This is a genomic window from Georgenia sp. SUBG003 (assembly GCF_000715355.2).
GTDB lineage: Bacteria > Actinomycetota > Actinomycetes > Actinomycetales > Actinomycetaceae > Georgenia.
The window spans coordinates 1,322,485-1,551,473 of sequence record NZ_CP180204.1 but is presented as its reverse complement, the minus strand read 5'-3'; the positions used below and the strand labels follow the sequence as shown (position 1 = coordinate 1,551,473).

Here is a 228,989-nt window from a genome sequence, read left to right as displayed (position 1 = left end):
GAGGTCACCATCCTCGACGCGGAGGGCTCCGTCGTCGGGCGGGGGAGCGGGAGCAAGGACGAGGTCGCGGACGCGGTGTGGGACGCCGTCGCGGCCCGGCTGCGCGCTGCCACTACGATCGAGCGGTGACTTCTTCCCTGCGTCAGTTCACGTCCGAGTCGGTGACCGAGGGACATCCGGACAAGGTCTGCGACCGGATCTCGGACACGATCCTCGACGCGATCCTCGAGCAGGATCCGTTGGCGCGGGTCGCGGTGGAGACGGTGGTGACCACCGGTCTGGTCCACGTGGTCGGCGAGGTGACGACCGACGCCTACGTGGAGATCCCGCAGATCGTGCGGGACGAAGTGCGCCGAATCGGGTACACCTCGTCCGCCATCGGGTTCGACGGGTCCTCGTGCGGGGTGTCGGTCTCGATCGGGCAGCAGTCGGCCGACATCTCGGCCGGGGTCTCCAAGTCGCTCGAGGGCCGCACGGGCGCCGGGGTGTTCGACGAGCTCGACATCCAGGGCGCGGGGGACCAGGGGCTGATGTTCGGCTACGCGTGCGACGACACCCCCCAGCTCATGCCGCTGCCGATCTTCCTCGCGCACCGGCTCGCGGAGCGTCTTGCGCTCGTCCGCAAGGAGGGGCTCGTCGCGGGCCTGCGCCCGGACGGCAAGACGCAGGTGACGATCGGGTACGAGGGGGACCGGGCGGTCTCGCTCGACACCGTGGTGGTCTCCTCCCAGCACGACGAGTGGGTCCGGCAGGACCTGCTGGCGGTCGCCGTGGACCGGCACGTCGTCGAACCCGTCCTCGAGGCGGCCGGGCTGGACCTCGCCACCTCCGGCTACGACCTGCTGGTCAACCCCACGGGCCAGTTCGTCATCGGCGGCCCGATGGGCGACGCCGGCCTGACGGGCCGGAAGATCATCGTGGACACCTACGGGGGGATGTCGCGCCACGGGGGCGGCGCATTCTCGGGCAAGGACCCGTCGAAGGTGGACCGGTCGGCGTCGTACGCGATGCGGTGGGTCGCCAAGAACGTCGTCGCCGCGGGGCTCGCGCGCCGCTGTGAGGTGCAGGTGGCCTACGCGATCGGGCGCGCGCACCCGGTGGGGCTCTTCGTGGAGACCTTCGGCACCGAGACGGTGCCGGTGGAGAAGATCGTGGCGGCGGTGCGGGAGGTCTTCGACCTGCGGCCGGCGGCGATCGTGCGGGACCTCGACCTCCTCCGCCCGATCTACCGGCACACCTCGGCGTACGGCCACTTCGGTCGCGAGCTGCCCGAGTTCACCTGGGAGCGCACCGACCGCGTCGAGGACCTGCGCAGCGCGGTCGCCTGACGGCCGGAGGGACGACGCCGGGCGGACCGTCCTGCGTGTCGTCGTCGCAGGGCCCCTGCGGCGCGTCGTCGGACGCCTGGCCCTCGGCGGCGTCGCGCGTGACGACATGTCGTCGGCGACCACCGGTTCGGGACGTCGCAGCGCCCCTGCGGCGCGTCATCGGGCCCCTGGCCTCGACGGGTCGTGCACGAGGTCTGCGTCACCGACCTCGGCGGACCCCGTCGGAACCTCGTCACGGGTTTAGCGGCACGACGGGGCACGCGGGGGCGACGTGTCTGCCGTCCGTGATGGAATCGGCTCATGATCACCTCGAGCGGCGCCCGCCACGAGCAGGGTTCGCTCCTGGACCTCCCGGCACGTCCGGCGACGCCTGTCGACGGCGACGGTGTCGTCAACCCGGTCGCCCGGGTGGTGGTCGACGTGCCGCTGCCGCACCTCGACCATCCCTTCGACTACCTCGTTCCGCCGGAGATGGACGGCAACGCCGTCCCGGGTTCGCGCGTACAGGTCCGGTTCGCCGGCCAGGACCGGCCGGCGTTCGTCGTCGAGCGCCGTGCCGACACCGACCACCGCGGCACTCTCGCTCCGTTGCGCCGTGCCGCCTCCCCGGTGCCGGTGCTGTCACCGGCCGTGCTGCGGCTCTGCCGTGCGGTGGCGGACCGGTATGCGGGGACTCTCATGGACGTCGTGCGGCTCGCCGTGCCGCCGCGGCATGCCGCGACCGAGAGGTCGGTGCTCGAGAAGCGCGCCGCGCGGCCTGCGGCGCCTCACCCGGTGCCGGTCCCGTCCGGTGACGCCTGGGCGTGCTACACGGGCGGGCCGGCGTTCCTGCGTCACCTGGCCGCGGGGGAGAGTCCCCCGGGCCGTATGGACGGCGCTGCCCGCTCACAGCTCCCGGTCTTCGGGTCCCTCCGGCCCCGGCGGCCCGCCGTCTGCCGCCGACGGTCCCGGCGCCTCACCTTCGGCCGCCGGTTCCCCCGGTGCCTCGCCCCCAGCCGGGGGCCCTGAAACGTCGCCTCCAGCCGGCGACCCGGAATTCTCGCCTCAGGTCGCATCCGGCGCAGCGCGACCTGCGCCGTGGACGGCTGCGATCGCGGAGGCGGCGCACGCAACACTCGCCTCTGGGCGCGGGGTCCTGGTAGTCCTTCCCACCAACCGACAGGTGGACGACGTCGTCGCCGCAGTCAAGGACGCACTTCCTGACGAACCGGTCGCGCGTCTGACGGCCGACGACGGGCCCGCCCGCCGTTACCGCGCCTTCCTCGGGGTGCTGCTCGGCGACGTCCGCGTGGTCGTCGGCACACGTGCCGCGGCGTTTGCTCCGGTGGTCGACCTCGGGCTCGCCGTCGTCTTCGACGACGGCGACGACCGCCTCGCGGAGCCTCGCGCCCCGTACGCGCACACGAGGCAGGTGCTCGCGCTGCGCGCAGACCTCGAGGGGGCGGCCCTCCTCGTCGGCGGCTTCGCCCGCACCGTGGAGGCACAGCTGCTCGTCGAGCGGGGATGGGCGCACCCGGTGCAGGCGCCGCGAGCCGTCGTACGGGAGGCGGCCCCGCGTGTGCTCGCTCCGTCCGACGTCGACCTGGCCCGCGAGGGCCCGGCGGCCGCCGCTCGCATCCCGCGTCCGGCGTGGGAGCTCGCGCGCTCGGCGCTCGAGCGTGGTCCCGTGCTGGTCCAGGTGGCCCGTGGGGGTTACCTGCCCGTCGTGGCCTGCGCGCGTTGCCGGGAGCCGGCACGGTGCGGCGCCTGTCACGGGCCCTTGCGCCTCGAGCGGACGGGGGCGGCCCCGACATGCTCGTGGTGCGGGCGTCACGCCACGAACTGGCACTGTCCGACCTGCGGCCACGGCGCGCTCAGGGCGGCCCGGGTGGGCTCGTCGCGCACCGCCGAGGAGCTCGGCCGGGCGTTCCCGTCCGTACCTGTGGTGGTGTCCGGGGCCAGCGGCAGCCACGGCGTCGTCGAGACGGTCGACGACAGGTCGCGGCTCGTGGTGGCGACACCGGGTGCCGAGCCGACGGCAGCGGGGGGGTACGCCGCCGCGCTCATCCTCGACGCCGCGGCGATGACGTCGCGCCCCGAGCTGTGGGCCTCTGCGGAGGCGCTACGCCGGTGGCTCGGGGCCGCGGCGCTCGTTCGCGGCGCAGCCGACGGCGGAACCATCATGCTGCTCGGCCGACCGGCCCCCGTCCCGGCTCAGGCGATGGTGCGGTGGGACCCTGCCGGCTTCGCGGCCCGCGAGCTGAGCGAGCGCAGAGAACTCGCCTTCCCGCCTGCCGCGCACATGGCATCTCTTCAGGGAGCCCCGCGAGCGGTGCACTCGCTGCTCGATCACCTCGTTCGTTTCGACGGGCTTGAGGTGCTGGGTCCGGTGGAGGTCGAGGATGGTGACGTGCGCGCCCTGCTACGCGCCCCTCGCCGGTCAGGTGCAGAACTCGCAAAGCGGCTCGCGCAGGCTTCGGCCGTCCGGAGCGCACGCAAGGAGGACGGCGCCGTCCGGATGCAGGTGGACCCGCCCGACCTCTGGTGACCCGCAGTGCGGGGCGCAGTCTCTAGCTAGAGACGGCGCCGCCCGGCCGAGGCGACGCTCTGACGAGAGCGGTCGCCCCTCCGGCAACCGGATCTGAGGCGCCTCGGAGAACAGAGGACGTCCCTCCGGCAACCGCACCCCAGTCGCCCCCGGACGACAGAGGACACCCCTCGGCAGCCGCAGCTGAGGCCCTGTGACCAGACGTGGCGACACGCTCACCCAGGGGGACGACCCGCCGACGAGCTGACGCGGACGGGCGACCATACTGGAGCACGGATGACCCCGTGCGTGCAGGATGGGCTGGTGGAACGGATCGCACGCGCTGCTCGCCCGGAAACCCTCGGAGCAAGCCCTGCCGCCTACGACACGGTTGTCTTCGACCTCGGACGGGTCCTCGTAGGGTGGGAGCCCTACCTCGCGCTGTCGGACAGGATGACCAGGGACGAGTGGGAGACCTTTTCGGCGACGGTCGACTTTCCGGCTGTGAATCATGCGATGGACGCCGGCCTGTCGCACGCCGAGGCGATTGAGCGCGTCGCGGCGAGCCACCCGGAGCACCGGTCCACCCTCGCCCGGTACTGCAGCAACTTCGCCGCCACCCTAACCGGACCGGTTGCCGGGACGACCGCGATCGTCGAGGAGCTCGCGGCCGCCGGCGTTCGTCTCGTCGGCCTGACCAACTGGTCGGCCGAGACTTTCCACCACGCAGCAGTGTCGGCACCGGTGATCGAGCGTCTCGAGAGCGTCGTCGTGTCGGGGCGGGAGGGCGTCGTCAAACCCGACCGGGCGATCTTCAAGATCGTTCTAGAACGTCACGATCTCCGGCCGGAGGCGACGGTGTTCGTGGACGACTCTCCCGCGAACGTCGCAGGGGCAGAGTCCGTCGGAATCCGCGGGGTTCTCTTCACCGACGCGGCCCAGCTCCGTGCGGACCTCGTTCAGCTCGGGTTCCTACGCGATGCGCCGGGACATCAGAATGGTGGCTCGGCTGGCTGAGGCGGCAGGTCTCCGTCGTCCCACAACGGCAGGCGGTGTGGCCGTCCGGCAAGGACGGAAGTCGCGGAACGCTGCGAAGCGGGCGAGACCGTTGCGGTGGACGAGTCCGGCGCAGCGGATGAGACCGTTGCGGTGGACGAGCCCAGCGCAGCGGATGAGACCGTTGCGGTGGACGAGCCCGGCACAGCGGATGAGACCGTTGCGGTGGGAGAACCGGGTGCAGCGGGCGAACCCGGCGAAGCGGGGGAGCCCGACGCAGAGGATGACCGGGATTTGGACGGATGCGCCTCTGACAGTTGAGGCGTGGTCGCGCCGTCGCTCGTGCGGACCTTGTCCCAGGCATCGAGAAGCGCAGCGGCCCGAGGGGGTGGCGAGGGCGAGCGCGGAACCTCGTCCGGAGCGGGCTGCCCGCGCCCACGAGGGGCTCGATGTCTTGTCCCGAGCAGAGAGCCGTCGGCCCGGTAGAACGCGAACCCGTCGGTGAGCGGCACGATCCTGATGTTCTCGTTGTGTACGACGTGGTGATGATAGGTGCACAGCGTCGCAGCGTTCGCTGCCGACGTCGGGCCACCGCGGGAGTACCACACGATGTGGTGGACCTCCGACCAAGCCGCCCGGATCGTGCAACCCGGCCAGACGCAGGTCCTGTCCCGTGTGGTCACGGCCCGACGCAGCTCGCGGGTGAAGGTCCGCTGCGTCAGGCCGACGTCCAGCGGTGCGGACCCGGCCGTCATGACGACGCGCGTGATCTCGCAGTCGCACACCAGACGCAGCAGCTCCCGCAGCGGGACGACGGTGCCGTCCTCGAGCTCGGCCGGGGCGACGTCGGGTAGGCGAGGCCTGCCGGTGGGTCTGGCGGAGACGGTGCACGCCGCAGATCTCTGCACCGCCTCGACATCTGCCTGAGAGCCGTCGGCACGGAGACCGAACGCGGCACCAGAGCCGTGCGTCTCGTCGACCTTGGCCGCCGTCGTCTCGTCGACCGCCTCGAGATGGGTCCGTGACGCCACCCAGCTCTCCTCGTCGATCACCAGCGCGACGTGCGGGCGGACCTGCGCTCCGTTGAGATCTGCGCCGACCTGCAACGCCCTCGACGCAAGCATGACGAGCGCGTCGGCGTGGCGTTGCTCACGGGAGCGCGAGTCGTCGGCGGCGAGGGGGCCGGCGACGGTGTCGAGCGCCGTCTCGACCAGCACGCCACCGACTTCGTCGAGCTGCCACCGTCCGGACCGGCCGCCTCCGGCGGACCTCCCGAAGGACACCGACCTCCGACGCCAGGTCGCGTCGAAGGCTTCCTGAGCCGCTTCGGCGTCGATCTTCGCAGCCCGCCGTCGCGCCTCCTTGGCGAGTTCGGGCGCACTGAGGTTCTTGTTCTTCGCGTGCTCGACAAGGTCGGCGGCAACGCCGGAGTCGAGGGCCTTCTTCACCTCGTCGGAAGCACCCTCGCGCACGCGGGCCAACGCCCTCGCATGCTCGATGTTGAGGGCGCCTGTGTCCACGGCCCGGGCGACGTCCGGCATCGCGTCCAACCCCGCGGCCACGGTGAGCTCCCCGGACGCCGAGCCGCGCCCGGCGCCGGTGGTCCGGGCCCGCCAGTCCACGAAGTCGCGGTCGCGAGCGGAGCCCCACCGGCCGTCCTCCTTGTGCGCCAGGAGAACCCGGCCGCGGTAGACGGTCAGGTCGCGGATCACGGCGTCGAGCCCACCGATGACGTCCTCGCGTTCCGCGGGCTGCCAAGACCTTGCCGCAGTGGCGGTGGCCTGCTCACGGAGTGCACCGACCGCGTCCCGCACCGCCCGCAGAAGAGCCGCGGGACCGATGGTCTCCGCGCCTTCCACGGCCGTCGCGAGCGACATGGCTGATCTCTCCCATCGAGTTCGAACGCTTGTACCAGACGCTACCGGCGCCGTCCGACATCGGGGATCGTCGGCGGAGGTCCTGTGGATGCCGTGGCACCTGAGTGCCTGTGAACCCGGCCTATCCAGCGTGTGCGAGGAGGCGTGCCACCCGACGTCCTGCGCCGTCGTGAAGCGCCGCCCCGACCGGGAGGCGCCAGAGCCGCCGCCGCGGCCGCGACGTGCCAGAGCGCCGCCCCGACTGTGAGGTGCCAGAGCCGCCGTCCGACTGCGACGTGCCAGAGCCGCCGCCCCGACTGCGACGTGCCAGAGCCGCTGTTCGGCCCGGCACCTAGACTCAGTCACCATGCGCCTCCTGTTCGCCGGCACGCCCGAGGTGGCACTGCCGAGCCTGCGTGCCCTCATCGACTCGGAGCACGACGTCGTCGCCGTCCTGACACGGCCCGACGCACGCCGGGGCCGCGGCCGCACCCTTCATCAGAGCCCCGTCGCCGAGCTCGCCCGGCAGGAGGGGATCGAGGTCCTGACGCCCCGCAGCCTTCGTGAGGACGGAATCGCCGAACGGATCATGGAGCTCGACCTCGACGTAGCGCCCGTCGTCGCGTTCGGGGGGCTCGTGCCACCCCACCTTCTCGACGTCCCGAGGCACGGCTGGGTCAACCTCCACTTCTCCCTGCTGCCCGCCTGGCGCGGTGCGGCCCCGGTGCAGCGCGCCATCATCGCCGGCGACGAGATCACCGGCGCCAGCGTCTTCCAGCTCGAGGAAGGTCTGGACACCGGGCCGGTCTACGGGACCCTCACCGAGGCGATCGGCCCGCGCGACACGGCCGGCGACCTGCTCGCCCGCCTCGCCGGCAGCGGAGCCGGCCTTCTCGTCGCCGCCCTCGACTCCATCGCCGCCGCCACCGCACGGCCCGAGCCGCCAGCCCGCCGACGGCGTAAGCCTCGCCCCGAAGCTCGAGGTCGCCGACGCTGCCGTTCGCTGGGCCGACCCCGCCATGGCCGTGGACAGGCTCATCCGTGGCTGCACGCCCGCCCCCGGCGCCTGACGGCACCCGGACCGCCGGCGCCGGGGCGGCGGCGAGGTCGGCGGCGGCCCCGGTGGTGGCCGTGACCTTCCCGGCCACCCGGCGACGGATGCGCAGGCGGGGGTCGGACAGGTCGTTCAGGCCCTCGCCGACCAGCGTGACGCCCATGACCAGGAGCACGATGGCGAGGCCGGGGAAGACCCCCGTCCACCAGATGCCGGAGGCGACGTCGGAGAGTGCGCGGTTGAGGTCGTACCCCCACTCGGCGGCCGCGGTCGGCACGATGCCGAAGCCGAGGAAGCCGAGGCCGGCGAGCGTGAGGATCGCCTCCGAGGCGTTGAGGGTGATGATCAGCGGCAGCGACCGGGTGGCGTTGCGCAGCACGTGGCGGAACAGGATCCGACCGGTGGAGGCGCCGATCACCTGCGCGGACTCGACGAACGGCTCGGCCTTGAGCCGGACCGTCTCGGCGCGCACCACCCGGAAGTACTGCGGCACGAACACCACGGTGATCGAGATCGCGGCCGCCATGATGCCGCCCCACTTCGACGACTGCCCGCCCGAGATGACGATCGACATGACGATCGCCAGCAGCAGGGTCGGGAAGGCGTAGACGGCGTCCGCGATCGTGACGAGGACGCGGTCGAGCCAGCCGCCGAGGTAGCCGGAGAGCAGGCCCAGCAGCACGCCGAGGAAGAGCGAGGCGGCGATGGCGATGACCACCGTCGAGATCGCGGTCTGGGCGCCCCAGATGACCCGGGAGAGAACGTCGAAGCCGCCGACGGTCGTGCCCCAGGGATGCGCGTCGCTGGGCGGGGCGGTGCGGGGGAAGCTGCCGCCGTCGTCGGAGAGCTGGTTGAAGGAGTACGGCGCGAGCGCGGGGGCGAGGAGCGCCATGAGGACGAACATCAGGCACAGCAGCAGGCCGGCGACGAGCATGCCGCGCTGCAGGCCGACGCTCTGGCGCAGCTGCCAGATCACGGGCAGCTTGTGCCAGCGGGGCTCGCGGGAGGTGCCGTGGACGACGGTGGTCATCTCAGTACCTCACCCTCGGGTCGATGAGCGCGGCGAGGACGTCGACGAGGAAGTTCGTCACCGCCACGATCACGGCCAGGAGCGCGACGATGCCCTGGACGGCGACGAAGTCACGTGCGCCCAGGTACTGGGCGAGGGTGAAGCCGAGGCCCCGCCACTCGAACGTGGTCTCGGTGAGGACGGCGCCGCCCATCAGCAGGGCGATCTGCAGGCCCATCACGGTGATGACGGGGATCAGCGCGGGCTTGTACGCGTGCTTGCGCAGGAGCCGGCGCTCGCCGACCCCGCGCGACCGCGCGGCGTCGACGTACTCGCGTCCGAGCGTCCCGATCAGGTTCGTGCGCACCAGACGGAGGAACACCCCCGCCGTGAGCAGCCCCAGGGTGATGGCAGGCAGGGCCACGTGGGCCAGGACGTCGGAGATGAGGTCCCAGCGGCCGGTGCGCAACGAGTCGACGATGTTGATGCCCGTCGATCCCGAGATGCGGCCGAGGATGAGCTGGACGTCCGGGCTGGCGCGCCCGGACAGCGGGAACCAGCCCAGCCAGACCGAGAAGACCAGCTGCAGCAGGAGGCCGGCGAAGAAGACCGGGGTGGCGTAGCAGAGGATCGCGAAGACGCGCAGCACGGCGTCGGGGAGGCGGTCGCGGCGGGCGGCGGCCTGCATGCCGAGCGGGACGCCTACCGCGAAGGCCACGATCAGCGCGAAGACGACCAGCTCCAGCGTGGCCGTGCCGTAGGTGAGGAGGATGTCGCTGATCTCGCGGTCGTCGGTGACGGTGCGCCCGAAGTCGCCGGTGACGATCTGGCCGAGGTACTCCCCGTACTGCACGATCACCGGCCGGTCGTACCCCGCGGCGGCGAGCCGCTCGGCGAGCTGGGCCTCGGTGAGCCGGCCGCCCACGGAGGCGGTGATCGGGTCGCCCGCGACCCTCATCAGGAAGAAGACGAGGGTCACGAGGATGAAGACCGTGGGGATGATGAGCAGGAAGCGGACGACCATGTAGCGCAGCAGGCCGGAGCCCTGCGCCCTGACCGTGGGGGCCGCCTCGACGGTTCGTTCGTCGACGATCGCCAACGGGTGATGCTCCTTCGGGTGGTGCGAGGACCGCGGCGGCGGGCCGCGGTCGGGAGCGCGGGGACGGGACGCCGCCGGGGGGCGGCGTCCCGTCCGGGCGGCTCAGCGCGTCAGCGGCGCGTAGCGGAACTTGAACGACGCGTCGAGGGTGACGCCCTGGATGTCGTTCTGGGCGACCGCGACCTGGGCACCCTGGAGGTACGGCACGGTGGAGAGGTCCTCGGCGACGAGCTGCTGGATCTGCTCGATCTTCGCCGTGCGCTCGGCCTCGTCGGGCGTGGTGGCCTGCTCGATGATGAGGTCGTTGACCTCCTGGTCCTCGTAGTGGTTGCCCAGGAAGTTCTCCGTGAGGAAGAACGGCGTGAGGTAGTTGTCGGCGTCGGAGTAGTCCGGGAACCAGCCCAGCTGGTACGCGGGGTAGAGGTCCTCGCGGCGCTCGGTGGAGTAGGTGTCCCAGAGGGTCGAGGCGAGGTTCACCTCGAAGAGCCCGTCCGCCTCGAGCTGGCTCTGGATGAGCGCGTACTCGTCGTCGGAGGAGTTGCCGTAGTGGTCCGGGCTGTACTGGAGGTTCAGCTCGACAGGGGTCTCCACGCCGGCGTCGGCCAGCACCTGCGCGGCGGCGTCCGCGTCGGCGCCGCCCTGGCCGTCGCCGTACAGCTCCTTGAGCGGCTCGGCCGCGCCCGTGAGGCCCTCGGGGACGTAGGAGTACAGCGGCGTGTAGGTGCCGGCGTAGATCTCCTCCGACAGGGCCTGCCGGTCGAGACTGTGCGCCACCGCCTGGCGCACGGCCAGGGCCTTGGCCTCGTCGGCCTCCGGCGTCTCGGCGCCGTAGGGCTGGGTGTTGAAGTTGAAGACGATGTAGCGGATCTCCCCGCCGGGGCCGTCGTGGATGGTGAGGTTGTCCGCCCCCTCGAGGTCCTTGAGGTCCGTCGGGCTCAGGGAGCGGAACGCCACGTCGACGTCGCCCTCCTGCACCGCGAGCTTCAGGGAGGTCTCCTCGGTGAAGTACTGCGCCGTGACCGTCCCCGTCTCGGCGGCGCCGAGGACGCCGTCGTACCCGTCGAACGCCTCGTACCGGATGAGCTCGTTCTCGGTGTAGTCGGTGATCGTGTACTGCCCGGCGAAGGCGTTGCCCGACACGATCTCGTCCGACGGCGTGACGGAGTCGGCGGAGAAGACGTCCTCGTCGACGATCGGGCCCACCGGGGGAGGAGAGGATCTGCGGGAAGATGACGTCGTCGGGGGTTCTTGAGGTGGAAGACGGCGGTGAGGTCGTCGACGACCTCGACGCTGTCCAGGTTGTACAGCAGCGAGGACGGGCCGTTGGGGTCGGCGATCGCCAGCTGGCGGTCGAAGGTGAACTTCACGTCCGAGGCCGTCAGCTCGTTGCCGTTGGCGAAGGTGAGGCCCTCCTTGAGCTTGACCGTGTACTCGGCCGGGGCGGTGAACTCGGCGGACTCGGCGATGTCCGGCTCGACGTCGGGGCTCCCGTAGGGGGTGTTCATCAGGAACGGGAACACCTGGTTCTGCACCGCGAAGGAACCGTTGTCGTACGACCCGGCCGGGTCGAGGGCGGTGATGACGTCCGTGGTGCCGACGGTGATGCTCCCGCCGCCGCCCGTGCCGCCGGTGCCGTTGGTCGTCCCGCGGTCGTCCGTCTCCGCGCAGGCGGCCAGCACGAGGGCGAGGGCCGCGGAGGCGCCGACGGCGCAGAGCGCACGTCGTCGTGTTCCTGCAGGTGCCATGGGTATTCCTCTTCTGTTCTGGCGGGCACCCCGTGTGCCCGGAACCGGCGCGGGCTGTGAGCCACGTCTCGGAAGGCCCTTGTCTAACACACCCGGGCCTCGCCACCGACCAAAGGCCCTCGGCGATGCACAAATGCAACCGTCCGTGGGCGCACCCGCCGGTCCCGGGCGGCGCGGCGCTGGACGTCCGGAAACGCCCGGGAGTCCGGCTCCCTGCGCCGGTTCGCACGGGTGCGTCGTGCGCCGCGGCGGGCCACGATGGGGCATGCCCACCCGCGACCAGCCCGAGACCGTGCAGATCGAGGGCCGCCGCCTGCGCGTGACCAACCTGTCGAAGGTGCTCTACCCCGAGACCGGCACCACCAAGGCCGAGGTGCTCGGCTACCTCGCCCGCATCGCGCCCGTGATGATCCCGCACTGCACCGGCCGGCCCGCCACCCGCAAGCGCTGGCCGGACGGAGTAGGGACCACGGAGAGCCCGGGGGAGTTCTTCTTCGTCAAGGACCTCGAGTCCTCGGCGCCCTCCTGGGTGGTGCGGGCCGACATCGAGCACTCCTCCGGCCCGAAGACCTACCCGCTGGTCGACGACGCCGCCACGCTGGCCTGGCTCGGGCAGGTCGCGGCGCTCGAGATCCACGTGCCGCAGTGGCGGTTCGGCTCGGACGGGCGCCCCCGCAACCCCGACCGGATCGTCCTCGACCTCGACCCGGGCCCCGGTGTCGGCCTGGCGGAGTGCGCGGAGGTGGCGCGGCTGGCGCGCACGCTGCTGCAGGGCATGGGCCTGAGCCCGGTGCCCGTGACCTCCGGGTCGAAGGGCATCCACCTGTACGCCGCCGTGGACGGTTCGCACAGCTCGGACGAGATCAACGCGGTCGCGCACGAGCTCGCCCGTGCGCTGGAGGCGGACCACAAGGACCTCGTCGTCTCCGACATGAAGAAGTCGCTGCGCGGCGGGAAGGTGCTCGTCGACTGGTCGCAGAACAACGCCTCGAAGACGACCATCGCCCCGTACTCCCTGCGCGGGCGGCACCGCCCGACCGTCGCCGCGCCGCGCACCTGGGACGAGCTCGACGGCGACCTCGATCATCTGGAGTACCAGGAGGTCCTCGAACGCGTCGGCACCATCGGCGACCCCATGGCGGATCTCTACGGCGGCGGGGACGTTCCCTACGAGGACCCCGGCGAGCGCACCGCCGACTCCGCACGCCGCGCCAGCGCCGAGCGGGAGATCGTCGAGGGCGGCGGCGCCGGCGCCCCCGGGCGGTCGGCGCTCGCCGTCGGGGACCGGCTGGCGCGCTACCGCGCCATGCGCGACCCTGAACTCACCCCCCGAGCCGGTGCCGGAGAGCGTCACGGGCAGCGGGTCCGAGCTGTCCTTCGTGATCCAGGAGCACCACGCCAGCCGGTGGCACCTGGACTTCCGCCTCGCCCACGCGGGCGTGCTCGTGAGCTGGGCGCTGCCCAAGGGCGTGCCCGTCGATCCGCGGGAGAACCACCTCGCCGTGCAGACCGAGGACCACCCCATGGAGTACGGCTCCTTCGAGGGCACCATCCCGAAGGGTGAGTACGGCGGGGGAGACGTGCGCATCTGGGACGAGGGCACCTACGTGCTGGAGAAGTGGCACGAGGGCAAGGAGGTCATCGTCATCCTGTCGGGACGTGAGGGCGGCGGCCTCGCCGGGCCTGACGGGCCCGGCGACGGTGCACGGGTGGCGCTGATCCGAACCGGCGGACGCGGCGGTTCCGGCGAGGAGAACCACTGGCTCATCCACCTGATGGAGTCGGACCGGGTGTCGCGCGTCTCCGCTCGCCACCCGAAAGATGTCGCACTCGACGGGCCGGGTGCCGGCAGTGGCCGGGCGCGCGGTAGGGACGGCGGTCCCCGTGGCGGCGGTTCACGCCGCGACGAGGCTCCGCCGTCGTCTCGCCCGGACGGGGCTCCGCCGTCGCCGATGATGGCGACGCTGGGGGAGCAGCGCGATCTCACCAAGGGTGTCGACTGGGCCCTGGAGATGAAGTGGGACGGGGTTCGCGCGATCGTCGTGGTGGACGAGGACGGCGGAGTCCGCCTGATCAGCCGCAACGGCAACGACGTCACCGCCCTGTACCCGGAGCTCTCCGACATCTCCGTGGCGGTGACCGGTGCGAGGAGCGCCGTGCTCGACGGCGAGATCGTCGCCCTGGACGAGCGGGGAAGGCCGAGCTTCTCGCGGCTGCAGCAGCGCTTCAACCTCACGCGGGAGCGCGAGATCGCGCGGCTGGCGCAGAGCACGCCGGTGCACCTGATGCTCTTCGACGTCCTCGAGGCGGACGGGGCGTCGTTCCTGCGCGAGACGTACGACGAGCGCCGGGCGCGGCTGCGCGAGATCGTCGACCCCGGCCGGCACCGGCGCGTGGAGATCCCGGACGCGTTCGAGGGGGACGTCGAGGCGGCGATGGAGGCGTCGCTGCGGTGGGGGCTGGAGGGCGTGATGGCGAAGCGCCGCGACTCCGGCTACACCCCCGGACGCCGCTCGCGGGCGTGGATCAAGCTCAAGCACCTGCTCACGCAGGAGGCGGTCGTGATCGGCTGGCGGCCCGGTCAGGCACCCGCGACGGCGCCGTCGGCTCGCTCCTGCTGGCCGTGCCGGACGACGACGGCGGGCTGCGGTACGCCGGGCGCGTCGGGTCCGGCTTCACCGAGCGGGAGACCCGCGACTGGGTCGAGGAGCTCCGCAGCATCTCCCGCAGGACGCCGCCCGCCGAGGGCGTGCCCAAGCTGGACGCCCGGGACGCCCACTGGGTCAACCCTGTCCGCGTGGCCGAGGTGGCGCTGTCGGAGTGGACCACGGACCGGCGGATGCGTCATCCGCGCTGGCGCGGGTGGCGCCCGGACAAGGACCCGGCCGACGTCGTCGTCGAGCTGTCCTGACCACGCCGGCCTCCGGCCCGGAGCTGGTCCTGACGACGCGGGCCGCCAGGCCGGAGTCCCCGTGCCGAGGGCCTTCGAGGCCCGGGTCAGTCGTCCAGGACGAAGCTGACCTCGAGGACCACGTGGAAGCTCGTGATCTTGCCGTCGGTCAGCTCGACCTTCTGGTCCTTGACCCACGCGCCGGAGACGTGCCGCAACGTCTGGGACGCCCGCTCCACGCCCACCCTGACGGCGTCCTCGAAGCTCGTGTCGGACCGGACGCTGATCGTCGTGATCCTTGCGACAGATGCAGCCATAGTTCCTCCTCGTCGAGCGATCCTGCTGCGTGGGCACCATGGTCGGGGCGGACCGTGCGGAGCGCAACGTGGTAGACATGCTCCCCGTGTCCCGGCATGCCAGCTCCGTCAACGTCCGCGAGGTCGCGTGGGACGACCCGGCGGCTGCCGGGCTCCGTGCGGCCATGAGCGAGGAGCTCGACCCGCGCCTCGCCGGTCACGGGCCCCGTCTCGGCCCGGCCCTGGCCGCCGCGCCGGAGGAGATCACCCTGACCCTCCTCGTCGAGGACGACGGCGAGGCCGTCGCCTGCGGGGCGCTGCGCAGGATGCCTGAGCCCGTCGACGTCGACGGGGCGAGCGCCGGCCACGAGGTCAAGAAGCTCTACGTCGCACCAGGTCATCGACGTCGGGGCCTGGCCACGCTGCTGCTCGCGGAGCTGCGGGCGGCCGCGGCGCAGTCGGGGGACGACGCGCTGGTCCTGCACACCGGCACGCCGGTGCCCGAGGCGGTCGTGTTCTACCAGGCGCGAGGCTGGCGGGAGATCCCGCCGTACGGGCAGTACGTCGACGTCGCCGACCTGAGCGTCTGCTTCGGTGCCCCCACTGCGGGCAGGCTCACCGTCTGACGCTCCACCGCGCGCGCGGCGCTCCAGGGCGCCGTCACCGAGGCCAGGCGTTCCCTCCCGGGCAAGCGCAACGGAAGGCTTGTTCCACGAAGCGGAAGCGGCCATGATGGGCGTGACAGGTTCCCCGACGAGGCGGAGGTCCTCGATGACGCAGGCGCACTACTACTCCAACCCCGCCGGGCTCCCGCCGCAGACCGACCTGCTGACGGACCGTGCCATCGTCACCGAGGCGTACACGGTCATCCCGCGCGGGGTGCTGCGCGACATCGTCACGAGCGTCCTGCCCGACTGGACCGGCACCCGGGCCTGGATCCTGAACCGCCCCGTCGCCGGCGGCGCGACGACGTTCGCCCAGTACCTCATGGAGCTCGAGCCCGAGGGAGGCTCGGGGCGTCCCGAACCGCAGCACACCGTCGAGGGCTTCGTGCTCGTGGTGACCGGCGAGCTGACCGTGACGATCGAGGGGGAGACGCACGTGCTCGCGCCCGGCGGGTTCGCTTACGCACCCGCCGGCACGAGCTGGCACGTGCGCAACGCCGGTGCCGGGCCCGTGCAGTTCCACTGGATCCGCAAGGCCTACGAGCCGCTCGAGGGCTACGTGGCCCGACCGGTGTTCGGCAACGAGCAGGATGTCGAGCCGGTCGCCATGCCGGACACCGGCAACAGGTGGCGCACCACCCGCATGCTCCCGGTGGACGACCTCGCCTACGACATGCACGTCAACATCGTGACGTTCGAGCCGGGCGCGTCGATCCCGTTCGCCGAGACGCACGTGATGGAGCACGGCCTGTACGTGCTCGAGGGCAAGGCGGTCTACCGCCTCAACGGCGACTGGGTGGAGGTGCAGGAGGGCGACTTCATGTCGCTGCGCGCGTTCTGCCCGCAGGCCTGCTACGCCGGCGGCCCGTCCAACTTCCGCTACCTGCTGTACAAGGACGTCAACCGGCAGATCGTGCTCTGAGAGGTGCGGGCGGGCCGCCCGACGCGCAACAGGGCGCGACCGTCGGCCGCGTGGACGCCCCGGGGTGTTCACCGGCCGGGGTGTTCACCCGCCGGGGGCGATCACCCGGCGGACGGCGGTGCGGCGGCCGTGGGCGGCAGGGGCTCCGTGGGCAGCAGCGGGCGCGGCGGCGCCCCGTGGGTCCGCACCAGGTCGGCCGGGACCGCGCGGGCGAGCGCGACGAGCGCCGGCTCGACCCGCTGCACGGTGCGCAGCACCTCGGTGAGGTCGAACCCTTTCTGCCACCACAGCAGCGTGGAGCCCGAGAGGCGGAGGCTTCCGCCGCGCAGCTCCGGCGCGGTCAGCGCGTGGGCGAACGCCCCCTGCACGAGAGCGCGGGCGTACTCCTCGTCGGCCGAGGTGATGCGCCAGGTGCCGTCGACCTCCGGGTGCCCGACGGAGATGTCCTGCCCGCCCACGGCCGCGACGATCCCCGCGCGCGCGCCGCGCTCGAAGGCGATCTCGGGCAGCGCCGCGGGCAGGTCGACCCCGACCACCAGGTGCTCCTTCTTCGTCCGGCGGCCGTCCGCCATGATCTGGTCGGTGGTCAGGTAGACGTACTTCAGGAAGAAGGCGCGCAGCCCCTCACGCTCCGTCACGTTGATGTCCGCGGCGTAGCTGTCCCTGCCCGGACGGAAGGGCGCGCCCGTCCAGTCCTCGGCGAGGATGTCCGCGGGGAACCGGCGCCAGCCGCCGCCCCGGGCGAAGGTCCGCTTCGACTCCTTGTACGTCTTCTCCCGGCGGCCCTGGACCGCCACCATGACGGCGATGACGGCCGCCACGACCACCACGAGGACCGCGACGGTCCCCGCGCTCAGCTCGCCGTCCACACGTGCTCCTTCTCCTCGTGGTTCTCCGGGGCGTCGGGGGCCCAGCGGGCCTCCTCCAGCAGGGACTCGACGTCGCCGAGCGTGCGCAGCAGCGCCTCGAGGTCCGAACCGGTGATCGTGGTGACCACGTCGACCGCCCCGCGCGCTCCGGGGAGCGCCGGCAGGCGGACGGCGTGACGGAGGATCCCGATCACGGGGCCGGCGGCCGACGGCCGGTCGAAGCGCAGCACGCGGAGCAGCGCGCGCCCGTCGGGGAGGGCGACGGCCTCCACCTGCACCGCGCCGAGGTCCGGCTCACGGTCCGCCTCGGTGAGCGCACGGTGCACCAGGTGCCGGTTCGCCGACGGGTCGGTCTCGACGGCGGAGACCTCGAGCAGCATGAACCCGGCCCGCACGTCGGGCAGGTGGAGGAAGCGGGCCTGCACGTGGTCCGGGTGGGCCGTCGCCGCGACGGCGGACAGCACGATGCCGAGCCGCTCGCCGAGTTCGGCGTCGTCGATGCCCTGCTCGGCGACGAGGGCGGGCCCCGCGGTCCGCGCCCACGCCTCGGCGGAGGGGTGCTGCGCCGTCGGCCAGGCCATCGGGACCGGCACCCACACGCGGGGGTCGGGGGAGAGGTGGACGTGCACGGTCACGACCACCGCAGGGTGGAGACGACGGCGTCGAACAGCTCGGTGAGCGCGTCGCCCAGGTCCGCGTCAGGATCGTCGGCGGGCTCGAGGACGGCGAGCGTGAGGGCGAGGAACTCCGTCGGCCGGCCCGGGATGCCGAGGAGGTAGCGCACGTGCCGGCTGGTCGCTCCGGCGGCAGGCGCGACGTCGTCGACGACGCCCGCGAGGGGGGCCGGGGGCCTGCCCCCGCGGCCTCGAGCGCCCGCTCCGCCCGGGCGGCCTCCGCCTCGAGCTGGGCGGTGACGTCCCGGCGCGTGAGGGACCGGACCGCCACGGCGTCGCCGACCGCGACGGGCTCGCCCACCCCGCGGGCGACCATAGCGACGAGGACGTCCTCGTGGGAGGCGCCGCCGGCCTCGGGGACCTTGACGACGGCGCCCATCACCGACGCCGGGAGCGTGAGCCCGTCGATCCGCTCGACGGGGACCAGGAGGTCGAGGGCGCCGCGGGCACGGGCGTCGGCGACGAGGCCGTGCAGCTGGTTCTCGATCCGTCGCCGCACCACGGGTGCGCTGTCGCGGGGCACCGACGCGGTGAGGTGCTCGACCGCCCGCCCGACCTGGGCGTCGCCGTCCTCGCCGTCGATCTCGAGCCGGACCCAGCCCGGCGGCACGGTCACCGAGTAGAGACGGCTCACCGGGTGCCCCCGCCGACCAGCGCCTCGTCCATCTGACCACGGTAGTCGGAGAAGGGCTGGGGCTCGCCGAGCGGGTCGTTCCAGTCGAAGAGGTAGGGGTTGCCGCCGTTCGTCAGGCTCTGCTGCGTGAGCTGGTCGTTCACCCAGTCGCTGCCCGCGTCGAAGGTGGGCTTGACGGCGAACTCCTTGGCGGCGTGCGCGCCACCCTCGATCAGCGCCGCCCTGGTCGCGAGGCCGGCGAGCTCGCCGTTGCTGTAGGCGCCGCGGAAAGAGTCGTTGAGCATCGAGATGCGCACGTAGTTGCCGTTGCCGGAGGCGAAGGTGGCGGGCACGGCGTCGATCTCGGCGCGGAGGGGCACGAGGTTGGAGGCGGCGAACAGGGTGCCCTCGCCGGTGCGGCTGAGCACGCGCCCCATGACGTTCCCGGCGAGCTTCTCGACGCCCTTGCCCGCCAGCTTCTCCACCTGGCCCTTGCCGAGGCCGGTGAGGAACTCGATCGCGGACTTCTTGCCCCGCACCACCTGGATGACGTCGACCGACGTCCGCGCGATCTTGACGACCTTCTGGATCTTGGCCAGCGCGCTCAGCACCCGCAGCGCCATCACGAGCAGTCCGCCGCCCGGGACGAACAGGAGGACGATCGAGGCGACCAGGAGCAGGATCTCGAACTTGTCGAGGATGTCCGAGATCACCTTGAGCGCCTTGTCGAGGAAGTCGACCACGTCGCCGAGGAAGTCGCCCGCCTTGTCCCAGAAGCTGTCCTTCAGGGTGTTCGAGTCGGCGAGGTCGCCGACGGCGGCGATGGCCGCGGACGCGGCCTCGTCCCGGTCCGCCACCGCGTCACGGATTCGCTGGACGGCCGCGTCGAAGTCAGCCTGCAGGGCGTCGACCCGGGCGCGGGCGACGGCGAGGTCCGCGACCGGGTCCATGGGCGCCCCGGGAAGCGGCTCCATCCCCATCGTCTCGCGCAGGCGGTGGCTGCTGGCGGCGTGCGCGGCGTCGCTCTCGGCGATCCGGGCCGACTCGAGCTGTCCCGCGACGTCGGCGACGGCGCTCAGCGCCAGGTCAGCCTTGTCCTGGGCCGCGTCGAGGCCCGTGGCGTAGTTCTCGACGGCCTGCGCGGCGCCGGAGTAGAGCGGCTCCGCCTTCTCGATCTCCGCGGCGACCTCCGCGGCCCGCTGCCGGAACTTCTCGACGGCCTTGGACTTCATGTCCAGGTCGCTCAGGTCGCGCAGCCCCTGGGCGGCGGTCGAGATGTGCTCGGCGACGGTCCGGTAGCCGCCGGCGTGCGTGCGCAGCTCCGCGGGGTCGCCGGGCACGGGGTCGCTCCAGAACTCCCGGGTGACCTCCCAGCCGGTGGGACGCGGGGTGCCCATCACGCACCACCGCCCAGACCGTCGGCCAGCTGTGTGTCCAGCTCGGCGAACGCCTCGGCGACGGTGACCATCGTGCGGCCCAGCACGTCGAGGTTCTCGACCATGCGGCCGCGGTGGATCTCCCAGCTCGACTGGAACGAGTCGAGCCTGCCGTACAGCCCGTCGTGGCCGACGGCCTCGCTCAGGCCCGCGCTGCTGCCCATCGTGCCGGTCGAGAACTCCTCGCGGACCGCGGCGAGCGAGTCGGCGGTCGTGAGCAGGAGGTCGGTGCTGAGCGTCAGGTCCCCCGACATGGCTCCTCCGTCGATCGTGGCGCCGCACAGCGCGGCTCCGGTTCTGGGGACACTGTTCCGTAAACCGGAATCCGCGGGCCAGTCCGGCGCACGGGGACTTCTCCCCATCGGCGTGCCGAACCGGCGCCTCCGAGCCAGGTCCACCTCGTAGCGCGACGCTCAACCGTGTGGGATCCGGTGCCGGCGAAGGTCAGGGGGACGTGGTCGCGGGCCGTCGAAGGTCAGAGGGTGCGTGGCCGCGGGCCGTCGAAGGTCAGAGGGTGCGTGGCCGCGGGCCGTCGAAGGTCAGAGGGTGCGTGGCTGCGGGTCCGTGGGCCTCAGCGCTCGCGGACCGAGCCGAGCCCTTCCGTGCTGGAGCTGACCCGGGCGCCGCCGCCGTAGGTGATGGAGCCGGTCCCGTCCGCGGTCGCCGAGAGCTCGCCGGTGACCTCCACGTCTGCGTTACCGGTCCCGCTGAGCGTCACGACGGCGTTCTCCGACGTGAGCCCGCTGCCCTCGTAGCTGCCCGTTCCGTCGATCTGCACCGACTGGGAGCGGGCCGTGCCGCTCAGCTCGACCGAGCCGGTGCCCTCGATGTCCACGAGCAGGTTGTCGACGTCGACGCCCTGCGCCTGCACGTCCCCGGTGCCCTCCACCTCGACGGCCAGTGAGTCGGTGGGCGAGAGCTCGGCCGCGACGTCGCCGGTGCCCCGGACGGTGACGCCCTCGACCTCCGGCAGGACGAGCTCGTAGGTGATCTCACCGAGGCTGCGCAGGCGCACGCCCGGGCGGACGCCGAGGATGAGCACGCCGTCGTGCACCTCGGAGGTCAGCTCGTCGTGCGTGCTCTCGTGCGCCGTGACCGTCAGCGACGCCGTCTCGCCGGTGCTGACGTGGAGGTCGCCTGTGCCGTCGAGGCGGACGCCCCGCACGGAGCCGTCGACCTCGCCGTCCACCGTGCTCACCGATCCGGTCGGGCCGGCCACCGCGCAACCTCCGAGCAGCAGCCCGACGGCGGAGAGGAGGCCGAGCGCGACGGGGAGGTGTCTGATCAGCATGACTCTGGGCTCTCGTTCTCTTGCGTGGGGTTCGTCCGGGCGCCGGGCTCGCGGCGGTGCACCTCATCCTTCCGACGCGCAGGGCGCGGCGGTATGGGAGATGCACCTGATCGAGCCCTGAGATTTCCCTGAGGCGACTCGGGTGAGCTCTCGGGGGGAGCGCGCCGCCGGCACCGGCCCGGACGCCTCAGCCCGGACGCCTCAGCCCGGGCGTGTCAGCCTGCGTCGGGGGGCGCGCCGCTCCAGTGCGGCAGCGGGTCGGCGGGCGAGCCGGCCCTGGTGCGTCCGCGGGTCGGCGGGCGAGCCGGCCCTGGTGCGTCAGCCTGCTCGGCGGGCGAGCCGTGCGGCGTGACGGCGTTCGTGGCTCGGACGGGCCGCCAGGCTGCGGACGCGCTGAAGCAGCCGCACGGCGGGCCGGCGCCTGGTCGGCAAGTCCCGGTGACGTAGCTCGCGCAGCCGCCGCGCCTGCTCCGCCCGGGCGAGGAGGTCCTCGTGCCGGATCCGTCCGAGCATCTCGTTCGGGTCACCGACGTAGGGGTTCACGATCGTGTCCTTGGTCGTCCTGCTGTCCGGCCGTGCGGTGCCGCCGGTCGGTCGGCACCGCGCGCGGCGCCTTGGAGCGGCGACGGCTCGGTCGCCGGGACCAGGCAGGAGACCCTGCCTTCATGTAACGGGTGCAGCGTGTGGCTCAGGTTACATGGAACGTAACTGGCATGCAAGGGCTAAGTGGTTACAACCTCGGTGTCGCCGGAGGTCGGGACGGCGCCGGGCCGGCGTGGTGCCGTGCTGGCACGGCACCGGCCGGCGCGGCACGGCCGGTCCGGACGACGTGAGCGGCCGGTCCGGGCGGGGAGCTCTGGGGCCGGACGGCGAGACCGGTGTGGGCAGGAACCGTCAGGGGCGGGGCGGGGCCGGTGCTGCGCGTCAGTCGGCGGCCGGGCAGCAACGGGCAGCAGCGCTCAGTCGGCCCCGCGCACGAACGCCGCGTGGAACGGGCGGAGCTCGCCGCGGGCCAGGCCGCTCGAGATGGTGGGGTCCTCCGCCATGTAGCGCCGCGCCGTCTCCTCGTCCGGTGCGGTGAAGATGCAGACGCCGGTGTTGATCGCGCCCAGCGTCGGGCCGGCGAGGACGAGACTGCCGTCGGTGAGCCGCCGCTCGAGCAGGACCGCGTGCTCGCCCCACACCCGCTGCTCCTCCTCCGTCATCGTCTCGGCGAAGTGCTCGCGCGGGGGATGGATGAAGTAGATCCACTCGCCCATGGGCTCACGCTAGCCCGGGGCGTCCGGCCGATCTTGCGGATCGGGGACGGTCGTGACCGTACCCGCCGCGCCGTCGACAGTGATCGTCTCACCCGTCCGGATCCGGCTGGTGGCCTCCGGGACCCCGACTACCGCCGGCAGGCCGTACTCGCGAGCGACGACGGCGCCGTGCGACATCGCGCCGCCCATCTCCATCACGAGCCCGCCCGCCGTCAGGAAGAGCGGCGTCCATCCGGGGTCGGTCGACGGCGCGACGAGGATCTCGCCCGGCTCCAGGTGGGCGCTGGCCGGGTCGAGGACCACGCGCGCCCTGGCGGTCACCGCTCCCGCCGAGGCGGGCGCGCCGGCGAGCGTCCCCGGCCGTACCGGCGCACCGGGCGCGACTCCGCGACCTCGGCGGCCACGGCCGCCTCCAGGTCCGTCCCGTCGGAGAGCAGGATTCGCGGCACGTGCCGTCGTCGGGCCTCGCGCTCGTACGTCGAACGCCGCTCCGACACGATCCCGTGCAGGTCCGCACCGCGCAGCCCGACCCGGGCCTCGGCGAGATCGAGGAAGAACACGTCGTTCGGGTCGTCCAGGCGGCCGGCGGCGGCGAGCTCCTCGCCCACGCGGCGCACCTGGGCCCGGAGTGCCGCGAGGACGACGACGAACGCGAACTTGGGCTGCTCCCGCAGGCCGGCCGTCTCCCGCCCGTGCCGCCGTCGAGCGCGCGGCGTGGGCCCTCGGCGTCGCCCTGTCGGGGACCGTGAACGTCGTGGACGTGGGGGAGATCGTCCTCGGCACCGGCTTCATCCCCCTCATCGACCTGCTGAGGCCGGGGATCGAGGACCAGCTGCGCACACGCACGCTCGCCGGCCCCTGGTCGTCCACCGTGCTGCGGGCCGCACCGGTCGACCCTGCGCCCGCCGCGACGGGCGGCGCGATACGCGCACTCGACTGGGTCGTGCGCGAGCCGGCGAGCTGGATCTGGACGGCCTCCACCGCCTGACCGCCGCCCCCGCCCGGCCCACCCTCAGCCGGCGCTGCCCTCCTGCGGCGGCCATGCCTGGACCGGCCCGAGGAGGGCGTTCGCCCAGGCACCGTGCACGGACTCGTCGTCGGAGGGGTGGAACAGGCCCGCCACGACGTCGCGGTAGAGGCGGGAGAGCTCCTTGCCGTTGGAGTAGGACGAGCCGCCGGAGACGCGCACGGCCTTGGTGACGACGTCGAGCGCCACCTCGGTGGCCCGTGACTTCACCGCCGACAGCTGCGGCATCCAGAGAGCGCCGCGGTCCACCTGCTCGTCGACGTCCCGGGCGATCTGGGCGATCTGGGGGGTAGACGCCGTCGAGCTGCATGGCCGCGTCGGCGATCCGCCAGCGGATGTCCGGGTCGTTGGAGTACGGCGCGTTCTGGTTCTTCAGCGACCTCCGCCTCTGCACCGTCTCGACGGCGAGCTCGAGCGCGCGGCGCGCCAGGCCCGTGTACACGGAGGCGAGCAGGATCTCGAAGTTCGCGAAGATCCCGAAGATGAAGGGGTCCGCCGTCGGGCCCGGCGGGATGCGCCGGACGATCCGGTCGGCGGGCGCGTGGGCGCCGTCGAGCCGGGTGGCGAAGGACTGGGAGGCCCGCATGCCGAGGACGTCCCACTCCCCCACGGTCTCCACGCCGCCGTCGCGGGTGACGAAGCCCCAGACGTTGCGCGGCCCGTCCTCGCCGGTGGAGTCGGTGGCGAACGTGCCCAGCCGGGTCCACACGGGGGCCATGGAGGTGAAGATCTTGGTGCCGTGGAAGGAGTAGCCGCCCTCGCCGTCGGGCCGGGCCTCGCTGACGGACCCGAACAGCACGAGGTCGTTGCCCGCCTCCGAGACGCCGAAACCGAAGATCTCGCCGGCGACGGCGTCGTGGAAGATGAAGTCGCAGGAGTCGTCGCCGGCGGCGTGCACCGTTCGGGCGACGCCGAGCCAGACGAGGTGCATGTTGACGCCGAGCGCCGTCGCGGGCGCGGCGGCGGCGAGCCGCATCTGCTCCCGGGTCATCTCCTCCAGCGTCAGGCCGGCACCGCCCAGCTCCTCCGGCACCATCGCGGTCAGGTAGCCCGCTGCCCTCAGGTCCTCGAGGTCCTCGTGGGGGGAAGACGTTCTCGGCGTCGTAGCGCGCGGCGCGGTCGTGGATGCGCCGGAGGAGGTCCTCGGTGAGGATCTGGCGGCCGTCGGTCATGGTCCGTCCTTTCCGTGGGGGTGCTGTCGAGCCTATGCCCCGGGCGGAGAAGGGACGGTCTCGCGACCGCGACGGGACGGCACCGGAAGCCGTGCCCGACCGCGACGGGACGGCACCGGAAGCCGTGCCCGACCGCGACGGGGCGGCACCGGAAACCGGTGCCGCCCCGTCCGGACGTCAGCGTCAGCGTCAGCGAAGGCCGGCGGCCCGGCGCTTGTTGTACACGTCGAACGCGACGGCGAGCAGGAGGACGAGGCCGCGGACGACGGCCTGGACCGACTGGTCGATGCCCATGAGCTGCATGCCGTTGCTCATGACGGCCATGATGAGACCACCGACCATCGCGCCGACGACGGTGCCGATGCCGCCGGTGACGGCCGCCCCACCGATGAAGGCCGCGGCGATCGCGTCCAGCTCGAACATGTTGCCCGCGGCGGGCTGTGCGCCGTTCGAGCGCGACGAGTACACGACGCCGGCGACGGAGGCCAGGAAGCCCATGTTGACGAAGATCCAGAAGTTCACCTTCTTGACCTTCACGCCCGAGAGCTGCGCCGCAGCGAGGTTGCCGCCGATGGCGTAGACGTGCCGCCCGAAGATGCTGCGCTTCGTCACCGCGCCGTAGGCGAGGATCAGCAGCGCCAGGAGGAGGAGGACGATCGGCAGCCCGCGGCTCCGGGAGAGCTGGTAGGCGAAGGCCATGACGACCGCCGCCACCAGGACCAGCTTGAGCACGAAGAGCGGCATGGACTCCACGGGCTGCTTGTACTCGATCTGGCGGCGCCGCGTGCGGTAGGCGTTGAAGGCGTACCCGGCCACCCCGATCGCCGCGATGACGAGGGTGAAGACGTCGAAGCCCTGACCGCCGAGCAGGCCGTTGAGGAAGCCGCTGGCGATCTGCTGGTACTCGCGCGGGAACGGCGAGAGGGAGACGTTGCCCAGCACCTGCAGGGTCAGACCGCGGAAGATCAGCATGCCGGCGAGCGTGACGATGAACGCCGGATCCCGACGTACGCCACCCAGAAGCCCTGCCACGCGCCGACGAGGAGGCCCGTGGCCAGGGCGGCGACCACGCCCACCCACCACGGCATGCCCTGCTGGATGACGAGGACTGCGGAGATCGCGCCGGTGAGCGCCACGACGGAGCCGACCGAGAGGTCGATGTGCCCGCCGATGATGACGATCACCATGCCGATCGCCAGGATCAGGATGTAGGAGTACTGCAGGACGATGTTCGTGATGTTGCCGGGGCTGAGCAGCACACCGTTCGTGAGCACCGTGAAGAGCGCGATGATGAAGACGAACGCGATGTAGATGCCGCTCTGCCGCAGGTTCCTCGTCACGAGGTCCTTGAGGCTCGATGTTCCGGTCATGGGACCTAGTCCTTCTCCTTCGTCATGAGTTCCATGAGGCGCTCCTGGGTGGCGTGCTCGGTGTCCAGAACGCCGGTGACACGACCGGCCGACAGTGCGTAGATGCGGTCGCAGATCCCCAGCAGCTCCGGAAGCTCCGAGGAGATCACCAGCACCGCCTTGCCGGCGTCGGCCAGGCGGTTGATGATCGTGTAGATCTCGTACTTCGCGCCGACGTCGATGCCCCGGGTGGGCTCGTCGAGGATCAGCAGGTCCGGCTCCGTGTAGAGCCACTTGCTCAGCACGACCTTCTGCTGGTTGCCGCCGGAGAGCTTCCCGACGACGGACATGACGGACGGCGCCTTGATGTTCAGGTCGTTGCGGTAGCGCTCGGCCACCGCGATCTCCTCGTTGGCGTTGACCCAGCCGCGGGTCGCGAGCTTTCCGAGGGAGGAGGCGGAGACGTTGCGCTTGATGTCCTCGATCAGGTTGAGGCCGTAGCGCTTCCTGTCCTCCGTGGCGTAGGCCATGCCGTGCCCGATCGCCTCCGCGACGGTCCGCGCCCTGACCTCCTTGCCGTGCATGTAGAGCTTGCCCGAGATGTCGCGGCCGTAGCTGTGGCCGAAGACGCTCATGGCCAGCTCGGTGCGGCCCGCACCCATGAGGCCGGCGATGCCGACGATCTCGCCCGCCCGGACGTTCAGGTCCGCGCCGTCGACGACGACCCGGCCGGCCTGCGTGGGGTGCATGACCGTCCAGTCCTCGATCCGGAAGACCTCGCCGCCCGGCTTCGCGACCCGCTCGGGGTACATGTTCTCGAGGTCGCGGCCGACCATGCCCCGGATGATCCGGTTCTGGGTCGTCTCGGGCGAGGACATGTCGAGCGTCTCGATCGTCCGGCCGTCTCGGATGATCGTGGTGGAGTCGGCGATGGAGGCGATCTCGTTGAGCTTGTGCGAGATCATGATGCAGGTCATGCCCTGCTCACGGAGCTGGCGCAGCAGGCCGAGGAGGTGCTCGGAGTCCTGGTCGTTGAGGGCCGCCGTGGGCTCGTCGAGGATCAGGAGCTTGACGTCCTTGGACAGCGCCTTGGCGATCTCGATCAGCTGCTGCTTGCCCACGCCCAGCGCCCCGACGGGCGTGACGGGGTTCTCGTGGAGACCGACGCGGTCGAGCAGCTCTCCCGCACGGGCGTTGGTCGCGTGCCAGTCGATGAGCCCCTTCGACGCCTGCTCGTTGCCGAGGAAGATGTTCTCGGCCACCGAGAGGTGCGGCACCAGCGCGAGCTCCTGGTGGATGATGACGATGCCCTTGGCCTCGGAGTCGTTGATCGAGTGGAACTCGACCGGCTCGCCCTCGAAGTAGATCTGGCCCTCGTAGCTGCCGGCGGGGTACACGCCGGAGAGCACCTTCATGAGGGTGGACTTGCCCGCCCCGTTCTCGCCGCAGATGGCGTGGATCTCTCCGCGCACGACCTCGAGCGACACGTCCTGGAGCGCCTTCACGCCCGGGAACGTCTTGGTGATGGAGCGCATCTCGAGGATGTGTTCGCTCACGTGTCCTCCTCCTTAAGGACTCAGGCGGTGCGGGCGGCGGGCGACGCCGCCCGCACCGGCCGGATCAGTCGGACTCAGGACTGGCCGCTCTCGACCTGCTCGGTGGTGTAGTAACCGGAGTCGACGAGCAGCGGCTGGATGTTGTCGGCGTAGACGATGTCCGACTCAAGCAGGTAGGACGGGACGACCTTGACGCCGTTGTCGTACGTCTCGGTGTCGTTGGCCTCCGGCTCCTCGCCGGCGAGGTAGGCCTCGGCGGTGACGACGGCCTGGTCGGCAAGCTTGCGCGTGTCCTTGAAGATCGTCGAGTACTGGACGCCGTCGGCGATGAGCTTGACCGAGGCGATCTCGGCGTCCTGGCCCGAGATGATCGGCATGCCCGCGTCGATGCCGGGGCCGTAGCCGGCGTTCTGCAGGGCGGTGATGACGCCGCGGGAGATCCCGTCGAACGGCGAGAGGACGCCGTCGACCTTGCTGCCGTCGCTGTAGGCGGCGGTGAGGAGGTCCTCCATGCGCTTCTGCGCCGTCTCCTGGCTCCAGCGCAGCGTGGCCGCCTGCTCGATGTCGGTCTGGCCGGACTTCACGACGAGGGTGCCCTCGTCGATGTAGGGCTGGAGCGTGTCCATCGCGCCCTTCCAGAAGAAGTGCGCGTTGTTGTCGTCCAGCGAGCCCGCGAACAGCTCGACGTTGAACGGGCCGGTGGCGTCGCCCTCCGAACCGTCCTCGTTCAGGATGCCCAGCCCGACGAGCAGCGAGGTGGCCTGCTGGACGCCGACCTCCTCGTTGTCGAACGTGACGTAGAAGTCGACGTTCTCGCTGTCCCGGATGAGCCGGTCGTAGGAGATGACCGGGATGCCGGCGGCCGCGGCCGCGTCGAGCTGGCCGGACAGCGCGGTGCCGTCGATGGCGGCGATGACGAGCAGGTCGACGCCCTGCGTGATCATCTGGTCGATCTGCTGCGACTGCGTGGGGATGTCGTCGCCGGCGAACTGCAGCGACACCTCGTAGCCGGCGTCGGTGAGGCCCTTCTCGACGGCGGCGCCGTCGGCGATCCACCGCTCGGAGGTCTCCGTCGGCATCGAGACGCCGATGAGACCGCCCTCGGCGGCCGCAGCCCCGGTCTCACCGTCCGAGCCGTTGCCGCCGCTGCCCGCACCCCCGCCGCTGCACGCGGCAAGGGCCATGGTCAGCGTCATGCCCGTGGCGAGCACCGCGATCTTGCTGTTCCTCATCTTTCTTCCTCCTTGAAGGTACCTGCGCAGGGGGTCGAGCCCGTGGGGGCTCCGCCAGGTCGAGCAGGCATCGACCGGCGAGGTCGTCCCCCACCCGGGTGGGTGGGTTCGAGTCCGCGCCCGGGGGTCACATGCCCTGGGCGAGTCGGTGGTAGGCCGCGTTCCAGCGCAGCTCGCGGGTGAAGCCGCGGGTGGTGGTGTGCTGGTCGATGACGGCGAGCTCGACCCCGGCGATCTCGGCGAGGTCCTCGAAGACCTCGACACCGAGCGCGGTGGTGAGCATGGTGTGGTGCGCGGCGCCGGCGGTGAGCCAGCACTCCGCCGAGGTCGCCAGGTCCGGGTGGGGTTCCCACACCGCCCGCGCCACGGGCAGGTTCGGCAGCGGCTGGTCCGGCCCGACCACCTCCACGGTGTTCGCGGTCAGCCGGAACCGCTCGCGCAGGTCCGACATCGCCACCACCAGGCCCGGGCCCGGGTCGGTGTCGAAGACCAGGCGCACCGGGTCCTCCCGCCCGCCGATGCCCAGCGGGTGGATCTCCAGGCTCGGGCGGGAGGTGGTCAGCGACGGGCAGATCTCGAGCATGTGCGCGCCGAGGATCTTCTCCCTGCCCGGGGTCAGCTCGTAGGTGTAGTCCTCCATCAGCGAGGCCCCGCCGGGCAGCCCGTACCCCATCACCTTCGCCGCCCGGACCAGGATCGCGGTCTTCCAGTCGCCCTCGGCGCCGAAGCCGTACCCCTGGGCCATCAGCCGCTGCACGGCCAGGCCGGGCAGCTGGCGCAGCCCGCCCAGGTCCTCGAAGTTGGTGGTGAACGCCCCGAACCCGCCCGCCTGGAGGAAGGACCGCATGCCCAGCTCGATGCGCGCGCCGTAGCGCAGCGACTCCCGCCGCTCCCCGCCCGGGCCCAGCTCGGCGCGACGTCGTAGAGCTCGTCGTACTCCGCCACCAGGGCGTCGACCTCGGCCTCGGCGGCGGCCTCGACCGCGGCCACGAGGTCGTTGACCGCCCAGGTGTTGACCGAGACCCCGAGCCTCAGCTCGGCCTCGGTCTTGTCGCCCTCGGTGACCGCGACGTTGCGCATGTTGTCCCCGAACCGGGCCAGGCGCAGGTGCTGCATCGCGTCCCAGCCGGCCGCCGCCCGCGCCCAGGTGCCCACCCTCGCCTGCACCCGCGCGTCGGACGCGTGCCCGACCACCGTCTTGCGGCGCGCGCCCAGCCGGGTGGCGATGTACCCGAACTCCCGGTCGCCGTGGGCGGCCTGGTTCAGGTTCATGAAGTCCATGTCGATCTCCGCCCACGGCAGGGCGGCGTCGGCCTGGGTGTGCAGGTGCAGCAACGGCTTGGCCAGCGCGTCCAGGCCCAGGATCCACATCTTCGCCGGGGAGAAGGTGTGCATCCACACCACCACCCCCAGGCACGCCTCGTCCGCGTTGGCCTCCAGCGCCGCGCGCCGGATCGCGTCCCGGTCCTTCAGCACCGGCTTCCACACGATCCGCACCGGCACCTCCCCGGCCGCGTCCAGCGTCGCGGCCACCCGCCGGGACTGCTCGGCCACCTGGGCCAGCGTCTCCTCCCCGTACAGGTCCTGAGAACCGGTGAGGAACCAGATCTCCTTGCGCTCGAACGGGTTGTCCATCACTGCTTCTCCTGATGCTGGCCGTAGACGTTCTGGTAGCGGTCGAACAGGCTCGCCACCTGCGCGTCCGGGATCGGGATGGGCTCGCCGAGCTGGCGGGCGATGTGGACGGTGCGGGCGACCTCCTCGCACATCACCGCCGCCTTGACCGCCGCCCGGGCGTCCTTGCCGACGGTGAAGGGGCCGTGGTTCTGCATCAGCACCGCCGGCGAGTTCGACATGCGGAGCGTCTCGACGATGCCCCGGCCGATCGAGTCGTCCCCGATCAGCGCGAACGGGCCCACCGGGATCGGCCCGCCGAACTCGTCAGCCATCATCGTCAGCACGCACGGCACCGCCTCCCCGCGTGCCGCCCAGGCCGTGGCGTAGGTCGAGTGCGTGTGCACCACGCCACCGACCTCGCTCATGTGCCGGTAGACGTAGGCGTGCGCCGCGGTGTCGGAGGAGGGCTGCAGGCTCGCCGGCGTGCCGTCCTCGATCTTGATCCCGTCCAGGTCGCAGACCACCATCACCTCCGGCGTCAGGTCGTCGTAGGAGACCCCCGAGGGCTTGATCACGAACAGGTCCGCACCCGCGACCCGCTCGGAGACGTTACCCGCCGTCCACACCACGAGTTCGTTGCGGGGCAGCTCCGCGTGCAGCGCCGCGACCCGCGCGCGTGTCGCGGCGACCGCCTCCTGGACGTCACGGGGCAGCCCCGCCAGCGCCGTCGTCATCGGACACCTCCCAGCTGCGCCGCGACGCCCGAGCCGTCCCGGTCCGCCGGCACCTGGGCCAGGGCATGGCGTCGGATGCGCTTGAGCCGGCGCATGACGTCGTTGGCGCCCCGGCCGAAGTAGTCGTGCAGGGCGGTGTACTCCGCGTACAGGGCGTCGTACGCCAGGGCCGCGTCCTCGTCCGGGGTGTAGGCCGCGACGGTGCGCCGCCCCATCGCCCGCGCCGCCGTGCGCACGTCCGGGTAGGCGCCGGCCGCGACCGCCGCGTGGATCGCCGACCCCAGCGCCGGGCCCTGCCCGGAGGTGATCGTCGACAGCGGCAGCCGGGTCACGTCGGCGTACATCTGCATCAGGAACCGGTTCTTCAGCAGCCCGCCGGCCACGACCAGCTCGGTGACCGGCACCCCGGCGGCCTCGAACGCCTCCACGATGGTCCGGGTACCGAACGCGGTCGCCTCCAGCAGCGCCCGGTAGACCTCCTCCGGGCGGGTCGTCAGGGTCAGCCCCAGCACCAGGCCGGACAGCTCGTGGTCCACCAGCACCGAGCGGTTGCCCGAGTGCCAGTCCAGCGCCACCAGCCCGGACCCGCCCACCGGCAGGGCCGCCGCCTTCTCGGTCAGCAGCTCGTGCACGCTGATCCCGCGCGCCCGCGCCTCCTCGGCGTAGGCGGCCGGGACAGCGTTGTCCACGAACCAGGCGAAGATGTCTCCGACACCGGACTGCCCGGCCTCGTAGCCCCACACGCCCTCGACGATGCCGCCCTTGACCACCCCGCACATGCCCGGCACCTCGGCCAGCCGGTCGCCGTTCATCACGTGGCACGTCGAGGTCCCCATGATCGCGACCATCTGACCCGGCTCGACCGCGTTCGCCGCCGGGGCGGTGACGTGGGCGTCGACGTTGCCGACGGCTACCGCGATGCCCGCCGGCAGCCCGGTCCACCCCGCCGCCTCCTCGCTCAGCCGGCCCGCCGCGTGCCCGAGCTGCCCGATCCGGTGGTCGACCTTCTCGGCCACGAACGAGCCGAACGCCGGGTTGAGCGCCGCGAGGAACTCCTCCGACGGGTACGCCCCGTCCTGGTAGATGCCCTTGTACCCGGCCGTGCACGCGTTGCGCACGTACTCACCGGTCAGCTGCCACACGATCCAGTCCGCGGCCTCGACCCAGTGGTCCATCGCCGCGTAGACCTCCGGGTCCTCCTCCAGCAGCTGGAGCCCCTTGGCGAACTCCCACTCGCTGGAGATGAACCCTCCGTACCGGCCGATCCAGGCCTCCCCCGCGCGCGTGGGCGAGCTCGTTGATCCGGTCCGCCTGGCCCTGCGCCGCGTGGTGCTTCCACAGCTTCACGTACGCGTGCGGGCGCCCCGCGAACTCCTCCAGCTCGCACAACGGGGTGCCGTCCGCCCGCACCGGCACCATCGTGCACGCGGTGAAGTCCGTCCCGACACCCACGACGTCACCCGGGTCCACCCCCGCGGCCGCGAGCGCCCCCGGAACGGCGACCTTCAGCACCTCGACGTAGTCCGCCGGCACCTGCAACGCCCACTCGGGCGGCAGCACCTCGTCCGCGTGCGCGCTCAGCACCCGGTCCATCACCCCGTGCCGGTACTCGCACACCGCCGAACCGAGCTCCGCACCGTCGGCGACCCGGACCACCACCGCCCGGCCCGACAACGTGCCGTAGTCCACGCCGACGACGACCGCTCCATCCTTCATTGGTCAGGCTCCCTTGCCGTGCTGGTCGGTACTGCGCGGGATCATGCCGATCTCGCAGTGTTATCGTTCACATCCGAGAGTGAACGATAACATCCCCGCCTGTCAAGGCAGGCTCAACTTCGGTAACTGTTCGGTTTCGATCGGGCCTGACCGGACAGCGGCATAACGGACATCGCCGGACAGGCTGGACACCCTCCACGACCGGGCGGCCCGGACCCAGCCGGCTGGGCCCTGGCGCCCAGGAATGCGACCCGAACCCGACCACCGGCGAGCCGGCCGTCACCGCGCGCGGCGTGCGCCGTCGGGACTCAGGGCGCGCCTTCCCGCGGCGGGCCCGACGACTCTCTGACGACGACCTCCGGTGCGATGGGGTCGGACGGCACGGACTCGCCCTCGATGACGCCCAGCAGCACCTCGATGGCGCGGTGCCCCACCGCCGCGAAAGGCTGCCTGACGGTCGTGAGCGGCGGCTCGTAGTAGCCGGCCCCCTCGGTGTCGTCGAAGCCCACGACCGACACGTCCTCGGGGACCCTGATCCCTTCGGCGTGGAACGCCCGCATCATGCCGAGCGCGAGAAGGTCGTTGGCGGCGAAGACGCTGGACGGGACACGTCCGTCGGCGATCATTCCTCGGGCCGCGGCGAAGCCGTCGACCGGGTCCCAGCCGCCGGGCACGATCGGCGGGACCTCCAGGCCGGCCTCGGTCAGTGCGCGACGCCATCCGACGATGCGTGAGCGGGCGTCGAACCAGTTGTTGGGGCCCGAGACGTGGATGATCTCGCGGTGCCCGAGCTCGATGAGGTGCCGGGTCGCCCGGTAGGCGCCCAGCTCCTGGTCCACACCGACCACACGGAGCTTCGACGTCGGCCGCAGCCCGGCGGTGACCATGACGACCGGCAGGCTGCCGGCCAGCTCGTTGGCCGCGGCGGCCACCTGGGTGACGGGCGCGATCACCACGATGCCGTCGACGCCGAGGCCGAGGAAGAACTCCAGGGCAGCTTCCACGGTGGCCGCCTGCGAGTCGCGCATGACCGCGAGCGTGGTGGCATAGCCCGCCACCCGTGCGGCCTCCTCGATCGCCATGGTGGTGTTCGCCGGCCCGAACCGAGCCTCGCCGGGGTTCACCACGCCGATCAGCCGGGTCCGGCGGGTCCGCAGCGCGCGGGCGGACGAGTTGCGGCGGTACCCCAGCTGCTCGATGGCCGACTGGACGCGTTCGCGGGTGTCGGGCCGGACGGTCTTGGGGGCGTTCAGCACGCGCGAGACAGTCTGGTGCGAGACGCCGGCCACCGCCGCGACGTCGGCCATGGACGGCGCCTGCGCCCGAGCTCCGGGCTTCCTGTCGGTGCTGCGCATCGTCCACTCCGTCTCACATCGGTGTCGCCAGCGTATCCGCGGCGGGGCGCGCGTCTGGTGGACGTCCGGCGCGGCCCGGGCGCCCGGCCCGTGCCGCGGTACGACCGTCCGCGTGCGGACCGGTCCGGGCGCGAGGTGGAGGGCGGGTGCGACACGATGTCGGTGGCCGGTCCTACGGTGTCAGCATGAGCCCCACCGCCACGAAGAACGCACGGACCCGCCCCGCCTACCGGTGCGCGGAGTGCGGGTGGAGCACCCCCAAGTGGGTGGGCCGGTGCGGGGAGTGCCAGGCCTGGGGCACGGTCGAGGAGACGACGGCGGAGCGAGCTGCCGCCGCCCGTGCGCCCGCCGCGCTCGCCCCTTCGTCCCCCGCGCGCCCGATCCACGAGGTCGACGTCGAAGCCGCCCGCGCACGCAGCACCGGCGTCGGCGAGCTCGACAGGGTGCTCGGCGGCGGCATCGTGCCCGGCGCCGTCGTGCTGCTCGCCGGGGAGCCGGGGGTGGGCAAGTCGACCCTGCTGCTTGCGTCGCGGCCCGCGCCGCCGAGGTCTCGGCCGCCTACGGCGCCGCGGACGGTGCTGGCGGGTCGGCTGCGTCCGGCGCAGATGCGTCCGGCGCGTCGGGCGCGTCACGCACGGCCGGTGCGTCCGGCCGGGGGCGGCCCGTCCTGTACGTCACGGGCGAGGAGTCCGCGAGCCAGGTGCGCCTGCGCGCGGAACGGATCGGCGCGCTCACGCCCAACCTGCTGCTCGCCGCCGAGACGGATCTCGCCACGCTCCTCGGGCACGTCGAGGCGGCGGAGCCCTCGCTGCTGGTCGTCGACTCCGTCCAGACCATCGCCGACGGCTCCGTCGACGGGAGCGCCGGCGGGGTGAGCCAGGTCCGTGCGGTGGCCGGAGCACTCATCAACGTGGCCAAGACGCGGGACATTCCGGTCCTGCTCGTCGGGCACGTGACCAAGGACGGCTCGATCGCCGGTCCGAGGGTCCTCGAGCACCTGGTGGACGTGGTGTGCCAGTTCGAGGGCGACCGCCACTCCAGGCTGCGCATGGTGCGCGCCGTGAAGAACCGGTACGGCCCCACGGACGAGGTCGGCTGCTTCGACCTGGGCGACGCCGGCATCACCGGCCTCGCGGATCCCTCCGGCCTGTTCCTCTCCGGGGTGCGCCAGGCGGTGCCCGGCACGTGCGTGACCGTCTCGCTCGAGGGCAGGCGGCCGATGCCGACCGAGATCCAGGCGCTCGTCGCACCCTCCTCGCTGAGTTCCCCGCGCCGCACCACGTCGGGCGTGGACTCCTCGCGGGTGGCGATGACGCTCGCGGTCCTGCAGTCCCGGCTCGGGGTCAACATCTCGGCGTCCGACGTCTACGTCTCGACGGTGGGAGGTGCCCGGGCCGTCGAGCCTGCCGTCGACCTCGCCGTCGCGCTCTCCCTGCTCTCCGCCGCCACGCAGCGCGCGCTGGACCCGAAGATGATCGCGGTCGGCGAGGTGGGGCTGACGGGCGACGTGCGCACGACGGTGGGTGTGCAGCGCCGCCTGGCCGAGGCCGCCCGCCTGGGGTTCACAAAGGCGTTGGTCCCCGCGCAGGGGTCCGGCGATCTCCAGCGCCTCCCCGGGATGACGATCCGGCCCGTGGAGAACCTGCACGAGGCCGTCGAGCTCTCCGGCGCGTCGTGCTGCGATGAGCGCCCGCCGGACGGACGAGGGAACGCCTGATCCGGCGTCGTCCCCTAGGATTTGGCGGGGGTGGAGACGCTGCCCCGCCGTGCCCACCGTGTGAGGTCAAGTGCCTGAGGTCCCCGCCGACACCAAGCTCCGCGTGATGCTCCAGGCGATCGCGCCGGGCACCGAGCTGCGCGACGGGCTCGAGCGGATCCTGCGCGGGCGCACCGGCGCCATCGTCGTCCTCGGCTACGACGACGACGTGGAGGCGATGTGCTCCGGCGGGTTCCACCTCGACGTGGAGTTCTCGGCCACCCGTCTGCGTGAGCTGTCGAAGATGGACGGCGCCGTCGTGGTCGACTACACGAACCGCCGGATCCGCCGCGCCAACGTCCAGCTGCTGCCCGACGCGAACATCGAGACGTCGGAGTCCGGGATGCGTCACCGCACCGCGGAGCGCGCCGCCAAGCAGTCGGGCTACCCGGTCATCTCCGTCAGCCAGTCGATGCGCACCGTCGCCCTCTACGTCGACCACCACCGGCACGTCGTGGAGGACTCCGACGTCATCCTCTCCCGTGCGAACCAGGCCCTCGCCACCCTGGAGCGGTACAAGGCCCGGCTCGACGAGGTCTCCGGGACGTTGTCCGCCCTGGAGATCGAGGACCTCGTCACCGTGCGCGACGTGGTGACGGTGATCCAGCGGCTCGAGATGGTCTCGCGCATCTCCGCCGAGGTGGAGGGCTACGTTACGGAGCTGGGGACCGACGGGCGGCTGCTCTCGCTCCAGCTCGAGGAGCTCGTCATCGGGCTGGACCCCGACCGCACGCTGGTGATCCGCGACTACCTCGGGAACTCCGTCGGCCGGAGCCCGGCCGACGTGCTGGAGGCACTGTCGCGGCTGACGTCGGCACAGCTGGTAGACATGCCGACCATCGCACGGGTCATCGGTGTCGGGGGCCCCGACGGCGATGCGCTGGACTCCGCCCTCGCACCGCGCGGCTACCGGGTCCTCGCGAAGATCCCGCGCCTGCCCACACCGGTCGCGGAGTCGATCGTCGCCCACTGCGGCAGCCTGCAGGTGATGCTCTCGGCGTCGGCCGAGGACCTGCAGTCCGTCGACGGCGTCGGTCCGCACCGCGCCCGCGCCGTCCGTGAGGGACTCTCCCGCCTCGCCGAGTCCTCGATCCTCGAGCGCTTCGCCTGACGGGCGTTGCCCGTCACTCCAGCGTGAAGACCGTCGCCGCCGCGGGCAGGCTCGCCCCGTCGAGGGTGGCGGACACCCTGTAGGAACCCGGCTGCGCCGCGCCCTGGCCGGCGGGGCAGCCGTCGGCGGACCTGCTGCCGTCCCACCGGACGGTCGTCTCGGCGCTGTCCCCCGCGTCGAGCAGCAGCTCGCGCTCCGTCGGCTCGGCGACGCAGTCGGCCGACGACCACACCCGGTCCTCACCGGAGTGCACGGTCAGCTCCAGCGAGGTGTCGCCCGCGTCGATGAGGCAGGCGACGTCGGCGCCGTTGTGGAGCGTGAGGTCGAACGTCATCGGTCCGCCGTTCGCGGGCACGGCGGCCATCGTCACGTCAAGGTCGCGCGGCGAGCACTCCCCCGGGTCCGCCGGGCCGTCGGACGCCGCGCCGCCGCCCTGGGTCGAGGGCTGGTCCGTCGCGCCGGCCGCGGCCTGCCCGTCCTCACCTCCGGCGTCACTGGCCGCGGAGGTGCCGGCATCTTCCGCACCCTGCGCGGTGAGCATGCTGACGAGAGCGCTCACGCCCCACACCACACCCACGATCAGGGCGAGCAGGATCAGCAGGGCGACGATCCGTCGCCGCCAGATGACGGCCCTGCTCGGGCGTGGCTTACGAACCGGCCGTGCCCCGGCCGGGCGACCGCCGGAGGTCCGGCCGTCTCGCGTCGGGCGTGCGCCGCCCGCCGTTCGCCCGGTCGTTCCTCGCGTCGTCGTTCCCACAGCGGGACCGTACGACGACGCGACCCGGCGCTCGCGGCGAGCGCGGGTGACGCGGACGGGCCGAGGTCGGGTCCGCCGTCGTCCAGGCAGACGTCGCAGGCGTCGCAGGACCCCGCGTGCGGCTCGCCGAAGTAGCCCAGCAGGAACTGACGGCGGCACCCCTGCGTCTCGGCGTACCCCCGCACCATCTCGACGCGGGAACGTTCGATGCGCTCGCGCGACTCCGTCAGGTCGACGACGGCGGCGACCACGTCCTTCGGGGCGGCGCCCCCCTCGGCGCTGACCCCGCGCCGGGTGCGGCCCACGGCGCCGACCTCCTGCAGCAGGTTCACGGTGCCGGTGACCTTCCGGGCGGACAGGCCGGTGCGGTCGCGCAGGGCCGCCATCGTGAGCGGTCCGCGGGCGCGGCGGGTGGCGGTCAGGACGGCGCGGAGGGCGGGCTCGTCGACCTTGGCGGCGGCGAAGAACTTGCGCAGGCCGAGGTCCTCGGGCCGGTAGTGCAGGACCGTGCACGCGTCCTCGCCGTCGCGGCCGGCGCGGCCGATCTCCTGGTAGTACGCGTCGAGGGAGTCCGGCGCGTCGACGTGGACGACGAAGCGCACGTCGGGCTTGTCGATGCCCATGCCGAACGCCGACGTCGCGACGACGACGTCCACCTCGCCGTCGAGGAACGCGTGGTGGACCTCCTCCCGCCGCCGCGCCGGGAGGCCCGCGTGGTAGGCGGCGACCCTCCGGCCGCGGATGCCGTCGCCGCCCTCCGCGAGCGGCCCGGCGAGCGCCTCGGCGTAGCGCTCGGCGTCCTTGCGGGTGGCCACGTACACCAGTCCTGACCCGGGCAGCGTCGGCACCTGCTCGAGGACGGCGCGGCGCTTGCCGTCGCCGTCGGTGTGGCGCACCACGTCGAGGAAGAGGTTCGGCCGGTCGAACCCCCGGGCCACCACCAGCGGGTCGCGCAGCCCGAGCCGGTCGACGATCTCCGCCTGGACGGGCGTGGCGGCGGTCGCCGTCAGCGCGACGACCGGCGGTCGCCCGAGCCGCTCGGCGACGTGCCCGAGGGCGAGGTAGTCGGGCCGGAAGTCGTGACCCCAGGAGGAGATGCAGTGCGCCTCGTCGACGACGAAGAGCGACGGCCCGAACGCCCGGATCCGGTCGACGACCTCGTCCTTGGCGAGCTGCTCCGGCGAGAGGAAGAGGAACTCGGCGCCCTCCCGGCCGACGGCCCGCCAGGCGCGGGCGTTCTCCTCCTCGCCCTGGGCCGAGTTGAGCGCCACCGCCTCGGGCGCGCCCATCGCCTCGAGGCCGGCCACCTGGTCGGCCTGCAGGGAGATGAGCGGGGAGACGACGACGGTCGGCCCGTCCCGCAGCACCGCCGGGACCTGGTAGATCCCCGACTTGCCGTACCCGGTGGGCATGACGGCCAGGACATCTCGGCCCTGCGCGACGGCGTTCATCGCCTCGTCCTGGCCGGGCCGCAGGCGGTCCCAGCCGAAGGACTCTGCCGCGACGTCTCGGACCTGCTGCGGGATGTCGTTCACCGCCTCACTGTGAGGTCGCCGCGGCCGGTCGGCAATCGGAGCCGGTGTGAGGTCAGGCGCCCGAGGTGCGGACGGGGGCCGGGCGCCGGGCAGGTGGCCTCCGCCGTCGGCTCCTAGGGTGGGAAGCATGACGGAGCGACCCGCGGCAGCCGTACGGACCGACGAGACGACGAGGGCGCACGGCCGGGAGTGGTGGCGCACCGCCGTCGTCTACCAGATCTACCCGCGCTCCTTCGCCGACTCCGACGGCGACGGCGTGGGCGACCTGCGGGGCATCATCGGCAGGCTCGACCACCTGCAGGCGCTGGGCGTCGACGTCGTGTGGCTCTCGCCGATCTACTCCTCGCCGCAGGACGACAACGGCTACGACATCTCGGACTACCAGGACATCGACCCCACGTTCGGCACGCTGGCGGACCTCGACGAGCTCATCGAGGGCCTGCACGCCCGCGGCATGCGCCTGGTGATGGACCTGGTGGTCAACCACACCTCCGACGAGCACCCGTGGTTCGTCGCGTCGCGGTCCGGCAAGGACTCCCCGAAGCGGGACTGGTACTGGTGGCGCCCGCCGCGGCCGGGCACCGTGGGCGGGGAGCCGGGCGCCGAGCCGACCAACTGGCACTCGTTCTTCTCCGGGTCCACGTGGCAGTGGGACGAGGCGAGCGGAGAGTACTACCTGCACCTGTTCTCGCGCAAGCAGCCGGACCTGAACTGGGAGAACCCTTCGGTTCGCCACGCCGTCTACGACATGATGCGCTGGTGGGTGGCCCGCGGCGTCGACGGCTTCCGCATGGACGTCATCAACCTCATCTCCAAGGTCGTCGGGCCAGACGGCGAGCTCACCGACGGCGCGGTGAACCCTGCCGCGCCGGCGGGGGCGCGCCGCTTCGGCGACGGCTCGCCGCAGTACACCAACGGCCCGCGCCTGGAGGAGTTCCTCGCCGAGATGCACCGTGAGGTGCTGGCCGACGGCGCGCGCGACGGTCAGGTGCTCCTGACCGTCGGCGAGATGCCCGGCGTGACCCTCGAGCTCGCCCGCTCCGTGACCGACCCGGCCAGCCGCGAGCTCGACATGGTGTTCACCTTCGAGCACGTGGGCATCGACCACGGCCCTGCCGGGAAGTGGCGGCTGAACCCGCTGCACCTGCCGGACCTCAAGGCCAACCTCGCCGCGTGGCAGGAGGGCCTGGCCGACGCCGGCTGGAACTCGCTGTACTGGAACAACCACGACCAGCCCCGCGTCGTCTCGCGCTGGGGCGACGACTCGCCGGAGCACCGGGTGAGCTCCGCCAAGACGCTCGGCACGGTGCTGCACATGCTGCGCGGGACGCCCTACGTCTACCAGGGCGAGGAGCTCGGCATGACGAACGTCGGCTGGGCCGGGATCGAGGACTACCGCGACATCGAGACGCTGAACTACTACCGCGAGTCCGTCTCCGGCGGGGCCTCCGACGGCGAGGTGATGGCCGGCATCGGTCCCGTCAGCCGCGACAACGCCCGTACGCCGATGCAGTGGGACGGCTCGGAGAACGCCGGCTTCACCACCGGCACACCCTGGCTGTCGGTCAACCCGTCCTACATGGAGATCAACGCCGCGGACGCCGCCGCCGACCCGGGCTCGGTGTTCCACCACTACCGCCGGCTCGTCGAGCTGCGGCACACCCTCGACGTGGTGGTCGACGGCCGGTTCGAGCTGCTGCTGCCGGAGCACGAGCAGGTCTTCGCCTACACCCGGACCGCCCCGGGGAACCAGGACGCTGGCGACGCCGGCCGCTCCGGCGGGCAGACCCTGCTCGTCGTGGCGAACTGGTCCGGCGAACCGGTGACGGTGACGCTGCCCGGGCAGGCCGCGGCGCTCACCGGCGAGCTGGTCCTCACGACGCATCCCGACGGCGCACCGGCCGACGGCGAGTCGGTGGCCCTGGCGCCGTGGGAGTCCCGGGTCTACCTCGCCTGATCCACAAGGGGACCATCGTCTCGGTCGGCGACCCTCCCGCGGTGCGAACCTGGACACAGCGGACGGGCCGCGGTCGGAGCGCCCGGCCGGGAACGAGGGAGTCGTGGTCGCCATGGGTGCGCTGGTCGTGTACGAGTCGATGTTCGGCAACACCCGTGCCGTCGCGGACGCCGTGGCCGACGGGCTGCGCAACTTCATGCGGGTCGACGTCGTCGAGGTGGGCGAGGCGCCCGAGCTCGAGACGCTCGAGACGGACCTGCTCGTCGTCGGCGCCCCCACGCACGCGTTCGGCCTGCCCCGCCCGGAGACCCGGCGGGACGCGTACGAGCGCGTCGGGCACCCGGTCATCACCGAGGGCACCGGCGTGCGCGAGTGGCTGGCGTCGGCGTACAGCGTCCGCGAGCGCCTGCCCGTCGCCGTCTTCGACACCCACGTGCAGGCGCGGGTGCCCGGCTACGCGCACGCCGCCGCCGCCAAGCGGCTGCGCCGGGTCGGCGCCGAGCCGCTGGGGGCGGGGATGAGCTTCCGGGTCCGCGGCTACGAGGGTCCGTTGCTCGACGGTGAGCTCCACCGCGCCCGTGCGTGGGGCATGGAGCTGGGGCGTCTTCTGGGGGAGCGGGTCGCGTAGGCGTGCGCGAGCATCCTGTTTGGGCACGGGGGCGGCTGGGCCGTACCCTGTTCTCCGGTCCCCGCCCTCGTAGCTCAGGGGATAGAGCACCGCTCTCCTAAAGCGGGTGTCGGCAGTTCGAATCTGCCCGAGGGCACCGAGCGTGCGAACACGTCCAGCACCCCTACCCGGCGCTGCCGACGCCGAAGCGGCGCCGGCCGGGAGACTCCGGCGTCGCCGAGGCCGACGTGCCGGGTGCCGGGCTCGGTCGTGCCGCCCGCGGCAGCCCCGCCGCGGCCACGAGACCACCGAGGCCCGCCAGACCCAGCGTGATCATGGCGACGGCGTAGGCGCCGTGGCTGAGCCCGGCGACGAGGATGGTGCCCGCGATGGCGGTGCCGAAGGAGGAGCCGAGGTTCGAGACGCTACGGGACAGCCCGGAGATCTCGCCCTGCTGCTCCTCGGGGAACGCCGACTGGACGACGTTGACCGACGGGGTCAGCATCACGCCGACGCCGATCCCCAGCACGAGAAGTCCGGGGACGAAGGCCCACGGCGTGCTGTAGCGGTTGACGAGCGCGATCAGCACCGCGATGCCGACGACGCTGAGCACGAAGCCGGTCATGATCAGGGTCCGCTGCGCCCGGCGTCTCGCCAGGCGCTCGGCGGTCAGGGACGACGCGAGCAGGCCGAGGGTGGCGGCCGTGAAGATGACGCCGGTCCCGACGGCGTCGTAGCCGCGCACCACCTGCAGGTAGGCGGCCACGGTGAACGAGGAGCCCAGGAGCATCAGCCACTGGACGTTCTGGGTGACCAGCCCGAGGTTGGAGGTGCGGTTGCGGAACAGGCTGAGGGACAGCAGCGGCTCCCGGCCGGACGCCTCCTTGGCCCGGACCCCACGGAAGAACCAGAGGAGCACCAGCACGCCCAGAGCCAGCAGGGCGAGCATCAGCCAGACGTTGTCGTCGGCCGCCAGGATGCCGGCGACGATCAGCACGAGGCCGACGGCGGACACGACCGCCCCGCCGGTGTCGAACTCGCGGCCCGGGTCCGCGGGGAGCGGGTCCCGGATCCTCCGGCTCAGCAGCACGATGACGCCGATGACCAGGGCCTGGAAGACGAAGGCCGCCCGCCAGCTGATCGCGGAGGTGATCAGCCCGCCGATCAGCGGGCCGGCGGCGGCGCCGACGCCCCCGAGGGCCATGATCACCCCGAACGCCCGGGCCCGGGAGGTGGTCTCCCGGTAGATGAGCGTGGTGAGGATGTAGACCGGCGGGATGAGCAGCGCGGTGCCGACGCCCTCGAGGATCGAGTTGCCGAGGATGAGCACGCCGAGGCCGGGGGAGGCCGCGCTGACCAGGGCTCCCACCGCGTAGATGACGAGGCCGGCCAGGAAGCAGCGCTTGCGGCCGTAGCGGTCGGTCAGCTTCCCGCCCGGGATCATCAGCGCCGCCATGACGAGCAGGAAGATCGTGATGGCGATCTGCACGCCCTGCACCGTGGTGTCCAGGTCGCGGCTGATGTCGTTGATCATCACGTTCATGTTCGAGCCGGCGAAGCTGCAGATGAACTGGGCCAGCGCGAGCGCCGCGAGCACGAGCCCCTGTCCCTGCACCTGCCGGGTGCCGCCCGGCTCAGCCATGGCCGCCGCCCCCGGCGCTCTCACCGCCCGACCGGGCGGGCACGGCGAACCCCCGCGCCGTCGGGTGCCAGCCGTCGCCGGCCGCGGGTGCCCTCTCCGCCCTGCTCATCTCCTCGTCGAGCGCCATGGCGGCCGTGATCAGCGCGAGGTGCGTGAACGCCTGGGGAAAGTTGCCCAGCTGCTCGCCCGAGGGGCCGATCTCCTCGGCGAAGAGGCCCACGTGGTTGGCGTAGGTGAGCATCTTGTCGAACGCGTACCTCGCCTGCGCCAGCCGGCCGCTGCGCGCCAGGGCCTCCACGTAGAAGAAGCTGCACAGGTTGAAGGTGCCCTCGGAGCCGCGCAGGCCGTCCGGTGAGGCCTGCGGGTCGTAGCGGTAGACCAGGCTGTCGCTGACCAGCTCCTCCTCCATGGCGTCGAGCGTCGTGAGCCAGTCGGGGTCCCGTGCCGAGAGGAACCCGACCCTCGGCATCAGCAGCAGGGAGGCGTCCACGACGTCCGTGTCGTAGTGCTGGACGAAGGCACGGCGGCTGTCGTGCCAGCCGTGCTCGACGATCTGGCGGAAGACGGTGTCGCGGACGTCGGCCCAGCGCTCGAGGTGGCCCGGACGCGAGAAGGCGGTGGCGATCTTGATCCCGCGGTCGAACGCGACCCAGGTCATCAGCCGGCTGTAGGTGAAATTCTGCCGGCCGCCACGGGTCTCCCAGATGCCCTCGTCGGGCTGGTCCCAGTTGTCGGCCAGCCAGTCGAGGACCTGGCACAGGGCGTCCCAGCCGCGGATGGTCCCGATGTCCCCGCCGACGGCCAACGCGTCCGAGGCCTCGCCGTAGATGTCCAGCTGGAGCTGGTCCGCCGCGGCGTTGCCCGCCCGCACCGGCCGGGAACCCCGGTAGCCCTCCAGGTGGTCGAGGGTCTCCTCGGTCAGGTGCGGGTCGCCGTCGACCCGGTACATGATCTGCAGCGGGTCGCCCGTCTCCGTGCCGCCGGCCTCGATGCGCTCGCGCAGCCACCGGCGGAAGGCGTACGCCTCGTCCCTGAAGCCAGATCGATCAGGGCGCGGACCGACAGCGAGGCGTCCCGGACCCAGGTGAACCGGTAGTCCCAGTTGCGCTCGCCGCCGACCTGCTCCGGCAGCCCCATGGTGGCCGCCGCGATGGGAGCGCCCGTCGGCGCGTAGGTGAGCAGTTTCAGCGTGATCGCCGAGCGGTTGACCATGTCCTGCCAGCGGCCCCGGTACGTGCACGAGCGCAGCCAGGACAGCCAGAACGACCGGCAGGCGGCCAGCTCTTCCAGCACGCCCGCCGGCGACGGCGGGGGCGACGCGTCGCCGTCGCTCGCGGTGGTGGTCAGGACGACCGCCGCGGCCTCGCCGGCGGAGAGCGTGAAGCGGGCAGTGACGTCGTCGCCGCCGTCGGCGCGCAGGTCCACGCCGTCCGTGGCCTGGAGGTGCAGGTCGGTGCCCGGGCCGTGGAAGACCGCGGTGCGGCCGTCCCGCAGGTCCAGGGTGTGCGGTGCGCGGGCGTAGTCGAAGCGCGGGCGGCAGGCGAGCGTGAAGGGCAGGCTGCCCCGGACCACCCGGGCGATCCTGACCAGGCGGTGCCGGTCCGTCGCGGTGGGGGAGTCCAGGGGCATCATGAAGTCGGCGATCTCGCCGACGCCGCCCGGTGCCATGAACCGGGTGATCAGGATCGCCGTGTCGGACAGGTACAGCTGTCTGACCGCCAGGCCGTCCTCCTCCCCGAGGTCGACGGCCAGACGGCAGTGGCCACCGCGCTCGCTGTCCAGCAGGGAGGCGAAGATGCTGGGCGAGTCGAAGCGCGGGGCGCACCACCAGTCGACGGTCCCGGCGGACGAGACCAGCGCGGCGGTCTGCAGGTCGCCGACCATTCCGTGCTCGGCGATGGGCGGATACCGGTCCACGGGCCCTCCTCCGTCGGGGCGACACGCCGGGACGGTCGCCCCGGCGCCTGAGGACCATCGTTCGGGGCTCGCCGGGGGCGGGGCCTCACCCTCCGGCGGGTGAGCCGCCCGTGGGCGGGCCGCCGTGGCCGGCGGCGCAGCCTCATCCGGCGGGGAGCGGCTCCGGCACGCTCTGCTGCGGGACCTCCTGGTTGCCGGGCGACTGGCTGCCGGGCGCCTGGTCTCCCGGCGTCGTGGACTGGTCGGGCGTGACGGTCTCGGACGGCGAGGGCGACGGCGACGGCGTCGTGCCGTCCGTGTCGTCGCCCGGCGTGGCGTCGGACGTCGGGGTCGGCTCCGGCACGGAGCCCTCCGTCCCGGCGGGCTGGTCGGCCCCCGGCTCGTCCGGGTCGGTCGTCTCCTCGTCGGTGCCCGGCGAATCCTCGGTCCCGGGCACCGGGTCCGTGCCGGGTCCGCCGTCCGACGCCGGACCGGTCGTCGGCGTCTCGGCGGCGGCGTGGCCGCCGAAGAGTGAGGTGCCGGCGCCCTCCTCGTTCCGGACGACGTCGGTGAGCGGCTTGCCCGCCGCCAGCTCGACGAGCGTGACGGCGGCGAGAACGGCCGCGAAGAACGCCAGGACGGTGACGACGAGCCGGCGGTAGCCGTACCGGTCGACGACGGCCCGCCAGGCCGCGCGGAGGCGGTCGAGCCTGCCGCCCGCGCTCGGCGGCGCACGTTCGCGGCGGGCGCGCCGCCGTCGCCCGTGGCCGGCTGCCCGGCGACCGTGGCGGTCTCGCCGTGCCCGATGCCCAGGGCGAGCGTGGAGGTCTGCCGCCCGGCCGCGGCTCCGCCGTCGGCGGGGATCCTGAGGATCGCCGTGGTGCCGGCACCGGTGCGGGCGCGCACCTTCTGCACCGGAGGGGCCGCCGCCACCCGGAGCGCTGTCCGGCGCAGGGAGCTGGTGTAGAGGTAGTTCGCGAGGACGGTGATGACGCTGGACAGCGCCGCACCGATGAGGGTGCCGGCCACGCCGAGGGTCGAGAGCAGGGCGGTGGCCGTGACGGCGGCGAGGGCGCTCGCGGTCACCTGGACGCCCGACGGCCGGTCGGAGGGGGCCTTGTCGGGCTCGTCGTCCCGGAGGGACTCGTCGTCTCTCTCGGGGCCGGTCGCAGGGGTCCGGTGGTCCGGGATCTCCTCCGTGGTGCTGTCGTCCTGGCGGATGGTCTGCGTCGGGTCGTCGCCCGGTCGCGGGCCGGTGGCACGGGGCTGGCTGTCCACAGTCATTGCATCAACAGGTTACTGACGTGCCGGCCGGATGTGTCAGGTCGCGGCAGACTCCCGGTGTCGGTTTGCTCACGCGGGCGCCGGTACCGCCAGGACGGCCGCCCCGGAGGCGTCCGGCGGGGCCGAGCGTGGCAGCCTCCTGCCACGTCCACTTCCGGCCGCGGTGGAAGCGCGTTTTCCGCGCCGGCCGCCCGCGACCGCCCGTTACCTTCGTCCTGTCCCGGGCTTCCGGAGGGACGTTCCGTGAGGGGCGTGGGGGCCCGGGGCCGGACCTTCCCGGTGCCGGCACCGCACGAGGCGTGTGCCGGCGCTGGGACGTGCTTGCGCGCGCACCCCGCGAGGCGCCATGATCTGCGCCAGATGGAGCGCGACGCCTGCCCCCCCTGCGCGCCGCGCTCCATCCACCACCGCCGGAGACGCTGTCCGGAACCCCGGACGCGCCGCCCGCCGCGCGGCGCGCCACCCGGCCCCGAGGAACGTGCCGGACTTCGCACCGCACCGTCACGGCGCGGCTCCCCGCCTCGTGCGCCCGCGCTCGCCTACCTTGGAGAAATGACCCCCTCCTGCGCTCTTCTTCCGCGGCGGGTCTCAGCGCCGTCATGCCGCCGCGCCGACCGACCAGGACGGCCGCACCCGCGCGTCCGGTGGAGGCGCCGACGACCGCGGTGATCGCGTACAACGACCTCGTCGCCATCGGCTTCGTCCGTGCCGTCCAGCAGCGCGGCAGGCGCGTCCCGGACGACGTCTCGGTGGTCGGCTACGACAACATCTTCGCCGGCGACCTCGTCTCGCCGCGGCTCACCACCGTCGCCACGCCCCGCCGCGCCCTCGGCGCGGCGGCGGTGCGGAACCTGGTCGCGCAGATCAGGGGGGGCGCACCCGCGGGGCGGGCCGCCCGTCGTCGTCCCGGTCAAGCTGGTCGAGCGCGAGAGCACGGGACCGTACGCGGGGAACCGCAGTCGTCGGTGACGGCGCGCAGAGAGCGCGACGGCGTCGGCAGGCGGGCGAGGAGCTGCGCGGGCACCGGGTGGTGCGGCCCGCGGCGGGCGCCCCGCCTCCGGCAACTGGCGGCAACCCGTTGGCGGGCGCAGGACCGCACCACCACGATGAGCCCATGACCTCATCCGGCGACCGCCTGCACGTCCACCCTGACCGTCTCCTCCCGGCCGACCCGGCCCTGCGGCCGGTCGCCCGGGAGCTCTACGACGCGGTCAAAGACCTGCCGATCATCTCGCCGCACGGGCACGTCCCGCCCCAGTGGCTCGCCGACGACGTCCCGTTCGCGGACCCGACGTCGCTCCTGATCACGCCGGACCACTACGTCAACCGGCTCCTGCACGCCAACGGCGCCTCCCTCGCGGACCTGGGTGTGGGCCAGCAGGACTTCACCCCCGAGCAGTCCCGGAGGGCCTTCCGGATCCTGTGCGAGAGCTGGAAGGTCTTCCGCGGGACCCCGATGAAGTTCTGGTTCGAGTCCGAGCTCGCCGACGTGTTCGGCATCCAGCTGGTGCCGTCGGCGGCGACCGCCGACCGGATCTACGACCAGATCGCCGAGGCCATCACCACTCCCGAGCTCCGGCCCCGTGCGCTGTACAGGTCGTTCGGCATCGAGTTCATCGCCACGACCGACGACCCGGCGGACGACCTGCGCCACCACGCCAAGCTGGCACAGGACCCGACGTGGGACGGCAAGGTGGCGCCCACCTTCCGGCCGGACAAGTACCTCGAGCCGGCCACCCCCGCGTGGAGCGGCCTGGTGGACACCCTCGGCGAGGTCTCCGGCGTTGACACCGGCACGTACGCCGGCTGGGTCGCGGCCATGGAGAACCGGCGTGCCTTCTTCAAGGAGAACGGGGCCGTCTCCTCGGACCACTCCCACAAGGACGCCCGCGCGGAGAAGCTGGACGACGCCGAGGCGGAGCGCCTCTACGCCCGGGCCCGCGCCGGCAGCATCACCCCGGAGGAGGGCGACGCGCTGCGGCGGGACCTCGTCTTCCAGCAGGCCCGGATGGCCTCCGAGGACGGTCTGGTCATGACCCTGCACCCGGGGGTCGTGCGCAACCACCACACACCCACGCACGAGCGGTTCGGCGCCGACGTCGGCTCGGACATCCCGATGCCCGTGGAGTTCGCCCGGGCGCTGCAGCCGATGCTGTCGGCCTTCGGCACCGCCCCGAACTTCCAGCTCGTGCTGTTCACGATCGACGAGACCGCCTACTCCCGTGAGCTCGCCCCGCTCGCCGGGTTCTACCCGTCCGTGTACGTCGGCGCGCCGTGGTGGTTCATCGACGAGGCCGAGGCCATCCGGCGCTACCGCCGTGCGGTCACCGGGTCCGCGGGCTTCTCGCGGACCTCCGGATTCATCGACGACACCCGCGCCTTCCTCTCCATCCCGGCGCGCCACGACATGAACCGCCGCCTCGACTCCGGCTTCCTCGCCGAGCTCGTGGCCGACCACCGCCTGACCATGGACGAGGCGCTGGACACCGCCCACGACCTGGTCGTCACCCAGCCCAGGAAGGCGTTCAAGCTGTGAGCACCCCCCAGCCTCCCCCGCCTGACCCGGCAGAACCACGGACGCCCCGCCGCGCCGGTGCGCATCGTGCACCTGGGCGTCGGCAACTTCACCCGGGCGCACCAGGCCTGGTACACCGAGCACGCACCGGACGCGGGGGAGTGGGGCATCGCGGCGTTCACCGGCCGCCGGCCGGACACGGCCGAGGCGCTCGCCCCGCAGGACGGGCTGTACACCCTCATCACCCGCCACGCCGACGGCGACACCTTCGAGGTCGTCAGCTCGCTCTCGGCGGTGCACCCCGCCACCGACACCGAGGCCTTCCTCGGCTACCTCCGCAGCCCGCAGACGGCCGTGATCACCTCGACCGTGACCGAGGCCGGCTACATGCGCGGGTCCGACGGACACCTGGCCACCGACGACCCGGCGGTCGCCGCCGACGTCGAGGCCCTGCGTTCCGACCCGGAGGCGTCCACCCGGACCACCCCGGGCAGGCTCGTCGGCGGGTTCCTCACCCGGCGAGCGGCGGGGGCGGGAGCGATCACCGTCCTGCCGTGCGACAACATCCCGGACAACGGCCCCGCCTTCCGCACGGTCGTCACCGAGCTCGCCCAGCGCGTCGACCCCACCCTGGTGGAGTGGATGGGCGATAACGTCTCCTGGGCCACCTCCATGGTGGACCGGATCACGCCGGCCACCACCGAGGCGGAGCGCGCCGCCGTCGCGGACTCCGTGGGGTACGACGACGCCTCGCCCGTGCCCACCGAGCCCTTCAGCGAGTGGGTCGTCGCCGGCGACTTCCCCGCGGGACGCCCCGCATGGGAGGACGCCGGCGTGGCCGTGGTCGACGACGTCCGCCCGTTCGAGCAGCGCAAGCTCTGGCTGCTCAACGGCTCGCACTCCCTCATGGCCTACGCCGCCACGATCCTCGGGCACGAGACCGTCGCGGACGCGATCGCGGACCCGGCCGTGCGCGGCTGGGTCGAGGACTGGTGGGACGTCGCCGGCGAGCACCTCGAGCTGGGGGCGCAGGAGGTCGGCCGTTACCGCACCGCGCTGCTGGACCGGTACAACAACCCCCGCGTGCGTCACCTGCTGGCCCAGATCGCGGCCGACGGCTCCCAGAAGATTCCCGTGCGTATCCTTCCCGTCCTGCGGCTCGAGCGCGCCGCCGGGCGGCTGCCCGCCGGGCCGGTGCGCGCCCTTGCCGCCTGGGTGCTCCACCTGCAGGGCCACGGCGCGCCGGTGAAGGACGTCCGCGAGCCGGAGGTCCTCGCCGCCGCTCGCGGCACGGTGGCCGACGCCACCTCTGCGCTGCTGGAGCTTCTCGCGCCGGACCTGGTGCCGGACGAGAAGCTCACGGACGCCGTCGTCGCCCGGGCCGGGGAGCTCCTCGCGCTGGAGGGTGCCGCGACGGTCTGACGACCTTTCTGGCGAGGCGCCGCGACCGCCGGTCCGGCGCCTCGGCGTGCCCCCTGCGGCGGCCCACCGGGCCCGGGCCGTCAGAGCATCTGGAAGACTTCACGCCGGAAGCACGCGTGGGACGGGGGAGAGGTGACCGAGACGCACGACGACGGCGCCGAGGTCAGCTCCCGCGTGGCCGCCGAGGCGTGGGAGTCGCTCTTCCGCACCCAGTCCAGCCTGATGCGCAGGTTCGAGTCGGCCGGCGACTTCGCCCCGCTGCGCTCCCGGGAGTACGACGTGCTCTTCACGCTCAGCCGCGCCCCGGAGGGACGGCTGCGGCTGCGCGAGCTCAACGAGGCGGTCTTCCTCAGCCAGCCGAGCCTGAGCCGGATGGTGGAGCGTCTCGAGGCGCGGGGGCTGGTGGCGCGCGAGCCGGCGCCCGAGGATGCCCGCGGGACCGTCGTCGTCCTCACCGAGGAGGGGCGTGAGACGCAGCGGCGGATCGGCCGCCGGCACGTGCGCAGCATCCGGCGCCACGTGGGCGGGGCGCTCACCGAGGAGGAGCTCGCCACCCTCACGGACCTGACCACGAGACTGCGCGCCTACCGGCCGTGACCGCGAGGCTTGCGCGCCCACCGGCCGTGACCGCGAGGCTGCGCGCCCACCGGCCCTGACCGCGAGGCTGCGCGCGCCTACCCGACCGTGAGGGCGGCGAGGAGGCGCCTCGCGCCGTCGGCGACGAGCCTGTGCCGCGGCCGGACCGCCGGCGACCTCGCGCGTGCCGGACCGGCCGGTGCGCGCGGGAAGGGGGCCAGGGACCACCCTGCGCTAGCCTGTACCCATGACGGCCGTGGTGCTCCTTACCCAGCCGCGCTGACACCAGCGGGTGCCCCCGACCGGCGGGCGCCGCACCAGCGCGGCTCACCTCCCTGTCCGGGAGGTTTTTTCATGCGTCAGGAGCAACCGCCACTTCCCCGGGACGAGGAACGAACCATGAGCATGCAGGACGAGTCCGCCACCGCGGTCCACGAGGCGGCCGCGCCGGCGGGCGCCACCAGTCACCGCTACACCGCCGAGCTGGCGAACGAGATCGAGCGCGCCTGGCAGGACCGCTGGGAGGAGCGCGGCACGTTCCACGCCGCGAACCCGACGGGCGACCTCGCGGGAGACGGTGTGCCGGCGGAGAAGTTCTACCTGCTCGACATGTTCCCCTACCCCTCGGGCCGGGGACTGCACGTGGGGCACCCGCTGGGGTACATCGCCACCGACGTCGTCGGGCGCTACCAGCGGATGAAGGGCAGGAACGTCCTGCACGCGCTGGGCTACGACGCCTTCGGCCTGCCCGCCGAGCAGTACGCCGTCCAGACCGGCCAGCACCCTCGGATCACCACCGAGGAGAACATCGCGAACATGCGCGGCCAGCTGCGCCGTCTGGGCCTGGGCCACGACGAGCGCCGCACCTTCGCGACGACGGACCCTGAGTTCGTCCGGTGGACGCAGTGGATCTTCCTGCAGATCTACAACTCCTTCTACGACGCCGACGCGCCCCGATCCGACGGCGGAACCGGCCGGGCGCGCCCGATCGCGGAGCTGGAGGCCGAGCTGGCGGCCGGCACCCGGCCGACCCCGGACGGCCGGCCCTGGGCCGAGCTGAGCGCGGACGAGCAGCGCCGCGTGCTCGACGACCGGCGCCTGGCCTACATCTCCGAGGCGCCCGTCAACTGGTGCCCCGGCCTGGGCACCGTGCTGGCCAACGAGGAGGTCACCGCGGAGGGCCGCTCGGAGCGTGGCAACTTCCCGGTGTTCCGGCGGAACCTGCGCCAGTGGATGCTGCGGATCACCGCGTACGCCGACCGGCTGGTCGACGACCTCGACACGATCGACTGGCCCGAGAAGGTCCGCTCGATGCAGCGCAACTGGATCGGCCGCTCCACCGGCGCGCACGTCGACTTCACCGTCCCGGGCGCCGGCGAGCCGCTGACCGTCTTCACCACCCGGCCCGACACCCTGTTCGGCGCCACCTTCATGGTCGTCTCGCCCGAGCACCCGCTGGTCGACCCGGACCGGGGGCTGATCCCGGAGGTGTGGCCCGCGGGCACGCGGGACGTGTGGACGGACGGGGCCGCCACGCCCGAGGAGGCCGTGCGCGGCTACCAGCGCGCCGCCGCCGCGAAGACCGACGACGAGCGGCAGGACGCCGAACGCACCAAGACCGGAGTGTTCACCGGCATCTACGCCACCAACCCCGTCAACGGCGCGCGGATCCCGGTGTTCGCGGCCGACTACGTCCTCATGGGCTACGGCACCGGCGCGATCATGGCGGTCCCCGGCGGCGACCAGCGCGACTTCGAGTTCGCCCAGGCGTACGAGCTGCCCGTGGTCTACACCGTCGAACCGCCCGAGGGCTACGACGGCGGCGCCTACGCCGGCGAGGGCGTCGTGATGAACTCCTCCGGGGACGACCTGTCCCTGGACGGGATGGACGTCGAGTCGGCGAAGGCGGCCATGACCGAATGGCTGGAGGCGAACGGCGTCGGCCGCGGTGCCACCACCTACCGCCTGCGCGACTGGCTGTTCTCCCGCCAGCGTTACTGGGGCGAGCCGTTCCCCGTGGTCTACGATGCCGAGGGCCGGGCCCACGCCCTGCCCGAGTCGATGCTGCCGGTTGAGCTGCCCGAGGTGCCGGACTACTCCCCGCGCACGTTCGACCCCGACGACGCCACCTCCAGCCCCGAGCCGCCGCTGGGCCGCGTGCCGGAGTGGGTGGAGGTCGAGCTGGACCTCGGCGAAGGCCCGAAGACCTACCACCGCGACGTCAACACCATGCCCAACTGGGCCGGCTCGTCCTGGTACGTCCTGCGCTACCTGGACCCCCGCAACGACGAGGCGCTGGTGGACCCGGAGGTGGAGCGGTACTGGATGGGCCCGCGCCCCGCCACCACGCTGCCCGACTGCACCGAGGTGCCCGCGCACGCCTCGGGCGGGGCGGACCTGTACGTCGGCGGCGTCGAGCACGCCGTGCTCCACCTGCTGTACGCCCGGTTCTGGCAGAAGGTCCTGTACGACCTGGGGCACGTCTCCAGCGCCGAGCCGTTCCACAAGCTGTTCAACCAGGGCTACATCCAGGCCTACGCCTACGCGGACAACCGGGGCCAGTACGTCCCGGCCGAGGAGGTCGAGGAGGTCCCGGCGGCCGACGGGGGCGAGCCGACCTACCGGTGGAACGGCGAGGAGGTCTTCCGCGAGTACGGGAAGATGGGCAAGTCGCTGAAGAACATCGTCACCCCCGACGACATGTACGCCACGTACGGCGCCGACACCTTCCGCGTCTACGAGATGTCGATGGGCCCGCTGGCCGACTCCCGGCCGTGGGAGACCCGCGCCGTCGTCGGCTCGCAGCGGTTCCTGCAGCGGCTGTGGCGCAACGTCGTCGACGAGCGCACCGGCGCGACCACGGTCGTGGACGACCCGGCCGACGACGAGACGCGGCGCCTGGTGGCCCGCACCGTCGAGGAGGTCGAGACCGAGATGTCGGCGATGCGGGTCAACACCGCTATCGCCCGCATGATCGTGCTCAACAACCACCTGACCTCGCTGGACAGGGTGCCGCGCGAGGCGGTCGAGCCGCTGGTGCTCATGGTGGCGCCGGTCGCCCCGCACATCGCCGAGGAGCTGTGGTCCCGCCTGGGGCACCCCGAGTCGCTCGCGCGCGAGCCGTTCCCGACGGCGGACCCGGCCCTGCTGGTCGAGGAGACGGTCACGTGCGTGGTCCAGGTGGCGGGCAAGGTCCGTGACAGGCTGGAGGTGCCGCCCTCGATCGGCGAGGACGACCTGCGCGAGCGGGCACTCGCCTCCGAGGCGGTACGGCGCACCCTCGGCGAGCGCGGCGTGCGCAAGGTGATCGTCCGGGCGCCGAACCTGGTCAACATCGTCCCCGGGGCCTGACGGTCGTTCTGGGTCCCCGGGGCCTGACGGTCGTTCTGGGTGCCCTTGATCCGACGGTCGTCCCGGTCGGGCCTGGCCGGGCCGTGTCTGACGGCCGGGCCGGGCCCGGCGTGACGGGCGTCGGCACGCCGTGGCCTTCCGGGCCGGCCGTGGCGTGGACACTCCTGCGCGCGGCCGGCCGGCTCCGCCACGCTGTGTGCAGGAGCCACCGATCAGGAGAGACGATGGAGATCACCGCCCGCGCCGGCCTCGAGCGCAGCACGTTCGACGGCGAGCCCACCTGGGTGCTCACGCACCCCGACGGCGCCCGGCTCGTCGTCGCCGAGACCGGGGCCACGGTCCTTTCCTGGCAGGCCCCGGGGGCCGACGGCCAGCTCGTCGAGCTTCTCGACGGCTACGCCTCCGCCGCCGAGCTGGCCGAGGAGGACGGGTACCGCAACGCCCTCCTCGTGCCGTGGTCCAACCGGATCCGCGACGCCCGGTACCGGTTCGCCGGCGTGAGCCACGACCTGGGTCCGGCCCGGGACGGCAGCCGGGAGGCGCTGCACGGGCTGGTCACGGGTGTCCGGTTCGCGCGGGCACAGATGAGCGTGCGCGACTCCGACCTCGCGGTGCGCCTCGTCGCCTCCGTCGCGCCGGACGAGCACGAGGGCTACCCGTACTCCCTGGACGTCGCCGTCTCCTACGCCCTCGGCGTCGGCTCGGAAGGGGAGTCCCGGCTGGGCCTGGAGCTGACCGCCACCAACACCGGTGACGCACCCGCGCCCGTCACGCTCGGCTGGCACCCGTACCTCCGCCTGCCCGGCCACGACACCGTCGACGGTCTCGAGCTGACCGTCCCGGCCCGCTCCCGGGTGGTCACCGACGAGTCGAAGATCCCGCCCGCCGGGGAGGCCGCGTTCGCCGGCGAGACGACACCCGTGCGGTTCGCGCCGCTCGGCAGCTCCGTGCTGGACCAGGCCTTCACCGACCTGGTGCCCGACGACGACGGCGTGGTCGCGACCGTCCTGCGCTCCCCGCGCACCGGGGAGAGCCTCACCGTGGAGCAGGAGCCGTTCCAGGCGCGGGTGGTGCACGTGTTCACGGGCGACACGCTCAGGCGCGCGCCGCGCGCCTCCGTCGCGGTGGAGCCCTGCGGCCTGCTCACGGACGCCTTCAACCGGGCCGACTCCGCCGAGGCGCTCACGCTGGCTCCGGGGGAGCAGCGCCAGCTCGTCAGCGACATCGTCTACCGGCACGGGTGACGACGGGCGGTCCGCCTGCCGCGGGTGCCACCGACGCCGGCTCGGGAGCCGGGCCTAGGGTGGGCGCCATGACGGGGGTCGCGGTGGTCACGGACTCGACGGCCAGCCTGCCCCCGGACGTCGCCGCCGGTCTCGGCGTCACGGTGGTCCCGTTGCACGTCGTCGTCGACGGCGAGGACCGTCTCGACGACTCGGTCGGCTCCTCGGCGCTGGCCGCGCAGATGGCTGACGGGACCACCGCGACCACCTCCCAGCCGTCGCCGGGCGAGCTGGTGCGCACCTACCGCGCGGCGTCCGACGGCGGGCGGCGGGACGTCGTCGCCATCCACCTCTCCGCCGAGCTCTCCGGCACCGGTGGCCGGCGCGCGACGGGCGGCGGAGGCGCCGCGCCCGAGGGGATCGCGTGCACGTCTCGACTCGCGGACCTGGCGGCGGGACAGGGAACGGACGGGTGCCAGCTGATCGCGCGGCGCTCCGCGGCGCGGATGGCGGCGTTGAGCCCGTAACCGACCAGCCCGATGACCACGATGTACGCGTACATGCGGTCCACGGCGGCGGCGTTGCGGGCGAGGTTGAGGCCGGCCCCGAGGCCGGGCACCCCGATGAGGATCTCCGAGGTGATGACGATGATCAGGGACGTCGCCGAGGCGATCCGCACCCCGGTGACCAGGCCGGGCAGCATCGACGGCAGGGTGAGCCAGCGCAGGGTGTCGCGCCGGGAGAAGCTGAAGGCGCGGGCGGTCTCCGCGGCCACCGGGTCGACGGACCCGACGGCGTAGATCGCCGCCACGAGCATCTGCCACACCGCGGCGTAGGTGGCGAGGAAGATCTCGCCCGGCTTGCCGCCGCCGATGGTGAGGATGACCAGCGGGATCAGGGCGATCGAGGGGATGGGCCGGAGGAACTCGATCACGGGGGTGAACAGCGCCTGCACGGCGGGGACGCGGCCCAGCACCACCCCCACGGCGGTGCCGAGCACGACGGCGATCGCGAGCGACGCGGCCCACCCGGCGAGGGTGCTGGCCACGTCCCTCCACAGGGCGGGGGTGGTCAGCAGCTGCCCGAGGGCGGACGCCACCTCGGTGGGCGGCGGGAAGTCCTCGGGCGGCAGCACCCCGGTGACGGCGAGGACCTGCCAGAGCACGAGCACGCCGAGGACGACGGCGAGCGGCAGCCAGGGGCCGGAGAACCTGTCGGCAGGGCGGCCCCGGCGCCGGGTCGCGACGGCCGCCCGTGCGCCGTCGGTCTCCGTCACCGCGCTCATCCGGCGCTCCCCAGCAGCTGGGCGGCCCGCTCCTCCAGGCCGTGCCGGTCCACCTTGTTGGTCGCCGCGAGCGGCAGCTCGTCGAGGAAGAACACCCGGCGGGGGTGGGCGTACGGCTCGAGCTGGGTCAGCACGTGCTGCCGCAGCTCCGTCTCGGTGACCTCCTGCCCGGGGACCGGCACCACGAAGGCGACCGGCTTGGCGCCCTTGACGTCGTCGGGCACGGGCACCACGGCCGCGTGCAGGACGCCCGGGTAGGCCTCGAGCACCTGCTCCACGGCCCGCGGGTAGACGTTCTCCCCGCCGGAGGAGAACATGTCGTCCTCCCGGCCGGCGAAGAAGTAGAAGCCGTGCTCGTCCACCTCAAACACGTCGCGGGTGTGGTAGTACCCGTCCGCCGTGACCGGCGAGGGCAGGTCCGGGCGGCGGTAGTACTCCGTGAGCAGCGCCGGGCAGCGGATCTCCAGCACGCCGCGCCGCTCCTGGGCCCGGCCGGCGTCGTCGACGAGGCGCAGCTCCACGGCCGGCGACGCCGCGCCGACGGAGCCGCGCGGCGTGGGCAGACCGTCGGGATGGTCGCCGAACGCGATCGGCCCGGACTCGGTGGTGCCGTACCCGAAGTGCAGCACCGCGTTGGGAAACAGCTGCTCGACGCTCTCCAGCAGGGCGTCCCCGGCGGGCGCGGAGCCGACGAAGATGTCGTTCACCGAGCCGAGGTCGAGGGTGGCGGTCAGGTCGGTCTCGGCGAGCATCATGGCGAACATGGGGGGCACGCCGGTCACCCGCGTGCCGCGCTCGGCCGCGACGGCCGTGAGGAACGCCCGCGGCTCGAACCGGTCGAGCAGGATCACCGTGGCGCCGCCGGCGAGCGCGGTCTGCACGTTCGAGAGGGCGTTCATGTGGTACAGCGGCGCGGCGACGACGAAGCGCGCGGCCGGGTCGACCCCGCGCTCCAGCGCCACCGAGATCACCCACAGGTGGCTGCGCTGCGACAGGACGACACCCTTGGGGTGCCCGGTGGAGCCGGAGGTGTACAGGATCATCGCGGCGTCGCCGAGCGCGCGGGGGTGCCGCGCGGCCGGGCGACCTCCGGGCCGGGTCACGCCCCCCGCCCGCCACGACTCCCGCCGCGCCCGCCGGACCATCGACCCGGCGACCCTGCCGGCCAGCGGCGCGTGGTCCGAGAGCGACGAGCCGGACGGGCGCCAGTTCGCCGACCTCGGGTCCCTGCCCCTGGAGGCGGGCGGCCGGCTGCCGCACGTACGGCTCGCCTACGAGACCTGGGGCGAGCTCAACGAGGCCGGCGACAACGCCGTCCTCGTCCTGCACGCCCTGACCGGCACCTCGCACGTCACGGGCCAGGGCGCCGACGAGGGCGACCCCGGCTGGTGGCACCAGGTGGTCGGCCCCGGCCGCGCGATCGACACAGACCGCTACTTCGTCGTCGCCCCGAACGTCCTCGGCGGGTGCCAGGGCTCCACGGGCCCCGCCTCCCCCGCCCCCCGACGGGACGCCGTGGGGCTCGCGCTTCCCCACTCTGACGGTCCGCGACCAGGTGGCGGCCGAGCTCGAGCTGACGGAGCTGCTCGGCGTCGAGCGCTGGGCGCTCGTCGTCGGGGCCTCGATGGGCGGCCACCGCGTGCTCGAGTGGGCCGTGAGCGCGCCCGAGCGGGTGGGCGCGATCGCCGTCGTCGCCTCGTGCGCTCAGACCAGCGCCGAGCAGATCGCCTGGTCCCACGCGCAGGTCGCGGCCATCGAGCTCGACCCGGCCTGGCGCGGTGGCGACTACTACGACGCCGCACCCGGTCACGGCCCGCACGCCGGCCTGGGCCTCGCCCGGCAGATCGCCCACACCACCTACCGCACGCCCGTGGAGCTGGACCAGCGCTTCGGCCGGATCCCCCAGGGCGGGGAGGAACCGCTCTCCGGCGGCCGGTTCGCGGTGCAGTCCTACCTCGACCACCACGCCGCCAAGCTCGCCGAACGCTTCGACGCCAACAGCTACCTCACCCTGACCCGGGCGATGATGACGCACGACGTCGGACGCGACCGCGGCGGGGTCGAGGCCGCCCTGGCGCAGGTGCGCGCGGAGACGCTCGTCGTCGCCGTCGACTCGGACCGGCTCTTCTTCCCCGCGGAGTCCGAGCGCATCGCCGCCGCCGTCCCGACGGCAGGTCCGGTCGCGTACGTGCGCTCGCCGTACGGGCACGACGGGTTCCTCATCGAGCACGACCAGGTGGCGGCCCTGCTCGGCCGCTTCCTGCGGGCCGTCGCCCCGGTGGGGCGCCCCGCGCGCTGACGCGCTCGCAGCGCCTGCGGTACCGTCCCGGCGGACGGCATGATGGGCCCATGGCGCGCAGGAACAGCAAGGTGGAGGAGCCGCCCGCCGACCCGACGGAGCCGAACGCCGTCCTGCCGGAGGAGGCCGTCGAGCTCCCGCCGCCACCCCCGGCCGACCGGTGGGCGACGGACGTGCTCGGGGCCGGGTTCCAGGCCAGGACGCTGCCGCTGCACGACGACGACGAGGGCGAGGTGGCCGCGACCCTGGTTCGCCACGTCCCGGCCGACGACCCGGGAGCGCTGCCCGGCACGCCGTCGTCGCCCGCGTTCGCCGTGCTGTACCTGCACGGCTGGAACGACTACTTCTACCAGCGCGAGCTCGCCCGCCGCTGGTCGGCCGACGGGGGCGCCTTCTACGCACTGGACCTGCGCAAGTACGGCCGGTCTCTGCGGGCGCACCAGACGCGTGGCTTCATGGAGTCGCTCACGGTCTACGACGAGGACATCCACGCCGCCCTGAAGGTGGTCCGGGCGGAGCTCGGCGTGGGCACCGACCTGGTGCTCATGGGCCACTCCACCGGTGGGCTCACCGCCGCCCTGTGGGCCCACCGCCACCCGGGTGCCTGCGGGCGCTGGTGCTCAACTCGCCGTGGCTGGAGCTGCAGGGGTCGGCGATCCTGCGCGGGGTCGCCCAGCCGATCGTCGGGCGCTCGCCAAGCTGCAGCCCAGGGCCGCCCTGCCGACGTCGGACCTGGGGTTCTACCAGCGCACCCTGAGCGGGTGGACCGACGACGACGGCCCGCTGCCGGACGGCGGCGCTGACGACCCGTTCTTCACCGGCTGGGCACCGGACCCGCGGTGGCGCGTCGTCGGAGCTCCCATCCGCGCCGGCTGGCTTGCCGCGGTGCTGGCCGGGCACCAGCAGGTGGCGGGCGGCCTGGAGATCTCGTGCCCGGTGCTGGTGCTGACGTCCGGGCGCACGCTCATCACCCCGCGCTGGTCGCCGCAGATGCGGGAGGCGGACACCGTTCTCGACGTCGAGCAGATCCGCCGCCGTGCCCTCCAGCTGGGGCCGCTGGTGACGGTCGCGCAGTTCGAGGGTGCCATCCACGACGTGACGCTGTCGGCGCAGGACGTGCGTGAGCGGGTCTACGCCGAGCTGCGCCGGTGGTCGCGGGCCTACGTGCACCGCTGAGGACGGAGCCGGGGCGATCTCACGCCGCCGGCCCGGTCAGCGCAGGACGGCCCGCCTCGCGCGGTCGGCGTTGCGGCGCTCCCAGGGCCGGCGGACGTGGGCGCTGAGCTCGGCCCGGGCGTCGAAGAGCGACGGGCCGCTCTCGCCGAAGCGCCAGACCCGCCAGCCGTCGACGTCGTCACGCCCGGAGACGGCGCGGGCCGCGAGGTCGGGGTCGGCGAAGGTGCCGCCCCCGGAAATGCGGATCTCGCCGTCGGCCGTCAGGACCGCGTCATGCCGGATGCCGCGCCGCAGCTGGGCCCACACGAGCGGCGTCTCGCCGTCGAGGCTGGCGGCGATGTCGGCGAGCGCCGCACCGTCGGAGGGCGCGGCGTCCGGGCTGGCCGGTGAGACGGCGGACGACGGCGAGGCCGTCGTCGACGCTGAGGACGGCGACGCAGGCGTCCCGGGCGAGCCCGAGGACGACGGCGAGGCGGGGGTCTTCGGTGAGGCCGGTGACGAGGACGACGGCGAGGCGGCGGTCCCCGGCGAGGCCGGCGACACCGAGGACGACGGCGAGACGGCACTCACCGGGGAGACAGTGCTCACCGGGGAGGCAGGGCTCACCGGGGAGGCAGGCCTCACCGACGAGACCGGCGTCGCCGCCCTCCACGTCGAGGACTCCGCCGTCAGCTCGTTGGGCCGGACCCCGGCGGCCAGCACGCGACCGACATCGACCTGGCCCGGCCGCAGCTCGTTGACCTCGAGGAAGCGCCGGCCGTTGGACATCTGCCGCAGCGCCAGCTCGTGGACGACGACGCCCGACTCGGCGAGGACCTGCAGCGCGGGACGCACCTCGTCCAGCACCGTGCCGGCGACGATCACGAGCCGCGGTCCCGCGGCCGGCTTGGGCGGGAGCAGCTCGCGGAACGCGTTCCAGTCGCGACGGAACGCCGCGACACCCCTCGGGTAGAGGTCGGCGAGCTGCGACCAGCCGAGACCTGCGTTCCGCGCGGACCGCGACAGCGCGTCCACGAGGGCTGCGGAGTCGAGCTCCTCGGTGACCTCGACGGTCACTACCTGGCCGGTGGCGTCGAGCGCCGTCAGCCGCGGGGCGGGCGCACCGGCGGGGCGGTACGTGCCCGGGCGGCGCCCGTCGCCGTGCCAGCTGACCGGGAAGAGGGGTCGCTGCACGACCTCGAGCACCTGGTCACGCACCGCTTCCAGGATGTCGGGCTCGATGTCCTCCGGGACGGGGTGACCGAACTGGGCTGGCACGAGGCGCCCGTCGTCGAACTCGAAGAACGGCATATACGACGTCGACCTGACTGACTCGTGGGTGGGATGGGTTCCGTCCCTATCTTCGCACGACGGCGTCTCCGTTCCGGTGGCCGGTGCGGGGTCCTCCGTCACATGTGGTGCGGACCCGCCGGGCTCGCGATGGGCGCGATGACGGGGGATCACGACGGCACGACGGGCACCACGGCACCACGGCGCACGACGGCGCGCCGTTCCGCCGTCGTCCCTAGCGCTGGCCGGTCAGGAGCTGGGCGAGGTGGACGCCGTGTCGGCCGGCGAGCTGGTCGGCCTGCGTGCGGCAGGAGAAGCCGTCGGCAAGGTAGACGGTGTCCGGCCGCGCCTCGCGCAGGGCGGGCAGCAGGGCGTTCTCGGCGACGGCGACCGACGTGTCGTAGTGGCCCGTCTCCATGCCGAAGTTGCCGGCGAGCCCGCAGCAGCCGGCGAGGCGCTTGACGGTGGCCCCTGTCCGGGCAAGCAGGGCGGCGTCGGCCTCCCACCCCATGACGGAGTGGTGGTGGCAGTGGGGCTGGGCGACGATCTCGACGCCCTCGAGAGACGGCGGCACCCAGTCCGGCCCAGGACCCACCGGGTCGGGGGCGGTGAGCAGCTCGGCGAGGGTGTAGGTGCCGTCGGCCAGCATCCGCGACCGGGGGTCGTCGGGCAGGAGGTCGACCAGGTCCGAGCGCAGCACCGCGGTGCAGGACGGCTCGATCCCCACCACCGGGACGCCGTTGGCGGCGTAGGGCGCGAGGACGGAGAGCAGGTGGGTCAGCCGCTTCTTCGCGCCGTCGAGCTGGCCGGTGGAGATCCAGGTGAGCCCGCAGCAGGCGTTCTCCGCCGGCACCATCACGGTGTAGCCGGCCTGCTCCAGCAGTGTCACGGCGGCGCGGGCGCCGTCGCCCTCGAGGGTCTCGGAGAAGGAGTCGGCCCACAGCACCACACGACGCTGACCGTTGCCCGGCCCGCTCGGATCCTCGCCGGGCATGACAGCTGCGCGACCGCTGCTCGACGCGCCGAACGCACCCGGTGCGCCGCCAGCGGTCGCGGCGTCGGGCCGCGCTCGCGAGGAGTCTGTGGCGCCGCCGTCGCGCTTGCGCCACCAGCTCGAGAAGCGCTCCTCGGCGAAGGTGACCATCTGCCGGCGCGGGTCCATGCCGCCGGCGCGCAGGACCAGCCTGCTCAGCGGCCGGAACCTCAGCACGGCGTTGCTCAGCCTCGCCAGCGCCGGGACCTTGGTGACGAGCCCGGTCCAGCGGGGCAGCTGGCCGAGGAGGTAGTGGTTGACCGGCCGGACCTTGCCGTCGTAGGCCCGGTGGAGAACCTCGGACTTGTACCGCGCCATGTCCACCCCGGTGGGGCAGTCGGCCGAGCACGCCTTGCAGGACAGGCAGAGGTCGAGAGAGTCGCGCACCGCCGGGGAGTCCCAGGACGTGACGAGGGAGCCGTTGGTCAGCTCCTGCAGCACGCGGGCGCGCCCCCGGGTGACGTCCTTCTCGTCCCGGGTGGCCTGGTAGCTCGGGCACATGAAGCCGCCGGCGGCGGAGTTGTCGGCCCGGCACTTGCCCACGCCGGTGCACCGGTGCACCGCGGTGGCGATGTCGCCACCGTCCTCGAGGAACGCGAACCCCTTCGCGGCCGGGGTCGGCCTGGCGTAGGGCCGCCGCAGGTCCGCGTCGAGCGGGGCCGGATCCACCAGGACGCCGGGGTTGAGGTGGCCGGCGGGGTCGAAGAGCGCCTTGACCTGGCCGAACAGCTCCAGGACGTCCGGGGTGTACATGCGGTCGAGCAGCTCCGAGCGGGCCCGCCCGTCGCCGTGCTCGCCGGACAGCGACCCGCCGTAGCGGGTCACCAGGTCGGCGCTGGCCTCGAGGAACTCCCGGGACGGGCCGATGCCGGCGGGGGTCTCCAGCGGCAGGTCCAGGCGCACGTGCACGCACCCGTCGCCGAAGTGGCCGTACAGGAGGCCGTCGACGCCGCGCTCCGCCATCAGGGCGGTGTAGTCGCGCAGGTAGTCCCCCAGCCGGTCCGGCGGGACGGCGGCGTCCTCCCAGCCCGGCCACGCGGGGTCACCCGCGGGTGTGCGGCCGCCGAGTCCGGCGCCGTCGGCCCGGATCCGCCAGAGCGCGTCGACCGCGCCCAGGTCGGCCGCCGCAGGCCGAGGATCGGCCGGCCCGACCGCGTCCGCTGCGGCGGGTCGAGGGCGCCGGCAGGCGTCCGCCCGGATCAGCTGCCGAGCGCGTCGATGGTGTCCAGCTCGTCGTCGGTCAGCTGCAGGCCGACGGCGGCGAGGTTCGCCTCGAGGCGGTCGCGGTGGACCGACTTGGGGATGACCACGAAGCCACGCTGGAGGTGCCAGGCGAGGACCACCTGCTGCGGCGTGCACCCGTGCGACTCCGCGACCCTGGTGAGCGCGGGATCGTGCATGTCCGTGCGCTTGAAGGCGCTGTAGCCCTCGAGGACGACGCCGCGCTCGCCCAGCTCGGCCACGAGGGTGGGATCGTGGTCGGAGGGGCTCCACGGGATCTGGTCGACCGCCGGCGTGACCCCGGTGGCGCTCGTGAGCTCGTCGATCAGGTCGGCCGAGTAGTTCGAGACGCCGATCGACACGGCACGCCCGCGCTCCTGGGCGGCCACGAACCGCTCCCACATGCGCAGGCTCCCGTCCTCGCCGTGCGGCGGCCAGTGAACGAGCCAGAGGTCGACCCGGTCGAGGCCCAGCAGATGCAACGACTGCTCGAGCGTCTCGTCCTCGCGGCCGACCCTGTCCGGCGGGCACTTGGTGGTCACGAACACCTCGTCCCGCACCCCGGAGTCCGCCAGCGCGCGGCCGATCTCGGCCTCGTTCCCGTACATCGTGGCGGTGTCGACGTGCCGGTAGCCGAGATCCAGCGCCGTGCGCACAGCCCGGTACACCTCCTCACCACCGGCCTGCCAGGTTCCGAGCCCGAGCAGCGGGATCGAGGCGGACCCGTCGCGCGTGGCGATCGCCACCGTGGGCACGGCGGTCACGACGTCCCTCCGAAGGTCGCCGGGGCCGGTCCGAAGGCGTCCGTCGTTCCCTCCACCACGTTCTTCGCGATCTTCCTCGTGCCGGCGTACCCGATGACGACGCCGAGGCCGAAGGGCGCCAGGCGCCCCAGCGCCAGCGCCCCGCCCCGGGCGGCGCCGTACTTCACCAGGCGCCGGGTCAGTGCCTTGTTCACCGCCTTCACCGTGCCGACGGGCAGCTTGGTGAACGCGGCCTTCGCCCAGTAGAGCGTGCCGAGCCCGAGCTGGCCGGAGATGGCCTCCGCCCCCTCCTCGCCGAGGAGCGCCGCCAGGAGAAGGGTGCGCCGTCGTTCGACGTCCTCGGGGGCGACGCCGTGGACCGACGCCACCGCCATCACGTACCTGGCGGAGGTGGAGAGGAAGGCGACGGTCTGGACCGTGGTGAGCCCGAGGGCACTGACGGTCCCGACCCCCGGGACGGTGGCGACGGACCCCACGGCGGCGCCGAGCCACGAGGCTCGGCGGAGGTACCGCTTCTCGAGGCGCTGGATCAGCGCGGCCGGCGTGAGGTCCGGGTCCTCCCGCCGGAGCTCGTGCACGAGCTCGTCCGCGCCGGAGGCGCGCCGCACGCCCAGGTCGACGAGGCGCTCGACCAGACCGTGGTGGGCGCTCTCCTCCTGCTCGTCGGCGGTCCGGGCCGCGGTCGCGACGGTCGGGGTGCGAAGGTCGGTCTCGTGGCGTCGTCCGCGAAGGGCGTTCATCCGGCTACCTCGTCCGTGAAGATGATCGTGTGGGGAGCACCGGCGTCGAGGGTGCGGCCGACGGTGCACTGCCGTTCGATGGCGAGCTCGGCCCGCTCGAGCGTCTTCGTCCGTGTTCTCTCGTCCAGGGCGGAGAGGTCGGTGACGATCTCGACGGTCAGGGTCTCGTACCGGTTCTCCTCCTGGTTCTTCTCGTTCGCCACCCCGACCAGCGCGGCGAAGTCGGTGCCGAGCGCGTGGGCGAGACGGTGGTCGGCCGACAGGCTGCTGCAGGTGGCCAGTGCCAGCTGGAGCAGCTCGCCCGGGGTGAACTCGCCCTCCCCGTCGCCGACCAGCACCTGCGCCCCACGCGCGTTCCGACCGGTGTAGGCGCGGGTCCCGGTGCGCTCCGCCCACAGCGCCCGGGTGGGTGGTTCCTCCGTCGTGTCCGGGGATGCCGCGGTATCCAGCTCGACGTCACTCATGGGGACGATCGTGGCACGCTGCGGGGCCCGTCGCCCGCCGCGACGCGTCTCCCTCACTGCCCTCGCCCGCCGCGACGCGTCTCCCTCACCTGCCGCGACGCGTCACGGCGTCCCGCGTACGTTGTCCCCGTGACCACTCCCACCGGCTCCCAGACGCTGCCGGACTCCGTCGTCATCGTCCTCTTCGGCGCCACGGGGGACCTGGCCGGGCGCATGGTGCTGCCGGCGGTCCACGAGGTGCACGCGCGCGGCCTCATGCCCGACCACTGGCGCCTGATCGGCTGTGCCGCCGAGGATCTCGACGAGGAGTCCTTCCGTGACCGGGTCGAGAGGGCGCTGGACGACAGCGACGTCGGCAGGCCCGCCGACTGGGAGGCTGTGCGCCCCCGGATCCGCTACGCCGCCGGCGAGTTCGGCGTCGACGACCCGGGCGTCCTGCCCCGCGTGCTGGACGAGGTGCGCGGCGAGCTGACGGACGAGAGCGGCAGCGAGCCGCTGGTCCTGCACTTCCTGGCGGTCCCGCCCGTCGCCTTCAAGCCCATCGCCCGGGGGCTCGGAGCGCACGGGCTGGCCGACGGCGCACGGGTCGTCTTCGAGAAGCCTTACGGCACGTCGCTCGAGTCGTTCGAGGACCTGGACGCCGCGGTGAAGGAGGTCCTGCGGGAGGAACAGGTGTTCCGGATCGACCACTTCCTCGGCAAGGAGGGCGTGCAGACCATCTACGTCCTGCGTTTCGCCAACCAGCTCTTCGGTTCGGAGTGGTCCCGCGCGAGCGTCGAGCAGGTCCAGATCGACGTGCCGGAGGACCTCGACGTCGCCAACCGCATCGGCTTCTACGAGGCCACCGGTGCCGCGCTCGACATGATCGTGACCCACCTGTTCCAGGTCGCCGGCCAGGTGGCCATGGAACCGCCTGCCGACCTGCGCGACCCCGCGTCCGTGCTCGACGCCCGGGAGACGGTGCTGCGCTCCTTCCGCCCGCTCGACCCGGCCGAGGACGTGGTGCTCGGGCAGTTCGAGGGCTACCGGGACATCGACGGTGCGTCGCCCGACTCCAGGCAGGACACCTACGCCGCCGTGCGTCTGTGGGTGGACACCGAGCGCTGGCGCGGTGTGCCGTTCCTGCTGCGGACCGGCAAGCGGATGGCGCGCAAGACCCAGCGGATCACGCTCGTCCTCAAGCCCCCCGTTCGGGCCGCTCGCCCGCGAGCTCGACACGCCGAACACCATCGAGATCTGCTTCAGCGGCGACGGCGAGATCCAGCTCGGCATCACCGTGAAGACGCCCGGGCCCGACCTGACCTACTCCTCCGGCAAGGCGGTGCTCGAGCTGGACGACGTGCCCGGCGGAGAGCCGATCTCGCCCTACGCCTCGCTCATCCACGATGCCCTCGTCGGGGACCGCTCGCTGTTCACGACGGCGGAGGGGCTGCGGGCCGCGTTCACGGCGTTCGCCCCGCTCCAAGGGCCCGAACGGCCCGACCCCGTCGCGTACGAGCCGGGGTCGTGGGGGCCGCGGGAGGCTCGCAGGCTCGCCCTGCCGCACCGCTGGATGCTGGGGGAGTAGCGGCTCGGCCAGGGTCGGCCCGCGCGGGCACGGCGAGCGCGGACCGCGCGGCAAGGCGAGCACGGCGCGGGCGACGTGGCGCACGTCACGCGTCCGGTACGGTGGGGGGCGCACCTGGCTCAACGGCGAGCCAGGCGCCTTCGAACCCCACGCACCGCAGACCTGCCGGTCAGTGCCGGGCGGCGAGCTCCTCGAGCCCGAGACGGCGCTCGGCGGCGACGACCTCGTCGACGGTGGCGACAGCCGCCCGCTCGATGGGCTCGCCGAACAGCGGGACGGAGGCGGTCACCTCGCGTCGTAGGTCAGCTCGCAGCCGGCCAGCCTCGGCGCGAGCCGCTGGGTGCCGGCGATCCGCACCGGCACTCCCGGGATGTCGACCGACATCGTCGACGTCCGGCTCCCGTCGTCGGCGGGAGCCTGCCACGCCTCGACCAGCCGGACCTCGAGCGCGTCGCCCGTCAGCGAACGGAGCGCCGTCGGCACCGCCGTGGTGGGCATCTCCGCCCGGGTCGTCACGGTGAAGGCCGCCCCGTCGCGGACCACCTCGCACGTCGTGCCCAGTGCTCCCGCTGCGGCCAGCTTCCGCTCGACGAAGTCCCGGCTCGCCAGCATCGCCGCCACGGTCTCGACGTCGGCGGGGTATGCGGTGGTTGCGGCGAAGCGCACGGGGGAGCTCCTTCCGGTGTATGCACCACGTCTGACCGGGTGCCGGTGCGTCAGCGTATCGGCCGGCCGGCTCGCCGTCCGGGCGGCAGGCCCTACTCTGAAGGCGTGCCCACCACGCTCGCCAACATGATCGTGCAGTCCGGACAGGTCGAGGAGCGCGACGCCGAGTGGCTCCACCAGCTCGTCGGCGACTGGCAGGTGATCGCCGACCTCGCGTTCGCCGACCTCGTGCTCTGGCTGCCCACGCAGGACGACGACTTCATCGTCGCGGCCCACTGCCGGCCGTCCACCGCCGCCACGGTCCACTACGAGGACATCGTGGGTCAGCGACCGTCGCCGGTGCGGCGCGACCTCATGGGGCAGACGGTGCTCGACCGCGGCATCCACGTGCGCGCCGACCCGCACGGCCGCGGCTCCGACGCGATGCGCGAGGTGGTGCTCCCGGTCGTCCACGAGGACCGGGTCGTGGGCGTCCTCACCCGGGAGGTGGCACTGCCGACCTCACGGGTGCCCTCCCGGCTGGACGTGTCCTACATCGAGATCGCGGACGTCCTGTGCGGGATGATCAGCCGCGGGGAGTTCCCGCAGGAAGGCTCGCCGACGAGCGCCCGCCGCGGCGCGCCCCGGGTGGGTGACGGGCTGCTGCGGCTCGACCCCGAGGGCCGGGTCGTGTACGCCAGCCCGAACGCGCTGAGCAACTTCCACCGCCTCGGTGTGATCGGCGAGCTCAAGGGGCAGGTGCTGGCCGAGGTCGTCACCGAGCTCATCGAGGACCACACGGCGGTCGAGGAGACGATGGCCGTCGTCGTCATGGGGCGCGCCGCCTGGCGCACCGAGATCGAGGCCCGCGGCGTCACCCTCTCGCTCCGGGCGGTCCCGCTCACCGACAACGGCGAGCGGCGAGGGGCGCTGCTGCTGTGCCGGGACGTCTCCGAGGTGCGTCGCCGCGAGCGAGAGCTCATGACCAAGGACGCCACCATCCGGGAGATCCATCACCGGGTCAAGAACAACCTCCAGACCGTCTCCGCGCTCCTGCGCCTGCAGTCCCGGCGCAGCGCCAACCCGGAGACGAAGGAGGCGCTGGACGAGGCCGAGCGGCGCGTCTCCACGATCGCGCTGGTGCACGAGACGCTCTCGCAGAACATCGACGAGGTCGTGGACTTCGACGAGGTGTTCGGGCGGCTCCTGCGCCTGGCCGCCGACGTCGCCTCGCCGGACTCCTCGGTGCGCACCGTCGTCGAGGGGACGTTCGGGGCGGTCGGTGCCGAGGCCGCCACCTCGCTCGCCGTCGTGCTCACCGAGCTCGTCTCCAACGCCGTGGAGCACGGACTCTCCGGTCGGTCGGGAACCGTCTCCGTCACCGCCGCGCGCGCGGGTTCCGACCTCGACGTGCGGGTGTGCGACGACGGTCTCGGCATCGAGGAGGGCCGTGTGCTGGCCGGACTGGGCACCCAGATCGTCGAGACCCTCGTGACCGGCGAGCTTCGCGGGTCGATCGACTGGCGGCGCCGTCCGGAGGGCGGCACGGTGGTCGACCTCCGCGCGCGGATCGGCACGCCCGGGCTGGACGGGACGTCGGGCCGCAAGCGGTAGCGGCAGCGGGTGGGGACGGCAGGAGCGTGACCGTGGAGGCGGAGTGACCGGGTCCGCGGAGCGGTCCCGCAGAGACGACGACGCCGCCGGTCTCCCGGCGGCGTCGTGTCAGTTCTGGCTGTGCGTCGAGGTCAGCCCGCGCGACGTGCGCGCGCGGTGCGCCGCTTCAGCGAGCGGCGCTCGTCCTCGCTGAGACCGCCCCAGACCCCTGAGTCCTGCCCGGACTCCAGCGCCCACTTGAGGCACGTGTCGACGACGGTGCACTTCTGGCACACGGCCTTGGCCTCCTCGATCTGCACGAGGGCCGGGCCGGTGTTTCCGATGGGGAAGAACAGCTCGGGGTCCTCGGTGAGGCAGGCGGCGCGGTGACGCCAATCCATTCGGGTCTCCTTAACGCATGCGTCGGACCATGAGTCTGCGGAGGGGGCAGCGGTCCGACGCGACGGGAAAACTGCTTCGACAACCCTGACACGCGGTGCCACCGACGACAAGAGGTTTCCGGAAAATTTCTGGCCGGTAAAGTGCGTGCCTTTCGTCACAGTGTGACGAGCCCCTCTGCGCTGTCCGGGTGCCTGCTCGTCCCGCCCTCCTCGGGTTTGCGTACCCTCGGAATTGTGACGAAAGAACCAGTTTCCGGACCCAGTTCCGGCGCGCGCGCCGGCCACGCCGTCCCGCCGCCGCTGCGCGCCGCGGGACTGTTGGTCCTCGCGGAGGCAGTCGTGCTCGTCGGTATGGCTGTCTTCTTCGTCGTCGATGTGGTAATGGGAGAGGTGCCAGCTCTCGTGCCGGTGCTCGCGCTCGCCGTCTTCTTCGTCGGGTTCGCGGCGATGCTCGGCGGCTCGGTGCGGGCGCTGTGGCGGGGGCAGCGCTGGGGCCGTGGTCCGGTGATCACGTGGCAGGTCCTTCAGGGGCTGAGCGTGCTCACCCTCACCGGCGTCCCGACGGCGCTCGTCGTCGTCGCCGTCCTGGTCGCCGTCGCGTCGGTCGTCGGCGTGCTCTGGCCCAGCTCGCGCGACTACGCCTCCGGCACCCGCGCGCCCGGTGCCGTCGTCTGAGGTCCAGGGAGCGCTCGTTCGCCGGCCCACGCGGGCCGTCCGCCCGCTGGCGGTCGTCGAGCTGGCCCGCCGGCTGGGCCTGCACGGTGTCGGCCTCAGCGTCGACGCGCTCGCGGAGGCGCTGCGCGCACGAACCTGACCGCAGGTGTCCCGGGCGGGGCGCGGGGTGTTCCGGACGGGTGCACCGTGTCCCGGCCGGGCTGCCCCTACGATGTGGGGCGGTTCAGCAGCAAGCCCGGACCGTACCCAGAGCCGGGAGACACGGAGGTTCACCGGTGGCCACCACGCGCCCCACGCACCTGGTCCGCACCGCCGTCGCGCTCGCCGCGGCCGGGCTCGTCCTCGCCGGATGCGCTGCCCAGCCCGGCACCGCCGCCACGGTCAACGGCACCGCGATCAGCGAGAACGACGTCGACGACGCGACCGCGGAGTTCATCGCGCTCACCGGCCAGGAGACGACGCCCGTGGTCGTCCTCAACACGCTGGTGCAGGCCGAGCTGCTCGCGCGATCGCCTCCGAGGCGGGGTACGCCTACTCCGACGCCGAGGTCGAGAAGTTCTTCCTCGAGCAGGCGTCCCTCTCCGGCGCCGGGGAGCGGCCCGACGTCGAGTCGCCGGCGTTCCTCGACCTGGGGCGCTTCCTGCTGCAGTACAACGAGATCTCCTCCTCCCAGGACGCGCAGGCCATCCTCACCGAGCTCGGCACCGCCGTGCAGGAGGCCGAGCTGACCGTCAACCCGCGCTACGGCCAGGCCAACGAGGAAGGTGTGATCGTGCCCACCGCGAGGGAGTGGATCCAGCAGGACGAGCAGGCCGCCACCCCCGCGGGCTGACGGCGTGCCGGCCGCGCGCTCCGCGTGGTGACGGTCACACCCGCCGGACGCCCCGGCGGGCGGATGGTCCCTCGCTGCCGGGATTGCCCCGTACTACGGTTGACGAGGTTCACGAACCCGCAACACCCACCGACTGAAGGAGTCACCTGTGGCCAGCATCGAGGCCGTTGGCGCCCGCGAGATCCTTGACTCGCGCGGCAACCCCACCGTGGAGGTCGAGGTCGCCCTGGAGGACGGCACCATCGCCCGCGCCGCCGTCCCGTCCGGCGCGTCCACCGGCGCGTTCGAGGCGGTCGAGCGCCGCGACGGCGACAGCTCCCGCTACCTGGGCAAGGGCGTGCAGAACGCCGTCGACGCCGTGATCGACACGATCGCCCCCGAGGTGCTCGGCATCGACGCGACCGAGCAGCGCATCATCGACCAGACCCTCATCGACCTCGACGGCTCCGCCAACAAGGGCAAGCTCGGCGCGAACGCCATCCTGGGCGTCTCCCTCGCCGTCGCCAAGGCCGCCGCCGAGTCGGCCGGCCTGCCGCTGTTCCGCTACGTCGGCGGCCCGAACGCCTACCTGCTGCCCGTGCCGATGATGAACATCCTCAACGGCGGCTCGCACGCGGACTCCAACGTCGACATCCAGGAGTTCATGGTCGCCCCCGTCGGCGCGCCCACCTTCAAGGAGGCGCTGCGCTGGGGCGCGGAGACCTACCACTCCCTGAAGTCCGTGCTGAAGTCCCGCGGCCTGGCCACCGGCCTGGGTGACGAGGGCGGGTTCGCCCCGAACCTCGAGTCCAACCGGGCGGCGCTCGACCTCATCCTCGAGGCCATCGAGAAGGCCGGCTACAAGCCGGGCGAGGACATCGCCCTGGCGCTGGACGTCGCCTCCACCGAGTTCTTCTCCGACGGCGCCTACCAGTTCGAGGGCAGGGCCACCTCGCCCGCCGAGATGGTCGCCTACTACGAGAAGCTGGTGGCCGACTACCCGCTGGTCTCCATCGAGGACCCGCTGAGCGAGGACGAGTGGGACAGCTGGGCCCAGCTGGTCTCCGAGGTCGGCTCCCGCGTGCAGATCGTCGGCGACGACCTGTTCGTCACCAACCCCGAGCGCCTGGCCAAGGGCATCGAGCTGCGCGCGGCGAACTCCCTGCTCGTCAAGCTCAACCAGATCGGCTCGCTGACCGAGACGCTCGACGCCGTCACCCTCGCCCAGCGCAACGGCTTCACCGCGATGGTCTCCCACCGCTCCGGCGAGACCGAGGACACCACCATCGCCGACCTCTCCGTCGCCGTGAACGCCGGCCAGATCAAGACCGGTGCGCCCGCCCGCGGCGAGCGCATCAACAAGTACAACCAGCTCCTGCGCATCGAGGAGGAGCTCGACGACGCGGCGGTCTACGCCGGCCGCAGCGCGTTCCCCCGCGCCGTCCGCGCCTGACGGCACGGACGGGCCCCCACGCCCGTCCGGCCGTGCAGACCGGATCGTGCCGGTCCGGTCTGCGCCCGACGCCGGGAGCCGCCGTGCGTGAGCTCGTCAACGACTCACGCGCCGTGGCTCCCGGCGTTCGCCGTCCCGGTGCGAGACGATGGAGCCCATGAGCAGCCGCCGACCCGCCGCGCCCCGCGCGCGGCGCCCGCGGGTCCGGGCCGATGACGGGCAGGTGGTCCGGGCAGTAGGGAGCGGGAACCCGTGGTAGTGCCGCATCGCGGTGACGCCGGCGAGGACGGGGGAAGAGGGCGCACCGCCGCGGCGGCCATGCGCGCGAGGGCGGGGACGGAGACGGTGCGGTCGAAGCCGACGCGCTCGCGGGTGGAGCCGATGAGCACCGTGCCGCCCGGGGTGCCTTCGACGACGGGGGGAGGACTGCAGCGCCGCGTCGCCGCTCGCGACGTCGCTGACGTACTCGGCGGCGTAGACCTTGTGCCGCACGGTGGGCGGCAGCGGCTCGGTCACCAGCACGAAGCCGCGGCGCGGCGCCACGGGCAGGTGCACGCCGGCGAGCGCGGCGACGTCGGCGGCCCAGGGGCCCGCCGCGTTGAGCACGGCACCCGCGGGAAGGTCCCCGGAGGAGGTGCGCACCCCGGTCACGCGGTCGCCGTCGCGCAGGAACCCGGTGACCGGCGTGCGCGGCAGCACCCGTACGCCGAGCTCGCGGGCCAGCCGCAGCAGGTGGGCGACGGCGAGCATGGGCATGAGCTGCGCGTCCTGCGGGTACAGCACGCCGCCCGCCAGGTCCGGCGCCAGGTGCGGCTCGAGGTCCGTCAGGCCGGCCGCGTCGACGGGCTCCGCCACGATACCGGCGGAGCGCTGGTGCTCCGCCAGGCGCAGCAGCGCGTCGAGGCTCGCGCCGGTCGAGGCGACGACGACGCCGCCCTTGGGCTCGAGCTCCCACAGGCCGCCGAACTCGCCGAGCTCCGTGCGCCAGACCTCGTTGGAGTAAAGGGCGAGGTCGAGCTCGGGGCCGGCCTCCTTGTCCGAGACGAGCACGTTGCCCTCGCCGTGGGAGGACGTGCCGCCGCCGGGCGCGCCCCGGTCGAGCACCGTGACGCTCAGGCCCGCCCGGGCGGCGAGGAAGGCGGTCGCGGCGCCGACGATGCCGGCGCCGACGACGACGAGGTCGGGGTGCCGCGTCACCGGGATCCCCCGCGGGCCGCCGGGCTCCGCCGTCGTCCGCCGGTCACAGGAGGAAACCGGCGGGGAACGGGTCGGTGGGGTCGAGGAAGTACTGCGCCGTGCCGGTGACCCAGGCCCGCCCCGTGATCGCCGGGACGACGGCGGGGTGCCCGCCGACCTCCGTCGCCTCGACGAGCCGCCCGACGAACCGGGTGCCGATGTACGACTCGTTCACGAAGTCCTCGCCGATGGGCAGCTCGCCCCGGGCGTGCAGCTGGGCCATGCGGGCGCTGGTGCCCGTGCCGCAGGGGGAGCGGTCGAACCAGCCGGGATGGATCGCCATGGCGTGGCGCGAGTGGCGGGCGGTCGAGCCGGGCGCCTTGAGGTAGACGTGGTGGCAGCCGCGGATGTCACCCCGCTCGGGGTGGACGGGCTCGGCCTCGGCGTTGATGGCGTCCATGATGTCCAGGCCCGCCCGCAGCAGGAGGTCCTTCGCGGACCGCTCGAACGGCAGTCCGAGCTCCTCCAGGTCGACGATCGCGTAGAAGTTGCCGCCGAAGGCCAGGTCGTACGTCACGGGCCCCAGCCCGGGCACCTCGACCTGCGCGTCCAGCGTGTGGGCGAAGGACGGGACGTTGCGGATGGTGACCGCCCTGGCCGCGCCGTCCTCGACCTGGACGTCGGCGATCACCAGACCGGCGGGGGTGTCGAGCCGGACGGTGGTGACGGGCTCGGTGACCGTCACCATGCCGGTCTCCACGAGCACGGTGGCGACGCCGATCGTGCCGTGCCCGCACATCGGCAGCAGCCCGGAGACCTCGATGTAGAGGACGCCGTAGTCGGCGTCCGGCCGGGTCGGCGGCTGGAGGATGGCGCCGCTCATCGCGCTGTGCCCGCGCGGCTCGTACATGAGGAGGGTCCGGACGTCGTCCGCGTTCTCGGCGAACCAGACGCGCCGCTCGGCCATCGTCCGGCCCGGGACCACCCCGACGCCGCCGGTGATCACCCGGGTGGGCATGCCCTCGGTGTGGGAGTCGACGGCGTGGAAGACCCTGCTCGTGCGCATGGTTGCCTCTCAGCGTGATCGGCGGTGGACGGGGTATCGGCGGCGCTGACCATACAGTGTGACATGTTACAAGCCGGTAACCGTGAGACACTGGGCTACCCGAACACTTCTGGAGGCCGCCATGTCGACGCCGTTCGCCCCGGTCGCGCCCGCGGCCAGCCTGCGCAGCCACGTGGAGGACTCGGTCGCCGCCGCGATCGTGTCCGGCCAGCTGGCGGCGGGGGAGCTGGTCTCGGTGCCGGGGCTCGCGCTGAAGTTCGACGTGTCGGCCACGCCGGTGCGCGAGGCGATGATCAACCTCCAGCAGCGCGGCTTCGTCGAGCCGGTGCGCAACAAGGGCTTCCGGGTCACCGAGGTCTCGCGCAAGGACCTCGAGGAGCTGGTCCAGCTCAGGCAGCTCGTGGAGGTGCCGGTGGTGCGCGACCTGGCCGGCGCGTTCCCCGACGCGCCCCGGGCGCAGCTCCGCGAGCAGGCGCGCGAGATCGTCGACGCGGCTGGCCACGGTGATCTCGCGGCCTACCTCGGCGCGGACATCACCTTCCACCGGGACCTCCTGGCGCTGTCCGGCAACACCCGCCTCGTGAGCCTCGTGACGGACCTGCGGCGGCAGACGCGGCTCACCGGGCTCTCCGGCATGCTCGACACCGAGCAGCTCCGCGAGTCCGCGCTCGAGCACGAGCGGCTGCTCGACCTCCTGGAGGCCGGTGACGGAGCCGGCGCCGAGTCGCTCATGCACCGGCACATCGGGCACGTGCTCGGGTGGTGGTCCGGCAACCCGGAGCCCGCCGCCGGCTGACCTCCCGCGGCTGCGGGCCGACCTGCGAGCGGCTGCGGCTGGCGTTCCGAGTGGCGGCCGGCTGGCCTGCCTGGCCGCTGTTGGCTGACCTCCCGAGCGGCTAACGGTCGGGCTTCCAGCGTGACCGCCCGGCGACGACCCGCCAAATCTTGGTCCACGGGGGGTATTGACTTCACCAGTGGCATGTCACATATGCTCTGCCGTCAATGCCGACCGTCTCCGTCCGTGAGGAGAGCCACCCCGTGGCCAGTGCTCTTGAGGTTCGCCCCCGTCCCGGTACCAGCGCTGCCGTGCGCCTGGCGGGAGTGCCCGGTCACGTGCTCGGGCCGGAGAGCGTGCGCCTGCGCGGCGGGCTGCTCGGCCGGTGGCAGGAGCGGAACGCCGCGGCCACCCTTCCCCACACCGTCCGCGAGATCCGGCGCGCGGGGAACCTCGAGAACTTCCGCCGCCTGGTCGACCCCGGGGCCGGCGCGTACCGCGGCCGGTACCCCTTCCTCGACACCGACGTGTACAAGACGCTCGAGGGGATCGTCTACGAGATCGCGCGAGGCACGGCGGGCGAGGACGTCGTCGCCTTCTACGAGGAGGCGGTCGGGCTCGTCACGCGGGCGCAGGACGCGGACGGCTACCTCGGCACGTACTTCCAGGGCCCCGACGCGGCGAAGGCGCCGTGGAGCGACCTCGCCTGGGGCCACGAGCTGTACAACCTCGGGCACCTGGCGCAGGCGGCCGTGGCTGCCCGCAGGCAGCTGGGGGACGACCGCCTCCTGACCGTGGCACGGCGGTTCGCCGACCTGGTCGTGCGCCGGTACGGAGCCGACGGCGAGGCCGGGTACTGCGGCCACCCCGAGGTCGAGATGGCGCTCGTCGAGCTCTACCGCGAGACCGGCGAGTCCGCGTACCTGCGCCAGGCCGAGCTGTTCGTCGAGCGGCGCGGGTCCCACGGCATCACGCACACGATCTTCCCGCCCGAGTACTTCCAGGACGAGGTGCCGCTAAGGGAGCTCGACTCCGTCACGGGCCACGCCGTCCGCATGATGTACCTGGCCGCCGGGGCCACCGACGTGGCGGTGGAGACGGGCGACGAGGAGCTCCTCGCGCGCCTGGTCCACCTCTGGGACGACATGGTTCGCACCAAGCTCTACCTGACCGGCGGCCTGGGCAGCCGCCACTCGGACGAGGCGGTCGGCGACCGGTTCGAGCTTCCGTCCGAGCGGTCCTACAGCGAGACGTGCGCCGCCGTCGGGCTCATGCAGTGGGCGTGGCGGCTGTTCCTCGCCACCGGCCGCGCCGACGTCCTCGACGTCTACGAGAAGGCCCTGTTCAACGCCTACGCCGTCGGACTGTCCGCCGAGGGGACGGCGTTCTTCTACGACAACCCGCTGCAGCGACGGCCCGACCACTCCCAGCGCAGCGGGGCCGAGAGCGGCGGGGAGCTCCTCCGCCGGTCCTGGTTCGGCTGCCCCTGCTGCCCGCCGAACGTGGTGCGCTGGATGGCCCAGCTGCAGGACCACGTGGCGGTGGCGACCGACCGGTCGCTGACGCTGGCCGTGCTCGCCCCGGCCGACATCACCTCGCCGGCCCTCGACGTCGCGGTCGAGACCGACTATCCGTGGGACGGCACGGTCACGGTGCGGGTCGGCCGCGCGGACGACGCGCCCGTCGCCCTGGCGGTCCGCGTGCCGCGGGCGGGCCGGGACGTCGCCGTGCTGGTCAACGGCGAGGCGTCGGCCGTGGGACCCGTCGACGGGTGGGTGGTCGTTGAGCGCCGGTGGGCCGCCGGTGACGTGCTCGAGCTGTCGTTCCGGATGCCGGCGACGGTGGTCGCCTCGCACCCCCACCTGGACGCGACCAGGGGCTCGTACGCGCTCGTGCGCGGCCCGGTCGTCTACTGCGTCGAGCAGCAGGACGCGCCGGCCGCCGTGGACGACCTCGTGCTCAGGCCGGCCGAGCTGCTGTCGCAGCGGCCGGTCCCCAGCCCCGTCGCGCCGGTGGACGCCGCGGACCCCCCTGCAGGGCTGCGACCACCAGGTGCTCGAGGCGACGCTCGCGGTGGTGCCGCCCGCGACGGAAGAGCTGTACCCGGACGTCGCGGAGATCGCGACGTCCGCGGACGAGGACCGGGCCGACGTCCGGTTCGTCCCCTACTACCTGTGGGGGAACAGAGACGTGGGTGCCATGCGGGTGTGGCTCCGCGGGAGCTAGGCAACGGCGACAACTACGTACGGGGAGAACCGTGAAACGATCAACCATCATCTCGGCCTCGCTGGCCGCTGTGCTCGCGCTGGGACTCGGCGCGTGCGCCGGCAGCGAGGGGCAGACCGGCTCCGACGGGAGCACCGGGAGCACCGGCACCGCAGGGGCGAGCTTCAGCACCACCCCCGAGGCCGGCGGCACCGTCTACATGCTGCAGAACACCGACTTCTCCTACCTCGACCCCGCCCGCGGGTTCGACGGCGGCGTCAACAACTTCTACCGGCTCGTCTACCGCACGCTGACGACGTCGGCGCCGGGCAACGCGGAGGACCCCTCGGCGATCGTGCCGGACCTCGCCACCGACATGGGCACGCCCTCCGAGGACGGCCTGACCTGGACGTTCACCCTTCGGGACGGCGTGAAGTTCGAGGACGGGACCCCCGTCACGTCCGAGCACATCAAGTTCGGCGTCTCCCGCGCCTGGGACCCCGAGATCGGCATCGGCTCCCCCTACGCCAAGCAGGTCATCGACGCCCCCGAGGGGTACGAGGGGCCCTACCGCTCCGGCCCGCTCGAGACGATCGAGACGCCGGACGAGCAGACGATCGTCTTCCACCTCAAGGAGCCGTACCCCGAGTTCGGCTACCTCGTGGCGCAGGCCAACTTCGCGCCCTTCCCCGAGGGCACCGGCGCCGGCGACGAGTTCATCAACGGGCTGATCTCCTCCGGCCCGTACAAGCTCGAGTCCTACGAGCCGGGGAGCCGCATCACCCTGGTGCGCAACGAGCACTGGGACCCCGAGACCGACGACGTCCGGGAGGCGTACCCGGACAGCTGGGAGTTCGTCATCGGTCTGGACGCGGCCACGATCGACGAGCGCATGCTCGCCGGCCAGGGCTCGGACGTCAACGCCATCGCCGGAACGGTCCAGCCGGCCACCCTCGCGCGGCTGCAGGACCCGCGCTTCGCCGACCGCACCCTCAAGCTCCCCCGGCGTCTGCACCACCTACATGTCCCTGAACACGACCAAGCCGCCGCTCGACGACGTCCGCGTGCGCCAGGCGATCAACTTCGCCGTCGACAAGGCGGCGGTGCAGAACGCCAGCGGCGGCACGCAGCTCGCCGAGGTCGCGACGACGATCCTCCCGCCGACGATGGGGGCCCGCCAGGAGTACGACCTGTACCCCAGCGAGGGCCACACCGGAGACCTCGAGGAGGCGCGGGCGCTCCTGGAGGAGGCGGGCGTCACCGACGGGTTCGAGATGGTCCTCGACACCCGGGCCCAGCCGAAGATCCAGGCGCAGAGCGAGGCCATCCAGGAGGCGCTCGGCGAGCTCGGCATCGACGTCCAGCTCAACGTCATCGACTCCGCGACGTACTACGAGACCATCGGCACGATCTCGCAGCAGCACGACGCGGCGATCACCGGCTGGTGCCCGGACTGGGCCTCCTCCGCCGGCACGTTCCTGCCGCCGCTCTTCCACGGCTCGAGCATCCTGGAGAAGGGCAACAGCAACCTCGCCCAGATCGACGACCCGGAGATCAACACGCGGATCGAGGAGATCCGTGCGATGACCGACCTGGACGCGGCGAGCGAGGAGTGGGGCAAGCTCGACGAGCAGATCATGGAGCTCGCCCCGATCGTGCCGCTGGTCTACGAGTCCACCATCACCGTTCCCGGGGAGAACGTCGCGGGGCTGTACTCCTCGCCCGGGGCCGCGACCGGAGGCATCGACCTCGTCCTCGTCGGCCTGAAGGACCCGGAGCGAGGCTGAGCGTGACGTTCACACTCGCGGCCGGAGCCGAACAGATCGAGAACTCGGGGGCGCCGTCCCAGGCGGACGGCGCCCCCGCGCCCCGGCCGCGGCGTCGCCGCAGGCGGGCCGGCAGGCTCGGCACCGCCCTCAGCGTCGGGTACATCGCGCTCGTCGTCCTCATGGCGATCTTCGCCCCGCTCATCGTGAAGGTGAGCGGGTGGTCGCCGTACGAGTTCGACCAGAGCGCGATCAACCCGGACCTGGGCGGGATGCCTGCCGGCCCCTGGGGCGGGATCTCGTCCGAGCACTGGTTCGGCGTCGAGCCGGGCAGCGGCCGCGACATCTTCGCGCGCATCGTCTACGGGGCGCGGGTCTCGATGTCGATCGCCCTCTCCGCCACGGCGCTGACCACCTTCATCGGGGTGGCCATGGGCGTGCTGGCCGGCTACTTCGGCGGCCGGGTGGACCAGGTCATCTCCCGCGTCATGGACTTCCTCATGGCGTTCCCCGCCCTGATCTTCATGATCGCTATCCTCTCCGCGCTGCCGGCCGGGAACCGCTCCACCCTGCTCGTCGTCGTGATCTCGATCTTCGGGTGGCCGTACCTGGCCCGCGTCGTGCGCGGCCAGACGATGTCCCTCGCCCAGCGCGAGTTCGTCGAGGCGGCCAGGGCCTCCGGGGCGAGCGACCTCGCCATCGTCTTCCGCGAGGTCCTGCCCAACCTCGGTCAGACGATCATCGTGATGGTCACGCTCGCCGTCCCGGGCTACATCGGCACCGAGGCGGGGCTGTCGTTCCTCGGCGTCGGCGTCGTGCCCCCCGCACCGTCCTGGGGGCAGATGATCGCCGCGTCGACCAACTGGTACGCGGTCGTGCCCACCTACTTCCTGATCCCCGGGGCGTTCCTCTTCCTCCTGGTCATGTCCTTCACCGTCCTGGGGGACCGGCTCCACTCGATGCTGGACGGGGAGACGCGCTCATGATCCGTTATCTCGCAGCCCGGTTCGCCGCCGTCACGGTCGTGCTGTTCCTCGTCTGCCTGTTCACGTTCGTCATCTTCTTCGTGCTCTCGCCGGACCCGGCCGTGCAGATCTGCGGAAAGACCTGCACCCCCGAGCGGATCGACCAGATCCGGGACAACCTCGGGCTCGACGAGCCGTTCCTGACCCAGTTCTTCGGCTTCCTCGGCGGCCTCTTCGCCGGGCGCACCTACGGGTCCGGCCCGGACGCCATCCAGTGCGCCGCGCCCTGCCTGGGCTACTCGTTCCAGTCGAGCCAGTCGGTCTGGGACATGGTCGTCACCCGCCTCCCGGTCTCGCTGTCCGTGGCGGTCGGTGCCGCGGTGCTCTGGCTCCTCAGCGGCGTCGCCGCCGGCCTGATCAGCGCGTTCAAGCGGGGCACCTGGATGGACCGCTCCGCCATGGTCGTGGCGCTCTCCGGGATCTCGATCCCCAACTACGTCCTCGCCCTGGTCCTGCAGTACGTCCTCGTGGTCCAGCTGCAGTGGCTGCCCTTCCCCCAGCCGGCGCCGCTGACGGAGGACCCCGGCCGGTGGTTCCTCACGTACCTGATGCCGTGGATCGTCCTCGCGTTCCTGTACGCGTCGATGTACGCGCGGCTCACCCGGGCCAACGTCATCGACACGCTGGGCGAGAACTTCGTCCGCACCGCCCGCGCCAAGGGGCTCGCCCCGCACCTCCTGGTGCGGCGCCACGCGCTGCGGCCGGCCCTGACCCCCGTGGTCACGCTGTTCGGCATGGACTTCGCCGGGCTCCTCGGCGGGGCGCTGATCACGGAGACGGTCTTCGGGCTCAACGGCGTCGGGAAGATGGCCGCCGACGCGATCTCCCAGAACGACCAGCCGGTCATCATGGCCGTGACCCTCCTCGCGGCCTTCTTCGTCATCGTCGGCAACGTCGTGGTCGACCTCGTCTACGCGGGCCTGGATCCGAGAGTGCGGGTGCGGACATCATGAGCGAGAACCTTCTCGAGGTCGACGACCTCACCGTCACGTTCGAGACGCCCGCGGGCCCGACCGACGTCGTGCGCTCGCTGAGCTTCGCCGTCGGCGAGGGCAGGTCCCTCGGCATCGTGGGGGAGTCCGGCTCCGGGAAGTCGATGACGAGCCTGGCGATCATGGGCCTGCTGCCCGGCGGGGCCACGCGCTCCGGGCGGATCTCCCTGCGCGGGCAGGAGCTGACGTCCATGTCCGAGCCGCAGCTGCGGAAGGTCCGGGGCGACCGGGTGGCGATGATCTTCCAGGATCCGCTCTCCTCGCTGAACCCGTACTACACGGTGGGACTGCAGATCGAGGAGGCCTACCGCTCGCACCGGCCGCGGGTCACCCGCCGCGAGGCGAGGCGTGTCGCCATCGAGTCGCTCGAGCGGGTGCACATCCCGGACGCCGCCAAGCGTGTGGACCACTATCCCCACCAGTTCTCCGGCGGGATGCGCCAGCGCGTCATGATCGCGACGGCGCTGTCCATGGAGCCGGACCTGCTCATCGCGGACGAGCCGACCACGGCCCTGGACGTCACGGTCCAGGCGCAGGTGCTCGACCTGCTCCGGGAGGTGCGCCAGGACACGGGCGCCTCGCTCATCTTCATCACGCACGATCTCGCCGTCGTCAGCGAGATCGCCGACGACGTGCTCGTCATGCGGCACGGCCGGCAGGTCGAGTACGGCTCCGCGGAGCAGGTGTTCTCCGCGCCCGAGCATCCCTACACGCGCGCCCTGCTGGACGCGGTGCCGAGGATCGACGACGACATCACGGACCTGCGGATACTTGCCGCAGAGCACGGAGGTTCCGCATGACCAGCCCGGACGTGCTGCTGCGAGCGCGCTCGCTCGTGAAGGAGTTCAAGGTCCGCGACGCCGGCGGCCTGCTCGGGCGCCGGCGGACCTTCCGCGCCGTCGACGACGTCACGCTCGAGATCCGGCAGGGCGAGACCGTCGCCCTGGTCGGTGAGTCCGGCTCCGGGAAGTCCACCACCGCGCGGCTGGTGGGCCGCCTGCTGGACACCACCACGGGCAGCGTCGAGGTCGACGGGCAGGACGTGACCCGGCTGAGGGGCAAGGAGCTGCACGGCTTCCGCTCGACCGTCCAGTTCGTCTTCCAGGACCCGTACTCCTCCCTCAACCCGCGGCACACGGTGGAGCAGATCATCACCGCGCCCCTGCGCTACCAGGGCCGCACGCCCCCCCGGCGGCGCCCGCGCCTTCACCCGGGACCTCATGGACCGGGTGGGGCTCGACCCCGACCACCACCAGCGCTACCCGCGGCAGTTCTCCGGCGGGCAGGCGCAGCGCATCGGCATCGCCCGCGCGCTCGCCGTCGGGCCTCGCCTCGTCATCTGCGACGAGGCGGTCTCCGCCCTCGACGTCTCCGTCCAGGCGCAGGTGATCAACCTCCTCCGCCGGCTGCAGCGCGAGGAGAACTTCAGCTACCTGTTCATCGCCCACGACCTCGCGGTCGTGCGGAACATCGCCCACCGGGTGGCGGTCATGAACCAGGGCAGGATCGTCGAGGCCGGCGACCGTGACGAGGTCTTCGACGCGCCCCGGCACGACTACACCCGCAAGCTGCTCGCCGCCGTGCCGCGGATCCGCCCCGAGTGGGAGCGGGCCAGGCGGGAACGGGAGGCCGGCCGGCTCGTGGAGGAGGGGGTTCGTCCATGACCGCCACGAGGGAGTACGCGCTGCCCGGGATCTGGGTGCGGGAGCACCGGGTGCCGGTCCCGCTGGACTGGTCCGACGAGGGCGGGCCCGGGATCGAGGTGTTCGTCCGGGAGCTGAGCGACCCGTCCCGGCGTCACGACGACCTCCCGCTGCTGGTGTTCCTCCAGGGAGGGCCGGGCGGGAAGTCGCCGCGGCCGGTGGACCGGACCGGCTGGATCGGCGAGGCGCTCGAGCGGTTCCGGGTCGTCCTCCTCGACCAAAGGGGTACCGGCCGCAGCACGCCCGTGGACGGGACGCACGTCGACGGCCTCGACGCCGTCGCCGCGGCCGACTACCTCTGCCACTTCCGGGCCGACTCGATCGTGCGCGACGCCGAGCACGTCCGGCAGGTCGTCTACGGCGGGCGGCGGTGGTCGACCCTCGGGCAGAGCTACGGCGGCTTCATCACCCTGACCTACCTCTCCACCGCCCCGGAGGGCCTCGCCGCCTGCTACGTGACGGGCGGGATCCCGGCCGTGCCGCCGGACGCGGGAGCCGTGTACCGCCACACGTACGACCGGCTCGAGCGCAAGAACGCCGAGCTCGTCGCGCGTTACCCGCACCTCGTCGGGGAGCTCGCCGAGATCGCCGACGCGCTGGACGCGGCGGACGTGCGGCTGCCCGACGGCGACCGCCTGACCGTGCGCCGCCTGCAGAGCCTCGGCATCGACCTCGGGATGGGCCCCGGGCCGCAGCGGCTCCACTGGCTGCTGACCGAGGCGTTCCGCGAGCCGGGCGTCCTCCACCCGAAGTTCCTCGAGGAGGTCCAGCTCCGCACGGCGAGCACCGACAACCCGCTCTTCTGGGTGCTGCAGGAGTTCATCTACGGCGACGGCGCCAACGGGCCGACCGGCTGGGCCGCACAGGCCGAGCGCGACCGGCGCCCGGCCTTCGACGAGCGGGCCCGCCCGCTGCTGCTGACCGGCGAGATGACCTACCCGTGGATGTTCTCCGAGGTCCGGGCCCTGCGTCCCTTCCGCCCCGCAGTCGAGGAGCTGGCCGGGCGCGAGGTCTGGAGCCAGCTCTACGAGCCCGAGCGGCTGGCCGCCAACGAGGTGCCCCTCGCCTGCGCGGTGTACTTCGAGGACATGTTCGTGGAGTCCGCGCTGTCCCTGCGCACGCTCGAGGGCGTGGGCAGCAGCAGGGCGTGGGTGACCAACGAGTTCGAGCACGACGGACTGCAGAGCGGACGGGTCCTCACGCGGCTCGTCGAGCTCGTCGAGGAGCAAGGAGGCGCACGCCGATGACCAGGACGACGCACCACCGGCCGCGCTACGCCGGTACCCGCCCCACCCGGCTCGCGGACGTTCCCGCGTTCACCCGGGCCATCGCCCAGGGCTGGGCCACCGTGCCGGTACCGGCCCCGGTTCCGCCCGGTGCGGCGACGGCCGCCGCCGACCACCGGCGCCGGCTGAGCGCCGCCCTGCCCGGACGGACCGTGGTCGTCGGCGCCGGGAGTGCGCCGGTGCGGAGCAACGACACGTACTACGACTTCCGCCCCGACAGCGACTTCCTGTGGCTGACCGGGTGCGCCGTCGAGGGCGGCGTCCTCGTCCTGCGGCCGAACGGGCGCGAGCACGACGCCGTCCTCTACCTCCCGCCGCCCGCCCGTCCGGGCGATCCGCGCTTCTTCTCCGACGCCGCCCACGGCGAGCTCTGGGTCGGTCCCTCGGCGGGCCTGGAGGAGTGGGAGGAGGCGCTCGGGATCCCCGTGCGGGCGCTGGGCGAGCTCGACGAGGTGCCGCTCGCCGGTGCGTTCGCCGGTCGGTGCGTCGACGACGAGCTGCTCCGGCGCAACGGCATCCAGCGGTCGGCCGAGCTCGACCGGGTGTGCTCGGACCTCCGGATGATCAAGGACGACTGGGAGGTCGGTGAGCTGCGCCGCGCGGTCGACCACACCGTCGACGGGTTCGCCGCGGTCCTCCGCGAGGTTCCGGCCGCGGTGGAGGGCCACGGCGAGCGGTGGCTGCAGGGCACGTTCGACCGGCACGCCCGCAGCGTGGGGAACGGTCCCGGGTACGCGACCATCGTCGGTTCGGCGGCGCGGTCGGCCACCCTGCACTGGGTGCGCTGCGACGGACCGGTCGAGCCCGACTCGGTCCTCCTGCTGGACATGGGCGTGGAGGAACGGTCCTTCTACACCGCCGACGTCACGCGGACCTTTCCGCCGTCGGGAAGGTTCTCCACGGCGCAGCGGCAGGTGTACGACCTCGTCGAGGCCGCCCACCGTGCCGGGATGAGCCACGTGCGTCCGGGCGCGCAGTACTCCGACTTCCACTTCGCGGCCATGGAGGTCATCGCCGAGGGGCTGCACGACTGGGGCCTGCTCGGGATGTCGGTCGACGAGGCGTTGTCGCCGGAAGGTCAGCTGCACCGGCGCTACCTCGTCTGCGGGATCGGCCACCACCTCGGCCTGGACGTCCACGACTGCGCCCACTCGGACTACGAGACGTACCAGGGCGCCACCATGGCGGCCGGCATGGTTCTCACCGTCGAGCCCGGGCTCTACTTCCACGCGCACGACCTGACCGTGCCGCCCGAGCTGCGTGGCACCGGCATCCGGATCGAGGACGACCTGCTCGTCACGGAGTCGGGCTCGGAGCTCCTTTCCGAGGCGCTGCCGATCGACGCCGACGGCATCGAGCGGTGGACGCAGCGCCACCTCGGCGGCGCGTAGGGCTCGGCACCGGGCGGGGTGCCTGCGCCTGCTCGCCGGCTGCGGGCGAGAGTTCGCCGCCCCTCTCTGGCGGTGCGCCAGACCGGCCATCCGCTCGCTGGCGGTGCGCCAGACTGGCCATCCGCTCCGCCGGCTGCGGGCGATTCCGCCGGGTGCCCCGCTCCGTCCCGGGCCGGCACGCGGCGATCCCGGGCGCACTCGGCGGTTTCACGCGCACTCGCCGGTCTCGCGCGCACTTGACGGTTTATGGGCGCGCGCCGCAGCCCCCGCCCTGCTCACGGCTGCGGGCGATACCGCCGAGTGCCCTCGGCCTCCCGGGCGCACGAGGTGATCTCGCGCGCACGCGGCGGTTTCACGCGCGCCCGACGTCAACGGGCAGCGTGCGACTGAGGTCACAGATCGGTCTCAATGCGTCGCGGTACGGGTCTCGATGCGCCGAGGGGGTCCCGCAGGTCTCTCCACTATGTAATGTGTGACACCCCATCGCCCGGCGGGGGTGCGGGCGGCAGACACAGGCGTTTCGGAAGGACTGACATGGCGAATCTCTCCCCGCGTGGCCGATCCCGGCTCCGCATCATGGCTGTCGGTGCCGTCTCGGCACTCGCGCTGGGCGCCTGCTCCGGCGGCGTCACCGGGAGCGGCGGCGACGAGGGCACCGAAGAGGGCCCCATCCGGCTCGGCATGCTCGCACCGTTCTCCGGCTCGGAGGCCGCCTTCGGCCCCTACATGGAGAACGGCGCCCAGATGGCGATCGACGAGATCAACGAGGCGGGCGGCGTGCTCGGCCGCGACCTCGAGCTGGTCACGGAGGACGACGCCTGCGACGCCACGAGCGCGACCGCCGCGGCCAACAAGCTCATCACGGCGGAGATCGTCGCCTCGGTGGGCGGTTACTGCTCCGGCGCGACGCTCCCGACGCTGCCGATCTTCTCGGGCGCGGGCGTGCCCATGGTGATCCCCGCGGCCAACTCCAACCAGCTCGTCGAGGCGGACGAGAACGGCGTCTTCCTCATCAACGGCACCGGCGACCAGCAGGCGCAGGCGGCCCTGGCGTGGGCGGAGAAGCAGGGTGCGCAGCGCCTGGCGCTCGTCGACGACAACACCGACTACTCCGCCGACCTCGCCGCCGCGGTCGCGGAGCAGGCCGGGGACGCCGGCATCGAGGTCGTCCTCGAGGAGTCCGTGACGGCCGGGGAGTCCGACTACTCGGCCAACGTCAACTCGATCCTCTCGGCCGACCCCGACCTGGTCTACTGGACGGGCTACTACCAGGAGGGCGGCCTGATCGCGGCCCAGCTGGCCGCGGCGGGCTACGACGGCGAGCTCCTGGTCGCCGACGGCACCGTCGACGCGAAGTTCGCCGAGATCGCCGGCGGCGCCGCCCAGGGCGTCGAGGGCACCTTCACCCAGACGCCCGACATGCTCGAGGGCGCCGACGAGTGGATCGCCAAGTACGAGGAGCTCTACGGCGAGGGTCCCGGCCCGTACTCGACCCAGGCCTACGACGCCGTCCGCGTCGTCGCCGAGGGCATCGAGCAGGCGGGCAGCACCGACTCCGAGGCGGTCATCGAGGCGATCCAGAACATCGACGGGCTAGAGCTGTTCTCCGGGCCGCTGAAGTTCACCGAGGAGGGCACCCTCTCCGAGGGTGGCTTCGCCATCGTCGAGGTCGGCCCCGAGGGCGAGTTCGTCCTCAAGGACGACCTGCAGGGCTGACGTGTCCGTTGCCCGGGGGCGGTGCTGACGCGCCGTCCCCGGGTGCCGCGCGAAGCCGCCACCGCCCGCACCCTCCCGGGAGGCACCCGCCGTGCTCCAGCTCGTCGTCGACGGCCTGTTCGTCGGCTCCTTCTACGCCCTCGTCGCCCTCGGCTACTCGATGGTCTACGGGATCATCAAGCTGCTGAACTTCGCCCACGGCGACGTCTACATGGTCGGCGCCTTCGCCGGCTACGTGCTCTTCTCCACCGTCACGGGCCTCGCCGCCAGCGGCGGCCTGATGTCGCTCCTGCTCGTGATGCTCATCGCCATGATCTTCACCGGGCTGCTCGGCGTCTTCGTCGAGCGGGTGGCGTACCGCCCGCTGCGGGGCAGCCCCCCGGCTCGCGGTGCTCATCACCGCCGTCGGCGTCTCCTTCATCCTGGAGTACGGCGTCCGTCAGCTCATGGGCCCGAACCCGCGCGTCTACCAGGTGCGCCTGACCGGCGAGACGTTCAACCTCCTCGGCGCGCGGATCACCCTGCCGCAGCTGATCCTCTTCGCCGTCGCCGCCGGGCTCATGGTGGCGCTGAACTTCCTCGTGATGCGGTCCCGTGACGGCCGCGCGATGCGGGCGATCGCGCTCGACCCGCAGGCCGCCAAGCTCATGGGGGTCAACGTCGACCGCGTCATCTCCCGCACGTTCTTCATCGGCTCGGCGCTCGCGGGCGCGGCCGGCGTGATGGCCGGCGCCTACTACGGCACGATCGACTTCCTCATGGGGTTCGTCATCGGGCTCAAGGCCTTCACCGCCGCGGTCATCGGCGGCATCGGGAACCTCTACGGCGCGATGCTCGGCGGGATCCTGCTCGGACTGCTGGAGTCGTTCGGCACCAACTTCCTCGGCGGTGAGTGGCGCGACGTCTTCTCCTTCGCCTGCCTGATCCTCTTCCTCTCCTTCCGACCGACGGGCATCCTCGCGCCCGCGTCGTGGAACGGATGTGACCGCCATGACCACCCGAACCACCGAGACCCGCACGGTGAGCGGGCTGACCTACCGGATCACGCCCCCCCGCCCCGACGCGCGAGCGCCCCGCCCCGGCTCGGGGCCTGCGGCAGCCGCGGCGCTTCATGTCGCTGGTCGGCGGGCTGCTGCTGCTCCTCGCGTTCGCACTGCCGTTCATCGACGCCTCGCCGTACACCATCTCCATCGGCACGTCGGCGTTCATCTACATCATGCTGGCGATGGGCCTGAACATCGTCGTCGGCTACGCGGGCCTGCTGGACCTGGGGTACTACGCCTTCTTCGCCGTCGGCGCCTACACCTCGGGCGTGCTCGCGACGAACGACATGCCGCTGGTGTTCACGATCCCGTTCGTCATCGTCGCGTGCATCGGCGCCGGCGTCATCATCGGCGGGCCGACCCTGCGTCTGCGCAGCGACTACCTCGCCATCGTGACCCTGGGCTTCGGCGAGATCATCCGCCTCACCGCCAACAATCTCGAGATCACCGGCGGCCCGTCGGGCATCAGCGGCATCCCGACCTTCGGCCTGTTCGGCTGGACCTTCCGCGACGGCGTGGACCTGTTCGGGATCCACTTCAGCGGCAACATCCTGCTGTACTGGACGGCGGTGCTCGCCGGCGGCGGCTTCACCGTCCTCGCCGTCAGCCGGCTCGGCCGCGGGCGCCTGGGCCGCGCCTGGCGGGCCATCAAGGACGACGAGGACGCGGCCGAGGCCATGGGGATCAACACCTACCTCACCAAGCTGGCGGCCTACATCCTGGGCGCGATCTTCGGCGGCCTCGCCGGCATCCTCATGGCGGCGCACCAGACGGCGATCAGCCCGACGTCGTTCATCTTCCTGAACTCGGCGCTGCTGCTCATGGCGGTCGTGCTCGGCGGGATGGGCTCGACCCCGGGCGTCATCATCGGCGCGCTCGTGATCTCCCTCGCGCCGGAGCTCCTGCGCGACTTCGCCAGCTGGCGCTACCTGATGTTCGGGCTGCTCCTCGTGCTCGTGATGCTGTTCCGTCCGCAGGGGCTGTGGCCCTCGACGGCGGTGCTGCCGTTCCTGCACTTCCGCGAGAAGGGTCGCTCGCCGCGTGAGGGGTTCACGGACCACCACGAGCCGGTCGAGAACATCGACAGGTCGGAGGAGCTGGCATGAGCGTCGAGAACCAGGGGAGCCGGGCGGGGGTCGACGTGGCGGCCAGCGCGGCCGAGTACCGGGCGCGCAAGGGGGGACGAGAAGCCGCTCCTGTCCGTGCGGGACCTGAGGCTGCGGTTCGGCGGGGTCAAGGCGGTCGACGGGCTGACCTTCGATGCCTACGCCGGGGAGATCATCTCGGTGATCGGCCCGAACGGCGCGGGCAAGACGAGCGCGTTCAACTGCATCACCGGGTTCTACCGGCCCACCTCCGGGGACATCCTGTTCGGCGGCGAGAGCATCGTCCGCAAGCTGCCGTCCTCGATCGTCAAGCTGGGCCTCGGCCGGACCTTTCAGAACGTGCGCATGTTCCGGGAGATGACGGTCGTCGACAACGTCAAGACGGCCATGCACGCCCGGATCAGGCAGAACGTCTTCGACGCCATCCTCCACACCCCCCGCTACCGGCGGGTGGAGGCGCAGTGCCTGGAGGACGCGCGCGGCTGGCTCGACTTCGTCGGGTTCTCGCTGGACGAGGACCTCCTGGCGTCCCAGCTGCCCTACGGCGAGCAGCGCCGGGTCGAGATCGCGAGAGCCCTGGCGACACAGCCGAAGATGCTGCTGCTCGACGAGCCGGCCGCGGGCCTGAACCACAGCGAGAAGCAGGACCTGATCGCGCTGATCCGGCGCATCCGGGACCTGGGCATCGGCGTGGTCCTCATCGAGCACGACATGGGTCTCGTCATGAACATCTCCGAGCGCGTCATCGTCCTGAACTTCGGGCGGGAGATCGCGGACGGAACGCCGGACGAGGTGAAGAACAACCCGCTGGTCATCGAGGCCTATCTCGGGGCGGACGAGGAGGACGAGTCATGACGACGGCGGAGCTCGAGCTGCGCGACGTCGACCTGTTCTACGGTCGCGTGCAGGCGCTGCGGCAGCTGACCCTCGAGGTGGGCGAGCACGAGATCGTGGCGCTGCTCGGCAACAACGGCGCGGGGAAGACGTCGACCCTGTCCATGCTGTCCGGCCTGTACCGCCCGCGGGCCGGCACCGTCTCCTGGCGGGGCAAGGACATCGCGCGCGCCAGGCCCTGGGACCTCGTCCGTGACGGGCTGATCCAGGTGCCCGAGGGGCGTCGGATCTTCTCCACGATGACCGTGCACGAGAACCTCCAGCTCGGCGGCTACCAGGCCTCAGACGCCCGCACGCTCGCGGCGAGGATCGACGACGTGTACCAGATGCTGCCGCGTCTGGCGGAGCGGCGGGCGCAGCAGGGCGGGACGCTCTCGGGCGGCGAGCAGCAGATGCTCGCGATCGGCCGCGCCTACGTCGGCAGCCCGCAGCTGCTGCTGCTGGACGAGCCGTCGATGGGCCTGGCGCCGCTCGTCGTCAAGCAGGTCATGGAGCTGATCAAGCAGATCAACGACGGCGGCACGACGATCCTCCTGGTCGAGCAGAACGCGCGGGCGGCGCTGCGGATCGCGGACCGGGCGTACGTCATCGAGAACGGGCACGTGACGCTCTCCGGCCCGGCCGCCGAGCTGGCGCAGGACCAGGCGATCATCTCGGCCTACATGGGCTGAACCGTCTCGTCGCGACAAGGCTGGTCCAACTGCCGGTCCTCCTGTACGGTGTGACATATTACAGCCGCGAGGAGTGAGCGGCTCGAGACGAAAGGTGTTGGCATGGCACGCGAGCTCAACCTCGGCGGGGTGGTCGTGGCGACCGCTCTGCCCTACAAGGAGAACCCGACAGCCCCGGCGGGGCTCGAGGTCGACTACGACCGGTTCGGCGAGCACTGCGAGTGGCTGATCGACAACGGCTGCCGCGGCGTCGGGCCGAACGGCTCGCTGGGCGAGTACTCGTCCCTGACCGACGAGGAGCGCCGGCGGGTCGTCCAGACGGCCGTCCAGGCGGTGGCCGGCCGCGGCGTCGTCGTCGCCGGTGTCCACGGGCCGGGCTGGCACCAGGCCAAGCACTGGGCGGAGCTCGCCGCCGAGGACGGTGCGAACGGCGTGCTGTGCCTGCCCCCGACCATGTACCGCTCGGACCGACGCGGGATCGTCGAGCACTTCGAGAAGGTCTCCGAGGCGGGCCTGCCGATGATGATCTACAACAACCCGTTCGACACCAAGGTCGACCTCACGCCGGACATCGTCGCCGAGCTCGCGGGCATCGAGAACGTCGTCGCGATCAAGGAGTTCAGCGCGGACGTGCGCCGGGCGTTCGAGATCAACGACGCCTGCGAGGCAGCCGGGACGAGCATCGACGTCATCGCCGGCGCCGACGACGTCCTCTTCGAGCTCATGGTCGACGGCGCGGTGGGCTGGTTCGGCGGGTACCCGAACGTCTTCCCGGCCGAGACCGTCGCCGTGTACAACTACATGGTCGAGGGCCGTTACGACGAGGCGCGCGAGATCTACCGCAGCCTCATCGCCGCGTTCCGCTGGGACTCCCGGACCGAGTTCGTCCAGGCCATCAAGCTCGGCATGGACATGGTCGGCCGCTACGGCGGCCCGAGCCGCCCGCCGCGCACCGCCCTGAGCCCGGAGATGGAGGCGCAGGCGCGCGCCGACACGCAGCGCGCCCTCGAGGCGCTCGCGCACCTCACCGCCACGACGGCGTCCTGACGGACGCTGCGGCGGGGCCTCCGGGGCGCTGCCGAACCGGCGGTCCTGGGGCGCTGCCGAACCGGCGGTCCTGGGGCTGCTCGTGCCTGCTCACGTGCGGCGCCTCATGCGTCGCTCGTGGCCGGCGGGCCGGCACCCTCGGGTGCCGGCCCGCCGTTTTCGCCGGACGACGTCGAGGTTCTGGTTCCAGATCGGGCGGGAACGCGCCAGAACCTCGATCTCGTCGGGGTCTTCACTCGAGGGCCGAACCTCAGCGCCGCCGGTGCGCGGGTATGCCGGGGCGGACGCGGAGAGACTCCGTCGGCCCGGTCATGGGACGGCCCGACCGCCGAGCGGGAGGTCGCCCGGACACGGCCGGGCCGTGGGCGACCGCCCCGACGAAGGCGACCGCTCCCGACGAAGGTGGCCGCCCCGACGCCGGCCGCCCCGACAAACGTGGCCGTTCCGACCGGGGCGGCCGCCGGAGGTCAGTTCACCAGGCGGATGGTGAGCGGGTACCGGTACCGCTCGCCCCGGTTCGCGGCGACCGCCGCGAGGATGATGAAGATCAGCGCGGCGACGTAGTAGAGGTACAGGATCGTTCCGATCCCGAAGGTGATCACCGAGACGATGGTGATGACGACGCCGAAGATCACCATCGTGATGTTGAAGTTCAGCGCCTCCTTGGTCTGGTCCTCGACGAAGGCGCCGCGCTCGCGGAGCACCAGCCAGATCACCAGCGGCCCGAGCAGCGGGAAGATCAGCGCGCTCAGGTGGGTGAGCGTGGACCACAGGCGCTGGTCGGCGTCGCTCATGATGGACGAGCCGTACTGCTGGTGGCCGGGCTGGCCGGCGCCAAAGCCGGGTGCCGCACCGGGCTGGCCGTAGCCGCCGGGCTGTCCGGTGCCGTACTGGTCCTGCTGGAACGAGCCGTACGACGGCGTACCCCCGGGCTGGCCGGCGCCGTAGCTGCCGGGCTGGCCCGCGCCGTACTGGTCCTGCTGGTACGAGCCGTACGACGGCGCCTCCCCTGCCGGGCCCTGGCCGAATCCGCCCGGCTGCCCCTGTCCGTACGCGGCTCCGTAGCCGCCAGGCGAAGACGTCTCTCCCGTCGCCCCGTACCCGGGGTGGCCGCCGTACCCGCCCTGTGCGCCCTCACCCGTCGACGCGGGCGGCGGCGGAACCGCGCCCTGACCGTACGGTGCACCACCGGCGGCGCCGGGACTGGCTTCGCCGCCGGCACCTGAGGCGGGGCGGGTCTCGCCGGGACCGGGCTCGCCGTACGCGGGCTCGCCGGGCTGGCCGTAGCCGGGGCTGCCCGGCGTGTGAGGTGCCGGTGGGGTGATTCCGCCGTCGTCTCCGGAGCGGTCCGGGGTGCCTGCGGTGCTGGACCCCTCGGGGTGGTTGGTCGTCATCTCGGTTCACCACTTCTGCTGTCGTGGCCGGTGAGAAAGCACCGGTGTTCTCAAGGATTCCAGGCCTTGCGGCAACGTACAGGGAATCTGGTCACGATAGGCAGCGGCGCAACGGCGACGCCGGTGATCCGGGTTGACGCACGCGCCCGCCGGTCGCCGACGCCGCACGGCTCGACGGCGCGGGGGAGACCCGAGGGGCGGGGGTGCTGCTCAGGACCGAACGGGGGGCGCCGTTCCAGACCTGACGTCCCGGGTGCCGCTCCGGGACCCCAGGGTGCCGCTCCGCGCCCGGGGGCGGGGTGCCACCGCGGACCGGGGCAGCGCGGTATCGCCATACGCGGGGAGGTCAGGCATGTCCGCGCCCCTGCCGTGCCGGCGCGGTCGAGCTGCCGCGATCCCGTCCCCCCCGGCCGTCGGTTTCCTGCCACGATGAGGACTACGCGCGAGGAAGGGCGGCCATGAGCGAGGAGCTGCAGGTCCCGGACGGCGCCGTCGTGGCCGGTGTCGACGGTTCCCAGCGGTCCGCGCATGCGGCCGACTGGGCCGCCGGCGAGGCCGAGCGGCGGGGGGCGCCGCTCCACCTGCTCTACGTCTTCGAGTGGCCGGCCGTGACGGAGGGGTACGACCCCGGCGTCACCCCCGACCTCCGTGCCGGCGCCGACCGGCTGCTGACGGAGCAGGTGAAGACCGTCGCGGCGAACCATCCGGGGCTCGCCGCCACGGGGCAGATGATCGTCTCCCACCCCGCCGTGGTGCTCGTCGAGGCGTCGAAGGAAGCGGCGGTCGTCGTCGTCGGGGCGCGCGGGCTGGGCCGCTTCACCGGTCCGCTGCTGGGCTCGGTCTCGCAGAAGGTCGCCGCTCACGCGCACGGGCCGGTGATGGTGGTGCGCGAGCAGGTGGGCAAGCTGCCCGGCCCGGTCGTGGTCGGCGCGGACCCGCTCGACCCGTCCACCGAGGTGCTCCGGTTCGCGTTCGAGGAGGCGCGGCGGCGCGACGTCGGCGTGACCGTGGTCAAGGGCGCGGGACGCCGGTTCGCCGGCGGCGCCCAGGCCCCTGACTCCGCGCGCTGAAGCTCGCCCGCCAGCTCGAGGCCGCGCACGAGCGCCTGCGCCAGGTGGTGGACGAGGTCGCGTCCGGCTTCCCGGGCGTCGACGTCGAGATCACCGAGAGCACCTCCCACCCGGCCGACGCCATCGTGGAGGAGGCGGGCACGGACAGCCTCGTCGTCGTCGGCAGCCGGGGGCACGGCGGGCTCGCCAGCCTGCTGCTCGGATCGGTCAGCCGCGGAGTGCTGCACCGCGCCGTGGCGGTGGCGGTCGTGCGGGTAGCGCCGTCGGAGTCCGACGCGCACCAGTAGGCGCCGTGCTGCCGGGGACGTTGGCCCCAGGCGCGGACCTGTGGGGGAGCGCGACCGTGGAGGCAAGACGGTGCGCGGAGCAGGGCTGTGGCCGGAGCAAGGGCCGGACGGAGGAGGAGCGATGGAGAAGAAGCGGTGGAGCGACCTGAGCGGGCGCCAGCGGGCGGCTCTGCTGGCGTTGGCCTCCGTGCAGGTCTCCCTGGCCGTCTCCGCGTGGACCGATCTTGCGGTGCGGGAGCCGGAGCTCGTCCGGGGCAGCAAGGCGAAGTGGGCGGCGGTCATCGCCATCAACTTCGTCGGCCCGGTGCTCTACTACTCGCAGGGGCGGGTCGCCCGGTAGCCGGGCCGGGGCACGGCTCGGCCACGGGCACAACGGTGAGGATCTGATGCCGCAGGGGCACCGAATCCTCACCGTTGACCGCGCGGCCACCCGGCCGAGGCCGGAACCGGACGGATCCGCAGCGCCGCCGGGGGCTGCCGCAGGGAGCCGTCAGCCCTCGTCGGTCGACCCGCCGCCCGCCCGGACCGGCTCGTAGCGCAGCTGGACCACCCCGTTGCCGAACGTGTGCGTGCCGGTGAGGCGCAGCGGCGTCCGCTCGTCCGTCGTCGGGAAGAGGGGGCGGCCCCGGCCGATCAGCACCGGGTGGACGTAGATGCGGTACTCGTCGATGAGGTCGAGGGCCGCGAAGGACGCGGCGAGGTTCGGCCCGCCCACGACGAGATCGCCGTCGGTGCGTTCCTTGAGCGCCTCGATCTGCTCCCGGTCGACGTCGCGCCACACCACCGTGTTCCACCGGGCGTGCTCGTCGAGGGTGCGGGAGAAGGCGATCTTCGGCATGTCCGTCCAGATCTTCGCGAACTCCTTCTCGACGGGCGTGGCGGCCGGGTCCTTCCCGGCGTGCGGCCAGTAGCCGGCCATGAGCTCGTAGGTGACGCGGCCCTCGAGAAAGGCACTCGCCTCGCTCAGCCGGTCGTTGAAGTGCTGGTGCACCTCCTCGTCCACCAGGTGCCAGTCGATCTCGCGGTCGGGCCCCTCGAAGTACCCGTCCAGGGACACGGAGATGGACAGGACGATCTTCCCCACGGGCGGCCTCGCCATCGTCTGGGGCCGCGGGCGGCGACCCTGTGGCCACAGTGTGCCGCGTCCCCGGCCGGGTGTCCGTGAGGTGGGGCGTGCGTCGCGCCTCCCAGGACGACGGCGGGCCAAACCACTGCCGGCAAATGCCGTTCCTGGGACCATGGAGGTGCACCGGTGGGCCGCGACGTGGCCGCCCTCCGGCCGGTGGAGGTGCGTTCGCCCGGTGCGGAGGTGCGAGATGGCTACGGGACTGCAGGTTCCCTCCGGCGCTGTCGTCGTCGGTGTCGACGGGTCGGACAGATCGGTGCGTGCCGTGGACTGGGCCGCGGAGGAGGCGGAACGTCGCGGCGCACGGCTGCACCTGGTGTACGCGTACGAGTGGCCCGCGCTGACCGAGGGCTACGAGCCGATCTCCGCCGAGGAGATGCTGCGGCCGGGCCACCGGATGGTCCAGGGGCAGGTCGACCGCGTACGTGAGGCGCACCCCGGGCTGGCCGTGTCCGGCGAGGCCGCGCTGGGCCGCCCCTCCGTCGTGCTCGTCGAGGCGTCCAGGCGGGCGTCGGTGGTGGTGGTCGGCGCACGCGGCCGCGGGAGGTTCACCGGGCCGCTGCTCGGCTCGGTCTCCCAGAAGGTCGCCGCGCACGCCCACGGGCCGGTGATCGTCGTGCGCCAGCAGGTGACCGACCTGCCCGGGCCGGTGGTCGTCGGCGCGGACCCGGAGGACCCGCCGCGCGAGACGTTGACCTTCGCGTTCGAGGAGGCGCGGCGCCGCGGCTGCGGCGTCACGGTGGTGGCGGTCAGCCGGGAGCTCCCGTTCCGGGTCGAGTACGGGGAGGCGGCGATGGAGGCGTTCACCCGGCACGTCGAGGAGGCCGAGAAGCGCCTGCACGAGGTCGTCGACGGGATCGCCGCCGAGCACGACATCCCGTTCGAGCTCCGCATCTCCAGCGCCCACCCCGTCGACGCGATCGTCGAGGCCGCCGGCGCGGACAGCCTCGTCGTCGTCGGCAGCCGCGGGCACGGCGGGCTGGCCAGCGTCCTGCTCGGCTCCGTCAGCCGCGGGGTGCTCCACCGCGCACCGGTGGTCGCCGTCGTCCGGGTCTTCCACCAGCCGGTGGTCGAGGGGACCGGCTGAGAGCGCGCGGCGGGTCCGGGAGAGTCCTTGCGACGACTGGCGGTGGCCACCGACCGGACGCCCCTGGCACGATTCCCCCGTGACCGCGGTCCGCGACCTGACCTTCACCCACCGCTTCACCCTGCACGGGGGCGGGCCGCACCTCGACCACGTCGAGGTCGAGTCCGTCGCGCCCCTGACGGACGACGGCGTCAGCACCTTCGTCCGGTACCGCGACGACGCCGCCGCCCGGTACGGCTACGCGGTCTCGAGATGGGCGGCAGAGCAGGGCGGAGCAGTCCACGCCGAGGTGCTGCTCTACGCCGTCGACGGCGACGCCGACGGCTCCCCGCCCCGGCACCACCCGTCGGAGGACCGGCGCCTCCGGCAGATCGCCGAGCTAGCGGCGACGGCGGCGACGGCGGCCGCAACCTCGGCTGCCCCCGCCGGGCCGGGCGCGCCGACGGTCTGGGTCCGGCCGGACCGCGGCGGGAAGCCCGTGCCCGCCGCGCTGGAGAGCTCCGAGCGTCTCGGCGGCGTCACCCGGGTCCGGGTGCTCGGCACCGGCATCGTCCCGACCGGTGCCACCCTCCTGCTCGCCCGGCCCGGCCTCGCCGCGGACGCGCTCGCCGGACCGGTGACCGCAGAGGTCCACGCGTGCACGCACCGTGACGAGGAGGAGGTCGCGTCTCGGGTGCGCTCCGGGCGGGGACGCCCCGCCGCGCGGCTGACCTTCGGCACGCTCGCGCAGCTGAGGGAAGGGCCGTCCAGATGACCGACGAGAGCGTCAGCATCCGGTCGATCCTGGCTCATGACACCCGGCGCACCCGGCGCACCCGGCGCCCCCGGCGCCGTGGCGGGGTGTGAACCCGGCACCGGTCGATGTCGGCGGGCCACCCTACGCTGGGGACGTGGCCCGACGTCCCGCCCTCGCGACGCTCCGCACCTGGCCCGACCTGCCGGGTGAGGACCAGATCCTGCTCGCGGTCGGCCCGCAGGCGTTCGCCCGCGGCATCGGCTACGCCCGGTCGGGCAAGGTCAGCTGGCTGACGTCGGACCCCGAGCGCCGGGTCCTGTACGCCGAGGTCCAGGGCACGGACGCCCATCCGTACCAGACCCTCGTGCAGGTCGGCGACGCCCACGGCGCCCGGCTGAGCACCGGCCGCTGCACCTGCCCCGTGGCGGTGGACTGCAAGCACGTCGCCGCCGTGCTCGTCGCCGCGCGTGACGAGCTCACGCCCCTGAGCCGCACGGCTCGCCCGTGGGAGCGTCTCCTCGCGGACGTCGTCGAGGACGAGCGCACCGACGGCGGCGACGTCCCCATCGGGCTCCAGCTCGAGCCGGTCGTCGAGCCCGGCTGGCGGGGGGAGCCCGCGACCCTGCGCCTCCGGCTCCGCCCCGTGGTCCCGGGAAAGAAGAGCCCGTGGGTCCGCACCGGCATCGGCTGGCGGGACCTGTCCTTCCGCTGGGGCGCCCACGGCCGCGTCGAGGCGCACCGGGAGGCGCTGCACGCGATCTGGATGGCGCACCAGCCCTCCGCCTACTCCTACAACGACACCGCCGTGCACCTCGACGAGTTCGGCCCCGCCGTGTGGCCGCTCCTGCGCGCCGCGGTGGACGCCGGCGTGCCGCTCGTCCTCGCGCGGCCGTCCGACGGCGCGTCGTCCTCGCGGACGCCCCGGCAACGGTTTCCCTCGAGCTCTCGCGGCGGGACGACGGCGGAGTCGTGGCCGTCCCGGTCGTCGACGTCCCTGGTCACCAGATCGCCCCACCGGGCGCAGGGCCGTCGGCCGCTGCGGCGGGGCCCGGCGTCCTCGGCGGGCCCACGGACTCGGACCCGGCCGCCGTCGCGCTGGTCGCCGTCCCGCTCACGGTGTGGTCCTCGACCGGGCGCCCCACCGCTACCGAAGCGGTGGGAACGGCGCGGGCGGCCGAGGCGGGCCGGCCTCCGGGACCACGAAGGACGACGCCGCAGCAGGCGGCTCCGCCGTCGGCCTCGTCCTGGCCCCGCTCGAGCGGCCGCTGACGACCAAGGCGTCCAACCTGCTCGCGGCGGGCGTGCTGGAGGTGCCGGAGGAGGACGTCGACCGCTTCCTCGGCGAGTACTACCCGACGCTGCGCCGCCTCGTGACGGTGCGCTCGTCCGACGGGTCCGTCGAGCTGCCCACCGTGGCCGCTCCGCGGCTCGGGCTGACACTGACGTACGAGCCTGACCACCATCTCTACCTCGAGTGGGCGTTCCTGTACGACGTCGGCGGCGCCACCCGGCGGGTGCCGCTGGACGCGGGCCGGGGGCCAGGGCGCGACCGCTCGGCCGAGCAGCGGCTGCTGCGTGAGCTCACCCTGCCGGCTCCGCTGCACGCGGGCCCCGGCCTCGTCGGCCCCGCCCCGAGCGCACGGATCAGCGGCCTGGACGCCGCGGTCTTCGTCGAGGAGTCGCTGCCCCGGCTGGTCGAGCAGGGAGTCGAGGTCGACGCCCTCGGCGAGCCGGTCGGGTACCGCCGCTCGGACTCCGCGCCGGTCATCCGGCTCTCCGCCACCGACTCCGCCGAGGGCGACTGGTTCGATCTCGGCGTCACCGTCGAGATCGACGGCGAGCACGTCCCCTTCGAGAGCCTCTTCGTCGCCCTCGCCCGCAGGGATCACCACCTGATCCTGCCGTCGGGCACGTACTTCGGTCTCGACCGCCCGGAGCTCGACCAGCTGCGCCGGCTCATCGACGAGGCCAGTCAGCTGCAGGACCGCCCGCCCGGCAGTATCCGGCTGACCAGCTACCACGCCGGGCTCTGGGACGAGCTCGCCGCGCTCGGCGTCGTCGAGGAGCAGAGCGAGCGGTGGGTCCGCTCGGTCGACCGGCTGCTCGGCGGCGAGGGGGCCGACCCGCCGGCCGCGCCCGCCGGGCTCCGGGCCACCCTGCGCCCCTACCAGCTCGAGGGTTTCCGCTGGCTGAGCTATCTGTGGGACGCCGGGCTGGGCGGGATCCTGGCCGACGACATGGGTCTGGGCAAGACCGTGCAGACGCTCGCGACCCTGCTGCGCGCCAAGGAGACGGGCACCCTCGCGGCGCCCGCGCTCGTGGTCGCGCCCACGTCGGTGGTCGCGGGGTGGGCCGAGGAGGCACGCCGGTTCGCGCCGGACCTGCGCGTCGTCGCCGTCACCGAGACCGAGAAGAAGTCCGGCCGCAAGCTCGCGGACGACGTCGCGGGCGCGGACCTCGTGGTGTCCTCCTACGCCCTCTTCCGGATCGACGAGGCCGCCTACCGCGGGCTCGAGTGGAGCGGCCTCGTCCTCGACGAGGCGCAGTTCGTCAAGAACCACCAGGCCAAGACCTACCAGTGCGCGCGACGGCTGCGGACGCCGTTCAAGCTCGCGATCACCGGCACCCCGCTGGAGAACAGCCTCATGGACCTGTGGTCGCTGCTCTCCATCGCGGCGCCGGGGATGTTCCCCGACCCGAAGGTCTTCGGCGAGCTGTACCGCAAGCCGATCGAGCGCGGCACCCGGCCCGAGCTTCTCGAGATGCTCCGACGGCGCATCCGGCCGTTCATCCGCCGTCGCACCAAGGAACAGGTGGCCACCGACCTGCCGCCCAAGCAGGAGCAGGTGCTGCACGTCCAGCTCAACCCGCGGCACCGCAAGGTCTACGACACCCATCTGCAGCGCGAGCGGCGCAAGGTGCTCAGCCTGCTCGACGACGTGGAGAAGAACCGGTTCACGATCCTGCGGTCGCTCACCCTGCTGCGCCAGCTCAGCCTGGACGCCTCCCTGGTGGACGAGCAGTACGCCAAGGTGCCCTCCTCCAAGCTTGACGTGTTCCTCGAGCAGCTCGAGGAGGTCGTCGCCGGCGGCCACCGGGCGCTGGTGTTCAGCCAATTCACCAGCTTCCTCGGCACGGTGCGCGACCGGCTCGACGCCGAGGGCATCGGCTACAGCTACCTGGACGGGAGCACGCGCAACCGGGCCCGGCGGGTCGCGGAGTTCAAGGCCGGTGACGCGCCGGTGTTCCTCATCAGCCTCAAGGCCGGCGGGTTCGGGCTGAACCTCACCGAGGCCGACTACTGCTTCGTGCTCGACCCGTGGTGGAACCCGGCCGCCGAGGCGCAGGCCGTGGACCGCACGCACCGCATCGGGCAGGACAAGCACGTCATGGTCTACCGGCTGGTCGCCGAGGACACGATCGAGGAGAAGGTCCTGGCCCTCCAGGCCCGCAAGCGCGACCTCTTCGACAAGGTCGTCGACGAGGGGGGCGCGCTGTCCGCGCCGCTGAGCGCCGCGGACATCCGGGAGCTGCTGGCGGTGTAGCCGCCGGACGGCGCCGCGCCGGGTGCCGTGTTTGATTCGGGGCGGAAACGTCCCCTACTGTGGGTCTTCGGCACATATGGGGGAGTGTCGTACAGAAGGTTGCGAGCACGCCCGGGCGAGGACGCCCGGCACGACCCCCGAGGAGGCCGGCGGCGATGGCCACCACCACCGACCAGTCCGCGCTCACGTACGCCGAGGCGGCGTACCTGATGTGGCTCGAGTGGGAAGAGGAGCGTCACCGCGACGGCGCCCCGCAGATGATGCCGTGGGACGACATGTCGGAGTCCTTCCGCCGCCTGCTGGTCCTCGGCCGGTACGGCCACCGCGTCGAGGCCTGACCGAAAGCCCCGCGCGCATCTCGCGAGACGTCAACTCCTCCGCGAGACGTCAGCTCCTCCGCGAGGCACGTCAGCTTCTCCGCCCGTCAGGTCTTCCACGAGACGTCCACCCGTCCGTGGGCAGCGAACGTTTCCCGCTAGAGGTCTCCACGGGGCGTCAGGCCGCGCGCCGCAGGCGCAGAGATCCGGCACCCTTGACACGTGACCATACGGTCACATAATGGTGCTGTGGACGAGGTCTTCAAGGCCCTGGCCGACCCCACGCGTCGGCAGCTCCTCGACGAGCTCTTCCGCCGGGACGGGCAGTCCCTGACCGCGCTCGAACAGCACTTCACCATGTCCCGCTTCGGTGTGGCCAAGCACCTGAAGCAGCTCGAGGAGGCGGGCCTCGTCGTCGTCCGACGGCGAGGCCGCGAGAAGCTCCACTTCCTCAACCCGGTACCCATCCGACTCATCCACGACAGGTGGGTGAGCAAGTACGCCGAGCCCTGGGCAGCGACGCTCAGCGGGCTCAAGAGCACGCTGGAGACTCCCATGGAGAAGATTTTCGAGATCTACATCCGCACCACCCCCGAGCGCCTCTGGGAGGCGATCACGGACGGCGAGACCCGGTCGAAGTACCAGTTCGGCGCGCGCGTCGTCTCGGACTGGACGGTCGGCTCGCCGGTGACGCTCGGGCACCCGGGCGGCGACGGGCTCGTCCTCACCGAGGGCGAGGTGCTCGAGGTGGACCCGGGCCGCCGCCTGGTGCACACGATGCACGCGCTGTGGAGCGACGCGGCCGCGGCCGAGGGCGTCTCGCGGGTGACCTGGGAGATCGAGCCGGTGCAGGACTCCTGCCGCCTCACGGTCACCCACGACCAGATGCGCGAGGGCGCGAGCGAGGAGCTCTACGGCGGCTGGCCGATGATCCTCTCCGGGCTGAAGACGTGGCTCGAGACCGGGACGACGCTCACCACGCCGGGCTCGCTGATGTACGCCTGAACGGACCCGGTGCGGCCCGGCCGCCCGTGCCGGCCGCAGGCGGTTCGCGCACGTCCCGGTCCCCTTCCTCGGGCCGTGTCGGTGGGGCGTCATAGAGTGGCGGCAGACCACCCGGGGGAGGACGCCCGTGCTGCACCTGCACCGTTCCGAGCGCGCCGACGCGCTCGTCCCGCCGCTCGCCGCCCTGCTCGCGGACCCGCCCGAGGACCCGTTCACGCCCGACGTCGTCGCCGTCCCCACGCGCGGCGTCGAGCGGTGGCTGGCCCAGCGGCTCTCCCACCACCTCGGTGCGGCCGACGGCGAACCCGGGATCTGCGCGAACGTCAGCTTCGGCTTGCCCGCCCGGCTCGTCACCGACGTGCTGGCGGCCCTGGCAGGCGTGCCCGGCGACGACCCCTGGCAGCCCGAGCGCCTCACGTGGCCGCTGCTCGAGGTCGTCCGGCTGCGCGTCGGGCTCGAGCGTCCAGCCGCCGCGGCGCACCGCGGCGAGAACCTGCTCGCACAGCACGTCGTGGTCGACGCTGCCGGCCGCGGTGACGACCAGCTCGGAGGGGACGTACGTGCGGCGGTAGTGCCGCAGGACCGCCTCCCTGGGCACCGCGCGGATGGTGTCGGCGGTGCCGCCGATCGGGCGGCCGAGCGGGTGGTCGCCGAGCACCGCGAGGGAGAAGCGCTCGTGCGCGACGTCGACGGGGGTCGTCGTCGTTCATCGCCAGCTCCTCGAGGATCACGCCGCGCTCGGTCTCGAGCTCGGCGGGGTCCAGCAGGGAGGAGGTGACCATGTCGAGGATCACGTCGACGGCCATCGGCAGGTCGACGTCGAGCACCCGCGCGTAGTACGCCGTGTGCTCCTTGCCGGTAGCCGCGTTCGCCTCACCGCCGACGGCGTCGAACGCCTCGGCGATGTCGAGCGCGGACCGGGTCGGCGTGCCCTTGAACAGCAGGTGCTCGAGGAAGTGGGTGGAGCCGTGGTGGCCGTCGGTCTCGTCCCGCGAGCCGACGGCCACCCACGCCCCGACGGCGGTCGAGCGCTGGCCGGGCATCTCCTCGGTCAGCACCCGGATGCCGCCGGGCAGGACGGAGCGCCGGATGACGCTGCCGTCCTGCTCGGTGCGGATCTCGGTGCCCGGCGCCGCGGCCGGGCCCAGAATCAGCGGATGAGGCATCCTCAGGCGTCGGCCTCGCCGGCGCCGGTCTCGGCGGGCTCGCGCTCCGCCTTCTCCTCGCCGGAGTGGCGGGTGCGGGTGCGCTCACGACGGCGACCACCGTCACGTCCGCCCCGACGCTCGTCGCGGGCGGGACGCTCCTCGCGGGCGGGACGCTCCTCGCGGGCGGGACGCTCGTCGGAGCCCTCGCCGTGGTCCTCGGCCGCCTCACCGTTCTCCTCGCCCTCGACGACGGCGTGCAGGGAGAGCTTGCCGCGCGGGTCGATCTCGGCGAGCTCGACCTGGACCTTCTGCCCCACGGAGAGGACGTCCTCGACGTTCTCGACGCGCCTGCCGCCCACGAGGCGACGGATCTGCGAGATGTGCAGCAGACCGTCCTTGCCCGGGGTCAGCGAGACGAACGCACCGAAGGACGTGGTCTTGACGACCGTGCCCACGAAGCGCTCGCCCACCTCGGGCATCTGCGGGTTGGCGATGGCGTTGACGGCCTGGCGGGCCGCCTCGGCGGAGGGGCCGTCCGTGGCGCCGATGTAGACGGTGCCGTCGTCCTCGATGGAGATGTCGGCGCCGGTGTCCTCCTGGATCTGGTTGATCATCTTGCCCTTGGGGCCGATGACCTCGCCGATCTTGTCCACGGGGACCTTGACGGTGATGACGCGCGGGGCGGTCGGGGCCATCTCGTCCGGGGTGTCGATGGCCTCGTTCATGACGTCGAGGATGTACAGGCGCGCGTCACGGGCCTGCGTGAGCGCGCCGGCCAGCACCGAGGCCGGGATGCCGTCGAGCTTGGTGTCGAGCTGGATGGCGGTGACGAACTCGCGGGTGCCGGCGACCTTGAAGTCCATGTCGCCGTAGGCGTCCTCGGCGCCGAGGATGTCGGTCAGCGCCGCGTAGCGAACCTCGGGCTCGCCGGCCTCGTTCTTGACCTCGTCGCTCATCAGGCCCATCGCGATGCCCGCGACGGGCGCGCGCAGCGGCACGCCGGCGTTGAGCAGCGACAGCGTCGAGGCGCAGACGGACCCCATGGAGGTGGACCCGTTGGAGCCGAGAGCCTCGGAGACCTGCCGGATCGCGTAGGGGAACTCCTCGCGGGTGGGCAGGACGGGCACGAGCGCGCGCTCGGCGAGGGCGCCGTGGCCGATCTCGCGGCGCTTGGGCGAGCCCACGCGGCCGGTCTCACCGGTCGAGTACGGCGGGAAGTTGTAGTTGTGCATGTAGCGCTTGCGCGTCACCGGGCTGAGGGTGTCGAGCTGCTGCTCCATGCGCAGCATGTTCAGCGTGGTGACGCCCATGATCTGGGTCTCGCCGCGCTCGAACAGGGCGGAGCCGTGCACGCGGGGCAGGACCTCGACCTCGGCGGAGAGCGTGCGGATGTCGCGCAGGCCACGGCCGTCCATGCGCACGCCCTCGGTCAGGACGCGCTGGCGCACGGCGTTCTTCGTGACGGAACGGTAGGCGGCGGAGAGCTCCTTCTCACGACCCGCGAAGCGCTCGGCGAGCGCCTCGAGCATCGCGGACTTGATCTCGTCCTGGCGCGCCTCGCGCTCCTGCTTGCCCGCGATGGTGATCGCCTGGGCGAGGTCGGCGGAGACCTGCTCCTCGACGGCGGCGTAGGCGTCGTCCTGGTAGTCCGGGAAGAGCGGGAACTCCGCCGTCGGCTTCGCGGTCTCGGCGGCGAGGCGCTGCTGCGCCTCGACGAGCGCCTTGATGAACGGCTTGGCCGCCTCGAGGCCCTCGGCCACGACCTCCTCGGTCGGGGTGGTGGCGCCCTGCTCCTTGATGAGCGTCCACGCGTTGTCGGTCGCCTCGGCCTCGACCATCATCACGGCGACGTCGTCGCCGACGACGCGGCCCGCGACGACCATGGAGAAGACGGCCTTCTCGACCTCGCTGTAGCGCGGGAACGCGACCCACTGGTTGCCGATGAGCGCGATGCGCACGCCGCCGATGGGGCCGGAGAACGGCAGGCCGGAGATCTGGGTGGACATCGACGCCGCGTTGATCGCGAGGACGTCGTAGGCGTCGTCGGGGTGGATCGCGAGGATCGTCTCGACGATCTGGACCTCGTTGCGCAGGCCCTTGACGAAGGAGGGGCGCAGCGGGCGGTCGATGAGCCGGCAGGCGAGGATCGCCTCGGTCGAGGGGCGGCCCTCGCGGCGGAAGAACGAGCCGGGGATCTTGCCCGCGGCGTACTGGCGCTCCTCGACGTCGACCGTCAGGGGGAAGAAGTCGAACTGGTCCTTGGGGTGCTTGCCGACCGTGGTGGCCGACAGGACCATCGTCTCGTCGTCGAGGTAGGCGACGGCGGAGCCGGCGGCCTGGCGGGCCAGGCGCCCGGTCTCGAAGCGGACGGTGCGGGTGCCGTAGGGGCCGTTGTCGATGACGGCTTCGGCGGACGTGATCTCGGGACCCTCCATGGGTGCCCTCCTTACGTGTCGTCCGCCCGGTCGGCCGACGGCCTTCGATCGAGGCCCACGGACGCCCTCACAGGTTCCGGAGGCCACTACCGAGGACCGGACGTACCGTCCCGGAGCGGTGCTGGTTGTTCAGTTGCGTCGCCGCGCGCCGGCCCGGGTCGCCCGGACCGCCGCGCATGCGCGACCGGCCCGGACCCGTGGGTCCGAGCCGGTCGGTGGATCAGCGGCGCAGGCCGAGCCGCGCGATGAGGCTGCGGTAGCGCTCGATGTCCTCGGCGGCCAGGTAGGCGAGCAGGCGCTTGCGCTGACCGATGAGGAGCATCAGACCACGACGGGAGTGGTGGTCGTGCTTGTGGGTCTTGAAGTGCTCGGTGAGGTCCTTGATCCGCCGGCTGAGCAGCGCGATCTGGACCTCCGGCGAACCGGTGTCACCCTCGTGGGTGGCGTACTCAGCGATGATGGACTGCTTGACGTCGGCAGCGAGGGCCATAGGTTCTCCTGGTAGGTCGTTGCACGGAGCTCCGGGGCATGTTCTCCCGGGCATGACGCATCCGTGGCCGGCATGACGGCACGGGCCAGCGTATCAGGCGCTCCGGACCGGGCGCGAGCGGCGGGCGGGCGGCCGCGGGCGGCGTGCGCCACAGCCCGTGCAGCTGCGCCGCGGCGGTCAGCGGCGGTCGGCCGCCCGGGGAGGCGGCACGGTCGCGACCGGCGCCGGGGGCACGCCGAGGATCTGGGCCGTGCGGCCGACGTCGTCGGCCATCTGCTCGAGCAGGGCGGGAACGCCGTCGAAGGTCACCATGGGCCGGAGCCGCTCGACCAGCTCGACGACCACCTCCTCGCCGTAGAGGTCGAGGTCCGTACGGCCGAGCACGTACGCCTCGACGGTGCGCTCGACGCCCTGGAACGTCGGGTTGGTGCCGACGGAGACGGCGGCCGGCAGGCGCTTGGAGGAGCCGTCGTCGGGCGCGTGCTCGGGCCGGATGAGCCAGCCGGCGTAGACACCGTCCGCGGGGACGACACCCAGGTCGTCCGCGTGCAGGTTGGCCGTCGGGTACCCGAGCTCGCGCCCGCGCTTCGCGCCGTGGACGACGACGCCGCGCACCCGGTGGGGCCGGCCGAGGACGTGCGCGGCACCCGCCACGTCGCCCGCCGCGAGCAGCTCGCGCACCCACGTGGAGGACCAGCGTCGCCCGCTGCCGGAGTGGGCGATGTCCTCGATGATCTCGACCCCGAAGTCCATGCGGCGGCCGAGCTCGGCCATCGTCCGACGGTCGCCCGTGTTGTCGCGCCCGAACCGCACGTCCTCCCCCCACGACCACCACGTGGGCGTGCAGGAGGTCGACCAGGTACCGGCGGACGAACTCCTCGGGGGGTGGCGCGGGAGAACTCGAGCGTGTACTCGAGAACGAGGACGGCGTCCAGGCCCGTGCCGGCAAGCCGTTCGAGCCGGTCGGTGAGGGAGGCGATGAGGACGAACTCCTCCTCGGGCCGGTGCACCGTGGCCGGGTGCGGGTCGAAGGTGATCGCCACGGAGGTCAGTCCCGCGGCCTCCGCCTCGGCGACGGTGGCGGCGAGCACCACCTGGTGCCCGCGGTGCACGCCGTCGAAGATCCCGAGGGTGGCCACGGTGGGGCCCAGGTCCGCCGGGACGTCCCCGGCTCCTCTCCACACCTGCACGCGTCATCCTCCTCCGTGCGCCCTCCGGCGCCAGATCGACTGTATCCCCCGCGACGGGGTCGCCCCGCCCGCGTCCGTCTCTTCTCTCGCGCGGCCGCGCTACGCCGGGTCGAGCACGAGGACGGGCCGGACCTTCCCGCCCCGCTCCTGCAGGAGGGCGACCACGTGGCCGTCGGGGGGCGAAGGCTGCCGTGACGGGGCCGGCCGACGGCGGCCGGAGGGGGCGAGGCCCACGTGCTGGCCCGCCATCCGGGCGGCGTGGAGGGTGTGCGGCCGGCCGAGACGGGCGGCACGGTGGTGGTCCAGGCCTCGGCGCTGCCGCGGGCGTACGACCTCGAGGAGGAGGCGCGGCTGCGCAAGGGGCGCAAGGACAAGAAGGTCTCCGCGATCCTGCACGCCGGCTACCCCGTGCGCTACTGGGACCGCGACCTCGGGCCCGCCGCCCCGAAGCTCTACGCGCTCCGGCTCGGCGAGGGCGGCGCCGTCGTCCCCGCGGACGCCGCCGCGGCGGCCGAGAAACCCCTCGAGCTGCGCGACCTCACCCCCGACGCGCGTACGCACCTGGTCCAGACCAGCCACGACCTCGCCGCCGACGGCTCCTTCCTCGTCACCGAGTGGGTGGTGCCGGAGGGGCGCGGCTCGCAGCGGGTGGACCTCGTCCGGGTCGAGGTCGGGACCGGCGAGCGCGTCACCCTGCTCGCCGCCGACGACGACGTCGAGTACTCCTCGCCGCGCATCTCGCCGGACGGTCGCACGCTGGCCTACGTGCGCGAGGAGCGGTCGACCGCCGAGCGCGCGCCCGTGCCGACCCTGTGGGTGCTCGACCTGGCATCGGGAGAGAGCCGCCGCCTCGGGGCGGGCTGGGACCGCTGGCCCGGGCCGGTGCGGTGGCTGCCGGACGGCAGCGGCCTGCTCATGACCGCCGACGAGGGCGGCCGCGCCCCGGTCTTCCACGTCGACGTCGCCAGTGGGGCGGTCACGCGCCTGACGGGGGACGGCGCCTTCTCGGACCTGGTCGTCGCCCCGGACGGCCGCAGCGCCTACGCGCTGCGCGCCTCGTACGCCCACCCCGCGGAGGCAGTCCGCATCGATCTGACCACGCTCGCCGACGGCGGAGCCGAGATCAGCCCGCTGCTCGGCCCCGTCGCCCGGCCCGAGCTGCCCGGCACCCTGCGCGAGGTGGAGACGACGACCGCGGACGGCGTCCGGGTGCGCTCGTGGCTCGCCCTGCCGCACGGGGCGTCGGAAGATGCGCCGGCGCCGCTGCTGCTGTGGATCCACGGCGGTCCGCTCAACTCGTGGAACGCCTGGAGCTGGCGCTGGAACCCGTGGCTGATGGTGGCAGAGGGGTACGCCGTCCTGCTGCCGGACCCGGCACTGTCCACCGGCTACGGGCAGGGGATGATCCAGCGCGGCTGGGGGCGGTGGGGTTTCGAGCCGTTCACCGACCTCATGGCCGCCACCGACGCCGCCGTGGCGCTGCCGGAGGTCGACGAGTCCCGCACCGCCGCGATGGGCGGCTCCTTCGGTGGCTACATGGCCAACTGGGTGGCGGGCCACACCGACCAGTTCCGCGCGATCGTCACGCACGCGAGCCTGTGGGCGCTGGACGCCTTCGGCCCCACCACCGACGCCTCGTACTTCTGGTCGCGGGAGATGAGCCCGGAGATGCAGGAGGTGAACTCACCGCACCGGTACGTCTCAGAGATCCGCACCCCGATTCTCGTGATCCACGGCGACAAGGACTACCGCGTCCCGGTCGGCGAGGGGCTGCGGCTCTGGTACGAGCTGCTCTCCGCCTCCGGCCTGCCGCAGGCCGAGGACGGGACGACGGCGCACCGGTTCCTGTACTTCCCGGACGAGAACCACTGGGTCCTCGCGCCGCAGCACGCCAAGGTCTGGTACCAGGTGGTGCTGGCGTTCCTTGCCGAGCACGTGCTTGGGGAGGAGCCGCGGGAGCTGCCGGAACTGCTGGGGTGAGTGGGCATGCGAGAAGGGCGGGAGCGCCGTCAGCGCTCCCGCCCTTCACTCACAGAGTCAGAGCATCTTCTTCTCGGGCCAGCAGAACGTGCAGGCTGTCGAGACGCCGCCGCCGTCGCCACCCTTGACAGGCGCCGCCGTCGCGGGAACCGCTGCGGCCGTCACGGTCAGCCCCACCGCGAGCACCGCGCTCGCCACGATCTTCCGAACCATAGTCACGACCTCCTCAGTCACTTCGATGCCCGTTCGGCCATCTGCATCGATAATCGCCGCTCAGTGCCCGGAATCCCCAAGGATTGGGCGGCAACTTGCTGCCATGGCAGCAAGTTGCCCTTGCGTCTCGGAAGACGTTGCGCGTGCTCGTCCGATATGGGGCACTCTGATCACCGACGTGGCAACTCGTTCGAGGGCAGCGTGACCATTAGCATCGATCCAGGTCAGAGAGACATTGGAGACAGATGTTCGAGCCGCTGGGGTTGAGCGCAGACGCCGTCGAGGTGTACCGCGTTCTCCTCGCGCACCCCGACATGTCGCTGGACGAGCTCGCAGGTCGCCTGTCCAAAGATGACGACGAGGTCGCCCAGGTCCTCGCGATGCTGGGGGACAAGGGCTTCGTCCGACGGTCTCACTCCGACCCCACGAACCTTCGGACAGAGTCCCCGCAGGTGGCGTTCGAGCGCATCATCGGGCAGCACGAGCAGGAGCTGCACCGGCAGCAGGAGCAGCTGAGTGCCATGCGGTCCAGCGCCGCGGCATTGGTGGACGAGTACCACCGCACCATCCAGAATGCCCGGCACGGGGAGTTCGAACGGCTCGTCGGGACGGATCACATCGTCTCTCGACTCCTTGAGCTCGGCCAGAACGTCGAGTCTTCGGTGGACTCGATCGTCACCAAGGCACCACTACCTCACGTTCTGAACCAGGCGAAGTCGGACGACGCACTCGCTCTTGCGCGCGGCGTCCGGCTACGCACCCTGTACCCTGCGGCCGCCCGCCACGATCCCGGAGTCGTGGAGTATGCCGAGTGGTTCCGCGAGCGCGGCGGCAATATCCGTACCGCCATCGCTTTGCCGGTCCGGGTGCTGATCTATGACGAGAAGATCGCCGTCGTTACGTCCGACCCGCAGGACTTCTCGCGCGGCGCCATCGTGCTCAACACCCCCCGGTGCCATCACGGCGCTGCAGGCCCTCTTCGACCTGCTGTGGGAGGCAGGCGCCGACCTGCCGTCACCGCCGGCGAGCGAGAACGAGCTCCGGCCTGAGGAGCGAGAGCTCCTGCAGCTGCTCTCCCGCGGGCTCAAGGACGAGGCCATCGCGCGTTCGCTCGGCATCTCGATCCGCACGGTGCGCCGCATGATCAACGTGCTCAGCAGCCGGGTCGACGCCACCAGCCGGTTCGAGCTGGGCGCCCGCGCCGTCGAGCGCGGCTGGCTCTGACCCTCGTCGGCGCCGACACGAAGAAGCCGGGGCCGCCCGGCATCAGCCGCACCACCCCGACCCGACGTTCAGTCCTGTCCGACGAGCGCGTCGGTCCCGGTCACCAGAAGAACGGCACCCGCCGGTCCCCGGAGGCGAGCAGTCCCGACAGCGCCAGGAGGTGCCCCGCCGCGCCGGTTCCCCGGTCCTCGGCCTCTTCACCGGTCAGGTGGAGGTGCCGGCGTGCCCCGCACAGGTCGAGGCGACCCAGGTGCAGCCGCACCAGGGAGATCCGCTCACGGGAGGGCGTCCAGGGCTCGGAGTGCATCGTCTGGTAGGCCAGGAGCGCGCCGGCGCGCGCACGGAACAGCGCGGGCAGGTGCTCGAGCCGCCGTCCGGAGGCCACGGCGGCCGACCGGTGCGTCTCCTGCAGCCACGGTGCGTCGAGGTGCTTGACCGCCTCGTGCAGGACCATGACGATGCCGTCCGTCCCGGTCCACAGCGAGGAGTCCTCTGTCGTGGACCAGCGCCGACCGTCCGGCCCCAGTCCGAGCGCGGCGAGGTCACGCTGCAGCGCCCTCTCCACCCCGACCAGAAGCTCCTCGTCCTCCGTCAGCCCGTACAGGTGCAGGAGGAACAGGGCGGTGCCCGAACCGCCGTGGAGCAGACCCGGCCCTCCCGGCCACGGGTCCTCCACGGCGAGCCGGTCGAGCAGCTCGGCGCCGATCGCCGTCGCACGCGCCAGGAGCGCGTCGACGTCGCGCACGGGCGCCCTCTCGAGGAGGGCGAGCCCGACACCGGGCAGGCCGTCGGCCAGCCCGGTGCCGAGCTCGACCAGCGGCACCTGCTCGACCTGCCCCCACAGGCGAGCCGCCGCTTCCACGCGTCCGAGCCGGTCGAGCGCCAGGGCGATACCGCTGGCACCGTCGAACAGTCCCGGACCGAGACCGTCCAACCCCTCGACCGCGCGCACGAGCCAGTCCACGAGCTCGTCCGGCACCTCCACGCCCGCTTCGGCGAGGGCCCAGAGAACTCCGGTCGCGCCGTGCCCGAAGGTCACCGGGCCGGCGGCACCCCCAGCGCCGCCGGCCATCAGGGCCACGTTGTCGGGAAAGAGCCGGTCCACCCGCTCCGGCGTCGCCGTCGCGAGGATGGCCTGCCCCACCTCTTCGAGGAGGCGGGGATAGTCCGCTGACTCGAGAGCCGACAGGTCGACCGCTCCACGGGCGGCCATGTCCACCAGCACCCCGGCAGGTACGGCGCCCCCCAGCGCCTCCCGCGCCGGACGCACGGCAGCCATCGCGTGAGCGGCCGTTCGCAGTTCGAACGGCAGCAGCATCGAAGCCTCGGACATGACACCCCCCGGATTTTCCCGGTTCCCAACGCACCCACCCCGGGCACACTCCGACGGTAGCCCGGGCGCTGCGCCGCGGACGACCTCCGGGGCGGTGCACTGGATGCCATGGCAACAACGTGCCAACTACGCAACTTCGCCCGAACCGCCCGGCCGGGACCTAGGCCCTGACCAGGAGCATCACGACGTCCACCACGGCGACGACGAGCGCGGTCCGGAACGGTGCCCGCCCGCCGCGCAGCAACGCCGCCATCGCGAGCACGGTGACCCCGACCAGGAGCGCCCACGCCCACCCCGGCACGGGACCGTCCGGCCCCAGCACGGCGACGGCTGAGCCCGCCGTCAGGACGAGGACGGCGAGAACCGCCGTGGGCCGGGCGCCCAGCCGGTGCGGGAGGCCGCGGACGCCGGTGGCGGCGTCGTCCGCGAGGTCCGGGATCACGTTGACGAGGTGCGCGCCCAGCCCCAGCAGACCGCCGACCGCCACCATCCACGCCGGCGGCAGCACCGGCGGGTCGAGGGCCAGCCACACGACCGCGGGGAGGGACCCGAACGCGACCACGTACGGCAGCCAGGACAGCACGGTCCGCTTGAGCAGCAGGTTGTACGCCCACCCCGAGCCGACGAGCAGCACGACGTGCGTGAGCCCCGCGGCCGGCCCGAGCAGCGCGGACCCGCCGACGCACGCCGCGACCGCCGCGGCCAGGGCGCCGCGGAGCACCGGCACGGGCAGCTCCCCGCTCGCGACCGGCTTGTCACGGCGGCCGACGGCGCGGTCCCGCTCGGCGGTCGACGAGGTCGTTGGACCACCCGATCGTCAGCTGGCCGGCGAGAACCGCGAGCGCCACCAGCGCGACCCCGCCCGCCGTGTGCCCGGCGACGACGGCGGCGAGCCCGGCCAGCACCGTGACCGCGACCGTCGGGGCGGGGTGGCACGCGCGCGCCAGCGCCCCGGCGAGGGCGGGCACGCGGGTACGGGACGGCACGCGAGCAGCGTAGGGCGCCGGCGGAGCCGGAGGACGCGATCGGCTGCCACGCACGCGCGCAGAACGTACGCTCGCCGGATGACGCACCTCGTGGGTGTGGAGGCCGTCCTTCCCGAGCACCGCTACGACCAGCGCGAGATCACCGACGTGCTCGTCGACGTCATGGGCGCCGACCGGCGCACCGAGCTGCTGCTGCGCAAGGTCCACGGCAGCGCCGGCGTCGACCGCCGCCACCTGGTCCTGCCGCTCTCGCGCTACGGGACCCTGGACGACTTCGGCGCCGCCAACGACGAGTTCATCTCCGCCGCTGTCGAGCTCGGTTCCGCCGCCGTGGCCGGCGCCCTGGAGCGCGCCGGTCTCGCCCCGCAGGAGGTCGACGTCTTCGTCTCCACGACCGTCACGGGCCTGGCCGTGCCGTCGGTGGAGTCGCGGATCGCCGCCCGGCTCGGCATGCGCGAGGACGTCGTCCGGGTGCCGCTGATGGGGCTGGGCTGCATGGCCGGCGCCGCCGGCACGGCCCGCCTGCACGACCTCCTCGCCGGCCGGCCGAACGGCGTGGCCGTGCTCGTCTCGGCGGAGCTGTGCTCCCTGACCGTCCAGCGCGACGACGTCTCGACCGCGAACCTCGTGGCCTCCGGCCTCTTCGGCGACGGCGTCGCCGCCGTCGTCGCCGTCGGCCCCGAGCATCCCGCGGCACGGGCTGCCGGGACGCCGTCGGTGGTCGCCAGCCGCAGCCGCACCTACCCCGGCACCGAGGCGACCATGGGCTGGGACGTGCGCTCGACGGGGCTGCGGATCGTACTCGGCGTCGAGGTGCCCGCCCTCGTGCGCGACCACGTGGGCCGCGACGTCGCCGCGTTCCTCGCCGAGCACGAACTCGGGATCGAGGACGTCGGGTGGTGGGTGTGCCACCCCGGCGGGCCGAAGGTCATCGACTCGATGGTCGAGGCGCTGGGGGTCGATGCGGACGATCTGGCCCTGACCACCGAGTCGCTGCGCACGGTCGGCAACCTCTCCTCGCGTCGGTGCTGCACATCCTGCGCGACACCCTCGACCGGCGGCCTCCCGAGCCCGGTACGTTCGGCGTCATGATGGCGATGGGCCCCGGCTTCAGCCTCGAGCTCGTGCTGCTGCGGGCCTGAGCGACGAAAGGGCCCCGCGATGACCTCCCAGATCCTGTTCACCGCGCTCGTGCTCGCCGTCGGCCTCGAGCGGCTCGCCGAGCTGGTGGTGGCGCGCCGCAACGCCGCCTGGAGCTTCGCGCGCGGCGGGGTGGAGTCGGGCGCCGGCCACTACCCCGTGATGGTCGTGCTGCACACGGGCCTGCTCGTCGGCGCCGTCGTCGAGGTGTGGCTGCTCGGGCGGCTCTTCCTCCCGGCGCTCGGCTGGCCGATGCTCGCGCTCGCCCTGGGCTCCCAGGCGCTGCGGTGGTGGTGCATCCGGACCCTGGGGCCGCGCTGGAACACGCGCGTCATCGTCGTGCCGGGGCTGCCCCTGGTCGACGGCGGCCCGTACCGGTGGTTCCGCCACCCCAACTACGTGGCCGTCGTCGTCGAGGGGTTCGCGCTGCCGCTGGTCCACAGCGCCTGGATCACCGCCACGGTCTTCACGGCGGTGGACGCGGCGCTGCTCCGGGTGCGCGTCCGGGCGGAGAACCGCGCCCTCACGGCGGCCCTCCCGGCGACGAGGGACCCTGGCCCGGCCGGCACCTCACCGCTCGCTCCGCCCGTCTCGCCGCCCCGGCCGCCCGCCTCGCCGTCATGACCGACCTCGTCGTGGCCGGCGGCGGGCCCGCCGGCCTGGCCACGGCGCTGCACGCCGCCCGCGCGGGCCTGTCCGTCGTCGTCCGCGAACCGCGGTCCGCACCGATCGACAAGGCGTGCGGGGAAGGGCTGATGCCGGCCGCCGTCGCCCGGCTGGCCGCCCTCGGGGTCGACCCGGCCGGCCGCGAGCTGCGGGGAATCCGTTACGTCCGTGACCGTGCCGCGGCCGAGGCACGGTTCCCGGACGGCGCCGGCCGGGGCGTGCGTCGCACGGTGCTGCACGCCGCGCTGCGCGAGGCCGTCCACGCGGCCGGGGTGCGGGTGGAGGCCGGCAAGGTGGTCGACGTCGTCCAGCACGCCACCGGCGTGGTGGTGGACGGCACCCCGGCCGGGCACCCTGGTGGTGGCCGACGGCCTCCACTCCCCGCTGCGCCACCGCCTGGGGCTGGCAGCCCCGGCCCGCGGCCCGCGCCGGTTCGGCCTGCGCCGGCACGTGCGGGTCGCGCCCTGGACGGACCTGGTGGAGGTCCACTGGGCCGACCGCGTCGAGGCCTACGTGACGCCGGTCGGACCGCAGGAGGTCGGCGTCGCGCTGCTGACGTCGGACCGTCGCCCGTACGCGGACCAGCTCGCCGCCTTCCCGGCCCTGCTGGACCGGCTCGGTGGCGCCGCTGCCACGACGAGCGTGCGCGGGGCGGGGCCGCTGCGTCAGCGGAGCCGGGGGCGTCCCGGCGGTCCGGCCGCGGCCCGGGCGAGGATCCGCTCCGCCCGCTACGTCCCGAGCTCAGCGACACCTCACCCGCTACGTCCCGGCTACGTCCCCGCGACGATCCGCTCCGGGCCGGCGTAGACGTTCAGGCCGTCGCCGCGGCTGAAGCCGACGAGCGTCATCCCGGCCTCCTGCGCCAGGTCGACCGAGAGCGCGGAGGGGCCGCTGACGGCGGCGAGCACGGCGATGCCGGCCATGCGCGCCTTCTGCACCAGCTCGAAGGAGGCCCGTCCGGAGACCTGCAGGACGGTGCCGGCCAGCGGGAGCCGCCGCTCCCGCAGCGCCCAGCCCACGACCTTGTCGACGGCGTTGTGCCGGCCCACGTCCTCGCGCAGGCACAGCAGGCGGGCGGCGCCGCCGTCGTCGACGGAGAAGAGGGCAGCGGCGTGGACCGAGCCGGTGGAGTCGAACACGCGCTGGTGCTCTCGGAGCTTGGCCGGCAGCCCCACCAGCTCGGCCAGCGGGACGCGCACGGGGTCGTCGGCGACCGGGAACCGGGACGCCCGCGTGACGGCCTCGATGGACGCCGTGCCGCAGATGCCGCACGAGCTCGACGTGTAGACGTGGCGCGCCTGGGCGGGGTCCGGACCGGGGACGCCGGGTGCGAGGCGGACGTCGACGACGTTGTAGCTGGGGGAGCCGTCCGGGGTTCACGCCCGGCCCGTACGCGAGGGAGGCGAGCTGGTCGGCGTCCCACACCACGCCCTCGGAGACGAGAAACCCGGCGACGAGGTCGAAGTCGCCGCCGGGTGTGCGCATCGTGACGCTCCACGGCACCCCGCCGAGCCGGATCTCGAGGGGCTCCTCGCCCGCGAGGGTGTCGGACCGACGGCGGGCGCCGCCGTCGGCCCGCAGGTGCAGCACGGCCTGCCGCCTGGTCACGCGCAACGCTCACCCCACCCGTCTTCCCGGCGGGGCCGCCCCGGTGCGGTCGGCCGGGAGATCAGCTCCGTTCGTCCGGGTCGATCGTGCCACCCTCGTCAACCGCGCCCTCGCCCTCGACGTGCATCGCCGCCTCCTCGGGCATGAAGCGTGCGCCGTCGACTCCGACGTCCTGCGCGAGCACGTCCTGGGACTCGCCGGGCAGGTCCTCGGGTCCGTCGTTGTCGGGCTCGGCGACGAGGCGCCCGACCGTCGTGTCCTCGACGCCGTCCGGTGCCGGCTCGCCGCCCGGCCCCGGGCCGGCGTAGGGCGAGGCGTCCGCGTCGGCGGGCTGGTCCTCCCAGACCTCCGGCTCCTCGCGCGCCAGCCGGTCGTCGTGGCTCTCGCCCTCGCGCTGGCCGGACTCGGTGAGGTCCAGGCTCGCCAGCGGGTCGTCGTCAGGGGCCGTGATCCCCTCGTCGAGCACGTCGCCGGAGGGGTTGTCGAGGAGGACGTCGTCCTCGCCGGGCTGCCAGGAGTCGTCGGGGACGTACTGGTCCTCGCCGGGGCCTGCAGACGGGTTCACATCCGTGTTGTCGGTGCTCATGCCGCCAGCGTGCCACCGTGGGCGAGGGGTCGCATCGCGTAGTGACGGAGCTCGCCCCGGGACGTCGTCGTCGCGGGTGAGCGGGCTGTCAGTCTCCCGTCAGGCCGCCGTCGCCGTCGCGCACGAGGTGCATCGCGGCCTCCTCGGCGCAGCGGTCCCCGGGCGTGCGCAGCTCCTCCTCGGCGAGCACGTCCTGCCACTCGCCGGCCTCGTCGGACGGGTCGTCGTCGTCGGGCAGCGCAACCAGCTGCCCCACGCGGCGGTCGGGCTCCTCGAAGGACTGGTCGTCGAACGGCTCGGGGCCCCGGCCGGCCGTCCCGTACTCGTTGCTGTCCATGCCAGAGTCTCCCACCGGGGAGCCCGGCCGGCTGGGCACGAGGTCCCTTGCCGACGTCGTGGGGCCGCGGCAGGGAGCCGGCGGGGGACGTGGCCACGGTGGTGACCCGTTCCGACGTCGCCGCGGGGGCGCGGTACGTGCCGGCGTCGCCGTGGGGCCGCGGCCGGGTGGCCGGTGCGACGTCGCCGCGAGGACGCGGCCACAACGGTGAGACTTCGACGGCTCTGGGCCGTCAAAGTCTCACCGTCGTGCCACAAGGCGGTACGACCGCGCAGCCGGGCGGCGGGGCTCGCCGGACCGGGAGGACCTTCGGGCGGCGGGGCTCGCCGGACGGGTAGGACCGCATGACGGTGACGCTCGTCGAACGGTGGGGCTGCTGGGAGGAGGTGCCGCGTGCCAGAGGGGTGGGACCGCGCCGTCCGGGGCCAGGCGGAAGCGTGCGGAGACCGTGGCAGGCCTCACGAAAATGCCTCTGGCGGAACTTTTGACCCCGCAGTCGGCGTGCCGGTAGTCTTGGACCTCGTTGTGCATCCCCATGCGCTCCCCGGTGCTCCCACTCGCCGGTTCTGGGGCGCGGATGCAGGCAGCGAGCAAGAACCAGACCATGGGGTCCGCAGTGCCGCCATAGCTGCACCCCGACGAGAGAACGCTGAAGAAACGAAGGCTACGCCCGTGCGCACGTACACACCGAAGCCCGGCGACGTCACGAAGAACTGGTACGTCATCGACGCTACCGACGTCGTCCTCGGCCGACTGGCGACCCAGGTCGCCACCCTGCTCCGTGGGAAGCACAAGCCGACCTTCGCCCCGCACGTGGACAACGGCGACTTCGTCATCGTCATCAACGCTGACAAGGTTGCTCTGACCGGAAGCAAGCGCGAGAACAAGATCGCGTACCGCCACTCCGGCTACCCGGGCGGGCTGAAGGCCACCAACTACGCCGAGCTGCTCGCCCGGTTCCCGGAGCGCGCCGTGGAGAAGGCTGTCCGCGGCATGCTTCCCAAGAACACCCTGGGGCGCGCCCAGCTCAGCAAGCTGAAGGTCTACGCCGGTGCGGAGCACCCGCACAGTGCGCAGAAGCCGCAGACCTTCGAGATCACCCAGGTCGCCCAGTAAGCGCCTCGCGCCTGCGGCACAGAACAGGACTGAAGGAGAACTGTGGCTGAGACCACTTCGGACATCGAGCTGGACGACGAGAACGTCCCCAGCAGCTACACCACCGAGAGCGAGGCTGCCGCCGCCGGGCAGGGTCAGTCGCTGACCGCGCCGGGCCAGGCCCTCGGTCGCCGCAAGGAGGCGGTCGCCCGGGTGCGTCTCGTCCCCGGCACCGGCGAGTGGAAGATCAACGGGCGCTCGCTCGAGGACTACTTCCCCAACAAGCTCCACCAGCAGCTCGTGAGCTCGCCGTTCACGCTGCTCGACATCGCCGGCCGCTTCGACGTCATCGCCCGCATCAACGGCGGCGGCATCTCCGGCCAGGCCGGCGCCCTCCGCATGGGCATCGCCCGCGCCCTCAACGAGATCGACCGCGAGTCGAACCGTCCGGCGCTGAAGAAGGCCGGGTTCCTCCGCCGCGACGACCGTTCGGTCGAGCGCAAGAAGGCCGGTCTGAAGAAGGCCCGCAAGGCCCCGCAGTACTCGAAGCGCTGATCAGCGCCTCGTCCGCGGCCCCGCACCGAGCTGTCTCGGGCGGGGCCGCGGCGCGTTCCGGCACGTGCGTCCTGCCCGCCGACGAACTGGCACCATGGACGCCGCACAACCCACCCACTCGGAGGTAGAACCATGGCCCGACTCTTCGGCACCGACGGCGTGCGAGGCCTCGCCAACCGCGACGTCACCGCAGAGCTAGCCCTCAGTCTCGGCGCGGCGGCCGCCCGGGTCGTCACCTCCTCCGGCGACTTCCGAGGCACCCGTCCCCGTGCCGTGATCGGGCGCGACACCCGCGTCTCCGGCGAGTTCCTCTCCTCCGCCCTGGCCGCCGGACTCGCGAGCGCCGGCGTGGACGTCACCGAGGTGGGCGTGCTCCCCACCCCGGGCATCGCGCACCTGACCGCCAGCACCGACGTCGAGCTCGGCGTCGTCGTCTCGGCCTCCCACAACGCCATGCCGGACAACGGCATCAAGTTCTTCGCCCGCGGCGGCTTCAAGCTCGAGGACGCCATCGAGGACCGGATCGAGGCGACGCTCGCGGCGCAGTGGGACCGTCCCGTGGGCGCCGACGTCGGCCGCATCAGCAACGACGTCGCCCTCGCCGACCGGAACTACATCGACCACCTCGTCGCGGCCGCCGGGCGCCCGCTGGACGGTGTCCGCATCGCGGTGGACTGCGCGAACGGCGCCGCCAGCGACGTGGCGCCCCTCGCGCTGCGCGAGGCGGGCGCCGACGTCGTCGTCATCAACGCCTCTCCCGACGGCCGCAACATCAACGACGCCTGCGGCTCGACGCACCCCGAGCAGCTCCAGGCCGTCACCGTCGCCTCCGAGGCGGCCTTCGGCGTGGCGTACGACGGTGACGCCGACCGCTGCCTGGCCGTCGACCACACCGGCGCCCTGGTCGACGGGGACCAGATCATGGGGCTGCTCGCCACCGCCATGAAGGAGGCCGGCACGCTCGTCGACGACACGCTGGTCGTCACGGTGATGTCCAACCTCGGGCTCCTGCTGGCGATGCGGGACGCGAGCATCAGGACGGTCCAGACGGGCGTCGGCGACCGCTACGTGCTCGAGGCGATGCGCGCCGGCGGGTACACGCTCGGCGGCGAGCAGTCCGGCCACATCATCAACTCCCACTACGCCACGACGGGCGACGGCATCCTGACGTCGCTGCTGCTGGCGGCCCGGGTGGTCGGCACCGGCCGGTCGCTGGCAGACCTGGCCTCCGTGGTCACCCGGATGCCCCAGGTCCTGGTCAACGTCAAGGGAGTGGACAAGGCACGCGCGGCCGACGACGAGGGCGTCGTCGACGCCGTCCGGCGGGCCGAGGCCAGCCTCGGCGAGACCGGTCGTGTGCTGCTGCGTCCCTCCGGCACGGAGCCGCTGGTCCGCGTCATGGTGGAGGCCGCGACGATGGACGAGGCCGAGGTCGTCGCGCACGGCCTCGCCGACGTCGTGGAGGAGCGCCTGGCGCTCTGACGGGGGTCCTGCAGCACCTGCCGGCCGCGGGCGCGCCCACAGGAGACCTCCATGCTTCTTCCCGAGACCCTCACATCTGTCAGGGGCATCCCCCATACCGGCAGCCCCTGCCGTGACGTACCGTTGCAGAGACGTCCCCGGGGTGCCGGGAGCTGGCCCGGCGGAAGGACACCATGGAGCTGATGCAGGCCGTGGAGGAGTTCGTCCTGGGGCTTGCCGGGTCCCCGTGGATCCTCCTCGCCGTGACCGTCCTCGCCACGATCGACGGCTTCTTCCCGCCGGTGCCCAGCGAGTCGATCGTCATCGCGGTGGCCGCGCTCTCGGTCAGCGGCGACGCCCCGAGCCTGTGGTTCCTCGTCCTGGCCGCTGCAGTGGGGGCCTTCTGCGGCGACCTGATCGCGTACACGATCGGGTCCAAGGTCCCCGTCGAGAACATCCGCATCCTGCGCGGCCCGCGCGGCCAGGCGGCGCTGGCCCGGGCGACGCGGGCACTGGCCCTGCGCGGCTCCGTCTACATCCTCTCCGCGCGGTTCATCCCCATCGGCCGGGTGGCCGTCAACATGACCGCGGGCGCCGTGGGGTACCCGCGCAAGCGCTTCGTCGCGATCGCGGCGATCGCCGCGGTGGTGTGGGGCGGCTACTCCACGCTCATGGGTCTCGGCGCGGGCCACTACCTGCATGAGCACCCGCTGATCGCCGTCGCGGTCGGCGTCACCGGCGGGGTGCTGGCGGGCATCCTGGTGGACAAGCTGCTCGGCGCCGTCCAGCGCCGCTGGTTCCCGGACGTCCCGCCACCCGCGGTGCGCATGCACGTCGAGGACGACGACGCGGAGGACGCTCCGGCCGGACGCGCCGCAGCGGGGGACGACCGGGAGCCGGATGGCTCGTCCGCGAGGAACACGGGGCAGGACGGCGATCGTGCCGACCGCTCGCACGGGGACGGGACAGCCGAGAACCGCCCCACCCCGAGTGCACACCCGGCAGCGCACCAGCGGGCGGCCGGCCGGACGGGCGGTGGCCGCGGCGCCGCGTGAGGTGACGCGGACGCCTCAGAGCTTGCGCAGCCGCATGCGGTGCATGCGGTGGTCCTCCGCCTTGGTCAGCACCAGCGTGGCTCTCCCGCGCGTCGGGAGGATGTTCTGGGCGAGGTTCGGGGCGTTGATGGACTCCCAGATCTCCTCCGCCTTCGCCACGGCCGCGGCGTCGTCCAGGTCGGCGTAGCGGCGGAAGTAGGACGCCGGGTTGGAGAACGCGGTCCGCCGCAGCTTGAGGAACCTCTCGACGTACCACTGCTTGATGTCCCGGGTGCGCGCGTCGACGTAGATGGAGAAGTCGAAGAAGTCGCTCACCGCCATCGACATCGTCCCGTCCGCACGTGCGCGGGCGGGCGCCAGGACGTTGAGGCCCTCGACGATCAGCACGTCCGGGTGCCGCACCACCTGGCGGCGGTCGGGCAGGATGTCGTAGGTGACGTGGTCGTACAGCGGTGCGGTGACCTCGTCCGCCCCGCTCTTGACCTCCGCGACGAACCTGAGCAGCGCCCGGCGGTCGTAGGACTCCGGGAACCCCTTGCGCTCGAGGAGCCCCCGCCGGCGCAGCTCGGCGTTGGGGTAGAGGAAGCCGTCGGTCGTGATGAGGTCCACCCGCGGCGTCTGCGGCCAGCGTCGCATCAGCTCGCGCAGCAGGCGGGCGGCGGAGGACTTGCCCACCGCGACGGAGCCGGCCACGCCGATGACGTAGGGCGTCCGGGTGGCGCGCTCACCGAGGAACGTCGACGTCGCCCGGTGCAGGGCGCCGGTCGCGGCGGCGTAGAGCTGCAGCAGCCCCGAGAGCGGGCGGTAGACGGCGTCGACCTCCGGCAGGTCGATCGGGTCGCCGAGGCCGCGGAGGTTGACCACGTCGGCGGCCGTCAGCGGCAACGGGGTCGCGGCGGCCAGCCGCGACCAGGACGCACGGTCGAACTCGACGTAGGGGTTGGCGGCGGCGGACGTCGTCGTGCGCGGGAAGGACACGGCGCACAGTCTCTCGCACCGCCGCCCTCCCGCGTGACGCGGCACTGCTTCATGGGCGCGGGGCCATGCCTCCCGGGCACTGCGCGCGTCCATCCGGTGCGTGCCTCCGAGGCACTGCGCGCGTCCCGCCCGATGCACGCAGCTCCAGCGGCTGCGGGTGTTTTGGCCCGGTGCGGGCAGCGTCACCCACCGCGCGTGGCGTTCCGGTCGCACGGCGCGGTTGCGGCAGCACGGGGCGGGTCCGGCAGCACTCGGTGCACGCACGTGCGTCGGACAGGGGGGCCGGCGTGGCTCAGGCCGTGCGCACCGGACGGCGGGACCCGCACCGGACGGCGCAGCCGCGCGGGACCCGCACCGGACGGCGGAGCCGCGCGGGACCCGCCCGGACGGAAGTTATCCTGCAACCATGTGTGGAATCGTCGGGTACGTAGGCCCCGCAACCCCCCAGCACCCGCCCCCTCGACGTCGCCATGGAGGGACTCGCACGCCTGGAGTACCGCGGTTACGACTCCGCGGGCGTCGCGCTCGTCACCCCGGAGGGCCTCGCCACGGCCAAGCGGGCCGGCAAGCTCGCCAACCTGCGCGGGGCGCTCGAGGAGGACCCGCTGCCCGGCGCGACCGCCGCCATCGGGCACACACGCTGGGCCACCCACGGCGGGCCCACCGACGTCAACGCGCACCCGCACGTCAGCGAGGACGGCACCCTCGCCGTCATCCACAACGGCATCATCGAGAACTTCGCCGCGCTCAAGGCCGAGCTCCTGGCCGACGGCGTGAGCTTCACGTCGGAGACCGACACCGAGGTCGTCGCCCACCTCCTCGCCCGCACGATGAACGGCACGACGGACCTCACCGCCGCCATGCTCGCCGTCACGGCGCGCCTCGAGGGCGCCTTCACCCTCCTCGCGGTCCACGCGGACCAGCCGGGCACGGTGGTCGGCGCCCGGCGGAACTCGCCCCTCGTCGTCGGGCTTGGCGAGGGGGAGAACTTCCTCGGCTCCGACGTCGCCGCCTTCATCGCCTTCACCAAGGAGGCCATGGAGGTCGACCAGGACCAGGTCGTCACCCTCTCGTCCGACGGCGTGCGCGTGGTCGACGCCGCGGGCGCCGAGGTCCAGCCCCGCCGCTTCACCGTGGACTGGGACGCCGCGGCCGCCGTCAAGGGCGGGTTCGCCACCTTCATGGAGAAGGAGATCCACGACCAGCCCAAGGCCGTCGCGGACACCCTGCTGGGCCGCACGGACGGCCACGGCAACCTCGTGCTCGACGAGCTGCGCATCGACGAGTCCATCCTGCGCAGCGTCGACAAGATCATCGTCATCGCGTGCGGCACCGCCGCCTACGCCGGGCACGTGGCCAAGTACGCCGTCGAGCACTGGTGCCGGATCCCCGTGGAGGTGGAGCTCGCGCACGAGTTCCGCTACCGCGACCCGGTGGTCAACGAGAAGACCCTCGTCGTGGCCATCTCCCAGTCGGGGGAGACCATGGACACGATCATGGCGATCCGGCACGCGCGCGAGCAGGGTGCGAAGGTCCTCGCCGTGGTCAACACCCACGGCTCGACCATCGCCCGCGAGTCCGACGCCGTGCTCTACACGCACGCCGGGCCCGAGGTGGCGGTGGCCTCCACCAAGGCGTTCCTCGCCCAGATCACCGCGTGCTACCTGCTCGGCCTGTACCTCTCGCAGCTGCGCGGCAACAAGTACGTCGACGAGGTCGCCGGCTACCTCGAGGAGCTCGGCAAGCTCCCGGCCAAGATCCAGCAGGTGATCGACGGCGAGGAGAACGTCAAGGACGTCGCGCGCTCGATGAAGGACGCCACCTCGGTGCTCTTCCTCGGCCGGCACGTCGGCTACCCGGTGGCCCTCGAGGGGGCGCTGAAGCTCAAGGAGCTGGCCTACATCCACGCCGAGGGGTTCGCCGCCGGCGAGCTCAAGCACGGGCCCATCGCCCTGATCGACGAGGGCCAGCCGGTGTTCGTGATCGTGCCGACGCCGCGCCGGCCCACCCTGCACGCCAAGGTCGTCTCCAACATCCAGGAGGTGCGCGCCCGCGGTGCCCGCACCCTGGTGATCGCGGAGGAGGGCGACGAGGCGGTCACCGAGTTCGCCGACGTCGTCCTCCGGGTCCCGCAGACCCCGACGCTGATGATGCCGCTGGTCACCGTCGTGCCGCTGCAGATCTTCGCGTGCGCCCTGGCCACCGCGAAGGGGCTCGACGTGGACCAGCCGCGCAACCTCGCCAAGTCCGTGACGGTGGAGTGACGACGGCGCAGCCCGGGCGGCCGGGCCGGTCCCGTCCGGCCGGGCGCCGGGAACGCCCGGCCGGAGGCCCGGCATGATCGTCTCCGTCGGCATCGACGTGTGCGACGTCGCCCGGTTCATCGCCGAGCTCGACCGCGTGCCGCGCCTGCGGGAGAAGATCTTCACCCCTGAGGAGCGGGAGCTGCCCGACGCGTCGCTGGCCGCCCGGTTCGCGGCCAAGGAGGCGATCGCCAAGGCGCTCGGCGCCCCCGCCGGGATGCGGTGGCACGACTGCACGGTCCACCGGGTGACGGGTGGCCCGCCGGTGGTCGAGCTGCGCGGGACCGTGGCGGCGCGTGCTGCGGAGCTCGGCATCACCCGCTGGCACCTGTCCATCTCGCACGACGCCGGGATCGCCTCCGCCATGGTGGTCGCCGAGGCCTGAGCGCACCCGGCGACACCCCGGCAGGGTCGCAGGACGGCGCCGGCCGCGCACGGCACGATGGGCCCATGATCCGAGCCCACAGCGCCGCGGCCGTGCGGGCCGCGGAGGAACCGCTCCTGGCCGCCGGCGAGCCGCTGATGCGTCCGCCGCCTTCGCCCTGGCCACCCACGTGACCGCCGAGCTGCGCGAGCGGGGCCGGGTCGCCGGCTCGGTGGTCCTGCTGCTCGTCGGCGGGGGCAACAACGGCGGGGACGCCCTGTTCGCCGGCCCTCACCTCGTCCGGCGCGGCTGCCAGGTGCATGCCGCGCTGGCCGCCGCCGCTCGGGCGTGGTCCGGCGGGACATCCACTCCGCCAGCTCCCGGGTTACGGCACGGCTGTCCGGACCCGGCAGCATCGCCTCGTCGTCGAAGAACGCGGCCAGCTTGTCGTGCGCCAGCGCCGGCCAGCCGTCGTCCTCGAGGTCGATGGCGGCGACGAGCTCGTCGGCGGCGCTGCGCAACTGTCGGGCCACCGCCCTCCGGTCGGGGTTGGCGGTCTCGATGTCGGGACCGACCCCGGCCGGGTCCGGGGTACCCCCCGCCTCAAGGGCGGCGGCGGCGTCACGGAACCAAATCAAGAGCCCGTCCAGGAGCGGGGTGGGTCTTGTGATGCTGTCCAGCGCGAGGACCTTGACGTGCCAGGAGCACAGCGGTGCATCCTCGAACTGGCGCAGCCAGTGCTTGAGGAGGCGCACCACGCGGGCGAAGGTGACCTCGGTGCGCTTGATCGCCGCCAGGACGAGATCGGTGTGCTCCTCCGGGTCCGACCTGTCCCAGGTGCTGTCCTTGGGGATGTACAGCCCGCTGCCGGAGGGGTGGTCCAGGGCGACGATAATGTCGGCGGTGAAGTCGTCCCAACCCTGGCGCATCGGCTCGTTGAATCGGATCAGGACCGACCGCTTGCGGCCCTTAACCTCCACGCGCAGGTCGCCGAACTCTTCCTTGAGCTCGCGTCGCACGGCGTTCGCGGCGCGCTCCTTCAGCGCGAGCGGACCGCCGTTGCCAGGCCCGTACTCGCCGTCGGGATCCGGGACGACGACGCCGAGATCGACGTCGACCAGGGGGGTGAGGGCGTCGCCGTGCGCGACGCTGCCGTTGACGTAGGTGCGTGCATGGTCGCCACCCGAGGAGAACTCTTTGCGCAACGCGATGGCGACGGCGGTGCGTCGTCGCTTTGCCTCGGCGATCTCCTCGGGGTGGACCTGAATGCGCTCGAGCGCGTCCGCGAGGAGGTTCTCGAGCGTCGGGTACGTGTCGGGGGCTGCTGCGCTCATGAAAGTGTCTCCGTTCGGGGCCGTCCGGCGGGGGCCCGGACGGATGTGGCGGGGGCCACGCCTTCGACGATCGCCCCGCCCACTGACATACCTGGCCTGCCGACACCTCACGGGAGATGGGCGCGGCAGGCCGAGCCACCGAGGCCCTCCCGGTTGAGGAACCGTCACCGGAGGCATGGTCCTGGCCTGTAACTACACCCGAGCTCATTCGAACTGTGCCGTACAGCCTGTCCGGTGATGTATTCGTGCGGGCGATATGCTCGGTAACCGCTCCTTGGGCGACGACGTCGTCGTCTGGGTCAGAAGACGCGCCAAAATCGAGAGTCCCGTCTGGGGGGGACACCCTCCCATAACAAAACCCAAGGGCGGCACTCGTTAGCTTAAATTCCTTGGAGCCCTCTTCAGTTAGCAGCTGAATCTCAATGCAGCTTTCGAGACAGAGTGCTGCTAGAAGGCTTTTCTTCTAACTGGTCTGCTGATGGAGGCCCTGACTCCTGGCCAGGGCTCTCCACCAGCTATGTCGCTCCATGAATGCGAGGGTGGGACAAGTTCTGTCACTCGTGACAGCTACCGTGTCACCATGACATCTAACGTGTCACTAGTGACAAGTTCGATGTCACCTCACAGGACCGAGGGCAGCAACTTCCCGCGGCCGGACGGTGCCGCCGCCTAGAAGTCCCAGTCCTCGTCCTCCGTGTTCACGGCCTTGCCCATGACGTAGCTCGAGCCGGAGCCGGAGAAGAAGTCGTGGTTCTCGTCCGCGTTCGGGGAGAGCGAGGACAGGATCGCCGGGTTGACGTTCGTCTGGTCCTTGGGGAACAGACCCTCGTAGCCGAGGTTGTTCAGCGCCTTGTTCGCGTTGTAGCGCAGGAACGCCTTCACGTCCTCGGTCAGGCCCAGCGGGTCGTAGAGGTCCTCGGTGTACTGCTCCTCGTTGTCGTAGAGCTCGAAGAGCAGCTCGAACGTGTAGTCCTTGAGCTCCTGGCGGCGCTCGGGCGACGCCGTCTCCAGCGCGCGCTGGAACTTGTAGCCGATGTAGTAGCCGTGGACGGCCTCGTCGCGGATGATCAGGCGGATGAGGTCGGCGGTGTTGGTCAGCTTGGCGTGGCTCGACCAGTACATCGGGGGCGTAGAAGCCCGAGTAGAACAGGAAGGACTCCAGCATCGTGGAGGCGACCTTGCGCTTCTCCGGGTCGTCGCCGCGGTAGTAGTCCATGACGATCTGCGCCTTGCGCTGGAGGTTCTCGTTCTCCTCCGACCAGCGGAACGCGTCGTCGATCTCCCTGGTGGAGATGAGCGTGGAGAAGATCGAGGAGTAGCTCTTGGCGTGCACCGACTCCATGAACGCGATGTTCGTGTAGACGGCCTCCTCGTGCGGGGTCACCGCGTCGGGGATCAGCGAGACCGCACCCACGGTGCCCTGGATGGTGTCCAGGAGCGTCAGGCCGGTGAAGACCCGGGTGGTCATGAGCTTCTCGGCCTCGTTGAGCGTCGCCCAGGACTGGATGTCGTTGGACAGCGGCACCTTCTCGGGCAGCCAGAAGTTGGAGGTCAGGCGGTCCCAGACCTCGACGTCCTTCTCGTCCTGGACACGGTTCCAGTTGATCGCCTGGACGCGGCTGACCAGCTTCAGCTTCTCCGACACGGTGCGTGCCTCTCCTGTTTCGTCTTCCGGCGCCAGCCGGGGGGTGTGCGGCGTTTCTCGGGAGCGGGGGCTGCCCGGGTGGGATCCTCCCACCGGGGGCCGACGGCGGAGCGTGGCGTCCGCCGTCGGCCGGTGCGTTCCTGCCGTGTCGCGGAGGAACCGACCTCTCGTCGTGGAGATGACGTCTCGCGGAGGAGATGACGTCTCGCGGGCGAGGGGTCAGAGCATGCAGCTGACGCAGCCCTCCACCTCGGTCCCCTCGAGGGCGAGCTGGCGGACCCGGATGTAGTAGAGCGTCTTGATGCCCTTGCGCCAGGCGTAGATCTGAGCCCGGTTGACGTCGCGCGTGGTGGCGGTGTCCTTGAAGAACAGCGTGAGCGACAGACCCTGGTCCACGTGCTGCGTGGCCTCGGCGTACGTGTCGATGATCTTCTCGGCACCGATCTCGTACGCGTCCTCGTAGTACTCGAGGTTGTCGTTCGTCATGAACGGCGCCGGGTAGTACACCCCGCCCGATCTTGCCCTCCTTGCGGATCTCCACCTTCGAGACGATCGGGTGGATCGAGGACGTCGAGTTGTTGATGTAGGAGATGGACCCGGTCGGCGGCACGGCCTGGAGGTTCTGGTTGTAGATGCCGTGCTGCCTCACCGACTCCGCGAGCTCGCGCCAGTCCTCCTGCGTGGGGATGTGCACGCCGGCGTCGGCGAAGAGCTGGCGCACCCGCTCGGTGCGCGGCTCCCAGGTGCCGTTCACGTACTTGTCGAAGTACTCCCCGGACGCGTACTTGGAGTCCTCGAAGCCCTTGAAGGTCCGGCCCTTCTCGATGGCGATCCTGTTGGACTCCGCCACGGCGTGGAAGGCCACCGTGTAGAAGTACATGTTCGTGAAGTCCAGGCCCTCCTCGGACCCGTAGTGGATCCGCTCGCGGGCGAGGTAGCCGTGCAGGTTCATCTGGCCCAGGCCGATGGCGTGGGAGTCGTTGTTGCCCTGCTCGATCGACGGCACGGACCAGATGTGGGTCTGGTCGGCGACCGCGGTGAGCGAGCGGATCGCCGTGCCGACGGTCCTGCCGAAGTCCGGGGACTCCATCGCCTTCGCGATGTTCAGCGAGCCGAGGTTGCAGGAGATGTCCTTGCCGACCGAGGCGTAGCTCAGGTCCTCGTTGAACTCCGACGGCGTCGAGACCTGGAGGATCTCCGAGCACAGGTTCGACATGGTGATCCGACCCTCGATCGGGTTGGCCCGGTTCACCGTGTCCTCGAACACGATGTAGGGGTAGCCCGACTCGAACTGGAGCTCGGCGAGGGTCTGGAAGAAGTTGCGGGCGTTGAGCTTGGTCTTCTTGATCCGGCCGTCGTCGACCATCTCGTGGTACTTCTCGGAGACGCTGACCTCGCTGAACGGCACGCCGTAGACGCGCTCGACGTCGTAGGGCGAGAACAGGTACATGTCTTCGTTCTTCTTCGCGAGCTCGAACGTGATGTCCGGGATCACGACGCCGAGCGAGAGCGTCTTGATGCGGATCTTCTCGTCCGCGTTCTCCCGCTTCGTGTCGAGGAACTTCATGATGTCGGGGGTGGTGGGCGTGCAGGTACACCGCGCCCGCACCCTGGCGCGCCCCGAGCTGGTTGGCGTAGGAGAAGGAGTCCTCGAGCAGCTTCATCACGGGGATGACCCCGGAGGACTGGTTCTGGATCTTCTTGATCGGCGCGCCGGCCTCACGGATGTTCGTCAGCGACAGCGCCACGCCGCCGCCGCGCTTGGACAGCTGCAGCGCCGAGTTGATGCCCCGGGCGATCGACTCCATGTTGTCCTCCATGCGCAGGAGGAAGCAGGAGACCAGCTCGCCGCGCGCGGCCTTGCCGGCGTTGAGGAACGTGGGGGTGGCGGGCTGGAAACGGCCGGCGAGGATCTCCTCGACCATGTTGGTCGCGAGGGTCTCGTCGCCGTCGGCCAGGGCGAGGGAGACCATGACCACACGGTCCTCGAACCGCTCGAGGTAGCGCTTCCCGTCGAACGTCTTCAGCGTGTACGAGGTGTAGTACTTGAACGCGCCGAGGAACGTGTCGAAGCGGAACTTCTTCGACCACGCCAGGTCCCAGAGCCGGTTGAGGAACTCGAAGGAGTACTTCTCGAGCACCTCGCTCTCGTAGTAACCCTCCTCGACCAGGTAGTCGAGCTTCTCCTTGAGCGTGTGGAAGAAGACCGTGTTCTGGTTGACGTGCTGGAGGAAGTACTGGCGCGCCGCCTCACGGTCCTTGTCGAACTGGATGTTCCCGTCCGCGTCGTACAGGTTCAGCATCGCGTTCAGCGCGTGGTAGTCGAGCTGCGGCGCGCTGGCGACCTCTACGCCGGTATCTGTGAGCGTTGCTGCCAAAACTGCCCCAATCCCTCTCGGACGCGCGTGACGTCCTCAGTCGTTCCCAGTAGTTCGAATCGGTACAGGTACGGCACCTGGCACTTCGCGGCGACGATGTCGCCCGCGATGCCGTACGCCGCACCGAAGTTGAGGTTGCCGGCGGCGATCACGCCCCGGATGAGTGCACGGTTGTGCTCGTCGTTGAGGAACCGGATCACCTGCTTGGGCACCGCGCCACGGCCGTTGCCCCCGCCGTAGGTGGGGACGACGAGCACGTACTCCTCGTCCACCCGGAGGAACGGGTCGGCCGGCCGGACGGGGATGCGGTCCGCCGGCAGCCCCAGCTTCTCCACGAAGCGGTGGGTGTTGTTCGTGACGGAGGAGAAGTAGACGAGCCTGCCCATTTCCCGCCCTCCCGGTGCGGCGCCGCGGACGGCGTCGTTGGTGTTCGGCCGGGCCACCGGGTCGCGGTGGCCCGGCCGAAGTTCTGCTGCCCCGACGTCAGGCGCTGACGGCGGCGGCCTGCTGGGCCGCGAGCGCCTTGATCTTGTCGGGGCGGAAGCCCGACCAGTGGTCGCCGTCGGCGAAGACCACGGGGGCCTGCTGGTAGCCGAGCGCCTTCACGCTCTCCAGCGCCTCGGCGTCGGCCGTGATGTCGACGACCTCGTACTCGAGACCCTGCTTGTTCAGCGCCCGGTACGTGGCGTCGCACTGGACGCAGGACGGCTTGCTGTAGACGGTGATGCTCATCCGAGCCGGTCTCCTTGCCTAGTGCGTCGTCACGCTCAGAACGCGTCTGACACTGCTGTAACAACAGGTGTGTGCTTCGAATGAACTCTACGTCATCCGGGGTCTCGAACACTACAACTTGGGGTCCCTCACGCCGAGGACCCCAAGATGATGGGGGACGGCGTGTCGCGTCCCGTCCCCTGTCCACACTTCCCACCGCCTCTCTGTGGATTGCCGGCCCTCGTGTGGGGACGCCCTGTGGACGGCATCTCCCGGCGCCGCCCCGGCAGCTGTCCCGCACACGGTCACCGTCCCAGGCCCCACCGACATCCGGAGTGGCCGGCCGTCCGGGCCGGGCTGTGGAGGACGCCCCGCGGCGCGTCGTCCACACGCTGTGCACCCAGGGGCCCGACGGCGGCTCGCAGGAGCTCCCGGCGGTCCGATATTCCTGGCGTGTCGCCGTCGCCCCGGCGTGTCGCGGACTGCGGACGGCCTCCTGTCGCCGGGTACGGACCGGGGACCTAGTGTGGGACCTCTCGGGCCCCGCGCCCGGCCTCCGGTCGCGCGCAGCGGCCAACCTCTATATGGTCTGACGCCGCCCGTAACCGACCCCCCGCCGACCGCGGGGCCGTCAGCCCGCGGGCCGACACCGGACCCGACGCCGCACACCCGCCGGCCCAGGAGGAGACACCACCGGATGTGGGACTACGTGCTCGAGCGACGCGGGCAGATCCTCTACCTCTCGTACCAGCACGCCAGCCTGGTCATCCAGTGCGTCGTGCTCGCCACGGTGATCGCCCTCGTCGTGGCCGTGCTCGTGTACCGCAGCCCCCGGCTGTCCTCGCTCGCCAACTCGACGTCCGCGATCGGTCTGACCATCCCGTCCTTCGCGCTGCTGGGCATCCTGCTGGCGCCGTTCGGGTTCGGCGTGCTTCCGGCGGTCATCGCCGTCACCTTCTACGCGGCCCTGCCGATCCTTCGGAACGCGGTGGTCGGCCTCGCGGGGGTGGACCGGGCCACCGTCGAGTCTGCCCGGGGCATCGGGATGAGCCGGATCGCCACGCTCGCGCGCGTGGAGCTGCCGCTCGCGTGGCCCGTCATCCTCGCCGGGATCCGCGTCTCCACGCAGATGGTCATGGGCGTCGCCGCCGTCGCCGCATACGTCCTCGGACCCGGGCTCGGCGGCTTCATCTTCTCCGGCCTCGCCCGGCTCGGCGGGGCCAACTCGGTCTACTCCACCCTCACCGGGACGATCGCCGTCGTCCTCCTCGCCCTCGTGGTCGACCTGCTCCTCGTGCTCGTCGGCCGCCTCACCATCCCCAGGGGGATCCGTGCCTGAGACCACCGCACCCACCGCATCCGCGCCCGGCGAGGGCACAGCCGCCGGCGCCGAGGCCTGGACCAGCGCCGACGGCGGCACCACAGGCGTCTCCATCCGCCTCGAGAACGTGACCAAGCAGTACCCGGGGCAGGGCGGGCCGGCGGTCGACAACATCGACCTCGAGATCCGTGCGGGGGAGATCCTCGTGCTCGTGGGCCCGTCGGGCTGCGGCAAGACCACCACGATGAAGATGATCAACCGCCTCATCGAGCCCACCTCGGGACGGATCGTCGTGGGCGGCGAGGACGTCACCAACACCGACCCGGACTGGCTCCGGCGCCGCATCGGCTACGTCATCCAGGCAGGCGGTCTCTTCCCGCACATGACCGTCGGCGCGAACGTCGCGCTCGTGCCCGGCATGCTCAAGTGGGACAAGGCCCGCACGGCCGCCCGCGTGGAAGAGCTGCTCGACCTCGTCGGCCTCGACCCGGACACGTACCGCGACCGTTACCCGCGCGAGCTCTCCGGCGGGCAGCAGCAGCGCGTCGGCGTGGCCCGTGCGCTGGCCGCCGACCCGCCGGTGCTGCTCATGGACGAGCCGTTCGGCGCGGTCGACCCGATCACCCGTCACCGCCTCCAGGACGAGCTCCTCAACATCCAGGAGGAGCTGGGCAAGACCATCGTCATCGTCACCCACGACTTCGACGAGGCCGTCAAGCTCGGCGACCGCATCGCGATCCTCGACGTCGGCGCCCGGATCGTCCAGCTGGACACCCCCGAGGAGATCCTCTCCAACCCGGCGGAGGACTTCGTCACCGACTTCATCGGCAAGGGCGCCGCCCTCAAGACGCTCTCGCTCACCCGGGTGAGCGACCTGCCCCTGCGGAAGGGGACGACGGCGAACGTCGGGGATTCCGGCCCCGACGCCGCCGCCCGGGCGCGGGAGGCCGGGGACGACTTCGTCGCCGTGCTCGACGGACGGGGCAGGCCCCGGCGCTGGCACCCGGTCGACGAGATCGAGCGCGAGACGACGATCGCCGGGACCCTCGACGAGATGCTCCCCGCGCTGGCGCGGCGGTCCACCCTCAGCGAGGCGCTGGACACCATGCTCACCGCCTCGCAGAACGGCGTCGTCGTGACGGGCCGGCGCGACGCCTACCTCGGATACGTCACCGTCGACCAGGTGATGTCCCACATGACGCCCGACGCTCCGGCCCAGGAGGCGGCGTCGTGAGCGCGCCGACGAACACCGGTCCCCGGGCAGAGGCCGCGCGGGCCGCCCCCACCAGAGGTGCCCCGCCCGCCAAGGGCGGCGCCGGCGCCGTCGAGGCGGCCATCGAGTCCGCCGAGGGCGGGCGTCCCTGGCGCAGCCTTCTCGTCCAGCCGATCCTGATCGCCGTCGTCCTCGCGGGCTACTTCGTCTGGCTGGCGACGGCGGAGCTCACCGACGTCGAGAGCCGCCCCCTCTCCTGGGACTCCCTCGGTCCGGCCATCGCCGAGCACCTGTGGCTGACGTTCCTCTCCGCCGCCATCGTCGTCGTCCTCGCGCTCCCCCTGGGCATCCTGCTGACCCGGCGGCCGTTCCGGAAGCTCTCCGGACCCGTCATCGCCCTGGCGAACGTCGGGCAGGCCGCGCCGGCCATCGGGCTGATCGTCCTGCTGGCCATGTGGCTGGGGTTCGGCCCCTGGACCGCCGTCGTCTCCCTGGTCGCCTACGCCGTGCTTCCGGTGCTGCGCAACACGATGGTCGGGCTGGGCGGGGTCGACCAGCGCCTGGTCGAGGCCGGGCGCGGGATGGGCATGTCCGCCCTGTCCGTGCTGCTGCGGGTCGAGCTGCCGCTGGCTGTTCCCGTCATCCTCGCCGGGGTGCGCACCGCCCTCGTGCTGCTCGTGGGCACCGCGACCCTCGCCGTCTTCATCGACGGCGGCGGGCTCGGCATCCTCATCACCTCCGGCATCACCCTGTACCTGCCCAGGCTGCTGATCTCGGGCGCCCTGCTGGTGGCGCTGCTGGCCCTGCTGATCGACTGGCTCGGCCGCGTGGTCGAGCACGTCGCCCACCCTCGAGGACTGTGATGACCCGCAGGACCGCACCCCGGACCTCCCGCCGCCCGCTGACCTCGACCCGCCTCCGCGCGGCCACGGCCATGGCCGCGGCCGCCCTGGGTCTGGCCGGCTGCGGGCTGCAGCCCGCCACCGGCTACGTCCCGCCGGTCGCCCCTGGCAGCATCGAGGCCATCGACGGCGCCGAGGACGTCTCGGTCACCGTCGGGGCGAAGAACTTCACCGAGCAGCTCATCCTCGGCAAGATCGCCGTGCTCGCACTGCGCGCCGCCGGCTTCCAGGTCACCGACTCAACGAACATCCCGGGGGCCGCGGCCGCGCGGGAGGGGCAGCTGGCCGGGGACACCGACATGCAGTGGGAGTACACCGGCACCGCCTGGGTGGTCTACATGGGCAACCAGGGCATCCCCGACCAGGAGGAGCAGTGGCAGGCGGTGCACGACGCCGACCTCGCCAACGGGCAGACGTGGCTGCCTCCCGCCCCGATGAACAACACCTACGGCTTCGCCATGGGACCCGACGCCGCGGCCGAGCTGGGCATCACCTCCTTCTCCCAGATCGGCGACCTGCCTGTCGAGGAGCGAACCTTCTGCGTGGAGAGCGAGTTCCGCAGCCGGGACGACGGCCTGGAGCCGCTGCTCGAGCACTACGGCATCCCGCTCGACTCCCCCGACGGCGTGCCCAGCGACAACATCCGGGTCATGGACACCGGCGCCATCTACGCCGCCACCGCCAGCGGCGCCTGCAACTTCGGCGAGATCTTCACGACGGACGGGCGCATCCTCGCCCTCGACCTCACCGTGCTGGAGGACGACCAGGCGTACTTCCCGTCCTACAACGTCGCGGCCTACCTGAACACCGACCTCGTCGAGGAGTTCCCGCGGATCACCGAGGTGTTCGAGCAGGTCTCGCCGCTGCTGACCGACGAGCTCCTCATCGAGCTCAACGCCCGGGTCGACGTCGAGGGCGAGGAGCCCGCCGACGTGGCGATGGACTGGATGGTCTCCGAGGGGCTGGTCAGCCACCCGGAGAGCTGACCACCCCCCACCCTCCCACCCGGTGAGATGTCATCTTCTCGGTGAGAAGTCAGGAACTCGTGACGTCTCACCGAGAAGTTGACATATCACCACCTCACACGGGCGAGAACTTGACGCCTCACCGAGAAGTTGACATCTCAACCGCACACGGGCGAGAACTTGACGCCTCACCGAGAAGTTGACATCTCAACCCCACACGGGCGAGAACTTGACGCCTCACCGAGAAGTTGACACCTCACGCCCTCCTCTCTTGGGTGGCGGCATGACGGTTCGGTCGTGGACGGAAGGGACGCTCGGTCGGCTGGAGCTGGACCGGCCGCGGGCGCTCAACGCCCTGGACCTGGACATGATCCGGGGCCTGCGCGACGTGCTCGAGCGGTGGCGGGACGACGACGGCGTCGCCGAGGTGCTCGTCACCGGCGCGGGCGGGCGGGCGTTCTGCTCGGGCGGGGACGTCCGCGCCGCGCGCGAGGCCGTCCTCGCCGGCCACGCCGAGCTCGCCGAGACCTTCTTCGCGGAGGAGTACGCCCTCAACGGGGCGATCGCGCACTACCCCAAGCCGTACGTCGCCGTGATCGACGGCGTGGCGATGGGCGGCGGCCTGGGGGTCAGCGTCCACGGCAGCGCCCGGGTCGTCTCCGAGCGCGCGGTTCTCGCCATGCCGGAGACCGCGCTCGGCTTCACGCCCGACGTCGGCTCCACCTACTTCCTCTCCCACCTCGCCGGCGACCCCCACCGGCGCCGTCGGCCGCTACCTCGCGCTCACGGGGACGCACCTCGGCGCCGCCGACGCCCTCGCCCTGGGCCTGGCGACCCACTTCGTCCCGGCACGCTCCGTCGCCGCCCTCCTGGACGATGCCGGAACCGACGGGACCGAGGCCACCCTCGCCCGGCACGCGGCGGACCCCGGCGGAGGCCGGCGAGCCGGCGCTCGCACCGCACCGTGAGGCGATCGAGTCCGCGTTCTGCGCCGCCACCGTGCCCGAGATCCTCGTCCGGCTGGACGCCGCGGGCGACGAGTGGGCGACGGGCACCGCGGCGACGCTGCGCACGATGAGCCCGACCTCGCTCGTCGTCGCGCTGGAGCTGCTCAGGGCCGGCGCCACCTCCACGCTGGCCGCCTGCCTGGCGAACGAGCTCCGCGCCGCCGCCTGGCTCACCGCCCGGCCGGACTTCGCCGAGGGCGTGCGCGCCGTGCTGGTGGACAAGGACCGGAACGCGACCTGGTCACCGGCCGACGTCGACGGGGTGGACCCGGACCGGGTCCGCGATCTTCTCGTCACGGCGAACGTCGCGGGGCGCACGACGGCGGGATGAGTGGCGGGATGAGTCCCCTCCCCGGCGATGAGTGCCCTCCCCGCGGGACGATCTCGCCCGTTGCGGGATGATGGGCTGAGACCGACCCGAAGGAGCACCACATGCCCATGAACGTCGAGAGCTTCAACCTCGACCACCGCACCGTCGCCGCGCCGTACGTGCGCGTCGCCGACACCAAGCGCCTGCCCGCCGGTGACGTGCTGACCAAGTACGACGTGCGCTTCTGCCAGCCCAACGTCGACCACCTCGAGATGCCGGTGGTGCACTCCCTCGAGCACACCTTCGCCGAGCACGTGCGCAACCACTCCGACGACGTCGTGGACTTCTCCCCCATGGGCTGCCAGACCGGCTTCTACCTGCTGCTGGCCGGGGAGCACCCCTACGAGGAGGTCCTCGACCTCGTCGCGACCACCCTCCAGGACGTCGTCGACGCCACCGAGGTTCCCGCCGCGAACGAGACGCAGTGCGGCTGGGCCGCCAGCCACACCCTGACCGGCGCCCAGGACGCCGCCCGCGCGATGCTCGCCCGGCGCGAGGACTGGGCCCAGGTCACGGCATGACGGAGGTCCACAACCCCACCGGTGACCCTGGCGCCGAGGCGACCCCGCCGGGCCACGGCCCGCGCGTGGACGCGGTCGTCGTCGGGGCGATGGACGAGGAGATCCGCCCGTACTCCCGCCGCGCGACGCACGCCGGCCCGGTGGTCCAGCGCGGCAACGCCCGCGGGCAGGTGGTCACCATCGGCGACGCGACGCTGCTGATCGTGCGCAGCGGGATCGGGCTCGTCAACGCGGCCTCCGCCGCCGTCGCGGCCCTGTCGCAGGCGCGCCCGCGCGCGATCGTCTCCACGGGCTCGGCCGGGGGCCTCGCCCGCGGCGTGGAGGTGGGGGACGTCGTCGTCGGCGACTCCTACACCTACGCGGGGGCGGACGCGACGGCGTTCGACTACGTCCGCGGGCAGGTGCCCGGCATGCCCGTCGCCTACGACGCCGACCAGCGCCTGCTAGCCGCCGCCTCGGGGGCCCGGCTGCCCGTCGGCACGCTGCGCGTGGGGCAGATGGTCTCGGACGACTCCTTCGTCACCGACGTCAACGTCGCCGAGGTGCGCGAACACTTCCCGGACGCGCTGAGCACGGACATGGAGACCACCGCCCTCGCCCAGGTCGCGCACTCGTACGCGCTGCCGTACCTCTCGGTGCGCGGGATCTCCGACCTGTGCGGGCCCGAGGCGGACCAGGACTTCCACCTTGGCGTAGACGAGGCGGCCGAGCGGGCCGCCGTCGTCGTCCTGGCGGCGCTCGGGGCGTAGCGGGATGGGCGCGCGGGTCCGGCTGCTCGTCGCGCCCGAGCTGCGCGCCTTCGTCCCGCCACGCACCCGGCGAGGCCCGCCGGTGCCGGGACGACACCGGACGACGAGTGCGCGGAGGGAGATGCGGCGCTCGCGGGCTGCGCCGTCGTCGCCGAGGCGGGCGCGGTCAGCAGCGCTCCGACCGCGCCGAGGGCGACCGCCAGGGCCGCGACCGGGCGCCGTGCCGCCCGTCGCAGCGTCATGCGCGCCGGCCAGCACGTCCCGCGCCGTGGAGACGACGCGTCGTTCGTTGGGGTAGGCGAGCCGGGTGGCGACCTCGGTGAGCTCGACCCAGGCGACGTCCTCCGCCTCGTGGTCGGGGTCGTTCTCGATGGTCAGCTCCCCGCCGGTCGCCTCGAGGAGAAAGTGGTGGACCACCTTGTGCACCCGCCGGTCCGAGCCCGCGAACCAGTAGTCGATGGTGGCGAGGTGGCGCAGGATCCGTCCGGTGATGCCGGTCTCCTCCGCGATCTCCCGCACGGCGGCCTCCTCGGGGGTCTCCTCGCCCTCGAGGTGCCCCTTCGGCAGGCACCACTCGAGCCGCCCGGCGCGGTTGCGGCGGGCGATGACGGCGGTGAACGCCCGTCCCTCCACCACGTCCACGACCAGGCCACCGGCCGAGGTCTCGTCGACCACGGGGAGCGTCGAGGTGCGAGCGTTCACCAGCCGGTTCCGGGGCGGCCGCGGCGCCTGTGGGCGCGGCACGGGGAAAGCGGCAGGCATGTGGACACTGTAATGACCCCCGCCCTGGGGCGTTGTGGGCGCCACGGCTCGGCGTGGCACCCTTGATCGGTGCCCAGCCCGACCACCTCACGCCACGACCGCCGGCTCGACCTGCAGCGTCGCGCGCTCTCCGCCCTCGCGGCCCTGCCCGCCTCCGTCCGCGAGCTCGGGCAGGCGTTCGCCGGCGCCGGGCACGAGCTGGCGCTGGTGGGCGGGCCGGTCCGCGACGCGTTCCTCGGCGAGGTCTCGCACGACCTCGACTTCGCCACCTCCGCCCGCCCGGACGAGACCGAGCGTCTCCTCGCCGCCTGGGGCGACGCCTGCTGGGACATCGGCAAGGAGTTCGGCACCATCGGCGCCCGCAAGGGAGACACCGTCGTCGAGGTGACGACCTACCGCACCGAGGCGTACGAGGTCGGCTCCCGCAAGCCCGAGGTGCAGTACGGCGACACCCTCGAGGGCGACCTCTCCCGCCGGGACTTCACGGTCAACGCGATGGCCGTGCGGGTGCCGGACATGGTCTTCGTCGACCCGCACGACGGCCTCGGCGACCTCGCCGAGCACCTCCTGCGCACGCCGGTGAGCGCCACCCAGTCCTTCGACGACGACCCGCTGCGCATCATGCGGGCGGCGCGGTTCACCGCACAGCTCGGCTTCGACGTCGACCCCGACGTCATGTCCGCCATGTCCGCCATGGCGGAGCGGCTAGGGATCGTCTCGGCGGAGCGGATCCGCGCGGAGCTCGAGCGGCTCCTCGTCTCCCGTCACCCCCGCCGGGGCCTGGAGATCATGGTCTACACCGGGGTGGCGGACGTGGTGCTGCCCGAGCTGGCCGAGCTGCAGCAGACCGTCGACGAGCACAAGCGCCACAAGGACGTCTACGAGCACACCCTCACCGTCCTCGACCAGGCGATCGCCCTGGAGACCGGACCCGGCGGGCCGGTTCCCGGCCCGGACCTCGTGCTGCGCCTGGCGGCCGTGATGCACGACGTCGGAAAGCCGGCCACCCGCCGGTTCGAGCCGGGCGGCGGCGTGAGCTTCCACCACCACGAGCTGGTCGGGGCCAAGCTCACGTCGAAGCGCCTGAAGGCGCTGCGGTTCGACAAGCAGACGGTCAAGGACGTCAGCCGGCTGGTGGAGCTGCACCTGCGCTTCCACGGCTACGGCGACGGCGCGTGGACCGACTCGGCGGTGCGCCGCTACGTCACGGACGCCGGTCCGCTGCTCGAGCGGCTGCACCGGCTCACCCGGGCGGACAGCACCACCCGCAACCAGCGCAAGGCGATGCGGCTGTCCGCCGCCTACGACGACCTCGAGGAGCGCATCGCGCACCTGCGCGAGCAGGAGGAGCTCAAGGCCGTCCGCCCCGACCTCGACGGCAGGCAGATCATGGAGATCCTCGACGTCCCGGCCGGACCGGTCGTCGGGCAGGCGTACAAGTTCCTCCTCGACCTCCGGATGGAGCGCGGCCCGGTCGGCGAGGAGGAGGCCCGCGAGGCGCTGCTCGCGTGGTGGGCCGCTCGCGCGTGAGGCTCTGGTCGCTGCACCCGCAGTACCTGGACCGTCAGGGGCTGACCGCCTGCTGGCGCGAGGCGCTGCTGGCGCAGGCCGTGCTGGCGGGGCGGACCAGGGGCTACCGCCACCACCCGCAGCTGCTCCGGTTCCGCGCGTGCGGTCAGCCGCTGGGGGCCGTGGGCGCCTACCTGTGGGGCGTGGCGGAGGAGGCCTCCGCCCGGGGCTACCGGTACGACCGCGGCCGCATCCTCACGCCGCCGCGAGACGCACCGTCCCCGACCGCGGCCGAGTCCCCGTCGGCCGTCGCGCCGATGCCCGTGACCGAGGGGCAGCTGGACTACGAGTGGACCCACCTGATGACCAAGCTCAGCGTCCGCAGCCCGGACCGGGCCCGCGAGCTCGCGGGCGTCGCCGTCCCGCTGCCCCACCCGCTCTTCGTCGTGGAGCCGGGCCCGGTCGCCGCCTGGGAGATCGTCTCGCCCTGAGCCCCACGAACGTGGCTCGCGAGTCTCGCGCGGACGCCGGTCGGCGTGGCTGGCCGTCTCTCCCTGACGCCTGGCGGCGTGGCTGAAGGGCTCCCCGGGACCGATGTCCCAGGTCGGCGGACCAACGGTGGCCGATAGTCGGGGTGGACATACCGCCACATCGAGGAGGATCCACCATGGCGCACCAGGCGGCCGTCGTCACCGTCGTCACCGGGCACGTGTGCCCGCTCTACGCGGACGTCCTCCGCATCCTCGACCAGGTCGGCGAGCGGCACCCGCTGAAGGTGCGTGAGGTGCTGGTCGGCTCGCCCGAGGCCGACGCGCTGATCGACGAGCACGCCCCGGCGATGCTGCCGCTGGTGCTGGTCGACGGCACCTACCTCAGCGAGGGGCCGCTGCCGCGCGCCGAGCTCGAGGCTCGGCTGGCCGCCTCGGAGGCCGCTGCGCTCGTCTGAGCACCGTCGGTCGCCGTCGTCGCCGCCGTGGGAGCGGGCGACGAACGGCGTGCCGGCAGCAGTGTTCCGGCGCACGTCCGGACCCGCGGGATCATCCGCGCTCACCGGCGAGCACGGGTACGGGGGTGTCGTCCACCCGCCGGGTGCCCACCCGGTAGGCCAGCCCCACCGCCACGTACAGGGCCGTCAGGACGAGAAAGACCCCGCGCGACCAGCCGGTGTCCGGCAGCGCGACGGCCGCCAGCGCCGCGGCACCGACGAACGCGGCGTTGTAGAGCGTGTCGTACAACGAGAAGGCGCGGCCGCGGTAGGTGTCGTCGGTGTCGCGCTGGACGATCGTGTCGACGGCGATCTTGGCCCCCTGCACCCCCAGCCCCATGAGGACCGCGGCGACGGCGATCACCCACAGCTCCGGCGTCGTCGCCAGGATCGCCTGGCTCAGCCCGGCGACCCCCCAGGCACGCCACGATCCACGTCGAGGGCCGCATGCGCTCGTGCGCGACCGGCGTCAGCAGGATCCCGAGGCCGTTCCCCGCGAACGAGATCGCGGTGAGGGTGCCGAACATCTTCAGCCCGGCCTCGGCGTCGACCGGGTCCGAGAGGAGGTTGCGGGAGATGAGGAGCAGCGCGATGAAGTTGGTGCCGTAGAGGAACCGGTGCACCGCCATGACCCCGAGGGCCATGCCGGGGGTGCGGCGGGCGACGAGGTAGCGGGCGCCGTCGGCCATCTCCCTCGCGGTGGCCCGGAGGTCGTCCCAGAGCTGGTCGGCCGGAGCGGGGTCGGCGGGGCCGAGCTGGTCAGGGCCGAGCCGCAGGGCGAGCGCCGAGGCGGCCGCGAGGAGCAGCGCCGCGATGGTCAGGGCGATGCCGTTCTTGACGGGTCCCTCCGGCGCGAGGACGCCGAGCAGGAGCCCGGTCCCCGCGCCGACGACGGCGGAGACCGCGCCCAGGGTGGGAGTGATCGTGTTGGCCATCAGGAGGTGCTCGCGGGGCACCACGCGCGGCAGGCCGGCCGAGAGCGCGGCCAGCAGGAACCGGTTGATGCCGAGTGTGACGAGGGCGAGCACGTAGACCGGCAGCCCAACCCCAACGGTGGCCATGATGGCGGCCAGCACGAGCGCGAGCACCACGCGGACTGCGTTGCCGAACAGGAGCACCTGCCTGCGCCGCCACCTGTCCAGCAGCGGGCCGGCGAAGGGGCCGACCACCGTGAACGGGAGGAGGAGCACCGCGAAGGCCGCCGCCACCGAGCCGGCGGTGGCCATGTTCTGCGGGTTGAAGAAGAACAGCGTCGCCAGGCCGATCTGGAACGCGCCGTCACCGCACTGGGAGACCAGGCGGACGGCGAAGAGCTTGCGGAAGCCGTCGTTGACGGCGACTGTGCGCAGGTCGGAGAGGACGCTCATCGGACGCGGGTGGAGGGGGTCGGCACCGTCGCAGGTTATCCGCCGACCGCCGCACCCGCGGAACGCGCGCGGGCCCCCGGCGGACCCGGCCGTCGCCGACGGGCCCCGAACGGTTGCCGCCGGCATCGGCGGAGCGTGCCGTGTCCCGCAGCCCCCGCCGAACGTGCCGTGCTCGCCCGCTCCGACGGCCGGAGGTCCTATGGCGCAGCCGTTCCGGGAGCGCGACCATCACAAGGTGGATAGATCAGGCTCACGTGAACGGTCCACACCCGCCACCGACGTCGCGCGCCGGACCACCCTCGGGCGTGACGTGCCTCGCGAGTCCGGCACGCAGGCCCACGATCCGTCCGTGCGGGACGTGGAGGACGTGGCCCGGGAGCTCGACGCCGACCTCTCGGTCGGTCTGGCGTCCGCCGAGGCCGCCCGCCGCCTGGCCGCGGACGGGCCGAACACGCTGCGCTCGCGGCCGCCCGAGCCGCTGTGGCGCAAGATCCTCGCCCAGTTCCAGGATCCGCTCATCTATCTGCTCCTCGTCGCCGTCGCCATCTCGGCGGTCGCGTGGGCGGCCGAGGGGGCGAGCGGCTTCCCCGTGGACGCCGTCGTCATCGCGGCCGTCATCCTGCTCAACGCCGTGCTCGGGCTCGTGCAGGAGAGCAAGGCCGAGAACGCCGTCGCCGCGCTGCAGTCCATGACCGCGGCCACGTCCACGGTGCTGCGCGACGGGAGACTCGTCACGGTGCCCTCGGCCGAGCTGGTCCGGGGCGACGTCCTCGTCCTCGGTGAGGGTGACGCCGTCGGCGCCGACGCCCGCCTGGTCCACGCAGCTGCCCTGAAGGTCCAGGAGGCGTCGCTCACCGGCGAGAGCGAGGCAGTGACCAAGAACCCCGCCACCCTCGCGGCGCACGCGCCGCTCGGCGACCGGCTCGACATGGTCTTCAAGGGCACCGCCGTGGCACAGGGCGTCGGGCGCGCGCTGGTCACCGCCACCGGCATGGACACCGAGATGGGGGCCATCGCCGAGATGCTGGACGCCACGGAGGAGGACCCCAGTCCCCTGCAGCGCGAGATCACCGGTGTGAGCAGGCTCCTCGGTGTCACCGTGATCGTCATCGCCGTCGTCGTCATGGTCGTCACCGCGCTCGTCAACGAGGTGACGACCCTGACCGACTTCGTCACGGTGCTGCTGCTCGGGGTCTCCCTCGCCGTCGCCGCGGTCCCGGAGGGCCTGCCGGCCATCCTGTCCGTGGTGCTGGCCATCGGGGTGCAGCGGATGGCGCGGCGTAGCGCCGTCGTCAAGAAGCTCCACTCGGTGGAGACGCTCGGCTCGGCGTCGGTCATCGCCTCGGACAAGACGGGCACGCTTACCAAGAACGAGATGACCATCGAGCGGGTCGTCACCGCGTCGGGCGAGGTGCGCCTCACCGGCGTCGGCTACCGGCCCGACGGCGAGGCCCTGGCCGCCGGCGCGCCGCTCGAGGACCCGGAGCTGACCCGCGAGGTCGGCATGGTCCTCGGCGGCGGCTCCCTCGCCAACGACGCCCAGCTCACCGAGCGCGACGGCGAGTGGGAGATCCAGGGCGACCCCACCGAGGCCGCCTTCCTCGTGGCCGCGCACAAGCTCCGGGGCACCGTGGACCGGGTACGGACCTTCGAGCGCCGCGGCGAGGTGCCGTTCACCTCCGAGCGCAAGATGATGTCCGCGCTCGTCGATCCCGAGGGCGACGGCGCATGGGCGCTGGTGACCAAGGGCGCGCCCGACGTGCTGCTCCGCCGCTGCACGCGGCAGCAGGTGGGCTCCGACGTCGTCCCGCTCGACGACGGACGCCGCGCCGAGGCCCTCGCCGCCGTCGAGACGCTCTCCGAGCAGGCCTACCGCACCCTCGGGGTGGCGTACCGCCGGGTCGAGGAAGGGACGTCGGCCCAGCAGCTCGAGGACAGCGAGCACGACCTCGTCTACGTCGGCGTGGTCGGCATCATCGACCCGCCGCGACCCGAGGTGGCCGAGGCCGTCGAGCAGGCCCACCGTGCCGGGGTCCGGATCATGATGATCACCGGCGACCACCCGACGACGGCGGCCCGCATCGCGGAGGATCTCGGCATCGTCGGCGCGGACGACGCCCGGGCCGTCACGGGGGTCGACCTCGACAGCCTGGACGCGGCGGCGCTGCGGGAGGTCACGCGCAACGTCTCCGTCTACGCGCGGGTCGCGCCGCAGAACAAGCTGCAGATCGTCGACGCGCTGCAGGCGGACGGGCACGTGGTGGCCATGACCGGCGACGGCGTGAACGACGCCCCGGCGCTGAAGTCCGCCGACATCGGGGTGGCCATGGGAATTACCGGGACGGAGGTGACGAAGGAGGCCGCCAAGATGATCCTGGGCGACGACAACTTCGCCACGATCGTCGCAGCGGTGCGCCAGGGCCGGACCATCTTCGACAACATCAAGAAGTTCCTGCGTTACCTGCTCTCCTCCAACATGGGAGAGGTCTTCACCGTCTTCCTCGGCGTGGTGCTCGCCGGCGTCATCGGCCTGGCCGGCGCCTCCGACGACGCGGTGGTCGTGCCGCTGCTCGCGACCCAGATCCTGTGGATCAACCTCGTCACCGACTCCGGCCCGGCGCTCGCGATGGGGGTGGACCCCGAGATCGACGACGTCATGGGGCGGCGGCCCCGGAGCCTGAGCGAGAGGATCATCGACCGGCACATGTGGACGGGGATCCTGTCCATCGGGCTGGTCATGGCCCTGGCGACCCTCGCGACCATCGACATCTTCCTCCCGGGCGGGCTCGTCGAGGGCCGCGACTCTCTCGAGGTGGCCCGCACCGCCGGGTTCACCACCCTCGTGGTGGCCCAGCTGTTCAACGCGTTCAACTCCCGCTCGGAGACGACCAGCGCGTTCCACCGGCTGTTCGTCAACGGGTGGTTGTGGGGCGCGGTGGTGCTGGCGTTCGTGCTGCAGATCGCGATCGTGGAGGTGCCGTTCCTCCAGGCCGCGTTCGGAACCGCGTCGATGGACCTGGCGCACTGGGCCGTCGCGGTGGCGATGGCGTCGTCGGTGCTGTGGTTCGACGAGCTGCGCAAGCTGGTGTGGCGGGCGAGGCACCGGGGTGAGGTGGTCTGAGGTGCGGCGACGCCCGCCGCCGCCGTGCTGCGAGGCCGCGCTCGGGTCGGGGGTCGCCGTTGGGGCCCGCTCCCGGTAATGGCGGACGAGGGCACGCTTCTTCTGAAGGCGACAACGGTGAGTCTTCGATGGCTCTACGGCAGCAAAGTCTCACCGTTGTGCCGGTGCCCGCACCTCTCCCGCGAGGGATGGCCCGCTGCGGCGGCGCACAGGCCCGCCGCGGCGGAGGGGTGGACGCACTTCCCGCGCCTGACCGGGGCCGCCTGGCCTCGCATCCGGGACCCGGCTCGGGTGGCTGTGATGGTTTCCACACCTTTATCCACAGCGGGGGACAGTCGGCAACGACCGTCGCCGTCAGCGGCCAACCTTCTGCCATGCCCGAACGAGCGCACCTGATCGCCCGCTTCGCAGGCGCGCGCGACGACGTCATCTCGCGCAGACAGCTGGCCGGCCTCGGCGTACCACCCGGCTTCCTCGACGACCAGGTGCGCCGCCGGATCTGGCAGCGTCCCTACCCCGGTGTCGCCGTCGTCCACTCCGGGCCGATGAACTGGCCCACCCGGGCCAGAGCTGCTCTGGTCTACTGCGGCGAGGGGGCGGCGCTCAGTCACTCGGCGGCGGCGTTCCAGTGGGGACTCACCAAGACCATGCCGCGCACGGTGGAAGTCAGCGTGCCGTGGCGGCGGCGCGTCGTCGCACAACGCGGTCTGCTCGTCCACCTGCGTCGGGCCATGCCGGACAACTACGGCGTCCTGCCCACGGTGCACCCGCCCGAGACCGTGATCGACCTGTGGGACCACCTCTCCGATCCCGACGCGGCAATCGCGTTGCTGTGCGACGCCGTGCGGGCTCGGATCAGCCTCGAGGCGATCGCCCGCGCGGCCGCGGGCCGTCGACGTCTCTCGCGGCGCAAGTTCCTCGACGAGCTGCTCACCCATGTCCGGGACGGCGTGGAGTCACCGCTGGAACGCCGCTACCGCGTGGACGTGGAGCGTCGCCACGGGCTCCCGCGCAGCGTCCTGCAACTTCGCGACCTCGTAGGAGGACGATGGATACGGGCGGACGTCGGGTACCCGAGGTACCGGCTCCGCGTCGAGCTCGACGGTGCACTCGCACATCCCGGCGGCCGGACGGCGGCCGACACCTGGCGGGACAACGCCGTGCTCATCGAGCGCGAGGAGCGCACGCTCAGGTACCGGTGGCCGCACGTGGCACTGACCCCGTGCCGGACGGCCGCGCAGGTGGCCGCGGCGTTGGCGCTCGGGGGCTGGAGAGGGGCGGCCCGTCCGTGCGGTGCGGGCTGCCGGCTGGAGCGATAGGGACGTGCGCCGTCGGGTGGTCACGACCGGGGTGGACACCGGTGAAACCCACAACGGTGAGGATTCGGTGCCGCAGAGACGTCGGATCCTCACCGTTGTGGGATGCACCGGACCGGGCGACGTCGGGCAGACCACGGACCCCGCCACCGAACGGATGGCGGGGGTCCTGGGCGGGGGTCCGAGAGCCGCGGAGCTGGCACAGCTGCGTCGGTGAGGGGCGTCAGCGCTCCATGTCGCCGCGGATGAACGCCTCGACGCTCTCGCGCGCGAGGTCGTCGGGACGCTGCTCGGGCGGGGACTTCATGAAGTAGCTCGCCGGGGAGAGCAGCGGGCCGCCGATGCCGCGGTCGAGGGCGATCTTGGCGGCGCGGACCGCGTCGATGATGATGCCGGCGGAGTTCGGGGAGTCCCAGACCTCGAGCTTGTACTCGAGGTTCAGCGGCACCTCTCCGAACGCCCGGCCCTCGAGGCGCACGTAGGCCCACTTGCGGTCGTCGAGCCACTGCACGTAGTCCGACGGCCCGATGTGCACGTTGCGCTCGCCGAGCTCGTGGTGCAGGTTCGAGGTCACGGCCTGCGTCTTGGAGATCTTCTTCGACTCCAGCCGGTCGCGCTCGAGCATGTTCTTGAAGTCCATGTTGCCGCCGACATTGAGCTGGTACGTCCGGTCCAGCACCACGCCGCGGTCCTCGAAGAGCTTGGCCAGCACGCGGTGCGTGATGGTGGCGCCCACCTGGGACTTGATGTCGTCACCGATGATCGGCACGCCCGCCTCGGTGAACTTGTCCGCCCACTCCTTGGTGCCGGCGATGAACACGGGCAGGGCGTTGACGAAGGCCACGCCCGCGTCGATCGCGCACTGCGCGTAGAACTTGGCGGCGTCCTCGGAGCCGACCGGCAGGTAGCAGACCAGCACGTCGACCCGTGCCTCGCGCAGCGCGGCGACGACGTCCACCGGCTCCGCCGCCGACTCCTCGATGGTCTCGCGGTAGTACCGCCCCAGACCGTCGAGGGTGTGCCCGCGCTGGACCGGCACGCCGAGGGGCGGCACGTCGCAGATCTTGATGGTGTTGTTCTCCGAGGCGTTGATCGCCTCGGCCAGGTCCGTGCCGACCTTCTTGCCGTCCACGTCGAACGCGGCCACGAACTCGAGGTCGCGCACGTGGTAGTCGCCGAACTTCACGTGCATCAGTCCGGGGACCGTGCTCTCGGGGTCCGCGTCGGCGTAGAAGTGCACGCCCTGGACGAGCGAGGACGCGCAGTTCCCGACGCCGACGATCGCGACGCGGATAGCACTCATGCTTGCTCCTTGGTTGAGGGTGGGACATCGGGAGTGGCGGTCGCGCCGTCGGCGCTTCCGCTTCTTGTTCTCTCGTGGACGACGGCGGAGGTGCCGCCGGCCCCGTTCCGAACGCTGGAGAGCCCGCCTCCGTCGACGACGGCGGAGGGCGCGGTCCCGGCGTCGCCGCGGCGTTCGGGGCTCAGCGACCGGTAGTCGAACGCGCCGCGGGTGCCGCGCTCGGTGTCGATGACGCGTTCGAGCCACTGCACCTCGCGCTCGACCTGCTCGAGGCCGTGGCGAGCGAGCTCCGCCGTGTACGCGTCCATGCGGCGCGAGGTGCGGCCGAGGGACTGACGAAGCCGCTCCTGCCGCTCGACCATGCGCGCACGCCGGCCCTCCAGGATGCGCAGTCGCGTCGTGGCGTCGGTGCTGCCGAAGAGCGTGAAGCGGACGTCGAAGGAGTCGTCGTCCCAGGCGGTGGGCTCCGCCGTCGCCAGAGACTCCTCCAGGTGCTCGCGCCCGGCGTCGGTGAGCTTGTAGACGATGCGCCCCCGCCTGCCGCCCAGAGGTGCGGTGGCGGGCTCGACCGCGGTGATGAGGCCGCGCTCGGTGAGCGTGCGGAGCGCCGGGTAGAGGGAGCCGTAGGACAGGGTGCGGAACGCGCCCAGCGCGGCGTTGAGGTGCTTGCGCAGCTCGTAGCCGTGCATGGGTGCCTCGCGGAGCCGGCCGAGGATGGCCAGTTCCAGCACCCGTGTCCGCGCGCTCACCGTGCTCCGTCCGTCCAGGGTTCGCCGTCCGTCGGCCACGCCCACCACCCGACGGCGATGTCGGCAGCCGACTCTCTGCAGCCGCAGTCGTTGCGACCGTCCTAACGACGCAATATATCGCATCGATATATCCAGGTCGACCACCACCGCCGGGATGCCCCCTCCCGGATGTCGCGCCTGCTCCGGTGTGCGGCAAGTCGTCCGCCGTGGGATTCCGCGCGTGCTGGGGCGGTGCGGCGAGATACCGCGCCCGCTCGGGCGGCGCGGCGAGATGGCAGGTCGTCCGCTGTGGGATGGCGCGCCTGCTCGGGTGTGCCGTGGGCCGTCCGCCGTGGTGCGGCGCGCCCGCGAAACGCTTTCCCCCCGACGTGCGGCGGAGCCGAAACGCTTGTGACGCGGCTCCCAGTGTGGCGGCCGATACAGACGGTCCGCCGTCGGCTGCCCCATACTGGGGGACTGATCTGCCCCGGGGTGGTCGGGCCGTGCCTACGTGCGCCCAGCTTGCCGGGGTGCACGGGACCGCACTCCTGGCAGGACGGACGTGCGGCACGGTGAAAGGCTGAACCGCGTGGCACGCACACCATCGAACAGCTCGGGCCGACGGACGTCGGCGCCGCGGCGCGCGTCGGCGTCCGGCCGGCGCCCTGCGGCGCGGACGCAGCGGAAGCGATTCCTCAACTATCCCCGTGCGGGCAAGGGGCCCGTCCAGCGCTGGCTCCCCAGCTGGCGCGTGGTGCTCGGCGCCTTCCTGACCCTCGTCGCGATCGGGGCCGGCATCTTCGCGTTCGCCTACGCGACCACCGAGGTCCCCGAGCCGGACGACTTCGCGCTCGCCCAGTCGACCACCGTCTACTACGCCGACGGCGAGACCCCCATGGGGCAGTTCTCCGAGGTGGACCGCCAGATCGTCCCCCTGGACACGCTTCCGGAGCACGTCCCGGCCGCCGTGATCGCCTCCGAGGACAGCGGGTTCTACGAGAACAACGGCGTCGACCCCAAGGGGCTCGTCCGCGCCCTGTGGAACAACGTGCGCGGCCTGCCCACGCAGGGTGGCTCCACGCTGACCCAGCAGTACGTCGAGCGCTACTACGTGGGCACCACGACCAGCTACCTGGGCAAGTTCAAGGAGACCATCCTCGCGCTGAAGATCGACCAGTCGCAGACGAAGGCCGAGATCCTCGAGAACTACCTCAACACGATCTACTTCGGCCGGGGCGCGTACGGCATCGAGAAGGCCGCCCAGGCCTACTTCGACAAGCCCGCCGCCGACCTGTCGGTCTCCGAGGCCGCCCTCATCGCCGGCATCATCCCCTCGCCGTCCAACTGGGACCCGGCCGTCGACCCCGAGCGCGCGGAGCAGCGGTGGAACCGCGTCCTGGACCTGATGGTCGAGGACGGCTGGATCACCGCCGAGGACCGCGCCGCCGCCCAGTACCCCCAGGCGGTGGAGGCCAACCGGGACAACATCTACGCGGGCCCCAACGGCTACCTGCTCAAGATGGTGCGTGACGAGCTCGTCGCGAAGGCGGGTATCAGCGAGGAGGAGATCGACACCCGGGGCCTCGACATCGTCACCACGATCAACCAGCGCAACCAGGAGGCGGCCGTCCAGGCGGTGGACAACCTCCCCGACGACCGGCCGCAGAACAACCGCGTCGCGCTCGTGTCGATCGACCCGGCCACGGGCGGGATCGTCGCGCTGTACGGCGGGCCGGACTACGTCTCCCAGTCGCAGAACGACGCCACCCAGTCCGTCGCCCAGGGCGGATCGACGTTCAAGCCGTTCACGCTCATCGCGGCGCTGGAGAACGGCGTCACCCTGGACGACAGGTACCAGAGCTATGACGACATGGAGATCGAGGGCTACGACTTCCCGGTCTCCAACTTCGACAGCATCAACCGCGGCCGGATCGACGTCGTCGACGCGACGGCGAACTCCGTCAACACGGTGTACGCGCAGATGAACGTCGAGACCGGGCCGGAGAAGACCGTGGACGTCGCCACCCGGGCGGGCATTCCTGAGGACACCGCCGGCCTCGTCGCGACGCCGTCGAACGTGCTCGGCCCCGCCTCGCCCCACCCGATCGACCTGGCGACGGCGTACGCCACCTTCGCCGCCCAGGGCGAGCGGCACGAGACCCACATCGTCGCCGAGGTGAAGGACCCCGACGGCAACACCGTCTTCACCGGCAACACCGAGGGCGAGCGGGTGTTCGACCAGCAGGTGATCGCCGACGCGACGTACGCGATGACCCAGGTGGTCGAGCGCGGCACCGGCGAGACGGCCAGCGCCATCGGCCGCCCGGCCGCCGGGAAGACCGGCTCGTCCAACGCCTATCGTTCGGCGTGGTTCTCCGGCTTCGTCCCGCAGCTGTCCACCACCGTCGCGATGTTCCAGACCGGTGAGGACGGCACGGAGGAGGTGCTCTCCGGCTTCGGCGGCATCAACACCGTGGCGGGCGGCACGTTCCCCACGCAGGTCTGGACCGACTACATGACGGTGGCCACCGAGGGCATGGAGGTCAAGGACTTCCCGGAGCGCTCCGCCCCCGAGCGGCCCACCTACGTCCCGGCGCCCGAGCCCGCGCCCGCACCGGAGCCCGAGCCGGAGCCGACGACGCCGGAGCCCACCCCGACGCGGGGACGACGACGCCCGGCACCTTCCTCGCGGAAGGCCCGGGCCGTCGTCGTCAGACCTGGCTCAGGTCACCGAGCGGTCAGGAGGCGTCCTCGGTGGTGAGGTTGCGCGTCTTGGTGGCGTCCAGCGGGATGCCGGGACCCATCGTGGTGGTGACGGTGGCCTTGGTGATGTAGCGGCCCTTGGAGCTGGCCGGCTTGAGCCGGAGGATCTCCTCCTGCGCCGCGGCGTAGTTCTCCACGAGCCTGACGTCGTCGAAGCTGGTCTTGCCGATGATGAAGTGGAGGTTCGAGTGCTTGTCCACCCGGAACTCGATCCGGCCGCCCTTGATGTCGTTCACGGCCTTGGCCACGTCCATCGTCACGGTGCCGGTCTTCGGGTTCGGCATGAGACCACGCGGGCCGAGCACGCGGCCCAGGCGGCCGACCTTGCCCATCAGGTCGGGCGTCGCCACGGCGGCGTCGAAGTCGGTGTAGCCGGCCGCGACCTTCTCGATCAGCTCGTCGCCACCGACCTCGTCGGCCCCGGCCTCGATGGCCTGGGTCGCACGGTCACCGACGGCGAAGACCAGGACCCGAGCGGTCTTGCCGGTGCCGTGCGGCAGGTTGACGGTGCCGCGCACCATCTGGTCTGCCTTGCGGGGGTCGACGCCGAGGCGGAAGACGACCTCGACGGTGGAGTCGAACTTGGTGGTCGCGGTCTCCTTGGCCAGCCGGACGGCCTGGAGGGGCGCGTAGATCTCGCCGTCGTGAATACGCTCGGCGGCCTTGCGGTAGTTCTTGCTGCGCGTTGCCATCTGCTTCTCTCTTCTGCAGTCGTGGTATGCGGGTCCGCGCGGACCCTGCCACTACGGCGCCGGGGCGGCGCCGTTATTCGGGATGTTCGGTCAGCCCTCGACGGTGATGCCCATGGAGCGGGCGGTGCCGGCGATGATCTTCTCGGCGGCCTCGATGTCGTTGGCGTTGAGGTCTTCCTGCTTGGTGCGGGCGATCTCCTGGACCTGCTCACGGGTGATCTTGCCGACCTTGGCCGTGTGCGGGGTGCCGGAGCCCTTGGCCACACCGGCGGCCTTCTTGATCATCTCGGCGGCCGGCGGGGTCTTCGTGACGAAGGTGAAGGAGCGGTCCTCGTAGACCGTGATCTCCACCGGGATCACGTTGCCTCGCTGAGCCTCCGTGGCCGCGTTGTAGGCCTTGCAGAACTCCATGATGTTGACGCCGTGCTGACCGAGCGCGGGGCCGATCGGCGGCGCGGGGGTCGCGGCGCCGGCCTGGATCTGGAGCTTGATCAGGCCTGCAACCTTCTTCTTGGGGGGCATGTTCGGGTCCTAACGATTCTTCCTGGGTGACCTGCCGGCGGGCGGCCGGCAGACGTTGTCGTCCCTCGGCTCAGATCTTGGCGACCTGCGAGAACGACAGCTCGACCGGGGTCTCCCGGCCGAAGATCGTGACGAGCACCTTGAGCTTCTGGCTCTCGGGGCTGATCTCCGAGATGGTGGCGGGAAGCGTCTCGAAGGGGCCGTCGGTGACGGTGACCGACTCGCCGACCTCGAAGTCCACCTGGATGGGCGTCGGCTGCGCGCCGCCGCCGGGCGCGGCCGACTTGGCGGCGGCCGCCGGGGCCGCGGCCTGGACCGCGGGGGCGAGCATCGAGAAGACCTCGTCCTCCGTCAGCGGGACCGGCTGGTGGGTGTTGCCCACGAAGCCGGTGACGCCCGGGGTGTGCCGCACGGCCCCCCACGACTCGTCGGTGAGGTCCATGCGCACGAGCGTGTAGCCGGGGACGCGGACGCGGTTGACGAGCTTGCGCTGGGCGTTCTTGATCTCGACGACCTCCTCCATGGGCACCTCGACCTGGAAGATGTAGTCCTCCATGTTGAGGCTCTGGATGCGGTTCTCGAGGTTCGTCTTCACGCGCTTCTCGTAGCCGGCGTAGGTGTGCACGACGTACCAGTCGCCCGGCTGCAGGCGCAGCTCCTTGCGGAAGGCCTCGACCGGGTCCTCCTCGGCCTCCGGCTCCGCGGCGTCGTCGGCCACGGATCCTGCTGCCTCGGCGGGAGCCGCGTCGGACTCCTCCGTCCCGGCGGCCTCGTCGGCCCAGTCGCCCTCTGCAGGCTCCTCGCCGGCCTCTGCCACGTCCTGTCCGGCCTGGTCGGGCTCGACGGCAGCATCCACGTCGGCGTCGCCGGCAGCCGGGACGTCCGGCTGCCCGTGCTCGAGCGACGTCTCCTCGACGTTCTGGGGCTCGAGAGTTTCCTCAGGCACAGGGGACCTGCTTTCTGGTCGGTGGGTGGCTAGTGGTCGGCCGGCTGCCGGTGAACCGACGGCGTCACGGGAATCAGCCGAAGATCCACAGCACGAGCCGACCGAACGACACGTCGAGCAGACCGACGAACGCCATGATCGCCGCGACGAAGACGAGGACGACGACGAAGTAGGTCATCAGCTCGCTGCGCGTGGGGCGCACGACCTTCTTGAGCTCGGCGATGACCTGACGCACGAAGAGCGCGAGGCGGCCGAAGAGGCCACGCTTCTTCTTCGTGGTCGCCCCGCCCGCGCTCGCGGCGCGCTCGGGCCGTCCCGACGTCGCGCTCGCAGACTCGCTCAAGGTTGCTTCCTAACGTATCGGCCCGGTCCGACACCGCCCCGGTCGGACGGCTCCGGCTCGCCGTGCGGCGAAGCCATCAGGACGTCCGCATCGTCCTTCAGGAGATGCAGTCCTGGCAGGGCAGGAGGGACTCGAACCCACAACCGCCGGTTTTGGAGACCGGTGCGCTACCAATTGCGCCACTGCCCTTCGGTGATGTCCCGTCCCAGCTCTCGCGCACCTCGCAGGCACGCTCCAGCATGGTGGACGTCAACCACCGGCGTCGAGTGTACGTGGTCCAGTGCCTTTTGGTCGAACCCGGCCCGCAGGGAGTCTCGTCACACCGCCGCCTGCGCCCGGGGCACGCCCCCCGTCGGCCCGCGACGCGAACGTCCCGTGACCGCCAGATGGCCGCGTGCCACGATAGGCCCCGTGAGCGCATCCACCACATCCAAGTCCCGTGTCTCCGCCAGGCTGGCCGCCATCGGCGAGTCGGCCACGCTCGCCGTCGACGCCAGGGCCAAGGCCCTCAAGGCCGCCGGCCGCCCCGTGATCGGCTTCGGCGCCGGCGAACCCGACTTCCCGACGCCCGACTACATCGTCGAGGCCGCAGTCGCGGCCGCGAAGGACCCGGTGAACCACCGCTACACCCCGGCGAAGGGGCTGCCGGTGCTGCGCGAGGCCATCGCGGCCAAGACCCTGCGGGACTCCGGGTACGAGGTCTCCCCCGACTCGGTGCTGGTCACCAACGGCGGCAAGCAGGCGGTCTACCAGGCGTTCGCGGCGATCGTCGACCCGGGCGACGAGGTGCTGCTCCCCGCCCCGTACTGGACCACCTACCCGGAGGCGATCACGCTCGCCGGAGGCACCCCGGTGGAGGTGTTCGCGGGCGCCGACCAGGAGTACCTCGTCACGGTCGAGCAGCTCGAGGCCGCCCGCACGGAGCGCACCAAGGCCCTGCTGTTCTGCTCGCCGTCGAACCCGACGGGTTCGGTCTACTCCCCTGAGCAGACCGAAGCCATCGGCCGTTGGGCCGTGGAGCACGGCGTGTGGGTGATCACCGACGAGATCTACGAGCACCTCGTCTACGACGACACGGTCTTCACGCCGATCCAGAAGGTCGTCCCCGAGCTCGTCGACACCTCGATCGTGCTCAACGGCGTCGCCAAGACGTACGCAATGACCGGCTGGCGGGTGGGCTGGATGATCGGCCCGAAGGACGTCGTCAAGGCCGCCACCAACCTGCAGTCGCACCTGACCTCCAACGTCGCCAACGTCTCCCAGCGGGCCGCCGTCGCCGCGCTGACCGGGGACCTCTCCGCGGTGGAGCAGATGCGCGCCGCGTTCGACCGTCGCCGTCGGACGATGGTGGAGCTGCTGCGGGCGGTCGACGGCGTCACGCTGCCCACGCCCCGCGGGGCCTTCTACGCCTACCCCTCCGTCGAGGGAGTCCTCGGGCGCACGATCCGCGGCCGCACGCCCACGACCTCTGCCGAGCTCGCCGAGCTCATCCTCGAGGAGGTCGAGGTCGCCGTCGTGCCGGGCGAGGCCTTCGGGCCGAGCGGCTTCCTGCGCCTGAGCTACGCGCTGGGCGACGACGACCTCGTCGAGGGCGTCGGCCGGATCCAGGAGCTGCTCGCCTGAGGCGACCGGCCGACGCGACCGGCTGACGGCCGACGGAACCGGCCCCGCCGGGCGCAACCGGCCGACGCTGCCCACGCCGTCGGGTGGAGCCCGGGACCCTCGTGGTCCCGGGCTCTTCTCATCCCCGTCTCATCCGCGTGCGTCAGGATCGGTGGGACGATCGGCGCGCAGCGGCAGGCAGCGGCGCTCCCCGGGGCCCGCAGCGGGGAAGGAGGACGATGACCACGACCGGCACGGGCAGGACCTCGCGCGGGATGACCGTGCGCGCACGCATCCTCGCGCTGGTGCTGGTCCTCACCGGGCTCACGCTCCTGGTGGCGGGCGGCACCGCCTACGTGCTGCAGCGCAACCGGGTCGACGACGTCATCGACGCGAGCCTCCACCGCACCACCGAGGAGTTCTCCGCGTACGCGGCGGACCCCGCCGCGGGCGCCGCGGCCGACCCGGCCGCGATCATCTACGGCGGCATGGTGCGCGAGATCCCGGGCTCCAACGAGGGCATGGTCGGCTTCGTCGACGGCCAGCTGGAGTACACGATGCCCACGGGCCTCCCGCTCGCCGACGACGCCGACCTGGTGACCCACCTGACCGACCAGCTCCGCGCCGCCACGAGCTCCGGCTCCGGGCGCATCGCCTCGGTGACGACGCCGGCAGCCGAGTACCGTTACGCGCTGATCCCGGTCACCGTCGGCGACGTCGGGGTCGGCGCCCTCGTCGTCGCGTTCGACCGCGCCGCCGAGCAGTCGTCGGTGACGGACACGTTCCGGACCTACGCCCTGGTGAGCCTGGTGGCGTTCGCGGTCCTGGCGGTCGTGGGCTGGTGGCTCTCGGGCCGGCTGCTGAAACCGGTGCGCCAGCTGCGCGAGACCGCCGAGAAGATCTCCGAGACGGACCTCTCGGGCCGCATCGAGGCGAGCGGGACGGACGACCTCAGCGACCTCGCCCGCACGGTCAACGCCATGCTCGCCCGCCTGGAGGACGCCTTCACCTCCCAGCGGAGACTCCTGGACGACGCCGGTCACGAGCTCCGGACCCCGATCACCATCGTCCGCGGTCACCTCGAGCTCATGGACCCCTCCGACCCCGAGGACGCGGCGGCCACCAAGGAGCTGGCCCTCAGGGAGCTCGACCGGATGCACCGCCTCGCCGACGACCTGGTGATGCTCGCCAGGTCCGACCAGCCCGACTTCGTCCGGCCCGGCCCCACCTCGCTCGGTCCGCTGCTCGACAACGTGCTCGACCAGGCGCGGCCCCTGGGCGACCGGCGGTGGCGGGTGGACGAGCGCCTCGAGGCTCACGCGACCGTGGACGGGCAGCGGCTCACCCAGGCGATGCTGCAGCTGGTGGCCAACGCCGTGAAGTTCTCCGAGGACGGCTCCACCGTGGCGATCGGATGCGCGCTGCACGGCGACCGCCTGCACCTGTGGGTGCGCGACGAGGGCATCGGCATCGCGCCCGAGCAGCGCGAGCGCATCTTCGACCGGTTCGCCCGCGCGCCCGGCGACGCCGAGCGCCGGGAGGGCGCCGGGCTCGGGCTGGCGATCGTCGCCGCCATCGCCGAGGGCCCGCACCGCGCTCGACGCCGCCCCGCGCCACGCGTGGCAGATGGCCAGGGCGAGCGCGTCCGCCGCGTCGGCGGGCCGGGGCCTGACCTCGAGGCCCAGGATGCGGCGGACCATCTCCTGCACCTGAGGCTTCTCGGCCCGTCCGTTGCCGGTGACGGCGGCCTTGACCTCGCTCGGGGTGTGCAGGGCGAGCGGCAGGTGGGCCCGCGCGGCGGCGAGCATCGCCACCCCGGCCACCTGGGACGTTCCCGTGATGCTGCGGACGTTCGCCTGCGCGAAGACCCGCTCGACGGCGACGACCTCGGGGCGGTGACGGCCGAGCCAGCTGTCGATCTCCTCCGCCACCGCCAGCAGGCGCAGGTGCGGGGACAGCTCCGCCGGCGTGCGGACGACGCCCACGTCGACCAGCCGGACCCGCCTGCCGGAGCCGGTCGTCTCCACGACGCCGAGACCGCAACGGGTCAGTCCGGGGTCGACTCCGAGGATGCGCACGGCCCTACTCTCGCACCGCCCGCCCACGCGCCCGGGTACCGCACCGCCGTGCGGCGGGGCGGCGTCGCTCACGCGGGGCCGGGGTCAGTCCTCCTCGTCAAGGGCGGCCATGACCTCGTCGGAGGCGTCGAAGTTGGCGAAGACGTTCTGCACGTCGTCGCAGTCCTCGAGCGCGTCGATGAGGCGCAGGATCTTCCGGGCACCCTCGACGTCGACCTCGACCTCCATCGACGGGACGAACTGCGCCTCGGCGGAGTCGTAGTCGAGGCCGGCCTCCTGGACGGCGGAGCGGACGGCGACGACGTCGCTCGCCTCGGAGAGGACCTCGAAGCTCTCGCCGAGGTCGTTCACCTCCTCGGCACCGGCGTCGAGGACGGCCGCGAGAACGTCGTCCTCCGTCAGGCCGTCCGTTTTGGGCACGACGACGACGCCGCGGCGGTTGAAAAGGTACGAGACCGAGCCGGGGTCGGCGAGGTTGCCGCCGTTGCGGGTGAACGCCACGCGGACGTCGGACGCGGCCCGGTTGCGGTTGTCCGTCAGGCACTCGACGAGAACGGCGACCCCGCCGGGGGCGTAGCCCTCGTACATGATCGTCTCGTAGTCCGCGCCGCCGCTCTCCGCGCCGGAGCCGCGCTTGACGGCACGGTCGATGTTGTCGGCGGGGACCGAAGCCTTCTTGGCCTTCTGGATGGCGTCGAAGAGGGTGGGGTTGCCGGCCGGGTCACCGCCGCCCGTGCGGGCGGCCACCTCGATGTTCTTGATCAGCCGCGCGAAGAGCTTGCCGCGCTTGGCGTCGATGGCCGCCTTCTTGTGCTTGGTGGTGGCCCACTTTGAGTGACCGGACATGTCTGCTCCTCAGATGCTCGAATGCTGCGTGGCGGCCACGGCGCCCTGGTTCACCATGTCGACGAAGAACCGGTGCACCCGCGGGTCCTCACCGATCTCGGGGTGGAACGCGGTCGCGAGGAGCCTGCCGTGGCGGACTGCGACGATCCTACCGGTGCGCCCCTGCATGGTGACGTCGACGGCCCCCTGGCCCGCTCGCCCGGCGGGGGTGGGCGCGTCGGTGGTGGCGAGGACCTCGACGTCCGGGCCGACGTCCTCCACCCACGGCGCCCGGATGAACACCGCGTGCAGCGGCCCCTCCCCGCCCTCGAGCTCCGGGGCGTGGAGCGGTCGTTCGAAGGAGTCCACCTGACGGCCGAAGGCGTTGCGGCGCACGGTCATCTCGATGCCGCCGAGGGTCTGCTGGTCCTCCGGGCGGTCCAGGACGCGGTCGGCGAGCAGGATCATCCCGGCGCAGGAGCCGAACACCGGCATGCCGTCCGCGATGCGCTCGCGCAGCGGGCCGAACAGGTCGAACGCCCGCAGGAGCTTGTCCATGGTGGTCGACTCGCCGCCCGGCAGGACGATCGCGTCGACCGCCGCCAGCTCGGCGCGGCGCCGCACGGGGACGGCTTCGGCGCCGGCGCGGACCAGGGCCGAGAGGTGCTCGCGCACGTCGCCCTGCAGGGCGAGCACGCCGATGGTGGGGCCAGATGTCACGGCAGGCCAGTCTAGTGCCTGCGCAACCCCGCGCCCGCGAGATGTCGGCTCCTCCGCGCGACGTCACAGGTTCCCGGTCGGTGAGCAGGGTCAGACGGAGGACTCGTCCAGGTGCTCGACCGAGCCGTCCCAGCCGTCGAGGAGCCTGCGGACGAGCGCGGGAAGGGCCACCGGGTACACCACCGTCCCCGCGGCTACCGCGTCCTCGAGCTCGTCGAGGTCCCACCAGCGCATCTCGTCGAGGACGTCGCGCTCGAGGAGGGTCCAGCCGTCGTCCGTCACGGCGTCGCCGGAGTCGACGCGGGCCAGGAAGAACTCCTCGTCCTGCCGGCACGTGACCCGCGCGAAGTCGAAGAGCGCGCTGCGGGTCAGCACCGGCCCGACGAGCTCGTCGTGGGCCACCGCGAGGCCGGTCTCCTCCCGGACCTCGCGCACCGCGCCGTCGTGGGGGCTCTCCCCAGCGTCGAGCCCGCCGCCGACGGTGAACCACCAGCTGCGGGTGACCTCCCCGGCGTCGTGACCGCGCACGAGAAGGACGCGGTCGTCGTCGTCGAGGAGGATCACCCGGGCGGCGCGCCGGAACGGCACGCCGTCCGGCCCCGGCTCCCACTCGGGGCCGAGGCCGTAGGTGAGCGGTTCGGTCACCAGCCGCGCTCGGCGAGGCGGTGCGGGACGGGGATGTCGTCGACGTTGAGCCCGACCATGGCCTCGCCCAGCCCGCGGGAGACGTCGGCGACGACGGCCGGGTCGTCGTAGAACGTCGTCGCCTTGACGATGGCGGCGGCGCGCTGGGCCGGGTTGCCGGACTTGAAGATCCCGGAGCCGACGAAGACGCCCTCGGCGCCGAGCTGCATCATCATCGCCGCGTCCGCCGGGGTGGCGATGCCGCCCGCGGTGAAGAGCACGACGGGCAGCTTGCCGGCCTGCGCGACCTCCTTGACGAGGTCGTACGGGGCCTGGAGCTCCTTGGCGGCGAGGTAGAGCTCGTCCTCGGGCAGGTTCTGCAGGCGGCGGATCTCGTCGCGGATCTGGCGCATGTGGGTCGTGGCGTTGGACACGTCGCCCGTGCCGGCCTCGCCCTTGGAGCGGATCATGGCCGCACCCTCGGTGATGCGGCGCAGCGCCTCGCCGAGGTTGGTCGCCCCGCACACGAACGGGACCGTGAACTGCCACTTGTCGATGTGGTGGGCGTAGTCGGCCGGGGTGAGCACCTCGGACTCGTCGACGTAGTCGACGCCGAGGGACTGCAGGACCTGGGCCTCCACGAAGTGGCCGATGCGGGCCTTGGCCATGACGGGGATCGAGACGGCCCCGATGATGCCGTCGATCATGTCTGGGTCGCTCATGCGCGAGACGCCGCCCTGGGCGCGGATGTCGGCCGGGACGCGCTCGAGAGCCATCACGGCGACGGCGCCGGCGTCCTCGGCGATCTTCGCCTGCTCGGGGGTGACGACGTCCATGATGACGCCGCCCTTGAGCATCTCCGCCATGCCTCGCTTGACCCGGGCGGTGCCCTGCTGCGGGGCGGGACTGTCGATGGCGAACTCGTTCTCAGACACGGTGACCTCGGTGTTAAGCGGTGGAAGGGCCGCGGTGCAGGCCCGCGCCCGAGTCTAGTCGGGCGGTCCGCGGGCCTCGTCCGGCGATCACCTGCTGACCCTGCGTCAGCGGACGGCGCCCGCGTAGCCGGCACGAGCGCGCACCACCCGGCCCAGCAGGTCCTGCTCGTCCCGGCGGGCTCCGAGGTCGTACCGGCCGCTGAGCGCGCGCTGGCGGGTGAAGGCGAGCGAGGTCGCCGCCCGCTGGAAGTCCCTCATGGCCCGCGCGGGCGCCTCCCCGCACGTCGCGGCCCAGCGACGGGCCGCACGTCGGCTCCCGAGGGAGGTCAGCATGCGGACCTCGTAGGGGGCGAACCACCCCGCCTGGGCGTACTCGGTCAGGCGATGTCCGATCGTGGCCTTCTCGTCGTTGCGCAGCCACACCACGAGCACGATGCCGGCCGCGAAGAGCGGCACCTGGAACAGCCAGTAGAGCACGTCGTACAGCGCCAGGGCGGCGGAGCCGTTCCACACCGCGTGCAGCATCACCGCCCCGAGCCAGCCGAGCGGGAACAGCCACAGCCACGAGTGCCTGGCGGCCGTGCGGGAGGCGAAGCCCAGCGCGATGCCGATCACCGCGGTGAAGGTGACGTGGGCGAACGGCGACTGGACCGCACGGGCCACGAACACCTCCCCGAGGACGCCGCTGTACCGGACGAAGTAGAGGATGTTCTCCGTGAACGCGAAACCTGCGGCCACGACGGCGGCGTAGACGATGCCGTCGACCGGTCCGTCGAAGAACCTGCGACGCACGAGGAAGATCAGCAGCACGCCGAGCCCCTTGGCGCTCTCCTCCACCAGCGGGGCTCCGACGACGGTGCCGAGCACCGTGGCCGCCATCGAGCTCCCCGTCGTTCCCATCACGTAGAAGGTGAACGCCTCGTTGAGGACGAGCGAGACCGCCGTCGAGACGCCCGTGCCCCAGAGCAGGGCCGTCAGCAGCAACCAGCGCGGCTCGGGCTCCCAGCGGTCGACCCACATGACCGCGGCGAGCACGCCGAGGAGCGGGAGGAAGGCCAGGAGCCCGGCCAGCACGGTCGCGCCCGCACCGCCGCCCTGGGCGACGACCACGGAGACCAGCCACAGCGCTCCGACGAGGCCGAGGGCGCTGCCCACGATCTCGAACACCAGGGTCGTGGTGCGGCGCGGCCTGCGCTCGGGCCACCGCGGCGTCGGGGGGGATCTGGGGCGCGGGCCCGCCCGGGTTGGGTTGGCCCCTGCCCGGGGACTACCGTGCCCGGCGACGCGCCCGACCGTCCGCCGTCGGCGCGGTTCTCATCTCCCGCGCCGGGGCGGTCGCGCGTCCGGCAGAGCGGCGACGGCGCCGCAGCAGCCGCAGGTGACCCTGACCGACCAGGATGCCGAGGATGACGATCGCGGCACCCACCGGCTGGTTCACGGTGAGCCGCTCGGCGAGGACGAGCACGCCGAGCACCACGCCGACCACGGGGGTCAGGTACGTGACCGTCGATGCGAGCGTGGCGCCCCAGGCCCTCACGATCTCCGCGTTCCAGGCGTATGCGATGCCGGTGCTCAGCGCGCCGAGGGCGAGGACCGAGCCGACCACAGCCAGGCTGAGCTCCACCGGCCCGCGGGCCACGAACGGGGCAAGGACGAGCATGACGGCGGCGGCCAGGCCCACCTGCGTCGCGGCCACGGTGACGCCGTCGTGGTGGTGGCCGGTGAGGAAACGCCGCATGTAGACGAAGCCGGTGCCGTAGCAGGTCGTCGCCCCGAGGGCCGCCAGCTGGGCGGTGTAGTAGTGCTCCCCGACGGCGGCCGTCGCCAGCTGCCACGGTGCCGCGACGACCACCACGCCTCCGGCCGCGAGCACCAGCGCCGCCGTGCGCACCGCGGTCAGCCGCTCGGTCGGGAGCGCGACGAGGGAGATGAGCAGCGTCATGACCGGCGTCGTCGCGTTGTAGATGCTGGACAGCCCCGACGGGATGTGCTGCCCCGCCCACGCGAAGAGGAGGAACGGCACGACGCAGATGAGCAGGCCGAGGACGAACAGGTGGCCGAGCACCCGGCGCTCGCGCGGCCACGGGCGGCGGGTGAGCGTCATGATCGTCGCGAGCGTGAGCGCGCCGACGACGAGGCGGCCGAGCACCACCTGCGCGGGGGACAGGCCCTCGAGCGCCACGCGGATGAACAGGAAGCTTGCGCCCCACATCGTGGCGAGCGCGAGGAACTTGGGCAGCGTGCGCGCGGGTACCGGCGCGGCCTGCGTCATGGGGCCTTCAGTCATCGGGGCACATCGTGCGCGCACGGCGACATCCGGGCAAGGCGCTTCCCCTCCCGGGCCCGCGCACGCACCGCGGCCCGGCGCACGGGGAGCAGCCGGGCCAGGGGTCCTTCCCGCTCGCTCCTACCGGGATCCGCGGCCGACCGCTAGTGTCCACATCCATGAGCGCGGTGACCCCGGGCGTGCCGACCGCCCCCGGCGGGGACGTCCGTGCCGTCGGCGAGGCGCTCTCGGCGCCGTCGGGGCACGCCGCCCTGGTGCTGCGGTGGGTGCTCGCGCTCGGTCTGATCGCCAGCCTGTTCCAGAGCCTGGCGGAGCCCGTCGAACGGCCGGTGGAGGAGCTCTTCCGCGGGCTTCAGGAGGGCGAGGTCCGCACGATCACCATCGCCCGCCCCGAGCCGGGTACGGACGGGCACGGCACGTGGGAGGTGCGGTGGACCGGGGACGGTCTGCCCGGCCGGGCGAGCTACGAGATCACCGACGGCGACGCCGACGGGGCCGACGAGGGCCGGCTGATCCTCGACGCGGCCGAGCGGTCGCCGGCATCGGTGGACGTGACGGTCCGTCACAACTTCCTCGACCCGGGGACCACCTGGCACGTGGGCGGCATCGTCGGCCTGGCCGCGCTGCTGTGGCTCGTCGGCGGCCCGCAGCCGCGCCTGGCGACGAAGTGGGCCTGGTTCTGGCTCGCCTGGAGCGCCCCGCTGCTCTGGCTGGCGTTCGTGGTGCTCGAGCCCGTCCCGCTCTGGAGGAACAGGCCGACGCCTCGCCGGCCGCGCCGGCTCACGGGCGGCTGGGCGTTCCTCCTGAGCGTCACGGCAGTGCCCTTCGCCGGCTGGATCCTCACGTCCGCCGTCGAGCGAGCGTTCTGAGGCCCGGGTCAGCGGTTCTTGCGCGTCTCCCGGTCGTTGGCCTTCTTGATCGCCTCGACGAGCTCGTCCTTGCTCATGCTCGACCTGCCCGGTACGTCCAGGCGCTTGGCGACGTCGTAGAGGTGCGACCTGGACGCGTTGGCGTCGACGCCGCCGGCGGTCTCTCCGGCGGAGCCGCGGGTGCCCTCGGCCTTCTTGTCCGACGGTCCCTTCTCGTCCTTGGCCTCCCAGTGGTCGCCGACCTTCTCGTAGGAGTGCTTGAGCGCCGAGTACGCCGTGCGGTTGGCGCGCTCACCCTCTCCGTAGGAGTCGACGGCGGAGTCGTGGGCCTTGGCGAAGGTGCGCTGGGCCTTCGCCGGGGACTTCTTCAGCGTGCTGGGCAGCTCGCTCTGCTTGGCGGAGCCGTCCTTGTTCGTCTTGGGCATCGCGGCGGTCCTTCCCTCGCCGGCCCCGGCACCCGCCGGAGCCTCTGGACCCAGGGTGGGACGACGCGCCGAGGCCCGCATCCGGAGCGGGATCGGCCGCGCGCCGTACGGGTCGCGGCGGGGGGGAAACCCCCGGCACGCGGATCGCGGCCGGACCGAGGCCGAAGGCCCTTCCGCTGCGGGGTGGGCGGAGAGACAGTGGTGTCACGGTAGGCACGCACGAAGGAGCGCGTCATGAGGGCTCGACGAGGAGACCGCATCGTCCTGGCGGGGGAGCAGGTGGGCCATCCGGTCCGGGACGGGGAGATCATCGAGGTGCGCGGCGCGGACGGGGGCCCGCCGTACGTGGTGAGGTGGAGCGACGGGCACGAGGCCACGTTCTTCCCCGGGCCAGGAGCGGTGGTGCGCACGCGCGGCGAGACGACCGGCCAGCCGGAGGCGGCCGGGGCGACGGCGGAACCGCTGCACGAGTGGAGCATCCGGGTGTCGCTGTTCGAGCAGGAGGACGACACGACGGCGCAGGTCGTGCTGGTCAGCGGACCCGCGGAGCAGACGGACGCCAGCGGGACCGCCCACCGCAGCGCGCGCGATCCGGCGTCGCCGCGCATCGGCGACGAGATCGCCGTGGCGAGGGCGCTGCGTCACCTTTCCGACAAGCTGTTCGAGCGGGCCCGGCACGACGTCGAGGAGGCGACCGGCGAGCACGACGTCGACATCCGGGTGAGCTGAGCGGACGCGAGGCGGGGCGCCGACGGCGGTGCGGTCGGGGGGGCGGGCCGGACCGCACCGACGTCGTCGTGCGGACGACGACGTCGTCCGCGCTACTCCTTGCCGAGCAGCAGCTCCTCGAGCCGCTCGTAGCCCTCGCTCATGCCCTGCTCCATCCCGGAGGACACCATGCCGTCACGAGCCTCCATGCTCGGGTACACGGAGTGGCCGGAGACCTTGGAACGGCCGCCGCCGAGGTCCATGAAGGTCAGGAACTCGATGCTGACGACGTCCGGGTAGCCGCCGAACTCGAAGGTCTGGATGGCGAACTCGTTCTCCCGCACGGTGTGGAAGACGCCGGAGAACTCGTAGGGGACGCCGTCGGGACCGGTGTGGACGTAGCGGTAGGTCCCGCCGGTGCGGAAGTCGTAGTGGTCCATCTCCATCTTCAGGCCGCGGGGGCCGAGCCACCGGGCGACGAGGTCCGGGTCCGCGTGGGCGCGGAAGACGTCCTCGACGGGAAAGTCGAACTCCCGCTCGGTGTCGACGAAGGGAAGCCCCTCGGGGGCGGAGATGTGCAGGTCGTTGCGCAGTGCCTTGTTCATCGCTGGCTCCTCGGTGTCTTCTGTGGTGGTGCCGGGTCTCTCCTGCTGCGACGTTCCTCCAGCACGGCGTCGAGGCCGCGGTACTGCGCCTCCTTGACCAACCGGTAGCGGTCGATCCAGGCGGTCAGCGCCTCGAGCCGTGCCGGGTTGAGGTGCACGGGGCGACGCTGGGCGTCACGGCTGCGCGTGACGAGCCCGGCGTGCTCGAGCACCTGGATGTGCCTCGATATCGCCTGCTTGGTGATCTCGAAGGGCTCGGCGAGCTCGTTGACGGTGGCGGGCCCCCGGCTCAGCCGGGCGATGATCCGGCGCCGCGCGGGGTCGGCCAGGGCCATGAACGCCCGGTCGAGGTCCGCCTCGTCGCTGTCCGCCACGTTAGTCAACGTCCTTGTTGTTCAACTGATCGGTTGATTAAGGATGGAGCGTCGGCGGTTGGGTTGTCAAGGGTTTCGCCAACGGTGCTGGTGCAACGAGCCGCGGCCCTCCGTGAGGCGCGACGCTCCGGGCGACGGCGCACGGGTTCGTGCCAGGTGGCGCCGTCGCCCGGACAAGCAGGGACATGTGCTTTCGGAAGGGGTCCCGCGGCGCGCGGACAGGGCTTCGGCCGCGCGCACAGGTGCCGCACCGCTGGCTCCGACCGGCACACTTCAACTTCTGCTCATCGTGGTGGCCCCAGTCCACCTCCTCTGGCACGGGCGCGCTGCGCGCGAGCGCTGTGAAGTGGCCTCGCACCGCTCGGGCAGGACTGGTCACCGCCGAAAAGCTCAGGGCGGTCGAGCGGCCGGTGGCTCCGGGGCCGGTATGCGGGTGACCTCTGGGAGCGATGTCCCATGTCGGTGCGGCGGAGATGCTTCGAAGCGGTGGTGAGCCGCCCCGCCGGCCCCGCGGCCGCTCAGGACAGGACGTCCTTGGTGGCGAAGCGCCCGTACGCCAGAGCCCCGAACAGCGCGACGTACCCGGCCTGCAGCAGGGCGTTGTCCGCGAACGAGGTCCACACCACGGGCTCGCGCAGGAGGTCGGCGAACCCGAGCCAGTGGTGCGTGAACAGCCACGGGTGGAGCCACGCGAGCTGGTCGAGGGATCCGAGAACCTGCGCCACGATCGCGAGCACGGCCGTCGTCGCCATGGCGCCCACCGGCACCTCGGTGAGCGTCGAGACGAACAGCCCGACCGCGGACAGGCCGAGGAGGGAGACGCTCACGTAGGCGGCCACCAGCAGCGACCGCACCACTGACTCGCCGACGCCGATGGTGTCTCCCGAGAGCAGCGGCACCGGGCCGACCGGGAAGAGCGCGGCACCGATCGCGGCGCCGGTGAGCACCACGGTCAGCGTCGCGGCCAGGCAGAACGCGGCGGCGCCGGCGTACTTGACCAGCAGCAGCCGCAGCCGTCCGGCCGGTGCGGCCAGCAGGTAACGCAGGGTGCCGTTGCTCGCCTCGCCGGCGATCGTGTCGCCCGCGACGACGGCGACCGTGAGCGGCAGGAACAGCGGCACGGTCACCACCAGCGCGGTGACGGAGACGAACAGGCCGTTCTGCGTGACCCGGTCCAGGAACGGCGGCCCCTCGCCGGGGCCCGGCGGGCTGGAGGAGAGCCGCACCGCGACGGCGATGATGATCGGGATCGCCGCCAGCGCCAGCAGCATCGCCCAGGTGCGACGTCGCCGGAACAGCACCCTCAGCTCCGAGCCGAGCAGCGCCCACCCCGCCGACGGCCCGGCCGGCGCCACGGCGGACTCCGGCGGCGACGGCGGCTGGGCTGGGGCCCGGGTCGTCGCCGGGGCGCGCCTGAGCAGCACCGGTGGCCGCCTCGACCGCGAGGCGGCCACCGCCGTTCCTGCACGGCCGGCACCGAGGGGCCGCCTGTAGGTGCCGCCGGGGTGATCCGGGCGCACAATGTGGCACACGGGTACGTGTCCGAGACGACCCGTGACTCGGTCGCAAGGAGGCTGCCGTGGAACTGCTGCAGGACGTCCTCGTCGGCATCGCCAACAACATCTTCAACCAGGTGCCGATCCTCATCGGCCTCATCGCGCTCGTCGGCCTGCTGCTGCAGCGCAAGCCGGTCGAGGCCGTGGTCGGCGGCACGATCCGCGCCGTCGTCGGCGTCGTCATCCTCATGATCGGCGTGGAGATCTTCGTCGGCGGCCTCGTCGCCTTCCAGGCCATCGTGGCCAGCGCCGTCGGGCTGGAGCCCCCGACGGCCACCAGCACCCTCAACGACTTCCTCGCCGGGCCGGGCGCCGCCGTCCCGCTGATCATCGCCGTGGGCTTCGCCATCCACATCCTGCTCGTCCGGCTCTTCTCCGCCGCGCGGTACGTCTACCTCACCGGCCACCTGATGTTCTGGATGAGCATCGTGATCGCCGCCTCGCTCGTGGAGGTCCTGACGGACATCCCGCAGACCACGCTCGTCATCGTCGGGGCGGTCATCATCGCCTGCTACTGGACCCTGCAGCCGCTGTGGATCGCGCCGCTGATGAAGCGGCTGATGGGCCACGACCAGTTCGGCCTCGGACACACCACCTCCACCCTCGCGCTCGTCGCCGGGTACGGATCGAAGGCGCTGCGCCTGGGCGACGCGCAGCGGCACGACTCGGAGAGGCTCAGGCTCCCGAAGTCGATCTCCTTCTTCAAGGACATCAACGTCTCCACCGCGCTCATCATCTCCGTCATCATGCTCGTGGCCATCGCCTTCGCCGACGCGGGCGTGGTCCAGGAGCAGATGGGCGAGTCGGAGCTGCTGCCCTGGGCGTGGGGCCTGACGCAGGCGCTCCGGTTCGCGGCCGGTATCGCGATCCTCCTCTTCGGCGTGCGGATGTTCCTCGCCGAGATCGTGCCGGCGTTCAAGGGCATCTCCGACAAGGTGCTTCCCGGCACCCGGCCCGCTCTGGACATCCCGGTCGTCTTCCCCAAGGCGCCGACGGCGGTGATGATCGGCTTCCTGTCCTCGACCGTCGTGTTCCTGGTGCTCATGGGCGTCTTCGCCGCGGCCGGCTGGTTCGTGCTCGTGCCCCCGATGATCATGCTGTTCTTCGGCGGCGGGTCCGGCGGCGTCTTCGGCAACGCCGTCGCCGGCTGGCGCGGCGCGGTCTTCGGCGGCGTCGTCAACGGCGTCATCCTGGCCTTCGGCCAGTGGATCGGCTGGGGGCTGTACGAGAACACCGCCCCGGAGATCGCCACCCTCGCCGACGCCGACTGGTACGCCGTCGGGTGGCTCGTGCTCGGTGCCACCCAGCTGCTGGCACCGCTCGGCAACGCCGCCGCGTGGATCGTCGCGGGCGCGACCCTGGTCGTCACCGTCGCCGTCCTCGTGCTGCTGTCCCGGCGCCGTGGTGCACCCGACGACACCGTCGCCGCCCGTACCGCGACCGTGCCCACGGCCTCCGGCACCTCGTCCACCGCGACGGGCGGCGGTGCGCCGGCCGCTCGACCGACCGACACCCGGCGGGCTGACACCACCCACCGCCGGCACACCGCAGGGGAGACGCCATGACCGACCGCCCGGACCCGCTGAAGGTGCTCGCCGTGTGCGGGCTGGGGATGGGCACCAGCCTCATCCTGCGCATGACCACGGAGACCGTGTTCCAGCGCCTCGGAATACCGGCGGAGGTGGAGAACACCGACATCTCCGCCGCCCGCAGCACGCAGGCGGACGTCATCGTCGGTCAGGGCATGCACACGAGCGAGCTCGAGGGGACGGCCCCGGTCACCGTCACGATCGAGGACTTCATCGACGACGCCGCGCTCGAGTCCCGGCTGCGGCCGGCGCTCGAGGAGCAGGGCTGGCTCTGATGACCGCGCAGGCAGGACCGGACGAGGCCGCGGGCGGCGTGCCCGTGCGGGCCTCGTTCCTCCGTGCCGCCGAGGACTGGCGCGACGGCGTCCGGGCCGCCGCGCGGCTGCTCGTCGACCTGGGCACGGCGGACGAGGCCTACGTGGACGCGTGCGTGAGCACCGTCGAGGAGCACGGGCCCTACATCGTCCTCACGCCCGGCGTGGCCCTCGCGCACGCGCGGGCGGAGCCCGGCACCACCACCGAGGGGCTCGCCGCGGTGCGGCTCGGCGAGCCGGTCAGGTTCGGGCACCCGACCAACGACCCCGTCGACGTCGTCCTCGCCTTCTCCTCCGGCGGGTCGCACATGGAGATGATCCGCGCGATGGGCAAGGCCCTCACCGGCGGCCTCGCGGACCGGCTGCGCGAGGCCGACGACGTGACCGCGGCCGAGCGCGCCCTCGCCGAGGCGGTGCGGCATGGTTGAGGGGACGGTGCTGCAGCGGTTCGCGCACGCGACCACCGACCACCTCGTCGGCGTCGTCGACGCGAACACCAGCCAGCTCAGGCAGGCGGCACAGATCGTTCTCGACTCCGGGCGACGCGGGGGACTGGTCCACGCCGCGGGCTCCGGTCACTCCCTGGCGGGCGTGCTCGAGACGTTCTACCGCGCGGGCGGGCTGCCGTTCGTCCGACCGCTGTGGGACCTCGAGCTGCTCCCGCTCCACGGCGCCGGCCGGTCCACGGACGCCGAACGCCGGCCCGGTCTCGGGCGCAGGCTCGTGACGGAGGCGGCGGTCGGCGAGACCGACGCCGTCGTCATCTTCTCGAACTCGGGGGTCAACTACGTGCCGGTGGAGATCGCGCTCGCGGCCCGCGAGGCCGGAGCAAGGGTGATCGCCGTGACATCGGTGGCGGCGTCCGACGCGGCGCCACAGCGCGCCGGCCGGAGGCTGCACGAGGTCGCCGACCTCGTGCTCGACACCCGGGTCCCTCCCGGGGACGCGAGCTGGCCGCCCGAGGCGCCGCGGACGGCGCCGTTGTCCTCGCTCTGCAACACGCTGCTGTGGGACGCGCTCCTCGTGCTGTGCGCGGAGCAGGAGCCGCCGCCCGCGTTCTGGCGGAGCGCGAACACGGCAGGACCGACGAACGACGAACTCATCGAGAAGTACCGGGCGGTGGTGCCCGAGCTGCGTTAGCACCACCGACCACCGACCACCGACGACCGACCACCGGCGACGCGCGGGGACGCCGGACCGTGCTTCCGCGCGACGGACCGCGAGGAGGAAGGACGAGGATGCCGGACCTCTCCGAGGAGGCGACACCGCCCTCCGAGCAGACCACGGCGGCCGAGCCCGCGATCACCCTCCCGGCCCCTGCTCGGCCCCAACGCCCCGAGCTGACCGGGACGCGGGACGACGGCCTCGAGCCCCGCCCCTCCACCCGCGCCACCCAGGAGATCCGCCTGGCGCTGGCCTTCACCGGTGGCGTCAGCCTGGCGGTGTGGATGGGCGGGGTGGCTCGCGAGCTCGACCTGCTGGTGCAGGCCAGCGCCCGCCGCCGGATCCCGGACGCGGATGGCGCCGATCCGAGCACGCCGGACGCCCACCCTCTTCGCCGGTCCTACCGCCGGCTCCTGGATCTCGTCGACGCCGAGGTCGCCGTCGACACGCTCGCCGGCACGAGCGCGGGCGGCATCAACGCCGTCGTCCTCGGCCTGGCCAGCGCCAGGAAGCTGGATCTGTCGAGGCTCCGGGACATCTGGCTGCGGGCGGGGAGCTTCGAGGCGCTCCTCCGGGATCCGCGCGAACCGGCTCCGCCCTCGTTGCTCGACGGTGACGAGGAGGTTCTCGGCGCCCTGGCCGAGGGGATCAGGGACCACATCATCGCGGGCCAGGCACCGCCCGAGGACCCGCGCCGGACGAAGGTGTTCGTCACGACCACCCTGCTCTCGCCCGAGCCGGGCGGACTCTCGGACGACTACGGAACCCAGATCCAGGACGCCGACCACCTCGGGCTCTTCGAGTTCGACGAGACCGTCCTCGCGGACGACGAGGTCGTCCCCGCACTGGCCCTCGCGGCGCGCAGCAGCGCCTCCTACCCGGCCGCCTTCGAGCCCTCGTTCGTCCCGGTCGGCGGCACCGCCGGCCCGCGGCACCCGGACATGTCCGGCTCCACCGATCTCACGCGCTCGCACTGGACCGCCGACGGCGGGCTGCTGGTCAACCGGCCGATAGCGCCCCTGCTGCAGACGGTGTTCGACCGCGGCACCGACAGACAGGTCCGCCGGCTCCTGCTCTACGTGGTCCCCACGAGCCGGCCGCCGGAGGCGCACGCCCCGGCGGACGTCCGCGCCCGCCCGCTCACCCTGATGGAGGCGCTCAGCCGGGACCTGAGCGCCGTGCTCGAGCAGTCGGTCGCGGCGGACGTCGCCGCGATCCGGGAGCACAACGACCGCTGCGGTGCGATGTCGGAGGCCCGCCTGCGGCTGGCCAGCATCGGTGCCCGGCTCCCGGAGGAGCTCGGGCCTCACCGACGGGGCCACGTGGGCCGACTATCGCCGGCGACAGGGCAGCTGGCTCGTCCGGCCGCTCGTCACCGAGGTGAGCCGGCAGCTCGCCGTCCTCGAGAACTCAGGCGCTGCGCTGCCGCCGAGCTGGGCCCCGGTGCCGGGGAGCGACCGCGACGCCAGGATGCGGGCCCTCGCCCGGGAGACCGTCGTCCGGTCGTGGCCCGACGCGCCGCCCGACGACGACGCCGAGGCCCTCGACGCAGCCGCGCACCTCGGCGTCGCGGCGTTCGACGCCGCCAAGGCGACGCTGCTGCACATGCTGAGACTCGGATACCTCCTGGCGTCCACCCGGGACGAGCGCAACGAGCTGGCGGCCCACGGAACCAGCGTCCACGGGGCGCTGGCGCGATCGCGGCAGCGCGTCCAGGACCTGGTGCGCCGCCGGCTCGACACGGAACGGAAGAGGTACACCCCGCTCGAGACGGCGGTCGCGCGTCTCACGGAAGAGTTCGCGACGACGCAGGGCACCCCGGAGCAGCTGCGCGTCGCCTGGCAGACCCTCGCCGCCGTCGTCGCGCGGGCGACTCCGCTGCTGACCCGCCTGTCGGGCGGCGCCTCCGAGGAGCCGGCCGCGCCGCGGGGCTCGGCACCCGGGACGGGCGCGCGGCCGGCGCTGCGGGAGCGCCGCGCCGACGCGGCCGCGCAGATGCGGTGCTACCTCGACTACTTCAGCAGGGGTGACGTCGTGACCCGGCTTCTCGAGCTGACCGTCGCGACCAGGGCGATGGTGCCGGTGCTCGCGGAGGTCGAGCAGCCCATGGAGCTGGTCCAGGTCAGCTCCGACACGCGGACCCTGCTCGCGCCCGGGCGCGACGCCGCGGCCGAGAAGCTCACCGGTTTCCAGCTGCACCACTTCGGTGCCTTCTACAAGGACTCGTGGCGGGTGAACGACTGGATGTGGGGCCGCCTGGACGGGTGCGGCTGGCTGGTGCACCTGCTGCTCGACCCGCGCCGGATCCAGACGGTGCTGGAGAACGACGAGGTCGCGCGCGGCGCACGCGCGCGGACGTTCGCGGACTCCCTCTCCCGGGCGCTCGACGACCTGCCGGTGCCCGGTGACGTGCTCGCCGACCTCGCCTTCCTCGACGACGAGACCGCCTCCGTCCCGGTGAGCCTGCCGAACCTCGCCGCCTGGGTCGCGAGTGCGCTCCAGGAGCACGTCGCTGCCGAGGAGCTGCCCGCCGTGGCGGCGCAGATCAGGCGGGAGCAGAGGCCGACGGACGCCGCGAGGGCCTGGCTCGCGGAGTTCGACCGCAGCAGATCGGCCGGGACCGGTGTCGCGCCGGGGCGGGACGTCCTCGCCCGCCTGACCGCCACCTGTCCCGTCGCCTCCGAGCGGCTCGCCGACGAGGCGGCGCGACGAACGCCCCTGTTCCTGCGGACCGCCACCCGCACCGCCGCCGTGGGGACCTCCGTCGTCGCCGGACTCCTGCGGCCGGTGACCGCGCTGCGGCCGACCGTCGCCGTCGCCAGGCTCCTCACCCGCGCGGCTCACGCCGTGACGGCGAGGATCGTCCCGCGGCGGCCGGCGAGACCTGGCGAGGACGGAGGAGAGAGATGAGCAACGCGATCATCCGGCAGAAGGGCGCGAAGCCCGTCGTCGCGGACAACGTCTGGGAGCTCCATCTGGGGGCAGGGCCGTTCCTGCTCGGACTCGTCCTCGGGACGTTCCTCGCGGGGCGCCGCGGCCGGGCCGGTGACGGGGGAGCGCCGACGCCGAGCGGCTGGCCGGTCAACTTCGCCCACCGCGGCGGTGCTGCCATCGTCCCCGAGAACACCCTCGAGGGGTTCCGCGAGGCCGTCGCGCTCGGCGAGGTCGTCCTGGAGCTGGACGTGCACACCAGCGCCGACGGCGAGGTCGTCGTCATCCACGACGACACTCTGGACCGGACGACCGACGGGGCCGGGCCCGTCGCCGAGCGGACGCTCGCCGAGCTGCGACGCCTCGACGCCGGGTACCGCTTCACCCCCGACGGCGGGTCGACCTACCCCTGGCGCGGACGGGGCGTCCGCATCCCCACCCTCGAGGCCGTGTACCGCGAGTTCCCCGACAGGCCCGTGAACATCGAGCTCAAGGCGGAGCGGCCCGGTACCGAGGAGGCGGTGTGGCGGGTGATCGAGGCCGCCGGCGCCCAGGCCCGCACGCTCGTCGTCACGGACAGCGCCGGCTCCGTCAGGCGCTTCCGGCGCGCCTCCCGTGGCCAGGTGGCCACGGCCGCGTCCGTCGGCGAGTTTGCGACGTTCTGGTTGCTCAGCCTCCTCCGGCTCGGACACCTCTACCGCGCACCGTTCGAGGCGCTGCAGCCCCCGGACTCCTGGAAGGGCCTCCGGATCGTCACGCCCAGCCTGGTGCGGGAGGCCCACCGGAACGGGCTCAGGATCGACGTGTGGACCGTCGACGACGAGGCCGGCATGCGTCGTCTTCTGAGCTGGGGCGTCGACGGCATCATGACCGACCACCCCGACATTCTTGCCGGCATCCTCGCCCGGCACGCAGACGCCTAGCCTCGGCGTGACCCCGGACCCGACCCGACCAGGCGGTCGGCGATCATCTCGCCGATCGGCAGGGCAGAGGTGGCCGCGGGCGACGGGGCGTTGGCGACGTGGAGCTGACGCGGCGTCCCGCGCAGCAGGAAGTCGTGCACCAGGGTGCCGTCGCGCATGACTGCCTGCGCCCGGATCCCTGCCGCGTGAGGGCGCAGGTCGTCCAGGCGGAGCTCCGGGCAGTACTTCCGCACCTGCGCGAGATAGCCGCGCCGGAAGACCGAGCCGAGCACTTCCCTCGCGCCCGTGCGAGCGTGGCTCCGGGCAACCTTCCACATGCCGGGGAAGCGGAGGTAGTCGGCGACGTCGCGGGCGGAGACCACCCGTCTGCGATACCCCTCCCGGGCCCCGCCGAGGACGGCGTTGGGGCCCACGGTGATGCGGCCGTCCACCGTCGGGGTCAGGTGCACGCCGAGGAAGGGCAGCGCCGGGTCCGGCACCGGGTAGACGAGATGGTCGACGATGCCGGCCCGGTGGTCGGGCAGCTCGTGGTACTCGCCGCGGAAGGGGACGATCCGGAAGTCGGGGTCAAGACCGCCGAGGCGCGCGACCCGGTCCGCCTGCAGGCCCGCGCAGGCCACGAACCGGCGGCCGCGGAAGGTGCCACGGGTGCTCCGGACGGTCACGCCGTCGGCGTCCTCCGCGATCGCGGTCACCCGGGCGCCCGTGAGAATCTGCCCGCCGGCGGCGCGCACCTCCTCGGCGATCGCCTCCGACACCCGGCGGTAGTCGACGATGCCGGTGGCCGGCACGAGGAGCGCCTCGAGACCTGCCACGTGCGGTTCGAGCTCGCGCAGACGTGCCCTGTCGACGGCCTCGACCTCGATCCCGTTCCGGTCGGCCCGGAGGGCGAGGTCGCGCAGGCGCCGGACCTCCGGCGCGCTGGTCGCGACGACCAGCTTGCCGATCGTGCGGTACGGGACGCCGTGGCTGTCGCAGAACTCCTTGGTCGCCCTCTCGCCGGCACGGCACAGACGGGCCTTGAGGGAGCCGGGGGTGTAGTAGAGGCCGGCGTGGATGACCCCGGAGTTGTGGCCGGTCTGGTGCTGGGCGAGGGCGTTCTCCTTCTCGAGAACGAGCACGGAGCATCCCGGACGGGCACGCTCGAGGTGCATCGCCGTCGACAGGCCCACGATGCCGCCGCCGACGACGAGATAGTCGTAGTCCGTCATGCGTCCTCCAGGAGGGCCGGTCCCCGTACCAGGTGTGCCTCGAGCAGGTCTGCGGCGGCGCGCGTCCCGCCCAGGGCGCGCAGCTCGGCGCCGAGCCGCTCGGCCGAGGCCTGGAACGACCGGTCGGTCGTCACCCTGCGGTAGGCGTCCGCGACGGCGTCCGGCCGGGGAGTTCCCGTGCGCAGGTCGATCCCGGCGCCGTGCCAGCCGATGCGCGCCGCAACCTCCGGCTTGTCCAGGTCACCCCCGGCGACGACCAGCGGGACGCCGTGGCGCAGTGCCTGCAGCACGCCGCCGTAGCCGCCGTTGGTGATCATCACGGAGGTGCGGGGGAGCAGGTGCTGGTACGGCACCATCGGCGCGACGCGTGCGTTCGCGGGCAGCGGGCCCGGCAGCGGACCGGTGCGGCCGCCCAGTCCCACCACCACGAGCACGTCCTGGCCGGCGAGCGCCGCCAGCGCCGGCAGGATCAGATCGTGCGGGTCCACGTTCGCCGTCCCCTGGGTCACGTGCACCACCGGCACGTCGGCGTTCGTGACGTCCTCCCACCAGTCCGGCAGGGCGGGTGGCTCCTCACGGTGAGGGGCGCCCGCGCCGGTGAGGGCGCCGTCGACTGCGCGGCCGTCGTCGTCCATGAGGTCGCCGACGAAGCGGATGTGCCCGGGCAGGTCCGTGCGGGGGTAGTCCAGGCCCGGGGAGCCCGCCGCGACGACGAGCTGGGGGGAGTACCACATGGTCGCGAAGGTCTCGTGGTCGGGGCCGAGACCGACCTTGCGACGGGTGCCTCGGTACAGACGGGTCAGCGCCGCCGTCCCGGCGCCCGAGACCGTACCGAGCACCGCGTCCCGTACCCGCCCCGGGGCGCCACGTGCCGGCAGGAGGCCGAGGCCGGTCGGAGGGATGCCCCTCCCGGGCAGCCACACGGCGATCGGGGAGACGGTCGCCCACCGGGAACGAAGTCGCTCGGCGGCGAAGCGGGTGCCGAGCGCCATCGGGTCACCGGCGATGAGGTCCCACGGCCGTTCCTCGTGGGCGGCGAGCAGGTCGGTGGTCTGGGCGGGGGCGGTGCCGAGGAACAGCTCCCGCAGGTTGACCAGGACCTGCCCGAACCCCTTTCTGCCCCGCATGCGCGGGAACGTGGCGGCGAGGTCGCGCTCGTCGAGGTCCGGAGCGGCCTGCCACGGGACGGGTCGCGCTCCGACCTCCTCGAACATGTCTGTGCAGGACCTGCCGGTGTACACCCGGACGTCGTGCCCGCGGCGCACGAGCTCGGCGGCCACCGCGCGCACCGGCCGGGCGTGCCCGGTGAACGGCATCGCCGTCATCATGATCGAGGCCACCGGCCGAGTCTCCCATCGTGGTCGCGGCTCGGGCGTCTCTTCGACGTCGGCACGATCGTGGAACGCCGGCGCCAGGACGGACCGCAGGTCCAGGGCATGACCGCATCCCCGCCGACGTGCCCCTCACCGACGGGGAGCCGACCGCCTCGCGTTCACGTGGCGTCGAAGGTGCCGTGGCGACGCTGCCCGTCGAGGGAAGCACGCCGCTGGGCAGCCGGCTCCGGGCCCGGTGCTCCGGCGGACGTCCGGTCGCCGGACGCGGTGCCTCAGTCGTCCTCGTGCGGCGCGGTCGCGGAGACCTCCGGGGTGTGGCTGGACGCGGCAGGGTCCGCGGCCGGGGCGCCGTGGGTGAGGGAGGCGTGATCCGGGCCGGCCGCGTCCAGCACGCGGCCGAGGACCACGACCGCGAGGCCCGCGGCGACGACGGTGAGCAGAGCCGCCCGGAGGCTGAACGCGTCCGCGAGAAGCCCGATCGCCGTCGGAGAGGCGAGGAATCCCACCCGCAGCACCCAGCCCACCACGGTCAGGCCGACGCCGGGCGGAAGGCCCGGCAGCTCGTCGGCGACGTGCATCACGGCGGGGACCAGCGTGGCCACCCCGAGCCCGGCCAGCGCGAACCCCGTCATCGTCGTCGCGGACGACGGGAAGGCGACGGCCAGGCCCATGCCGGCCGCGATGAGCGCGCCGCCCACGCGCACCACCCGACGCTGCCCGAAACGGTTGGTGGCACGGTCGCCGGTGAATCGGCCCACGACCATCGCGGCCTGGAGCGCGACGAAGGCCAGGCCGCTGGTCGCCGCGCTGGCGCCGACCTCGCCCCGCATGTACAGCGCGCCCCACGACGAGCCGGCGTCCTGCACGAACGCCTCGCAGGCGGCGAGGACGCCGAGCGTGCCGAGCAGGAGCACCGTCCGGAAGGCGGTCCGTCGCGGGCCGCTCGAGGCACCGCTCCCGGACTCCGCCGCACCGGCGCCGGCGGCGGGGACGCGCTCGGCGTTCTCCGGCCCGGGAAGGAGGAAGCGGTAGGCGAGGACCGCGGTGACGCTGAACACCGCGGTGGTGACGGCGAGGTGCGCCGTCAGCGGGACACCGAGCCCGGCGGCGGCGGAGCCGAGGAGGCCGCCGGCGACGGCACCGACGCTCCACAACCCGTGGAACGCGTTGACGATCGAGCGTCGGTACAGCCGCTGGACGCGGAAGCCGTGCGCGTTCTGGGCGACGTCCACGAGCGCGTCCAGAGCGCCGGCGACGAGCATGGCCGCGGCGAACGCCAGCCAGGACCCCGCCAGGGGGACGGCGCAGATGGCGAGCGCGAGCCCCACCAGCCCGAACGAGGCGACCCGTGCCGAGCCGAGCCGGTTGATGAGGGCCGGCGCCAGCAGCCCGGCGAGGAGCGCCCCGGCCGGCATCGCCGCGATGCCCGTCCCCAGCGCGGCGTTGGTCAGGTCGAGGTTCGCCTTGACCTCCGGCAGCCGCGGCACGAGGTTCGCGTACAGCACGGCGTTGAGGAAGAAGAGCGTGGACACCGCGGCCCGTGCGTGGCGCATCTGCGCCGTCACTGCGGTGGTGCTGGGTGCGGCCATGGGCGGGAGGCTCCGAGGTTGGTCGAGCGTGGTGGGCGGTCGCCCGCGCACATCAAACCAGTGACGTTACGCCACGGGTCCGACCGCCTTCCGGCGAGGCCCTGGGCGCAGGGCTAGCGGAAGATGCCGAAGGTGTCCTTGCGGTCCCTGTTCCAGTCTCCGACGAGCATCTTGTCGGTCGTCCGGCCGTAGGTGAAGGTCGTCTCCGCGACGCCGGAGGTCAGCGAGTTCCGGAGCATGAGCAGGTCGCCCCGGCGCACCGCGAAGGTGTCCTTGCCGTCCCCGTCCCAGTCCCCGACCAGCATGGTGTCGCCCGGCCGGCCGTAGGCGATGACCCGGTCGGCGACGCCGCCGGACATGGTGTCCTTGATGTAGAGCAGGTTGCCGCGCCGCACCGCGAACGTGTCGGTGCCGTTCCCGTCCCAGTCCCCGACCAGGATCTCGTCGTCCGGCTTCCCGTAGTAGATGACCTGGTCGGCGACGCCCGACGTGACGGAGTTCTTGACGTGGTACTCGCGGCCGCGGCGCACGGTGAGGGTGTCGACCCCGTTCCTGTCCCAGTCGCCGACCAGCACGACGTCGCCGGGGCGGCCGTAGACGAACTTCCTGTCGGCCGGGCCGGAGGTGTTGGAGTTGCGGACCTCGAAGTACTGCTGCGTCCGAGCCGCGGGGGTGTCGGAGCCGTTGCCGTCCCAGTCGCCGACGATGATGGAGGAGCCGAGGGCCCCGTAGGAGAAGACCACGTCGGAGGACGCGGTCAGCGCGTTGTTGAGGTAGACGGAGCGCAGGGGAGAGCTGGGCGCGGGCGTCGCCGGGGCCGGCGCCGTCACGGGCGGGTTCGTCCTGCTCCTGACCGCTGTGCGCATGGCGGCCAGCCGGCCGTAGATGTCCTTCCCCGGGCAGGTGGTGGCGGAGACGTCCATGTGGCCGAAGATGCGGGGCAGGTTCACGCCGCTGGCCAGCGCCGGGGTGCCGGGGGAGTAGATGCCGCTCCTCGTGGTGGCGTCGATGCCCGCCCGGCCGAACTGCCACGCGAGCACGTCGGTCATCGCTTCGATCACGGCCGTCGGCGCGGCGATCTTCGTGTAGTCGCCCATGGCGGAGATGCCGACCGTACCGCTGTTCACCGGGGCGGCGTGCGCGCCCTGCGTCATCATCCCGGCAGGCGCCGCCAGGGAGCCGGTACGCCCCTCGTACACCCGGCCCCACTTGTCGACGAGGAAGTTGTACCCGATGTCGCCCCAGCCGCGGGTGACCGCGTGGTACTGGTAGATGCCGCGCACCACGGAGGCGGCCTCGCTCCACGTGTAGGTGTTGGTGCCGGCGGTGTGGTGCACCACCGCGGCGCGCAGCGCCCGGTAGGTCGGCCGCCACGTCATCTTCCGCTCGTCGGCCCCCCACCCGGCGCGCGAGATGACCGAGGGCCGAGGGGGAACCACCGTCGTGGCCACCGGGGAGGCCGCGACGCTGGCCGCGACCGTGCCGGCGGGGACGACGGCGCTCGAGCCGGGCGCCGCCGGGGCGACGGTCGGCACGGGGATCGGGGCGCTCTCGACGGCCTCGGTGGCCGGGGGCGGGGTCTGCAGGTCCTCGGTGGAGAGGACGGTGATGGCGAGGTTGTCCGGCAGCTCCGCCGCGGCCCCGGTCACCCGCACCTGGATGGTCTGGGCGCCGCCGGTGACGAACGGGTCGGTGCCCGCCGCCGCCTCGCCGGTGCCGCTCATGCCCTCCTCGTGCGAGGTCTCCTCCCACTCGGACCAGACGCCGTCCTCCTCGACACGCACGAACACCTGGGCGTCCGCGGCGAGCCGCTGCCCGGCCTCCCACGTGAGGCCGGCGACGAGGAACTCGTCGGTCGGGATCGGCCGCGTCAGCACGGCGTCGTCGCCGACGACGGCGGTGTCCGAGGAGGCGGAGAACTCGCCCGACGGGACGGTGACCTCGAGGCCGGAGGTGGCGACGCGCGTGCGGTCGCCGTCGTCGTCGGTCAGGGCGATGACGACCGGCTCGACGGCGGACCCGGCTGCGGCGGCGGACGGTTCCGTCGCGGCGGTGGCGGGGGCCTCGGCGGGCACGGAGATGGCCGCCGACGACGCCGCCCGCAGCGCGCGCGGCACCCGCGCCCTGGCCGGGGCGCTCCTGGCGCTGCACCGGCCGGGTACGTCGGGGCCTTCGCCAGCCCTCGCGCTGCACGCGGCACGGCACCAGCCGCTCTCCCGGGCGCAGCGGCTGGTGGCGGCAGCGCCGCCCGCGCCCCGTGCAGGGGTCGCTCTCGTCGCGGCCTACCTCCTCGCCATGGCCGGGGCGGTCCTCCTGGTCTCCGTCCCGTACATCTCGGTGGCGGTCACGGCCAGCTGCTGACGCGGCAGGGACCTCAGGCGAGGGTCGTGTCGAGGAGCCCGACGTTCTGCGCCACCCAGGGGAACACCCAGGTGAACAGCGCCCAGACGACGGCGAGGGCGAGCACGACCGCCTCGATCACCCGCAGCCATCGCGGTCCGGGCAGGAGCCGCCAGATCGCCGCGTACATCAGGACCCCTCCAGAAGCTCGACCGGCTTGCCCTCGGCCCGCGGCACCCACCCGGCGAGCTCGCCGTGGGTGATCCAGCGCTCGCGGGTGCTCCACAACGGGTGGCACGTGGTGAAGGTGATGGTCCGCGCCGTCGGCTCCTCGCCGGGCCTGCGGGGCACCGGGGCGATGACGTCGACCTGGTCCGGGGTGGTCACGTAGTCCTCGGTCACCTCGTAGACCAGCCACGCCTGCGCCGTCTCGACGACGACCCGGTCACCGTGCCCGAGCTTGTCGATCTGGGCGAACGGTGCGCCGTAGGACTGCCGGTGGGCGGCAAGCGCGAAGTTACCGACCTCCCCGGGCATCGCGGTGCCCGGGTAGTGGCCGGCCGCGCCGGTGTTGAGAACGTCCCACATGCCCACTCCCTCGACCACCGGGACCTGGTAGTCGGCGCCCCACCGCGGGACGTGCATGGTGGCGAATCCCACGGCGTTCCCGACCGGCTCCGGAGCAGGGGGCGCATCGGTCCGGAGCTCGGCGCTGCGCTCGACCTCGGGCTCGGTGAACGTGCTGCGGATCTCCTCGACCGCGGCCGCCTGGTCGTCGCGGACCTCCAGGTCCGTCCAGAACACCTGCCAGACGACGAACAGGCCGACGAGCACGCCAGCGGTGAGCAGCAGCTCGCCCAATAGGCCGGCCAGGACGGCTGCGGCGCTGCGGCGCGCGCGTCGTCCACCGCCGGCACGCCTGCGGCGAGCCTCCGTCGGCGCCTCGGTGGTGACCACAGGCACGACGCTACTGGACTTTCTGGACACCTCCGTCCGGAGAGAACTCTCGACTCTCCCGCGACCGTGGCGCGGACGCTCGGCGAGACACTCCCCTTGTCGTTCCCACCCGATACCCCGTAGGTATTTTGGTCGCCGGTCCGGCGTAGTCCCCCACCTCAGGAAATGGATTCGTGACAGCTCTCAACACTGACAGGACGACAGGCCAGACCGTGCTTGGCCCCGACGCTCTCGCCGAGCGACTCAGCTCGGCGGCGCCCCCCGCGCCTGGTCGACGTCCGCACCCCGGCCGAGTTCGAGACGGTCCACATCCCCGGGGCGTACAACGTTCCGCTGGACACGCTCAAGGAGCACCGCGAGGAGATCGCGCGGCACCTCGACGAGGACGTCGTCCTCGTCTGCCGCTCGGGCCAGCGGGCCACCCAGGCGAAGGAGGCCCTGGCGACTGCCGGGCTCCCGAACCTTCACCTCCTCGACGGCGGCATGCAGGCCTGGCAGGCCTCCGGCGGGGAGGTCCGGCGCGGGAAGCAGAAGTGGGACCTCGAGCGCCAGGTCCGGCTCGTGGCCGGCACGGTGGTGCTCGGCAGCATCCTCGCCAGCGTGCGCGCCCCGGGCGCGAAGTGGCTCGCCGCCGGCCTCGGCGGGGGCCTCACGTTCGCCTCGCTGACCAACACCTGCGCGATGGGCGCGGCACTGTCGAAGCTCCCGTACAACCGCGGGGCGTCGCTGGACCCGGCCGACGCGATCGCACAGCTCAGGCCGGACACTCCCACCGCCTGAGGAACGCCTCTGCCACCCTGGTGCGGCGGTACCCGGCCGGAGCCGCCCCGTCCCCCCGCGGGGCGGCTCCTCCTTCTCACTACCCGAGGTTCAGCCTGATGGCCCACCACGCCGCACTGCCCGACCACCGCCCGGACCTGGACGTGGTCCAGCGCCGCACCGTCCGGACGATGGCGGTCGCGCAGATCTTCAGCGCTCTGGGCAACGGGTCGACCCTGGCGCTCGGCTCGATCCTCGCCGTCGACCTGTCCGGGAACGAGGCGTTCGCCGGCACGACGACCACTGCGCTGACGCTGGCGCCCGCACTGCTGGCGGTGCCGCTCTCGACACTGGCGGTGCGCCGCGGAAGGCGCACCGCCCTCACCACCGGCCTGGCGGCGGCGACCCTGGGGACCGCCCTCATCGTCGGCGCGACCGCCTGGCGGCTGTTCCCGCTGCTCCTCCTCGGCGCTTTCCTGGTCGGCGTGGCCTCGGCGGTGAACCTGCAGGCTCGGTTCGCCGCCACCGACCTGGCACGTCCCGAGCACCGCGGCCGGGACCTCTCCCTGGTGGTGTGGGCGGTGACCGTCGGAGCCGTCGCCGGCCCGAACATGGTCGTGCCGGGCGCGGCCCTGGCCGAGGCCGTCAGCCTCCCCGTGGAGGCCGGCCCGTTCCTCATCTCGGGCGCCGGCATGGTGCTCGGCGCGTCCTGCTGCAGGCCGGTCTGCGGCCCGACCCTCTGCTTCTCCGCCAGGCGCTCGACGCCGCGCCCGCGGCCGGTGGCGCTCGCGTCGCCCGCGGTCCCGCCGCCCGCGGTCCCGTCCGGCCGGCCCGGGTCCCCTGCTGACGGGTCCGCCGTGGTCGCGGCTGCGTTCTCGGTCATCGTGCTCCCTCTCCTCGGCCCCTCCACGCTCTCACGAACGGGTCCACCCTTTCCCGGCCCACCCACAGCCGGTCCGGGCACGGGTGCGCCGTCTCCCCGGCCGGACGCACGGGCGGGGGCCGGCACGGCGCGGCCTAGACTTCCCTCCGTGACCACCCCCGCAGAGACCCCCACCGCGGACGTCCGTCTGCCGCTGCGCCCCGGGCTCGAGGGGCTCGAGCCCTACGGCGCACCGCAGCTGGACGTGCCGGTCCTGCTCAACGTCAACGAGAACCCGTACCCGCCGTCGGAGGCGGTCGTCGCGGACATCGCGGACGCGGTGGCCAAGGCCGCGCACGGGCTCAACCGCTACCCGGACCGTGACTTCCTCGAGCTGCGTGCCGAGCTCGCGGAGTACCTGCGCGTCGAGTCCGCGGTCCGCGTCGCGGCGGAGCAGATCTGGGCGGCGAACGGGTCCAACGAGGTCATGCTGCACCTGCTGCAGGCGTTCGGCGGGCCGGGGCGGAAGGTCCTCTCCTTCGCCCCGACGTACTCGATGTACCCGGAGTACGCCCGCGACACCCTCACCGAGTGGGTCGCCGGCCGCCGCGAGGAGGACTTCACCCTCGATCTCGGGCACGTGCGCGAGCAGATCGCGAAGCACCGACCCGCCGTGGTCCTCCTCGCGAGCCCGAACAACCCGACCGGCACGGCCCTGCCGCTGGAGACGGTCGAGGCGATCTGCGAGGCCGCCGCCACGGCCGGTCCGGTGACGGACGACGGCGCCCCCCACGGCCGCCGTCGTCGTCGTGGACGAGGCCTACGGGGAGTTCCGCCGCGACGGGGTCCCCAGCGCGCTCACGCTGCTCGAGCGGTACCCGCACCTCGCCGTGTCGCGGACGATGTCGAAGGCCTTCGGCATGGCGGGCCTGCGGCTCGGGTACCTGGCGGCGGCGCCGCGCCTGGTGGACCACCTGCGCGTCGTGCGCCTGCCCTACCACCTCTCGGCGGTCACCCAGGCGGCGGCGCTCGCCGCGCTGAGCCACAGGGACGAGCTCATGAGCCAGGTAGCCTCGCTGCGCGCCGAGCGCGACGCTCTGGTGGACTGGCTGCGGGGGGCACGGGCTCGAGGTCGCGGAGTCCGACGCCAACTTCGTCCTCTTCGGACTTTTCCCCGACCGCCACGAGGTGTGGAATGGTCTGCTGGAGCGCGGCGTCCTGATCCGTGAGGTCGGGCCCGAGGGCTGGTTGCGGGTGTCCGTGGGGACGCCGCAGGAGACGGCCGCCTTCAGGGCGGCCCTGGAGGAGGTGCTGGGCTGGTGACCGAGCAGGTGCTCACCCGAACACGGACCGCGCGCGTGACGCGGACGACGTCGGAGTCCGACGTCGTCGTCGAGCTCGACCTCGACGGGACGGGGCGGACGGACATCTCCACGTCGGTGCCGTTCTACGACCACATGCTCACCGCGCTGGGCAAGCACTCGCTCGTCGACCTCACCGTCCGGGCGACCGGGGACACCCACATCGACGCCCACCACACCGTCGAGGACGTCGCCATCTGCCTGGGCGAGGCGCTGCGCCAGGCGCTCGGCGACAAGAAGGGCATCGCGCGCTTCGGCGACGCTCTCGTGCCGCTGGACGAGGCGCTCGCGCAGGCGGTCGTCGACGTCTCCGGCCGGCCCTACCTGGTGCACTCCGGCGAGCCGGCGGGGCAGGAGTACCACCTCATCGGCGGCCACTTCACCGGTTCGCTGACCCGGCACGTGCTGGAGTCGATCGCGCACCACGCGAACATCTGCCTGCACGTGCGTGTGCTGGCCGGCCGCGACCCGCACCACATCGTCGAGGCGCAGTTCAAGGCCCTCGCCCGCGCGCTGCGGGCCGCCGTCGCCCTCGACCCGCGCGTCGAGGGCGTGCCGTCCACGAAGGGGGGCGCTGTGACCACTCCCGGTGACCCACGCGGCGACGACACCCCGTTGACCGCGGAGGACGTCGAGCGGATGCTGCGCGCCCTCGACGAGGTGCCCGTGACGTCGGAGGACCCGGCAGGCCGGCCCGTCGCAGAGGGCGACGCCACCGCCCACAACGACGCAGGCGCCGGCGCGGCCGACGCGGGCGCCGCGCAGGCGGGCGGTGGGGATGGCGGCGACGCCGGGGCCTCCGGGCCGGCCCCCGCCTCCGACGACGCCGCCTCCGCCGACCTCGACGCCCCTGCCCCCGCGGCCGCCGCCGGCGTGCCGGCCAAGCTCGCCCTGGTCCTGACCCCGGTCGCCTCCGCCCCGGCCCTGGCGGGGCTGTGCGCGATGGCCGGGATCGACGTCGACGTCGTGCCGTCCTCCTCGGGGGCGGTCGCCGCCCTCGAGATCGCGGCCAGGGCGCCCTCCGACGACTGGGACATCTCCCAGCTGCTCGGCGGCGAGGACGGAGGGTTCCCGCCGGAGGCGGAGGACGTCGCGAAGAACCTCTCGCGGCTCTCCCGGGCGGGCGTGGTGCTCCTCGTGGCCGACCTCGCGACCGACGTCGGCATCGAGTCCGGCCTGTCCGGGCAGATCAGCGCCAGGCGGTACACCTCCGGCGAGCCGGAGGGGGACGTGCCCGCCGGTCTCGTCCTGGCCGGTGCCGACCAGGTGATCGAGGACCTCATCCTGGGCCGGACCCGCCCGGACCAGGTCAAGGGACACCAGCGCTCCGGCACGCTGCCGCGGTGGAAGGCCGCCCGGATGTTCGGGCGCGGCCTGCGCCGGAGGAAGCCGTGAGCGCCCGCGTCGTCGTCCTGGACTACGGCTCGGGGAACGTCCGCTCCGCCGTCCGGGCGCTGGAACGGGTCGGGGCGGACGTCGAGCTGACGGCCGACCCCGGGGCGGTCGCCGAGGCCGACGGTCTCGTCGTGCCCGGCGTCGGCGCCTTCGCCGCCGTCATGGAACAGCTGCGCGCGGTGCGCGGGGACCAGCTCATCGAGCGCCGCCTCGCGGGCGGCCGGCCCGTGCTCGGGATCTGCGTCGGCCTGCAGGTGATGTTCACCGCCGGCGACGAGCACGGCGTGCGCACACCGGGTCTGGACCAGTGGCCGGGCGAGGTCACGAAGCTCGACGCGCCGGTCGTGCCGCACATGGGCTGGTCCCCGGTCCGCGCCCCCGAGGGCTCCGTGCTGTTCGACGGCGTCGGCGACGAGCGGTTCTACTTCGTCCACTCCTACGCGGTGCAGACCGATCCCGCGGCGGAGCTGGGCGGCGACAGCCCGCTCGCGCCGCCGCTGGTCACCTGGGCGGAGCACGGCGTGCCGTTCGTGGCCGCCGTCGAGAACGGCGCGCTGAGCGCCACCCAGTTCCACCCCGAGAAGTCCGGCGACGCAGGCGCGCAGCTGCTGCGCAACTGGGTCACCTCCCTGGGCCGCTGAGAAAGAGAGACACATGAGCGCACCCCGCCTGGAGCTGCTGCCCGCCGTCGACGTCGTGGAGGGGCAGGCCGTCCGCCTCTTCCAGGGCGAGGCCGGTTCCGAGACCGCCTACGGCGACCCGGCCGAGGCCGCCGCCGCGTGGGTCGAGGAGGGCGCCGAGTGGATCCACCTCGTGGACCTCGACGCCGCGTTCGGGCGGGGCTCGAACCACGATCTGCTCGCCCGCATCGTCGGTGAGCTCGACGTGCAGGTGGAGCTCTCCGGCGGCATCCGCGACGACGCGTCCCTCGAGCGGGCGCTCGACTCCGGCGCCCGGCGGGTCAACCTCGGCACCGCCGCGCTGGAGAACCCGGAGTGGACCTCGAAGGTCATCGCCCGCCACGGCGACCGGGTCGCCGTCGGCCTGGACGTGCGCGGCACCACCCTCGCCGCGCGCGGCTGGACCAAGGAGGGCGGGGACCTGTGGGAGGTGCTCGACCGCCTCGAGGCGGACGGCTGCGCCCGCTACGTCGTCACCGACGTGACGAAGGACGGCACCCTGCGTGGCCCCAACCTCGAGCTGCTGCGGCAGGTCTGCTCGCGGACGAAGGCGCCCGTCGTCGCCTCTGGCGGGGTCGCGAATCTCGGTGACATCGAGGCGCTGCGCACCCTCACCGAGGCCGGGCTCGAGGGCGCCATCGTCGGCAAGGCTCTCTACGCGGGCGCGTTCACCCTCTCCGAGGCGCTCGACGTCGCAGGACGGCCGTGAGCGTCCGTCCCGGCAGCCACGGCCACGGGCCTCACGAGGGCCACGGCCACGGCCTTCCGCTCACCGACTCCGCCGGCCAGCCCTGGGCGGGCCGGATGCTGAGGCCGAACCCCTTCTCCGGCGACGACGGCGCGGTCCAGCCCGCCATGGCGGACGCCCTCGCCCGCGAGGACGACGGCGAGCGCGTGGTCGCCGTCGTCGAGGCCATGCGCACGGGCCGGGTCATCGTGCCGGTCGTCGCGCACGAGCACCCCGGCACCGACGCCGACGGCAACGTCGCCCCCCACGCTGCCGAGAAGTTCCGGTCCGGGGACCGCAGCGGCGACGCCATGGCGTCCGCCGCCATGGTGTCCGTACGCACCCGGGACGGACGCTCCGCCCTGCCGGTCTTCTCCTCCGTCGCGGCCATGCAGACGTGGAACGCCGGCTCGCGCCCCGTGCCGGTCGAGGCCACGCGCGCCGCGCTGTCCGCGGTCCAGGAGAGCGACTCCCTCCTCGTGCTCGACCCCGGGAACGACGTCACCGTCCTGGTGCCCCGCCCGGCCGTGTGGGCGCTCGCCCAGCAGCAGCCGTGGACGCCGTCCTGGGCGGACCCCGAGCTGCCCGGTGTGGCGGTGGAGGCCCTGCGCGGCATCACCGAGCTCCTCGGCGTCCGGCTCGAGCGCGGCAGCACCGCCGAGCTGCGCGTGGTGGTGGCCGTGCGCGCCGGGCTCGGCCAGGACCAGCTGCGCGACGTCGTCGCCCGCACGAGCCGCGCGCTCTCGGAGCACCCGGTGCTCCGCGAGCGCGTCGACTCCCTCGAGCTGGCGCCCACCCAGGTCGCCTGAGGTCCCGACGAGCGCCCCCACCGCCCGCCCCTGCCAGACTCGGGCCCATGACCTCCGCGAGCACCACCAGCTTCCACTCCGCGTACGAGCACGGCTTCCTCCGGACCGCCGCGGTGACGATCCCGGTCTCCCTCGCCGATCCCCGGCGCAACGCCGAGGCGGTCCTCGACCAGGCGGGCGCCTGCCACGACGAGGGCGTGGGCCTCGCCGTCTTCCCCGAGCTGTGCCTCTCCGGCTACAGCGCCGAGGACCTCTTCCTGCAGGACGCCGTGCTCGACGGCGTCGAGGAGGCGATCGCCACGGTGGCGCTGGCGTCCGCCGACCTGCTTCCGGTGCTCGTGGTCGGGGCGCCGCTGCGCCACCGCAACCGCCTGTACAACACCGCCGTCGTCATCCACCGCGGCGAGGTGCTCGGCGTCGTCCCGAAGTCCCTCGTGCCGACGTACCGGGAGTTCTACGAGCGCCGGCACTTCGCGCCGGGCGACGACGTGCGCGGGCAGGTCCTCACCCTCGGCGACCGCCCCGTGCCCTTCGGCTCCGACCTTCTCTTCGAGGCGGCCGACGTGCCCGGGATGGTGGTCCACGTCGAGGTGTGCGAGGACATGTGGGTCCCCGTCCCGCCGAGCGCCGAGGCCGCGCTCGCCGGTGCGACGGTGCTGGTCAACCTCTCGGGCAGCCCCATCACCGTCGGCCGCGCGGAGGACCGCCACCTGCTGTGCCGGTCCGCCTCCTCGCGGTGCCTCGCGGCCTACGTCTACGCCGCGGCGGGGCAGGGGGAGTCGAGCAACGACCTGTCGTGGGACGGGCAGACGATGATCTACGAGAACGGCGTCCTGCTCGACGAGTCCGACCGCTTCCCGGACGGGCCGCGGCGCTCGGTCGCCGACGTCGACCTGGACCTGCTCCGCCAGGAGCGGCTGCGCATGGGCACGTTCGACGACAACCGCCGGACCCACGCCGCCCGCGCGGACTCCTTCCGGGCGGTGCGGTTCGCGCTGCGGCCGACGCGCGAGGACATCGGGCTGCGCCGCCAGGTGGACCGTTTCCCGTTCGTGCCCGACGACCCGGCCCGCCTCGCCCAGGACTGCTACGAGGCGTTCAACATCCAGGTCTCCGCACTCGAGCAGCGGATGGCCTACATCGGCGAGCCGAAGCTCGTCATCGGGGTCTCCGGCGGCCTCGACTCCACCCACGCGCTCCTCGTCGCGGCCCGCGCCATGGACCGCCTCGGGCGCCCGCGCACCGACATCCTCGGCTACACCCTCCCCGGCTTCGCGACCAGCGAGCGCACGAAGTCCAACGCCTACGCCCTCGCCGAGGCGCTGGGAATCACGTTCGAGGAGATCGACATCCGCCCCGCCGCCAAGGAGATGCTCGAGAAGATGGGGCACCCCTTCGCCCAGGGCGAGCCCGTCTACGACGTCACCTTCGAGAACGTGCAGGCGGGACTGCGGACCGACTACCTCTTCCGGCTCGCGAACGCGGCCGGCGGAATCGTCGTCGGCACCGGCGACCTCTCGGAGATGGCCCTGGGCTGGTGCACCTACGGGGTGGGCGACCAGATGTCCCACTACGCCGTGAACACCGGCGTGCCCAAGACGCTCATCCAGCACCTCGTCCGGTGGGTCATCTCGTCCGGCGAGGTGGACGAGCGTGCCGCGAAGGTCCTGCAGGCGGTGCTCGACACCAAGATCAGCCCAGAGCTCGTGCCGGCCGGCGAGGACGAGGAGGTCCAGAGCACCGAGGCCTCCATCGGGCCGTACAACCTCCACGACTTCACGCTGTTCTACGTGCTGCGCCACGGCTTCCGGCCGAGCAAGATCGCGTTCCTCGCCCACCACGCCTGGCGCGACGCCGAGGCGGGGGAGTGGCCCCCGGGGTTCCCGGAGGACGCGCACTTCGCCTACGACCTCGAGGAGGTCCGCCGCTGGCTCGAGGTGTTCGTCAAGCGGTTCTTCGGCTTCAGCCAGTTCAAGCGCTCCGCGCTGCCCAACGGCCCGAAGGTCATGGCCGGCGGCGCGCTCTCGCCGCGCGGGGAGTGGCGGGCGCCGTCGGACAGCAAGGCGCACGTGTGGCTGGAGGAGCTGGAGCGGGCGCTGCCCGCGCGGGTCGAGGTCCGGCCCCGGGCCGAGGCCTGAGCCCGGGGCTCCGGCACCGCACCCCCGTCTGCCGGTCCTGTGGCGGGGACCACGAGAGGCCGGCCGGGTGTGCCGGACCCTCCGTGGTAGCCTTGTGAACTGACCGACCAGGGAGCAGTCCCTGGTGCGCAAGCGGAGATTCTCCCACCTTGGTCTCGAACCGCCGGGAAGGCGGACAGGGGCCGGGTCCTGGTCGCCGAGGTTCGCCCTCGGCAGTGCCCGTCAGGGACGCCTCGGCGTCCCGTGCACGGCACAGACCTCGAGGCCTCCGCGTGCGACCGCACGACGGAGGCCTTCTTCGTTCTACGGCGGTCGCGAGACAGACGACGTAGAGGAGCACAGCATCAGCGAGCCCCGCATCAACGAGCGGATCCGCGTGCCTGAGGTCAGGCTGGTCGGGCCTGGCGGCGAGCAGGTCGGCGTGGTCCGGGTCGAGGACGCCCTGCGCCTGGCGAAGGAGGCGGACCTGGACCTGGTCGAGGTCGCCCCCGACGCGCGCCCACCCGTGGCCAAGCTCATGGACTACGGGAAGTTCAAGTACGAGTCCGCGATGAAGGCGCGCGACGCCCGTCGCAACCAGGCCAACACGGTTCTCAAGGAGATCCGTTTCCGCCTGAAGATCGATGCGCACGACTACGAGACCAAGAAGGGCCACGTCGAGCGCTTCCTCAAGGGCGGCGACAAGGTCAAGGTCATGATCATGTTCCGCGGCCGCGAGCAGTCCCGCCCGGAGATGGGGATGCGCCTGCTGCAGCGGCTGGCGGACGACGTCGCGGAGCTCGGCTCGGTGGAGTCGGCCCCGCGCCTCGACGGCCGCAACATGACCATGGTGATCGGCCCGCACCGCAAGAAGGCCGAGGCCAAGAGCGAGCAGCGCCGCAAGCGCGACGCGGAGCGGGCCGCGCGGCGCCCGTCCGGCCAGTCCGAGCAGGCGGCCGGAGACGGCGCCGGCGGCGAGGCCGCGCAGAACGAGGCCGCCCAGAGCGAGACCGCCCAGAGCGAGACCGCCTCCTAGGCGGCCGAGACACGTGAAGGACGCCCTGGACCGACTGGTCCCGGGCAGGACACATCCGCGCCGATCGGCGGTGCGGACTGACGAGGGACGAACATGCCGAAGAACAAGACGCACTCCGGTGCCAAGAAGCGCTTCCGGGTCACCGGCAGCGGCAAGCTGATGCGGGAGCAGGCCAACAAGCGCCACCTGCTCGAGCACAAGTCGAGCAGGCGGACCCGCCGCCTCGCCGTCGACCAGGCGGTCGCCCCGTCCGACGTCAAGAAGATCAAGAAGCTGCTCGGCAAGTAACCGCCGCCCAACTGTTAGGAGATTGACGTGGCACGCGTCAAGCGGGCGGTCAACGCCCAGAAGAAGCGCCGTACGACCCTCGAGCGCGCCAGCGGCTACCGCGGCCAGCGCTCGCGCCTGTACCGCAAGGCCAAGGAGCAGGTCACCCACTCGATGACCTACTCCTACCGCGACCGCCGCGCCCGCAAGGGTGACTTCCGGCGGCTGTGGATCCAGCGCATCAACGCTGCGGTCCGCGCGGAGGGCATGACCTACAACCGCTTCGTCCAGGGCCTCAAGGCCGCTGGCGTCGAGGTGGACCGCCGCATGCTCGCCGAGCTGGCCGTGACCGAGCCCGCCGCCTTCAGCGCGCTCGTCGCCACCGCCCGCGAGGCCCTGCCGGCGGACGTCAACGCCCCGGCCGCCTGAGCAGGACCGGTGCGCACCTGCCGCGAGACGGCAGGATGACCGACATGACCGAGCGCCCGGACACCGAGCTGACCAACCCCCGCGCCGAGCGGGTCCGACGGGTCAGCCGGCTGTCCGGGCGCTCGGCGCGTTCGCGCCACCACCAGTTCCTCGTCGAGGGCCCCCAGGGCGTGCGTGAGGCTGTGCGGCACGTGCCCTCCCAGGTGCGCGACGTCTACCTCACCGCCGACGCCGCGACGCGTTACCCGGAGATCGTCCAGGCAGCCCGGGACGGCGGCCGGTTCCTGCACGTCGGCACGGACGAGGTGCTCCGCGCCATGAGCCCGGACGCCCAGGGTGTCCTCGCGGTCCTGGACGAGCAGGGCCCGACGACGACGCCCGCCCTGGCCGACCTCGCCGCCCTCCACGACGGCGCCGGTCCCCGCCTCGTCGCCGTCCTCGCCCGGGTGGCCGACCCCGGGAACGCCGGCGCGGTGATCCGTGCCGCCGACGCCGCCGGGGCCGACGCCGTCGTCCTCGCCGCCGGCAGCGTGGAGCTGCTCAACCCCAAGGTGGTGCGCTCCACCGCGGGATCGCTCTTCCACCTCCCGGTGCTGACGGGCCACGACCTGCCGTCCGTCCTCGCGTCTGCGGGGCACGTCCCGGCCCGTCGTCCTGGCCGCCGACGGCGCGGGGGAGTGGGACCTCGACGACCTGCTGGACCGTGCGGAGCTGGCGGGGCTCCCGGCGGACCCGGACGAGCTCGCCGCCACCGCCCTTGTCGCGCCGGACCTCACCGGCCCGACCGTGTGGGTGTTCGGCAACGAGGCGCACGGTCTCGCCGAGGACGAGCACGCCCTGTGCGACGCCGCCGTCCGGGTGCCGATCCACGGCCTCGCCGAGTCGCTCAACCTGGCGACCGCCGCCACGGTGTGCCTGTACGCCTCCGCCCGGGTCCAGCGCCGCGCATGAACCAGGCCATCCTGCACGCCGGGCCGGACGACCTGACGGCCCTGGTCGAGCGCGTCCGGCAGGTGCGGCGTGCGGGGGGGCACGGACCGCCGTGGCCGGGCGCTCGTCGGCGTCGTCGGGGCCCCGGGAGCGGGGAAGTCGACGCTGACGGCGCTGCTCGCGACTGCGCTGCAGGACGCCGGTACCGCGACCGCCGTGGTCGGGATGGACGGTTACCACCTCGACCAGGCCGAGCTCGAGAGGCTCGGCCGCGCGGACCGCAAGGGCGCGCCGGACACCTTCGACGCCGAGGGGTACGTCGCCCTCGTGCGCCGCGTCCGCGTGCAGCGGCACGGCTCTCCCACGGTCTACGCGCCGCTGTTCGACCGTCACCTCGAGGAACCCATCGGCAGCGCCGTGCCCGTCGCGGCGAGCTCCCCCCGTGGTCCTGACGGAGGGCAACTACCTGCTGCTGCCCACCGAGCCCTGGCGGCTCCTGCGCCGCCTGCTCGACGAGACGTGGTACGTGGACGTCGACGACGAGGCGCGCCGGTCGCGCCTGCTCGCCCGGCACCTCGCGCACGGTCGCCCGCCCGAGGTCGCGGCGGCCTTCGCCCAGGGGTCCGACCAGCGCAACGCCGAGCTGGTGGCGCGCCCGGCGGCGTGGCCTGGCCGGGGACCGACGGAGCGTCCGACGGCGCGGCCTGGCCGGGGACCGACGGAGCATCCGACGGCGCCGCCTGGTCGGGCGTGGTCGGCAGGTCCGACGGCATGGCCTGGTCGGGCGCGGTCGGCAGTTCCGACGGCGTGGCCTGGTCGCTCCCTGGTGCCGGGACTCCGGCCTCGCCGTTCTCCTCCGCCGTGGCGACCGGCCCGCGCACGTACAGGTCGCCCTGCGTGGTCGAGGCGATGATCGAGCTGAAGGTGTCGGAGAGGAGGGCGCGCAGCGAGAAGGTGCCCGTGACGAACGCGATGCCGAGCGTCACGGCGAGCACGCTGAGGACGAACCGCACCAGGTGCGCGCGGATCTCCCGGACGGCTACCCGGATCATCGGCGGGCCGTGGCGGGGGCGAGGTCGCGGCGTTCCTCCCGGGCGGCACCCAGCTCGCGCAGCGCGTCGAGGATGGAGTCGGCGTCGGGGTCGCGCAGCTCCGCCTCGAGGCGGCCGTCCGCCAGGAAGAGGACGCGGTGGGCGTACGCGGCCGCCGTCGGCTCGTGCGTGACCATGACGACGGACTGGCCCAGGTGGTCCACGCTGGTGCGCAGGAACCCGAGGACCTCGGCGGCGGCGGTGGAGTCGAGGTTGCCGGTCGGCTCGTCGGCGAACACGACGGACGGTGCGGCGATCAGCGCACGGGCGCACGCCACCCGCTGCTGCTGCCCGCCCGAGAGCTCGGTCGGGCGGTGGTGGAGCCGGTCCGTCAGCTCGAGGGTGCGGACGATGGTGTCGAAGCGCTCGCGGTCGACCGGACGTCGGGCGATGTCCATCGGCAGGGTGATGTTCTCCGCGGCGGTCAGCGTCGGGACGAGGTTGTACGCCTGGAAGACGAAGCCGATGCGGGTCCGGCGGAGCTTGGTGAGCTGGCGCTGGCTCATCCGCGAGATCTCCACGCCGTCGACGACGATCGACCCTTCGCTCGGGGAGTCGAGACCGGCCAGGCAGTGCATCAGGGTCGACTTCCCGGACCCCGACGGGCCCATGACCGCCGTCAGCTCCCCGCGCGCGAGGTCGACGTCCACGCCGTCGAGCGCCCGGACTCTGGTGTTGCCCGAGCCGTAGACCTTGCTCAGGCCGCGTGCGGTCACGATGGCGTCGGTGACCGGGGCGAAGTCTGCGGGACGGACGATCCGGGTGCCTGCCTCCAGCGCCTCCACGGCCGTGTCCACCGGGTCGCCCGCGGTGACCTCACCTCCCGCCGGCCCGCCCGTCGCCGTCGTGCCGGCCGTGAACCACCGGCCGGCCAGCCGGCCGCCTGCAGACCGCCGGCCGTCGGTCCGCCGGCCGTGGGTCCGCCTGCCCGTGCGGTCGCCGTCGCTCGTCCCCGCGCTGTCGTCGGGGAGCTCGCCGCTGTGCCTGCCCATGGCCTCGATTGTGTCGCACGGACGAACGCCCGGCGTTCGCGACCGGCATCCGAACCGCCGGTACGCTTCCGGCATCCGCGCGTCCCCGCCGGGGCGCCGTCCACGGGGGTGTGACCATGCCGGTCCGTCGTTCGTTCGTCCGAGCCGTGGGCGTGGGCGCCCTCGCTCTTGCCTCGCTGGCCCCGGGTGGGGCCGCCGCAGCCGCACCGCCGTCCGGGGGCGGGCTGAGCGGGCCCCTCGACTCGGGCGGCTACGCGCTGACCTCCTACTACGGCCCGCGCTGCCTGCCGGTCATCCACGCCTCGACGTTCCACGGCGGCCAGGATCTGGGAGCGGCGGACGGGGCACCCCTGTACGCGATCGCCGACGGGAGGGTCGTCCGTGCCCAGGCGAACGCGTCGGCCGGGCAGTGGCTCGTCGTCGAGCACAGCGTCGGCGGCCGGACCGTGCAGGCCAGCTACTCGCACATGTGGGACGCGGACGAGTTCGTCCGGGTGGGCCAGACCGTGCGGCGGGGGCAGAAGATCGCGGAGGTCGGCTCCTCCGGCGTGTCCACCGCGCCGCACCTGCACCTGGAGATCTGGCTGGGGGCCTACGGCTCGGGCACGCGGGTGGACCCGCTCGTCTGGTTCCGGCAGAACGGCATCGACCTGGCCGCGCACGCGACGAGGGTGGTACCGCGCCAGCTCCCGTCGAGCTGCACCTACTACGCCGTGGGCGCCACGAACATCCACGCCTCCGCCTCGAGCGGCTCCCGTGTGGTGAGGACGGTGCCGCACCACACGGTGCTGACCTCCTCGCCCGGGACCAGGACGAACAGCTTCCTGCCGGTGCGTGCGTCCGGCGTCTCCGGGTGGGCGCACGCGAACAACGTCTCGCCGACGAAGCTCGGGCTGCCGGCCGCACGCCTCACCGCCGAGACCGCGCTGCGCGACGCACCGTCGGGCGCCGCTGTGGCCGCACTCGCCGCCGGTACCGCCCTTGACGACGTCACCGCGCTCTCCGGCGGCTGGTACCAGGTCACGGCAGGATCCAGGACGGGATGGGTTCCCCGCGCGAACGTCCGGCTCGAGCCCGGTGCCGAGCGTGGCGTCGACCACGGGTTCTTCCTGGCGAACACGTTCACCTCCCAGGCCGACACCGTCTTCGACTACGGCGAGGAGTACGACGAGTTCTTCGTCGGGGACTGGGACGGCGACGGCGTGGACACGCTCGCCTACCGCCGCGGCCGGGCCTTCCACGTCCGTGACAGCAACTCGCCGGGGGGCCCGGACCGGGTGATCCACTACGGCCGGCCCGGGGACGCCGTGGTGGTGGGGGACTGGGACGGCGACGGGGTCGACACGTTCGCCGTGCGCCGCGGCAACGTGTACCACCTCAAGAACTCGGTCAGCTCCGGAGTGGCCGACGCGGTCGTTGCCTACGGCAGGGCAGGGGACGCGGTGATGGTGGGTGACTTCGACGGCGACGGCGACGACACCCTCGCGGTGCGCCGCCGCTCCGAGTACCACGTGAAGAACTCCGTCACGGGCGGCCGGGCCGACCAGGTCGTCGTCTACGGACGGCCAGGGGACGACGTCCTCGTGGGCGACTGGGACGGCGACGGCGACGACACCCTCGCGGTGCGCCGCCGCTCCGAGTACCACATCAAGAACACCATTGCCGCAGGCGCCGCCGACGTGCGCGTCGTCTACGGGCGAGTCACCGACGAGGTCTACGTCGGCGACTGGAACGGTGACGGGACCGACTCCCTCGGCGTCTACCGGTTCTGAGCGTCCTCGCAGCTCGTGGCACGACCCCTGGGGAGGGGCTCGGTCCGGGGCCGACCGGCCGGGGCCCAACGGTCACCGCGACAAGCTCACCGTCAGCGCGGCCGACCCGGCACTTGGTCGGTCCGGCCGGCCTGCGACCGAGGTGCTGGAGTCATGAACCGCTGCCGACCACCACGCTCCTGACCACCTGGGCATCGAGGCTCGCCCCCGGCCGGGCGAGGTCGCGTGGAGACGACCGGTCGCCGGGGAACGCGCGGACCGGTCCTACGACCGTCAGCCCCACCCGGTCCCCGGGCTCCGGAGGCTGCAGCCCGACGACGCGGGCCCGGACCCCGTACCCGGCCTCTACGGCGTCGGTGAGCGACAGCTCCACCACGGCATCGTGACCGAAGTACGTGACACGGCGGACGGTGGCGTCAAGCTGGCCGGCGCCGGCGGGTGTCAGAGCGATCTGCTCGGGGCGGAGCATGACGTCCACGGCGCCACGGGGAACGTAGCCCCGCGCCGGCAGCGCGCCGAACGCGCAGAGCACCCGCCCGTCGGTCGCCGTTCCGGGGACCAGCACGGCGTCGCCGAGGAACTCCGCCACCTCGGCGTCGACCGGCTCGCCGTAGACGACCTTGGGGGGAGCTACCTGCCGGATTGCGCCCGTTCCGAGGATCGCGACCTCGTCGGCGAACGACAGGGCCTCGCCCTGGTCGTGGGTGACGAGCACGGCGGTGGCGCCGCTGGCCCGCAACGCCCGGGCGGTCGCCTCCCGGGTGGTGGCGCGCAGTGCGGTGTCGAGCGAGGAGAAGGGCTCGTCGAGGAGCACGAGCTCGGGGCGTGGGGCGAGGGCGCGGGCGAGTGCCACGCGCTGCTGCTGGCCGCCGGAGAGCTGGTCGGGGCGCCGGTCGGCCATCTCGGCGGGAAGGCCGACGAGGTCGAGCAGCTCGAGCACCCGGTCCCTGTGCCGAGACCGTGGCCAGGGCAGGCCGAAGGTGATGTTGCCGGCGACCGACAGGTGCGGGAACAGACCGCCTTCCTGGCGCACGTAACCCACCCCGCGCCGTTCGGGCGGCACCCACGTTCCAGGACCCGCGACGGTTCGCCCTCCCACGAGGACCTCACCCGCTCGCGGGCGCAGGAAGCCGGCGACGACCCTCAGCAGTGTGGTCTTGCCGCTGCCCGACCCGCCGAGCACCGCCGTCGTCCTCCCTTCCGGCACGGTGAGGTCGACATTCTCGAGCACGGCTTCCCGGCCGTATCCGGCCGTCACGGCCCGCACTCTCAGCTCGCTCATCGTTCCTCCAGGATCTGCCGCCGCAGCAGCACCGTCAGCGGTAGGGACAGGGCGATCATCACGGCCGCGTACGGGGCTGCCGCGGCGTAGTCGAGCTCGCTGGCCTCGCGCCAGAACGACAGGGCGAGGGTGTCGGTCCCGGTCGGGGCGAGCAGGAGGGTGGCGGTCAGCTCGGTGCTGACCGCCAGGGCCACGAGGACGAGCCCGGTGAGCACCGACGGCGCCATGAGCGGCAGCACGACCCGGAGCAGGGTCGCAGGCCCGCGCAGTCCCAGCGACCGCGCGGCCTCGGAGAGCTCCGGCGACGAGACGGCGAGCCCGGCGCGCAGCGAGACCATCGCGCGCGGCAGGAACAGGATGGCGTAGGCCACGACGGTGATCCCGACCGTCTGGTACACCGGCATCGCCCACCGCACGGACAGGGTCACCAGGGCGAGTCCGACGACGACGCCGGGCAGGGCGCTGGCGAGGAAGGTGGCGCGCTCGAGCAGCAGGGTCAGCCCCGAGCGGTGCCGGTCGAGCAACCAGGCCCCCGGCAGAGCTGCCGCGGTGGCCGCGAGGGCGCCCAGGACCGCCAGCCCCAGCGTGCTGAGGGTGACCGTCAGCAGGTCAGAGTCCAGGCCGCCGGCCGTGGGGGCGCTCACCAGCCAGCGCGCGACGGTGGCGACTGGGACGGCGACGGACAGGGTGACGACCGCGCCGAGGAAGACCAGTGCCGGCGCGGTCCAGGCGCCCAGGGAGACGGGGCGGGCGCGGCGCTGGGCGCCGGCCCCCACCCTGGCGACCCGGCGCCGGCCCCGGGCGACCAGCTCGACCAGGAGCGCGAGCAGGCACAGCGTCAGGAGCACCGAGGCGAGGAGACTGCCGGAGGTGTCGCTGAACCCCACGCGTACTGCTGCATGATCGCGGTGGTGAAGGTCTGGAACCGCATCATCTCCAGCACGCCGTACTCGGCGAGGAGGTGCAGCGCCACCAGCAGGGCGCCGCCGCTGAGTGCCGGCCGTAGGCGTGGCAGGACGGTGCGGACGACGGCACCGGTCGGTGAGAGGCCGAGGGAGCGCGCCACCTCCTCGTCGGCGGGGTCGAGCGTGCGCAGCACCGCGGCCACCGGCAGGAAGACGAACGGGTAGTACGCCAGGATGGTGACCAGGGCGGCCCCGGCGAAGCCGGTGAGCCACGGCGCCACGGTGATCCAGGCGTAGGCGCTGACGAACGCCGGGACTGCCAGCGGAGCCAGGAGCAGGGCGCGCCACAACCCGGCCCAGGGGAGGGCGGTGCGCTCCACCAGCCAGGCGGCTAAGGTGCCCACCACCACCGTGGCCGGCACGGTGACGATGACGAGCAGCCCCGTGTGGGTCAGCAGTTCGCCGACGCGTGGACGGAACAGGTACGCGGCAGCGCGCGCGGGTCCCGCGGAGAGCGCGTCGGGCAGGACGACGAGCAGAGGCAGGACGGTGATCCCGGCCACCAGGGCGGCGGCCAGGGCGGCGCCTCGTGCCCTAGAGGATGCCGGCATCGGTCATCAGCGAGAGGACCTCGTCGGAGTTGAGGGTGAACGGGTCGACGGGCGGGGCCTCGAGGCTCTCCAGCGTCGGCAGTGCGGGGTCCGACTCGACGCCGGTGCCGACCGCGTACTCCATCGACCCGCTGTCGACCAGCACCTGCTGCCCCTCCGGGCTGGTGACGTACGCGAGGAACTGCTGGGCCTCATCGGGCATGTCGGAGGAGGTCAGCACGCCCCCGGCCGAGAGGCTCACGAACGCGCCCGGGTCCTGGTTGCCGAAGTAGTGCAGCGACGTGTTCGCGCTGCCCTCCTTGTCGCCCGCCTGGTCGCGGTACCAGTAGTAGTGGTACATGATCCCGACCGGCACCTCGCCGGCGTTGACGGCCTGCATCGTGGCGATGTTGTTCTGGTACACCTCGGCGTTGTCGGCCAGCGCCTCCAGCCAGGCGCTGGTCTCGTCCTCGCCCCGGTCGGCGAGCATGCCCGCCACGATGGCCTGGAAGTCCGCGCCGCCGGGTGCCGCGCCCCACCGGCCGGCCCACTCCGGGCCGGCGAGGTCCATGAGGGAGGAGGGCAGCTCGTCCTCGCTGATCTCGTCGGTGTTGTAGACGAGCACCGTCGAGCGGGCGGCGATCGCCGTCCACAGCCCGGAGGAGGGGGCCATCCCCTCGCCGACCTGCGCCCGCGTCTCCTCGTCCACCGGTGAAAGAAGTCCGGCGCGCTCGACCACCGTCATCGCCGGGGAGTTCTCGGTGAGAAACACGTCGGCGGGCGACTCCTCGCCCTCCTCGACGATCATGTGCCCCATGGAGGAGTCCTGGCCCTCGCGCACCTGGGTCTCGATGCCGGTGGCCGCCGTGAACGCCTCGGCCCAGGCCTCGGTGACGTTGCGGTGCTGGGAGGAGTAGACCTGCAGCGCACCGGGCTGCGCGTCGAACTCGTCCTCCGCGTCGCTGCCGGCACAGGCGGACAGTGCCAGGGGCAGGGTGAGGAGGGCGGCCAGGAGGGGGGCGGCGGTGCTGTGGCACGAGAGTCTTCCGTTTCATCGGGTCGGTGGAGGGACGAGGTCCTGCAGTCGCCGCACCGGCCGGTCGGCCGCACGCCAGAGCAGGCAGCCTGTCGCGATCGCGAGAACGGTCGCGCCGAGGGCGGAGGGTACGAGGCCGAGGATCTGGAACTGGACGAGGTAGACGTACAGGGAAGCGGAGGCGAGCAGGCTGACGAGAGGTACGGCCAGCGCCGGGACGCGTACCTCCGGCAGCAGCGTCAGGGCTGCGATGCACGCGAGAACCGTGACGTTGCGCACCGGGTCGTCGGGGAAGTACGTCGCCCCGCCGACGACGGCGACGGCAAGGGTGAGGAGGCGCCGCCGGCCGGTGTCGGCGTGCGCCACGGCGGCGCCGACCGCGAAGAGCCAGAAGGTGGTCGGCATGATCCCCCGCAGCACGCCCTCCCCCAGGTGCAGGATCAGGAAGCGCGGCACGAGGGCGAGGACGGCGAGCGCCGCCGCGACGCGCCACGGGTCACGCCGCCAGATGCGGCCGGCCACCGGCACCGAGAGGACGGCGGTGAGGGTCAGCGTGCTGGCGACGAGCGCGTCGACGAACCACAGCTCGTTGCGGAACCCGTAGGTGACGTCACCGACCAGCCAGTTGGCGAGCGCGACGTTCGCCCACCCGTAGCGGTCCTGCGTCACCATGCCGACGAGAGCAACCGCCGTCGTGGGGACGGCGACGCCGATCAGCATCCGGGCGCTCGCCCGCCACCGGCCGCGTGCCGTCGGCACCGACAGGCCGAAGCGGGCGGCGTTGAAGCCGGCAACCGCCAGCAGGGTGTGCGCCCCGCCCAGGAGCCGGAACAGGTCCGCGTGCGAGCCGCAGATGATCACGACGGCGATCGCGCGAAGCAGGATCGACGTCTCGACGGTGCGCCAGCTCCGGCGTCGGCGGGCAGGGCCTGGGGGGCCGGTCTCGCCGGCCGGCCCGTCCGGGGTCGTGGGGACGGCGCGGCGGGCACGTCCCAGCTCGGCGAGGTCGCCGAGGGGGAGGTGGTGCCATGGCCCGGCCGCCGTCTCCCGGACCGTGACGTCCCAGCCGGCTCCGAGGAGCGCGCGTGCCGTGGCCAGCCCCGCGATGCCGCCACCCACGATCGCCGCCGTCCCGCGCATGCCGCCTCCAGTCGTCTCACGGTGGGGACGACGGTACGGGCCGCCGTCGCGCCGGCACATCCGTCCAGGGGCGGAACCGACGACGCCGCGAGACGTCCCCTGTGTCGACCGTGGGCGACACCGGCGGTCGCCGGGCGGCAGCCGCACGAGTCGCCGCCCGGCCGATGTGACGGGCCCGGGGCGGCTCCTAACGTCGTCGGCATGACTCACCAGACCCCGAACAGTCCTCCACCCGCCCACGCGGGGGCCACCGTCCGGCGTACGGATGCCAGCCGGGCCGCCGACCCGAGGACGGGGCGGCAGAGGCTGGCGCACCTGGTGACCCTCGCCTACGCGTGGGTCCTGATGATCCTCTTCGGGGCGATCGTCCTGGAGACCTTCATGGTGTACCCGAACATCTTCGCCGACCCGCCGGACTCGCTCGCGCTGGCCATGGAGTTCCTGGCGGTGGCCGGGCCCTCCGACTTCTTCCCACCGCTCGGTTTCGTCACGTGGGTGCTGGGCGCGGCCGCGCTGCTCCTGACCTGGCGGGAGCGGCAGGTGCGCTGGTGGATCGTGCTCAGCGTCGTGGCGATCCTCGGTGAGGGCCTCGCCTCCATGGCCTACTTCTGGCCGCGGAACGAGATCATGTTCGTCGAGGGCCTGGCCGCCCACTCACCGGAGTACCTGACGCAGGTGGCGCACGAGTTCCAGACCTGGCACTGGCGTACCCGCATGGGGTTCAACGTGGTGGCAGCGGTCGCCGCGTTCGTCGGCTTCCTCAGGGTCTACCGGCTCCGGTGGCAGCCCGGCACGGCGACGACGGCGGAAGGGACGGCGGGCGCATGAGCGGACGTGCGGTCCGGGTGCGGCCGCTCCGGCCGGAAGAGGTCCCCGCCGCGGTCGACGTCGTCGCCCGCGGCATGCGGGACAACCCGCTGCACGTGGCGGCGTACGGGCGGGACGAGCACCGGCGGCTGGCGCGGCACTCCCACCTGGTCGCCGGTCTGTTCGGCGCCTCCGCCGACCTCCTGCTCACCGGCGCCTTCCGGGACGAGGTCCTGGTCGGGGTGTGCGGGGCGGCACCGCCCGGCACGTGCCGGCTCGGTGCGGCGGAGCGTCTCCGCATGCTGCCCGCGCTCGCCCGCCTCGGTCCCGCCGCGGCCGCCAGAGTGCTCTCCTGGACCCGCGCCTGGTACCGCCACGACCCCGGGTCTCCCCACGTCCACCTCGGTCCCGTCGCCGTCGACGCCCGTCTGCAGGGGCAGGGCATCGGCACCGCCCTGCTCGCCCACCAGTGCCGGCGGCTCGACGACGCCGGCGCGACGGGCTACCTCGAGACCGACAAGCCCCGGAACGTCACCTTCTACCGGCGATCCGGTTACGAGGTGGCCGGCCGCACAACCGTCCTGGGCGTCCCGAACTGGTTCATGGTGCGCGCGGCGAGGGGCTGACCGCAGGCCGCAGGCCCCAGGCCCCAGGCCGTACCGGAAGGCTCCTTCCGCGGCACGGCCGTGGTCGACCGAGCTGCCGTGCGGGTACAGTGGGGAAACGATTTCAGACCGGTCAGGTTCGGCAGCACCGGGTGCCGCGACGAGCGGGGCGGCCAGCCGCGCTCCGGCACGCGCCCCGGGCCGGAGCCGGGCGAAGGAGCGACATGACCAGCATCGTCGACGTGGCGGCGCGGGCGGGAGTGTCCACGGCGACCGTCTCCCGCGTCCTGAACGGCAAGACGGTCCGCGCCGATCTGACCGAGGCCGTCCTCCGTGCGGCCGAGGAGCTCCAGTACTCCCCCAACCGCACCGCCCGCTCGCTGCGTCGCCGCCACAGCGAGGTCATCGCGCTCATCCTCCCGGACATCGAGAACCCGTTCTTCACCTCGCTGGCGCGCGGCGTGGAGGACGCCGCCCAGCGGGCCGGACTGTCCGTGGTGCTGTGCAACACCGACGACGACCCTGAGAAGGAGGCTCGGTACCTGCGGATCGTCGACAGCGAGAACATGGCCGGCGTCATCCTCGCGCCCGCCGACCAGCACCCCGACCTCGAGCGGCTCACCGGGCGCGGGACCGCGATCGTCGTGGTCGACCGCGAGGCCGGGGGCGGACGTCGACCACGTCCTGTTCGACAACCACGCGCTCGGACGCACGGCCACCGAGGAGCTCGTCCGCGCCGGCTACACCCGGATCGCCTGCGTGACCGGCCCGGCGACGACGCCGACGGCCGGCGAGCGCGCGACCGGATGGCGGGACGCCCTCGACGCCGCCGGGCTCCCGGCGGACGACGATCTGCTCGTCCACGCGAACTTCCGGGTGGACGGCGGACGGGACGCCATGGCGTCCTTGCTCTCGCTCCCGCAGCCGCCCGACGCCGTGGTCGCCACCAACAACCTCGTGGGCGTCGGTGTGCTGCAGCTGGTCGCGGAGGCCCGCGACGAGCTCAGCGGCATGGGGGTCTCCGTGATCGGCGAGCTGCCGTTCGCCACCTCGGCCCACGACAATCTCACCGTTCACCCGCTCGGCCCCCGGGAGATGGGGCTCACGGCAGCGCGGCTCCTTCTGGAGCGGATCGCCGGGAGCAGCGAGCCCGCCCGCCGGCTGGTCCAGGGGGCCGGCGACGGCACGGCCGGCGGCGTCGGCCGCTTGCGTCAGTAATCGATTTCTGCCAGGGTTCGTCACATGCCACGACGAGCGCGGTCCTCGGTGTGAACAGCGGGACCCCGAGCAGCATGGGAGTGCCGCCGACCCTCGACGGCGGGATCCTGCGCCCCGCCACCCACGCGCACCGCCTCGACCGCCAGGCGCGGGTCACGTGGGATCGACGGCGGGATCTGGTGGCGCGAGTCCGTCGATATCGACCCTGCTGCGACGACCTCCTTCACCTGTATCCCGACCTCTACCCCCGCCAGCTGTGACGTGGTGCACGCGCTGGCCGACCACCAGAAGAAGATCTGAGGAGCCCATGACCGCCTACACCCTGCCTGCCCTGCCCGAGCCGAGGGTCGCCCCGCCGCGCACCGTGTACGTCGTCACCAGCGGCGACCTGCGCGAGCCGGCCAACGTCGCCGCCTGGCCGCTGCAGGTCGAGCTCGAGAAGCTGGTGACCGAGCAGGTCCGTGCCGCCGGCTGGGACGCCGTGCGCGCGTTCGACCCGGACCCGGTCACCGGGCACGGCTTCGTCTCGAGCCAGCGGATGGGCCTGGAGGTGTTCCGGAACGTCCCGCGCGAGGCGCCCCTGATCGTGGCGATCGCGAACTGGCAGTACTCCCACCACGTCCTGGCCGGGCTGCGCTCCCACGCCGGCCCCATCCTGACCCTGGCCAACTTCGAGCCCGCCTGGCCCGGGCTGGTGGGCCTGCTCAACCTCAACGGCTCCCTCACCAAGGCCGGGATCGGGTACTCGACGCTGTGGACCGTCGACGGCACCGACGAGTGGTTCCGCGAGAACCTGCGCACCTGGCTGCGGACCGGCACCGTCACCCACGACACCTCCCACGTGCGCGCGCTGCCCACCCTGCCCGAGAGCGCCGAGACCGAGCTCGGCCGGGCGCTGGCCGACCAGCTCCTCGACGACAAGGCGATCATCGGCGTCTTCGACGAGGGCTGCATGGGCATGTACAACGCCATCATCGACGACGAGCTGCTCAACGCCGTCGGCATCTACAAGGAACGCCTCTCCCAGTCCGAGCTGTGGGCCCAGATGCAGACCGTCACCGACGAGGAGGCCGACGCCGTGGGCCGCTGGCTCACCGACGCCGGCATGACGTTCCGCCTCGGCACCGACCCGGCCACCGAGCTGACCGAGGACCAGCTGCGCTGGCAGTACAAGATGTACGTCGCCGCCGTGCGCATCAGCGACGACTTCGGCCTCGACGCCGTCGGCATCCAGTACCAGCAGGGCCTGAAGAACCTCTCCCCCGCCTCCGACCTCGTCGAGGGCCTGCTCAACAACGTCGCCCGCCCGCCGGTGACCAGCCGCGACGGCGCCCGCGTCCTGTACGAGGGGCAGGCGCTGCCGCACTTCAACGAGGTCGACGAAGGGGTCGCCGTCGACGCCCTGGTCACCAACCGCATCTGGACCGCCATGGGGCTCGACCCCGCCAACACCCTGCACGACGTGCGCTGGGGCGAGGACTACGACGGCGAGTACGTCTGGGTCTACGAGATCTCCGGCTCCGTGCCCGCCTCGCACCTCGTCGGCGGCTACGCCGGCGCCGAGGGCTGGCGCCAGGGCCACGTCTTCTTCCCCGCCGGGGGCGCGACCATCAACGGGGTGTCCCGGCCCGGCGAGATCGTCTGGTCGCGCGTCTACATCGAGGACGGCGAGCTCCACGTCGACCTGGGCCGCGGCCGCGTCGTCGAGCTCCCCGAGGAGGAGACCCGCCGCCGCAAGGAGGCCACCAACCCCGAGTGGCCGATCGCGCACGTCGTGATCGACGGCGTCACCCGCGACCAGTTCATGGCCCGCCACAAGGCCAACCACGCCCAGCTCGTCTACGCCCCCGACGCGACCACCGCCGACAAGGCACTCACCGCCAAGGCCGCCATGTTCGAACGCCTCGGCGTCCACGTCCACCTCTGCGGCGACGTCGCGCTCTCCGGTGCGGGGGGACGACGCAGAGCTGACCGCGGCGGGGGAGGTAGGAGGGCAGGGCCCCGCGCGCGAGATCTCGTTCGCGCGCGGGCCCCGCGCGGTCAGTCAGCCGTGGAAGGTCGCGGGGTGCGGGCCCGTGCGGGCGCCGCGGTCGATGGCGTCGATCGCGGTCATCTCCGAGGGGTCGAGCTCGAAGGCGAGCACGTCGAGGTTCGTCGCGATGCGGGCGGGTGTCACCGACTTGGGGATCACGACGTTGCCGTGCTGCAGGTGCCAGCGCAGCACGATCTGTGCGGCGGAGACGCCGTGGGCCGCTGCGGCCGCGGTGACGGCGGGCTCACCGAGCACCGCGCCCTGCGCAAGCGGGCTCCACGCCTCGGTCGCGATGCCGAGCCGCCGGTTGGCCTCGACGGAGTCGCGGTTGGTCAGCGCGGGGTGCAGCTCGATCTGGTTGACGGCGGGGATCGTGCCGCCGAGCGCCTCGACGCGGTCGAGGTGCTCGGGCAGGAAGTTCGACACGCCGACGGAGCGTGCCTTCCCGTCCGCGGCGATGCTCTCGAGCGCCTGCCACGCGTCGAGATAGGCGTCGGTCGACGGGGCCGGCCAGTGGATCAGGTACAGGTCCACGGCGTCGAGGCCCAGCCGGTCGAGGCTGGCGTCGATCGCGTCGTACGGGGCCGTAGGCCCGAGGTCGGTGATCCACAGCTTGGTCGTGACGAACACCTCGTTCCGCGGCAGGCCGGAGGCCGCCAGCGCACGGCCGACGCCGCGCTCGTTGCCGTACACGGCCGCGGTGTCGATGCTGCGGTAGCCCGCCTCGAGGGCGACCTCGACCGCCCGCTGGGTGTCGTCGTCGGGGACCTGGTAGACGCCGAAGCCGAGCTGCGGCATGCGCACGCCGTTGTTCAGGGTGATGTCGGGGATCGTGGACACGGATGCTGCTCCTTCTCGTGCGCGCCCCGGGCCGGGACGCGGGACTGGCGGCCTGGTGGGACCGCTGCGGACGCCGCCCTCGAGGGGCAGCGACAAGGTACGTGGTCAGCGACGACGGCGCCCGCCGCCGTGGCGAGCAGCACAACACCGCAGGCCTCCGGCGACTCATGGCACGACCAGGCAGATCCGCAGGACAGATCGCCCGGACGACCGTCGGTCGTCCGGGCGATCTGCTGCTTCTGCGGGTCGTCCTCGCAGTGAGAGGCGCAGGTACGCGATGCGTCGGTCAGCCCGCGAGCTCGACACCGGCCTCTTTCGCCACCACCTTGATGATCGCCGAGGCGTTCTCCTCGCCGAGCCCCTGGTCGAGCGCCGCCTCGGCCACCCGGGTCGTCGCCTCGGTCGACGGCAGCTTCACGTCCAGGTCGCGGGCGAGGTCGCCGATGAGGTGGAGGTCCTTGACCAGCAGCTTGAGCGCGAAGTCCGGGGCATAGTCGTCCTCCAGCACGCGCCGTCCCACCCCCGAGTAGATCGGCGTGCGGAAGTCGGTGACGTCCAGGACGCCGATCACCGCGCCGAGGTCGAGCTCGGCCTTCCGGGCGAGCACGAGGGCGTCGCCGAGCGCCTGCAGCTGGGACGCGACGAGCAGGTTGCCCACCAGCTTCATCCGGTGCCCGCTGCCCGGCCCGCCCATGTGGTGCAGGGTCTCCGCGATGGGCTCGAGCACGGGCCGTGCCGCCTCGAAGTCCTCCTCGGCTCCCCCCCACCACCACCCACAGCCCGCCGGCCTCTGTCTCGCCGCGCGAGCCGAACACCGGGGCGTCGAGGAAGCGCACGCCGCGCGCGGCGTAGGCCTCGTGCTCGCGCAGCCCGGTCGCGGGCGAGACGGTGGAGAGGTCGATCACCAGAGCCTCCGCGGGGACCAGCTCCGCGAGGCCGCCGGCGGCGAGGACCACCTCCTCGACGGCGCTGTCGTCGGCCAGGCAGTACATGACGAACTCGGCGTCCCGCACCGCCTCGGCCGTCGACGGCGCGGCCTGCGCGCCGGCGGCGACGACCTCGGCGAGCGGCCCCTCGCTGCGGTTGTGCACCGTCACCTCGTGCCCGGCGCGCAGCAGGTTCTTCACCATGCCGCGCCCCATCGTGCCGAGTCCGAGGAATGTCACACGAGCCATGTCGAGATGCTCCTTGCTCCAGAGAATGAGTTGGTGGGCCGGTCGGCCCGGTCGTCGGGTGGCATGAGGGTCGTCCGTCCCAGGCCCCGGAGGGCCCGAGGAGTCGACGGTCCGGGTGTCGGGTGGCGCGCCGTCCCGCCGCGGTCGGCGCTCACACGACGTCGACGGACTGCTCGGGCCTGACGCCGGTGCCACCTCCGGAGGTGTCGGCGCCCCGGCCCCGGTCCCAGAAGCGCCAGCCGGCCCGGCGGGTCCCGTCACCCCCCAGCCGCTGGCTGAGCCCGAGGACGGCGATGAGGAGGACGCCCCAGCCGAACTCGGCGGCGAAGTTCGCCCCGGACCACCGGCCGAGCGCCATGTTGATCCCCGTCTGCACCTGCTGCATGGCGGCCACCGCGAGGATCACGAGCGCGATGCGCCCGCGTCCTCCGTAGGTGTCCACGCCGCTGAGGACCGCCACGAGGATCGCCTGGATGAGGAACGAGGACCCGAACGAGACGTTCGCCGCGTTCGTGCCCGCGAACATCACCAGACCCGCGACCGAGGCGAGGACGCCGCTGACGATGTACGTGGTGACCTGCGCCCGTTCGACGTCCATGCGGGCGAACCGGCTGACCTTCTCCGAGGCCCCGATCGCGTAGATCCGGAAGCCGAAACGCGTCCTCGTGGTCATGAACGCGAGCGCGGCCACGAGGAGCGCGAAGAGCAGGAACGAGACCGGGACGCCGGCCAGCGTCCCGCGCCCCAGGAACCGCAGGCTCCCGGTGCCGTAGACGGTGCTGCCGTCCGTGACGCCGGTTGCGACGCCCGTGAAGAGGCCGAGCGTGCCGAGCGTGATCGGGATGGGGTGCACCCTCAGGTAGGAGATGAGGGTGCCGTTGATGACGCCGGCGACGACGCCCACCGCGAGCGCCGCGACCACCCCGACGAGCAGGGCGGGCGCCACCCCGGTACGGGGCTCGAGGGCGCCCATCGTCATCGCCGCAGCGATCGCCGCCGCGTTGGCGACCGCCACGATCGACAGGTCGATGCCGCCGATGAGGAACGTCAGCGCGATGCACAGCGCCAGGATTCCGATCGGCGCCATCTGGGCGGCCATCGACACGATGTTGCGGACGGTCGGGTAGGAGCTGGGCGCGAGGATGCTCAGCACCACGAAGAGCACGACGACGAGCCCGCCGAGGGTGACGATGTGCAGCTTGCTTCCGAGTCGGGCGTCCATCAGGCGGCCACCACCACTCCGCGGGCGCGCTGCACCCGTCGTTGCCTCAGCGCGGGGATGCCGACGCCGAGGATGAGGAACAGCCCGACGAAGGCCTGGCGCCACGCCGACGGGATCCCGACCAGGACGAGGCTGGCCCCGACCATGGTGATGAGCAGGACGCCCAGCATGGTCCCGAACACGGTGCCCCGGCCGCCCGTGACGGCGGCACCGCCGAGCACGACGGCCGCGAGCACGTCCATCTCGGTCCCGACGATGGTGAACGGGTCGGCGGCCCGGTTGAGGGAACCGCTCATGAGGCCGGCGAGCCCGGCGAGGGTGCCGGCCAGCACGAAGGCGCTGAACCGCACGCGCGTGACGGCGACACCGAGGCGGGTCGCGGCCTCCTCGTTGCCGCCGACGGCGTAGAGGTTGCGCCCCCAGTTGGTCCTGCGCAGGGCGAGGGCGAGCCCGACGGCGAGCACGAGCAGGATCAGCACCGCCACGTGCAGGGAGGCCTGCCTGCCGGCGGAGGTGACCGTGAGGACCTGCGTGCTGGAGAACTCGGTCATCCGCGCCGGGAGCACGCGCAGCCGCTCCGTGCCGACGAAGGCCAGCAGGCCCCCGCGGAACAGGGTGAGCGTGCCCAGGGTGACGATGAGCGAGGGCAGCTTGAGCAGCGACACGAGCGTCGCGTTCACGAGGCCGAAGCACGCCCCGACCGCGCAGGCGAGCAGGGCCGCGACGACGAAGGGTCCCTGGTAGTCGAGATCGGTGAGGAGGACGGCGGTGATGTACATGGACGCCACCGCGATGGCGGAGACCGAGACGTCGATGCCGCCGGTGATGAGCACCGTCAGCAGCCCCAGCGCCATGATGCCGATGACCACCGAGCTCCGGGCGATGCCGAAGAGGTGGGCGAGCGAGAAGAACTGTGGCGCCAGCAGGCCGAAGACCACGGCCAGCACCACGATGACCCCGGCGAGCATCGCCTCGCGGGTGCCGAGGAGGCGGCGCATCACGGCTCACCGCCCCTGCTGATGATGTCCACGAGCTCCTCCTCGTCGAGCGAGTCCGCGCGGCGCCGGTCGATGATCCGCCCGCGGTGGACGAACACGATGTCGTCGCACACGCTCAGCAGCTCCGCCGGCTCGTCCGAGATGACGAGCACCGACGTCCCTTCGTCGGCGATCTCCCGGACGAGGTTGTGGATGTCGGCGCGCGAGCCGATGTCGACGCCGACGGTGGGGTTGTTGAGGATGATGACCTCGGGCCGGGGCGCCAGGGCGCGGGCGAGCAGGACCCGCTGCTGGTTGCCGCCGGACAGCGACAGGGCGGGGTTGGTCACGTCCGGGGTCTTGATCGACAGGCGCTTGCGCCATCGGTCCGCCAGCCCGGTGATCTTGCCCGTCGACAGCGTCCTGCCGCCACCGACCGCCTCGTCGAGGTTGTTGGTGACGATGTTGTCGGCGATGGACCAGTCGAGGAACAGACCCTCGGTCAGCCGGTCGTCGGGCACGTACTGCAGGCGGCGGTCTCCCCGCAGGTTCGTGGCCACCTTCCCGGCGAGCCGGATCTCGCCATGCTCGGGCTCGACGAGTCCCGCGACGGCCAGGCCGATCTCGATGCGGCCCGAGCCCACGAGGCCGGCGAGGCCAAGCACCCGACCGCGGTACAGGTCGAGGTCGACGTCGTGGAAGCTGGACCGCAGCGTGAGGTTCCGGACCTGCACCACGGGCGTGTCCGCGGTGCCGACCGGCGTGGCGCGCCTGACGTTCTCGACGACCCCGCCGGTCATGAGGGAGGCGATGCGCTCGGTGTCGTAGTCGGCCGCGGGCCCGGAGGAGACGACGCTGCCGTCCCGGATGACCGTGACGTCGTCGGCGACCGAGGCGACCTCCCGCAGCTTGTGCGAGATGAAGACGAAGGACAGCCCCTGCTCGCTGAGCGAGCGCACCGTGCCGAGGAGCTGCTCGATCTCGTCGTGGGTGAGCGCCGCCGTCGGCTCGTCCATGAGGATGATGCGGCCGTCGGAGGAGACGGTCCGGGCGATGGCGACGAGCTGGCGCTCCGCCGTCGAGAGGTCGCCGAGCAGCGCCGCGGGGTCGATGTCGAGGTTGAGCGCGTCCAGCGCCCGGCGCGCGTGCTCCCGCACGGCGCGTCCGCTGACCCGGCGCAGCATCGGCGCCTCGCCCTCGAAGACGAGGTTCTCGGCGACGGTCATGTTGGGGAAGAGCGCCAGGTCCTGGAAGATCACGCGGACGCCGTGCGCGATGCTGGTGCGCGGGTCGACCTGGTCGATCCTGGTGCCGTCGATCTCGATCGACCCCGAGTCGGGCGTGACGACGCCGGCGATGATCTTCGTCAGCGTCGACTTCCCCGACCCGTTCTCCCCCACCAGGCCGTGCACGGTGCCACGGCGCAGCGTCAGGTCGACGCCGTCGAGCGCTCTGACCCTGCCGTAGGTCTTCGTGACGCCGCGGACGGCCACCGCGGCGGGGACGCTGCCCGCGGGCCGCGTCCCCTCGGTGAGGGCCTCAGAAGTCATATTCGTCGGCGTTGTCCGCGGTGACGGTGATCCAGGCCTCGTCGCCGTAGATGACCTTGCCGTCGATGGTGATGCTCTCGTAGCCCTTGACGCCGAGGTCCATGCCGTCGGTGATCTCCTCGCCGTCCAGCATGCTCTTGGCGACGACGTTCATGGCGTAGGCGGCGTCGGCCGGGTCCCAGAAGGCGATGAGGTCGATCGCCCCGGACTCGAGACCGGCGCGGGCGTCGTTCGCGGTCGAGGTGCCCACGACGGCGATCGTGTCCTGCAGGCCGGCCTCGTCCACGGCCTGCCCCACCCCGACGACGTCCGTCGAGGCGGAGCCCTGGACGCCCTTGAGGTCGGGATAGGCGGAGAGCAGCTCCTGCATGCGCTCGTAGGCGATCTGGGAGTCGTCGGAGGTCTCGACGATGTCCCCGACGTGCGTCATGTTCGGGTACGTCTCCTCCTGGTGCGCGATGGCCGCGTTGACCCAGGCCATGTGGGTGGCGGAGCTGAGCGAGCCCACCATGACCGCGTACTCGCCCTCCTCCCCCATGCGGGAGGCGAGCTCGTCCATGAGGTTGACGCCGTAGTCCTCGTTGCGGAACGCCTCGAGGTCCCAGTCGGCGTTCTGGATCTCGGGCGCCTCGTGCGTGATGACGACGACCTCCTCCTCCATGGCCTGGCCGAGCACCTGCTCGACGGCGTCGGGCTGGAAGGGGACGACGGCGAGGGCGTCGACGCCGCCGGCGAGGAGGTCCTCGATCACCCGGACCTGGGCGTTGGCGTCGGCCTGGCCGGAGCCCTGCATGTAGGCGTCGACCCCGGTCTCCTGCGCGTACCGGTCGGTGCCCTCCTCCAGCCGGTTGAACCACGAGATGCCGGTCAGCTTGGGCACGGTGACGATGGTGGGGCCGTCTCCCCCGCCTCCGCCCGCGGTGCCGCCACCGCCGCCGGTGTCCGCGGGCGCGCCCGCGCCGCCGTCGTCCTCGAGGGGCCCCGTGCCCGGGCGGGCGGGAGTGCCGCTCGTCACCCTGTCGGGCGGGAAGCATCGGACGGTCCCCGGGGTTGTGCCTGCGGAGCCGCGGCCACGCACCCGGCACCGATCGGAGGACCATGACGCACGAGGACCCACCGAGGCGCCTGCTGCCGCAGGAGCTGGGTCTGGCCCCGTCGGGCCTCGGCGAACGGGCGACGGTGGTCCAGGTCTCCAGCGCCTTCTGCGCGCCGTGCCGGGCCGCCCGCACCGTCGCGGCGCGGGTGGCGTCCACGGCGCACGGGGGTGCGGCATGTTGAGGTCGACGTCGCCGGGCACGAGGCGCTTGCGGCGGCGTTGCGTATCGCCAGCACGCCCACCGTGCTCGTCCTCGACGCCGACGGCGTGGTGCGCGATCGTCTCGAAGGCGTCCCGCGCCTCGCCTGGCTGCGCGAGGCGGTCGGAAGGGCCGGCGATGCCCGGCCCGGCGGCCGAGGGTGACCCGCGGGTACTAGGCTCGCGTGCCGGCGAACGAGGCGACGATGCGCTCGACGAGGTCCGCCGTCTCCCGCCAGTCCTCGACCGCCCGGGTCGGGATCCCCAGCCGCTTGACCGGATAGTCGTTCCCGCCCTCGTCGAGCCGGTCGCCGACGAAGAGCATGTCCACCAGGTCGATGCCCGTCTGCTCGCTCAGGCGCACCATCCCGTAGGCCTTGTCCACGCCCGCGCGGGTGATGTCGACGGAGGTCGAGCCGCCCGAGCGGACCTCCAGGGCGGGCAGGAGCCTGGCGACGGCGTCGCGCAGCATCTCCTTCTTCTCGCCCGTGGGGTCCCAGGCCTTCTTCGCCGCGAGCGGCGCCGCCTGGCCGAGCGCGGAGAAGGTGATCTGGGACCCACGGTCCTCGAGGATGTCGCCCCAGGTCTCCTCCTCCCACAGGTGCAGGCGTCGCGCCTCGCCCTCGAGCGCGGCGAGGGCCTCGGCCCGTTCCGCCCGCGTGAGGTCGTGCGCGTAGACCTGCTGCCAGTCCCCGCCCGAGTGGCGCAGGTACCGGGTACCGCAGGTCGGCATGAGGTGCAGCCGCGAGAGCTGGTCGTCGGAGGCGCTGAGGTGCGCGAGCACCTGGTCCCGGAACTGGCCGAAGTGACCGCCCGAGATGATGCACACCGGCACCGCGTCGAGCAGCGAGGTCAGCGCCCGGCCCATCCGCTCGGGCATGGGCGACTTCGAAGGAGCGAGCGTGTCGTCCAGGTCGAACGCGATGAGACGCACGTGGTCCGTCACAGGTGTCCTCTCGGAGTGCGCGGCGCATCCGGTGGGGCCCCGCGGCAGGTCCACGCCCGCGGCGCGGAAGGTCACAGCCGATTATGCCCTGACCGGACGCCACCGGGCACAATACCGCTCGTGGACGCACTGGCCCCCGTTCCCCTGAACGACGGACACACGCTGCCCGCGCTCGGCTTCGGCACGTGGCGCGTGTCCGGCGAGGACGCCGCCGAGCAGGTGCGCTCGGCTCTCGGTGCGGGCTACCGGCTGATCGACACCGCGGCGAGCTACGGCAACGAGGCGGAGGTGGGCCGCGCGGTCGCCACCTCCGGCGTGCCGCGCGAGGAGGTCCTCGTCACGAGCAAGCTGCGCGGTGCCGACCAGGGCTACGACGCAGCTCTGCGCGGGTTCGAGCGGAGCCTGGGCGCTCTCGGGCTCGACCGCCTCGACCTCTACCTCATCCACTGGCCTCTGCCCGCCCGCGACCTGTACGTCGACTCCTGGCGCGCACTGGTCCGGCTGCGCGAGGAGGGGGTGGTGCGCTCCGTCGGCGTCTCGAACTTCACCGCCGCCCACCTGGACCGGCTCGTCGCCGAGACCGGGGTGACGCCGGCGGTCAACCAGATCGAGCTGCACCCCGGCTTCGTCCAGGAGGAGATGCGGGCGGCGAACGCCGCGCGCGGCGTCGTCACCCAGTCGTGGGGCCCGCTCGGTCGCGGCAAGGGCCTGCTGGAGACCGCGGAGGTGCGCGCGGTCGCTGCGGCCCATGGCGTCTCCCCCGCGCGGGCGGTGCTTCGCTGGCACCACCAGCTCGGGGTGGTGCCGCTGCCGAAGTCGGCGGACCCCCGCCGCCGGCGGGAGAACCTCGACATCGGCGGGTTCGTCCTCACGGGCGAGGAGATGGCGGTCCTCGGCACGCTGCCCCAACGACGGCTCGGCGGCGACCCGGACACGCACGAGGAGTAGCCCCCGCCCCCTCCCGGCGAGACGTCATCTTCTCCGTGAGACGTACTTCTCACGGAGAAGATGACGAGTCACGGAGAAGATGACGAGTCACGGAGAAGATGACGAGTCACGCACCCTAGGGGTGCGGTAGTACGCGGCCAGTCGGGCGAAGCCCTCGTCGAGGCCGACGGCGGGCTCCCACCGGAGCGCCTCGCGGGTGCGCCGCTGGTCGAACCAGTGCGCCGTGGAGAGCTGCTCCGCCAGGAACCTCGTCATCGGGGGCTCGTCCTCGCCCGGCCGCACCGCCCAGAGCCGCTCGACGACGGCGCCCGCGGCCCGCGCGAACGCGCCCGGCACCGACCACGTGGGCGGCGCCCACCCCGGCGGCGCGGCACATGCCGCCGATGAGCTCGGCGACCGGACGTGGCTCGCCGTTGGTGACGACGAACGCCTCCCCGTGGACGGCGTCCGCCCGGTCCAGGGCGGCCAGGACGGCACCGACGGCGTTGTCGACGTACGTGCTGTCGACGAGCGCGGCACCGGCGTCCAGGATTGGCAGCCGCCCGGCCGAGGCCCGGTCGACGATGCGCTGGACCAGCTGGGTGTCGCCCGGTCCCCACACGATGTGCGGCCGCACCGCGACGACGGCGAGGTCCGGGGCGTCCGCGGCGAGCGCGGTCAGCTCCGCGACCGCCTTGGTGCGGGCGTAGTGGCCGCGCGCGTGCTCCGGCGACGCCCGGGCGGCGCCCTCACCGACGATCGACGTGCCGGTGTGGGCGACGGAGGGCGACGAGACGAAGACGAAGCGGCCGGCCCCGGCCCCGCGGGCGGCGTCGAGGAGCAGCCTCGTGCCGTGCACGTTGGTCCTCTCGAAGTCCGCCAGGGCGCGGCGAAGGACACCTTTGCCGCCAGGTGGACGACGGCGTCCTGGCCGGCTGCGGCCGCCGCGACGGCCGTGGGGTCGTCGGACGGAACCCGAGGACCTCCCGGGCGCCGGGCACCCCGGCCGGGCGGCGCTGGAAGGTGGTGACGTCGTCGCCGCGCGCCGCCAGGGCGGCGGCGACGCCGCGCCCGAGCATGCCGGACGCGCCGGTGACCAGGACCTTCACGGCCGGCCGGCCCGCGCTCCGGCGGAGCATCCGGGCGGCCCAGTCCGCCACGCGTGCGCGCTCGACCTTGGAGTTGTGCCGCACGTCGGTGGGCACCTCGGGCACGCGCAGCACCGCGGCCACCGGCACCTGCACGGCCGCCCGGACGGCCCGGGCGAGCCCCTCGGGGGCCAGCGACGGCGCGCGTCGCGCACCGGCGTGGACGGCGGGATCGGTCTCGACCACGACGACGACCTGCTGCGCGCCGGCCGGACCGACCCCCACGGCGGCCGCCCGGACGACGCCGCGCACGGACAGCGCGTCGTTCTCGACCTGGACCGGCGTCACCACGCCGTCGGGGGCGACGATCACGTGGGTGAGGCGGCCCTCGATCCACAGACGCCCGGCCGCGTCGAGGTGCCCGACGTCACCGGTGCGGTGCCAGCCGTGCCACGTGGCCGAGCGGTCCTGCGTGCCCCAGAGCTGGTCGTAGCGGTCCTTCAGGTGCGGCGCGGTGACCAGCACCTCGCCCGTCACGCCCGGGCTGGCGGTCGGCTGCCCCGTGGCGGCACCGGACTCGTCCAGCGGGACGACGCGGATCTGCGTGCCGTGGACCGGCATCCCGACGCAGCTGCCGTTGCCCGCACCCGCCACCGTCCCGGCGGCGGCGTCGGCCTCGGCGGCGCGGATCTGCTCGAGGGAGACGTCGGTGAGGGGCAGCGCCTCCGTCATGCCGTACGGGGTGTGCGGCTCCGCGTTCGGCATCACCTCGAGCACCCGCGCCAGACGTCCCGAGGAGATCGGCGCGCCGGCGGAGAGGAAGAGCTGCACGCCCGCGAGGGCGTCGCGCTGGGGCTGGCTGAGGTCCCCGGCCGTCCGCACGACGTTCGCCAGCGCCGACGGCGACGCGAAGACGGCGTACGCGTCGACCGCGGCGACAGCGTCGGCAAGAGCACCGGCGCGCAGCGTCCCGGGAGCGGTGACGTCCATGTCGGGCGTCGCGCTGGTGGCGCCCACCGCGGTGCCGATGAGGGCGAAGGGGGCGAAGCCCGCCACGAAGGGACGCTCGGGCGAGATGCCCAGGGTCGCCGCGACGACGGCGCACATGCCGGACAGTCCCCGGTGCGTGTACACCACGCCCTTGGCGGGGCCGGTGGAGCCGGAGGTGTAGAGGACGGCGGCGTCGTCGTCGGGGGACGGCTCGGCGGGCAGGGCCGTGCCGGCGGCGGCGAGCGTCGCGCCGCGGGCCAGCAGCTCGCGCAGGGACCCCGCGATGCCGAAGGTGCGGCGGCGGCTGTGGGCGGTGCGCGGCGGCGTGTAGCCGGCCTCGTGGCCCCTCGGGACGACGACGAACTTCTGGCCCGGCCAGCCGAGCGCCCGGGCCGCGACCATCGCCCGCTCGATGCCGAGGATGTGGTCGGGGTAGGCGCCGCGGACGGCACGGGTGAGGCCGCGCAGCCCGAGCCCCGCGTCCGCGACGACGACGACGGCGCCGATGCGCAGGCAGGCGAACAGGGCGGTGGTCAGGTCCACCCCCGGCGGGATGAGCAGGCTCACCCGGTGCCCCGGGCGCACCCCGGAGTCGACGAGGCCCAGGGCGAGGTGCTCGACCCGCCGGGCGAGGTCGGCCCACGTCAGCTCGCTGGTGCCGCTCCCGGAGAGTGCGACGACGGCAGGCGTCGCGGAGCCCGCCAGCTCCTCGAGCGCGGCGTGCAGCGGCCGGTACTCGCGCACCGCGGGCGGCGGCAGCTCCGCGCGCTCAGGCCGCCTGCGCGCGCCGGCGTCCACACGGGCCGGGGACCGCGTGGCTGCCCGGGACCGTTCCTCGTCGCCGGCCTCGGCCAGGCCGACCTCGATGCCGACGGAGAGGGCACGGTGGTCGGACATGCCGAGGTTGTGCGAGCGGCCCGGCTCGGTGACGCGGACGTCGCCGTCGACGAGGATGTGGTCGAGCTGCTCGGCGGGCTCGGTGAGCGGGAAGGTCGCCGCCGTGACGAGCGGGCGCAGGCCGCTGTGCCGGGAGGGCTCCCCGCCGGCGAGGTTGAGATCACCCATGAGGACGAACGGGCGGGCCATGTCCCGGGTCGCCTTGACGATGTGGCGCAGCTGGGCCACGTTCCAGTCCGGCACGAACGTCAGGTGCGTGCCGACGACGGCGATCCGTCCCTCCGGCGCGGAGACGAGCGCGGCCAGGGCGGTGCGGGCCTCGTCCTTGACCAGCACGGGCCGGGTCCTGCCGGGAAACGTCACCGGAACCCGCTGCCGCGGGCTGGGCAGCGCCAGGACCTTCCACCTCTCCACCGGATAACGGCTGAGCAGGGCGATCCCGTACGCGGAGGACTCCGGCTGGTCCTCGCCGGTGACGGCGGTCCACAGCTCGGGCAGCCCGCTCATCGTGGCGACGAAGCGGTGCTCGACGGCGCCCATCGCCTCCGCCGCCACGGCGGTGAGGTCCGCGCCGTGCGAGCGGGGCTGGTCGCGGTCGACCTCCTGCAGGGCGAGCACGTCCGCGTCCAGGGCCCGCACGGCGTCGGCGAACCGGTCCAGGTCGACCAGGTCGTCCGTCAGCGAGCGGCCGTGGAGGATGTTGAACGTCGCGATGCGCATCGAGGCAGATTCTGCCCGTCCTGGTGCGTTCCCGCGCGTCGTCGTGTAGACCCGTCCGCATGGACGACAGCGACCGCCAGGACCTCCACGAAGGCATGCGTATCGTCGGAGCGGCCCTCTCCGACGCGGGAATCCCGTTCGCGCTCGCGGGCGGTTTCGCCGCGTGGGTGCACGGCGCACCCCAGTCGGAGCACGACGCCGACTTCGTGATCCGGGAGCAGGACCGCTCGACCGCCTGGGAGGCGCTCGCCGCGACCGAGCTGCGTGTCGAGGACCCCGTCGAGAACTGGCTCTTCAAGGCGTACCGGGGTGACGCGCTGGTCGACATCATCTTCCGCCTGGACGGCGAGCCCGTGCCCGAGGAGATCTTCGGGCGGGCGGAGAGCTTCGACGTCTTCGGCGTCCCCATGCCGGTCATGCAGGCCACCGACATCCTCTCGGAGAAGATGCGGGTCCTCACCGAGCAGCGCTGCAACTTCTCCAACCTGCTCCCGGTCGCCCGCGCGCTGCGCGAGCAGGTCGACTGGGTCGTGGTGGCCGACCGCATCGCGGGGAACCCATACGCGGAGGCGTTCCTGTACCTGCTGGACCGGCTCGACGTCGTCGAGCACCCGGACACCGCCCGTGCCGGCGGAGCGGAGGACGACGACGGGGCAGCAGGTGCCGTCGAGGCGCGAGACGACGAGGGGGCCGGCACCGGCGGCGTCGAGGACCTCGTACGGCCGCGCATCGCGTGAACCGGCGTGCCGCACCCGGGTCGAGGGCAGGGGCCGGCCAGGGAGAGCCCCGCACCGGGACCGCCCGGGCTCAGGCTCCGCGTGACGAGGGAGCCTGAGCGCGATTCTCCCGAGCCGGTCCCACGAGGCGGGCCGTGCGCCATCCCCGTGCGGAGCTGACGAGAGCGATCTCCTCGGCGGCGTGCAGGTCGTCCAGGGTGAGCGACCGCTCGGTCAGCACGCCCTCGTCGAGGAGGATCTGCCGTCCCACCCCGGGCAGGCAGCCGTCCTCGACCGGTGGCGTGACCCAGGTGCCGCCGACGCGCGCGGCGACGTTGGCCACGGTGGACTCGGTGACGCGGCCGTCGCGAGTCACGAGCAGCACGTCGTCCGCCTCCGGGTGCCGTCCTCGCGCCTCGTCGTAGACGTGGCGGACGGTGGTCTTGTGGTACAGGAAGCGGGAGCTGGGGTCGACGGGTCGCAGGTCGACGGCCACCGTGACCGGCTCCGGGCTGCCGAACGTCGCGTCCCGGGTGGTGACGTGCACCTGCCCGCCGCGGGTGAGGCGGACGCGCACCAGGCACTCCTGCTGCATGCCGCGCGTCGCCTCCGCGACCGCCTCGACCACCGTCGCCCGGTCGTGGGCGAAGTCGAAGTACTGCGCCGAGGCGGCCAGCCGGTCCAGGTGGCGGCCGAGGTGCACGGGACCGTCGGCGGAGAGGCGGAAGGTCTCGAGGAGGTCGAAGTCGGCCTCCGGCGGGGCTCCGAGGACCGACGCCTTGGCGAGAATCTCCGCGTACTCGCCGGCAGGGGTCGAGTCCCACGTCACGCCGCCGCCCACGCCGTACGTGGCCGTGCCCTTCCGGCGGTCCACGGTGACGGTGCGGATCGCGACGTTGAACCGCGCGCGCGTGGGCGTGCCCGGGGGAGCGACGTAGCCGATCGCACCGCAGTACACCCCGCGCGGGGACGACTCGAGCTCGTCGATGAGGTGCATCGTGCGCGCCTTCGGCGCACCGGTGACCGAGCCGCACGGGAACAGCGCCTCGAAGATGTCCCGGAGGGTCGTCCCCGGCCGCACCCGTCCGGTCACGGTCGACGTGAGCTGCCACACGGTGCTGTAGCGCTCGCACGCCAGCAGGTCGCTGACCTCGACGGTGCCCGGCTCCGCCACGCGGGAGAGGTCGTTGCGGAGGAGGTCGACGATCATCACGTTCTCGGCACGGTCCTTGCGGCTCGCGAGCAGCCGCCGGCGGGCCTCGAGATCAGCGGGCGTGGTCAGCCCGCGCGGCGCCGTGCCCTTCATCGGCACGGTGGTGAGCGTCGAGCCGGACCAGTCGATGAAGCACTCCGGGCTGGCGCTGGCGACCACGAACCGGCCGAGATCGAGGTAGGCGTTGTAGGCGCCCCGCTGGTTGGTGGCGAGGGTGCGGTAGTAACCGAGCAGGTCTCCGCGGACCGCGGAGGACATCCTGGTGGTCAGGTTGCACTGGTAGGTCTCGCCGGCCGCGATCGCGCGGCGGACCGCAGCCACGCGGTCCGAGTGCTCCGCCTCGGACCACTCGAGCTCCCAGGGGCCTGCCTGGTGAGAGGCGGTCGCCGGCCAGTCGGTCGTGGCGTCGGGGCCGTCGGCGAGCCCGAACCACACCAGCGGCAGGCCGGGCGCCGGGTCTCGCCGGGGGAAGGCGTCGTCCAGGCCGGAGGCGGCCTCGTAGGCGACGAAGCCGAACGCCCAGCGGCCCTCGGACGTCGCGCGGTCCACCGCGGCCAGGGCGGGCAGCACCTCCTGCGGTGCTCGGGCGACAATCTCGCCGCGGAGCGAGCTGAACTGCAGCACGGACCCCGACCGCAGGTCGTCGAACCGCGCCGCGACCGAGGACCGGGGCGTGGTGCGGGGCCGGGACACCGCAGATCTGGTCACACCGGACCTCCATGCACGGAGCGCACCGGACAAGGATCCAGGAACGCCGCTCATCCGCGAAACCGTACGCCTCCGTGAGGCGCTGCCGTCGGGGTCGCGGGTGGCAGACTTCGGGGCATGAGGCACGATCTGCACATCACCGGTGACGACGCCGCCGACACCCTGCTGAGCGAGGACCCGTTCGCCCTCCTGGTCGGCATGCTGCTCGACCAGCAGGTCGCGATGGAGACGGCGTTCGCCGGGCCGCAGAAGCTCGCCGAGCGCCTCGGCGGTCTGGACGTGCGCCGTCTCGCCACCATGGACCCCGACGAGCTCACCGAGGTGTGCAGGCGGCCGCCGGCCGTGCACCGCTACCCCGGCTCGATGGCCGGCCGCATCCAGGCCCTCAGCGCCGCGCTCGTCGAGGAGTACGACGGCGACACCGCCGCCCTGTGGACCCGAGGGGACCCGGACGGCCGGGAGATCCTGCGGCGTCTGAAGGCCCTCCCGGGCTTCGGCGACCAGAAGGCACGGATCTTCCTCGCGCTGCTCGGCAAGCAGCGCGGGCTCGGGGCGCCCGGCTGGCGCGAGGCCGCCGGCGCGTACGGCGAGGAGGGGGCGTTCCGGTCCGTCGCGGACATCGTCGACGCCGGCTCGCTCGCCCGGGTGCGCGAGACCAAGCGAGCCGCGAAGGCGGCCGCGAGGGCGGCGGCTACGAAGTAGCAGCCCGGGGACAGCCCGACGGCGCAGCAGGCCTTCGCGCCCGGCGGTCAGCCCTCCAGCTGCTCCTCCACGATGCGGGGCGAGGCGTGCATGCACATCATCCGCAGCCGGCCCTCGCCCGTGCCGCGGAACCGGTGCGCGCTTCCCGCGCCGACCACGACGACGTCCCCCTCCCGCAGCGCGACGCCCTCGCCGTCGATGCTGGCCTCGCCCGTCCCGGCCAGCACCGCCCACGTCTCGGGGTACGGGTGGCGGTGCAGCGGCGGTCCTTCGCCGGGTGCGGCGTCGACCCAGAAGAACGACACGCCCGAGCCGATCGGCTCGCCCTCGACGATCGCCGTCCGACTGCCCTCGGCCAGGTGCTCGGCGCGGGTGGTGCGGTGATGCACGGCGCTCTCCTTCCCTCCTCGTGCCGGACGGCGGGACGTGTCGCTCCGCGTCAGCAGCGGGCCGCCGGCACCTCCATGGAAGTACAGTTGCGCCCGGCAGGCACGCGGTACCCCGCGCGGCCCTGGCGCGGCTCCGGGCGTCGAAGGTGCTGCGTCGCTCGCAGCGGCCGCGCACACTGGCGGCATGGTTCAGATCGAACGACTGCGTCCCGAGGGTCTCGTCCGCTCCCCGGCCTTCAGCCACGTCGCAGTGGTCCCGCCCGGCGCGACGACCATCTGGGTCGGCGGCCAGAACGGCGTCGACGAGACGGGCGCCGTCGTCTCGGACGACGCCGCCGAGCAGTCGGTGCGTGCGATCGAGAACGCGGCCCTCGCGCTCGCGGCAGCCGGTGCCACTCTCGCCGACGTCGTGCAGTGGACGGTCCTGCTGGTCGCGGGCGCGGACCTGCAGGCCGCGTACGGCGCTGTCGCTCGACGGCTCGCAACCGGCGGCGAGCCGGCCCTCGTCACGGCGGCGATCGTGTCGTCGCTCGGCGTGCCGCGGGCGCTCGTCGATCACCGCCACCCGCGCCGCCCGCACCGCGCCGGGCCGCGCCCCCCGGCTCCCCGGCCCCCTCCCCCTGGTCGGTAACGTGCTGCTGGTGGCGGTGACGCTGGTCGCAGCGATCTACCTGCTGCCCGGGCTCCTGGGGTACGAGCGTTACGTCATCACCGGCGGCTCGATGTCCGGCACGTTCGAGAAGGGCTCCGTCGCCTTCGAGCGCACCGTGCCGGTCTCGGCCCTCGAGGTCGGCGACGTCATCACCTACATGCCGCCCGCCGAGGCCGGCGTCGACAACCTCGTCACCCACCGCATCAGCGAGATCACCACCGGCGAGGGCGGCGCCCAGCTCCTGCGCACCAAGGGAGACGCCAACGCCGACGTCGACCCGTGGGCCTTCCAGCTCACCGACGACGTCCAGCCCGTCGTGTCCTTCACCCTCCCCTACCTGGGCTACGTCTTCATGGCGCTCGCCGACCCCGCGGTCCGCATCCTCGTGATCGGCGTCCCGGCGGGCCTCGTCGCCCTGCGCAGCCTCGTCGACGTCGTCCGCGCCCTCCGCGGCAACCCGGGCGCCACGGGGGTGGCGGCGTGAGGAAGCTCCGTCTCCTCGTCCTGCTCGTCCTCGCCCTCGCGGGGACGGCAGGATTCCCCGCGTTCTCCACCGCCGCCTTCACCTCGACGACGACGCACGCGCCGTCCACCGTGGTCGCGGCCCCGGACTGGACCCCGCCGACCGTGTCGCTGCGCACCCCGGCCGTCCCGGCCCAGAGCACCGTGACACTGACCGCGGACGCCGCCGACGGCGAGACCGGGGTCGCATCCGTGACGATCGAGCACCTGGCCGCGAACGGTTCGTCCTGGGTGACCGTGTGCACCGTGAGCACCGAGCCGTACAGCTGCGGGTGGGACACCACCAGGGTGGCCGACGGCGGCTACAGCCTGCGCGCCCGCGCGACCGACCGCGCCGGCTACTCCGCCGTGTCGGAGACGGTGCGCACCACCGTGGCCAACAAGCTGCTCGTCGTCCTGGCCGAGCCAGGAGAGACCGTCCGCGGCACGGTGGCGCTCGGCGCCACCCTGTACAACGCGGGCACGTCCGCCTACTCGGTCCGCGTCGAGTACGCCCCCGCCGGCACGACCGGCTGGAAGACCCTCTGCAGCGCGACCGCCGCCCCGTACACCTGCTCCTGGACCACCAACGGCTTCGGCAACGAGGAGTACGACCTGCGGGCCGTGGCCCTCTCCGGCAGCACGGTGGTGGCCACCTCCGCCGTCGTCCCGGGCGTCCTCGTCGACAACGAGCTGCCCAGGGTGACGATGACCGACCCCGGCACCCCCCTGAGCGGCACCCGCACGTTCCAGGCCGTCGCCACGGACAACGTCTCCGGCATCGCGGCTGTCACCCTGCAGCGGACCCCCTCCGGCACCACGTCCTGGACCACGTACTGCACCGTGACCGACGCCCCGTACTCCTGCCGGGCGGACACCACGACGCTGGCCGACGGCGCCTACTCGTTCCGCGCCGTCGCCACCGACGTCGCCGGCAACACCACGACGTCCGCCGCCGTGACCAACCGCGTCGTCGACAACACCGTCTCCGCGGTCTCCCTCGAGGACCCGGGCGCCTTCCTCGCCGGCCAGGTCACGGTGCGGGCGACGGCGAGCTCCACGGCGGGCGTCCGCTCCGTCACCATCCAGGCCGCCGCCACGGGCAGCTCCGCCTGGACCGACCTCTGCACGACCGCGACCGCCCCCTACACGTGCACGTGGGACACCACCACGGTGCCGAACGGCCTGTACGACCTGCGCGCCGTCCTCGTGGACGGCAAGGGCGTGACGACCACGTCGGCGCTCGTGACCGAGCGGCGCACCGACAACAGCCCGCTGCGAGGCCTGGACGTCCAGACGGTCAACGGGGGCCCGCTGGCCGGCCGGCCGGACGTCGGCGACACCGTCACCTTCACGTTCAGCCAGCAGGTCAACCTGGCCACGGTCACGCCCGGCTGGTCCGGCGAGGGTGTCTCCGTCACCGTACGGCTGCGCGACGGCGCGACCGTCGGCCAGGGGCCCGCCCGGGACGTCCTCGACGTCCAGCGCACCGGCTCGGTGGTCAACCTCGGGTCGGTCTCGCTCGGCGAGAACTTCGTCAAGGCCAGCAAGAACCCGCCCACCATGGTCGGCACCATGACGGCGAGCACCGTCACGGTCGCCGGCTCCCCCCCGCACGGTCGTCACGATCACGCTGACGGCCAACGCGTCCGCCGGCGGCCAGCTCCGCACGGTCGCCGCGCCGTCGACGATGGTCTGGAGCCCGTCCGCCGCGGTGCAGAGCCTCACGGGAACCACCTCCTCCACCGCCCCGGTGACGGAGACCGGAACGACGGACAGGGACTTCTGATGCGCCGCTCCCCCAGCCGGCTCGCCCGGTCCGCCGCCGTCGCGGGCGCCGCCCTCGCCGTCGCCAACCTCCTGCAGGTCGGCTCGGCCGGGTACCTCTCGCTGCTGCTGGGCTCCATGGGCCTGGTCGGTCTCCTCGCGGCCGGGAAGCTGTGGCGGGACGGGTGCTTCGAGTCCCGCCTGCTGACGACGCTGGTGGCGTCGGCCTCGCTGCTGGGCATCGTGCTTCGGTCGACCCTCGGGCTCCCCGGCGGCGGTGGCGTGGCGAGCGACGCGGCGGACCTGGTCGCCGCCGCCCTCGCGGTCGCCGCCCTCGGGCTCCTGCTCGCCGACCGCCTCCGGCGCGGCCGCGCCCCGAAGGTCCCTTCGGACGGCCGTCGGCCCTATGATCGGGGGCGTGCAGCCGACCGTGCTGATCGTGGAGGACGACGACGGGATCGCGCTCCCGCTCGTCCGCACCCTCGGCCGTGAGGGTTACGCCGTCGAGCGCGTCGCCGAGGGGCTGCCCGCCGTCGAGCGGGTGGCCGCCGGCGGCGTGCAGCTGATCGT

The 228,989-nt window shown here is 72.8% G+C and carries 190 protein-coding genes, 2 tRNA genes and 45 pseudogenes (2 of these 237 only partly in view); 132 read left to right on the top strand and 105 right to left on the bottom strand.

Going from position 1 to position 228,989, the window contains the following annotated elements; translation table 11 throughout:
• The 5 genes from DA06_RS07625 to DA06_RS07605 form a co-directional block, all read left to right on the top strand.
• A protein-coding gene (locus DA06_RS07625; RefSeq protein WP_418607910.1) for a phosphopantothenoylcysteine decarboxylase crosses the window boundary here: on the top strand, positions 1-129 show its final stretch. 564 nt of this gene lie to the left of the window's left edge; 129 of the gene's 693 nt are visible here — the last part of the coding sequence; its start codon lies beyond the left edge, outside the window; the stop codon is at positions 127-129.
• Positions 126-1,328, top strand: a complete 1,203-nt coding sequence (gene metK, locus DA06_RS07620) for a methionine adenosyltransferase (protein WP_043498803.1) — start codon at positions 126-128, stop codon at positions 1,326-1,328. The genes DA06_RS07625 and metK overlap by 4 nt, the downstream gene beginning before the upstream one ends.
• A gap of 300 nt (positions 1,329-1,628) precedes the next feature.
• Positions 1,629-2,336 carry a hypothetical protein gene (locus DA06_RS07615; RefSeq protein WP_052436491.1) on the top strand — a complete coding sequence of 236 codons (708 nt, stop codon included), beginning with the start codon at positions 1,629-1,631 and terminating at the stop codon, positions 2,334-2,336.
• 154 nt (positions 2,337-2,490) lie between these two features.
• On the top strand, positions 2,491-3,855 hold the full coding sequence (locus tag DA06_RS07610) for a hypothetical protein (protein ID WP_052436490.1): 1,365 nt from the start codon (positions 2,491-2,493) through the stop codon (positions 3,853-3,855).
• A 303-nt stretch (positions 3,856-4,158) separates the two neighbouring features.
• Positions 4,159-4,851 (top strand): HAD family hydrolase, encoded by a 693-nt coding sequence (locus DA06_RS07605; protein WP_418607297.1) that lies wholly within the window; start codon positions 4,159-4,161, stop codon positions 4,849-4,851.
• Here the strand turns inward: DA06_RS07605 and DA06_RS07600 are convergent.
• Complete coding sequence (locus tag DA06_RS07600; protein ID WP_043498802.1) at positions 4,827-6,707, bottom strand: HNH endonuclease signature motif containing protein; 1,881 nt, start codon at positions 6,705-6,707, stop codon at positions 4,827-4,829. The genes DA06_RS07605 and DA06_RS07600 overlap by 25 nt on opposite strands.
• A gap of 346 nt (positions 6,708-7,053) precedes the next feature.
• Here DA06_RS07600 and DA06_RS07595 point away from each other — a divergent pair.
• Positions 7,054-7,753: pseudogene (locus DA06_RS07595) on the top strand (methionyl-tRNA formyltransferase); the annotation flags it as partial.
• A gap of 60 nt (positions 7,754-7,813) precedes the next feature.
• On the opposite strand, the pseudogene DA06_RS07590 reads toward DA06_RS07595, so the two are convergent.
• From DA06_RS07590 to DA06_RS07580, 3 genes and pseudogenes are all read right to left on the bottom strand, one after another.
• Positions 7,814-8,770 (bottom strand): annotated as a pseudogene (locus DA06_RS07590) (ABC transporter permease); the annotation flags it as partial.
• A gap of 1 nt (position 8,771) precedes the next feature.
• Complete coding sequence (locus DA06_RS07585) at positions 8,772-9,773, bottom strand: ABC transporter permease (RefSeq protein WP_418607908.1); 1,002 nt, start codon at positions 9,771-9,773, stop codon at positions 8,772-8,774.
• A gap of 177 nt (positions 9,774-9,950) precedes the next feature.
• Positions 9,951-11,593, bottom strand: a pseudogene (locus DA06_RS07580) (ABC transporter substrate-binding protein).
• Positions 11,594-11,858: 265 nt separating this feature from the next.
• Between DA06_RS07580 and DA06_RS07575 the strand changes: the two are divergent.
• Positions 11,859-14,504 (top strand): annotated as a pseudogene (locus tag DA06_RS07575) (ATP-dependent DNA ligase).
• 86 nt (positions 14,505-14,590) lie between these two features.
• On the opposite strand, the gene DA06_RS07570 reads toward DA06_RS07575, so the two are convergent.
• Positions 14,591-14,800 carry a dodecin family protein gene (locus tag DA06_RS07570; protein WP_043498793.1) on the bottom strand — a complete coding sequence of 70 codons (210 nt, stop codon included), beginning with the start codon at positions 14,798-14,800 and terminating at the stop codon, positions 14,591-14,593.
• 77 nt (positions 14,801-14,877) lie between these two features.
• Between DA06_RS07570 and DA06_RS07565 the strand changes: the two genes are divergently transcribed.
• Positions 14,878-15,405 carry a GNAT family N-acetyltransferase gene (locus tag DA06_RS07565; RefSeq protein WP_418607296.1) on the top strand — a complete coding sequence of 176 codons (528 nt, stop codon included), beginning with the start codon at positions 14,878-14,880 and terminating at the stop codon, positions 15,403-15,405.
• Positions 15,406-15,550: 145 nt separating this feature from the next.
• A complete protein-coding gene (locus DA06_RS07560; RefSeq protein ID WP_043498791.1) occupies positions 15,551-16,366 on the top strand; it encodes a bifunctional allantoicase/(S)-ureidoglycine aminohydrolase in 816 nt (271 codons plus the stop codon).
• A gap of 101 nt (positions 16,367-16,467) precedes the next feature.
• Here the strand turns inward: DA06_RS07560 and DA06_RS07555 are convergent, their stop codons facing one another.
• From DA06_RS07555 to DA06_RS07545, 3 genes are read right to left on the bottom strand one after another with little or no spacing between them, the layout of a single operon-like run.
• Positions 16,468-17,235, bottom strand: a complete 768-nt coding sequence (locus tag DA06_RS07555; protein ID WP_043498789.1) for a hypothetical protein — start codon at positions 17,233-17,235, stop codon at positions 16,468-16,470.
• Entirely contained in the window at positions 17,220-17,870 is a 651-nt protein-coding gene (locus DA06_RS07550) for a hypothetical protein (protein ID WP_418607295.1), read from the bottom strand. The genes DA06_RS07555 and DA06_RS07550 overlap by 16 nt, the downstream gene beginning before the upstream one ends.
• Positions 17,867-18,019, bottom strand: coding sequence for a hypothetical protein (locus tag DA06_RS07545; RefSeq protein WP_418607294.1), 153 nt, complete (start codon positions 18,017-18,019; stop codon positions 17,867-17,869). Before DA06_RS07545 ends, DA06_RS07550 begins: the two co-directional genes overlap by 4 nt.
• A gap of 224 nt (positions 18,020-18,243) precedes the next feature.
• Between DA06_RS07545 and DA06_RS07540 the strand changes: the two genes are divergently transcribed.
• Positions 18,244-18,579 carry a hypothetical protein gene (locus DA06_RS07540; protein ID WP_043498786.1) on the top strand — a complete coding sequence of 112 codons (336 nt, stop codon included), beginning with the start codon at positions 18,244-18,246 and terminating at the stop codon, positions 18,577-18,579.
• Here the strand turns inward: DA06_RS07540 and DA06_RS07535 are convergent.
• From DA06_RS07535 to DA06_RS07510, 6 genes and pseudogenes are all read right to left on the bottom strand, one after another.
• Complete coding sequence (locus DA06_RS07535) at positions 18,540-19,919, bottom strand: putative T7SS-secreted protein (RefSeq protein ID WP_043498784.1); 1,380 nt, start codon at positions 19,917-19,919, stop codon at positions 18,540-18,542. The genes DA06_RS07540 and DA06_RS07535 overlap by 40 nt on opposite strands.
• Positions 19,919-20,212 (bottom strand): hypothetical protein, encoded by a 294-nt coding sequence (locus DA06_RS07530; protein WP_043498782.1) that lies wholly within the window; start codon positions 20,210-20,212, stop codon positions 19,919-19,921. Before DA06_RS07530 ends, DA06_RS07535 begins: the two co-directional genes overlap by 1 nt.
• A gap of 317 nt (positions 20,213-20,529) precedes the next feature.
• Positions 20,530-21,249: a GIN domain-containing protein gene (locus DA06_RS07525; protein WP_052436488.1), complete on the bottom strand. Its 720-nt coding sequence runs from the start codon at positions 21,247-21,249 to the stop codon at positions 20,530-20,532.
• A gap of 318 nt (positions 21,250-21,567) precedes the next feature.
• Positions 21,568-21,792: a hypothetical protein gene (locus DA06_RS07520; protein WP_043498777.1), complete on the bottom strand. Its 225-nt coding sequence runs from the start codon at positions 21,790-21,792 to the stop codon at positions 21,568-21,570.
• A gap of 416 nt (positions 21,793-22,208) precedes the next feature.
• Entirely contained in the window at positions 22,209-22,508 is a 300-nt protein-coding gene (locus tag DA06_RS07515; protein WP_043498775.1) for a YciI family protein, read from the bottom strand.
• A 9-nt stretch (positions 22,509-22,517) separates the two neighbouring features.
• A pseudogene (locus DA06_RS07510) lies at positions 22,518-23,239 on the bottom strand (PEP-utilizing enzyme); the annotation flags it as partial.
• A 14-nt stretch (positions 23,240-23,253) separates the two neighbouring features.
• Here DA06_RS07510 and DA06_RS07505 point away from each other — a divergent pair.
• Positions 23,254-23,496, top strand: a complete 243-nt coding sequence (locus DA06_RS07505; protein ID WP_418607292.1) for a hypothetical protein — start codon at positions 23,254-23,256, stop codon at positions 23,494-23,496.
• A gap of 24 nt (positions 23,497-23,520) precedes the next feature.
• Here the strand turns inward: DA06_RS07505 and DA06_RS07500 are convergent.
• The 8 genes and pseudogenes from DA06_RS07500 to DA06_RS07465 all read right to left on the bottom strand — a co-directional run bounded on the left by DA06_RS07500 (position 23,521) and on the right by DA06_RS07465 (position 34,266).
• Positions 23,521-24,707 (bottom strand): annotated as a pseudogene (locus DA06_RS07500) (acyl-CoA dehydrogenase family protein).
• A gap of 189 nt (positions 24,708-24,896) precedes the next feature.
• Positions 24,897-26,077: pseudogene (gene mmsB / locus DA06_RS07495) on the bottom strand (multiple monosaccharide ABC transporter permease).
• Positions 26,078-26,082: 5 nt separating this feature from the next.
• Positions 26,083-27,612 carry a multiple monosaccharide ABC transporter ATP-binding protein gene (gene mmsA / locus DA06_RS07490; RefSeq protein WP_043498762.1) on the bottom strand — a complete coding sequence of 510 codons (1,530 nt, stop codon included), beginning with the start codon at positions 27,610-27,612 and terminating at the stop codon, positions 26,083-26,085.
• 74 nt (positions 27,613-27,686) lie between these two features.
• On the bottom strand, positions 27,687-28,844 hold the full coding sequence (gene chvE, locus DA06_RS07485) for a multiple monosaccharide ABC transporter substrate-binding protein (protein WP_043498760.1): 1,158 nt from the start codon (positions 28,842-28,844) through the stop codon (positions 27,687-27,689).
• Positions 28,845-28,971: 127 nt separating this feature from the next.
• Positions 28,972-30,479: pseudogene (gene araA, locus DA06_RS07480) on the bottom strand (L-arabinose isomerase).
• On the bottom strand, positions 30,479-31,195 hold the full coding sequence (locus DA06_RS07475) for an L-ribulose-5-phosphate 4-epimerase (protein WP_043498758.1): 717 nt from the start codon (positions 31,193-31,195) through the stop codon (positions 30,479-30,481). Before DA06_RS07475 ends, araA begins: the two are co-directional and overlap by 1 nt.
• Positions 31,192-32,911: pseudogene (araB, locus tag DA06_RS07470) on the bottom strand (ribulokinase). The gene DA06_RS07475 and the pseudogene araB overlap by 4 nt, the downstream one beginning before the upstream one ends.
• A gap of 308 nt (positions 32,912-33,219) precedes the next feature.
• A complete protein-coding gene (locus DA06_RS07465) occupies positions 33,220-34,266 on the bottom strand; it encodes a substrate-binding domain-containing protein (RefSeq protein ID WP_043498756.1) in 1,047 nt (348 codons plus the stop codon).
• A gap of 185 nt (positions 34,267-34,451) precedes the next feature.
• Here DA06_RS07465 and DA06_RS07460 point away from each other — a divergent pair.
• Together DA06_RS07460 and disA are read left to right on the top strand one after the other, a co-directional pair.
• Positions 34,452-35,983: pseudogene (locus DA06_RS07460) on the top strand (DNA repair protein RadA).
• 70 nt (positions 35,984-36,053) lie between these two features.
• On the top strand, positions 36,054-37,133 hold the full coding sequence (gene disA, locus DA06_RS07455; RefSeq protein ID WP_043498754.1) for a DNA integrity scanning diadenylate cyclase DisA: 1,080 nt from the start codon (positions 36,054-36,056) through the stop codon (positions 37,131-37,133).
• A gap of 13 nt (positions 37,134-37,146) precedes the next feature.
• Here the strand turns inward: disA and DA06_RS07450 are convergent, their stop codons facing one another.
• A complete protein-coding gene (locus DA06_RS07450) occupies positions 37,147-37,692 on the bottom strand; it encodes a hypothetical protein (RefSeq protein ID WP_418607290.1) in 546 nt (181 codons plus the stop codon).
• 35 nt (positions 37,693-37,727) lie between these two features.
• Entirely contained in the window at positions 37,728-39,425 is a 1,698-nt protein-coding gene (locus DA06_RS07445; protein ID WP_418607288.1) for a RecQ family ATP-dependent DNA helicase, read from the bottom strand.
• Between the two features lie 127 nt (positions 39,426-39,552).
• On the opposite strand from DA06_RS07445, the gene DA06_RS07440 reads away from it, so the two are divergent.
• The 3 genes from DA06_RS07440 to DA06_RS07430 all read left to right on the top strand — a co-directional run bounded on the left by DA06_RS07440 (position 39,553) and on the right by DA06_RS07430 (position 42,146).
• A complete protein-coding gene (locus tag DA06_RS07440; RefSeq protein WP_052436482.1) occupies positions 39,553-41,382 on the top strand; it encodes a glycoside hydrolase family 13 protein in 1,830 nt (609 codons plus the stop codon).
• 112 nt (positions 41,383-41,494) lie between these two features.
• A complete protein-coding gene (locus tag DA06_RS07435) occupies positions 41,495-42,010 on the top strand; it encodes a flavodoxin family protein (RefSeq protein WP_043498743.1) in 516 nt (171 codons plus the stop codon).
• 63 nt (positions 42,011-42,073) lie between these two features.
• Positions 42,074-42,146 (top strand) — tRNA-Arg (locus tag DA06_RS07430).
• Between the two features lie 27 nt (positions 42,147-42,173).
• Here DA06_RS07430 and DA06_RS07425 read toward each other — a convergent pair.
• The 3 genes and pseudogenes from DA06_RS07425 to DA06_RS07415 all read right to left on the bottom strand — a co-directional run bounded on the left by DA06_RS07425 (position 42,174) and on the right by DA06_RS07415 (position 45,984).
• Positions 42,174-43,631: an MFS transporter gene (locus DA06_RS07425; RefSeq protein ID WP_052436484.1), complete on the bottom strand. Its 1,458-nt coding sequence runs from the start codon at positions 43,629-43,631 to the stop codon at positions 42,174-42,176.
• Positions 43,624-45,515: pseudogene (locus tag DA06_RS07420) on the bottom strand (glycoside hydrolase family 15 protein). Before DA06_RS07420 ends, DA06_RS07425 begins: the two are co-directional and overlap by 8 nt.
• Positions 45,516-45,690: 175 nt before the next feature.
• Positions 45,691-45,984 (bottom strand): hypothetical protein, encoded by a 294-nt coding sequence (locus DA06_RS07415; protein ID WP_043498739.1) that lies wholly within the window; start codon positions 45,982-45,984, stop codon positions 45,691-45,693.
• Positions 45,985-47,410: 1,426 nt separating this feature from the next.
• Between DA06_RS07415 and DA06_RS07410 the strand changes: the two genes are divergently transcribed.
• From DA06_RS07410 to DA06_RS07380, 7 genes and pseudogenes are all read left to right on the top strand, one after another.
• Positions 47,411-47,929, top strand: a complete 519-nt coding sequence (locus tag DA06_RS07410; RefSeq protein ID WP_418607286.1) for a substrate-binding domain-containing protein — start codon at positions 47,411-47,413, stop codon at positions 47,927-47,929.
• A complete protein-coding gene (uxaC, locus tag DA06_RS07405; protein WP_043498717.1) occupies positions 47,926-49,347 on the top strand; it encodes a glucuronate isomerase in 1,422 nt (473 codons plus the stop codon). The genes DA06_RS07410 and uxaC overlap by 4 nt, the downstream gene beginning before the upstream one ends.
• A gap of 57 nt (positions 49,348-49,404) precedes the next feature.
• Positions 49,405-50,748 carry a mannitol dehydrogenase family protein gene (locus tag DA06_RS07400; protein WP_418607285.1) on the top strand — a complete coding sequence of 448 codons (1,344 nt, stop codon included), beginning with the start codon at positions 49,405-49,407 and terminating at the stop codon, positions 50,746-50,748.
• A 132-nt stretch (positions 50,749-50,880) separates the two neighbouring features.
• Entirely contained in the window at positions 50,881-51,345 is a 465-nt protein-coding gene (locus DA06_RS07395) for a MarR family transcriptional regulator (RefSeq protein ID WP_052436481.1), read from the top strand.
• Between the two features lie 384 nt (positions 51,346-51,729).
• Positions 51,730-54,675, top strand: a complete 2,946-nt coding sequence (leuS, locus tag DA06_RS07390; RefSeq protein WP_043498727.1) for a leucine--tRNA ligase — start codon at positions 51,730-51,732, stop codon at positions 54,673-54,675.
• 224 nt (positions 54,676-54,899) lie between these two features.
• Positions 54,900-55,919 (top strand): aldose 1-epimerase, encoded by a 1,020-nt coding sequence (locus tag DA06_RS07385; RefSeq protein WP_043498712.1) that lies wholly within the window; start codon positions 54,900-54,902, stop codon positions 55,917-55,919.
• A gap of 68 nt (positions 55,920-55,987) precedes the next feature.
• Positions 55,988-56,212: pseudogene (locus DA06_RS07380) on the top strand (DegV family protein); the annotation flags it as partial.
• Here DA06_RS07380 and DA06_RS07375 read toward each other — a convergent pair.
• The gene (locus tag DA06_RS07375; protein WP_418607283.1) at positions 56,200-57,183 is read right to left on the bottom strand and encodes an ABC transporter permease; all 984 of its coding nucleotides are present in this window, start codon (positions 57,181-57,183) and stop codon (positions 56,200-56,202) included. The pseudogene DA06_RS07380 and the gene DA06_RS07375 overlap by 13 nt on opposite strands.
• Entirely contained in the window at positions 57,180-58,286 is a 1,107-nt protein-coding gene (locus DA06_RS07370; protein ID WP_418607282.1) for a class I adenylate-forming enzyme family protein, read from the bottom strand. Before DA06_RS07370 ends, DA06_RS07375 begins: the two co-directional genes overlap by 4 nt.
• Positions 58,287-58,326: 40 nt before the next feature.
• Here DA06_RS07370 and metX point away from each other — a divergent pair.
• The 3 genes and pseudogenes from metX (at position 58,327) to DA06_RS07355 (ending at position 60,658) form a co-directional block, all read left to right on the top strand.
• Positions 58,327-59,482 (top strand): annotated as a pseudogene (metX, locus tag DA06_RS07365) (homoserine O-acetyltransferase MetX).
• A 50-nt stretch (positions 59,483-59,532) separates the two neighbouring features.
• A complete protein-coding gene (locus DA06_RS07360) occupies positions 59,533-60,285 on the top strand; it encodes an alpha/beta hydrolase (RefSeq protein WP_418607280.1) in 753 nt (250 codons plus the stop codon).
• A gap of 82 nt (positions 60,286-60,367) precedes the next feature.
• Positions 60,368-60,658, top strand: a complete 291-nt coding sequence (locus tag DA06_RS07355; protein ID WP_418607279.1) for a hypothetical protein — start codon at positions 60,368-60,370, stop codon at positions 60,656-60,658.
• Positions 60,659-60,694: 36 nt separating this feature from the next.
• Here the strand turns inward: DA06_RS07355 and DA06_RS07350 are convergent, their stop codons facing one another.
• The 5 genes and pseudogenes from DA06_RS07350 to DA06_RS07330 form a co-directional block, all read right to left on the bottom strand.
• Positions 60,695-61,948 carry a hypothetical protein gene (locus tag DA06_RS07350; protein ID WP_052436479.1) on the bottom strand — a complete coding sequence of 418 codons (1,254 nt, stop codon included), beginning with the start codon at positions 61,946-61,948 and terminating at the stop codon, positions 60,695-60,697.
• Positions 61,949-62,162: 214 nt separating this feature from the next.
• Positions 62,163-64,154 (bottom strand): annotated as a pseudogene (locus tag DA06_RS07345) (FAD-binding and (Fe-S)-binding domain-containing protein); the annotation flags it as partial.
• A gap of 5 nt (positions 64,155-64,159) precedes the next feature.
• Entirely contained in the window at positions 64,160-64,945 is a 786-nt protein-coding gene (locus DA06_RS07340) for an aldo/keto reductase (RefSeq protein WP_052436478.1), read from the bottom strand.
• Entirely contained in the window at positions 64,942-65,685 is a 744-nt protein-coding gene (locus DA06_RS07335; protein WP_052436477.1) for a hypothetical protein, read from the bottom strand. The genes DA06_RS07340 and DA06_RS07335 overlap by 4 nt, the downstream gene beginning before the upstream one ends.
• Positions 65,682-66,149, bottom strand: a complete 468-nt coding sequence (locus tag DA06_RS07330) for an OsmC family protein (RefSeq protein ID WP_052436476.1) — start codon at positions 66,147-66,149, stop codon at positions 65,682-65,684. The genes DA06_RS07335 and DA06_RS07330 overlap by 4 nt, the downstream gene beginning before the upstream one ends.
• 213 nt (positions 66,150-66,362) lie before the next feature.
• Between DA06_RS07330 and DA06_RS07325 the strand changes: the two are divergent.
• Positions 66,363-67,292 (top strand): annotated as a pseudogene (locus DA06_RS07325) (glucose-6-phosphate dehydrogenase); the annotation flags it as partial.
• Positions 67,293-67,425: 133 nt separating this feature from the next.
• The gene (locus tag DA06_RS07320) at positions 67,426-67,716 is read left to right on the top strand and encodes a hypothetical protein (RefSeq protein WP_418607278.1); all 291 of its coding nucleotides are present in this window, start codon (positions 67,426-67,428) and stop codon (positions 67,714-67,716) included.
• Positions 67,717-68,001: 285 nt separating this feature from the next.
• Here the strand turns inward: DA06_RS07320 and DA06_RS07315 are convergent, their stop codons facing one another.
• Positions 68,002-68,382: a DUF2505 domain-containing protein gene (locus DA06_RS07315; protein ID WP_052436475.1), complete on the bottom strand. Its 381-nt coding sequence runs from the start codon at positions 68,380-68,382 to the stop codon at positions 68,002-68,004.
• Between the two features lie 126 nt (positions 68,383-68,508).
• On the opposite strand from DA06_RS07315, the gene DA06_RS07310 reads away from it, so the two are divergent.
• On the top strand, positions 68,509-69,975 hold the full coding sequence (locus tag DA06_RS07310) for a sensor histidine kinase (RefSeq protein ID WP_043498694.1): 1,467 nt from the start codon (positions 68,509-68,511) through the stop codon (positions 69,973-69,975).
• 131 nt (positions 69,976-70,106) lie between these two features.
• Here DA06_RS07310 and DA06_RS07305 read toward each other — a convergent pair whose 3' ends face one another.
• Positions 70,107-70,355 carry a WhiB family transcriptional regulator gene (locus tag DA06_RS07305; protein ID WP_043498690.1) on the bottom strand — a complete coding sequence of 83 codons (249 nt, stop codon included), beginning with the start codon at positions 70,353-70,355 and terminating at the stop codon, positions 70,107-70,109.
• A 381-nt stretch (positions 70,356-70,736) separates the two neighbouring features.
• Between DA06_RS07305 and DA06_RS07300 the strand changes: the two genes are divergently transcribed.
• The 4 genes from DA06_RS07300 (at position 70,737) to eno (ending at position 73,294) form a co-directional block, all read left to right on the top strand.
• Positions 70,737-71,030, top strand: coding sequence for a hypothetical protein (locus DA06_RS07300; RefSeq protein WP_418607277.1), 294 nt, complete (start codon positions 70,737-70,739; stop codon positions 71,028-71,030).
• Positions 71,017-71,169, top strand: a complete 153-nt coding sequence (locus DA06_RS07295) for a hypothetical protein (protein ID WP_418607276.1) — start codon at positions 71,017-71,019, stop codon at positions 71,167-71,169. Before DA06_RS07300 ends, DA06_RS07295 begins: the two co-directional genes overlap by 14 nt.
• A gap of 210 nt (positions 71,170-71,379) precedes the next feature.
• On the top strand, positions 71,380-71,862 hold the full coding sequence (locus tag DA06_RS07290) for a hypothetical protein (protein WP_043498686.1): 483 nt from the start codon (positions 71,380-71,382) through the stop codon (positions 71,860-71,862).
• A gap of 148 nt (positions 71,863-72,010) precedes the next feature.
• Positions 72,011-73,294, top strand: coding sequence for a phosphopyruvate hydratase (eno, locus tag DA06_RS07285; protein ID WP_043498684.1), 1,284 nt, complete (start codon positions 72,011-72,013; stop codon positions 73,292-73,294).
• A 96-nt stretch (positions 73,295-73,390) separates the two neighbouring features.
• On the opposite strand, the gene DA06_RS07280 is transcribed toward eno, so the two are convergent.
• Together DA06_RS07280 and DA06_RS07275 are read right to left on the bottom strand one after the other, a co-directional pair.
• Entirely contained in the window at positions 73,391-74,491 is a 1,101-nt protein-coding gene (locus tag DA06_RS07280; RefSeq protein ID WP_418607275.1) for an NAD(P)/FAD-dependent oxidoreductase, read from the bottom strand.
• Positions 74,492-74,534: 43 nt separating this feature from the next.
• On the bottom strand, positions 74,535-75,536 hold the full coding sequence (locus DA06_RS07275) for a proline racemase family protein (protein ID WP_043498667.1): 1,002 nt from the start codon (positions 75,534-75,536) through the stop codon (positions 74,535-74,537).
• A 121-nt stretch (positions 75,537-75,657) separates the two neighbouring features.
• Here DA06_RS07275 and DA06_RS07270 point away from each other — a divergent pair, with 121 nt between their 5' ends.
• The 19 genes and pseudogenes from DA06_RS07270 to DA06_RS07180 all read left to right on the top strand — a co-directional run bounded on the left by DA06_RS07270 (position 75,658) and on the right by DA06_RS07180 (position 93,156).
• Positions 75,658-76,332 (top strand): GntR family transcriptional regulator, encoded by a 675-nt coding sequence (locus DA06_RS07270; protein ID WP_043498665.1) that lies wholly within the window; start codon positions 75,658-75,660, stop codon positions 76,330-76,332.
• Between the two features lie 206 nt (positions 76,333-76,538).
• A pseudogene (locus DA06_RS07265) lies at positions 76,539-78,224 on the top strand (glycoside hydrolase family 127 protein); the annotation flags it as partial.
• Positions 78,115-78,537: a hypothetical protein gene (locus tag DA06_RS07260; protein ID WP_418607905.1), complete on the top strand. Its 423-nt coding sequence runs from the start codon at positions 78,115-78,117 to the stop codon at positions 78,535-78,537. The pseudogene DA06_RS07265 and the gene DA06_RS07260, both read left to right, overlap by 110 nt.
• A 199-nt stretch (positions 78,538-78,736) precedes the next feature.
• A pseudogene (locus tag DA06_RS07255) lies at positions 78,737-79,390 on the top strand (ABC transporter substrate-binding protein); the annotation flags it as partial.
• A 148-nt stretch (positions 79,391-79,538) separates the two neighbouring features.
• Positions 79,539-80,303, top strand: coding sequence for an ABC transporter substrate-binding protein (locus DA06_RS07250; protein ID WP_418607903.1), 765 nt, complete (start codon positions 79,539-79,541; stop codon positions 80,301-80,303).
• A 2-nt stretch (positions 80,304-80,305) separates the two neighbouring features.
• Complete coding sequence (locus tag DA06_RS07245; protein WP_418607901.1) at positions 80,306-81,268, top strand: ABC transporter permease; 963 nt, start codon at positions 80,306-80,308, stop codon at positions 81,266-81,268.
• Entirely contained in the window at positions 81,265-82,260 is a 996-nt protein-coding gene (locus tag DA06_RS07240; RefSeq protein WP_043498663.1) for an ABC transporter permease, read from the top strand. The genes DA06_RS07245 and DA06_RS07240 overlap by 4 nt, the downstream gene beginning before the upstream one ends.
• Positions 82,257-83,099, top strand: a complete 843-nt coding sequence (locus DA06_RS07235; protein WP_052436472.1) for an ABC transporter ATP-binding protein — start codon at positions 82,257-82,259, stop codon at positions 83,097-83,099. The genes DA06_RS07240 and DA06_RS07235 overlap by 4 nt, the downstream gene beginning before the upstream one ends.
• Positions 83,096-83,389: pseudogene (locus DA06_RS07230) on the top strand (ATP-binding cassette domain-containing protein); the annotation flags it as partial. The gene DA06_RS07235 and the pseudogene DA06_RS07230, both read left to right, overlap by 4 nt.
• 130 nt (positions 83,390-83,519) lie before the next feature.
• Positions 83,520-83,963: an ATP-binding cassette domain-containing protein gene (locus DA06_RS07225; RefSeq protein WP_418607273.1), complete on the top strand. Its 444-nt coding sequence runs from the start codon at positions 83,520-83,522 to the stop codon at positions 83,961-83,963.
• Positions 83,960-85,249, top strand: a complete 1,290-nt coding sequence (locus DA06_RS07220) for an alpha/beta fold hydrolase (RefSeq protein WP_043498661.1) — start codon at positions 83,960-83,962, stop codon at positions 85,247-85,249. Before DA06_RS07225 ends, DA06_RS07220 begins: the two co-directional genes overlap by 4 nt.
• Entirely contained in the window at positions 85,246-86,679 is a 1,434-nt protein-coding gene (locus DA06_RS07215) for an aminopeptidase P family protein (RefSeq protein ID WP_043498658.1), read from the top strand. The genes DA06_RS07220 and DA06_RS07215 overlap by 4 nt, the downstream gene beginning before the upstream one ends.
• A gap of 534 nt (positions 86,680-87,213) precedes the next feature.
• On the top strand, positions 87,214-88,395 hold the full coding sequence (locus DA06_RS07210; protein ID WP_418607272.1) for a branched-chain amino acid ABC transporter substrate-binding protein: 1,182 nt from the start codon (positions 87,214-87,216) through the stop codon (positions 88,393-88,395).
• 160 nt (positions 88,396-88,555) lie between these two features.
• Positions 88,556-88,699 (top strand): annotated as a pseudogene (locus DA06_RS07205) (branched-chain amino acid ABC transporter permease); the annotation flags it as partial.
• 85 nt (positions 88,700-88,784) lie between these two features.
• Positions 88,785-89,630 carry a branched-chain amino acid ABC transporter permease gene (locus DA06_RS07200; protein ID WP_418607271.1) on the top strand — a complete coding sequence of 282 codons (846 nt, stop codon included), beginning with the start codon at positions 88,785-88,787 and terminating at the stop codon, positions 89,628-89,630.
• Positions 89,513-90,544 carry a branched-chain amino acid ABC transporter permease gene (locus tag DA06_RS07195; protein ID WP_418607899.1) on the top strand — a complete coding sequence of 344 codons (1,032 nt, stop codon included), beginning with the start codon at positions 89,513-89,515 and terminating at the stop codon, positions 90,542-90,544. The genes DA06_RS07200 and DA06_RS07195 overlap by 118 nt, the downstream gene beginning before the upstream one ends.
• Positions 90,545-90,640: 96 nt before the next feature.
• Positions 90,641-91,399, top strand: a complete 759-nt coding sequence (locus DA06_RS07190; protein ID WP_418607269.1) for an ABC transporter ATP-binding protein — start codon at positions 90,641-90,643, stop codon at positions 91,397-91,399.
• Complete coding sequence (locus DA06_RS07185) at positions 91,396-92,109, top strand: ABC transporter ATP-binding protein (protein WP_043498655.1); 714 nt, start codon at positions 91,396-91,398, stop codon at positions 92,107-92,109. Before DA06_RS07190 ends, DA06_RS07185 begins: the two co-directional genes overlap by 4 nt.
• Before the next feature lie 102 nt (positions 92,110-92,211).
• The gene (locus DA06_RS07180; protein WP_043498652.1) at positions 92,212-93,156 is read left to right on the top strand and encodes a dihydrodipicolinate synthase family protein; all 945 of its coding nucleotides are present in this window, start codon (positions 92,212-92,214) and stop codon (positions 93,154-93,156) included.
• Between the two features lie 467 nt (positions 93,157-93,623).
• Here DA06_RS07180 and DA06_RS07175 read toward each other — a convergent pair whose 3' ends face one another.
• Positions 93,624-94,550 carry a DUF4870 domain-containing protein gene (locus tag DA06_RS07175; RefSeq protein WP_052436471.1) on the bottom strand — a complete coding sequence of 309 codons (927 nt, stop codon included), beginning with the start codon at positions 94,548-94,550 and terminating at the stop codon, positions 93,624-93,626.
• Between the two features lie 458 nt (positions 94,551-95,008).
• Between DA06_RS07175 and DA06_RS07170 the strand changes: the two genes are divergently transcribed.
• The 3 genes from DA06_RS07170 (at position 95,009) to DA06_RS07160 (ending at position 96,247) form a co-directional block, all read left to right on the top strand.
• The gene (locus tag DA06_RS07170) at positions 95,009-95,620 is read left to right on the top strand and encodes a universal stress protein (RefSeq protein ID WP_052436470.1); all 612 of its coding nucleotides are present in this window, start codon (positions 95,009-95,011) and stop codon (positions 95,618-95,620) included.
• Entirely contained in the window at positions 95,617-95,907 is a 291-nt protein-coding gene (locus tag DA06_RS07165) for a universal stress protein (RefSeq protein ID WP_418607897.1), read from the top strand. Before DA06_RS07170 ends, DA06_RS07165 begins: the two co-directional genes overlap by 4 nt.
• A gap of 121 nt (positions 95,908-96,028) precedes the next feature.
• Positions 96,029-96,247, top strand: coding sequence for a hypothetical protein (locus DA06_RS07160; RefSeq protein ID WP_043498649.1), 219 nt, complete (start codon positions 96,029-96,031; stop codon positions 96,245-96,247).
• 150 nt (positions 96,248-96,397) lie between these two features.
• Here DA06_RS07160 and DA06_RS07155 read toward each other — a convergent pair whose 3' ends face one another.
• Positions 96,398-96,991, bottom strand: coding sequence for a dihydrofolate reductase family protein (locus DA06_RS07155; RefSeq protein ID WP_043498647.1), 594 nt, complete (start codon positions 96,989-96,991; stop codon positions 96,398-96,400).
• Positions 96,992-97,223: 232 nt separating this feature from the next.
• Here DA06_RS07155 and DA06_RS07150 point away from each other — a divergent pair, with 232 nt between their 5' ends.
• From DA06_RS07150 to DA06_RS07120, 7 genes and pseudogenes are all read left to right on the top strand, one after another.
• Positions 97,224-98,120 (top strand): universal stress protein, encoded by an 897-nt coding sequence (locus DA06_RS07150; protein WP_052436469.1) that lies wholly within the window; start codon positions 97,224-97,226, stop codon positions 98,118-98,120.
• A 79-nt stretch (positions 98,121-98,199) separates the two neighbouring features.
• The gene (locus DA06_RS07145; protein ID WP_043498644.1) at positions 98,200-98,874 is read left to right on the top strand and encodes a hypothetical protein; all 675 of its coding nucleotides are present in this window, start codon (positions 98,200-98,202) and stop codon (positions 98,872-98,874) included.
• Positions 98,875-99,010: 136 nt separating this feature from the next.
• Positions 99,011-100,312 (top strand): SWIM zinc finger family protein, encoded by a 1,302-nt coding sequence (locus DA06_RS07140; protein WP_418607265.1) that lies wholly within the window; start codon positions 99,011-99,013, stop codon positions 100,310-100,312.
• Positions 100,227-102,401 carry a DEAD/DEAH box helicase gene (locus tag DA06_RS07135; protein ID WP_418607895.1) on the top strand — a complete coding sequence of 725 codons (2,175 nt, stop codon included), beginning with the start codon at positions 100,227-100,229 and terminating at the stop codon, positions 102,399-102,401. Before DA06_RS07140 ends, DA06_RS07135 begins: the two co-directional genes overlap by 86 nt.
• 155 nt (positions 102,402-102,556) lie before the next feature.
• Positions 102,557-102,739, top strand: coding sequence for a hypothetical protein (locus tag DA06_RS07130; RefSeq protein WP_043498636.1), 183 nt, complete (start codon positions 102,557-102,559; stop codon positions 102,737-102,739).
• A gap of 228 nt (positions 102,740-102,967) precedes the next feature.
• Positions 102,968-103,723: an ArsR/SmtB family transcription factor gene (locus DA06_RS07125; RefSeq protein ID WP_043498634.1), complete on the top strand. Its 756-nt coding sequence runs from the start codon at positions 102,968-102,970 to the stop codon at positions 103,721-103,723.
• A gap of 127 nt (positions 103,724-103,850) precedes the next feature.
• Positions 103,851-104,105: pseudogene (locus tag DA06_RS07120) on the top strand (exodeoxyribonuclease V subunit gamma); the annotation flags it as partial.
• A gap of 57 nt (positions 104,106-104,162) precedes the next feature.
• On the opposite strand, the pseudogene DA06_RS07115 reads toward DA06_RS07120, so the two are convergent.
• The 5 genes and pseudogenes from DA06_RS07115 to DA06_RS07095 form a co-directional block, all read right to left on the bottom strand.
• Positions 104,163-104,889 (bottom strand): annotated as a pseudogene (locus DA06_RS07115) (M16 family metallopeptidase); the annotation flags it as partial.
• A 2-nt stretch (positions 104,890-104,891) separates the two neighbouring features.
• Positions 104,892-107,306, bottom strand: a complete 2,415-nt coding sequence (locus DA06_RS07110) for a polyribonucleotide nucleotidyltransferase (RefSeq protein WP_418607262.1) — start codon at positions 107,304-107,306, stop codon at positions 104,892-104,894.
• 220 nt (positions 107,307-107,526) lie between these two features.
• Positions 107,527-107,796, bottom strand: a complete 270-nt coding sequence (gene rpsO / locus DA06_RS07105; RefSeq protein ID WP_043498625.1) for a 30S ribosomal protein S15 — start codon at positions 107,794-107,796, stop codon at positions 107,527-107,529.
• A gap of 177 nt (positions 107,797-107,973) precedes the next feature.
• A pseudogene (locus DA06_RS07100) lies at positions 107,974-108,986 on the bottom strand (bifunctional riboflavin kinase/FAD synthetase).
• A 99-nt stretch (positions 108,987-109,085) separates the two neighbouring features.
• Positions 109,086-109,235 carry a hypothetical protein gene (locus DA06_RS07095; protein ID WP_418607260.1) on the bottom strand — a complete coding sequence of 50 codons (150 nt, stop codon included), beginning with the start codon at positions 109,233-109,235 and terminating at the stop codon, positions 109,086-109,088.
• Here DA06_RS07095 and DA06_RS07090 point away from each other — a divergent pair.
• Complete coding sequence (locus DA06_RS07090) at positions 109,221-110,966, top strand: alpha/beta hydrolase family protein (RefSeq protein WP_052436467.1); 1,746 nt, start codon at positions 109,221-109,223, stop codon at positions 110,964-110,966. The genes DA06_RS07095 and DA06_RS07090 overlap by 15 nt on opposite strands.
• Before the next feature lie 57 nt (positions 110,967-111,023).
• Here DA06_RS07090 and DA06_RS07085 read toward each other — a convergent pair whose 3' ends face one another.
• Positions 111,024-111,179: a hypothetical protein gene (locus DA06_RS07085; protein WP_418607258.1), complete on the bottom strand. Its 156-nt coding sequence runs from the start codon at positions 111,177-111,179 to the stop codon at positions 111,024-111,026.
• A 245-nt stretch (positions 111,180-111,424) separates the two neighbouring features.
• Here DA06_RS07085 and DA06_RS07080 point away from each other — a divergent pair, with 245 nt between their 5' ends.
• Together DA06_RS07080 and DA06_RS07075 are read left to right on the top strand one after the other, a co-directional pair.
• On the top strand, positions 111,425-112,228 hold the full coding sequence (locus tag DA06_RS07080; protein WP_043498617.1) for a TrmB family transcriptional regulator: 804 nt from the start codon (positions 111,425-111,427) through the stop codon (positions 112,226-112,228).
• Positions 112,164-112,310: pseudogene (locus tag DA06_RS07075) on the top strand (LuxR family transcriptional regulator); the annotation flags it as partial. The gene DA06_RS07080 and the pseudogene DA06_RS07075, both read left to right, overlap by 65 nt.
• A 193-nt stretch (positions 112,311-112,503) precedes the next feature.
• Here the strand turns inward: DA06_RS07075 and DA06_RS07070 are convergent.
• The 3 genes from DA06_RS07070 to DA06_RS07060 form a co-directional block, all read right to left on the bottom strand.
• On the bottom strand, positions 112,504-113,682 hold the full coding sequence (locus DA06_RS07070; RefSeq protein WP_418607257.1) for a lanthionine synthetase C family protein: 1,179 nt from the start codon (positions 113,680-113,682) through the stop codon (positions 112,504-112,506).
• A 214-nt stretch (positions 113,683-113,896) separates the two neighbouring features.
• Positions 113,897-114,463: a UbiA family prenyltransferase gene (locus DA06_RS07065; protein WP_418607255.1), complete on the bottom strand. Its 567-nt coding sequence runs from the start codon at positions 114,461-114,463 to the stop codon at positions 113,897-113,899.
• 28 nt (positions 114,464-114,491) lie between these two features.
• Complete coding sequence (locus DA06_RS07060; RefSeq protein WP_418607252.1) at positions 114,492-114,722, bottom strand: hypothetical protein; 231 nt, start codon at positions 114,720-114,722, stop codon at positions 114,492-114,494.
• Positions 114,723-114,800: 78 nt separating this feature from the next.
• Here DA06_RS07060 and DA06_RS07055 point away from each other — a divergent pair, with 78 nt between their 5' ends.
• From DA06_RS07055 to DA06_RS07045, 3 genes are all read left to right on the top strand, one after another.
• On the top strand, positions 114,801-115,814 hold the full coding sequence (locus tag DA06_RS07055; RefSeq protein ID WP_418607251.1) for a type III polyketide synthase: 1,014 nt from the start codon (positions 114,801-114,803) through the stop codon (positions 115,812-115,814).
• Between the two features lie 69 nt (positions 115,815-115,883).
• Complete coding sequence (locus DA06_RS07050; RefSeq protein ID WP_052436466.1) at positions 115,884-116,486, top strand: isoprenylcysteine carboxyl methyltransferase family protein; 603 nt, start codon at positions 115,884-115,886, stop codon at positions 116,484-116,486.
• 402 nt (positions 116,487-116,888) lie between these two features.
• Positions 116,889-117,335 (top strand): hypothetical protein, encoded by a 447-nt coding sequence (locus DA06_RS07045; RefSeq protein WP_418607249.1) that lies wholly within the window; start codon positions 116,889-116,891, stop codon positions 117,333-117,335.
• Here the strand turns inward: DA06_RS07045 and fdhD are convergent.
• The 3 genes and pseudogenes from fdhD to DA06_RS07030 form a co-directional block, all read right to left on the bottom strand.
• Positions 117,299-118,142: pseudogene (gene fdhD / locus DA06_RS07040) on the bottom strand (formate dehydrogenase accessory sulfurtransferase FdhD). The gene DA06_RS07045 and the pseudogene fdhD overlap by 37 nt on opposite strands.
• A gap of 55 nt (positions 118,143-118,197) precedes the next feature.
• Positions 118,198-118,722, bottom strand: coding sequence for a DUF5709 domain-containing protein (locus DA06_RS07035; RefSeq protein WP_052436465.1), 525 nt, complete (start codon positions 118,720-118,722; stop codon positions 118,198-118,200).
• A gap of 88 nt (positions 118,723-118,810) precedes the next feature.
• Entirely contained in the window at positions 118,811-119,059 is a 249-nt protein-coding gene (locus DA06_RS07030; RefSeq protein WP_043498607.1) for a DUF5709 domain-containing protein, read from the bottom strand.
• Positions 119,060-119,731: 672 nt separating this feature from the next.
• On the opposite strand from DA06_RS07030, the gene rplM reads away from it, so the two are divergent.
• The 4 genes from rplM (at position 119,732) to DA06_RS07010 (ending at position 123,225) form a co-directional block, all read left to right on the top strand.
• Entirely contained in the window at positions 119,732-120,175 is a 444-nt protein-coding gene (gene rplM, locus DA06_RS07025; RefSeq protein WP_043498605.1) for a 50S ribosomal protein L13, read from the top strand.
• Between the two features lie 42 nt (positions 120,176-120,217).
• The gene (rpsI, locus tag DA06_RS07020) at positions 120,218-120,709 is read left to right on the top strand and encodes a 30S ribosomal protein S9 (RefSeq protein ID WP_043498602.1); all 492 of its coding nucleotides are present in this window, start codon (positions 120,218-120,220) and stop codon (positions 120,707-120,709) included.
• A 132-nt stretch (positions 120,710-120,841) separates the two neighbouring features.
• A complete protein-coding gene (gene glmM, locus DA06_RS07015; RefSeq protein WP_043498600.1) occupies positions 120,842-122,191 on the top strand; it encodes a phosphoglucosamine mutase in 1,350 nt (449 codons plus the stop codon).
• Positions 122,192-122,364: 173 nt separating this feature from the next.
• Positions 122,365-123,225 (top strand): DedA family protein, encoded by an 861-nt coding sequence (locus DA06_RS07010; RefSeq protein WP_418607246.1) that lies wholly within the window; start codon positions 122,365-122,367, stop codon positions 123,223-123,225.
• A 15-nt stretch (positions 123,226-123,240) separates the two neighbouring features.
• Here DA06_RS07010 and coaA read toward each other — a convergent pair whose 3' ends face one another.
• Entirely contained in the window at positions 123,241-124,203 is a 963-nt protein-coding gene (coaA, locus tag DA06_RS07005) for a type I pantothenate kinase (RefSeq protein ID WP_043498597.1), read from the bottom strand.
• A gap of 406 nt (positions 124,204-124,609) precedes the next feature.
• Here coaA and glmS point away from each other — a divergent pair.
• The 4 genes and pseudogenes from glmS to DA06_RS06985 all read left to right on the top strand — a co-directional run bounded on the left by glmS (position 124,610) and on the right by DA06_RS06985 (position 128,396).
• Positions 124,610-126,467, top strand: a pseudogene (gene glmS, locus DA06_RS07000) (glutamine--fructose-6-phosphate transaminase (isomerizing)).
• Positions 126,468-126,540: 73 nt separating this feature from the next.
• A complete protein-coding gene (locus tag DA06_RS06995; RefSeq protein ID WP_043498595.1) occupies positions 126,541-126,891 on the top strand; it encodes a holo-ACP synthase in 351 nt (116 codons plus the stop codon).
• 169 nt (positions 126,892-127,060) lie between these two features.
• Positions 127,061-127,147 (top strand): annotated as a pseudogene (locus tag DA06_RS06990) (hypothetical protein); the annotation flags it as partial.
• Between the two features lie 172 nt (positions 127,148-127,319).
• Positions 127,320-128,396 (top strand): hypothetical protein, encoded by a 1,077-nt coding sequence (locus tag DA06_RS06985; RefSeq protein ID WP_418608493.1) that lies wholly within the window; start codon positions 127,320-127,322, stop codon positions 128,394-128,396.
• Between the two features lie 477 nt (positions 128,397-128,873).
• On the opposite strand, the pseudogene nrdF reads toward DA06_RS06985, so the two are convergent.
• The 5 genes and pseudogenes from nrdF to nrdH all read right to left on the bottom strand — a co-directional run bounded on the left by nrdF (position 128,874) and on the right by nrdH (position 132,959).
• Positions 128,874-129,849 (bottom strand): annotated as a pseudogene (nrdF, locus tag DA06_RS06980) (class 1b ribonucleoside-diphosphate reductase subunit beta).
• A gap of 219 nt (positions 129,850-130,068) precedes the next feature.
• Positions 130,069-131,416: pseudogene (gene nrdE, locus DA06_RS06975) on the bottom strand (class 1b ribonucleoside-diphosphate reductase subunit alpha).
• An 82-nt stretch (positions 131,417-131,498) separates the two neighbouring features.
• Positions 131,499-132,152, bottom strand: a pseudogene (locus tag DA06_RS06970) (ribonucleotide reductase N-terminal alpha domain-containing protein); the annotation flags it as partial.
• Positions 132,153-132,196: 44 nt separating this feature from the next.
• Positions 132,197-132,613, bottom strand: a complete 417-nt coding sequence (nrdI, locus tag DA06_RS06965) for a class Ib ribonucleoside-diphosphate reductase assembly flavoprotein NrdI (RefSeq protein ID WP_043498581.1) — start codon at positions 132,611-132,613, stop codon at positions 132,197-132,199.
• 97 nt (positions 132,614-132,710) lie between these two features.
• A complete protein-coding gene (nrdH, locus tag DA06_RS06960; protein ID WP_043498579.1) occupies positions 132,711-132,959 on the bottom strand; it encodes a glutaredoxin-like protein NrdH in 249 nt (82 codons plus the stop codon).
• Between the two features lie 676 nt (positions 132,960-133,635).
• Between nrdH and DA06_RS06955 the strand changes: the two genes are divergently transcribed.
• The 9 genes and pseudogenes from DA06_RS06955 to mtnN all read left to right on the top strand — a co-directional run bounded on the left by DA06_RS06955 (position 133,636) and on the right by mtnN (position 139,986).
• Positions 133,636-134,277 (top strand): ABC transporter permease, encoded by a 642-nt coding sequence (locus DA06_RS06955; protein ID WP_043498577.1) that lies wholly within the window; start codon positions 133,636-133,638, stop codon positions 134,275-134,277.
• On the top strand, positions 134,270-135,493 hold the full coding sequence (locus tag DA06_RS06950; protein ID WP_418607244.1) for an ABC transporter ATP-binding protein: 1,224 nt from the start codon (positions 134,270-134,272) through the stop codon (positions 135,491-135,493). Before DA06_RS06955 ends, DA06_RS06950 begins: the two co-directional genes overlap by 8 nt.
• A gap of 101 nt (positions 135,494-135,594) precedes the next feature.
• Positions 135,595-136,335, top strand: coding sequence for an ABC transporter permease (locus DA06_RS06945; protein WP_043498588.1), 741 nt, complete (start codon positions 135,595-135,597; stop codon positions 136,333-136,335).
• Positions 136,335-137,360 (top strand): glycine betaine ABC transporter substrate-binding protein, encoded by a 1,026-nt coding sequence (locus tag DA06_RS06940; RefSeq protein WP_418607242.1) that lies wholly within the window; start codon positions 136,335-136,337, stop codon positions 137,358-137,360. Before DA06_RS06945 ends, DA06_RS06940 begins: the two co-directional genes overlap by 1 nt.
• A 262-nt stretch (positions 137,361-137,622) precedes the next feature.
• Positions 137,623-138,075: pseudogene (locus DA06_RS06935) on the top strand (enoyl-CoA hydratase/isomerase family protein); the annotation flags it as partial.
• 85 nt (positions 138,076-138,160) lie between these two features.
• Positions 138,161-138,307 (top strand): hypothetical protein, encoded by a 147-nt coding sequence (locus tag DA06_RS06930; protein ID WP_418607893.1) that lies wholly within the window; start codon positions 138,161-138,163, stop codon positions 138,305-138,307.
• Positions 138,308-138,311: 4 nt separating this feature from the next.
• Positions 138,312-138,677, top strand: coding sequence for an enoyl-CoA hydratase/isomerase family protein (locus DA06_RS06925; protein ID WP_418607891.1), 366 nt, complete (start codon positions 138,312-138,314; stop codon positions 138,675-138,677).
• A gap of 107 nt (positions 138,678-138,784) precedes the next feature.
• Entirely contained in the window at positions 138,785-139,237 is a 453-nt protein-coding gene (locus DA06_RS06920; protein ID WP_418607890.1) for an S-ribosylhomocysteine lyase, read from the top strand.
• Positions 139,234-139,986, top strand: coding sequence for a 5'-methylthioadenosine/S-adenosylhomocysteine nucleosidase (mtnN, locus tag DA06_RS06915; RefSeq protein ID WP_418607240.1), 753 nt, complete (start codon positions 139,234-139,236; stop codon positions 139,984-139,986). The genes DA06_RS06920 and mtnN overlap by 4 nt, the downstream gene beginning before the upstream one ends.
• Before the next feature lie 246 nt (positions 139,987-140,232).
• Here mtnN and DA06_RS06910 read toward each other — a convergent pair.
• Positions 140,233-140,748: pseudogene (locus tag DA06_RS06910) on the bottom strand (NUDIX hydrolase); the annotation flags it as partial.
• Between the two features lie 69 nt (positions 140,749-140,817).
• Here DA06_RS06910 and DA06_RS06905 point away from each other — a divergent pair.
• The 3 genes from DA06_RS06905 (at position 140,818) to DA06_RS06895 (ending at position 143,203) form a co-directional block, all read left to right on the top strand.
• A complete protein-coding gene (locus DA06_RS06905) occupies positions 140,818-142,278 on the top strand; it encodes a CCA tRNA nucleotidyltransferase (RefSeq protein WP_043498554.1) in 1,461 nt (486 codons plus the stop codon).
• Positions 142,275-142,748: a pyrimidine dimer DNA glycosylase/endonuclease V gene (locus DA06_RS06900; protein WP_043498564.1), complete on the top strand. Its 474-nt coding sequence runs from the start codon at positions 142,275-142,277 to the stop codon at positions 142,746-142,748. Before DA06_RS06905 ends, DA06_RS06900 begins: the two co-directional genes overlap by 4 nt.
• A gap of 176 nt (positions 142,749-142,924) precedes the next feature.
• Entirely contained in the window at positions 142,925-143,203 is a 279-nt protein-coding gene (locus DA06_RS06895; protein WP_043498552.1) for a hypothetical protein, read from the top strand.
• Positions 143,204-143,294: 91 nt separating this feature from the next.
• Here the strand turns inward: DA06_RS06895 and DA06_RS06890 are convergent, their stop codons facing one another.
• Positions 143,295-143,630, bottom strand: coding sequence for an MFS transporter (locus tag DA06_RS06890; RefSeq protein WP_418607888.1), 336 nt, complete (start codon positions 143,628-143,630; stop codon positions 143,295-143,297).
• An 88-nt stretch (positions 143,631-143,718) separates the two neighbouring features.
• Positions 143,719-144,468: pseudogene (locus tag DA06_RS06885) on the bottom strand (MFS transporter); the annotation flags it as partial.
• Positions 144,469-144,808: 340 nt separating this feature from the next.
• On the opposite strand from DA06_RS06885, the gene DA06_RS06880 reads away from it, so the two are divergent.
• Positions 144,809-147,730 (top strand): cation-translocating P-type ATPase, encoded by a 2,922-nt coding sequence (locus tag DA06_RS06880; RefSeq protein ID WP_418607238.1) that lies wholly within the window; start codon positions 144,809-144,811, stop codon positions 147,728-147,730.
• Between the two features lie 374 nt (positions 147,731-148,104).
• Complete coding sequence (locus tag DA06_RS06875) at positions 148,105-149,049, top strand: hypothetical protein (protein WP_052436462.1); 945 nt, start codon at positions 148,105-148,107, stop codon at positions 149,047-149,049.
• 220 nt (positions 149,050-149,269) lie between these two features.
• Here DA06_RS06875 and DA06_RS06870 read toward each other — a convergent pair whose 3' ends face one another.
• The gene (locus DA06_RS06870; protein ID WP_043498547.1) at positions 149,270-150,349 is read right to left on the bottom strand and encodes an inositol-3-phosphate synthase; all 1,080 of its coding nucleotides are present in this window, start codon (positions 150,347-150,349) and stop codon (positions 149,270-149,272) included.
• Positions 150,346-151,098 (bottom strand): helix-turn-helix transcriptional regulator, encoded by a 753-nt coding sequence (locus DA06_RS06865; RefSeq protein WP_418607236.1) that lies wholly within the window; start codon positions 151,096-151,098, stop codon positions 150,346-150,348. The genes DA06_RS06870 and DA06_RS06865 overlap by 4 nt, the downstream gene beginning before the upstream one ends.
• A gap of 568 nt (positions 151,099-151,666) precedes the next feature.
• Here DA06_RS06865 and DA06_RS06860 point away from each other — a divergent pair.
• Positions 151,667-153,838, top strand: coding sequence for a transglycosylase domain-containing protein (locus tag DA06_RS06860; RefSeq protein WP_418607234.1), 2,172 nt, complete (start codon positions 151,667-151,669; stop codon positions 153,836-153,838).
• Here DA06_RS06860 and rplA read toward each other — a convergent pair.
• The 5 genes from rplA to DA06_RS06835 all read right to left on the bottom strand — a co-directional run bounded on the left by rplA (position 153,816) and on the right by DA06_RS06835 (position 156,532).
• On the bottom strand, positions 153,816-154,532 hold the full coding sequence (rplA, locus tag DA06_RS06855) for a 50S ribosomal protein L1 (RefSeq protein ID WP_043498540.1): 717 nt from the start codon (positions 154,530-154,532) through the stop codon (positions 153,816-153,818). The two genes, DA06_RS06860 and rplA, sit on opposite strands and share 23 nt — an antisense overlap.
• Positions 154,533-154,622: 90 nt before the next feature.
• Positions 154,623-155,054 carry a 50S ribosomal protein L11 gene (gene rplK / locus DA06_RS06850; RefSeq protein WP_043498538.1) on the bottom strand — a complete coding sequence of 144 codons (432 nt, stop codon included), beginning with the start codon at positions 155,052-155,054 and terminating at the stop codon, positions 154,623-154,625.
• A gap of 70 nt (positions 155,055-155,124) precedes the next feature.
• The gene (gene nusG, locus DA06_RS06845) at positions 155,125-156,000 is read right to left on the bottom strand and encodes a transcription termination/antitermination protein NusG (RefSeq protein WP_043498536.1); all 876 of its coding nucleotides are present in this window, start codon (positions 155,998-156,000) and stop codon (positions 155,125-155,127) included.
• A gap of 73 nt (positions 156,001-156,073) precedes the next feature.
• The gene (gene secE / locus DA06_RS06840) at positions 156,074-156,343 is read right to left on the bottom strand and encodes a preprotein translocase subunit SecE (protein WP_043498534.1); all 270 of its coding nucleotides are present in this window, start codon (positions 156,341-156,343) and stop codon (positions 156,074-156,076) included.
• 113 nt (positions 156,344-156,456) lie between these two features.
• Positions 156,457-156,532, bottom strand: a tRNA-Trp gene (locus DA06_RS06835).
• A 222-nt stretch (positions 156,533-156,754) separates the two neighbouring features.
• Between DA06_RS06835 and DA06_RS06830 the strand changes: the two genes are divergently transcribed.
• A complete protein-coding gene (locus DA06_RS06830) occupies positions 156,755-157,966 on the top strand; it encodes a pyridoxal phosphate-dependent aminotransferase (protein ID WP_043498532.1) in 1,212 nt (403 codons plus the stop codon).
• Between the two features lie 218 nt (positions 157,967-158,184).
• Positions 158,185-159,480, top strand: a pseudogene (locus DA06_RS06825) (HAMP domain-containing protein); the annotation flags it as partial.
• A 63-nt stretch (positions 159,481-159,543) separates the two neighbouring features.
• On the opposite strand, the pseudogene ruvC reads toward DA06_RS06825, so the two are convergent.
• From ruvC to DA06_RS06790, 7 genes and pseudogenes are all read right to left on the bottom strand, one after another.
• Positions 159,544-160,023: pseudogene (ruvC, locus tag DA06_RS06820) on the bottom strand (crossover junction endodeoxyribonuclease RuvC); the annotation flags it as partial.
• Positions 160,024-160,107: 84 nt separating this feature from the next.
• Positions 160,108-160,869, bottom strand: a complete 762-nt coding sequence (locus tag DA06_RS06815) for a YebC/PmpR family DNA-binding transcriptional regulator (RefSeq protein ID WP_043498522.1) — start codon at positions 160,867-160,869, stop codon at positions 160,108-160,110.
• Between the two features lie 9 nt (positions 160,870-160,878).
• On the bottom strand, positions 160,879-161,544 hold the full coding sequence (gene pdxT / locus DA06_RS06810) for a pyridoxal 5'-phosphate synthase glutaminase subunit PdxT (RefSeq protein ID WP_418607230.1): 666 nt from the start codon (positions 161,542-161,544) through the stop codon (positions 160,879-160,881).
• 114 nt (positions 161,545-161,658) lie between these two features.
• Positions 161,659-162,213, bottom strand: coding sequence for an NUDIX hydrolase (locus tag DA06_RS06805; RefSeq protein ID WP_418607229.1), 555 nt, complete (start codon positions 162,211-162,213; stop codon positions 161,659-161,661).
• Positions 162,210-163,127, bottom strand: a complete 918-nt coding sequence (gene pdxS / locus DA06_RS06800; protein WP_052436457.1) for a pyridoxal 5'-phosphate synthase lyase subunit PdxS — start codon at positions 163,125-163,127, stop codon at positions 162,210-162,212. Before pdxS ends, DA06_RS06805 begins: the two co-directional genes overlap by 4 nt.
• A gap of 105 nt (positions 163,128-163,232) precedes the next feature.
• Entirely contained in the window at positions 163,233-164,294 is a 1,062-nt protein-coding gene (locus DA06_RS06795; RefSeq protein WP_418607228.1) for a PrsW family intramembrane metalloprotease, read from the bottom strand.
• A 100-nt stretch (positions 164,295-164,394) separates the two neighbouring features.
• Complete coding sequence (locus DA06_RS06790) at positions 164,395-165,399, bottom strand: DMT family transporter (RefSeq protein ID WP_418607227.1); 1,005 nt, start codon at positions 165,397-165,399, stop codon at positions 164,395-164,397.
• 173 nt (positions 165,400-165,572) lie between these two features.
• Here DA06_RS06790 and DA06_RS06785 point away from each other — a divergent pair, with 173 nt between their 5' ends.
• Entirely contained in the window at positions 165,573-166,283 is a 711-nt protein-coding gene (locus DA06_RS06785; protein ID WP_043498514.1) for a hypothetical protein, read from the top strand.
• An 8-nt stretch (positions 166,284-166,291) separates the two neighbouring features.
• On the opposite strand, the gene DA06_RS06780 is transcribed toward DA06_RS06785, so the two are convergent.
• A complete protein-coding gene (locus DA06_RS06780) occupies positions 166,292-166,708 on the bottom strand; it encodes a ChaB family protein (RefSeq protein ID WP_043498513.1) in 417 nt (138 codons plus the stop codon).
• A gap of 234 nt (positions 166,709-166,942) precedes the next feature.
• On the opposite strand from DA06_RS06780, the gene DA06_RS06775 reads away from it, so the two are divergent.
• Positions 166,943-167,437, top strand: a complete 495-nt coding sequence (locus DA06_RS06775) for a DUF1918 domain-containing protein (protein WP_043498510.1) — start codon at positions 166,943-166,945, stop codon at positions 167,435-167,437.
• Between the two features lie 92 nt (positions 167,438-167,529).
• Here the strand turns inward: DA06_RS06775 and DA06_RS06770 are convergent, their stop codons facing one another.
• The 3 genes from DA06_RS06770 to DA06_RS06760 form a co-directional block, all read right to left on the bottom strand.
• On the bottom strand, positions 167,530-168,021 hold the full coding sequence (locus tag DA06_RS06770) for an SRPBCC family protein (RefSeq protein WP_418607225.1): 492 nt from the start codon (positions 168,019-168,021) through the stop codon (positions 167,530-167,532).
• Positions 168,018-168,356: a winged helix-turn-helix domain-containing protein gene (locus tag DA06_RS06765; protein WP_052436456.1), complete on the bottom strand. Its 339-nt coding sequence runs from the start codon at positions 168,354-168,356 to the stop codon at positions 168,018-168,020. The genes DA06_RS06770 and DA06_RS06765 overlap by 4 nt, the downstream gene beginning before the upstream one ends.
• 557 nt (positions 168,357-168,913) lie before the next feature.
• Entirely contained in the window at positions 168,914-169,819 is a 906-nt protein-coding gene (locus DA06_RS06760) for an ABC transporter permease (protein ID WP_418607224.1), read from the bottom strand.
• Between the two features lie 155 nt (positions 169,820-169,974).
• Here DA06_RS06760 and DA06_RS06755 point away from each other — a divergent pair, with 155 nt between their 5' ends.
• From DA06_RS06755 to DA06_RS06725, 7 genes and pseudogenes are all read left to right on the top strand, one after another.
• On the top strand, positions 169,975-171,516 hold the full coding sequence (locus DA06_RS06755) for a PTS ascorbate transporter subunit IIC (protein WP_418607222.1): 1,542 nt from the start codon (positions 169,975-169,977) through the stop codon (positions 171,514-171,516).
• The gene (locus DA06_RS06750) at positions 171,513-171,815 is read left to right on the top strand and encodes a PTS sugar transporter subunit IIB (protein ID WP_052436455.1); all 303 of its coding nucleotides are present in this window, start codon (positions 171,513-171,515) and stop codon (positions 171,813-171,815) included. Before DA06_RS06755 ends, DA06_RS06750 begins: the two co-directional genes overlap by 4 nt.
• A complete protein-coding gene (locus DA06_RS06745; protein WP_052436454.1) occupies positions 171,815-172,282 on the top strand; it encodes a PTS sugar transporter subunit IIA in 468 nt (155 codons plus the stop codon). Before DA06_RS06750 ends, DA06_RS06745 begins: the two co-directional genes overlap by 1 nt.
• Positions 172,275-172,994, top strand: coding sequence for a sugar isomerase domain-containing protein (locus DA06_RS06740; protein WP_043498490.1), 720 nt, complete (start codon positions 172,275-172,277; stop codon positions 172,992-172,994). The genes DA06_RS06745 and DA06_RS06740 overlap by 8 nt, the downstream gene beginning before the upstream one ends.
• Before the next feature lie 98 nt (positions 172,995-173,092).
• Positions 173,093-174,229, top strand: a pseudogene (locus tag DA06_RS06735) (patatin-like protein); the annotation flags it as partial.
• 67 nt (positions 174,230-174,296) lie between these two features.
• Positions 174,297-175,928 (top strand): DUF3376 domain-containing protein, encoded by a 1,632-nt coding sequence (locus DA06_RS06730; RefSeq protein ID WP_052436452.1) that lies wholly within the window; start codon positions 174,297-174,299, stop codon positions 175,926-175,928.
• Entirely contained in the window at positions 175,925-176,872 is a 948-nt protein-coding gene (locus tag DA06_RS06725; protein WP_052436451.1) for a glycerophosphodiester phosphodiesterase, read from the top strand. Before DA06_RS06730 ends, DA06_RS06725 begins: the two co-directional genes overlap by 4 nt.
• Here DA06_RS06725 and lhgO read toward each other — a convergent pair.
• From lhgO to DA06_RS06705, 4 genes are all read right to left on the bottom strand, one after another.
• On the bottom strand, positions 176,869-178,083 hold the full coding sequence (gene lhgO / locus DA06_RS06720; protein WP_043498489.1) for an L-2-hydroxyglutarate oxidase: 1,215 nt from the start codon (positions 178,081-178,083) through the stop codon (positions 176,869-176,871). The two genes, DA06_RS06725 and lhgO, sit on opposite strands and share 4 nt — an antisense overlap.
• On the bottom strand, positions 178,080-179,423 hold the full coding sequence (locus DA06_RS06715; protein WP_043498486.1) for a glycosyltransferase: 1,344 nt from the start codon (positions 179,421-179,423) through the stop codon (positions 178,080-178,082). Before DA06_RS06715 ends, lhgO begins: the two co-directional genes overlap by 4 nt.
• A 266-nt stretch (positions 179,424-179,689) precedes the next feature.
• Positions 179,690-181,006, bottom strand: a complete 1,317-nt coding sequence (locus DA06_RS06710) for an MFS transporter (protein ID WP_052436450.1) — start codon at positions 181,004-181,006, stop codon at positions 179,690-179,692.
• A 113-nt stretch (positions 181,007-181,119) separates the two neighbouring features.
• Positions 181,120-183,081, bottom strand: coding sequence for an N-acetylmuramoyl-L-alanine amidase (locus DA06_RS06705; protein ID WP_052436449.1), 1,962 nt, complete (start codon positions 183,079-183,081; stop codon positions 181,120-181,122).
• A gap of 4 nt (positions 183,082-183,085) precedes the next feature.
• Here DA06_RS06705 and DA06_RS06700 point away from each other — a divergent pair, with 4 nt between their 5' ends.
• On the top strand, positions 183,086-183,367 hold the full coding sequence (locus DA06_RS06700) for a hypothetical protein (protein WP_043498482.1): 282 nt from the start codon (positions 183,086-183,088) through the stop codon (positions 183,365-183,367).
• 13 nt (positions 183,368-183,380) lie between these two features.
• Here the strand turns inward: DA06_RS06700 and DA06_RS06695 are convergent, their stop codons facing one another.
• Complete coding sequence (locus tag DA06_RS06695) at positions 183,381-183,536, bottom strand: hypothetical protein (RefSeq protein WP_418607221.1); 156 nt, start codon at positions 183,534-183,536, stop codon at positions 183,381-183,383.
• Positions 183,536-184,303: a class E sortase gene (locus DA06_RS06690; RefSeq protein WP_052436448.1), complete on the bottom strand. Its 768-nt coding sequence runs from the start codon at positions 184,301-184,303 to the stop codon at positions 183,536-183,538. The genes DA06_RS06695 and DA06_RS06690 overlap by 1 nt, the downstream gene beginning before the upstream one ends.
• 216 nt (positions 184,304-184,519) lie before the next feature.
• Between DA06_RS06690 and DA06_RS06685 the strand changes: the two genes are divergently transcribed.
• From DA06_RS06685 to DA06_RS06620, 14 genes and pseudogenes are all read left to right on the top strand, one after another.
• Positions 184,520-185,083 (top strand): rhodanese-like domain-containing protein, encoded by a 564-nt coding sequence (locus DA06_RS06685; RefSeq protein WP_043498478.1) that lies wholly within the window; start codon positions 184,520-184,522, stop codon positions 185,081-185,083.
• 98 nt (positions 185,084-185,181) lie between these two features.
• A pseudogene (locus DA06_RS06680) lies at positions 185,182-185,709 on the top strand (MFS transporter); the annotation flags it as partial.
• Between the two features lie 384 nt (positions 185,710-186,093).
• A pseudogene (locus DA06_RS06675) lies at positions 186,094-187,247 on the top strand (histidinol-phosphate transaminase).
• A gap of 8 nt (positions 187,248-187,255) precedes the next feature.
• A pseudogene (hisB, locus tag DA06_RS06670) lies at positions 187,256-187,855 on the top strand (imidazoleglycerol-phosphate dehydratase HisB); the annotation flags it as partial.
• Positions 187,856-188,628: 773 nt separating this feature from the next.
• Positions 188,629-189,321 carry an imidazole glycerol phosphate synthase subunit HisH gene (hisH, locus tag DA06_RS06665; RefSeq protein WP_418607220.1) on the top strand — a complete coding sequence of 231 codons (693 nt, stop codon included), beginning with the start codon at positions 188,629-188,631 and terminating at the stop codon, positions 189,319-189,321.
• Positions 189,322-189,334: 13 nt separating this feature from the next.
• Complete coding sequence (priA, locus tag DA06_RS06660; RefSeq protein ID WP_043498467.1) at positions 189,335-190,069, top strand: bifunctional 1-(5-phosphoribosyl)-5-((5-phosphoribosylamino)methylideneamino)imidazole-4-carboxamide isomerase/phosphoribosylanthranilate isomerase PriA; 735 nt, start codon at positions 189,335-189,337, stop codon at positions 190,067-190,069.
• Positions 190,066-190,896, top strand: a complete 831-nt coding sequence (locus DA06_RS06655) for an SseB family protein (protein ID WP_052436446.1) — start codon at positions 190,066-190,068, stop codon at positions 190,894-190,896. Before priA ends, DA06_RS06655 begins: the two co-directional genes overlap by 4 nt.
• 47 nt (positions 190,897-190,943) lie before the next feature.
• Positions 190,944-193,034, top strand: coding sequence for an NAD(+) synthase (locus DA06_RS06650; protein WP_043498465.1), 2,091 nt, complete (start codon positions 190,944-190,946; stop codon positions 193,032-193,034).
• 376 nt (positions 193,035-193,410) lie between these two features.
• A complete protein-coding gene (infC, locus tag DA06_RS06645) occupies positions 193,411-194,049 on the top strand; it encodes a translation initiation factor IF-3 (RefSeq protein WP_418607217.1) in 639 nt (212 codons plus the stop codon).
• 93 nt (positions 194,050-194,142) lie between these two features.
• Positions 194,143-194,337: a 50S ribosomal protein L35 gene (gene rpmI / locus DA06_RS06640; RefSeq protein WP_043498462.1), complete on the top strand. Its 195-nt coding sequence runs from the start codon at positions 194,143-194,145 to the stop codon at positions 194,335-194,337.
• Positions 194,338-194,364: 27 nt separating this feature from the next.
• Entirely contained in the window at positions 194,365-194,745 is a 381-nt protein-coding gene (rplT, locus tag DA06_RS06635; protein ID WP_043498458.1) for a 50S ribosomal protein L20, read from the top strand.
• Positions 194,746-194,780: 35 nt separating this feature from the next.
• Positions 194,781-195,311, top strand: a pseudogene (locus DA06_RS06630) (TrmH family RNA methyltransferase); the annotation flags it as partial.
• A gap of 220 nt (positions 195,312-195,531) precedes the next feature.
• Positions 195,532-195,696 (top strand): TrmH family RNA methyltransferase, encoded by a 165-nt coding sequence (locus DA06_RS06625; RefSeq protein ID WP_418607215.1) that lies wholly within the window; start codon positions 195,532-195,534, stop codon positions 195,694-195,696.
• Between the two features lie 69 nt (positions 195,697-195,765).
• Positions 195,766-195,849: pseudogene (locus tag DA06_RS06620) on the top strand (hypothetical protein); the annotation flags it as partial.
• A gap of 215 nt (positions 195,850-196,064) precedes the next feature.
• Here the strand turns inward: DA06_RS06620 and DA06_RS06615 are convergent.
• Both DA06_RS06615 and DA06_RS06610 read right to left on the bottom strand, forming a co-directional pair.
• Positions 196,065-196,727: a hypothetical protein gene (locus tag DA06_RS06615; protein ID WP_418608492.1), complete on the bottom strand. Its 663-nt coding sequence runs from the start codon at positions 196,725-196,727 to the stop codon at positions 196,065-196,067.
• Positions 196,724-197,524 (bottom strand): ABC transporter ATP-binding protein, encoded by an 801-nt coding sequence (locus DA06_RS06610; protein WP_052436445.1) that lies wholly within the window; start codon positions 197,522-197,524, stop codon positions 196,724-196,726. Before DA06_RS06610 ends, DA06_RS06615 begins: the two co-directional genes overlap by 4 nt.
• A gap of 350 nt (positions 197,525-197,874) precedes the next feature.
• Here DA06_RS06610 and DA06_RS06605 point away from each other — a divergent pair, with 350 nt between their 5' ends.
• On the top strand, positions 197,875-199,530 hold the full coding sequence (locus tag DA06_RS06605; RefSeq protein ID WP_418607213.1) for a peptidoglycan DD-metalloendopeptidase family protein: 1,656 nt from the start codon (positions 197,875-197,877) through the stop codon (positions 199,528-199,530).
• A 151-nt stretch (positions 199,531-199,681) separates the two neighbouring features.
• On the opposite strand, the gene DA06_RS06600 is transcribed toward DA06_RS06605, so the two are convergent.
• The 5 genes from DA06_RS06600 to DA06_RS06580 are packed head-to-tail and all read right to left on the bottom strand — an operon-like array spanning position 199,682 to position 204,483.
• Positions 199,682-200,812, bottom strand: a complete 1,131-nt coding sequence (locus tag DA06_RS06600) for an ABC transporter ATP-binding protein (RefSeq protein ID WP_418607212.1) — start codon at positions 200,810-200,812, stop codon at positions 199,682-199,684.
• Positions 200,809-201,699 carry an ABC transporter permease gene (locus DA06_RS06595; RefSeq protein ID WP_418607211.1) on the bottom strand — a complete coding sequence of 297 codons (891 nt, stop codon included), beginning with the start codon at positions 201,697-201,699 and terminating at the stop codon, positions 200,809-200,811. The genes DA06_RS06600 and DA06_RS06595 overlap by 4 nt, the downstream gene beginning before the upstream one ends.
• Positions 201,651-202,328, bottom strand: a complete 678-nt coding sequence (locus DA06_RS06590; protein ID WP_418607210.1) for an ABC transporter permease — start codon at positions 202,326-202,328, stop codon at positions 201,651-201,653. The genes DA06_RS06595 and DA06_RS06590 overlap by 49 nt, the downstream gene beginning before the upstream one ends.
• A complete protein-coding gene (locus DA06_RS06585) occupies positions 202,312-203,319 on the bottom strand; it encodes an extracellular solute-binding protein (RefSeq protein ID WP_043498444.1) in 1,008 nt (335 codons plus the stop codon). The genes DA06_RS06590 and DA06_RS06585 overlap by 17 nt, the downstream gene beginning before the upstream one ends.
• Positions 203,320-203,358: 39 nt before the next feature.
• Positions 203,359-204,483 (bottom strand): hypothetical protein, encoded by a 1,125-nt coding sequence (locus tag DA06_RS06580; protein ID WP_418607209.1) that lies wholly within the window; start codon positions 204,481-204,483, stop codon positions 203,359-203,361.
• A 201-nt stretch (positions 204,484-204,684) separates the two neighbouring features.
• Here DA06_RS06580 and DA06_RS06575 point away from each other — a divergent pair, with 201 nt between their 5' ends.
• From DA06_RS06575 to DA06_RS06560, 4 genes and pseudogenes are all read left to right on the top strand, one after another.
• A complete protein-coding gene (locus DA06_RS06575; protein WP_418607207.1) occupies positions 204,685-205,311 on the top strand; it encodes a hypothetical protein in 627 nt (208 codons plus the stop codon).
• The gene (locus DA06_RS06570) at positions 205,308-205,916 is read left to right on the top strand and encodes a GNAT family N-acetyltransferase (RefSeq protein ID WP_043498427.1); all 609 of its coding nucleotides are present in this window, start codon (positions 205,308-205,310) and stop codon (positions 205,914-205,916) included. The genes DA06_RS06575 and DA06_RS06570 overlap by 4 nt, the downstream gene beginning before the upstream one ends.
• Before the next feature lie 203 nt (positions 205,917-206,119).
• Positions 206,120-206,491, top strand: a pseudogene (locus DA06_RS06565) (LacI family DNA-binding transcriptional regulator); the annotation flags it as partial.
• Entirely contained in the window at positions 206,418-207,113 is a 696-nt protein-coding gene (locus DA06_RS06560; protein WP_418607885.1) for a substrate-binding domain-containing protein, read from the top strand. The pseudogene DA06_RS06565 and the gene DA06_RS06560, both read left to right, overlap by 74 nt.
• Before the next feature lie 20 nt (positions 207,114-207,133).
• On the opposite strand, the gene DA06_RS06555 is transcribed toward DA06_RS06560, so the two are convergent.
• A complete protein-coding gene (locus tag DA06_RS06555) occupies positions 207,134-207,340 on the bottom strand; it encodes a hypothetical protein (RefSeq protein ID WP_418607206.1) in 207 nt (68 codons plus the stop codon).
• Between the two features lie 80 nt (positions 207,341-207,420).
• On the opposite strand from DA06_RS06555, the pseudogene DA06_RS06550 reads away from it, so the two are divergent.
• Positions 207,421-208,944: pseudogene (locus tag DA06_RS06550) on the top strand (fucose isomerase); the annotation flags it as partial.
• Positions 208,945-209,157: 213 nt separating this feature from the next.
• On the opposite strand, the gene DA06_RS06545 reads toward DA06_RS06550, so the two are convergent.
• From DA06_RS06545 to DA06_RS06515, 7 genes and pseudogenes are all read right to left on the bottom strand, one after another.
• The gene (locus DA06_RS06545) at positions 209,158-209,943 is read right to left on the bottom strand and encodes an aldo/keto reductase (protein WP_418607883.1); all 786 of its coding nucleotides are present in this window, start codon (positions 209,941-209,943) and stop codon (positions 209,158-209,160) included.
• A 328-nt stretch (positions 209,944-210,271) separates the two neighbouring features.
• Positions 210,272-210,712 carry an NAD(P)-dependent oxidoreductase gene (locus DA06_RS06540; protein WP_418607204.1) on the bottom strand — a complete coding sequence of 147 codons (441 nt, stop codon included), beginning with the start codon at positions 210,710-210,712 and terminating at the stop codon, positions 210,272-210,274.
• 85 nt (positions 210,713-210,797) lie between these two features.
• Positions 210,798-211,115 (bottom strand): annotated as a pseudogene (locus DA06_RS06535) (NAD(P)-binding domain-containing protein); the annotation flags it as partial.
• Positions 211,116-211,311: 196 nt separating this feature from the next.
• Entirely contained in the window at positions 211,312-212,382 is a 1,071-nt protein-coding gene (locus DA06_RS06530; RefSeq protein WP_052436443.1) for an ABC transporter permease, read from the bottom strand.
• Entirely contained in the window at positions 212,382-213,380 is a 999-nt protein-coding gene (locus tag DA06_RS06525; RefSeq protein WP_043498432.1) for an ABC transporter permease subunit, read from the bottom strand. The genes DA06_RS06530 and DA06_RS06525 overlap by 1 nt, the downstream gene beginning before the upstream one ends.
• On the bottom strand, positions 213,380-214,909 hold the full coding sequence (locus DA06_RS06520) for a sugar ABC transporter ATP-binding protein (RefSeq protein WP_418607202.1): 1,530 nt from the start codon (positions 214,907-214,909) through the stop codon (positions 213,380-213,382). Before DA06_RS06520 ends, DA06_RS06525 begins: the two co-directional genes overlap by 1 nt.
• Complete coding sequence (locus DA06_RS06515; RefSeq protein WP_418607201.1) at positions 214,899-215,924, bottom strand: autoinducer 2 ABC transporter substrate-binding protein; 1,026 nt, start codon at positions 215,922-215,924, stop codon at positions 214,899-214,901. The genes DA06_RS06520 and DA06_RS06515 overlap by 11 nt, the downstream gene beginning before the upstream one ends.
• An 83-nt stretch (positions 215,925-216,007) precedes the next feature.
• On the opposite strand from DA06_RS06515, the gene DA06_RS06510 reads away from it, so the two are divergent.
• Together DA06_RS06510 and DA06_RS06505 are read left to right on the top strand one after the other, a co-directional pair.
• Positions 216,008-216,187, top strand: a complete 180-nt coding sequence (locus tag DA06_RS06510) for a hypothetical protein (RefSeq protein ID WP_418607199.1) — start codon at positions 216,008-216,010, stop codon at positions 216,185-216,187.
• The gene (locus DA06_RS06505; protein WP_418607198.1) at positions 216,174-216,368 is read left to right on the top strand and encodes a thioredoxin family protein; all 195 of its coding nucleotides are present in this window, start codon (positions 216,174-216,176) and stop codon (positions 216,366-216,368) included. Before DA06_RS06510 ends, DA06_RS06505 begins: the two co-directional genes overlap by 14 nt.
• Positions 216,369-216,378: 10 nt before the next feature.
• Here the strand turns inward: DA06_RS06505 and DA06_RS06500 are convergent, their stop codons facing one another.
• On the bottom strand, positions 216,379-217,149 hold the full coding sequence (locus tag DA06_RS06500; RefSeq protein ID WP_043498416.1) for an HAD-IIB family hydrolase: 771 nt from the start codon (positions 217,147-217,149) through the stop codon (positions 216,379-216,381).
• Positions 217,150-217,269: 120 nt separating this feature from the next.
• Here DA06_RS06500 and DA06_RS06495 point away from each other — a divergent pair, with 120 nt between their 5' ends.
• Positions 217,270-218,097: an aldo/keto reductase gene (locus tag DA06_RS06495; protein ID WP_418607195.1), complete on the top strand. Its 828-nt coding sequence runs from the start codon at positions 217,270-217,272 to the stop codon at positions 218,095-218,097.
• 87 nt (positions 218,098-218,184) lie between these two features.
• Here the strand turns inward: DA06_RS06495 and DA06_RS06490 are convergent.
• Positions 218,185-219,185: pseudogene (locus DA06_RS06490) on the bottom strand (NAD-dependent epimerase/dehydratase family protein).
• Positions 219,186-219,677: 492 nt separating this feature from the next.
• Positions 219,678-221,771, bottom strand: a pseudogene (locus DA06_RS06485) (AMP-binding protein); the annotation flags it as partial.
• A gap of 59 nt (positions 221,772-221,830) precedes the next feature.
• Here DA06_RS06485 and DA06_RS06480 point away from each other — a divergent pair.
• Positions 221,831-222,508: a hypothetical protein gene (locus DA06_RS06480; RefSeq protein WP_418607193.1), complete on the top strand. Its 678-nt coding sequence runs from the start codon at positions 221,831-221,833 to the stop codon at positions 222,506-222,508.
• Positions 222,509-222,578: 70 nt separating this feature from the next.
• Here DA06_RS06480 and pabB read toward each other — a convergent pair whose 3' ends face one another.
• A complete protein-coding gene (pabB, locus tag DA06_RS06475; protein ID WP_418607192.1) occupies positions 222,579-224,408 on the bottom strand; it encodes an aminodeoxychorismate synthase component I in 1,830 nt (609 codons plus the stop codon).
• A gap of 117 nt (positions 224,409-224,525) precedes the next feature.
• On the opposite strand from pabB, the gene DA06_RS06470 reads away from it, so the two are divergent.
• Complete coding sequence (locus DA06_RS06470) at positions 224,526-225,110, top strand: HhH-GPD-type base excision DNA repair protein (protein WP_043498404.1); 585 nt, start codon at positions 224,526-224,528, stop codon at positions 225,108-225,110.
• Positions 225,111-225,157: 47 nt separating this feature from the next.
• Here the strand turns inward: DA06_RS06470 and DA06_RS06465 are convergent, their stop codons facing one another.
• The gene (locus tag DA06_RS06465; protein ID WP_043498402.1) at positions 225,158-225,499 is read right to left on the bottom strand and encodes a cupin domain-containing protein; all 342 of its coding nucleotides are present in this window, start codon (positions 225,497-225,499) and stop codon (positions 225,158-225,160) included.
• Positions 225,500-225,683: 184 nt separating this feature from the next.
• Here DA06_RS06465 and DA06_RS06460 point away from each other — a divergent pair, with 184 nt between their 5' ends.
• The 4 genes in view from DA06_RS06460 to DA06_RS06445 are tightly spaced (at most 10 nt apart) and all read left to right on the top strand, a layout consistent with a single transcriptional unit that may run on beyond the window.
• Positions 225,684-226,130 carry a RidA family protein gene (locus tag DA06_RS06460; protein ID WP_418607189.1) on the top strand — a complete coding sequence of 149 codons (447 nt, stop codon included), beginning with the start codon at positions 225,684-225,686 and terminating at the stop codon, positions 226,128-226,130.
• Positions 226,131-226,140: 10 nt separating this feature from the next.
• The gene (locus tag DA06_RS06455) at positions 226,141-226,635 is read left to right on the top strand and encodes a signal peptidase I (RefSeq protein ID WP_418607188.1); all 495 of its coding nucleotides are present in this window, start codon (positions 226,141-226,143) and stop codon (positions 226,633-226,635) included.
• Entirely contained in the window at positions 226,632-228,911 is a 2,280-nt protein-coding gene (locus tag DA06_RS06450) for an Ig-like domain-containing protein (protein WP_043498392.1), read from the top strand. The genes DA06_RS06455 and DA06_RS06450 overlap by 4 nt, the downstream gene beginning before the upstream one ends.
• On the top strand, positions 228,838-228,989 hold the beginning of the coding sequence (locus DA06_RS06445) for a response regulator transcription factor (protein ID WP_418607186.1). Its footprint extends 568 nt past the window's final position; only the first 152 of its 720 coding nucleotides appear in the window; it begins with the start codon at positions 228,838-228,840; its stop codon lies beyond the right edge, outside the window. Before DA06_RS06450 ends, DA06_RS06445 begins: the two co-directional genes overlap by 74 nt.

Coding starts and splice junctions, on each gene's coding strand:
- DA06_RS07410 (WP_418607286.1), top strand. CDS start 47,411: ATGCCGCCGCGCCGACCGACCAGGACGGCCGCACCCGCGCGTCCGGTG.
- DA06_RS06790 (WP_418607227.1), bottom strand. CDS start 165,399: ATGACGCAGGCCGCGCCGGTACCCGCGCGCACGCTGCCCAAGTTCCTC.
- DA06_RS06920 (WP_418607890.1), top strand. CDS start 138,785: ATGAACGTCGAGAGCTTCAACCTCGACCACCGCACCGTCGCCGCGCCG.
- DA06_RS07375 (WP_418607283.1), bottom strand. CDS start 57,183: ATGAGCGCGGTGACGGAGACCGACGGCGCACGGGCGGCCGTCGCGACC.
- DA06_RS07070 (WP_418607257.1), bottom strand. CDS start 113,682: ATGGCTGCCGTGCGTCCGGCGCGGGAGGCGCTGGGGGGCGCCGTACCT.
- DA06_RS07535 (WP_043498784.1), bottom strand. CDS start 19,919: ATGGGCACCCCGCGTCCCACCGGCTGGGAGGTCACCCGGGAGTTCTGG.
- DA06_RS07110 (WP_418607262.1), bottom strand. CDS start 107,306: ATGGAGGGTCCCGAGATCACGTCCGCCGAAGCCGTCATCGACAACGGC.
- DA06_RS06815 (WP_043498522.1), bottom strand. CDS start 160,869: ATGTCCGGTCACTCAAAGTGGGCCACCACCAAGCACAAGAAGGCGGCC.
- DA06_RS07350 (WP_052436479.1), bottom strand. CDS start 61,948: ATGCCGTTCTTCGAGTTCGACGACGGGCGCCTCGTGCCAGCCCAGTTC.
- DA06_RS06615 (WP_418608492.1), bottom strand. CDS start 196,727: ATGATCCGGGTAGCCGTCCGGGAGATCCGCGCGCACCTGGTGCGGTTC.
- DA06_RS06700 (WP_043498482.1), top strand. CDS start 183,086: ATGGCCGCCGACGACGCCGCCCGCAGCGCGCGCGGCACCCGCGCCCTG.
- DA06_RS07360 (WP_418607280.1), top strand. CDS start 59,533: ATGGCGCGCAGGAACAGCAAGGTGGAGGAGCCGCCCGCCGACCCGACG.
- DA06_RS07225 (WP_418607273.1), top strand. CDS start 83,520: ATGGACCGGGTGGGGCTCGACCCCGACCACCACCAGCGCTACCCGCGG.
- DA06_RS07290 (WP_043498686.1), top strand. CDS start 71,380: ATGCGCTGCCCAGCCCGGCACCGCCGCCACGGTCAACGGCACCGCGAT.
- DA06_RS07440 (WP_052436482.1), top strand. CDS start 39,553: ATGACGGAGCGACCCGCGGCAGCCGTACGGACCGACGAGACGACGAGG.
- DA06_RS06750 (WP_052436455.1), top strand. CDS start 171,513: ATGACCGACCGCCCGGACCCGCTGAAGGTGCTCGCCGTGTGCGGGCTG.
- DA06_RS06695 (WP_418607221.1), bottom strand. CDS start 183,536: ATGTACGCGGCGATCTGGCGGCTCCTGCCCGGACCGCGATGGCTGCGG.
- DA06_RS07130 (WP_043498636.1), top strand. CDS start 102,557: ATGGCCACCACCACCGACCAGTCCGCGCTCACGTACGCCGAGGCGGCG.
- DA06_RS06510 (WP_418607199.1), top strand. CDS start 216,008: ATGACGCACGAGGACCCACCGAGGCGCCTGCTGCCGCAGGAGCTGGGT.
- nrdI (WP_043498581.1), bottom strand. CDS start 132,613: ATGGGCAGGCTCGTCTACTTCTCCTCCGTCACGAACAACACCCACCGC.
- DA06_RS06780 (WP_043498513.1), bottom strand. CDS start 166,708: ATGCCCAAGACGAACAAGGACGGCTCCGCCAAGCAGAGCGAGCTGCCC.
- DA06_RS06995 (WP_043498595.1), top strand. CDS start 126,541: ATGATCGTCTCCGTCGGCATCGACGTGTGCGACGTCGCCCGGTTCATC.
- DA06_RS07150 (WP_052436469.1), top strand. CDS start 97,224: ATGGCTACGGGACTGCAGGTTCCCTCCGGCGCTGTCGTCGTCGGTGTC.
- DA06_RS06770 (WP_418607225.1), bottom strand. CDS start 168,021: ATGAACAAGGCACTGCGCAACGACCTGCACATCTCCGCCCCCGAGGGG.
- DA06_RS06785 (WP_043498514.1), top strand. CDS start 165,573: ATGAGCGCGGTGACCCCGGGCGTGCCGACCGCCCCCGGCGGGGACGTC.
- DA06_RS07235 (WP_052436472.1), top strand. CDS start 82,257: ATGAGCGAGAACCTTCTCGAGGTCGACGACCTCACCGTCACGTTCGAG.
- DA06_RS07035 (WP_052436465.1), bottom strand. CDS start 118,722: ATGAGCACCGACAACACGGATGTGAACCCGTCTGCAGGCCCCGGCGAG.
- rplK (WP_043498538.1), bottom strand. CDS start 155,054: ATGCCCCCCAAGAAGAAGGTTGCAGGCCTGATCAAGCTCCAGATCCAG.
- DA06_RS07055 (WP_418607251.1), top strand. CDS start 114,801: ATGACGCACCTCGTGGGTGTGGAGGCCGTCCTTCCCGAGCACCGCTAC.
- uxaC (WP_043498717.1), top strand. CDS start 47,926: ATGACCTCATCCGGCGACCGCCTGCACGTCCACCCTGACCGTCTCCTC.
- DA06_RS07050 (WP_052436466.1), top strand. CDS start 115,884: ATGACCTCCCAGATCCTGTTCACCGCGCTCGTGCTCGCCGTCGGCCTC.
- glmM (WP_043498600.1), top strand. CDS start 120,842: ATGGCCCGACTCTTCGGCACCGACGGCGTGCGAGGCCTCGCCAACCGC.
- DA06_RS07080 (WP_043498617.1), top strand. CDS start 111,425: ATGTTCGAGCCGCTGGGGTTGAGCGCAGACGCCGTCGAGGTGTACCGC.
- DA06_RS06895 (WP_043498552.1), top strand. CDS start 142,925: ATGGCGCACCAGGCGGCCGTCGTCACCGTCGTCACCGGGCACGTGTGC.
- DA06_RS06710 (WP_052436450.1), bottom strand. CDS start 181,006: ATGGCCGCACCCAGCACCACCGCAGTGACGGCGCAGATGCGCCACGCA.
- DA06_RS06580 (WP_418607209.1), bottom strand. CDS start 204,483: ATGCGCGGGACGGCGGCGATCGTGGGTGGCGGCATCGCGGGGCTGGCC.
- DA06_RS06650 (WP_043498465.1), top strand. CDS start 190,944: ATGACCTCCGCGAGCACCACCAGCTTCCACTCCGCGTACGAGCACGGC.
- DA06_RS07010 (WP_418607246.1), top strand. CDS start 122,365: ATGGAGCTGATGCAGGCCGTGGAGGAGTTCGTCCTGGGGCTTGCCGGG.
- DA06_RS06575 (WP_418607207.1), top strand. CDS start 204,685: ATGACTCACCAGACCCCGAACAGTCCTCCACCCGCCCACGCGGGGGCC.
- mtnN (WP_418607240.1), top strand. CDS start 139,234: ATGACGGAGGTCCACAACCCCACCGGTGACCCTGGCGCCGAGGCGACC.
- DA06_RS07220 (WP_043498661.1), top strand. CDS start 83,960: ATGACCGCCACGAGGGAGTACGCGCTGCCCGGGATCTGGGTGCGGGAG.
- DA06_RS06570 (WP_043498427.1), top strand. CDS start 205,308: ATGAGCGGACGTGCGGTCCGGGTGCGGCCGCTCCGGCCGGAAGAGGTC.
- DA06_RS07310 (WP_043498694.1), top strand. CDS start 68,509: ATGATCGTGCAGTCCGGACAGGTCGAGGAGCGCGACGCCGAGTGGCTC.
- DA06_RS07305 (WP_043498690.1), bottom strand. CDS start 70,355: ATGGATTGGCGTCACCGCGCCGCCTGCCTCACCGAGGACCCCGAGCTG.
- DA06_RS07585 (WP_418607908.1), bottom strand. CDS start 9,773: ATGGTCGTCCGCTTCCTGCTCATCATCCCCACGGTCTTCATCCTCGTG.
- DA06_RS07515 (WP_043498775.1), bottom strand. CDS start 22,508: ATGGGCGAGTGGATCTACTTCATCCATCCCCCGCGCGAGCACTTCGCC.
- DA06_RS06520 (WP_418607202.1), bottom strand. CDS start 214,909: ATGACTTCTGAGGCCCTCACCGAGGGGACGCGGCCCGCGGGCAGCGTC.
- DA06_RS07185 (WP_043498655.1), top strand. CDS start 91,396: ATGACGACGGCGGAGCTCGAGCTGCGCGACGTCGACCTGTTCTACGGT.
- DA06_RS06940 (WP_418607242.1), top strand. CDS start 136,335: ATGACCCGCAGGACCGCACCCCGGACCTCCCGCCGCCCGCTGACCTCG.
- DA06_RS06600 (WP_418607212.1), bottom strand. CDS start 200,812: ATGAGCGAGCTGAGAGTGCGGGCCGTGACGGCCGGATACGGCCGGGAA.
- DA06_RS07175 (WP_052436471.1), bottom strand. CDS start 94,550: ATGACGACCAACCACCCCGAGGGGTCCAGCACCGCAGGCACCCCGGAC.
- DA06_RS07160 (WP_043498649.1), top strand. CDS start 96,029: ATGGAGAAGAAGCGGTGGAGCGACCTGAGCGGGCGCCAGCGGGCGGCT.
- DA06_RS07425 (WP_052436484.1), bottom strand. CDS start 43,631: ATGGCTGAGCCGGGCGGCACCCGGCAGGTGCAGGGACAGGGGCTCGTG.
- DA06_RS07385 (WP_043498712.1), top strand. CDS start 54,900: ATGGAGATCACCGCCCGCGCCGGCCTCGAGCGCAGCACGTTCGACGGC.
- DA06_RS07560 (WP_043498791.1), top strand. CDS start 15,551: ATGACGCAGGCGCACTACTACTCCAACCCCGCCGGGCTCCCGCCGCAG.
- rpmI (WP_043498462.1), top strand. CDS start 194,143: ATGCCGAAGAACAAGACGCACTCCGGTGCCAAGAAGCGCTTCCGGGTC.
- DA06_RS06530 (WP_052436443.1), bottom strand. CDS start 212,382: ATGGACGCCCGACTCGGAAGCAAGCTGCACATCGTCACCCTCGGCGGG.
- DA06_RS07435 (WP_043498743.1), top strand. CDS start 41,495: ATGGGTGCGCTGGTCGTGTACGAGTCGATGTTCGGCAACACCCGTGCC.
- DA06_RS07530 (WP_043498782.1), bottom strand. CDS start 20,212: ATGTCGGGGGACCTGACGCTCAGCACCGACCTCCTGCTCACGACCGCC.
- DA06_RS06870 (WP_043498547.1), bottom strand. CDS start 150,349: ATGAGTGCTATCCGCGTCGCGATCGTCGGCGTCGGGAACTGCGCGTCC.
- chvE (WP_043498760.1), bottom strand. CDS start 28,844: ATGAGGAACAGCAAGATCGCGGTGCTCGCCACGGGCATGACGCTGACC.
- DA06_RS06470 (WP_043498404.1), top strand. CDS start 224,526: ATGAGGCACGATCTGCACATCACCGGTGACGACGCCGCCGACACCCTG.
- DA06_RS06605 (WP_418607213.1), top strand. CDS start 197,875: ATGCCGGTCCGTCGTTCGTTCGTCCGAGCCGTGGGCGTGGGCGCCCTC.
- DA06_RS07240 (WP_043498663.1), top strand. CDS start 81,265: ATGATCCGTTATCTCGCAGCCCGGTTCGCCGCCGTCACGGTCGTGCTG.
- DA06_RS07095 (WP_418607260.1), bottom strand. CDS start 109,235: ATGGCGGGCCAGCACGTGGGCCTCGCCCCCTCCGGCCGCCGTCGGCCG.
- DA06_RS07565 (WP_418607296.1), top strand. CDS start 14,878: ATGCTCCCCGTGTCCCGGCATGCCAGCTCCGTCAACGTCCGCGAGGTC.
- DA06_RS06740 (WP_043498490.1), top strand. CDS start 172,275: ATGGTTGAGGGGACGGTGCTGCAGCGGTTCGCGCACGCGACCACCGAC.
- DA06_RS07600 (WP_043498802.1), bottom strand. CDS start 6,707: ATGTCGCTCGCGACGGCCGTGGAAGGCGCGGAGACCATCGGTCCCGCG.
- rplA (WP_043498540.1), bottom strand. CDS start 154,532: ATGGCAACGCGCAGCAAGAACTACCGCAAGGCCGCCGAGCGTATTCAC.
- DA06_RS07330 (WP_052436476.1), bottom strand. CDS start 66,149: ATGAGTGACGTCGAGCTGGATACCGCGGCATCCCCGGACACGACGGAG.
- DA06_RS06745 (WP_052436454.1), top strand. CDS start 171,815: ATGACCGCGCAGGCAGGACCGGACGAGGCCGCGGGCGGCGTGCCCGTG.
- DA06_RS07210 (WP_418607272.1), top strand. CDS start 87,214: ATGGCGAATCTCTCCCCGCGTGGCCGATCCCGGCTCCGCATCATGGCT.
- DA06_RS07335 (WP_052436477.1), bottom strand. CDS start 65,685: ATGAACGCCCTTCGCGGACGACGCCACGAGACCGACCTTCGCACCCCG.
- DA06_RS07300 (WP_418607277.1), top strand. CDS start 70,737: ATGGGAGAGGTGCCAGCTCTCGTGCCGGTGCTCGCGCTCGCCGTCTTC.
- DA06_RS06955 (WP_043498577.1), top strand. CDS start 133,636: ATGTGGGACTACGTGCTCGAGCGACGCGGGCAGATCCTCTACCTCTCG.
- DA06_RS06765 (WP_052436456.1), bottom strand. CDS start 168,356: ATGGCCCTGGCCGACCCCGCGCGGCGCCGGATCATCGCCCGGCTGAGC.
- DA06_RS07270 (WP_043498665.1), top strand. CDS start 75,658: ATGTCGACGCCGTTCGCCCCGGTCGCGCCCGCGGCCAGCCTGCGCAGC.
- lhgO (WP_043498489.1), bottom strand. CDS start 178,083: ATGACGGACTACGACTATCTCGTCGTCGGCGGCGGCATCGTGGGCCTG.
- DA06_RS06725 (WP_052436451.1), top strand. CDS start 175,925: ATGAGCAACGCGATCATCCGGCAGAAGGGCGCGAAGCCCGTCGTCGCG.
- DA06_RS06545 (WP_418607883.1), bottom strand. CDS start 209,943: ATGCCGCAGCTCGGCTTCGGCGTCTACCAGGTCCCCGACGACGACACC.
- DA06_RS07030 (WP_043498607.1), bottom strand. CDS start 119,059: ATGGACAGCAACGAGTACGGGACGGCCGGCCGGGGCCCCGAGCCGTTC.
- DA06_RS06460 (WP_418607189.1), top strand. CDS start 225,684: ATGGTTCAGATCGAACGACTGCGTCCCGAGGGTCTCGTCCGCTCCCCG.
- DA06_RS07275 (WP_043498667.1), bottom strand. CDS start 75,536: ATGCGCACGAGCAGGGTCTTCCACGCCGTCGACTCCCACACCGAGGGC.
- DA06_RS07465 (WP_043498756.1), bottom strand. CDS start 34,266: ATGCGCAGCACCGACAGGAAGCCCGGAGCTCGGGCGCAGGCGCCGTCC.
- DA06_RS07215 (WP_043498658.1), top strand. CDS start 85,246: ATGACCAGGACGACGCACCACCGGCCGCGCTACGCCGGTACCCGCCCC.
- DA06_RS06880 (WP_418607238.1), top strand. CDS start 144,809: ATGGCGCAGCCGTTCCGGGAGCGCGACCATCACAAGGTGGATAGATCA.
- DA06_RS07250 (WP_418607903.1), top strand. CDS start 79,539: ATGTCCCTGAACACGACCAAGCCGCCGCTCGACGACGTCCGCGTGCGC.
- DA06_RS07525 (WP_052436488.1), bottom strand. CDS start 21,249: ATGCTGATCAGACACCTCCCCGTCGCGCTCGGCCTCCTCTCCGCCGTC.
- nrdH (WP_043498579.1), bottom strand. CDS start 132,959: ATGAGCATCACCGTCTACAGCAAGCCGTCCTGCGTCCAGTGCGACGCC.
- DA06_RS07475 (WP_043498758.1), bottom strand. CDS start 31,195: ATGACGACGGCGCTGGCGGGGCTGCCCCGTGACGTCCAGGAGGCGGTC.
- DA06_RS06775 (WP_043498510.1), top strand. CDS start 166,943: ATGAGGGCTCGACGAGGAGACCGCATCGTCCTGGCGGGGGAGCAGGTG.
- rpsO (WP_043498625.1), bottom strand. CDS start 107,796: ATGGCCCTCGCTGCCGACGTCAAGCAGTCCATCATCGCTGAGTACGCC.
- DA06_RS07570 (WP_043498793.1), bottom strand. CDS start 14,800: ATGGCTGCATCTGTCGCAAGGATCACGACGATCAGCGTCCGGTCCGAC.
- DA06_RS06480 (WP_418607193.1), top strand. CDS start 221,831: ATGGACGACAGCGACCGCCAGGACCTCCACGAAGGCATGCGTATCGTC.
- DA06_RS07085 (WP_418607258.1), bottom strand. CDS start 111,179: ATGGTTCGGAAGATCGTGGCGAGCGCGGTGCTCGCGGTGGGGCTGACC.
- DA06_RS06875 (WP_052436462.1), top strand. CDS start 148,105: ATGCCCGAACGAGCGCACCTGATCGCCCGCTTCGCAGGCGCGCGCGAC.
- DA06_RS07180 (WP_043498652.1), top strand. CDS start 92,212: ATGGCACGCGAGCTCAACCTCGGCGGGGTGGTCGTGGCGACCGCTCTG.
- DA06_RS06590 (WP_418607210.1), bottom strand. CDS start 202,328: ATGCCGGCATCCTCTAGGGCACGAGGCGCCGCCCTGGCCGCCGCCCTG.
- DA06_RS06525 (WP_043498432.1), bottom strand. CDS start 213,380: ATGCGCCGCCTCCTCGGCACCCGCGAGGCGATGCTCGCCGGGGTCATC.
- DA06_RS07170 (WP_052436470.1), top strand. CDS start 95,009: ATGAGCGAGGAGCTGCAGGTCCCGGACGGCGCCGTCGTGGCCGGTGTC.
- priA (WP_043498467.1), top strand. CDS start 189,335: ATGAGCGCACCCCGCCTGGAGCTGCTGCCCGCCGTCGACGTCGTGGAG.
- leuS (WP_043498727.1), top strand. CDS start 51,730: ATGCAGGACGAGTCCGCCACCGCGGTCCACGAGGCGGCCGCGCCGGCG.
- DA06_RS07615 (WP_052436491.1), top strand. CDS start 1,629: ATGATCACCTCGAGCGGCGCCCGCCACGAGCAGGGTTCGCTCCTGGAC.